Below are 164,045 nucleotides of genomic sequence, written 5' to 3'. Positions count from 1 at the left end.
CGCACTGCTGTGCGTCTCTAAAATTAAATGGGCTATTGCCTCTCTACAGGAAACTGGGGTTTTAAAAAATAATGCTTTACATATATATTAATGTATCAAAAAACAAACCCGACAGATTTTGAAACCTGTCGGGTTGGATATACATATATATGTATAGTATAATACTACTTATTAATTTCTTTTGCTTTTTTCTCCCAATGCGTCATTAGGTTGTTATAGTTTACAGGATTTGCCGGAGGCTGATTTACCAAACGTCCGGATTCGAAACCGCGAATTAAAATTGTTTCTATTAAATAATCTTCATTGACTTCGTAAGGTTTGTATTCTGTCTTCAAACTTATATCAAACAAATTTGCTGTTGTGTTTGAAACAAAAGCTTTAAAACCACTTTTTAAAGTTTTTATTAATTCATAGGTTGTTTTCCCGGTTTGTCGATGCACGAGTTTTACAAGAATCTGCCCTTGTTTTCTGGAAAGCTTTTTGAGTCTGTCTTCAAACTCATTATTTAGATAATCTTCTACAATTTTAAAATACTTCTTTTTTTCACGACTGGTCTTTAATCTGGCCATTCCGTTATTTAATGCTGTTAGTCTGTCGGCTGCTAATCGAGCATACGGATATACCTTGTATACTCTCATTTGCAGAATCTGAAATTGTTTCAATTCTTCAGCACTCATTTGCTGTCCTTTTGAAATAATTATTTCAGGAAGCTGAATCGTATCATTCAGTATTGAATCTTTTTCTGTTAATATGTATCCCATTTCCTGATTCTCTTTTGGGGTAACTTGGGCCTGACTTGTTAATGAAATAAATAGTATAAATAGAATGAAGCAGTTAAATCTCATAGAATCTTAATTTAAACGTAAAATTATATATTTATACACAACTCTAATACCAAATTTATAAATTAGCGCAAAAATATTTTTATGAGCACAAAATCTATACTAAACGATACCTCTATTGCTTTCCTGGAAAGCTATCTAAATAATGCTTCGCCTACCGGATATGAAAGCGAAGGACAAAAACTCTGGATGAATTATCTAAAACCGTATGTTGATACTTTTATTACAGATACATACGGTACATCTGTTGGGGTTATTAATCCGGATGCTCCTTTTAAGGTTGTTATTGAAGGCCATGCCGATGAAATTTCATGGTATGTAAACTATATAACAGAAGACGGATTATTATATGTAATTAGAAACGGCGGTTCAGATCATCAGATTGCTCCTTCTAAAAGGGTAAACATTCATACCAAAAAAGGAATCGTAAAAGGTGTCTTTGGATGGCCGGCTATTCATACCCGTTTAAGAGACAAAGAGGAAATTCCTAAATTAAGCAATATTTTTATTGATTTAGGCTGTGAAACTAAGGAACAGGTTGAAGCAATGGGTGTTCATGTAGGCTGTGTTATTACATATCCTGACGAGTTCATGATTTTGAACGAAAACAAATTTGTATGTCGTGCTATAGACAACAGAATGGGTGGTTTTATGATTGCCGAAGTTGCCCGTTTATTGCATGAGAACAAAAAAACACTTCCTTTTGGTTTATATATTGTCAACTCGGTTCAGGAAGAAATTGGTCTTAGAGGTGCAGAAATGATCGCTCATACCATAAAACCAAATGTTGCTATTGTTACCGATGTGTGCCATGATACCACTACTCCAATGATTGACAAAAAAGTAGAAGGCGATTTAAAAATGGGTAAAGGCCCTGTTATTGCTTATTCTCCTGCAATTCAAAACAAACTTCGCGATTTAATTGTAGACACTGCCGAAGAAAACAATATTCCTTTTCAACGTCATGCAACATCCAGAGCAACCGGAACAGATACTGATGCTTTTGCTTACAGCAACGGAGGTGTAGCTTCGGCATTAATTTCTCTTCCATTACGATATATGCATACTACAGTAGAAATGGTTCAAAGAGAAGATGTTGAAAATGTCATTCAGCTTATTTATGAATCATTATTGAAGATTGAGAATAACGAAACATTCTCTTACTTCAAATAAAAACTATCTTTATATTAAATTCGGCTGTTTTTTTAATGGCCGAATTTTAAAATTCCCTCAAATATGAAAATACTACTACTCGAAGACGATTTTACTTTGTCTAAAGAAATATCGGCATTTTTTACTACTAAGCAATTCGAGTGTGTTCCTTATTATGATGGATCTTTACTGCTAAAAAAATATTTTCCGTATGAATATGATTTAATTATTCTGGATATTAATGTACCAGGAATAAATGGAATTCAGGTTTGCAAAGGCATTCGCGAAGTTGACAAAAAAATACCTATTATAATGCTGACAGCTTTTAGTGAAATTGAAGACAAACTGGCTTCCTTTGACAGCGGTGCTGATGATTATTTGGTTAAACCTTTTCATTTTGAAGAATTATTTGCCCGAATTTCATCATTATTAAGAAGAAAAGAAATTCCGCAGCAAACGGAAAATAAAATCATTGTTGAAGATTTAGAAATACTGGAAGATGAAATGAAAGTTTTTCGTTCAGGTGAAGAAATAAAACTGACTCCAAAAGAATTTAAGCTGATTTTAATTTTGGCTCATGCCAAAGGAAAAGTGCTTTCGAAACAGTTTATTGCAGAGAAATTGTGGGATTATCATATTGAAACCAATCAAAATACAATTGAAGTTTATATAAACTTTCTTAGAAAGAAAATTGACAAAGAGCACGAAACTAAACTTATTCGAACCAAAATTGGTTACGGTTATTATTTAAGTAACAAAGAATGACATTAAAAAACAGAATATCACTACTGGTAAGTTTGTTGTTTACAATCCTTTTTGGGTTGGCATCGACCGTGATATTTGTTTTGTATTCTAATTTTAGAAAAGAAGAATTTCGTGAACGCCTTGAAATAAAAGCGCTTTCAAACATTAAACTTTTAGTTAATGTAAAAGAAGTCGATGATCAACTGCTTAAAATGATTGATCAAAATTCAATTAATAAGTTATATGATGAAAAAACTTTGGTTTTTGATTCTCATTTTAAACTTATTTACAGCAGTATCGACGATGCCAAAATTAATTGGTCTGTTGAAGATTTAAAATACCTTAAAAAACACAAAACATTTTTTAAACAGCAAGGTGATTATGAAGTATATGGTGTTTTTTATGATACAAATGAAAAAGATTTTTATGCTCTAATTTCGGCAACTGATGATTACGGAAAAAGAAAACTCCTTTTTTTAAGATATACTTTAGTTGTATCATATATATTCTTTACCTGTATCTGCTGGGTTTTAACTTCATTTATGGTTAGAAAAGCAATGAATCCGCTGGGATTATTTCATCAAAAAATAAAAAATATCAACGAAAATAATCTTGATACCCGTATTGAATCTAAAAGCAATAAAGATGAAATTGATTTAATTGCAAATGAATTCAATTTCATGATGGATCGCATTGAGGTTTCTTACCAAAGACAAAAAGAATTTACAGCTCATGCCTCGCACGAATTAAGAACTCCTTTGTCGAGAATTACATCTCAAATTGAAAATACAATTACCGACCCTTCAACATCTATTAAAGGAAAAAACTTTCTGACCACAATTTTATCAGATGTCAATCATTTAACGCAATTAATTAGTTCTCTATTAATATTATCTAAAATTGACAACAATAAAGAAAACGAAGACAATGAAATCCATAGAATGGATGAAATCTTATTTTCGGCTATTGAAAATCTAAAAAAGAGTTTTCCGGAATTTATCATTTTGTTTGAAATTGAAGAAAGTGAAAATTTAGATACGGCACTGGAAATTAAAGGAAATAAAAACCTTCTTGAAATTGCATTAATCAATGTTTTAAAAAATGCCTGCATTTATTCTGATAATAATCAAGCACTAGTAACCATAAGCACTCAGGAAGAGCAACTTGTAATTTCAGTTTTAAACACCGGAAAAACATTAAGCGAAAACGAACAAAAAAATCTTTTTGAACCTTTTATGAGGGGACAAAATTCTAAAGGAACATTAGGCTTTGGTCTTGGATTACGTATTGTAAACCGAATACTAAAACTCCATAAATCCCACATAACTTACAGTATTCCAGATGATAATATAAATTTATTCCAATTATTCTTTCATTAATATTTTATTTTAAGCTAATTTTAAGGTAGATTTTAAGCCCTCTTAAAGTCTGGTGATAGCATATTTGTATAAAATAAAATAGATACAATGAGAAAACTATATGCAATATTGCTGCTTGTACTCTTTAATCAGGTAGTTATGGCTCAAAAAACAATCACACTTCAAGATTGTGAGAGCCAGTTTTTAAAAAACAATCTTTTTTTGCTGGCCTCTCATTATAATATTGATGCTGCGAAAGCGATGACCATTCAATCCCGAATTTGGGATAACCCAACCATTACCGCAGAATTAAATGCTTATAACCCAGAAAGGGATAAGTTTTTTGACATTGGTAAACAAGGACAAAAAGCGTTTGGCATTGAACAGCTAATTTATTTAGGCGGAAAAAAACGTAATGAGGTTAAACTCGCCAAAACTAATGAACAATTAGCAGAATTACAGTTTAATGACTTACTAAGAACATTAAAATTACAGCTACGTCAAAGCTTTTATACCGTTTACTATAACACAAAAAGTCTTGAAATAACAGATAAGCAATTAGTTCATATCGAAGACTTAATCAACTCCTACTCTATTCAGGCACAAAAAGGAAATATTCCGCTGCGAGATGTTGTTCGTTTACAATCATTGTATTTAAATTTTAAAAACGAGCGTATGGAAGTAGTAAACAGCAGTATTGAAGAGCAGGCAAACTTAAAACTACTTTTAAACTCTACCGAAACTATAATTCCTGATGTTTCAAAAGACGATTTTAATAAATATCTAAAAATAATACCTTTTGATCTAAAATCTTTTGAAGATGAAGCTATTGCGAATCGTCCAGATTATTTAGCCAAGCAAAAAGAAATCGAAGCTAATGAACTGAATGTAAAATGGCAAAAATCACTTTCGGTTCCTGATATTACTTTAGGTGCCAATTATGATCAGCGAAGCGGTGCCTTTAACAAAGAAGCAAATGTGTCAGTCGGAATTCCATTACCTCTTTGGAACAAAAACAAAGGAAATATTAAAAATGCGCAGGCCGTTTTAGCTCAGTCAAAAGTTGAAAAACAAAATTTTGATCTTCAGTTAGAAACCGAAATTACATCGGCTTGGAATAAATGGGATGAATCACGTAAAAATTATGCGGTAATTAAACCAACCGTAAATGCTGATTTCGAAGCGGTTTATAATGGAATCTTAACCAATTTTCAAAAACGTAATATCAGTTTACTGGAATTTACAGATTTCATGGAAAGCTATAATCAGGCCAATATTCAGGTTAATGAATTAAAGAAAAAACTGGCTCTTTCAGGCGAAGAACTAAATACTACCATCAACAAGGATTTATTTTAAAATTAAATAATAATGAAACATACACTAATTATAGGGATTGCAATAGTAAGTTTATCGCTTACAGGCTGTAAAAAAGAAGTAGATAATCCGCAGACTAATACTTCATTTGTTTTGAGCGATAATATGCTTAAAACTACCACAACGGCTGTTGCACAAACGCAGACTGTAAAAAATGAATTAAGTTTTTATGGAAAAATTACTGCTGACAATAATAAAATGATTGATGTTTACCCGCTTGTGGGCGGAAATGTTATGAAGGTAAATGTTGAACTTGGAGATTATGTAAAAAAAGGGCAAGTTTTAGCAACCATAAAAAGTACTGATGTTGCCGATTTTGAAAAGCAGTCTATCGATGCAAAGAATGATTTACTGGTTTCAAAAAACAAACTAAAAGTGGCTCAGGAATTATTTGACGGAAAATTAAATTCTGAAAGCGATGTTCTTGAAGCTAAATCGGAAGTAAATAAAGCGCAGTCGCAATTAAGCAAAATTCAGGAAACCTATAAAATTTACAATATTAAAGCCGGTTCTATTTATGAAGTAACGGCTCCTATAAGTGGTTTCATTATTCAAAAAAGCATTAATCAGGATATGCTTTTACGTTCTGACCGTTCTGAAAATATTTTTGACATTGCCGAAATCAGTGAAGTGTGGGCAATGGCAAATATCAATGAAATTGATATTAATAAAATTAAACTGGGAATTGATGCCAGCGTTACTACTTTAAGTTATCCTGATAAAGTATTTAAAGGAAAAGTCGATAAAATTTTCAATGTAATTGATCCGGAAACCAAAGCCATGCAGGCGCGTATTAAACTTCAAAATCCAGGTTTTTTATTAAAACCGGATATGAACGCTAATATTAAATTGTCTTACAATGAAAATGAGTCAATGATAGCCATACCAAGTAACGCTATTGTTTTTGATAAAAGCAAAAACTTCGTTATGATTTTTAAAGACCGTCACAATATTGAAACAAGACAAGTGGAGGTTTACAGAGTTGTTGGCGACACAACCTATATCTCAAGCGGTTTAAAGGATAATGAAAAAGTCATTACCAATAATCAATTATTTATTTATCGCGCTTTAAACGATTAAGACATGAACAAATTCATACGAAATATAATTGCTTTTTCACTTAAGAATAAAGCATTTACCTTCTTTTGGGTAGGTATATTGGCTGTAGCTGGATTTATTTCCTTTAAACATATGCCAATTGATGCTTTTCCGGATGTTACTAATACCCAAATCATTATTATTACACAATGGAATGGTAAAAGTGCCGAAGAAGTAGAACGTTTTGTAACGACTCCTATTGAAATTTCAATGAACTCGGTGCAAAAGAAAACCAGCGTGCGCAGTATTACCATGTTTGGTTTATCAGTAATCAAAATTATTTTTGATGATGGTGTCGATGATACCTTTGCCCGTTTTCAGGTCAATAATTTATTAAAAAACGTAACACTTCCAGACGATGTAGAACCAGATGTTCAGCCTCCTTACGGACCAACGGGCGAAATTTTCAGATATATTGTAAAAAGTAACAGCAGAGACAGCCGTGAATTATTAACCTATCAAAACTGGGTTATAGACAAACAATTACGCGCCGTTCCGGGAGTTGCAGATTTAAATGTTTTTGGAGGTCAGACAAAAACTTATGAAGTTGGAGTTGATCCGGTAAAATTAGCTAAATATAACATCACACCGCTTCAGGTTTATAACGCCGTTGACGCAGGAAACGTAAATGTGGGCGGGGATATTATCGAGAAAAACGGACAAGCATTTGTTGTTCGCGGAGTCGGGCTTATAAAATCCAGAAAAGACATTGAAAATATTATCGTAGATCAAGCCGGAGGCAATCCAATTTTAGTTAAAAACGTTGCTGATGTTTACGAAAGTTCGATGCCTCGCGTGGGACAAACCGGAATTGGAAATAATGATGATGCCGTAGAAGGAATCGTTGTTATGCGTAAAGGCGAAAATGCTCAGGAAACTTTAGCATTAATAAAAGATAAGATTAAGGACTTAAATGATAATATTCTTCCAAAAGATATTAAAATTGAAACTTTCTACGATCGCGACAACCTAATGAATTTCACTACCGAAACGGTAATGCATAATTTATTTGAAGGTATCATTTTAGTTACCTGTGTAGTGTTTCTTTTCATGGCCGACTGGAGAACTACTTTTACAGTTTCTATTGTAATTCCGCTTTCGCTTTTATTTGCATTTTTATGCTTAAAAATGATGGGAATGAGCGCCAACCTGCTGAGTTTAGGTGCGGTCGATTTTGGAATTATCATTGATGGTGCCGTAGTAATGGTTGAAGGACTATTTGTTGTACTCGATCATAGGGCGCATCAGTTAGGAATGACGGCGTATAACAAAATTGCAAAAGGAAGCATAATTAAGAAAACCGGAACAGAAATGGGTAAAGCTATTTTCTTTTCTAAATTAATTATCATTACAGCACTGCTTCCAATATTTTCTTTCCAGAAAGTAGAAGGAAAAATGTTCTCTCCTCTCGCATACACATTAGGTTTTGCCTTAATGGGAGCTTTAATTTTTACGCTGACACTCGTTCCTGTTTTATCTCACATATTATTGAATAAAAACGTTAAAGAGAAAAATAATCCGTTTGTTAATTTTTGGGACAAAAATGTCGCAAAAGGTTTTGCATGGACATTTAAACATAAAGTAAAAACATTAGTTATTTCTTTTTCTCTTATTGCAGTAACATTTTTTTCTGCAACATTTTTAGGGACAGAATTTTTACCTCAGTTAAATGAAGGAGCATTGTGGGTAACAGCCGAATTACCAATGAGTACTTCCCTGCCCGAAAGTGTCAAGACTGCCGCCATGATCCGAAAAGATCTGGAAAGTTTTCCTGAAGTAAAAAATGTGCTTTCGCAGACTGGCCGAAGCAATGATGGAACTGACCCAAATGGATTTGGATTTATTCAGCTTCAGGTTGATTTAAAACCAAAAGCAGACTGGAAACGAAAAATTTCAATGGATGATTTAATTAATCAAATGGATGAAAAACTAAAAGTTCATCAGGGAATTACTTATAATTATTCACAGCCTGTAATTGATAACGTTGCCGAATCTGTAGCCGGCTTTAAAGCCTCAAATGCTGTAAAAATTTACGGAGATGATTTAGATAAACTCGATGAACTTTCAAACCAAGTACTGGCAAAAATTAAAGATATTCCGGGAATTAAAGACGTTGGAATTCTTCGAAATGTTGGTCAGCCGGAAATTAGTGTAATTCTTGATCGAGAAAAAATGGCTGCTTATGGTGTAACTTTAAGCGATGCTCAGGCAGTTTTAGAATTAGCTTTTGGAGGAAAAACTGCCACTCAAAAATATGAAGACGAAAAGAAATTTGATGTCAGAGTTCGTTTTTCTAAAGAATATCGAAAAGATGAAGAAGATTTATCAGAATTAAAAGTACCAACCATAAGCGGTGCCAAAATTCCTTTAAAAGAAATCTGCGACATTAAAACGATAACAGGACCGGCATTTATATACAGAGACAACACAAAACGTTTTATTGGTGTAAAATTCTCTGTTCGTGACCGAGATTTAGGAAGTACAATTGCCGAAGCACAATCAAAAGCAGCTGAAGTAAAAATGCCTCCGGGATATACAACCGGATGGACTGGTGAATTTGAAAATCAGGTTCGTGCCAGTGCGCGTCTGGCTCAGGTTGTACCAATCAGTTTAATTGGAATATTTGTGTTGCTATTCATCTTATTTGGAAATTTCAAGGATTCTCTTCTTGTATTGGCCAATGTTCCGTTTGCCGTAATTGGAGGAATCATTGCTCTGCATTTAACCGGAATGAATTTCGGAATTTCGGCGGGAGTTGGTTTTATTGCCCTTCTGGGGATTTGTATTCAAAATGGTGTAATCCTGATATCGGAATTTCATCATAATATCAAGGCTAAATTCTCATTAGAAGATTCTATTTTTATGGGAGTAAAAGCCAGAACAAGAGCGGTAGTCATGACAGCACTTATGGCTTCGATAGGTTTAATGCCTGCTGCGATTTCAACAGGAATTGGATCAGAATCGCAAAAACCGCTTGCAATTGTAATTATTGGCGGATTAGTAACAGCTACAATCTTAACATTATTGGTTTTCCCAATCTTGTTTTGGATTTTCAACCGAAAAAAACACGCACCGATAGAATAACGGTTTTACGATAAAATTAATTTTGGTTAGATTAATTTGGTTTAGAAAGGAAAAGCATCATTATTTATAATGGTGCTTTTTTGATTTATATATCTAAGGAAAAGGCATAAAAAAACGGCCTTCTGCTCAAAGAAGGCCGTTTTACTAACTCAAACTTTTTAAACTGTTTTAAAGCTTATTTTGCATCTTTTAAAATTGCAACTGCTTCTGCTGCATTAGATAATTGTGCATATTTTAAAGCTGTGTATCCTTTTTCATTTTTATCAGATGGACGAGCTCCAGCTGCTAATAAAACTTTAATAATTTCTACTTTATTATAACGAGCTGCTGTCATTAAAGGAGACATATCGTCTGCTTTTTCGTTAACATTAGCACCGTACTCGATAAATTTCTTTACTGTGTCGATATCTCCTTTAGCTACTGCAACTACAAGAGGTGTTCCTTCATATACAGCTGATACTGTAATTTCATTTTTAGCAGCTGATGTGCTGTTTGAAGCCATAGAAACATTTACAAATGCAACTGAAGCAAGACCTAAAGAAATAACTGATTTTTTCATAATGATTGGGTTGTTAAATTGATTGATAATTATTTGATTGATGATGAATTTTAAATTCTGTAACAAATGTAAATTAAAAAACGGTATATTGTATAACAAAGTACCTTGTTTTAACTAATTCTTAACTTTTAGTTAATGAATTCGAAATATTAGCTTTTTAAAATTCAAATTCTATATAAAAGACGCAGCAAATGTAGAAATGTTACACGAAATCGAATATTTTTTTAAAATTTATGATAAAGAAATTAAGAAAAACGATAAAGAATAGTTTACTCTTTTAACTATACAATAACAACATGTATAAAAAAGGCAGAAATTTTTCATTAAAAGAAAAAAAATAACCTAGTTTTTGTGGATTTGTCATGAAAATTGACCGTGTAAGTAAAAAATTAAAAATGAAAGAAAAAGCTTATTTTACAACGAAATAGTATTGTCGTTTCTATTCATTTTAACATGTACTTTTTAATCATTATAAATGTGTTTCAGCTTAAATTTTGCACTGTATATGTTTTTTAAATCGTTTTCAAACAAAGTATACGGATCATTATAAAATTTAATAAAATCAGGAACACTTATTTGTTCTGGAAAGGGGGCATAATAATGTGTTGGACTTACAGCATCGTTACGCCAGACTAAAACGTAGCAAAGCTCCAGCTTTTCTTTTTGAAGAGAATGTAATAAAACATTAGTCCACCAGTCTGCATTTGGAATTGATTCTAAACCAGTTTCTGTAAAAGCGGCCAGTTTTTTCTTTTTTATGGCTGTATCAGAAATTATTTTGAGTTTCTTTATTCCTGCTTCTAAATCGTATTTTCCGTCTCGTCCAAAATCTCCGTAATCATCCATTCCAAATAAATCGACATAATTATCACCTGGATAACGTTCCAAATATTCAGATTCATTGTTAAACCGATTATCCGGAGAATAAGCATAAATGAAATTGTGAACCTGTAAAGTATCACGCAAATAAGAAATTGTAAACTGCCAAACGGCGATAAAATCTTCTCTTGAAGTATATTTTCTGCCCCACCAAAACCAGTCACCATCAAATTCATGAAAAGGCCTAAAAATCATAGGAACCAAATTTCCGTCTTTTGCTTTTGCAGAATGAGCAAAATCAGCAATAGTTTTTAAAATTTCTTTGTACTCTTCGTGGTGAGAACCGCCTTCTTTTATTAAAGACATTGCAGGAACTGAAATGGAATCTTTCCAATAAAATCCACCGCCTGATGCAGGATTATTAAAATGCCACGAAACGGTAGTAATACCGCCTCTTTCATACGTATTCATTACATTTTTTCGTAAAGCTTCTTTTGATTTTTCGGTTTCTTCTTTAGTACGCCCTGAAAAATCGCTGAAATCTATTCCAACCACAGCCGGATGAGAACCTGTAACTAATTTCACATCGGATTTATTGGGCTCGTTCGACCATCCGTGTCCGTATTCAAGCGCATGCTGGTGTCCAAACAAAATATGCGATTTCGAAATGGTTTTAAGATTCTTGTAAAGGTTTTTGGTTTCTTTTGTTGCTTTTTTATCTATTTGGGCAAAAAGAAAATGCCCTGTTATTAATAGAAATAACAAGGCAATTTTTGATTTATTATTTTTCATGGTTTAAATAGTTAGTTTAAACCCGAAAATTACTATTTAGAAGCAAGGTATTGTAATACGTTTTTTTCAATACGTTGATCAATATTGTCAATATCTGCTTTTACGAATTTTTCTCCTAAAATATTCTCATACAATTCAATATATCTTTCAGAAACTGATTCTATGTAAGCATCATTCATATCCGGAATCTGCTGTCCTTCCTGACCTTGAAAACCGTTTTCGATTAACCAGCGGCGAACAAATTCTTTAGATAATTGTTTTTGCTCCTCTCCTTTTCCCTGTCTTTCGGCATAACCCTCAGCATAAAAATAACGAGAAGAATCCGGAGTATGAATTTCATCAATTAAAACAATTTTACCGTCTTTCGTTTTTCCAAACTCGTATTTTGTATCTACTAAAATTAAACCGCGTCCAGCTGCAATTTCAGTTCCTCTTTGAAATAATGCTCTTGTATATTTTTCCAGAACCAAATAATCTTCTTCTGAAACAATTCCTTTTGAAAGAATATCTTCGCGTGAAATATCTTCGTCATGAGAACCATTATCAGCTTTTGTAGTTGGCGTAATAATAGGTTCAGGGAATTTATCATTTTCTTTTAAACCTTCGGCCATTGTAACACCGCAGATTTGTTTTCTTCCTGCTGCATATTCGCGTGCTGCATGTCCTGAAAGATAACCGCGAATAACCATTTCTACTTTAAAAGGCTCGCATAAATGACCAACAGCAACGTTAGGATCTGGAGTTGCAATTAACCAGTTTGGAACAATATCCTGAGTTAATTCCATGAATTTTGTCGCAATTTGATTCAAAATCTGACCTTTGTACGGAATTCCTTTTGGTAAAACCACATCAAATGCCGAAAGTCTGTCAGTTGCCACCATTACCAAAAGTTCGTCATTAATATTGTAAACTTCTCTAACTTTTCCGCGGTAAACTGATTTCTGATTCGGGAAATTAAAATTTGTGGTTGTGATTGTATTGCTCATTATCTTTAGTTGTGTTGTTTTTTATGAATGCAAATTTAAAATTATTTCAGAGAGTTTCACCATCAAAAGAAAGAGATAAATTGAAATATTTTTTGTTTGAGCTTTTTTAAATAAAAAATCCCTGAACATTTGTTCAGGGATTTTGATATTTATCTTGATTTAATTAACCTGCAGCTAATTCTTTATCTAATATTTTCGATGCTATATATCTTGCCACGCCATCCTCTGCATTTGTTTTAATAACTTCTAAATCAGGAAGTGTTTCTTTTAATCCTGAAGGCGCATTACCCATAATAAGACCTTTTCCTGACGAAGATAACATTTGAACATCGTTAAAACCATCGCCAAAAGAAACTGCTTCTGCCAGAGTAAATCCTTCTCTTTCAAGAACTGTTTCAATTGCAACCGCTTTATCAATCGATTTGTCCATAAATTCAAGACAAGTCGGAAGACTAAAAGCATGATGCAGATGTTCTGATGAATTTTCTAAAATAGCATCTTTTAATTTCACTAATTTTTCATGATCCTGACATGAAAAGAAAATCTTGATAGCGCCAAAATCTTCTAGCTTTTTATAATCAACTAATTCGGGACGATATTTTAATTCTTCCTGAAAAGAATTCAGTTTTTCGTTCCATTTATTAGTTTGCCATGTGTTTTCTTTAAATAAAACTACTGTAATTTCCGGATCTATTTCAACATTTAAAGCAGCTTTAACTACATCACTGTCTAAGTTAAAAGCAAATAATTCTTCTTTTTCCGGCGAATGAACTCTGGCTCCGTTTGAACTTACCAGATAAACAGGAATTTCAAGTTTTTCTATAATTGCCATTGCATCAAGATGATGACGTCCTGTAGCTACAACGATAAGATAACCTTGATTGTGAAGTTCCTGAAAAATGGATTTTGTATAATCTGAAATTCTATGTTCGGGGTTGAGTAAAGTGCCGTCTAAATCACTTACTACAACTTTTATATTCTTAAGTTTTGTCATATTAATAATCAAATATTTATAAATGCAAATTTAAGATTTTAAGCTCGCAAGACCAAAACCTTTAATCGTCAAAAACCCAAAATGCTGTAAGTTTATTATTTATTTAACTATTTAGTCAAACAAATCATTTCATTTGCTTTTGGTTTTTATAATACCTGTTTTGTATAAATTTATGGCTTTGTTGATTACATTATTGATTTGTTCAACTGGCAGATCTTCATTTTCATCAAACAACATAATTTTCATTCTCGAACGAGTTTCCTGAAGCAAAAAAGATTCTTCGAAATGTTTTCCTTCAACAATACCAATATAAGGCTGTTTGTATTTTTTATGAATCCATAAATAGCAGAACATTTTTCCTTTGTAGCAAAAAAACGGCATCCCATACTTTAGTTCATGGGTAATTTCTTTATCCTGACGCAGAATAATTTCCTTTAAAGCAATGAAAACTTCTCTAAAAGGGAGTTCTGAATTTTCGTAAAAAAGATCTACTTCTCTCATCTAAAAATAATCTTTACTTTTTTATCAAAAAAAATATTCGTTTTGCATTTTCCAATAAGTAAAATACAAAACGAATATTATTAAATGCTAAAATACAATTTACGATTTACATCTAACATTTGGCTAAAAATTATTAATCGTGATTTTCAATCTGTTTATAAGCATCGATTACCTTTTTCACTAACCTGTGTCGAACAATATCTTTATCGTCCAGATAAATGATTCCAATTCCTTCAATATCTTTTAATACCAAAAGAGCTTCTTTAAGACCAGAAATAGTACGACGTGGTAAATCGACCTGTCCAGGATCTCCGGTAATCATGAATTTTGCATTTTTCCCCATACGGGTTAAAAACATTTTCATTTGCGAATGTGTGGTATTTTGGGCTTCATCCAGAATTACAAAGGCATTGTCCAGTGTACGTCCGCGCATAAAAGCCAAAGGTGCAATCTGAATAATTCCTTTTAAAATATAATCTTCCAGTTTTTCATTAGGAATCATATCTCGAAGTGCATCATAAAGCGGCTGCATGTAAGGGTCTAGTTTTTCTTTCATATCACCCGGAAGAAAACCAAGATTTTCGCCGGCTTCAACCGCAGGACGCGTTAATATGATTCTTTTTACTTCCTTATCCTTAAGCATTTTAACAGCCATTGCAACACCCGTGTAGGTTTTTCCCGTTCCGGCGGGACCTACTGCAAAAACCATATCATTTTTTTTGATGGTATCGACCAGCAGCTGCTGATTTGGCGTCATGGCTTTTACAATTTTACCGCCAACCCCGTGAACTAATATTTTGTCATGATCGTATGCTTTTCTTTCATCCTGACCATCACTCATAATTACACGTTCAATTACATTATCGTCAATGTTATTATATCGGGTAAAGTGAAGCATAAGCCTCTGAAATCTCTTTTCGAATTCATCTAAAACTTCTTTTTCGCCAAAGGCTTTTAAAGTTGTCCCTCGCGCTACGATTTTAAGCTTTGGGTAGTACTTTTTTATTATTTCAAGATGAGAATCCTGTGCGCCCCAAAATTCTTTTGGTGCGATGTCTACTAGCTCGATAATTCTTTCGTTCAAATGAGTAATTTTAAATTAAAAATAAATTTGTTTTTAAATCTATTGCTGTCGGGTTCTTTGAGTCGCGGTTATTCGGTCTCAGTATGCAGTTTTTATTATTATCAAAAAAGTACTTAAATTTTTCTATAAAATCAAGTTTTTTTTAAAAGACTGAAAACTGGAACTGCTAACTGTGACTACTATATACGTTTACTATAATTTTATCGCAATTTGTATTTTCTTTCTTTCAATTTGCATTTACTATTACTAGCTTTGCATTTCTCAAATTTAATAAAAATTCGAGTTAAATACTATCAATAGTTATAAACAAAATGATGTCAATAATTACCCTTACTACTGATTACGGCTTAAAAGACCACTTTGTGGGCTCGCTGAAGGGTAAAATCATTTCTGAACTTTCGGATGCACGAATTATTGATATTTCGCATGATATAGATCCATTTAATACTGCCGAAGCAAGTTACGTTATTGGCGCATCGTATTTAAGTTTTCCAAAAGGCACCGTACACTTGATTGGTGTTGATATTGAACGCAACAAAGAAAACCAGCATATTGCCATGCAGTGGAACGATCATTATTTTATTTGTGCCGATAATGGAATTCTAAGCATGCTTACGCAGAAGATTGTGCCGCAAAAAATTGTAGAAATCAATATTCATGATCGTTTTCCTATCGAATTTACTGATCTCGATATTTTTATACAAGTGGCGTGTCATCTTGCAAAAGGCGGACTATTGAATGTAATTGGTAAAGAAATCAACACAATTAAAGAAGTTACAGAACTTCAGGCTGTAGTTGCCGCCGACGGAAATTCGTTGAAAGGCTATGTTATTTACATTGACCATTTTGGGAACGTGGTAACGAATATTTCAAAACAGCAATTTTTGGAAGTAGCTAAAGGCCGTCCGTATGAAATTGTAATGAAACCAAAAAGCATCAAAACCATTCTGCCAAATTATTCGGCTATTGCTACTTCAGATAAATACCCGATTAAAACTTATGAAGGCGAGAAACTGGCTATTTTTAATGAAGCCGGTTTTCTTGAAATTGCCATTTTTAGAAGCAATCCTTCTAAAGTTGGCTCTGCAAATAGTTTACTTGGACTGAATTATCGTGATGTAATTACGATTAAATTTTCGTAATCAATTTTAGATTTTCCGTGGGGTTTGTCATTTCTAGGAACGAGAAATCTTCACAAATAACTCTATAAAGCTTAGCATTTTTTCATTCGCAGCTTCTTACAAAGATTCCTTCTACATCGTAATGGCAATATTGTAGAAAAACTATATTCAGAATATTTTATTTTTTATAAAAAAGAACAATCAATTTTGGTATTTTTGCGCACCTGAAAATACTTTTAGATATTAACAATTCTAAAATCAACAATCTAAAATATAAAATAAAAAATGTTTGTCCGAATTGTAAAAATGAGTTTTCACGAAGAAAAGATTCCTGATTTTCTGGAGAATTTTGAATCTGTAAAAGAGAAAATACGAAATGCAGAAGGAAATCGTTTTTTAGAATTGTATCAGGATAAAAATAACAAATGTATTTTCTTTACTTACAGTTACTGGGAAACTGAAGAAGATCTGGAAAATTACAAAAAATCTGATCTATTTAATACTGTCTGGGATTTTACAAAAAAGTTATTTAATGCTAAACCAGAAGCTTGGAGTGTAGATAAATTAGTTTCTTTAGTTTAAAGTTTCAAGTTAATTTAACAACCTAAAATTTTACCGCAAAGAACGCAAAGATTATATTAAAAAAGGGTTTGACAAAAACACAAAGTTCACAAAGAAAAAGCAACTTGAAACGTGAAACCTGACCCGAGGCTGAAAGCCGAACGGGCGAAGCAAACAATAAAAACAAAAATAACAAATGAAATCAATCATTTTTAGAGAAATAAAATCCTTTTTTGGTTCGCCAATCGGCTATTTTGTCATTGCGATATTCTTAATCATTAACGGACTTTTTTTATGGGTATTTAAAGGAGATTACAATATATTAGATACTGGTTATGCCGATTTGACTCCGTTTTTTACATTAGCACCGTGGATTCTAATTTTCTTGATTCCGGCTGTAACCATGAGAAGTTTTTCTGATGAAAGAAAACAAGGAACTCTTGAATTGCTTTTAACAAAACCATTATCGGTTTGGGAGATTGTAAACGGAAAATTCTTCGGGGCACTTTTATTAATCATTCTGGCAATAATTCCAACTTTTATTTATGTAGAAGTAATTTCTGGTTTGGGTTCTCCGGAAGGAAACATTGACATGGGAAGTACAATTGGTTCTTATTTCGGTTTATTGTTTTTAATTGCATCATATTCAGCAATTGGAATCTTCACTTCTACCCTTTCAGAAAATCAAATCGTTGCTTTTATTATTGCCGTTTTTCTATGCTTTATTTTTTATTTTGGTTTTGAAGGATTAGCTTCTTTAATTCCGGGACAGTCAAATATCATTTCGGCATTTGGAATGCAGGATCATTTTAAAAGTATGAGCCGAGGCGTTATTGACACTCGCGATGTGATTTACTTTTTAAGTATCAGCGTTTTATTTTTATCTTTTACCGTTTATCAATTAAAATCTTTTAAAGCGTAATGAAAGCATCTAATAAATTAAATTTAAAGACATTAGGCATTACAATTTTTATTTTAATTGTTTTAAATGTTCTGGGAAGTTTGTTTTTTCACCGTTTCGATTTAACGAAAGACAAACGTTACACCTTATCTCCAACTTCATTAAAAATCGTAAAACAGATTAAAAATCCGTTATCGATTAAAATCTATATGCAGGGAGAACTTCCCGCAGATTTCAGACGTTTGCAGCAGGAAACAAAACAACTTTTAGAAGAGTTTCAGGCTTATAATAACAATATTGTTTTTGAATTCGTAAATCCAATGGAAAACGAAGACGAAAGCATGGAAATGATAAAATCGCTTTACCAAAAAGGTCTTACGCCTGTAAATATTACGGTCGACGACAAAGGAAAACAATCTCAGGCAATGGTTTTTCCTTGGGCAATTGCAGTATATAACAATAAAGAAGTTAATATTCCATTATTGAAAAACATAATGGGAGCTTCAACATCTCAAAAAGTCATAGGATCGATTCAGCATTTAGAATACTCAATTGCTGACGCTATTAATAAAGTTACTAAAGACAGACAAAAGAAAGTTGCCATTATAAAAGGTAACGGCGAATTATCTGAAATCCATATTGGAAAGCTGTTACGACAAATAAAAGAGAGCTATTATATTGGTCCTTTTACATTGGATTCTGTTGCTAAAGATCCAAACGGAACTTTAGATGCTCTTAAAAAGTATGATTTAGCGATAATCTCTAAACCAACTGAAAATTTCTCTGATGAAGAAAAACAAGTTCTGGATCAGTTTATTATGAATGGTGGTAAAATGTTATGGCTGATCGATCAGGTAGCTGCAGATATGGATAGTTTATACAATGATGCAGGCGCAACTTTAGCATATCCGAGAGAATTAAATTTAAACGATATGTTCTTTAAATACGGATTTAGAATTAATCCTGATTTAGTAAAAGACGAACAAGGAAGTCCAATAAAACTGGCAACCGGAGAACAAGGAAGTGCAACTCAATATCAGGATTTTATCTGGAAATTTGCGCCTCAGGTTTACCCAACAAGCCAGCATCCTATTGTAAAAAATCTTGGAGGCATTAAATTTGATTTTGCAAGTCCGATTGATACTTTGAAAAACGGAATTAAAAAAACTGTTTTACTGCAGTCTTCACAATATTCAAAACAAATTGGAACGCCAACAGAAATTAATCTGAATATGGTAACCGAGGAAACATCTCCAAAAGATTATTTAAACAAAGGAAATTTAGTTCTTTCGGTTTTATTAGAAGGAAGTTTTCATTCTGTTTTTGAGAATCGTATTCTGCCATTTAAAGAAAGTTCTTTCCTGCCAAAAGGAAAACCAACCAAAATGATTGTGGTTGCTGATGGAGATATCGCCAGAAACCAATTAGACAAAAACATGATGCCGGTTGAACTGGGATATGATCAAAGAACCGGAAACCTGTACGATAATAAAGATTTCATGATGAACTGTGTTAATTATCTGCTTGACGATACAGGACTTATTAACATTAGAAGTAAAGATGTAGAACTGCCTTTATTAGATAAAGAAAAAGTTTACGAAAAATATACCCTGACACAATTCATAACTATCGGGCTTCCAATCCTTATTTTATTGGTTTTTGGCTTAGTATTTACCTTTATAAGAAAAAGAAAGTACAGTAAGTAATGTTAATAAAAAAATTGCGAAACTTAGAATGTTTACGATATATTTGTAATCCATATCTTTAGAGCCTAAATTCTAAAGAGTTCTCCAAAAAATAAAACAAAAGACGATGAAATTTATAGTATCGAGTTCGTACTTATTAAAACAATTACAAGTTTTAGGCAGTGTTATTAATAGTAATAATACACTTCCTATTTTAGATAACTTTTTATTTGAACTAGACAATAATGAGTTGACAGTTTCGGCTTCAGACCTTGAAACCACTATGTCGGCAACATTATCAATCGATTCTACAAGTAAAGGAAGTGTTGCAGTACCAGCAAAACTTTTACTTGAAATTTTAAAGACATTTCCAGAACAACCTTTAACTTTTACAGTTGAAGACAACAATACAGTTGAAATCAGCTCTAACTCAGGTAAATATGCATTAGCATACGCTGCAGGAGAAGAATTTCCTAAATCTGTAAATCTGGAAGATCCGTCTGTAACTTTAGTTCCTGCTGATGTTTTGGCAACTGCTGTAAGTAAAACGATTTTTGCTGCCGGAAACGATGATTTACGTCCGGTAATGTCTGGGGTTTTCTTCCAGTTTTCTCCAGAAGGCTTAACTTTTGTTGCTACAGATGCTCACAAATTAGTAAAGTATGCACGTGCCGATGTAAAAGCATCTCAGGTAGCTGATTTTATTATGCCAAAGAAACCTTTAAATATTTTAAAAAGTATTTTAGGAAGCTCTGACGCTGAAGTTAAAATTGAATACAACGATTCAAATGCGACTTTCTCATTTGACAATTATATCTTAATGTGTCGTTTAATCGACGGAAAATATCCTAACTACGAAGCGGTAATTCCAAAAGAAAATCCAAATAAGTTAATGATCGATCGTTCTTTATTTTTAAGTTCTGTTCGTCGTGTTGCGATTTTCTCAAACAAAACTACACACCAGATTCGTTTGAAAATCGCTGGTGCAGAATTAAACGTTTCTGCAGAAGATATCGATTACTCAAACAAAGCAGAAGAGAGATTAACTTGTGATTATCAAGGAGATGATCTTCAAATTGGTTTCAATTCACGTTTCTTAATTGAAATGCTTACAAACCTTCAGTCAGACATGATTATGTTAGAAATGTCATTGCCTAACCGTGCTGGTATTTTAACTCCTGTTGATGGTTTAGAAGAAGGAGAAACAGTAACAATGTTGGTAATGCCTGTAATGTTAAATAGTTAACATCAAATCTTCTTTTTGTTACAGGGATTTTTTTTAATTTAAAATTAAAGACATATCATTGTAAAAAAAATATATCGCTATTAACCAACCATTTTTTATACCTAGAAACCGCAATTCTTTTTTAAGAGTTGCGGTTTTTTAGTTTTTGTAAATTTTGTTTCAGGTTTTAAGTTTCAGGCTGAAACAAGATTAAACTCTTTTTGTGTGTTTAACCGCAAAGCACGCAAGTTTTTTTCGCAAAGTTCACAAGGATAAACTTTGCGTTCCTTGCGTAATTCTTAGCGGACTCTGCGGTTAAACCTGAAACCTGAAGCCTAAAACTTGAAACTAAAAGCCTATCTTTGTAAAATGAAAATAGAAATTTGGTCGGACATAATGTGTCCGTTTTGTTATATCGGAAAAAGACAATTGGAAACGGCTTTAAAACAGTTTCCTGAAAATGAATTTGAAATAGAATGGAAAAGTTTCCAGCTCGATCCATCTATTACGCCACAACCCGGAAAAGACGTTTATACGTATTTAGCCGAAAGAAAAGGCATGACGGTTGAACAATCTAAAGAAATGCATAAAGGTGTCACAGAACGCGCAAAAAGTGTTGGTTTAGATTATAACTTCGATAAAGCTGTTATTTCAAATTCACTCGAGGCTCACAGAATTATTCAGCTTGCTAAAACAAAAAAATTAGGCGATGAAATCGAAGAGATTTTTTTTAAAGCCTATTTTACTGAAGGAAGAGATTTAAACGACGGACCTACTTTAATTGAACTGGCTGAAAAAGCAGGATTAAATAAAGAAGATGTTCTGAAAGTATTACAAAGCGATAATCTTTTTATTAAAGAAGTTGAAAGTGATATTAATGAAGCTCAGGAAATTGGCGTGCAGGGCGTTCCGTTTTTTGTTTTTGACAGAAAGTATGCGGTTTCTGGTGCTCAGCCCGTTGAAGCTTTTGTACAGACTATAAAAGAAGGTTTAAAGTAATATTTAAATATATTTTAAAATAAAAACGGATGAGTAATGAACTCATCCGTTTTTATTTTAATCACAAAGAAAACTGACCGCCCCTAATAAGGCTGCAATTTCATTATCGTTTGAAATAGAAACCTCTATTTCTAAATTTGATTCTTTTATTTTTTTATTAAATGAAGATAAAAACAAATCACTTGCGTTGGCAATTTTTCCGCCAATAATAATATGATCTGCAGAAAAGTTTTTTATCCATGGAATAACCACTTCTGCTAAATCTTCTCCCATTTTTTCAAATACTTTAGCAGCTTGTTCATTTCCACTTTTTGCCAGATTGTAAAGCTCTAAACCATTTTTGAGATCTACATTTGATACAGATTTATAATGCGACAAAAGTCCTCTAACTGAAACATAATCTTCTGCCATACCCTCTTTATAAGGCAGATTGTATATTTCGCCGTCGGCAGGAACTGAATTTCCTGAATTAATAGAAATTCCATTATCTATAAAACAAGCTCCTAATCCGGTTCCTAAAGTAACTGCCATTACTTTTTTAGATAAATTTTCCTGATTTTTAAACACTTCGCCTTTTCCAAAGCAAACAGCATCATTTTCAAAAAGAACAGGAAAATCTTTTGAGAAATTAAGACTTTCTAAAAGCAGTTCTCTAACATTTAATCCATAAAAATATTCATATTTAGATTGGTCTTTTATCCAGCTTATTCCTTTTTCATAATCAAAAGGTCCGGGCATACAAACGGCAATTCCTGTTATATTTTCAGTTTTTGAATTAGTAATTGCAGTCGTAATAACGTTTTTCCAGATATCCATTACTTCATTTACCGGCAGATTAGAATTGAAAGATTCCTTATATAATGACGAATCAATTATTTTCATTTCTCGTGTATTGATAACCGCCGCCGTAATATGTGTGCCCCCTATATCCAGCCCAATAGCGTATGGTGTATTCATTTTTACTTGTTTAGCTTATTTAGTACTAGATATTTTTGTCTTTTAAAATCTGCGGATAATGAATGCTGGTGTGTACAATCATTTCTCCAAAAAGTGTGTTCGCCCATGCAAACCATTTACGGGTAAATTTATTTACATCGTCTTTATGAAATGATTCGTGCATAAATCCTGTATCGGCATTTGTTTTTATTAAATTACTTATACAGTTTTTTATTTCTTTTTCGTCGACACTTGTAATAGCTCTTAATACAATACTCATAGGCCAGATTGTATCGACTCCGGTATGCGGACCTCCAATTCCTTCTCCTGCTTTTCCTTTGTAGAAAAATGGATTATTATCAGACAATACTACTTTTCTTGTATTAAGATATAATGGATCATTTGGTTTAATTGCGCCTAAATAAGGTAATGATAATAAAGATGGTACGTTTGCATCATCCATCATGTGGAAACTTCCGTATCCGTTTACTTCAAAAGCAATAATTTTTCCGAATTTAGGATGGTTGATAATTCCGTGTTCGTTTAAACCTTTTTGAACCTGATCTCTTAATTCTGTGGCTTTTGCAACTAAATCAGTATCTTTTAAAGCCGGAAGAGAGAAAATTTCAATTAAATAACCTAATATTTCAATGGCGAACATATTACTCGGAATCAAATAACCAAACAAAGTAGAATCATCGCTTGGTCTGAAAGTCGAAACAATTAAGCCGCAAGGTTTTACAGGATAACCATAACCGCCTAACGGAACTCCGTCTGTCGCCCAAGCTGTTTGACGCTGAAAACTATATGGACCGCCTTTTCCGTCTAATCGTTGCTGTTCTTTAAAAGTCTGCAGGATTAAAAGCATTGCTTCTTTCCATTTGGCATCAAACAAACTGATATCTCCTGTTTCTTTCCAATATCCGTGCGCTAATCGAACCGGATAACACAAACTGTCTATTTCCCATTTTCTTTCATGAATTCCGGGCTGCATTTTCGTTAAATCATTTTTCCATTCGCTTTCTTTGGTAAAATCTTTATAAAAAGCATTGGCATACGGATCAAGCAGAATACATTTAGCCTGACGGTTAATTACTCCTTTTACCAATTCTGCCAGTTTTGGATCTTCTTTTACAAATGGAATATAAGGCCAGATCTGCGCTGTACTATCGCGAAGCCACATGGCATCGATATCTCCTGTAATGACATATGTATCTGGTTTTCCGTCGATAATTTCAAAATCTACCGTAGTATCTAATGTATTTGGAAAACAATTTTCGAATATCCATGCTAATTCAGGATTAGCAATTTGTTTTTTAACGCGTACAATAGCAGCTTCAATGGCTTTACTTGTAAATTTTCTTTCGGCAACAGGAGGTCTTTTAGAAATAAAATCTTTTAAAGGAAACTGAAAAGTATCTGAATTAAATCCGAAAGCTTCTGTTTGAAGTGCTAATAATCCTGCCGAAAAAATACCTGCGTTTTTTATAAATTTTCTACGTGACTGCATATTTTTTTATTTTGAATTTGAATAAGAATATGGAAATGCATCTTTTGCTGTGCCTCTTTTTAGATTTGGAGAACTTGTCATATCAAAATTTAGTTCGCCTCCTTCTAATACATCAAAATGATTAATGTAGTTTTTTGTATAAACAGAATTATTCCATTTTAATTTATCTACATATCTGTTTACATCAGAATTATCAGAAGCATTAATAATAAGCTGTTTTCCGTTTTCTAACTTCAAAGTTATTTTCTTAAATAATGGCGCTCCCAAAACATATTCGTCTGTTGCAGGACAAACCGGATAGAATCCCATTGCTGAGAAAATATACCATGCAGAAGTCTGTCCGTTATCTTCATCGCCGCAATAACCGTCAGGTGTTGGTTTGTATAAACGATTCATAACTTCTCTTGACCAATATTGCGTTTTCCAAGGTTCGCCTGCATAATTGTACAGATAAATCATGTGCTGAATAGGCTGGTTTCCATGTGCATACTGTCCCATGTTCATAATCTGCATTTCGCGTATTTCATGAATTACAGATCCGTAATAACTATCATCAAAAACCGGAGGCGTTGTAAATACTTCATCTAATTTTGCGGTAAATTTTTTCTCTCCGCCCATTAAATCAATTAAACCTTGTATATCGTGAAATACGCTCCAGCTGTAATGCCAGCTGTTTCCTTCGGTAAAAGCATCTCCCCATTTAAACGGATTAAAATTGACTGGAAAACTACCGTCTTTGTTACGTCCGCTCATTAACCCTATAGATGGATTATAAAGCTTTTTATAATTCAGCATTCGTTTTTCATACAAACTAATTTCTTTTTTCGGACGATTTAATGCTTTTGCCAGTTTCCAAATTGCAAAATCATCATATGCATATTCTAAAGTTCGTGCTGCATTTTCATTGATTTTTACATCATAAGGAACGTAACCTAACGTGTTATAATATTGAACTCCTTTTCTTCCTACGGCTTCCAGCGGACCTTCGTTGTTGGCGCCATGCAGTAAAGCTTCGTATAATGTATTAATATCATAACCGCGTAATCCTTTCATATAAGCATCTGAAACTACAGAGGCTGAATTATTCCCAACCATTACGTTTCTAAAACCAGGGCTTGACCATTCCGGCAAAAATCCGCCTTCTTTATAATCATTGATTAAACCTTCCTGCATTTCTTTATTTATGGAAGGATAAACTAAATTTAGCAATGGATACAGGGCTCGAAATGTGTCCCAAAACCCCGTTCCTGCGTACATATATCCGGGAAGAACTTTTCCGTTATACGGACTGTAATGTACAATACCGCCGTCTTTATTGATTTCATATTGTTTTTGAGGAAAACAAACTGTTCGGTAAAGACATGAATAAAAAGTTTTTAACTGATCAATATTAGTATCTTCTACAGCGATTCTGCCTAAAACTTTGTTCCATTCGTTTTTAGACTGTGTTACATTTTCTTCAAAAGAAACTGTGCCTAATTCTTTTAAATTTAATTCAGCCTGTTCCGCACTAATAAATGAAGAAGCAACTCTTACATTTATTTTTTCTCCTTTTTGGGTTTTAAATCCAACTACTGCTCCGGCATGATGAGCCGTTAATTCTAATTTATCTTTTTCTAAAGTTTTATCGTTCCATACAGAATTGGTTAAAAATGGCTTATCAAACACTAAGACAAAGTAGTTCTTAAAATTTTCAGGAACTCCACCACTGTTACGCGTCGTGTAACCAATAATTTTATTTTCTGATGGAATTATTTTGATATATGAACCTTTGTCAAATGCATCGATTACAATATATGATTCATCATTTTTTGGAAATGTGATTTGAAAATGCGCTGCTCTTTCAGTTGTTGTAATTTCGGTTGTTACATCATAATCGGCAAGATATACGCTATAATAATATGGTTTTGAAACTTCGGCTTTATGACTAAACCAACTTGAGCGTGCATCTTCGGCGAAAGCCAATTTACCAGTTACAGGCATAATCGAAAACTGACCGTAATCATTCATCCATGGCGACGGCTGATGTGTCTGTTTAAATCCTCTAATTTTTTCGGCTGTGTAGGTATAAGCCCATCCATCGCCCATTTTACCGGTTTGAGGCGTCCAGAAATTCATTCCCCAAGGTCTGCAGACAGCAGGATAGGTATTTCCGTTAGACAAATTATGCAAAGACTGTGTACCCATTAACGGATTTACATATTCAACAGGATCTAATGTTTTTACCTGTGCATTTAAGTAAAAACAAGACTGCAATATTCCTAAAAAAATTAAACTCTTTATTTTCATATCATGTGTTTTATCCTGCAAGGTTTTGAAAACCTTGTAGGTTTTTATTTTTACAAAATTTGATCTTTAAGCTATCGTAAAATTTCATCCTAAAATTATACCTACAAGATTTTCAAAACCTTGCAGGAGCATTGCTGAAAAATCTAAAATCAGAAATTTAAATTATTGAGGCCTATCCTCCTTTTTAACTCCCCAAGTCATTGATGGTTTACTTCCCATGTACAATTTCAACTCACCGCCTTTTACAATCATTTCGTGCGTTATGTACGATTTTGTATAAGGTTTTCCGTTGTATTCTGCTTTTTGAATATAAATATTCTCTGCGCTGTTGTTTAAAGCGTTTATCGTAAATGAAATATCTTTTTTGTGATGTATAACGGCCTGATTTACTAATGGACTTCCTAAAACGTAAATTCCGTTTGCAGGATTAACCGAATAGAATCCCATTGATGATAAAATATACCAAGCCGACATTTGCCCTAAATCTTCATTACCGCATAAACCGTCTGGTTTTGCTGAATAAAATTTGTCATCAATCTCGCGGATTAATTTTGCTGTTTTCCATGGCTGTCCTGCAAAAGCATACAAATACGGAATATGATGATTTGGTTCGTTTCCTTGTGCATATTGTCCAATTAAACCGCTTATGTCCGGAGAAACATCTTCTCCTTCTACTTTATCAGTTATTAAAAATAATGAATCAAGTTTTGCTAAAAATTTATCTTCGCTTCCAAATAAATCAATTAAACCGTAAGGATCCTGAGGTACCAGCCAGGTGTACTGCCACGCATTTCCTTCTACATAATCGTCTTTTCTGTGTGCAGATGAAAGCGGATTAAATGGTGTTCTCCAATTTCCGTTACTTAATTTACCACGCATAAAAGTGGTTTCCTTATCAAAATATTCTTTGTATAAATTGGCTCTTTTGGTAAAATAATTATAATCGTCTGTTTTGTTTAAAGATTTTGCCATGAGAGCAATACAATAATCATCGATGGCATATTCTAAAGCATTTCCAACAGATTCTAATAATTTATCGGCTGGAATGTATTCTAGTTTTTGAACATAATCCATTCCTTCTCGCGTTTGCATTGCTGTTTTTTTGATGGCTTCGTATGCCAAGTTAACATCATAATCACGATACCCTTTTAAATAAGCATCGACAATTACGGCTATAGAATGATTTCCGTTCATGGTGTTAGTTTCATTGCCCATTAAATGCCAAACCGGTAATCTTCCCTGCTGCTGATAAATGGCTAAAAATGATTTTACGATATCGTTAATTTTATCTGGTTGTGTAATCGTATATAAAGGATGTAACGCTCTATAGGTATCCCAAAGTGAAAAAGTGGTATAATTTGTAAAATTGGCTTTTTCATATACTTTTTTGTCTGTTCCTCTGTAATCGCCATTGACATCATTAAAAATAGAAGGCGCAAACATGGTATGATACAATGAAGTATAAAAAACCTTTGTTGTTTTTTCGTCTGCTTTTATTTGAATTTTACTAAGTTCTTTATTCCATCTTGAAGCAGCATCTTTTGTCGTTTTATCAAAATCCCAATGCGGAATTTCGGCATTTAAGTTCTTCTCGGCATTTTCAGAACTTACTGGAGAAATTCCCACTTTTACTAAAACCTGTTTATTTTTTAAGGTTTTAAAACCAAAAACAGCTTTCATTTTTAAGCCTTCCGCTTCTATGCCTTTTACCGGAGCAATGCTGTCATATAAAGCAATATTGGCTATTGGCTCAGAAAATTCCATTGTGAAATAAATACGTTGATCTGCTGCCCAGCCTGCTGAATATCGATAACCGCTAATTTTAGTATCGCTGACTTTTTTAATCGAAGTTTTTACTGGTCTGTCCCAGCCAATTCCGTCTGCAAGATCCAGCAAAACATAAGCATCGTTTGCATCATTAAAAGTATATTTATGAAAACCAACTCTTTCACTTGCTGTTAACTCTGCTTTGATGTTATATTTATCTAAAAAAACGCTGTAATACCCAGGTTTAACGGTTTCTTTTTCATGCGAAAAATAAGAACCGTAACCATTGGTCATATCTTCTTTCGTTCCTTTTGTAAGTGCTGGTTTTCCTGATGTTGGCAATAACAAAATATCGTTTAAATCTCCAATTCCTGTACCGCTTAAATGAGTGTGTGTAAACCCTAAAATAGTATTACTGGCATAGTTGTAACCGCTGCACCAATCCCAGCCTTCAAAAACATTTACCGGACCAAGTTGTACGGCTCCAAAAGGAACATTAGCTCCTACAAATACGTGACCGTGACCCGCCGAACCAATAATTGGATCAACATATTTCGTATAGTCTGCATTGGTTTGTTTTGCTTTTTTTTGCTGAGAAATAACAGGATTAGCAAAAAACAAGTTTAAAGCTAAAAGACCGCCAAGGGCAATTCTATTGTATTTTTTTACCATTTTATTTTATTTAAAATTGTATTTAAATCGTATATATTTTGTGTAGACGCACTGCTGTGCGTCTCTGACTTTCATTATAAATTAAAAACTTAGCGTTTAAGTACTTCAAACAAAGTAACAATCTTAAGCTCAGGTTTCTTTATTTTTCCTTCAAACGAAATTGTTTTTTCTTCGCCTGCTTGTAAATCAAAATAGTTATCGCTCCATTTTCCGGTATAACCTTTTATAGAAACATACACGTATTTTGCTGTATGCTTCGCTTTTAAAATTACTTTATTGTTTTTTATCACCCAGCTGATTTTTGGATCTTCGAGTTTTAAATCTATTGGTCGTGTAAAATCAGTTTGTGGCACAATATCGTCTCTATATGCTTCTTTTATGGCATACCACGCCGCTTTAGGCTCACGATTGTAGTAATCTGTAATACTCCAGCTTGCTGTGGGCCAGCAGTCGTTTAACTGCCAGATTAAAGTTCCCATGTTATAAGGCGCTTTAGACCTGTGAGTTCCAACGATATTTTTAACGGCATAATAGTGAAGACACTGTGTTAAATAGGTATAATCTTCAACGCTTATGTTTTTTAGATTAGCCGAATCAATAAAATATCTGTTCAAATATGAATTCAACTTTTCAAATCCTTTTCCTGATTTTTGATGCGCCAATAATACATCTGAATACAAAAAACGGTCTTCTGGTAAAGTAAAAGCTTCAAGAGAAGAATAATTTGGCATAGAAAGCATTCCGTATTCGCTCACAAATCGTCCGGTTTTTTTCTTTACCGCTTCTATGTCTTCTAAGCCCCACCAAACGCCCCAGTAGTGACTGTCGCCTTCGGTTACGCTTTTTGTTTTTGACCAATGATACAAGGGCGATGAACTTAAATACGGACGTTTACCATCGACCTCCTTTACCCATTTTGGAATACTGTCATGAAACAAACGTGTATAATCATGCCATAAGCGAGTTGAATCTTGTTTTGAGATTTTGAAATTTTTCATCCAGCCCCAATTTTTAAAAGCTTCATCGGATTCGTTGTTTCCGCACCATAAAACAATACTCGGATGATGACGCAGTCTTTTTACCTGATACTGAACTTCTTTTTTTACGTTATCAAAAAAGGCTTTGTCTCCGGGAACCATTGTGCCGGCAAACATAAAATCTTGCCATACATTTATTCCGTATTTATCGCATAAATCGTAGAAATAATCATCTTCATAAATACCGCCGCCCCAAACGCGCAGCATATTCATATTGGCTTCTTTAGCAGATAAAATTATTTTTTCATAATCTTTTTTACTTACTCTTGACAGAAAAGCATCAGACGGAATGTAATTTGCGCCTTTCATATAAACGGGCTTTCCATCAATTTTAAAATAAAATGACCGTCCCAAACTGTCTGGCTGTTGTATCAATTCTATTTTACGATTTAAAACATAGGGTTTCTCCGGTATTTTTTCATCATAAGCTTCAATTCTTGGCATTTTCCATATACCGCATGTTGTATATTTTGGTCCCCAATCCCAGCCAAAATGATATTGTGCTTTGCGTACATAAGCACGCGGATTATCCGGAATTACAAAAGGCAAATCTTTTTTAGCAAGCGAATCGACTACATTTTGTGCCGATTGAAATACAATAACTAAATCATTATTTCCTGATTTTATTTCATTTTTAATATCGACACGCCATTGACGAAACATATTATCTGCTTTTAATAGCAGCTTATTATTTAAATATACTGATGCATAAGTATCTAATCCGTCAAAAACTAATTCTGTATTTCTTTTTTTCAGCATTTCTGCCGAAATCTTAAAAGTGGTTTTATATTCCCAGTTTTTACGTTCAATCCACTGCAGTTTTTTTTCGTTGTCTCTGTAAAATGGATCCGGAATTAATTTGTTATTGAGTAAATCAGTATGAATTTCTCCCGGAACTGTTGCCGGATACCACTTTTCTGTTTTTTCTTCACGATAATTCCAATTATTCTTTAAATCAACATTTTGCGAAATGGCAATTGATGTAAAACTTAAAACAATAAAAAAGATTAAACTATGAAGCTTTTTTTGATAATTCATTTTAACACGTAATATTATTATACCTCTTGAGATTACTAAATTAAGGTAAATTGTCCGGTTATTAGGCAGTTTAGAGAAGGAAAGGACGTACTAAGTTTTTCCTTCTCATGAGAATTTATTTTTCGTTATTAACTCAAAATACAACTAGAAATAGCTTCTTTTACTACCGCCTTTTATTATTATTTGGATAGAAATCGTTTTTAATTCAGATCATTGAATAAGTTTATACGATGTCTTGATTTTTTTAATCTTCAGGAAAAAATTCCATCTTTTTCAGCAGAAATATACTGTGTTGACTACGAAAAAAAGGGGATTTATATTTCAGATTATTTTTTCAATTCAGCTTTTAATCTCTTCAATAAAATGTTTTAAAAATAAGCCGGGCATGCTCAGTACCCGACTTATCTTAACTAACCAACCAATTTAAAAATTATTTATCCCACCAGATTCTGGTTGTCATTAAATCTAAACCTTGACGTTGAATTGCTTCTTTATAATTAGCCTCGTTTGTTATTAATTCTGACTGATCATAAATTAATCTTCTAGGAATTGTTCCTTTTGTATCTCCGGTTGGATCATTAACAGGAACTAATACAGGATAACCTGTTCTTCTGTATTCTGAGAATGCCTCAAAACCATTGAATAATAATACAATCCATTTTTGAGTAATAATTTGTTCAATTTTTTCTGCTTCTGTTCCAGCAGATTTAAAAGGATAAGCAGTAATGTAAGCAGTGTATTCTGCCGGAGTTACAGCCGGTACTTTATCTCCAAAAATTGTTAGGATATTCATGGCTGCTCTTACTCCGTTTTCATAGTAAGTCTGAGCAGATCCGCCTACACTCCATCCTTTTACTGAAGCTTCTGCTAACAAAAACTGAACTTCGGCATAAGACATAATTAAAGTTGGCGCATCATAACGTAATACTGTAGAAGTATTTGGATCTGAGAAAAGCTTTTTATCGCCGCCCGGAAATTCTTTTGCATCATTTGCCAAACCTTGCTGGCTTGCCGGACTGTTGTCTCCTGTTGCTTCTAATTTTGCATAAATTCTTAAACGCGGATCATTTGTATTTTTTAATAAATCAATAAACGTTTTACTGAATTTGATATTCGATTCACCGCCATTTAAGTCATTTCTAACCCATGCAGAAGTAATTGGGTTTGTTTTTACTCCCGGAGGTCCTGCATCGTGTTCTAAAACAAGACTGTCATCATTTGAAGTAAAAACTCCTTTAGAATATGCTTTTTCTACAAACTCTTTTGCTTTTGCAGGATTAACTTTAGACAAACGCATTGCTACTCTTAACATTAAAGAGTTTGCCAGTTTTTTCCATCTTGCAACATCACTCTGGTAATACAAATCGGCATTGCCTACAAATGGTTTAGTTGCGTCTAATGCTGTTCCGGCTTCATCTAATTCTTTTAAAAGATCGTTATAAATTGCTTCCTGCGTATCGTATTTTGGAGCAAAAACATTTCCGTTATATCCTTTTCCGGCTTCAAAGTAAGGAACTTCACCATAAGTGTCTGTCAGTTTTTGAAACAAGAAAACCTTCATGATTCTGCAAGCCTGAATCATGTTTGTATTTTCAGGAGTATCTTCTACTACAGATAATAATTGGAAAATTTGATTTAATCCTTTTCCGTATGTTTCACCAAAAAGTGCCGCTGAATACTCAGAAGAATATGTGTATTTTGAACCTGGGCCTCCAAGCGAAGAAAATTGCTGTACAATTTGCGCAGCATACAGATTGTTTCCTCTGGTATTAGAAAAATCCTGTCCGTCTACATAAATCTCCGCCAGCGTAAACATTGATTTTACAGCAGGATCTGTTAAAGCATTTGGATTCTTATTCATTTCTTCGAATCCTTTATCGCATGAGGCTAATGTCAAAGCACTAACAATTGCGACACAAAATATTTTAATATATCTGTTTTTCATCTTTTTTAGTATTAGAATTTGACATTAAGTGCAAAACCATAGTTTCTTGTCAATGGCATTGAGGCTCTCTCCATACCCTGAGCATTACTGTTTGAGTAATTTGACTCTGGATCGATGTTTGGAACTTTATCATAAATAGTCCATAAATTATGAGCAGAGAATGATAAACTAACTGACTGAAATGGTGTTTTTTGCAAATATGTTTTTGGGAAATTGTAAGCAAATGAAATTGCTCTCAGCTTAACAAAATCAGCATCATACACAAAGTTTGATGTAACATCGCTGTAACTTCTCCAGTAATCATATGCCGAAACGGTTGTGTTTACAGGATTTCCGTTAACATCTTTTCCGCTTACCTGCACGCCGCCTTCACGACCCGGAAGTGTGATTTCAGATAATCCGTAACGAGTTCCTAACTGATTAGTTGCTGAATAGATTTCTCCTCCAAATTTAGCATCAACAAAAACAGATAATGTGAAATTTTTATATGAAAAATCATTTGAAAGTCCCATTGAAGTTGGCGCAACACCTTGTCCTGCAATAATTAAATCACCTCTTAAGAATTTACCATTTGTATCTAAAACAATGTTACCGCTTGCGTCTCTTAAATAATCATAAGCTTTAATAACCCCAAAAGGCTGTCCTTTTTCTAAAACCACAGAAGCTCTTCCGTCTCTGTTTCCTTCTAATGATTTAGTAGTGATTTTATCAGAAAGGTTTAAAACTTCACTATGGTTGTAAGCAAAATTATATCCTACACTCCATGAAAAACTTGGTGTTTTTACTGCTTTTACATTAATAGCAAACTCAACCCCTTTGTTTAAGATTTCTCCAACATTGATTTTTGTAGTTCTATATCCAGAAGCCTGAGAAACATCGGCATCTGTAATATCATTTGTTGTTTTTTTGCTGTAGAAAGTTAAATCTGTACTTACTCTGTTATTGAAAAATGTGTTTTCAAAACCAAATTCAATTGTACTTACGTTGTAAGGTTTTAAAGTTCTGTTTGGAATTGTTTCTCCGTTTACACCCAAAATTGGCTGTCCTAATGAATCTGTTTGTCCATCTGGAGTTATGTATGTTAATGCTAATGCATAAGCTTCTGGCAATGCTCCTCCAACGTTACCCCAGCCGGCTCTTAATTTACCGTATGAAATCCATTCAGGAAGTTTAATAACTTCTGAGTAAATAAAACTTGAACTTACAGAAGGATAAAATGTAGTGTTGTTTGATGGATCTAACGTTGAAAACCAATCCTGACGACCTGTTAAACTAACATATAAGAAATCTTTGTATCCAATATCTGCCGAATAGAAAAGTGAGTTTACTTCACTTTCTGAGAATAATTTTTCAGTTTTATCAGGCTGAGTGTTTCCGTAGAAATATTTGAACGGAACGATGAAGTTATTTCCTTTCATTTTGATACCGCTGTATCTGTTATGCTGACGGTTTGCTCCAACAAAAGCATCTAAAGAAACATTTTTAAGAATATCTCCTTTATAACCTAAGAAACCAGAAGCATTCCATTCAGAACGTGATTCAATTCTGTTTTCGATAGATCCGCCCGGGCTGTAGTTTATTCCGGTAGGTTCAATTTCAGTATATTCATAATTAATATCATCAATACCAAGAACAGCTTTAGCATAAATTTTATCTGTAATGTTGTAATTTACTTTTGCAGAACCAATAAAACGCTTTCTAAGATCATCATTTAATGGTGATTTTACAGCAAAATATGGGTTTGTATGGTATACGTTTGCGCCTAAATAATCTTCTTCTCCGCCATTTGCATCATATGGATTACTCAACCATCTAATGTCTGTACCCGGTGTCATAAAAGTAGTTGGGAAAGACGGATTTCTTGGTGAGTCATTTAAATACGGACGGTTATGACTTTTCTCTGTAATATACTGAGCATTAGTCTCTACGCTGATTTTTTTATTTGGAGCCGAGTTTAAGCTTAAAGCTACGTTGTTTCTTCCAAAAGTAGTTTCAGGCATAATAGATTCATCTTTAGTATTTCCAAAAGACAATCTGAAATTTGTCGTTTCATTACCACCAGAAATAGCCAGTGTATTACTAAAAGAATATCCGGTTCTGTAGAAATTTTCTACATTATCTTTTCCATAAGACTGGTAAGGTCTTGTTTTACCATCAATAGATAATGAAGGTGTTCCGTCGTATTTATCTCCCCATGCAAAATAGTACGAATCTCTTAATTCCTGTAAATTGTTGAATCTCGTTGGTACACCGCTGGCATTTGGAGCCCCGGCACCATATTGATCCTGCCATTTTAAAAGACTTGCCGGTGTATTAAAAGTTGAATTTGTATTAAAGTCAACCCCTATTCCTGTTCCGTTTTTACCTTTTTTTGTAGTAATCAGGATAACCCCATTCGATCCTCTGTATCCATAAAGAGCAGAAGCGGCACTACCTTTTAAAACCGACATCGAAGCAATATCGTCCGGGTTAAAAGACGACATACCATCTCCTTTATCAGCTCCTCCCCACATGTTGGCATTTCCCTGTTGTGTATTATCAATTGGAATTCCGTCTACAACGTACAACGGCTGGTTAAGCCCTGATGCTGAAGTAGCGCCTCGAATTACCACACGGCTTGAACCAGATGGTCCTGTAACCGGTGCCGAAACGTTTACACCGGCAATTTTACCCTGCAACGCATTTCCTAAATTGATTTCTTTGTTTTTAGTCAAGTCTTCGCCTTTAAGTTCTCCAACTGCGTAACCCAGACTTTTTCTTTGTTTTTTAACTCCAAATGAAGTTACAACAACATCTTTTAATTCTTGTGTAGTTTCAACAAGTGCAACAGTTACTCTTGTATCTTTTTCCTGAACCTGTACAGTCGTAGACTGAAATCCTATAGAAGATACATTCAGGGTAACTTTACCTTCAGGAACATTCATTCTAAATCGCCCTTCGGCATCTGTAACGGCACTAAATGGTTTTCCTTGAACCTCGACTGATGCGGCAACAATTCCCTTGTTCTCTGCATCTGTTACTATGCCGGTTATTAATCGATTTTGCGCAGCAGCACTTAAACTGCTCAGCAATATCACTCCTAACACTGCTAATATTCGTTTCATAAGCATTTTTTTTGGTTTTGGTTTTGATTTTCGTTTCGTTTTGTGTTCGTGTTTGTTTTTAAATAATTAATAAAAATTGTACTCTGGTTTAAATATTACAGCGTTCCGCCTTTAACTGGTTTCGGCTGTTTTTTGGTTTTTCTATACAAACAATCCTGAATACTTGTGCTATATGTATCTTATAATCAGGTAAAATATTTACTAAAACGATTTAGTGAAATGGGTAAAAAAAAGTCTCCACTTTTTTCTTTTACTAAATTTTTAAAATAAATATTGTTGTTTATATTGACTCTCTAATTATTAAAGTTCCCTTTTTAAGAACTTTTTCTATTTTGAAATCATCAAAGTTTGACATTTGACTCATCAATAATTGTATCGATTTTACTGCAATATCTTCAATGGGCTGCGCTATAACAGAAATCGTTGGCGTGTGCAGTTTAAAACTGTCATGATCATCAAAACTGATAACTGAAATATCTTCTGGAATTCTATATTCTAAAGTTCTAAAAGCCTGAAGACCTGCCAATCCAAGATAATTTGCCGAGAAAAGTACAGCATCAATTTTTGGATTTTGTCTAAAGAAATCTATAATCGCATCAATTCGGCTTTGTTCATTGATATGATAATCTAAGAGAAGGGTATAATTTTCATTATAAATTCCTTCTTCTTTTAAGGCATCAACATATCCTTTTTCTCTTAGTTTCATCTGAACCATTCCAGACTTATTATTTACCACCGCAATATTCTTTCTTCCCTTGCTGATTAAATATTTAACTGCTGAATAAGATCCTTCGTAATTATCCATTACAACATGACTTACTTTTTGATTTGCAAAATACCTGTCTATCAATACTACAGGTTTTTGAAGTTTTAAAAGCTGACTTATTGTTTTTTCTAAATTTCGGGTTGGTGTAATAATAAAACCTTCAACATTTGCCTGCAGCAAACTTTGCACTAATTCTTCAGAACGTTCATTATCATCGCCTGTACTGCAATAAAAAACTCTGTAATTAATATTTTTTGCTTCATCTTCAATTACTCTTGCCAGGTCTGCAAAAAACTGATTCGAAATATCTTCTACAATAAGTCCAATAGATCTTGTTTTTCCAGTTCTTAAACTGCTCGCAATCATGCTTGGTTTGTACTGTAATTTTTGAGCTACATCCTGCACTTTTTTAATTACAGCCGGACTGATTGCCATTTTTTCTCCCTTACCGTTAATAACAAAAGATACAGTAGAAATAGAAACCTCTGCTTGTTTAGCAATATCTCTAATTGTAATCTTTTTCATCGGGTAATAAATTTATTATTGGATATTTTAGTACATCACAAATATATGCAAACGAAACTTACAAAAACGTTTTAGTAAAATTTATTTTCAATAAATCGTTTTTTTTATGCCAAAATAAAACATAATAATCAGTAAATACAGGATTTTGATCAGTTATTGTCATTCTGACTTTTAATATCGATTTTATGTTTTTTATAAAGATTTGATAGGTTTTTGATGTGTTTCATTAACCTGTTTTGATCATTTTTTTCAAAAAAAAGCGCCGAAAAGCAGTTTTATTTTCTACATATTTTTTTAATAACGTAAAAACTTATAAAATGCAGAAATACAAAAAATGCCTGAAGAATATTTCTTATTCTTCAGGCATTTTATTTTGTTTTTTTATTTAGAAATTGAACAATATTCAAAAAATATCAACCTAAATCACTTCCATTTTTTTCATTAAAAAAGTTGCACTTCTGTTTTGGCAGATTCCTTTGCGAAGTTTATAGTCAAAATGGAGTTCGTTATTTTGAATTTCAACTTCAAAACATTGATTCGTTAATGTTTCAGGGTAATCATTTGTCGTTAAACACACTTCAATATCGTGTGTTGCAATAGCGCCAATAGCTTTTTTTGCGATAACTTTTTTAACAACTTCAATAGTCCCGTTTCGTTTATCATCAGAATTTGTACCTCTTAAAATTTCATCTAATAAAACAAAAGCCGGACGTTCTTTTAAAGCATCCATAATTTGTTTTAAACGTTTAATTTCGGCGAAAAAATAAGATTCACTGTCGGCCAAAGAATCTGATAATCGCATTGAAACTAAAACTGGAAGTGGATGAATCTCTGCCTTTGATGCACAAACAACTGAACCAATACCACCTAAAACCATATTAATGCCTAAGCTTCGCAAAAAAGTACTTTTTCCTGACATGTTTGATCCGGTCAAAATCATAAAAGATTCCGGATAAAAATAGGTATCATTCCCTACTCTTGTATTTGGATTTAATAACGGATGACTTAAGTTTTCAAAACCAATTTTGTACTCTGAATTTATTTCAGGAAACACAAAATCAGAATTATTATACGCAAGATTTGCAAGACTGTTTAAAGCTTCAAATTCTCCAATTATGTTAATCCAGTTTTCGAGTTCATGAGCATAATCTTCTTTCCATTTTAAAAGTGCTTTTAAAACATGCAGATTAAATAAAAACGAACCATTAAATACAGTTGCTGTAACAAAATTATTAATGGTGTCCATTCGTGAAAACAATTCAGAAAGCTGTTTTAAATGCGAACTTGCCAATGCATTTTTTGAAACCAACTGTTTTTGCAGTTCAATTAACTTTTTTGATTCAAATTTTTCAAGCTCGATTTTTTGAACCAGCAAGCTGTACTGCTTTATGGTTTTGTCAATATTGTCTGCTTTTGCAATTTCTGACTGTATACGTTTTAGTGATCTTCCTAACACAATTAAATTGAAAATAAAAATATAGGTTGCATAGGAAAGCAGTATTGTTTTTGACGTAATAAAATAGGCAGCAATAATACCAAAAAAAGTAACGGGCAGAATAATTGAAAGTGAAATTAAAACTTTAGATAAAGGATTATTTTTAAATGAAATCCAATGGATTAATGAATCATAAGAGTTTTTACTGTCAGTACTGACAATGGCCAGCGATTCAAAATCCTGACGCCAGTCTATTTTAGTTTTTAATTCGTCTATGGCCTGCTGATTTTCGAGAATAGTTTCATTAGAAAACAAGTGCAGTAATTTGTGTGCTAATGTTTTTTTTCCAATAAAAGTTGCTGTTCTGTTTAAGTTCTGGAATAAAGAATGTTCTCCAAAAATATCCAGATCGTAAGCATACGGATGATGAAAATCATTAAATTCAATTCCGTTTTCAAAAGGTATTTTTTCTCTTTTTAAATAAGCGGTTTCATCTTCATTTATTTTTAAAACAGCTTTTGTTAATTCCCGTTTAAAAGACAGTTTTGAATGGATTCTCATTAAAAAAAGAAAACCAACAAAAGATAAAACAGCAAATAATACATACAGAGTTTCATTGGTTTTGATGTAATAAAACAACATAAACAAACAAAAAAATATGCTTAAAAGCCTTAACAGACTTATACTATTGTATCTTTTGTTGATTTGAGTAAAAACTTTTGAATAATGCTGTGCCTTGCTTAAATATATTTCCATTTTTTTTATTTACTGAAATACAAATATAGGTTTTACACATTCAAAAAAATATTTCATTTAAAGCAGAATTTTAATCTTCGTGCATAACTAGTACAGGCACAGAAACTTCTTTTGTAATTTTTTTACTGAAACTAGAATCAAAAATTGATTCAAAGAATGATCTTTTGTGTGTAATAGTAGTCAAGATATCAATGTCTTTGTAAAGAATAAAATCAAGTATAGTTTCTTTTACTTCATCACTTGGTAAAACCAGGAATTCAACATTTTCATCTGCAAATTCTCTTTCCCATTCTTTAATTGTTGCATCAGAAACATCAGTACTTGTAGTTTTTACATATAAGCTTTTAACTTTAGCATCCGTCTTTTTAGCAATTTTTAATATTCGGCGAAGTACTTTTTTATCTTTTTCACGATATCGGGTTGTAAAACCAATTGTTTTTACCTTTTTATATTTGGCATCAACAGGAACACATAAAACAGGCACCTTAACTTCTGAAATAACAGAATTTGTATTTGATCCGGTAAAAAACTTAGTCCAGTCAGAAGCTCCCGTTGTTCCCATAATCACGAAATCAATTTGGTCTTCTTCAACTGCGTTTCTCAAGTTATAAATTAAATCACCATCCATAAGTCGGTGTTTAATAACAATATCGTCCAGTTTGCGTTCAGCTGCAATGGTTCTTAATTTAGGAATTTCATCTTTAAACATTTCAAATTTTGCTAATTCGATAGAACTGTATATTGAGGCATAATTTTCCGGAAAAAACTGGCTGTCATAAACCGGAATCTCAAAAGTATGCAGTAAAACAAGTTCGGCTTTTACAATTTTTGCAAATTCTAGAGCGTGAACAAAAGCATTTGTTGCAGCTTCAGAAAAGTCGGTTGGGAATAATATCTTCTTCATTTTGTTGAGATTTTAAGGTTTGTTACTCAAATTTAATCATTCTAAATTCAAAACAACCTGACAATTATCAGGAATTTAACAGTTAATAATTTCTTAATAAAGTTACAGATTATTCTGAAATTTGTCCTTAATATGCCCTTTAGAACTTTACTCCTTTTTCATACCTTTGCAACATGATAAATCAAGATTCTATAGTTGCATTAGCCACTCCGTCTGGAGCGGGAGCTATTGCTGTAATTCGTATTTCGGGTGCCGATGCTATTTCTATTGGTGATTCGGTTTTTAAATCTATTAAAAACAAAGATTTAACGAAGCAGAAAACCCACACATTACATTTAGGACATATTGTTGATAATGAAAAAACGCTGGACGAGGTTTTGATATCTGTTTTCAAAGGTCCAAATTCATATACAGGCGAAGATACAATTGAAATTTCCTGCCACGGATCAACATATATTCAACAGCAGATTATTCAGTTATTATTGAGAAAAGGCTGCAGAATGGCAGATGCGGGTGAATTTACTTTACGTGCTTTTCTTAACGGGAAACTAGATTTGTCGCAGGCAGAAGCTGTAGCTGATTTAATTTCATCTGATAATGAGGCTTCTCACCAAATTGCAATGCAGCAAATGCGCGGTGGTTTTAGTAATGAAATTGCCAAATTACGTGAAGAACTTTTGAATTTTGCTTCTTTAATTGAACTGGAATTGGATTTTGCAGAAGAAGATGTTGAGTTTGCTGACAGAACACAGTTTCATGAATTATTAAACCGAATTGAATTTGTTTTAAAACGTTTAATTGATTCGTTTGCAGTTGGAAACGTTATAAAAAACGGAATTCCGGTTGCTATTGTCGGCGAACCAAATGTGGGAAAATCGACTTTATTAAATGCCCTTTTAAATGAAGAACGCGCTATTGTGTCTGACATTGCCGGAACAACACGCGACACAATTGAAGATGAACTTGTTATAGGCGGCATTGGTTTTAGATTTATTGATACGGCAGGAATCCGGGAAACAAAAGATGTTGTAGAAAGCATTGGAATTAAAAAAACCTTTGAAAAAATAGATCAGGCACAAGTTGTTATTTATTTATTTGATGGTTTAAAATTCAAAGCTTCCAGTACAGAATTTGTTTCTGAAATAGAACAAATCAAAAATAAATATCCTTTAAAACCTCTAATTATTGTGGTAAACAAAAAGGATATTTTATCAGATGATGAAGTGCAGAACATTACAAATAAGCTTGAAAATCTAAACGCAAAACTTTTATTGATTTCGGCGAAACAAAAAATCGGCGTTGAAGATTTAAAGAATGAATTACTTTCTTTTGTAAATACCGGAGCTTTACGAAATAATGAAACAATTGTAACTAACACAAGACATTATGATTCTTTATTAAAAGCTTTAGATGAAATACAAAAAGTAAAATTTGGTCTTGAAACTAATCTTTCCAGTGACTTAATTGCGCTTGATATTCGAGAAGCTTTATATCAGTTTGGGCTTATCACCGGTCAGGTTTCTAATGACGAATTGTTAGGAAATATATTTGCTAATTTCTGCATCGGCAAATAGAGAAACAAAAAATCGCAAAACAAAAACAAATAGACGAGTTAATGTATTAGCAAAAATACTTTAACTCGTTTTTTTTTTGCGAATGCAAAACTGGACTTGATACTATCTACAAAACTAAGGCCGATTTCAAAAATCATTCACCATCGTAAAATCAGTTTTACAAAATTAATTAAGGATACATTCTGTCTCCTTATGTTCTTCTACAATTTCTGTTAGGCACTTCCAAAAAAAGGTTTGCTATTTCTTTGGTAGTTAATTCAGCATCTTTTGAAGCGACTGTCAGCAGCTTTTATTCAATTGTATTTAAGTATCTGAAGAAAAATTCTCTGTTTTCTTTGATTATTACACCTCGAAAAAGATTAATTATCCTTATTACCACTAAAAAACAGCGTAATTATCTTATTATTAATCATAATTTGACATATTAATCTTTTATTTTAAAATTTGCAGTACAAAATAACTGCAAAACAATTAATTAAAAGCGATCGCATTAAAAGATTCAATAATAAACGAAAAGAAATGGAAAACACCCACAATATAATCAAGTATGATTTTGCGTTCAAACTAAAGAGTATTTATTTCAATGAAGACTACATACCGTCTAATAGTACGCGTACCACAACCAACTTTGCTAATTTGGCAAGAGGAGAAAGTCGTCAAGAGAATTTGCGCAACACCATTAATATGATTAACAATCGTTTTAATACTTTGGCAAACTGGGATAATCCTGATAACGATCGCTATTCGGTTGAATTAGAAATTGTTTCTGTTGATATAGATATTGATGGCAGCGGTACAACATTCCCATCGATTGAGATTTTAAAAACGCATATTATCGATCATAAAACAGGAAAACGAATTGAAGGTATTGTTGGAAATAATTTCTCCTCTTATGTGCGCGATTATGATTTCAGCGTTTTGCTTTTAGAACATAACAAGGGTAAAGATCGCTTTAGTATTCCTGATAATTTTGGTCAACTGCATGGTAATATATTTAAGCATTTTGTAAATTCAGAAAGTTATAAAAAACACTTTAGCAAACCACCTGTTATATGTTTGAGTGTATCTGATAATAAAACGTATCAGCGTACAGGAAACCATCACCCGATATTAGGTTTTGAATATCAGCCAAATGAATCTTCTTTAACAGAACAATATTTCAAAAAAATGGGCTTGCAGGTTCGTTATTTTATGCCGCTTAATAGTGTTGCTCCTTTGGCGTTTTTTTTCTTTGGAGACTTATTGGATGATTATACAAACCTTGAATTAATCAGCACCATTAGTACTATGGAAACGTTCCAAAAGATTTACAGACCTGAAATTTATAATTGTAATTCTGTTGCAGGAGCGTGCTATAAGCCGAGTTTAAAAAATCAAGACCATTCTTTAACCAAAATTGTATACAACCGTGAAGAGCGCAGCCAATTAGCAATTGAGCAGGGCAAATTTGCAGAAAAGCATTTCATTAAGCCTCACCAAAGTGCCTTAGAACAATGGTCTGCCAATTTTAATCTTTAATTAATACAGCAAATTATAATTATTTTATTATGAAGAAATTAGTACCTACTTCAATTGTGGGAAGTTTACCAAAACCTGCCTGGCTTGCACCACCCGAAAAACTTTGGTCGCCTTGGAAATTAGAAGGAGATCAGTTAATTGAAGGGAAACAAGATGCTTTGCGCATTTCTTTGCACGAACAGCAATTAGCAGGCGTGGATATAATTAGTGATGGCGAGCAGACACGTCAGCATTTTGTAACTACTTTTATTGAGCATTTAAGTGGTGTTGATTTTGAAAATCGTAAAATCGTAAAAATTCGTGATCGTTATGATGCGAGTGTTCCTGTTGTTGTAGGTGAAGTTGCACGTCAAAAAGGAGTTTTTGTTGATGATGTTAAATTTTTGCGTAAACTGACAGATAAACCAATAAAATGGGCTTTACCTGGTCCGATGACAATGGTAGATACTTTATACGATGACCATTATAAAAGCAGAGAAAAATTGGCGTGGGAATTTGCGAAATTGCTTAATGAAGAAGCAAGAGAACTTCAAGATGCAGGCGTAGACATTATCCAGTTTGATGAACCGGCATTTAATGTATTTTTTGATGAAGTAAACGACTGGGGAATGGCAGCATTAGAACGAGCCATTGAAGGATTAAAGTGCGAAACTGCAGTCCATATTTGCTACGGTTATGGAATACAAGCTAATAATGACTGGAAAAAAACATTGGGTTCAGAGTGGCGTCAATACGAAGAAATTTTCCCTAAAATTCAAAAATCTAAAATTGATATTGTGTCATTAGAATGCCATAACTCGCGTGTGCCTTTTAATTTAATTGAACTTGTTCGCGGCAAAAAAGTAATGGTTGGCGCAATTGATGTCGCAACCAACACTATCGAAACTCCTGAAGAAGTTGCCGATACTCTGCGTAAAACTCTTGAGTTTGTAGATATCGAAAATCTTTATCCTTCAACAAACTGCGGTATGGCTCCTTTATCTCGAAATGTGGCAAGAGGCAAGCTGAGTGCTTTAAGCGCAGGAGCAGAAATTATACGCAAAGAATTTAGGATTTAGTTCCATGCGTTAATTAGAAAATAATATACTTAATTTACCCCTCTTCCGTAGAGTTAGCGAAGCGACTCTACGGAAGAATAATAATTTGAGATTACTCTTCCTTCAAATACATTCATAAAAAGAAACTAATCAAGTTTCGAGAACAGTTAAAACACATCTCTTTTCATTATAGTTTCAAGAAAACCTTCCGTATTTCCCAAATTGGCTTTCAAAAAATTAAAAATAACATATTCCTTACTACTAGTGAAGTCTTCTCTAATCTTTGATCACAAAAGGATTAGACAAATAATGACCAGATCTTCGCTCCTATTATGCAGCTGACAAGTATCTACAAATGTTTAGCTCCGATTGTTTTTTTTACTAAAAAGATAAAAGGCATCTAAATAAAAAATTATTCTTCTTTTCGTCGAGCCATACGCTGAGCGATAATGCTCGCAGCAATCAATTGAAAAGCATGGTAAAGCATGAGCGGCAACAATACGATACCGGTTATGGTACTGTGCTGAAAAAGTACTTTTGACATAACGGTGCCGTGTACTAATGACTTTTTAGATCCACAAAATAAAACCGTAATACGATCTTCATCTGAAAAGCCAAACAAACGACTGAGCAATCCAACACAAAAGAATACAGCAAAAAACAAACCTATCATCCCTGCAGCAAGTCCTGCAAGTTCAAGAGCGGTGAAGCCTTCAAAAAGATGTTCAGAGAATGACTTACAAAAAGATGTGTAAATGATCGTCAGGATAACTCCCTGATCGAAATATTTGAGCTGTTTCTTATATTTTTCGGCAATGACGCCAAAACGGGAGTTGAGGCTGATACCTATAATGACAGGCAATAAGACTTGAACAATCAACTTTATAAAGATATCAGTTACATCAAAATCGCCCGTTGCAGAAGCGATGAACAGTCCAACCCAAAGTGGTGTAACCACTACTCCAATCAAACTTGAAATACTCGCATTAAAAATGGCTGCAGGAATGTTTCCCTTGGCAATAGAAACCATGACCACAGAAGAGGAAACTGTAGAAGGCAAAGCTGCCAGAAAAAAAACACCAAGCCACAGCAACTCGAAGCCGGTGTTTACGAACAAAGGGCGAAATGCTAAAACGATAAGCGGGAAAAACAAAAAAGTAGTCAACTGAACAACAATGTGCATTTTCCAGTTTACAAGCCCGGCTTTTAGTTTCTCAACACTCAGCTTTAAACCATAAAACAAAAAAATAAACGACACACCTACATTGGCAATCTCTTCTAGTGAAACAGGTTCTTTTACCATGCCCGGCTTTGGCACAAAATAAGCCAACAGAATCATAGTGCCTATCATTAATAAAAAACCATCGAAACCTGCTTTACTTAATACTTTTAATACTTTTTTCAATTTTATTCAGTTTAATTCTCTAGACAAAGTTATCTTATACAACTAAAAAAGCTTCCTAACACTCATACTTAAGAGAATTAAGCTGTTTTACCACACAAAACAAGTGTTATTTACTTTTTTAAATGTATTTTTGAAACTTAAAAAGATTTTTATTCTATGGAAGAACTCGATACTACCGATTTGCATTTGCTGAAAATACTGGGAAACAACTCAAGTTTTACCATCAAGGAACTTGCTGCGCAGGTAAATTTGTCACCAACTCCTGTGCTGCAGCGTGTAAAAAGGCTGGAAAATAATGGGTACATCAAAAAATACATCGCCTTAATTGATCATGAGAAATTTGGACATGGATTTATCGTTTTTTGTAATATAAAGCTAAAACAGCATGATCGTAATATCGGCAACAGCTTTGTCGAGGATATTATGAAAATTGATGAAGTTGTAGAATGTTATAATATTTCAGGAGATTATGATTTTATCCTTAAGGTTTTCGCTAAGGATATGAAGCATTATCAAAATTTCGTTTTTAATAAGTTAGGTTCAGTTGAAAGTATTGGCAGCACGCAGAGTACTTTTGTTATGTCAGAAATAAAAAACCAGCACAACATAAATCTATAAATGCATTGTTTCTAAAAAAGTTTTGTCTGTGTCTGCTTACAATCTTCGATAACCATTACATTTTCCCATTAACTGATAAAAATAGAACTAAAGTCTTTACTTTTGAATAGAATTTAAAATCATTACAAAAATGAAATTACTTGATGCATTAAAATGGCGTTATGCTGCCAAAAAAATGAACGGACAAGTTGTACCGCAGCAAAAAATAGATTATATCCTTGAAGCCGCAAGATTAGCGCCGTCTTCATCTGGTTTACAGCCATATAAAATTTTTGTCATTACCAATAAAGAATTACAGGAAAAAATAAAAACAGTAGGTTTTGAACAAAGCCAAATTGTAGATGCTTCGCATGTACTGGTTTTTGCAGCTTGGGACGGTTATTCTTTAGAAAAAATCTCAGAAGTTTTTGCAAGAACAACCCAAGAACGAGGCATTCCATCAACAGCAATGGATGAATACAAAGAAAGGCTATGGGGAATGTACAAAGATCTGGGTCAGGAATGGCATGCCAATCATGCTGCCAAACAAGCCTATATTTCGTTTGGTTTAGCCATTGCCGCTGCAGCAGAACAAGAGGTTGATGCGACACCAATGGAAGGTTTTATCCCTTCTGAGGTAGATAAATTATTAAGCCTGAATGAACTTGGTTTAAAGAGTGTATTGGTGCTGCCTTTGGGTTACAGAGACGCCTCTAACGACTGGCTGGTGAACCTGAAAAAGGTAAGAACACCTCAAAATGAATTCATTACAGAAATAAAATAATTCATTTTCAAGTCTATCTAAACGTTTTAGATTTAATTCTTTAATTTTTTCAAAAACGGGTATTAAATCTAAAAAATTTTGAAACATCAAAAAGCCTGAGAATCTATTTTCTCAGGCTTTTTAATTTTATCGCAATCCTGATGGTGCAGATTTTAAACCTTTTAGTAGACAATTTAATTTACCTGTTAGTTTATACAAAAATTTCATTTCTTATTCGTAAATTTCATATTTACCAGAATCTTGCCCGAAAGTCACATTTATAAAATTGGAAACAATGAATATAAAAACGATAAATAAAACCAAAACTTCCATTTTTTATAACCCATTTAAAAGCTTTAGTCCAATGAAGAAATACACATATAAAAACATCTGTACACTATTCCTGTTATTGATACTAGGTTCAGTACAAGCCCAGCAGAAAAACTCCGAAAAATGCCGTTACACTAAAACACCGCAAGGCTATCTGATGGTGCTTCGTGAGGGTGACAATGTCCTGAAACTTCTGGAAGACCTTGCACAGGAAGAAAAGATTCCTTCTGCCTATTTAACCGGCATTGGCTTTGCGCAGCAGGCTGAATTTGGTTTTTATGACTTCGAGAAAAAGAAGTTTAATCCCAAAACATTTTATAAGGTTGAAATGGGAAGTCTTACAGGTTCTCTAGCCTGGAAAGAAGGGAAACCATCCCTGCACATACACGGCGTGGCTACTGATAAAGATTTCAATGCCTTTGGCGGACATCTATTATCACTTACAGTAGGCACCGGCTCCATGGAAATCTATATTACCCTTTATAATGAAAAACTGGAACGAAAAACAGAACAACCTCTCAATGCTAATGTACTGCAGCTTCCCTGTATAGAATAAACAGCTTTGAGTAAAATATTTTCACCATGCGCCCTTTGCGAAATTACAATTTTCACATTACTGCCGCTTATAGTTTTACTTTATATAAATTCTTACAAAAACAAGTATAAACACCTGATTACAAAACAATTGATTTTCTTACTTTTAAATACCTTTTAGAAGGCTCAAAAATACTTAAGGTTTCACAGCAGCATATTGCTGCTAAATTACAGTGATTATGAGAGTAGGAATTATAGGAATAGGCAGTCTTACAATGGAACTTGCTTTCCGCTCTGCCAAGGAGGGATATACAGTTATAGTAAGTAATCCGAAAGGCAACAGCCTTATCATGGATGCTATTGAAAAAATGGGACCTAATGTATGGCCCGGCACTTTGGAACAGGCAGTCTGCACTGATATTATCTTTTTGTTTATACCCAAAGAAGATCTGCAGAAGGTCTTAGGAAGTCTGCCTGACGTATCAGGAAAAATAATAGTACACACAAGCGGTTTAATATTTAATCCACAGACACTGTTGTCGGGACTAACTAATGCAATGACTTATAAAATTACCGCTTCGCTTCTTCCCAAAGCGCAGGTTGTCAAGCTCTTTAATCCGGTTAATCTTAAAAGCACAAAAGATAGCAGAGAACCTGCAGCAAAAGAAGAAATATTTTTTATAGCTGACCATAAAGCATCCAGAGAAAACATTAAAAAGTTTTTAAAAACACTGCATTTTTCTCCAATTGATCTTTCGGGAAAACTTCATCTTCAAAATAAACCTATTAATTTTAAAGCTGTACTTAATCCGCCATACCGACACCCAGAAAATTAACCTCAAATCTCTCGCTAAACACCATTATTTTTTCAAGTTTATTAATAATGTTAAAATGTAAAGTTGTAAACAGCATTTCTGTATTGAGAAATGGGATATTTTTCTATCTTTGAAACTCAGGATTTATGTCCAAATGGCTTTATCTTTGAGCCTTTAGAAAAATTGACACTCATTATGGAACAGAAAATACATCAGGGAAGAAACGTAAAACGTTTTAGAGAAATGCTTAACATTAAACAAGAAGCATTGGCTTATGATCTGGGCGAAGAATGGAACCAAAAGAAAATTTCTATGCTGGAGCAGAAAGATGTAATTGAAGACAATTTGCTAAAACAAATTTCTGCTGTATTGAAAATTCCTGTGGAAGCTTTTCAGAATTTTGATGAGGAACAAGCGATAAATATTATTTCTAATACTTTTGGAGATAATGCTTGCGTTGGAAATCCAAATTCTACATTTAACTTCAATCCTATTGAAGAATTAAAAAGACTTCATGAAGAAAAAATTGTTTTGTTTGAGCGTATGTTGAAGGAGAAAGATGAAATGATGGTTAGACTTGAAAAATTGATTGGTAAATAATTATTTTTAAAAATATATTGATTTTGGAAAGAGACTTTTTTGAGTCTCTTTTCTATTTTTGACAGTATCTCGGCTAGCTAGCGCGAGCGTCTCGCTCGTGCCCGCAACGATGAATTCAGAATTAAGTTTACGACAATTCTTTGCGGGCACGAGCGAGACGCTCGCGCTAGCATGTGGAAATCCAATAAATTATAAAAATATGAAAAAATCGGAAGAATATAATCTACACTTTAACACTTTTGAATTTAATAACACAACAATACCTATTGTCGGATGCAGTTTAGTAAATGGGGCTAGTAAAAATAATGAAATAGCAAGTTTTTTAGAACCAAATGGAATTCGTTTGACACAGCAAATAATAGACGATATTGCCTCTTTAAATTTAGACTTAAATATACCTTTTGAGGGTTACAATATTTGGGGAGGAAATCAAGATGAAAGTGTTGAGATAAAGTCTCCTCCATTTAGAGCTATTTTCAACACAACAGGAAAATCCGTGGAAGTGCCGATTTCAGATTTTTTACAAATTTTACAAGAATGGAAAACTTTTTTAGAAACTATACCTAATCCACATTTTTTATCTAACAGATAACCCGATCGTCAATGCTAGCGCGAGAGTCTCGCTCGTGTCCGCAACGATTATCAATTAATATCAATTTCTAAAACAGTTTGATCATTATCACCATAATTTCTTGCTGAACTGTATTTCCAATCTACAGGATTAGTAACAAAACCTGTTTCTAGAGGATTATTATGAATATATTTTAATTTCTGTTCAAAGACTTTTAAAGACCAAATTTCGATGGGTTGGTTATTCTGCTGCCAAAATTGCCTAAATTTTACATTACTGCTTTTTTTACCTGCTCTTTCAAACATCCAAAGCATCCATTCTTTTCTACTTTCTTGTGGATTTTCTTCAATTGTTTTAAGCATTTTTCGAGAAGTAAATCCTTTAAAATCTCTTATGAGACCTGAAGGATCTCCATTTGATGATCTGAAAATTAAATGAATATGACTAGGCATAATGCAATAACCATAAAGTTCCATAGATTTATTTTTACGACAATAATCTAATGATTCAATTATATTTCCAAAATATTCTTCTCTTGTAAATACATCTATCCAATAAACAGTAGCAAAGCTTATGAAGTAAGCTCCTGTTTTTTCTCCAAACTTATATTTTCTGCTCATTTATTTTTTTGCAATAATATAAGAAATACTTTACATTTACAAACATCTCTTTCGTTCCCTGATTTTACGTTCACGAGCGAGACGCTCGCACTAGCTTAGGAAAAGGTTAATTTAAGAATAAAGCTAATACAAACAAAAAGAGACATCAAATAAAATTTGACGTCTCTCTTTAATAAAGTCTTCATAAATTAATCCTGATCAAAAACTTTTCCCAAATGTTCTTCCATAACAAAATACGGATCATCGGTATGTGTCATTGACCTCATATGAATTAAACTTGTTTTACTCATCATTCTGAGCATTTGTCGTCTCTCGCATGGAACAATTTTTCCATTCTCTATTCTCTGTCCTGCTGTAAAAGCACTTCTTCCGTGCGCGCATAAATGATTATTCACAAAGATAACATCTCCAGAATCCGGGATATAATCACTATTAATCAGCTCTTTGGCTTCGTTCCAAAATTCAGTTAAATTATAAAGCGCTTCCGGAGTTTGTCCAGCGTTTTCATTAAATATCTGTTCTGCCGCATCAAATCGAATAAAAGGCAGTTCTTTATTTCCATACAAAACAGAAGCCAGCGGACCGTCATTTGTTTCATCTTCGTAATTGGCATCCTTTGGACACTGATAAATAGGATCAAAAAGTTTTTCCATTATTTTATTGACTTTACCGTGTGAACGTACCGAGTAAAGTGTCGAAGGAACTCGCTCTTCATTTCGCAGATAAAGGAAACTTAAAAAGTCAGCCTGATGCAGCAGAAATGCATCTTCAGTATGAACATACAAATTTGTTTTTGATCCTGATCCTGTCTGCGTTACAGCCATTTTTTCGTCTGGAATAACCGCGTGAAGAATCCCTCCTCCTTTTCGCTGTGCATAATACTGCACAGGTTTTGAAGGAACTGCACCGTGCAGAAGTGAACAAATAAAACCGTATTTATTAAGTTTTGAGTAATCGGTGCTCTGCCAGTTTGCAGGAGTTGGTCCGAGATGATCCTGATCGACTTCTAAAAGCCCTTTAAAGACGATCGCTCCGTATTGGTTTGCTGAAAAATCGGTTCCAAAACGGCTTAAAATTCTGGCTATTCTTTCGGGTAGAAGCTGGAAAGAATGCAAATGAAGCGTTGCTATATAATCTGGATTTTCATAGCTCTTAAATGCCTGCTCCAAAAGAGACCCAACATGAGATAAAATATTCCTTTCCTGAGGCGTAACCTCTACTATCAGTGGACTTGTAGGAATTTCATAGACATAGTTTTCTTTTTCTGGTATTTCATCTTCTATTACTGACTGTGATTTCATTTTATTAGTTTATTTAATAGTTACTAAAAATTGGGGCGAATAAAAAAGACAAACTACTAATAATAACCTATATACAAATAAAACATCATTTCTTAACATTATAATAATGTAGAGAATTTCGTATATTTTTTTTTCTGTTTTATTTTTTTTATAAAGATTAATCTCTACATTTGTCTCCGCTGTTTTTATTCATTCTAAATAAAATCTACTTACAAATATATTTGTTTTATAATTTAAAAAAAGAATTTTCTTAAAAAATTTATTAAAAAAATATGAATATTAGCACTAAACCCAGTAAAATCAAGATGTCGGATTTTACAAATAGTCAAAAAATTTCAAAAATCATACGGAACAGACGAAGTGTTTATGCTGATGAATTTGAAAAACAAAACATACCGGATGATTTATTAAATGAAATCTTGACGAACGCGATTTATGCACCTACGCATAAAATGACCGAACCGTGGCGGTTTATTGTTTTTAAGGATCGCTACTTAGAACAACTGGGATCGTTTCTGGCCGAATACTACAAGGACTTTTATTTTGAGAAATTTTCTGCCGAAGAAGCTTTAGAAAAGTACAATCAGCTTAAAGAATACCCTCTTAATTCGGCTTGTGTGATCGGAGTTGTGCTGGTTCGCAATCTCAAAATAAACCTTCCTGAATGGGAAGAAGTTGCTGCTGTTTCATCTGCCGTTCAAAACATGGCCCTCACCTGCACTGCCCATAATATTGGAAATTATTGGAGCACATCTGCTGGTGCTGTAGATTACTTAAAGCAATTTGGCTTGGCCGAAAATGAACAATCCCTCGGTTTAATTTATGTCGGATATTATCCTGAAGACATCGAACCTTCAAGAAAAAAGAGAACTCCGATTTCTAACAAAGTAACTTATTTCCAATAATCTCAATTCTAAAAATTAATCATTATGCAAAACCTATTAGACAATGCCCCGGATGTCTTAATTAAAAGCTCCACTGACGATTTTTATCAGGATATTTTCCATGAAAATTCCGGAACAGAATATGCCAATGCAATAGAATTAGTTCAAAAACGTGTAGCTGGTTTTCTTGAAAATACTAAAATTCCGTTCAGCGGTATTAAACCCGATGAAATAAGAAATAAAGTCGAAGCTGTAAACTTAGATCAGCCCGTTACCGATTACGAAAGCCTTTGGGATGAGATCGATGAAATTTATGTAAATCATGCAACTGCTTATCATTTACCAGAATATATAGCCCATTTAAACTGTCCTGTTGTAATTCCAGCTTTAGCTGCCGATGTACTGATAAGCGCAATAAACTCATCACAAGACACTTACGATCAAAGTGCCGGCGGGACATTCATAGAAAGAAAATTGATTGCCTGGACAGGTGAACAAATTGGATATAACACAGATTGCGACGGAATTTTTACAGGTGGCGGTTCGCAGAGCAACCTTATGGGACTTCTTTTGGCAAGAGATTATTTTGCTTTAAAATACCTCAACTGGAATATCAAATTAAATGGATGTCCTCCGGAATCTAGTAAATTCCGAATTTTTGTTTCAGAGAAATCTCATTTCAGCAACCAAAAAAATGCTTCTATTTTAGGACTTGGCGAGCAATCTATCGTTCAGGTTGTTACAGACAGCCGTTACAGAATGGATGCTGAAAAATTGAAACAAGCCATTATTGAAGAAAAACAAAAAGGCAACATTCCGATTGCTATTGTAGCAACAGCGGGAACAACAGATTTCGGGAATATTGATCCATTATCTGAAATCGCAGTTCTGGCAAAAGAACACGAATTATGGATGCATGTTGATGCCGCTTACGGCTGTGGTTTATTGCTGACAGATAAATACAAATACCTGCTAAACGGAATTGAACAAGCTGATTCTGTTACTATTGATTATCATAAATCGTTCTTTCAGCCTATTTGCAGCAGTGCTTTTATGGTAAGAAACAAACAGCATCTTCACATTATAAAACACCATGCCGATTATTTAAATCCGAAGGAACAGGATTATGATGAACTTCCGGCTCAAATTAATAAATCTTTGGTACAAAGTACACGCCGTTTTGATGCTTTAAAACTATGGTGTACACTGCGTTATATGGGCAGAACTAAATTGGGACAGTATACCGATACTATTATCGAAACGACCAAACAAACGGCTGCAATATTAGAAAACGACAACGATTTTGAACTCTTAACAGATTCTGATTTAAGTGTTTTGGTTTTTAGATATAAACTAGACGGATGGCCTGGAGATACTTGCAAAATGAACTTACACATTAAAAAGAAAATGTTTTTTAACGGAGAAGTTTTGGTAGCAAGCACAAAAGTAAATGGCATTTTTTACCTGAAGTTTACCATTTTGAATCCATTAACCACTATTGCACACATTAATAACATCCTTTCAATAATAAAAAAACACGGAAATGAATACATCTTCTCCTAAAGAGATTGCTCAGGAAGCAGTCGATATTACGTTTACAATTTTACTTAACTGCTGCGTGCGCGAATTGGGCAACAGCAGTTTTTATGAAGGGGTGCCAAAATACGATCCTGTACTAAAATCTTATATGTCAAAGTATAATCATAAACTTCATTTAAAACTGGATTTTCCTGTTGATAAAGTTGAAGTCTATGCGCCGATACGTTACAAATCTGAAACTTTCAGACATTTATATGATTTTCCGGTAATGGAACGTGATCTTACTAACGAAACCATTAGAGAAATAGATGCAGACCGCCTTTTAGAATTAATTACCAATCAGGTAAGACAGCAGTATCCGCTGGCAGATTCTAAAAATGTAAAAAAGAGAATGCAGCTGAGTACCGAGAAAATAGCACAGTTTTTAGAACATTTTCAAACTTCGGGACAAGACTTTAATAAGCCCGAAATGACTTTTATCGAAGCCGAACAATTATTTCCGGCAGGTCATCTACTTCATCCGCTTACCAAAGGACGTGAAGGCTTTACTGAATCAGAAGTTTTAAAATATGCTCCGGAAACTGGTGGTCATTTTCAGTTGTATTATTTTTTAGTACATCCTGATCTGGTTACCGAAAAGTCTGTAGACAATGTTTTGCCTTCAGATTTTGCTAAAAACGAGGTTTTGAAAGCAAGCAAAGGAGACCAAAAAACACAGGATTTACTGTCGAACTATCCAGATTGGAAAGTAATTCCGGTTCATCCGTGGGAAGCAGCGCATTTTAAATCTCAAACTGTATTTGATACATTGGCAAAAGAAAATCTTCTTGTTGATTTAGGTGAATTTGGAAAAGAATTTACAGCAACTTCATCAGTAAGAACGGTATATAACAATGAAAGCGATTATATGTATAAATTTTCGCTTCATGTAAAAATTACCGGAGCAGAACGCATTAATCATTTCCATGAACTTTACAGAGGTTATGAGGTTTCGCGCCTAATGCAGACCGCTTGGGGAGATAATGTAAAGAAAACTTATCCTGATATTGAACTAATCTGCGATCCTGGCTTTATATCTGTTTCTTATAACGGAAATGTACTGGACAGTTTTTCTACAAGTGTGCGATACAATCCGTTTAAAGTTACTGCGGGCGAAAAAGAAAATAACGTTTGTTTATTGGCTTCGTTATGTCAGGACGGCGTGTTAGGAAATCCTTCGAGAATGCAGAATGTGATTCAAAAAGCTTCGCAGCAAACGGGATTATCTCTTGAAAAAACCAGTGAGATTTGGTTCAAAAACTATATTGATATCATCCTTACAGGTGTCGTAAAAATGTTTAATGAACAAGGAATGTTCTGCGAATGGCATCAGCAAAATACATTGGTGCAATTGGGTGCAGCATTTATGCCTGAAAAACTATTTTTCCGTGATAATCAAAGTTTTTTATTCCGTAAATCCTTTGAAGATCAATTAGACAAAATTGTACCAGGCTTATCTGAAAACGGAAAAATGTTTATTCCAGACGATCGTTTGTACAATCTAATACTTCACTATTTCTGGGTAGGAAATATTTTGGCAGTTGTAAATACTTTTGGTACGAGCCAACTTACAGACGAAAAAAATCTTTTAAATATTCTGTATGATAAATTAGAAGATTTACAAAAAGAAGACGAAAGCGGTCTGGTAACATTTATTCTCGAAAGCAGATATTGGAAAGTAAAAGGCAATTTACTTACTGCCTTAAATGACATTGACTGCGGCGGTAATCCTGCCGGCGTAACGCGTATTAATTTCCCTAATGTTTTACACAAACGCTTTTTCTCTGAGCAATTGATAAATCCAAAAGGAAAAGATTTGGTTTACAACCGCTATTTCCCAAAAGAAGATGTAACGATCAGTTTACGTCCTGTTGATATTGATAATGATCTTGAAATGCTGCATGAATGGTTTCATCGTGACCACGCAAAAGCAAATTGGAAAATGGACTGGCCTCTGCAAGAACTTGAAACGTATTACAGAACATTGCTTCCAAGCGACGGTTTGTACAGCTACATAGGAATGGCAAACGGTGAACCGACTTTTAATATTGAAGTCTACTGGCCAACGCGTGATGTACTCGGAGATTATTATGATGTACTACCTACTGATTATGGAACGCATCAATTTATTGCGCCTACAGATCCTAAGCTGAAATTTGTTTCACCATCGACACAATGCATGATCGATTATGTATTTGCGCAGCCTGAAACGGGCAGAATGGTTGGCGAAGGTTCTGTAGATTCCAGAGCTTCGATGATGAACAAAGCTTTTCATGGTTTTAAAATCGATAAAGTCATCGAAATGCCGCATAAAACATCCAATCTTAATTTTTGCTATCGCGAATGGTATTGGGAAAAATTCCCGCAGAACAAAGACATTAAAATCATCTCTGAAACAGAGCATAATCTTATAAACCAATAATATGGAAGATCGTAAAGTATATTCATTAATAGGCATTGGCATTGGACCTTTTAATTTAGGTTTAGCCGCTTTGTTAGAACCGGTTGATGACGTTTCATCGCTTTTCTTTGATCAAAGAGAACAATTTAACTGGCATCCAGGTCTGCTTTTTGACCATGTTACGCTGCAGACTCCGTTTTTATGCGACTGTGTTTCAATGGCTGATCCTACAAGCAAGTTTAGTTTTTTAAACTTTCTTAAAAAGACAGATCGTTTGTATAAATTTTTTATCCGTGAAAATTTCTTTGTACTGCGCAAAGAGTATAATTTATACTGTCAATGGGTGATTAAACAATTGCAAAACTGCCGTTTTTCGTCGAGCGTAAAAGAAGTTTATTATAAAGATGGTCTTTATGAATTACATGTTTTTCATAAAGATCAAAATCAGACCAAAATTTATTATTGCGAAAAATTAGTATTAGGAACTGGTACTGTGCCTATTCTTCCTGATTTTGTTGATTTACAAGAAATGGAAAAAGTTTGTCATACGTCAAGCTATCTTTTTAGAAAAGAAGAAATATTAAAACAGGATACTGTTACTGTTATTGGTTCTGGACAAAGTGCTGCCGAAGTATTTTTTGATCTGCTTCAAAACAGACCAAAAAACTTAAAACTGAATTGGTATTCCCGTCCCGACCGCTTTTTTGCGATGGAATATTCTAAGCTTATTTTAGAACATACATCTCCAGATTACATCGATTATTTCCATCAAATGCCTTCTTCGACACGCAAAGTCATGCTGGATCGTCAGAAATCACAATTTAAAGGAGTCAACTTTGACTTACTTAACGAGATTTATGATCATATGTATGCGCTCAGCGTAGACAATGAGGATATTGGAGTAAAAATCAGACCAAATATTCAATTGGATGATATAACTCCGGGAATTCACAATAATTATGAATTGCATCTGGAACAGATCGAACAACAAAAAAAGTTTACAGACCACGCCGACTATGTGATCTTAGGAACTGGATATCATTATCAGGAACCTCAATTTCTAAAAGATATACAGCATCGCATCAGCAGAACTTCAACAGGAAGTTATGATGTAAAAAGAAACTATACTATCGATACTAACGGCAGCGAAATTTTTGTACAAAACGCAGAAATTCATACGCACAGCTACATTTCATCTGATTTGGGTATGGGTGCTTACCGCAATTCTTATATCATAAATGAAGTGGCGAAACGTGAAGTATATAAATTAGAAAAAAGGATTGCTTTTCAGGACTTTGACCTTTCGCATATTGCGACAGAAAAAGCAGAGGAAGTTAGTCTTTAACACACATCTAAAATGAATATAGAAACAATACCACACATAGAAGTTTTTACCCCTCAAGTTTGGGAAAAGGTAAATCTTAATCTGCTGGCCAAGAGTTTAGCCGAATTAATGCATGAAGATGTTGCCAAACCTGTAATTACAGACAGTAAAGACAGTATAACGCATTTTAAACTTATAACAGATATTCCAGAAGTTTACTATACTTTTTCTGCTTATCCAAGACTTTTAGAGTATTATCATGTTGAAAAAGAAAGTATTCAACGATGGGAAAACGGCATCGCCTCGCCCGCTAAAGATGTTCTTTGTTTTTTCATGGAATTACAAAAAACCTTTGGTATAGATTCTTTTACACTGGCAAAATATACAGAAGAACTTCTAAATACTTTATATGCCGATGCGCATTTGTTCACGAGAGAAAAGCTGAGCGCTGCTGAATTGACAAAAGCCGATTATCAGACTATCGAACATCAAATGGAAGGTCATCCGTGGGTTATTGCAAATAAAGGACGCGTTGGTTTTAATAATACCGATTACCACAATTACGCTCCCGAATCCAATAAAAATACGACTTTGTACTGGCTTGCTGCACATAAAAAAAGAGCTTTATTTAATTCTTTGGAAACGATCAATTTTGATGATTTTTATGCAGAAGAATTAGGCGCGGAAGTTTATAAAGGGTTTCAGGAAAAGCTTCGTAGTATGAAACTTGCCGTTGAAGATTACGTTTTTATTCCCGTGCATCCGTGGCAGTTAAACAATAAAATTTTACTGCAATTTCATCAAGATCTAGCTAATCAATATTTAGTGATTTTGGGCAAAAGCGACGATGTTTATTCGCCTCAGCAAAGCATTAGAACTTTCTTTAATTTAAGTCATCCGTCAAAACATTATGTAAAAACGGCTATCTCCATTTTGAGCACAGGAAACATCCGCGGACTTTCTCCAAAACAAATGGATATTGCGCCGAGAGTCACAAAATGGGTAAAAGAAATGCTTGACAAAGATCCTTATTTTGAAGAAAAAGAAGTCGTGCTTTTAGGCGAAGTGGCTACGGTTTCTTATCGTCATCCGCAGTACAATACAATAGCTGACAGTCCGTACCATTACCGCGAAATGTTGGGTGCATTGTGGAGAGAAAGTGCAGAGAAATACCGCAAACCTGATGAAAATTTAATGACAATGGCATCTTTATTATATATTGATGACAACGATCGTCCTTTTCTACAGGAACTTATAAACATTTCCGGACTAAGTACTCAAAACTGGCTTGAGCAGTATTTAGAAGCGTATTTAAAACCTTTGCTTCATATTTATTATCAGCATTCTTTATGTGTAACACCTCATGGCGAGAATATTATTTTAGTCATGAAAAATGGAATTCCGCAACGTATTATTATAAAAGATTTTGTTGATGATATTGTTTTAACAGAAGAAGCCAAATTAAAATTACCCGATGAACTTAAAGAAGGTCTTATTCAGTCCTCTAATAAAGAAAATACGCCTTTGTTTATTTTGATAGGTGTTTTTGATGCCTTTTTCAGATACTTGTCTGACATTCTGCATACTCATATGGATTATGACGAATATCTTTTTTGGAAAACTGTTATAGGATCTATTGAAGAATATCAGCAGGATAATCCGCATTTAACTGACCGATTTGAAAAGTACAATCTTTTTGAACCGGAATTCAAGCGATTCTATATCAATAGTTTGAAACTTCTTAATAACGGATATGCTGAACAAACCGGTTTTGCTGTTCCAAAAAAAGGAAGCAAACTGCCTAATCCTCTTTATGTAATCAGACAGTACGAAATGAATGAGTTTACTGAGATTAGTGAAACAATACAGCACCAATCATGAAAGTAGTTGTTTTACGACTTCAGTCTTATACTGATTTGTTTCTTACCGCAGTATTAGGCCGAGAGAAAAAATTCACTTCTGGCAGTATTAATCGCGCAATTGTATTGCTTGCCGTTCCTATGGTTTTAGAGCTGGTAATGGAATCTATTTTTGTTTGTGCCAGTTTATTTTTTGTGAGTAAACTTGGCGCTGCAGCAGTTTCTATTGTAGGTTCTACAGAATCTGTTATCAGCTTTTCGTACTCTGTTTCAATTGGTTTAAGCATTGCAGCTTCGACTTTAATTGCACGACGCGTTGGCGAACAGAATTTTAAGGATGCAAGTATTACAGCCGGACAGGTAATAAACATAAGCGTAATCTGCGGTATTCTAATAAGCATCATCTGTTTTATATGGAGCAGTGAAATACTTGGATTAGTAGGACTTTCATCTGCCGTTATAGAACAAGGCAGTTTATATGCCAAAGTAATGTTTGCCAGCTGCGGTTTTATTATTATCCGAATTGCCTTAAACGGAATCCTTCGCGGTGCCGGTTATGCTTCTATGGCGATGCGAACACTTTGGCTTTCGAATGCATTAAATATAATCTTATGCCCTATTCTTATTTTTGGATGGGGACCAATACCAGCATATGGATTATTAGGAGTTGGTATCGCTACCGCTGTGGCACGTTTTGTAGGAGTCTGCTATCAGGCATTTCATTTGATTAAAGGAACTACCATTATTCACATTGGAAAACAGCAATTAGCAATTCACCGCGAAACTTTTCAAAAAGTATTGAGACTTACTTTTGGAGGAATGCTGCAGTATTTGATTCCTGCATCGAGCTGGCTGTTTATGATTAAAATTGTTTCTCATTTTGGAGGAAATGCACTTGCAGGTTATATCATAGCACAACGCGTTGCATCGATAGTTACTACACCCGCTTGGGGAATCGGAAATGCGGCAGGAATTTTAACCGGACAAAATCTGGGCGCACAACAACCCGAAAGAGCCGAAAAATCTGTTTGGAGAGCCGGAATGATTAATATGTGCTTTTTGATTACAGTAGCAATTGGATGGATTTTTATGGCAGATCCGGTTGTCAGAATCTTTTCTGATGTTCCCGAAGTAATCGATCACAGCACAACTTACATTCACATTATTTCTATTGCTTATGTATTGTTAGGATATACAATGGTTATTTCCAGAGCGCTCAATGCTGCTGGAAAAGTCATGATTGTTACTCTGCTTTATATACTTATGTTTTATGTAATACAAATACCGCTTTCTTATGTTTTTGGAGTCGCAATGGGTTTTGGTCCAAAAGGCATTTTTGCCGCGATTTTACTTTCAGAGCTAGTATTGGCTTTTGGCTGTATCACCATATTCAGAACAGGAAAATGGAAATTAACTAAAGTTTAAAAACAGATAGTATAAATTTTTAACACATAGAAACATAGTTTTTTTGACTTGAGAAAAGGCGTTTCACTTTTACTTAATTCACATAGCTATGTGAGAGAAACCAGTTTCTTTCAATTCTCTTTTTTATAAAACAAAAATCTATGTTTCTATGTGTTTAAAACAATTAAAACCAATAGGTTAAAAAAAATAACATTAACAAATTAAAATACCATCATTATGAGTACAACACAAGAATTACATCAAGTTTTTGCAACCGCATTTGAAATACCTGTAGAATCAATCACATCAGATTTAGAATATCAGGGAATTGTCGAATGGGATTCTATGAGCCATTTGCTTTTGGTTGAAGAACTGGAAAGATTTTATAATGTTTCGATTTCTATGGAAGATATTCTGGAAATGGGAAACATCGATAAAATAAAAGCAATACTGAAAAAAAACGGTGTAGAAATCCAATAATCCAAAAGAAAAAGTATGGGACTTTATGATTTAATTCAAAAAAATAAAAAATTAAATTTTATAGATGCAAAAACCAAAGTTGTAAAAACGTTCAGCGATATACACGAATCTTTAGATATTGAAGATCTGCGTGCCGTGGTTTTCATTTATAATGATAATCAGCTTCCGGCAATTGAATCGTTTTTGAATTTTTATAACAAAAAGTACACAGTAGCTTTGCTTAATTCAGGTTTACACCCTGAATTTAAGCAAAATCTGGAAAACGAATACAAACCAGCATACATCTTCGATCCCGCCAGAACAGATGTTGAAGATTATGATTTAAAACAGGTTTCTAAAGATATTTCGCTTTTTAAAAGAAAAGAAATCCGCCTATACCCTATTCATGGCGATATTAAGCTTTTAATGAGTACGTCAGGAACTACTGGGTCGCCAAAATTTGTTAAGATTTCAGATCACAATCTGGTACAGAATGCTTTATCTATCATGGAGTACATGCCAATAACGGAACACGATGTTGTTCCGTTAAATGTACCTATTAATTTCGTGTATGGATTTTCGATTTTTACAACAAACTGCATAAAAGCAAAGACGATTGTATGTACTGACAGAGATGTGCTTCAAAAAGAATTCTGGTCAGATCTTACTGAATATGGTTTTTCAACACTAAGCGGCGTTCCTTATTTTTATGAATTACTGCATCGCTTTGGTTTCTTCAAAAAAGATACACCTTCGGTACGTTATTTCACTCATACGGGAGGAATGCTGAATCAGGAACTGGCAAATGTCATTTCAAACTATACTCATCTTTACGATAAACAGTTTTTTGCACAATACGGACAAACCGAAGCCAGCGGCAGAATGGCTTTTTTACCTCCAAAAGATTTTCAGACAAAAGGTACATCAATAGGATTTCCTGTAAAAAACGGAAGATTTGAAATTGATGAAAATACAGGAGAACTTATTTATTTCGGCCCAAATGTTTCCGGAGGTTATGCCAACAACATTTTCGATCTGCAGGATTACAATCATACCGATAAGCTTTATACAGGTGATCTTGCCGAAAAAGACGAATTGGGTTATTATCATATTAAAGGACGCATTAAACGTATTATGAAATTATTCGGAATGCGCTTAAACCTTGATGAGGTAGAGGTTTTGCTTAAAAATCAATTAGGCGGACAAACCTTTATTTGCATCAGTGTTCAGGATAAATATCTTGGCGTTATACATCAGGATGAATCTTTATTACGCGAAACAATCACGCAGGTAACAAAAGAAAAACTCGGACTGCATGCCAGCTCCATAAAAAACTATTATTTCGATCAAGTACCGCTGACTGTTAACGGTAAAGTCGATTATCCGGCAATAAACAAATATATCAACGAAAACGAAAATTCATTTGCAGCCGCAAAAACGGTTGTCGGATAATTTAAAAATATACTGGTTGTGCACAATTATCTTGTCTATACAGCATGTGAAAATTATAACGCGGATAAAAACGGATGTTAAGCATTGAAAAAAAATAAAAAATCCGTAAAAATCCGCGTCTTCGCGATAGCGAATCCGTGAAATCCGCGTCAAAAAAATACACGCAACAGGTTAAATATTTAATAACTAATATGTTTTTTAAACTTTAATGATTAAAAATAAAACTATGGAACAGCAAAGCAAAAGAATTCCGGCACTTGATTTAATAAAAGGAATGAGTGTTATTGGAATGATAATTATACATACACTGCTGACTTTTGCAGATATAAAATCGCAGTCAGAAAGCGCTATTGGTCTTTTTATTGTCTTTCTGGGCAGAGGAACTTCTATTTTCCTGATCTGCATGGGAATCACATTTATGACATCACGTCACCAAAGCCTTAAAAGTTCTATAACGCGCGGCGGAATGCTTTTAGCTGCCGCTCTTTTTATGAATTTTTTAAAGTTCATTTTTCCGGTAATATTTGGTTTTGCGCCAGATAATTTTATACAAAGATATGGCTGGCACGGACCAATCGAACAACAGTATCTGTATTTAATGTTATTGGGCGATATACTTCAATTAGCAGGAATGTCTTTGCTGTTCATTGGTTTTATTAGAAAATATGTTACCAATAAATACGGAATCTTAGGCATAGGTTTATTAGCTGCATTAGTTTCCAGAGAAGTCAGCGGTATCAATATTGACATTCCTGTAGTTAATTATGTTTTAGATCTTCTTTTCAATAATGATTTTCCGGCTTACGTTTATTTTCCTGTTTTTCCTTGGGTGTCTTTTATCATCATCGGAATGTTTTTTGGAAAATGGTATCAGGAACTTAATTATAACAGACCGCAATTGTTCAAAAATATGCTGTATATCGGTATTCCGTTTGCTGTTTTAGGCGCACCACTTGTTTTTATTTACGGAGATTACAATTACAATGGTTTCTACCATATGGGACCTGGAGGTGTTCTCTATTTTGCAGGATGGACTTTAATTTTCCTTTTTATCATTTATAAAATATCTGTAAACGTCAAAGAAAATAAATTCATTAAACTTTTAAAATATTGCAGCAAGAACCTAACGACCATGTATATGACGCAATGGATATTGATTTCTTGGGGAAAAGGCATCTTTGGCTTTAGAGCGAATCCAATAACAACGGTATTAGCTCTTATAGTGATGTATATTATCTTGACATTTTCAGTTCAGATTCTTATAGATCTTATTCGCAAAAAGCGCGAAAAATCTAAGGTTGTAGAAGTTTTAAGTTAAAATGTGAATATTTTTTAATTAACATTTGGATATTATTAGTAGATAATTTCATACTTTTGAATTTTTATTCATTCTAAATAAGAATAGTATTTAATTCTAAGTATATTTCATGAAGCTCAAAATAGTATTGCTCTTTTTATTCTCGTCGACAATTTTAATTGCTCAAAACACGATCACTGGTAAAGTAAATGATGAATCAGGAAAACCCTTAGCTGGTGTTAACATTCAGGTTTTAGGAACACAAATAAATACAGCGACAAATGCCGACGGATTTTATCAGTTAGAGAATATTGCAAAAGGTAATTATACAATTGAGGTAAGTTTAGAAGGTTATATTTCAAAAAAGCACACGATTGTTTTAGATAATACACAAAATAATACTGTTACTATAACTTTAGAAAAGGTTCATAATACATCAAAAGAAGCAGAAAAACTAAATGACGTCGTGGTAAAAGGTGTGTCTGAAAAAAGAAAAAAAGAAGAAACTGCAGAAGCCGTTTCTGTAATAGAAATGAAAGAAGCGAAGTTTAAAACCGCAGATTTAGGCGAAGTACTTGCGCAAACGCAGGGTATTAATGTTAGACGCACCGGAGGTTTAGGTTCAAGAACCAATTTCTCGATGAATGGACTTACCGGAAATCAAATTCGATTTTTCTTAGAAGGAATTCCTCTGGAATATCATGGATATACTTTCGGAATTTCAACAGTTCCGGTTAATTTAATTGATCGTGTTGAGGTTTATAAAGGAGTTGTTCCTATTGAGTTTGGAGCAGATGCTCTTGGCGGTGCTGTCAATTTAATTACTCCAAAAATGAAATCTGGTTTCAGCGGTTCTTTTTCGGCTCAGGCAGGATCTTTTGGTACTTACAGAACATCATTAATACTTAGTGAATATGATAAAAAGACAGGTTTTTTTATAAAAGGAAACGGGTTTTACGACACTTCACAAAACAATTATAAAGTAGATGTTGATATTCCGGATGCTTCTGGAAAGATTAAAAAGGAAACTGTGCGAAGATTTCATGATGCTTACGAAGGCTACGGAATTCAGTTAATAACAGGAATAAAAGACAGAATTTGGGCAAAGGAATTGAGTATTGAAGGTTTTTATACCGATTATTCAAAAGAAATTCAGCATAATCAGTTAATGGTTGGAGTTCCTTACGGTGAAGTTATGACGTATCGAAAAGCAGCAGGAACTGTCCTTACCTACCGCAATGATTTTGGAGATAATTTTAATTTAGATTTTGTCTCTGGATATAATTACAGAGAACGCCAATTTAAAGACGTATCTGATTATGTTTACAATTGGTATGGCGAGCGTATCGAAGGTTCAGCAGGAAATGTCAGTGGCGAGATTTCAGAATCTACAGGCCCAAGCGATACTTATACATGGAATAATGATGTTTTTGCTCGTTTAAAAGCTTCTTGGAAAATCAATGATAAATATGCTTTGAGCTTTACTTCGGCACCAACTTATTCCAAACAAACCGGAGATGACAGACTTATTAACGGGTATGATCCTGCAGCTGCTGTAAGAGATTTGTTTACTTGGGTTAATGGTGCAGATTTTAAAATAAATGCATTTAATGAAAAACTAGAGAATCTTTTCTTTGCTAAACATTATATGCAGAAAATCAATTCCGAAGAAAAAATTCCTTCGAACAATACTGTAATAAAAGAAAGCAGAAACGTAAACTATTTTGGTTTTGGAGATGGATTGCGTTATAAATTTAATGAGCAGTTTTCAACAAAACTAACGTATGAATATGCTACACGTCTGCCTCAGACAGATGAATTGTTTGGAGACGGCCAGTTTGTTCAAGGGAATCTAGACCTAAAACCAGAACGCAGCCACAACGTAAATTTTGAACTTTTCTTCAGGTCTAAAGAAAATTTAGAAAAAAGCAATTGGGAGGTTCAAACGAATGTTTTTTTTAGAAAAATAGACGATCAAATCTTATTTGTTCCAGCACTGGATCGTAATAATATCTATCAAAACGTATTTGCTGCTACTTCAAAAGGAATTGAATTGGCAGGAAGCTGGACTTCAAAAAACGACAGACTTTCATTTCACGCTAACAGTACATATCAGCATTTTTACAATGACTCAGATAAAGGAATATTTGCTCCTTATAAAGGAGACAGAGTACCAAATCAGCCATACTTTTTTGCAAACGGAGGCGCTAATTATTCTTTCTACAACCTAATTGGCAAGGCAGATAAATTAGCTCTTTTTCTAGATGCAAGATATGTATATGAATTTTATAGAAGTTGGGAAAGTGCTTCTACAAATCCATTTGTGATTCCAAGTCAGTACACTTTTGATTTTGGAACAACGTATCATAGCAGCTTTAACGGAATTAAATATGCTTTAACAGCAGAAATCCAAAACTTAAGTAATGAAAAAAATTATGACTTTTTCGGTGTACAAAAACCGGGAAGATCATTTAATATCAAATTAGTAACGCAATTTTAATTAATTATATAACCAACAAATATGAAAAATCGATTTTTTATAAAAAATGCAGCATTAGCAATAATGTGCTCGATGTTAGCATTAACATCATGTAGTTCAGATGATAACAAAACAGATGAAGGAGGTCAGGGTGAAAATCCGGCAGTTATTGCATCAGTTCGTGTAAAAAGCCCTAGCGGAGAAACTATTTTTTATTTGGGAGCTTATGATAAATTCCCTTCAACTCTTGATTATAAAACAATGACAGAGATAGGGCCTGGCGCAACCATATATTCATATGGCGAACATCCTTACGTTTGGAACGGTACTGCTTCAACCTTAACCAAATACAATGTAAGCAATGAAATGAAAATTTCAAGCGCTGATGCTTTAAGTTTAGCAGGAACAGGTGTCAGCGGTACTTTTGGACCTCCAGCTTTCGTATCTGAAACAGAAGCTTATTTTTTCGCGTTAAACGATGGGAAAATTATTAAGTTCAATCCAACTACTATGACTATTACAGAAACCATTTCTGTTACTCCGCTTCCGTTAAGTAATGACGCAGCTGTAAAAACATCAACTTATATGAGTTATGTTACTTCTGCAAAAAAAATCATTTTACCAGTGGCAGCAACTCCTACTGATTTTAATAAGTTTCCGCAATATGCTCAAATTGCAGTTTTTGACATAGCATCAAAAGTAATTACTTATGTTAATGATACCCGTATGTCAATGGGGTATGATACTTTTGCCAAAGGAAATGATGGTAGTTTATACTACAGACCATCTCGTGCTACAGCCCTTTCATTAGATTATAGTACCGTAACTGGTAACCCAACACCAGGTGGATTGCTAAAAGTAAATCCTAATGGAACGTTTGATTCTACCTTTTTTGTAGATTTAAAAGCAGTTCTAAATGCACATTCAGTAAATGTGGTTTCATATGTTCATGACAACAAAGCACTTACTCAATACTTTGATAATACTTTTACTCCACCTGCAAAACCAGCTGATTGGTATAAAGTTCCAACTAAATATGCACTTGTGGACTTAAAAACAGGAGAAATAGTACCATTTACATCATTTGAACAATACGGTACAGTATATACAGTAGGAACAATTGATGGTGTTGAATATTATGGAAATATTCCTACTGATAATAATAATTTTAAATATAGACTTTTAAAACAAAAAGGAGCTGCCGAATTTGAAGCAATTTCAGAAGCTGGCGGTAGTTTGATATTTGTTGGTAGATTAAGATAATCTATACCAAGATTATATTTAGAATAGTAATAATGTCTTAATTATAAATTTGGACTTAATATTAAAAAAAAGGATCTGCCCATTTTGGACAGATCCTTTTTTTATATAATTTCTGCTTAATCAATTCGGATATTAAAATCCATTATCATTACGGTATTATGGCCATTTTTTCTGTTAGCAGTTTTTTTATTCGATTTTCTTTGTCCAGATCATTCAGTTTTACTTCCACTCCATTTCCAGAATACTTTTTATACACTGTGCTATCTTTTGATTCTATAATTTCAAAAGAAAGCAGTTTTCCCGGAATATAAGCTCCCAGCCAATTCGGATCTGGCTTTTGATTCCAGGTAATCCAAATTAATTTTTCGCCATTTTGCATAACTGAACCGTTTGATTTTATTCTCTCAACTGCTTGCTGATTTCCATATAGTAAAGAAGTCGTGTGTTTTTTAGTATTTATTGATGAGTTAATGACTTTTAAGTCTGAAACCTTATTCATTAATGGCTCTGGAAGCGAAGCCTCATTATTTAAACCTTTTTCGCCTTTAAAATCAGAACACGAAGAAAGAAAAAGCAAAAAAAGAACTGTTGTAAAATATAGTGTCGTTTTCATAACTATTGTAAAATTGGAAGTGTAAATACATGATCGTTTTTTTCCATTGGCTGATGACAGCGCATGCATTCAATTGTAAAATCGGCATTTTTACCATAAGGTTCCAGCTGCGGTGTTTTAAATCGTGAAAATCCCCAGCCATTTGTTGTTTTGTATTTGTTATGATCTTTAATCATAAATTCCACTTGCTTAAAAGCTCCCTGCGAAATATTTCCTTCTGCATCTTCAATTTCATCGTATGCGGCTTTAGCAAGAATTGCTCCATCAGGCCACGGACTAATCTGTTTATTTTTAATAGCCTTTATCGCAATATCATTACCATAAATAATACGCATTGTTCCATTATCAACACGTTGTGTCGTACTTATAACTGCCCAATTTTTATAATCTGCAATATAAGCAATGCCATTGGGCGCTTTTGGAACTTCCGCCTGAACTTCTGCTTTTTTGAAATAATCGGACTGCGCTTTTAGTGCTTTTATTTTTGAAGTATCCTGCGGCATATTATTCACTCGAAGATTCCATATATAATCTTTCAATACTTTAATATCCTGCGGCGACAATTTAGCTTTTGGATGTGCGAGCGTATAACTGCTCAGTGGCATGGCACCCAGCGTAACCTGATTTACAGATTCCCATAATTTTGCTTTTTGATCTGCAGGAGACAATTGATCCCAATTAGAAAAATTGAGTCCGCTTCTGCCGTCTTTAATATGCTGCGCAACGAGCCACGATGCAGGAACTATTTTATCATACCAAGTGAGATTTGTTTCATTAGAATGACAATCATAACAAGAATTTTTAAAAATGGTTTGTACTTCGTGAGGTACTTGTAAATCTCCCGTAATTGGCGGATTTGTTATTTCTGGACGCATAAACTGTAATCCGCAAAAAATAACAAGCAGTGTTACCAAAAGAATTATGATTCTTTTTCTTTTATACATTTTTGGCTTTTCCATATGAATAGTTTTAATTGTTTTCTGAAAGTATTTCTTTAAGCTGCACCAGATTTTCATCTTTAAGATTGATTTTTGAAATCTGATTGATATTGCAAATTAAGCGCGCAGAACACTCTGAAATCAAAGAAAAATGGTCGAAAGGGAAAAAATGAACTTAAAGAGGAATAAATTAAAGCCTAATAAAACGGACGCTTTTCTTTATGAATCTGTTTTCAGATTTTTTTGAAATGCACACTATAAATTTATCATTTTTAAAAATTATTATTAACTAAATTTGATTCTTTAATTGAATCATTTCCCATGAAAAAAGACAAACTGTATCTTTTTACATTTTTATCCTTGCTTGTTGTTGTGTATATCTGCGGTTATTTCAGCATGAATTATTTAGTTGATTTAAGTACCAAGCAGTTTTTAAAAATACAAATCGAATCCAGCAAAAGGGAAGCAAAGGAAATGGCCAATCTCATTTCTTTTCAGGCACAACAGCATAATGATAAACAACTCATTATTAACAATGTCCAAAAGAGTATTGAAAAAACCGATACACAAACGGGATTCATCTGCATGTTTGATCATACGGGAAAAGAAATCTGTCATCCTAATCCTGAAAAAATAGGTCGAATGACAGGACCAGATGAATCTTTTATTTCTAATATTCATAACAACAGCGAAGTTGATCCTGAAGATTTTTATTCGTATCTAAAAAATAAAACCGAAGGCGGCGGTCTGCGAAATTACAGCGATCCTAAACGTGACTCTGAAATTATCTATTTATACCCTGTTAAAAATACAGACTGGATTGTAGCCTCACACGCGAATCTTAAAAACATTAACAAACAGGTTGAGGATTTGAAGTTTTATTTCATTTTGGTTTACCTTTCAACGGGTATTTTAATTGTCGTGCTTTCGTTTTTTATGGTCCGTCTTTTTGGAAGCCGTTACGAAAGAAGACTGGAGCAGAAAAATGAAACGCTTTTTAATGAAGTTTTAAATTTATCAAAACTCAATTCTGATCTTACGAACTACAAAACAAAAATAAATACATCTGAAAATATAGAGAATGCAGATGTTTCAATATCAAATAAAAAAAGGATTTTGACTTATTTGAAAAATGAAATTGTTTCTCTCGAAATTGAAAACATTGCTTATATCTATATGGAAAATACCATTACTTATGTTAAAGATATAAACTCAAAAGTATCCACCAGTAACAGCAGTTTAGAAGAAATTTACAATGAATTGGACAGTACTGCTTTCTTTAGAGCCAACAGACAGTTTATTGTTTCTATAAAATCTATTGATAAAATCCTTAAATACGGAAACAATCAGTTGAAAATTGAAGTAATTCCTAAATCTGAAGTTGATATTATAATCAGTAAAAATAAAGCTGCTGAGTTTAAAGCGTGGTTAAACAGATAGTGGTTGATATTCAATAAAAAAAGACCAAACATTTTAAACGTTTGGTCTTTTAATTCATTTTATAAAAGGAATTAACGGTTTTCAAATTCTCTTCGATTGTAAAAAGTATCATCATTATCATTAAAATGAGAATCGTCATTAGGATAATAAGAGCTTAAAACTCGTTTTTCGTATTCCCTGTCAAAATTATATTGTGTGTTGTATCTGTTTGTTTTTCTAAAGGTATTATAACCAATATTATTTGCCATAACAATTTTTGTGTCTTTGTTTATGCTTACAGATCCTATTGGAATAATAATGTGGCTGTCTCCGTCTTTATACACAAACTCCTGTCCGTTGTCATTTGCTATAACGTCGTGAACTTCATTTTTGCTGTCGTCAATTAATTTTTTATCCACTTTGACATCCAAATAAACAACCCGCTGCATATCTTTATTTACCCAAAGATTATCGATTGTTCCTATCGTGTGATTTTCAGAATCTACTATTTTCCATCCTGTTACATCAGAATAGTTTGACGCAACTTTATAATCAGAAAGTTCATCCAGTCTGTATAAGTTTTTGTTTCTATTTTCCATACTTTCTATTTTAATATTTTTAATTATCAAGTTTCCACGTTAATTAGTGGTGTCAACAGCTGTAGCGGTTGTATCAACACCTGCAGCATTTTCGACTTCTACTCTTCTCACATTTTGTGATTCATCTTCTCTGAAGTAGATATAATATACAACTGCACCAATTAATAAAATTGCTACAATCCAAGGCCATACAGGCTTCTTTTTCTCGATTTTAATTTCTGCCATAACTATATATTTTAGTGTAAATTCAATTTTTAACTAAAATTACAAATGATGACAGGATAAAAAAGTACTTAATTTCGGGCAGAATTTATAGAATTACCATTAACTTAAAATTATATAAGTAGCTGTTAATCAAAATGTAATAATTATGAAATAGTTTTAATTAACTTCATATTTAATTTTTTGGTTATGGAATCTATCGATATGCCCGTTTCTCAAAATGAATCTGAACGTCTTGCAGCTTTAAAACGCTATAATATTCTCGACACACTCCCCGATAATGCTTTTGACGATGCTACTGCCCTTGTCTCATATATCTGTGGAGTTCCTATTGCGTATATTTCTTTTATAGACGAAAGCAGACAGTGGTTCAAATCGGAAATTGGAATCGGAGTATCTGAGGTTCCCCGCGAAATAACTTTCTGCCGTTACACCATCATGGATTCTCAATTGGTAGAAATTCCCGATACACTTCTTAATGAACGTTTTAAAGACGATCCTAATGTTACGGGAGGTTTTAAAATTAGATTCTACGCAGGCGTGCCGCTCACAACTCCAGACGGATATCATATAGGCGTTTTGTGCGCCGCCGATCATGTGCCTCGAAAACTTAACGATAGTCAGCGTACTGCACTCTTGATTGTTGCGAGACACGTTATCAATACTTTAGAACTCGGAACAAAAAATAACGAACTGGCGAATCAGAAAAAAATAGCGGAACGCGCTGTAGCCGCCAAAGACAGTTTTTTAGCCAATATGAGCCACGAAATCAGAACGCCGCTGAATGCCGTAATAGGTTTTACCGAACTTTTAGCCGGAACTAAACTGGACGAGCAGCAACGAGGTTTTGTAAAAGATGTACAAACTGCCGGAGATAACTTGCTGTTAATTGTCAACGATATACTCGATCTTTCTAAAATTGAGACTGGCGGACTTACTCTCGAAATGCAGCCATTTCATTTAAAAAAAGCACTTCGACATGTTTACGACTTATTGAAAGTAAAGGTTACCAAAGAAGTTGAATTCAATCTTTATCTAGATGCAGATCTTCCTGAAATGGTATTGGGCGACCAAGTAAGACTCAATCAGATTTTGATGAATCTGGCTGGAAATGCCCTAAAATTTACTAGCGAAGGTGAAGTAACGATATCCATAAAAAAAACAGAAGAAACAAACGATGTTTATATGATTCGGTTTTCTGTAAAAGATACCGGAATTGGAATACCGCAGGAACATCTCAATATTATTTTCGAACGTTTTACACAGGCAGAAGAAAGTACTACTCGTAAATTTGGCGGTACAGGACTTGGACTCAGTATTGTAAAACAGCTTGTAGAAATGCACGGTTCTAAGATTCATGTTAAAAGCAGGGAAGATTTTGGATCTGAATTTTTCTTTACACTCAGTTATAAAAAAACATCTCAAGAAAAAAATGAACCCGAAGCAAAACCTGTCAACGATCTCGGCAGACTTAAAATATTGCTTTGCGAGGATAATCGACTCAATCAGAAACTGGCGCAAAATGTAATTGAAGGTTTTGGTTTTGAACTTGATACTGCCGAAAATGGCGATCAGGGAATTGATTTATTATCAAAAAATCAATATGATTTGATTTTAATGGATCTTCAAATGCCTATTAGAGATGGTTATCAAACTACCAATTATATCCGAAGTCAATTAAAAAGCACTATTCCAATTATTGCGATGACTGCGCACTCGCTGGCTGGAGAACAAGACCGCTGTTACGATGCCGGAATGGATGGATATGTTCCAAAACCTTTTAAACAATACGAACTTTTGGAAGCCATCAAAGCAGCTTTAAAAAAAGAACCTCGATCAAGAGAACGTACCAAAGCAGATTTATCGCGAATTGAAGAAACTGACCGCATAAAACCAGGCTGGAAAAAAGAAGTTATCTCTCAGTTTATAGAAAAAGCACCTTTAGAATTAAAAGAATTTGAAAGCGCCGTAAAACGAGCTGATTATCAAACGGTACTTAATACTGCTGAGGAGATTCAAATCTGGCTTCATCTTTTTCTTCTTGAAAATCTCAGCAGGCATTTGACCAACATTGAGCACGAAGCCCTCAAAAAAAATTTTACTATAGAAACCTCAGACAGCCTTGAAATAATAATGTGCAGTCTCAAAGAAATAATGAATGATTTACAAAAACAGGAAAACAACAATTGAAGTTAAAAACACTTCTACTCTTTTTAAAAATTAGAATATGGAAAATATAGAAACACAAAAAAATAGTCTCAAAGGAAAAAATGTCGTAATAACAGGATCAAGCAGCGGTGTAGGACGTGCAGCCGCAGAAGCTTTTGCACGCGAAGGATGCAATATTGTTATTGCTGCAAGAGGACAAAAAGGAATTAATGAAGTCGTAGATTTCTGCCGCGGATTGAATGTTCTTGCAATTGGAGTATCAGCAGATGTATCAGTTGCAGAAGATGTCGAGAGAGTTGCCAGAGAAGCTCTTTCACTGGGGAAAATTGATATCTGGATCAATAATGCCGGCGTTATGGCGAGTGGAAAATTTGAAGAAATTCCGTTAGAAGTTCATCAGCAAGTTATAAAAACCAATTTATTTGGCTACATGCATGGCGCTTACAATGCAATTAAAATTTTTAAAGATCAAAATGAAGGCATTTTAATCAACAATGTTTCTATTGGCGGATTTATGCCGGCTCCATATAGTGCCGTGTATTCTGCAACTAAATATGGCATAAGAGGCATGATGGAATGTCTTCAGGGTGAAATATCAAACCGAAAACATATTCATATCTGTAATCTCTATCCGCAGTTGCAAAACTCCACAGGAAACCTGCATTCTGCCAAGTATTCCGGCTTTGATGTAACAATTCCTTTTATTGCCTCAGATCCGCGTGATACTGCTGCCAAAATGGTTCAATTAGCAAAACATCCAAAAAAAGATTTATTTCCCGATTTACGAGCTGCAGCAATTGCAAATAGTTATCGATTATTTCCAAAAATGATAATTAACACAGCATCGGCTGCTGTACGAATGAAAATGAAACTTAACAATGATAAAGAAGGCAATTCTGGAAATGTGCTGACCAACTCTAAAGAACCGCTGCGTGTTTATGGAAAAACACCTTCAAAAACATCAAATAATATAAGTTTTACTTTATTAGCAGGAATAGGCATTGGCGCGGCTTTACTTTTAATGAAAACAATTGCCGGTAAAAGTCTGAGCAGCAACGAAACTGTGTAATAAAATTGGCTATTAAAACAGAATGCAGACAAAAATTAAGAATCATAAAATGAAAAAAATTTCACTTTAACTTATATTTTGTCTGCATATCTAAGATTTAACATCTAAGTAAAAAAACAATCTAATTTGACATACCTAAATTAGTTTCATTTCAAAGCCTCTACACCTTCAAGAGTCGGCTGTACTTCAATTATTTTTTCTGACGCATCAAACTCTAACTTATCAATACAAACCTCTCTGTGAAAACCACCTGCTCGTCCCATTTTGATTCCTGTTGGATAGGAAAATCTGTGATACACAATATACCACTCATCTTTTCCCGGAATCTGTAAAACTGAATTATGCCCCGTTGCATAAATCCCCTGCTTCGGAATTCCTTGAATAACAATATTATTTTGTGGAATTTCCAGAGGTCCAAGCGGTGAATCTGAAGTGCCATATCTTACTTTGTAATTCGGACTTCTTGTATCATCTTCACTCCAAAAGAAATAATATTTCCCGTTTCTGTAAATGACATAAGTTCCTTCTCTAAAACTTTTATTTACTTCAATTATTTTAGTACTTCCATCTTTTAGTGAAACCATATCTGGATTTAATTCCGCTACAGCCATGTACATATTTCCCCAATACAAATAACTTTTTCCCGTTTTAGGATCTGTAAAAACATCCGGATCAATTTCCTGACCGTCATTTATGCCTTCGGGTCTTTTAGCTACAATTGCTTTTCCGCTGTCTTTAAAAGGTCCCGCTGGATTATCTGAAACGGCAACGCCAATTTTTTGTGCAGCCGTGAAATAATAGAAATATTTGTATTTCCCTTTAATTTTTTTCTCTACAATACAAGGCGCCCAGGCATTTCTGTTTCCCCACGGCACGTCTTTTTTAAGATTCAGAATAATGCCTTCATCTTTCCAATCTGTTAAATTATCAGACGAAAATGTTTTGAAATAATAACCTGACCAATCATTAAATCCGTCGCTTGTGGGATAGATATAATATTTTTTTGTTTTGTTTGAATACAGAATTTCAGGATCGGCGTAATACCCTTCTAAAACAGGATTATTATTGAGTTTTGGAAGCTGTGACGGCGTTCCCCATTTTGCTGTAATTCTTTTTAATTCAGAACGCGTTATTGGTAGAATAGTTCCGTGACGCGGTTTAAAATCCATTGAAATATCGTTGTCTATAACCGTGAAATTTTCTAAATCTTTGGTTTTGGTAAATTGATATTTTCCTTTTGAATACAAATCGTACATTAAAATATATTCATCCGAATTATTGAGTTTAAAAATACTCGAACCTTCTACTTTTTCTTTGGTTTGCTGCAGATAATTATCATTTTCTGTCCAGTTTCCAGAAGTTAAATCGGTGGTTACAGCCGTTTTTATTCCTGCCGTTTCCGATTCTGTTTTATAGAAAAGATGATAAATTCCGTCTTTTAAAATAATATCGCCGTCAATACAAGCTCCTTTTGATTTTGGAACGAAAAGCAATTTTGGAGCACTTTCTAAAGCCGTGAAATCTGCATTCGCGTAAGCGTAATAAATTTTATCAGGTTCATTGCCATGCTGCATGCTAAAATAAATCATGTATTTACCCACTTTTGCGTCATAAATGGTCTGTGGTGCCCAAACTCGTTTTAAATCTTCATTTCCCGAAAATGCTTTTTGAATATTAACCACACTACTTTTCCAATTTACCAAATCGGTACTTTTTAGTAAAACCATCGCACGATTACTGTCCCAGCCTTTTGAAGAAGTCATATCCGTCAAAACCATATAAAAAGTTTTACCGTCTTCGGCTCTTAATATATGCGGATCGCGAACACCGCCCGTTGAGCTGATCGTTTTACTGTCTAAAATGGGTTTGTTATTATTTAGACTGTAATAATGATAACCGTCTGTACTTACAGCATAATTAACCGCTTCTTCTTCGACTTTATTTCCAATAAAATAAACGAATAAATAAGCCGTCAGATCTTTTTCAGCCAAAAGAGGCGGAATTCCACTTGCCGTATTTTGAGCTTTTGCCGGACTAAAAATAGTCATGAATATCAGAAAAAAGTAAAACAGCTTTTTCATTATTTTTTACTTTTTAATTGATACAAAACAGAACTGTGCGGTTTTAAATCGGCACCAATTTCTTTTGAAGTTACTTTTGATTTTTCGCCTGTCCACATATTTAAAACATCGGCAGAACCTGAAATTCCAAGATCTGAAAGATTTACAGAAACCTTTTGCGAAGCGTTATCACCAATATTAAATAAGGCAAGATAAACACTTCCATCTTTTGCTTTTGAAGTCACAGCGATTTGACGGTCTTTCTGAAAAAGCTGTTTTACATTCGTGCTTTCGTTATGCATTTTTACAACTTCTTTATTCGTTAATAAGGAAAGCGTAAAAGCATCGTTACTAGGCAAATCACCGCCAAAAAACAATGGCGACTTAAAAATATTGAAAAACGTAATCAAAGTATATTGTTCATCTTTTGTCAAACGCGTCATTCGATCTTTTCCGCGTTCGCCTCTTATCGAAATTCTTCCTAATGGAATCATATCACAATCCGGCCAAGTTCCCGGTGCGATATACGGATACCATTTTTGAGCCACCTCCATTAAATGTGTGATATGAGGCCATGTATCCCAAACGTCGTCTACCATACGCCACATATTAGCATGCGTGCTTACGTGCGGAGCTGCCGAAATCGGCGTTTCTCCAGGCGAAGTACTCAAGACAATTTTACGTCCGCATTTGTCAATGGCATTTCGAATTAAGTTGATTTCACCTTCATGATACGGTCTTGACAAATCATCAATTTTAATAAAATCTACGCCCCATTGCGCATACAATTCGAAAATAGAATCGTAATATTCCTGCGCGCCTGATTTGTCTGCTAAAACGGTATAATTATCTCGTAACCATTCGCATTGCAAAGCGGTTGAATAGACTTGATCGGCAGTGATTCCTTTTGTTCCCTTTATCGGTAGTTTGTTTTCAACTGCTTTTTTCGGAATCCCGCGCATAATATGAATCCCGAATTTCAATCCTTTTTTATGAATATAATCGGCTAAAGGCTTAAAACCCTGTCCGTCTTTCGCAGATGGAAAACGGTTTACAGCCGGAAGATATCTCCCGTACTGATCCATTACATATCGCGGATCGGTTTGGTTGTAACCTCCTGCCTTATCATTTTCGACAAACCATCGAATATCGACCACGACATATTCCCAGCCAAATTTCTTGAGTTCTTTTGCCATATAATCGGCATTGGCTTTTACCTCGTGTTCTTCGACTGTTGGTCCGTAACAATCCCAGCTGTTCCAGCCCATTGGCGGAGTCTGAGCCCATTGTTTAAATTCTTCTTTTTGAAAAGTTTTATTCTGAGAATAGGATGCAATCGAAACCAAAACGATTCCCAATGCCAGTGTGATTTTATTTTTCATAAGATACCGATAAATTGCCCCAATGAGACATTTAGCTCTGGAAGAGCGTTATATGTATAGCTGATTTTATCTGTTTGTGTCAAAAGCTCCAGCGGAGCGATATGTCACCCCGCTGGGGTTATGCGCTTGTAACGTTATTATTTTCTATAAATATTTCATCCCTCCGGGATTTTGATAAACGAAATTTTGCCAACAGAAAATTTTAAATTATTTCACATTAATAGTAACCTCTACAGGTTTTAACCATTGACTTGTGAACTTAACTTTAATTGGTTCTGTCGAATCTCCATTTGCCTGAATATAGGCCGCAATATGTCCGTGAAAAACACGCTGAACATTATCGTTATAATCCGTCATGTCGCTGTTATTTCCTGCTTCTAAACCTAATAAAGTTGCCGAACCTGAAATTGTACAAGTAACTTCATTGTCTGAAAGCATAACAGGAAGTCCGTTTTGGTCTTTTACCTGAACCATGATTTTGGCTACACCTTTGTCTTTGCTGATCGTAATATTTTTATCAGCGATCGTTAATTCAAAAGGCTGTTGTGTTGAATTAATCGCATAACGACTTACTTCTTTATCAGCTGCATCCAATCCAACGGCTTCTAATTTTCCTGATGCAAACGGAATATCCCAATAGATAATTCCAGTTTTTTCATCGTATAATTTGGTTTCTCCGACTACTTTTCCATTCAATTCCAAACGGGCTTTTGAAGCATTGGTATAACAAACTACACGTATTTTTTGTCCGTCTTCGTAATTCCAAATTGACCATGCATCTTTAGAAATGTCTTTTTCATTTACAAGCGGATAAGTTCCCAAATAAATCATCGGTTTATCTGACCATAGCGACTGACGGAAATATCCTCGCGGTTTGATAACTCCTGCAAAATCAACCAAACCAGAATAAAATCCTCTAGAAGGCCATCTTCCCGATTCTCCCAGATAATCAATTCCTGTCCAGAGAAACTGTCCGAAAATATGTTTGTTGTTTTTAACGGAAAGCCAAGGCTGCATATCGTGCGTGTTTTCACTTCCGTAAATAACTCTGTTTGGATATTTTTCGTGATCAGATTGGTATTTACTTTCGGTATAATTATATCCTGTAATATCTAAAGCACCTGGATATTCTGTTTCGTTAGACATTGCCACTCCTGCCAAACCTGCCGTTGTTGGGCGCGATTTATCGTATTTTTTAACCGCAGCAACCAAACGTTTTGCAATCGCGCCAAGACGCATAGCATCGGGAGCATCTTTTTTGTAACCGCCGTAAGTTGCTTGTCCAAAACCGTCTTTTCCTTTATCTAAAACGGGATGCGAATACGGATCATTTGGATAATCGACTTCGTTACCAATACTCCATGCAAAAACCGAAAGATGGTTTCTGTCGCGTCGCACAAAATCTTCTAAATCTTTTTCTGCCCAATCAGCAAAAATATCAAATGAACCTTCGTAACCTGGTTTCCCATAATTCCAACCTTCTAGCCATTTGCGTTTTGGGAATTCCCATTCGTCATAAGCTTCATTCAAAACCAATAAACCTAATTCATCACAAAGTTCGTAGAAATCTGGTGCCTGCGGATTATGACTGGTACGGACAGCATTTACGCCAATTTCTTTCAACGTTTCTAATCTCGTTTTCCAAACTTCTCTTGGAACCGCCGATCCTAAAACGCCAGCATCGTGATGCAGACAAACGCCTTTCATCTTCATTCCTTTTCCGTTAAGGGCAAAACCATTATTGGCATCGAATGTAAAACTTCTAAAACCTGTCTGTGTTTCGGTTTTGTCGATTTCTTTTCCGTTTTGTACAATCGTAGTTTTCAACTGATACAAATTCGGATTATCTAAATCCCATAATTTCGGATTTTTAACGTTGATTTTGGCTGTAATTTTTCCTTTTGAATTCGTCGAAACTGCCACTTTTGATGAAGCTTTTGCAATGGATTTTCCTTTAAAAAACAATTCATTTACAATAGTTAAATTAGTTTTGGCTGACGAACTGTTTTCTGCCTCAACTTCAACATTCAAAATTCCGTTTTCTTTTTGTACTTCTGGATAAGCGTAAACACCCCATTGTGCAATATGAACCGGATTTGCATACACCAGCCAGACATTTCTGTAAATTCCAGAACCGCTGTACCATCTAGAATCGGCACTTTGACTGTGATCTACACGAACAGAAATGGTATTTTCTCCTCCAAATTTCACAAATTCCGTTGCATCATAAGCAAACGAAATATAGCCGTTTGGACGCTTTCCTAATGAATGTCCGTTGATAAAAACTTCGCTTCTATTATAAACGCCTTCAAAATATAAATACACTTTTTCGCCTGATTTGCTCTGCGGAATATTGATTGATTTTCTGTACCACGCAATGCCGCCCGGTAAATATCCGGTTGCGCTTGCCAAAGTCGGACTCAATTGTCCTTTTACGCTCCAGTCGTGCGGTACGTTTACTTGTTTCCATTTGCTGTCGTCAAAAGTGACGTTTTTAGCATCCGAAACATCCTGAAGGTTAAATTTCCAGTTGTCATTTATTTTCTTTGAGTCTCCAAACGAGATTTGAGCTAACGCTGAAAAACACGAAAGAAAAAGTACAGGCAGTAAGATCTTATTTTTAAGCACTATGGTATTTTTTTAGTTTATTAAATGAAAAATTATTGAAGAGGATTTATGATGTAAGATGTACCTTTTTTAGTCTCAAATACAGCCGTATATCCAATAGATGATTTCTCGCTTTTGATATTCAGTTTTTCAATTATAAATGGTTCCGAAGATCTTATTTTACAAGTGCCTCCGTTATTCGATACAACTTTGGTCTGACTCATTTTGCCGTCATTCCATTTTATATTTACAGTGAAATTCCCTTTTGCGGTAATTCCTTTAATTTCTCCATCTGTCCAATCGTCTGGTAAAGCAGGAAGCAAATGAATTTCATTATTTTGACTCTGCATCAGCATTTCGATTATGCCTGCTGTTCCTGCAAAATTTCCATCAATCTGGAATGGCGGATGCGCATCAAACAAATTCGGATAACAGCCTCCCCTTCTATTGTATTTGATATCGTTATCTTTCGTTAATCTCAATTGATTTTTGAATAATTTGTAAGCGTGATTTCCGTCTAATAATCTCGCCCACATATTGACTTTCCAAGCCAAACTCCAGCCCGTTCCGTCGTCGCCACGAAGCTCTAAAGTCATTTTGGCGGCATTCGCTAAATCTGGAGTTTTCAAAGGTGAAATTAAATTAGCCGGATGCAAAGCGTACAAATGCGAAGTATGTCTGTGATGCGGATCTTCGTCTTCAAAATCTTTATACCATTCCTGCAAGTTACCTTTAGCACCAATCTGAAATGGCAATAATTGATTGGCGGCTTTATCTACTTTCTGTCTAAAATCAGCATCGATATTTAGAATTTTAGAGGCTTCGCTAATATTTTCAAACAAATCTTTTATAATTCCAATATCCATTGTAGAAGCGGTTGTTACAACGCCTCCTTTTTTTCCGTCATAATAATATTTATTTTCCGGCGAAGTCGATGGCATGGTTACCAAATAACCGTTTTTGTCTTGCTGCAACCAATCTAAACTAAATTCTGCAGCGCCTTTTATAATCGGATATACTTTTTTAAGATATGCCGCATCGCATGTATATTGGTAATGTTCCCACAAATGTCTGCTTATCCAATTCGAACCCATATACCAGTTCGCCCACATCGGATCTCCTTTTCCGAAATCTCCAACCGGATTTGTGGTTGCCCAAATATCTGAGTTGTGATGTAAAACCCAGCCATTGGCGTGATAATAACTTTTGGCAGTTTCGGCTCCTGTTACAGAAACATTTTTTACAAAATCATCAAGTGGAAAAAACAATTCGGATAAACTTGACGATTCAACCGGCCAATAATTCATCTGCAAATTGATATTCGTAGTGTAATTACTGCTCCACGGCGCACGAAGTTTGTTGTTCCAGATTCCTTGCAGATTGGCAGGCGCATTGTGCGTACGTGATGAAGAAATCAATAAATAACGTCCGTATTGAAAAAACAAAGCTTCTAGTCCTGAATCTTTTTCTCCTTTGTCATATTGTTCCAAACGAATATCAGTTGGGAGATTCGATTTGCTAGTTTCCTTTTCATTTAATTGTAAAGAAACTCTATTGAAGAATTTTTGGAAATCCTGAAGATGTTCTTTAACCAAATTATCATATTTTTTTGTCGAAGCTTTTTTAATTGGATTTTCAGCAAAGGCATGTTCGTCCTTTCCCTGACTGTCCGGACATTTATCGAATCCGTTGAAACTGGTTGCTGCCGAAATGAAAAGCAGTATTTCTGAAGCATTTTTAATCACGATTTTGTTTTCTTCGTAACCTACTGTTCCATCTTTTACAATTGGTTTTACGATTAATTCAAAACGCATCCCACGGCATCCCATCGGATCGTCATAAATAACGGGTTCTTTATTGTAATCAATATAATTTGGATCTGAGTGCGAAGGTGCTTTTCCTTTTAAAACCAATGAATTATTCTGAACTAATTTTTGATTTCTTAAAAGACTGGATGCATCAATTGAAACCGAAAGTTTTTGCAGCTGATCTGCCGAAAGTTTCATTACAATACATTGTGCAGGTGCCGAAGCAAAGATTTCTCTTTTATAATTTACGCCGTCGACTTTAAAATTGGTTACTGCTAATCCCGTTTGAATGTCCAGACTTCTGTTATAAAAATCTGTCTTTTTTCCGCCTAAATCCTGCGTTAACAAAAGATCTCCCAAAGGCATGAAACTTTCGCTGTAAGCCCCCTGCATGTTTTTGGTCAAAGTATAAGCTTTGTCAAAATCTTCTGCTTTAAGCGCTTCTCTAATTAAAGCCAGATTCTGAAAAGCATTCGGATTTACATTTTTCTGTACAGGTCCGCCACTCCATAAAGTCGCTTCGTTAAGTTGGATTAATTCAGAATCTACCCGGCCAAAAACCATTGCACCAAGTGTTCCGTTTCCAATTGGAAGGGCTTCTGTCCATTCAACCGCAGGCTGATTATATTGCAGTTTTAAATCCTGTGCATAACCTGAAAATCCGATAATTGCAGAAATAAAAACAAAAACCTTTTTTAAAAAATGATGCAGCATGTATTTTTAATTTATAATTAAACGATTAATCATGTTGGGTGTAATTCAAAAATCATATATTATGACGCGGATGACGCGGATTTGCTATCGCAAAGACGCTGACAAAAACGGATTTATATTTAAAATCTAAAAAATCCGCGTAAATCTGCGTCTTTGCAATAGCAAATCCGTGTCATCCGCGTTCTTTTTTATGATCAATCATATTCAACGATTTAACTAGTTCGTTTTCAGCTTCAAAACCGTTACCGAATATGCAGGAAGATTCAATTGCTGATTTCCTTTTGTGATTTTATATTCGCTTGTTTTTGGGCTTATTTTTTTAGGTTCTACAAACGTATTTTCATCATTAACATTCGAACTTACAAGCGTAATTATACTTCCTTTTGAACCTAATTTTGCTCCTTTCAAATCAATAGAAACTTCTTGATTTGATGTTGATGTATTAACCAATTTCACAATAATTTCTTTTGTATTGACATCTTTTACTGCCGATGCATACAAATTATTTTGTCCGATTAAAGCTTTTCCATCTTGCGTAATAGTCAACAAATCTGTTCCTTTATTCGTTGAAAACAATTGTTGTACGTAATAATTCGCAGAACCATACGATTGAAGATTATTAAACCAAATCATATCTGGAGTCCATTGCCAAGCGTCTTCATGAGCCATTAAAGGCGCGTATGAAGTCATATTAACCACTTCTGCATTTCTTTCTAATCCAGTCATAAAAGCGGCTTCAGAAAATGCACATTCCCAATTGTTTCTGTTATTCGGATTGGCTCCAGAAACACTTTGAGCGGCATATTCTCCTGCAAATATTTTTGGACCTTTTCTGTCGTAATTATCATAACGGCCAGCATTTTCTCTAAACCATTTAGGACTTTCGTAATAATGCTCGTCTACCAATTCCGCATTCAGTTTTTTTAATTCTGTCATCGCATAATCAAAATGTTCACCTTTTGGTGAAGGTCCAGTTCCCGATACAATGATGATTTTTGGATATTTTGCTTTTATCGCTTTTTCAAAAACTTTGTAACGGTCAATATAATCTTTCCCCCATTGCTCATTACCAACGCCAATATATTTTAGATTGAATGGTTTTGGATGTCCCATATCCGAACGGAGTTTTCCCCATTTTGTGTTCACATCGCTATTGGCAAATTCAATCAAATCTAAAGCGTCCTGAATATACGGATCGAGTTCATCCATTGGAGCTAATTCTCCTGTGTTATATTGACACGCCATTCCGCAGCTTAAAATCGGAAGCGGTTCTGCTCCAATATCTTCTGAAAGCTGAAAATATTCAAAAAATCCTAATCCGAAACTTTGAAAATAATCTGGAGTTTGTTTGTGGTTGAATTCGACATTCCAACGGTTCATCATCGTTTTTCTTTCCTCTACATTTCCAACCGATTTTTTCCATTGGTAGCGATCAGACAATGTTCTTCCTTCTACAATACATCCGCCCGGAAAACGTAAAAATCCTGGTTTTACATCGTATAATAACTGAACAAGATCTTTTCTAAGTCCGTTTTTTCTACCTTTCCAAGTATCTTCTGGAAAGAGCGAAATCATATCCAAATCGATAGTTCCGTTTCCTTCAAAAGTGATTTTTAACTTTGCTTTGGCTTCCGTTTGAGTTGCTGTAAACTGTGAAGTGTAAGTATTCCATTGTTGTGAATTTGGGACAACACTCGTTTCGCCAATCACTTTTTGATCTTTATCAATTAACTGGAAAATGATTTTTTTAATTTCTCCTTTAGGATTGGCTGCTTTTAATGAAAGATTGTATTTCGCATCTTTCTTCACTCCCATTCCTCTAAATCCTTCATTGATTAAAGCATATCCTTTATCATTATTGATTTCAACTCTGCAAAAATTAGAATTGTTTTTTTCTTTCGAAAGATTGATTGGCAAAGCATTACCCGATTCTTTGTTCATCGAAGATCTTTTGGTATTTGGCTGTTCCCAACCCATCATTGGTTTATCAAATTCAAAAGAACGATTTTTAATCATTTCGGCATATAATCCGCCATCTGCAGCAAAATTGATGTCTTCAAAAAACAACCCAAACATCGTTGGCTGAATTTTGGCAATCGTTTTAGAAGCATCAACTTCTAAAGTCGCTTTTTGTGCATTGGTATAAAGACTGCTCAATAATAAACAGCCAAAAATGGATTTAGAAAGGAGGTTATTTTTCATAGTTTTTTGGAAATAGTCAGATGCTTATTTTTTTACGGCTTCTAATTTTTCAGGAAAAGCAGCCTGTCCGTCTAAATTAGTAATAATTAAAGAATCTACATTCTTACTTTCGACTGCATATTTAAAATAATCCGGTTTGTTTTTTCCCCATTGCACCGTACAATTCTGCACTTTGATGCGTTCTGCATTTTCAAAATAAAAACCCGAAGTACTTCCTTTTACAAAACCTTCCACATTTGCTGGACGTCTGTCGTATAATCCTCCCGGAAAAGAAGTTGTTTTATCCATAAAAACACTCACATTATCAAAAACAATATTCTGAATTTTGTCTTTAGATTCCCCGCTTACAAACACGCCGTTTTCTCCTGTGCATTGAATATTATAGAAATAGATATTTTTAATTTCACCTACTTTTCCTTCTGTTGCGCCTTTCGGAAAACGCCAGTTCGCATCTTTATGATTTCCTTTTGCTCTGCTGAAAGCCGTTACATAAATCGGTTCCGCTTTTCCCCACCAAGTATCTGTGTTTAATTTACTTTCTACAATAATGTTTGAAAAAATAACATCGCTTACGGTTCCTTCATCACGATTCTGGATTCCTAAAGCGCGGTTACTATTTTTAATAATACAATTATTGAAAACAACTTGTCTGATCGCATCCATATTTTCGGAACCAATTTTAATCGCGCAGCTGCTGCTCGTCATCGTACAATTGGTAACCGTGATATTTTCGCAGGCACCGAATTCTTCAAATTCCCTGCGGTTTTTTAAACAGATACAATCGTCACCGCTTTCGATATAACAATCGCTGATTCTAACATTTTTAGAATGATCCAAATCGATTCCGTCACTATTGCGGACTTTCAAGCTGTTCAATAAAGTAATCCCGCTGATGACAACATCGTTACAGCCCACCAAATGAATCGTCCAATACGCCGAATTCCCGATATGAACATCATGTATTCTAATGTTTTTTCCGCCGATAATCGTCAAAACGTGAGGTCTTGGATCTAAGACATTAAAAGGTTTCAAAACATAAGCATCTTCCTGTTCTTCACCCATAAAAGAAATTCCGTTTCCGTCTATTTTTCCGCTTCCGCTAATGGTAAAATCCTCAACATTTTCTCCTCCAATCCAAATCGTTCCTTCTCCCGGATTGGTTCTAAAAGCGCTTTTGGTATACAATTTCTCATCGGGACTCGCTAATAATTTTGCACCCGCTTCGATATGTAAATCTACTTTTGATTTCACGTCAAATGGTCCAGCCAAAAACGTAAACGGCGCTGGAATTAAAACTCTTCCGCCAGTTTTACTGCAAGCGTCAATGGCTTTTTGAATAGCAGCGGCATCGTTGGTTTTTCCGTCTCCTTTGGCTCCATATTTTTTAACGTCGTAAATCTTTTGTGCCGAAACAGTCAACGAAAGGCAGAAAATGATGAGTGCGATGATAGATTTCTTTTTCATTATATTTTGTTTTTTTTAATGCAGCAAAGACGCTAAGGCACTAAGTTTTTTTTAAAAGTATTTGTTATTTAATCTCGCAAAGGCGCAGAGTCGCAAAGTTTTTTTCTTTAAGTCTTTTTTATTCAATAAACTTTGCGTCTTCGCGTCTTTGCGAGCAATTTTTTTGTTTTTTTAATGCCACAAAGACACAAAGGCACTAAGTTTTTTCTTTAAATCTTCTTTATTAAATAAACTTTGTGCCTTAGCGTCTTCGTGGCAAAAAACTTTAACGCCCAGGCAAGTCAAACTTATTCTGTTCTGGTTCGATTTTTCTTTTCAAAGCTTCGCTGTCGAGATTACTTCCCGAAACATCTTTAAAAACAATCTGGTTCATTTTATCCGAAGGGACATCAATTTCCTTCATGGTCAAATCTTTCACATCATCAAAAACAAAAGCGGGGCGGAAATCTTCTTTATCCAAAACCAATTTGATATTTTTCATCTGGATTCCGTTGACGTGGCGCACATAAAATCCCCACGAAGGCAGTTCTCCAAACATCGTAAATTCAGGATAGCCGTTTATGTTTTCTTTGACATCTTTCAATCGGCTTAGCGGATGATATGCCATTCCTTTTGATGCTCTTCCCGGATAAATGATTTCTATATTTTCTAAAGTCACATTTTCGATCGAATGCCCCGGAATTCCGGCAATCGAAGACGGAAACGGATTATGGAAATAATCAACTTCCGGCCCGCGCATATCGTAATCAATATCCGGACGACCAAACGGAACTTGCACTTTTACATTTTTAACTGATACATTTTTGATATATCCCGCTTTTTCTCCATTTCGATGTCCTAAACGAATTAGAATTGCATTTCCAGTATTTACAGCCGTAATGTTAGAGACTTTGATATTTTCAATTTCTGCTCCATCCACAGATTCAATCGCAACCGCCGATCTAAAAGTGTCAAAAACTTTGACATTTTCAATCGTAACATTTTTGAAACTTCCGTAAGAACCTGTACCAAATTTCACGGCGTTGGCACTTGATCGAATCGTACAATTGCTAATATAAATGTTGTTATTGTGCAAACCAGGAACTTCAGATTTTAGGCAGATTCCGTCATCGGCTGTATTTACGTTACAATTCGTAATTCTAACATTTTCGCAGCCATCAACATCGATTCCGTCATTGTTCCAGTAGGCTCTGCTTTCTACTTTCATAAAATCAATGACAATATTTTTGCATTCTCTGAAACATTGTGTCCATCCCGGACTGTTTTTTAACGTAATCTGAGTCATGGTAATCGAATCACATTTTACAAACGAAATCAGTTTTCCTCTGCCATCTTCGGGACGCATTCTTCTGTAATTGTATTTTGGGTCAATTCGCACGCCTGTATGATGTAGACTGTCAATTGCCAAAGCCAATTCCCTGCCCTGTCCATCTATAATTCCTTTTCCGTTTACCGCAATATTCTTAGAATTATAAGCAATAACAAAAGCTCGAATTCCTTCATATTTTGGATAATCATCTGGATTGGTGCTTCCTAATAAAACAGCTCCATCTTCAAAAAATAATTCCACATTATCTTTTAAAACAACACTTCCAGACAGAAATGTTCCTTTAGAAAAAACCACTTTTCCACCTTTACTTTTATTCGCCGCGTCAATTGCTTTTTGGATTGCTTTTGTATTCAAGGTTTTTCCATCGGCTACAGCGCCATATTTTTTAATATCAAATACCTTCTGCGCCGAAACAGTCAGCGAAAGGCAAAAGATTAGGAGTGTAATTATAAAATTTCTTTTCATTTGTGTATATTTTTTAATCTCGCAAAGTCGCTAAGGCACAAAGTTTTTTAGCATTTTCTTTTCAATAAACTTTGCGTCATCGCGTCTTTGCGAGCTATTTTTAAGCTATTTTTTTATTCAATCTCGCAAAGTCGCAGAGTCGCTAAGTTTTTTTTCTTTTTTAAGCTTTTTTTAAATAAATCTTAGCGCCTTAGCGCCCTCGTGGCTAATAAAAATTACCAAAAAACGGTATATAATGCTACCAAAATGCCGCAGATGATAAAAGATCCGACAATAAACTCAGACGAAACTTTAAACATATTATTATCAACTTCTATCGCATGATTTTTTTCTTCTTCTTCTTCTGAAACTGGTTTCGCCAGACTAATTCCGACCATTAAAAAGACAATGATGAAGAAAACTATCGTCATTCTGTCTAAGAAAGGATAATCAGGGAAAGCCCCTTCTGTCCACATTGGAAGGAATTTTAAAACTGCTGCAATCGGCACCGTCAATAATGCTCCAGCTAATCCAGCAGTTGGCGTTGTTTTTTTCCAGAACATTCCCAATAAAAAAATCGCCAAAACTCCCGGAGAGAAAAAGCCAACATATTCCTGAATAAACTGATACGCCTGATCCAAAGTTTTTAAAGCCGGAGCAACAAAAGCTGCTATAATCATGCAAACTACAACACACCATCTTCCGGTACGAACCAGTTTTTTTTCTGATGCCTGCGAATTGAAATATTTTTTATAAATATCTAAAGAAAAAATCGTCGAAATACTATTGGCTTTTCCGGCCAAAGAAGCTACAATTGCTGCTGTCAAGGCTGCCAGAGCCACACCTTTTAAGCCCGCTGGAAGTAAATTCATTAAAGTTGGATACGCATGATCCGGTTTTAAAACACCTGCGGCATCAACCATTTCTTGTTGAAATGTTCCATTTTGATGCATTACAAACATGGCAATTCCAGGTAAAACGGCAATAATTGGCACTAATAATTTTAAGAAAGCGGCAAATAAAATTCCTTTACGGGCTGTTTTTAAATCGGCTCCTAAAGCTCTCTGAACAATATATTGATTACATCCCCAATATGCCAGATTGTTGATTAACATTCCGCCAACCAAAACCGACATCCCCGGAAGTTCATTGTAATGCGGATTGGATTCGTCTAAAATCATATGCAAATGATCTGGCGCCTGATCTGCTATTACGGCAAGGCCTTTTAGAATATCTTTTCCAAAACCAAACTGATCTGAAAGTAACGTTAATGCTAAATATGTGGTTACTAAACCTCCCAAAATCAAAACGATAACCTGAAACATATCGGTATAACCAATTACTTTCATACCGCCTAAAGTTACGATTACGGAGAATAAACTCAACCCAATAACACAAAACTGAAAGCTTACAGGAGCAATCGAAGAAATCGCCAAAGCGCCCAAATAAATGATTGAAGTAAGATTCACAAAAACATAAATCAACAGCCAAATAATCGCCATAATGGTACTCACGGTGCCGCTGTATCTTTTTGCCAAGAATTGAGGCATAGTGAATATTCTGTTTTTAAGATAAATTGGCAGGATAAACATCGCTACAATAATCAAAGTAGCGGCAGACATCCATTCGTAAGAAGCAATCGCCAGTCCGATCGCAAAACCCGAACCGCTCATTCCGATAAAATGCTCTGCTGAAATATTAGAAGCAATTAAAGAAGCTCCAATTGCCCACCAAGTAAGGGATCCTTCGGCTAAAAAATATTCGTTTGAACTCGTTGCAGCTGTTTTTTTGCTTCGGTAAATATACATCCCATAGGCGGTAACTATGACAAAGTATATGAAGAAAACAATGTAATCTGCGGTTTGTAATACATTCATAATGTGTGGTTATTGTGTGGTTAGATAGTAAAATGTATTTTAAAATTTAATATGTCAAATTTTTAGAAACCATTTTCTTTTGTATAAAAAGTAAAGCAGTAAAAGCTGTATGACGGTTACGGATAAAGCAGCAAAAAAAGGCTGCCAGATAAATGGCGTAAATTGTATCAATCCACCAAAAACATAATCTGCGGTATGTTTAAAATCGACTAATCCTTCTGCAGCAATGTAAATTAAAATCGAATTTGAACCGATTAATATTAATGGAAATGCCCATTTATGGAAACCCAATAAATCAATAATCACATAAAAAAAGACAAAAAACAAAATACTGAATCCGCCGACAAAACACACAAAAGAGCTTGTCCATAAATGTTTATTGATTGGAAAATTAATATCCCAAATCAAACCTGCAAAAATCAAGATCACAGCCGTTAAAGCCATTAACAGCAATCTAATTTTTATTGAAAAAGAACATTTTACTTTTAAAAAAGTTCCGATAAAAACACCTAATAAAGCGGTTGAAATTGCAGGAAGAGTCGAAAATATTCCTTCAGGATCATAAACGGTGCTGTGCAATCTCCCAGGTAAAAGTAAACGATCGATATAACCTTCTAAAGATCCTTCTTTAGTTAAAACTCCTGCTCCAAAATCAGGAACGGGAATAAATTTCATTGCTGCGTAATATCCAATCAAGATTCCGAAAAACCAGATTAACTGTTTTTTAAAGTCAAAATTCAAATAGATAATTCCGGCAAAAAACCAAGCCAGTCCAATTCTTCCCAAAACGCTTGCCAAACGCGTATGATCTAAACCTTCAAATCGCAATAAACCATTTACTACAAATCCTAAAACCAATAAGATAGCGGTTCTTCGGAGCATGGATAAATATATTTTTCGCTTTTCTTCTTTAGGCAAATCTTTTGCCGATTTTACGCCAGCCAAATGTATTTTCTTCTCAAAAGAAAAAGGCATTGAAACTCCTGCAACAAATAGAAATACCGGAAAAATCATGTCATAAAATGTGATTCCGTTCCATTCGGCATGATGCAATTGTGACGACATCCAGATAAAAACCGGAATCGGAGCCGCTTTGGCCAGAGCGTGAATAACATGCTCTCCGCTCATAATCCAAAACATCACAAAACCGCGCAGGGCATCTAAAGAAATTAATCTTCCAGTTGTATTGTTACTCATTTTTTTACTATTCAGTGGTCAGTGGTTAGTGTTCAGTTGATATATAGTGATCAGTGTTCAGCTTTTTTTTAGAGTTCAGTGTTAAACGCAACGACACTGAATACTTTTAGCCTGATCACTGATCACTTTCAAAAAAGTGGTTTAATAACAAATCCGTAGCTGTATTCACTTTGTTTTAATTGATATTGTTCATGCGGTGGTGCTCCCCAGCTGTTGTCACCTCCAATTCCGCGTTGCGTTAAGTCGACACAGACCACAACTTCATTTCTTGGTGTGATGTCGCTGGAATGGATATTCTTTTTTGAAATTCCGCCGTCAAAATCACTCGGATAATTATTCAAAGTGCTCATTCCTAAAGGTTGCAGACCTTTTATCTCCAGGCCGTTTCCTTTGTTGCCTGACAATCTAAACCAGCGTATATCGGTCTTGTATCCATTTTCTTGTGGGCGTGTATAAGGCACATATTGGTCTGCAACTTTACTAGTATAAATTCCTTTGAATGAAGATGTTTTTCTGTCCGGATAATTTTCTAAAGGTCCTCTTCCGTAATAATCCAGATTTTCTAAGCTGTTTTTTAAAGTGAAAATCATTCCGAAACGCGGTAACTCCGGAACCGGATTATTTCCTTTTTTATATGAAGCCTGAATTTCTAACGCTCCGTCATTTCCTAAAGCATATTTGATCGTATAATCTGAAGCAACATCGTTTAGTTTTAATTTTGCAACGATATATTTTTTACCATTTTCTTCACTTTGCTGAATGCTTTCTAAAGAAGTATTTTTTCCGGCCGTTCTCCAGACATTCGTTCTAATCTGCATTTTGTTTCCGATGTCATTATCGGTCGGCGCTCTCCAGAAATTAGGTTCCGGATATTGTTTGAAATACTCTTCGCCTTTCATGCTGTAATACGAAATCAATCCAGTCGTTTTACTGATTTTAACCGTAACAGTAGAAGAAGTCAAAACAAACTGATCTTTCTCGTCCTGAACTTTTGAAGTTCCTGCATTTTCAGATTTTGCGAAATATTTTCCGTCTTCAATTACAAATTGTTCTTTGGCAATTTCAAAATTTTGAGGCATTAATTCTGAACCTGTTTTCGTGTAAGCAAAAACATTCAATAAATATTCTTTTCCTTCTTTTGATTCTATTTTTGGAAGATCAAGTTTAAATTGTTTCTTCGTTTTTGGATCCAAAGCAACCGCAAATGTTCCTTCTTTAATTACTTTTCCGTTTTCTAAAACTTCGTATCTAAATCCGTATTTACTCAGATTTGTAAAGCCAAAATCATTATTAATTTCAATTAATCCGTTTTTGATGTCAATTGCTTTGAATAAAATATTCTGATAGACTTTTTTTACTTCAAAAGCTCCTGGATGCGGTGTTCTGTCCGCATAAACCAATCCGTTGTGGCAGAAATTTTCATCATTTAAATAATTCTGACTTCCCATATCTCCGCCGTAAGCCCAGTATTCTCTGCCGGCTTCGTCTTTTCTTTTATAGCCTTGGTCAACCCAATCCCAGATAAATCCGCCCTGCATATTTTTGCTTCCGCGAATGATATCCCAGTATTCCTGAAAGTTTCCACTGCTGTTTCCCATTGCATGCGAATACTCACACATAATGTACGGACGGCTCACTTCTTTTCTTGAAGCGTATTCTTTCATGTATTCGATCGTTGGGTACATCGGACAAACGATATCGGTATTTTCGTTTTCTTTTGCCTGTTCAAACTGAACCAAACGAGAATTATCTCTCTTTTTAATCCATTTGTAAGCTTCGTGAAAAACAGGTCCGTTGGCACTTTCATTTCCTAAAGACCAGATAATTACCGACGGCATATTTTTGTCTCGTTCCACCAAACTGTAAATTCTGTCCAAATGTGCTTCTCTCCATTCTGGAAGAAACCCTGGATTCGTTTTTGGATTCATCCAAATTAACGGCTGTCCTTCAACTCCCATTCCATGACTTTCAATATTGGCTTCATCCACCAAAAATAAACCGTATTTATTACATAATTTTACCCATAAAATATTGTTCGGATAATGACTGCAACGAACCGAATTAATATTCAGCTGCTTCATCATTTTGATGTCTTTCATCATCGTAGCTTCATCCTGATAATGTCCCGTTTCAGGATTGTGTTCGTGGATGTTTACACCATGAACCATTAATCGAACGCCGTTTACCAATAATTGACCGCCTTTTAATTCTACTTTTCTAAATCCGATTTGTGTTCCAACTGTTTCTACAAGTTCGCCTTTTGCATTTTTTAAAGTCAAAACCAACGTATACAAATTCGGATTTTCACTGCTCCATAATTTTGGACTGGAAACATTCTGAGCAAAATTTAAAGTCTGAATTTTCGAAGCTTCAAAATTGACATTCAGTTCTTTTGTAAAAACATTTTTTCCAGAAGCATCAATCAATTTGGCAATCAATTTTTGATTATTAACTGGAGTTAAAGTCAGGTTTTTCAAACTTACTTCTACATTTAAACTTCCGTTTTTGTATTTGGCATCTAAATCTGGTTTAGCAAAAAAGTCTGCAATACGAACATTATCTGTGCTGTATAGATATACATTTCGGTCAATTCCCGAAAGTCTCCACATATCCTGATCTTCCAGATACGAACCATCGCTCCATCTATAAACTTCTATCGCTATATCATTTTTTCCAGGTTTTAAATATTTCGAAATATCAAATTCGGCTGGACTTTTAGTATTTTCAGTATAACCTGCTTTTTGTCCATTCACCCAAATATACATAGCAGCTGTTCCTGCTTCGAAATGAAGAAAAACGTGACGGTTTTTCCAGTTTTCTGGCAGTACAAAATCTCTTTTATAAGACCCGACAGGATTATCCGAATGATTGATAAAAGGCGGATTTTTTTCGAATGGATAGGTGATGTTCGTATAAATCGGCACGCCATAACCATGCAGTTCCCAATTGGAAGGCACCTGAAGTTCGTTCCAATGCAAAGTGCTGAAATCGGTTTTATAAAAATCTTTTGGACGCTGATCCGGCGTTGGTGACCAAGCAAATTTCCATTTTCCGTTTAAAGAAAAATACCAAGGTGAATTTTCATATTTATCAATAATAGCCGAAGTTTCGTCTGCATACGGAAGAAAAGCAGCACGAGCCGGTTCTCTGTTAATTTGAAAAACTTCTGGATTTTCCCAATCGTTACGGTCTTTTTCCTGAGCCGAAATTCCTGCCGTGAAAAGCAGTAAAAGGCTTATAAAAAATATTTTGGTTTTGGTTATCTGCATTTGTTTTTGGTTTAGATAGCGGGTATTTTTTTTAAACACATAGAATCATAGTTTCTCGTTGTCTAAAAAGGCGTTTCACTCACTTCAATACACATAGCTATGTGTTAGAAACTAGTTTCTTTCAATTATCTTTTCTGCGCTCAAAAAAAAATCTATGTTTCTATGTGTTTAAATTAACTTTTTAAAACTTCAATTTTTCCGGCAAATATTTAGCAACTAATTCTTTATAATAAGGAAGCAATGCCTGAACATCTGGTTTTACCGGCGCTTTTGTATACAAATCGTAAGGATTGAATTTTCGAACCCAGTCAAACATTTCGATGTCTTTTTCATTCATTAAATGAGCATACGCATTTTCTTTGTGCTGAGAATAGAATGAATGATAACGAATCATATATAAAGCCGGATCCGGAAGATAATCTTTCATAATCTGGTACAAATATTCGTCGTGTCCCCAGCTCATTTTTACATTATCCAATCCGCAGTTTTCGGTGTAAATACCCAATTTGGTATTGAATCTCTCGTCTGTAAAATCTGGATTTTCTTTAAAAAATTCTGAGTACACAATTTTATCCGAATACGCACATCCAACCGGAAACGTATCGCCAACAACAGCCCATTGCGGTTCTCCAAACAAACATAAAACTTTACCCAAATCATGAATAAATCCTGTCAATACAAACCAATCCGGATGACCGTCTGCGCGAATGGCTTCTGACGTTTGTAAAAGGTGTTGTGTTTGGTCTAAGTCAATATCCGGGTCACTGTCGTCTACAAGCGTGTTTAAAAACTCAACAGCTTCCCAGATTGACATTTCTTTTCTATTAAACTGCAGAAAATCCTGTTCTTTACTGCATACAAAATCGTAAGTCTGATACGTGTGGTTTATTCTGTAAAACTCTTTAACTGTTTCTACTCTTTCCGAATCGACATAATTTCTAAATTCTTCTTTCTGCTTTTCTTTTACCTCTTCATTCTCTTCAGATGGATCCGGATATCGCATTAACAAATCATCTTCCCACTCATCTAAATTATTCAACGGATTGTCTGTATCTATATGCTTTTTCATAATGCTAAATAGTTAAAAGTTAGAAGACAAAAATAGAATTACATCTACGTTTCAAAATGGATTAATACATCAAAAACATGGATAAAATTGATTATCGTAGGAATTTTATGCTGTAAAATAAGTTTTTCTGTTTTTTTTGTCATTCCGAGTAACGAGGAATCACACGCGGGATTCGATAAAGATTGGCGATTACTAGTACGGAATTTCTAGTGTGATTCCTCGTTCCTCGGAATGACAAAACGATGCGGAGTTGGATTATGGAATTAGATTGCGTCTATATTATTCCTCCGTGGTTGAAACCACGTGAAAGCAATGAGATGAAAAAATTAGTGCAAATTCATGTATCCCGATAGCTATCGGGAATGGCAAAAGAAAAATCCTTTTTAATCAATCAAATCTGTGGCAGAAACAAAAAAACTAATTAATCAATTTACTCGGAGGAAAACCAAACTGTTTTTTAAAACAACGGCTGAAATACAACGGATCATTAAATCCAACCAAATCGGTTACTTCAGAAACATTGTATTTTTTGGTTTTGAGCAATTCTGCTGATTTCTTTAAACGAATCGTTCTAATGAATTCATTTGGAGCTAAATCCGTCAACTCTTTGATTTTTCGATATAATTTAGAAGAACTTACACCCAATTTATCACAAAGGAAATCAGTAGAAAGTTCTACATCGCTTAAATTATCGTTGATTAAATTGGTTACTTTTTCCATAAATTCCTCATCGATTGGCGAATGTGTTAATGTGCTCACATTGCTTTCGACTTCGCCAGAGAATTTTTGTTTGAGTTCTAATCTCGATTTAATCATATTTTCTATGACCGTTTTCAATAATAAAGGTTCAAAAGGTTTCACCAGATAACCATCGGCACCAATGTCGTAACCTTTTACTTTATCCATATTTTCTCCGAGTGCCGTCAGCATTACAACCGGAATATGACTTATGAATTCGTCATTTTTTAATTGCTGGCAGAATTCTAATCCGTCCATAACCGGCATCATAACGTCTGTAACGCATAAAATAGGTTTTATTTGTCGGCAGATTTTCAAGCCTTCTTCCCCATTTTCGGCTTCATACACTTTGTAATAATCTGATAAATAATCAACCAGATATTTTCTAAGTTCTGAGTTGTCTTCAATAACCAGAATCTTTTCTTTTAAATCGGTATTCTGAATGACTTTTTTAGCCTTTTTTTCAGGAATCAGCATACTCTGATTATCATTTTTCAAAGCATATTCAAAGACTTCTTTCATTTCGTAAGCCGAGCGGTCAATCGGAAGTTCTACTCTAAATGTACTTCCCTTTCCTGGCGTGCTTTCTACCGAAATAGTTCCTTTATGAATCGCCACCAAAGATTTCACCAACGACAATCCGATTCCAGAACCTGTATTATTCGCTTTACTGTTGGTTGCCTGATAAAAACGTTTGAAGATTTTCTCCTGACTTTTCTGCGGAATCCCAATTCCGTCATCCGTCACTTCAATAACTAAAATATCTTCAACGGTATCTTTTAGTCTGACAAACAAATCGACATTTCCATTTTTGTTGGTAAACTTCAAGGCATTCGAAAGCAAATTGTATAAAATCTTATCGTACTTATCATTATCCAGCCAGCCTTCGATTGTTTCATCTTCAGAAATAAAATTGAGCTTAATCTTTTTGTCATAAGCCATTTCTTTAAACGAATCAAAGATGTTTTTCGAATACGATAAAATATCCGTTTTCGTTACTTTCAATTTTAATTCTCCAGATTGTGCTTTTCTAAAATCCAAAACCTGATTTACCAGATTTAGCAATCTACTCGCATTTTGATAAATCAAATTGTAACGGCTTTTTTCATAATCCGTTGCATGACTGCTTTCGTCCAAAAGCTGTTTTGCCGGACCTAAAATCAGCGTTAAAGGCGTTCTTAATTCATGCGAAATATTCGTAAAGAAACGTAACTTTTCATTGTTTAATTTGATGTCGTGTTCTCTGTTTACTTTCTCCGTAAGCAATTCTTGTTTCAAACGAATTCGGTTTTTGATTTCTTTTCTGATGAAATAGAAAATTCCGAATAAAAGTGCGAAAAACAGTAAAAACGAAGTCGGCGTCAACCAGAACGGAGGCAGGATTTTTATTTTATACGAAACCGTTTTACTCCAATATCCATCGCTGTTGCTGGAACGAATTTTAAACGTATAATTTCCTGGATAAAGGTTGGTGTACTGTACAATTCTTGACAAACTGGTTGTTGTAATCCAATGTTTATCAAAACCTTCGAGCATATATTGAAACTTATTCAATTTCTCATTGGCAAAAGACGGAGCCGAAAACTGTATCGAAAAGTTGCGGTTTTTATGACTTAATTCTATTTCTTTTCCATAATTCAAATCGGTTAAAAGCGGTACTTCTCCATTGATTTCCATTTCTGGTAAAACTTCTTCGTTCTGAATTTTAAACTCAGAAATAACAGGTTCTGGCGACCATTTATTTCTTTTCATTTCCGGTGGCGAAAAAGAAATAATTCCGTTTTTTCCACCCAGAAAAATATTCGAATTATTAAAATAAAAGAATCCGCTTGCGCTAAAAACGTCCAGCCTGTTTCCACTATTTACGTGATAAATACTGATTTCTTTCAGATTCGACTTAACAAAAGCAATATTATTATTGTTGATGTTCAGCCATAGATTTCCATTGGCATCCGACAAAATATCGGTAATCCATTTTCCTGAAAGTTCTTTTAGATTTTTAACAGGTTCAAATTCATTCTTTTTCGGATTAAACAAACACAATCCAAAACGCGTTGAAGCCCAAATTTTTCCCTTTACATCAACCAAAACATCGCTCACATTTTCGTCATGCGGAACCCCTTTTTCTTTGATAAATAAAGAAGAATACGTTTCTATTTTTCCTGACGCAATGCCGTATTTTACAACTCCGGTTTCAGTCGCAAACCAAATATTATTTTTCGCATCTCTTTCAATTGCATTGATCTGAAAACCAGGCAAAAGTTTTCCTATTGAATGGTCTATTTGTAACGTTTTGGTATTCAGAATAACAGCGCCTTCACCAAAAGATCCGACAATCATCAAATCATCCGAAATTTTATTAAAAGCAAAAACCGGCGATTTTTCAAAACCTGCACTTATTTCTCTCGAAGAATTCGTTAAATAATTATAAACCAGAATATTTCCGTCCCACAAACCGCAGTAAAAAATCTTTCCGTCTTCCGAATAAATACTCGCAATATCTTTTCCTGTATTGTGTAAAGGCGTTGAACTTTTGGTATTCGAAATATAAAGTCCGTTGTGATAAGTCGCTACAATAATTTTTTGATCGTAAGTTTTGGCAAAACCACGAATTCGCGGTGCCTGATTGCCAATTGAACGCGAAATATCTTTGTTTAAAGTAAACTGATTTTCGTACGGATCGTATTTGTCCAAACCGTCTTCCGTTCCAATCCACAATACGCCTGAAGCGTCAAAATAAAGTGCCGAAATTAAGTTATCAATCAGCGAAGTATCATCAGAAAGAATCGAATAATACCATTTGTAATTGCCTTTTTGAATGTCTTCTAACTGATCGCAAACCAATAATCCGCCCAAAGTTCCCACCCAATATTTTCCGTCCGGAGCACGCGCAACCGATAAAAAATACGGACCTAAAGCGCCTCGAATCTGTTTGTTTTCAATATATAAATTAACAAACTTATTTTTAGCTTTATCGAGTTTGTATAAACCTTCGCGTGTTCCGACAAAAATATCCGATTTGGCATCTTCATAAATAAAATTCAGATACGGATTTTTAATGTTTGAATTGGGTACAGAAAGCGTATAAGTGTTGATTCTGACGATTGCTCCTTTGGCATCGAGTGTGATTTTTACAACACCGCTTTTCTCGTAACTTCCAACCCAGATATTGCCTTTTTTGTCTTCAAAAATGGATTTTACGTAATCAAAACCTTTAATGTCGATTTTTTCGAATCGGTTTTCATTCAAAAAGAACAAATACATTCCTTTTGTTTTCGTTCCGACCCAGACTCTTTTAAATTTATCTACGTAGACAGATCTCACTTCATCATCCGGCAAACTGTTTGGATCATTTTTTTTATTGAAAAAAGTGGTAAAAACATGCGTATCCATTCTGAAAAGTGTCAGCCCTTTTCGCGTACCAATCCATAAATGGTTCGATTTTTCGTCGAGTTCTAAAGCCGTAATATCGTCATTGTACAACTTATTTTTTCCGGGCGTAGAACTCATGTAGTTTTTAAACTGATACCCGTCAAAACGATTTAATCCGGAGAATGTTCCGAACCACATAAACCCCTTTTTATCCTGTACAATATGGCGTACCGAATTATGAGACAATCCGTTATTGTCGTTGTAATGCGCAAATTTTATATTCTGTGAATACGAATGATAAAAAAAGGCAGATAACAAGAATAATAAAATGGATTTTTGGCTCATAAAAATAAATTATAAATGCAATTTAATCTTTTTGTTTTAAATAATATAAAAATTATTTAACAGATAAATTATCAATTATGTTATTTTTCAAATCAATTTTAAAATGATTGGAAGGTTTGCCATTCTTGGTTTTCAAAAATATTTCTCCCCATAAAACCAGCTTTGGATTATTTGATTTTTTTAACTGTCTGCAGATCAAATCGTATTGTTTTAATCTGTTTTTTCCAATTTCAGAAAAGGCTAATTCATCAGCATTTTTTAAGCGGTAAAAATCGAAAATCATGTCAAATCCTGTCCACGATTCAAAATCAGATATTTTTAACGAATTGGATTTCAATTCTTCATTAATTTCTGACGTATTCTTATTGATTTCTAATAACTCTTTACCAGAAAGTTTTTCAATTGATTGTAAAAAATCAACCGAAAAATCTTCGGGAAGAAAACGTAAACGCACTAATTCTTTCAAATGCCAATTGATAAAATCTTTATAATCTTTTGCTTTTAGAATTTCTTTGTCCCAAATTTCTTTGCTTTTAATTTCCTTTAAATGAGCATATTCCTGTTCGTAAAAAGGGAACAAACTATTGAAATTTTTCACTTTACCAACCACAATTGTCTCAACCTCAACTGCATCTTTAGAATGAATTGTCAAAATTTTATACGCCGGCATATAAGCTGCAAGTGAAGGCGTTTGAATATTAAACAACGTATTTCCTTTTGCTGATGTTCGAACGCCTGTATCATTGATATGCATATGTCCGCCAAAATGAATCTGAATTCCAGCATCGGCAAATTGTTGCGCGACTTCTTCGTCTGGAACTCTTTGCAATTGCATTTTATTGGCGCCAAAAAGCTGTTTTAATTCTGGCGAAGCATTATCGTTAAATTCCACCATCGGATAATGACTGAAAGCAATCAACGTTTTGCCTCTTTTTTTGGCTTCCGCCGAAACTTTTTTAACCCAGTTTAATAGATGACTTTTATAAATCAGAACGTTATTGTAACCTGTATTCGCTCCCGAAAAATCTTTTGGATTATTTGGTTCTCCCGATAATTTTTCATTCGGAACGTAAGCGTTTGCATCGATTGCCAAAAGCCAGACTCCTTTAACGGGTTCTACCAAATAACTCGCATCGGGCAAATACAAATTGGTATTTTTAACTAAATACGTTCTTTTTTCTAAAGCGGATTCTTTTTGGGCTTTTTCGTAATTATAATCTTCGTAATTGTAGTCTGAAAACGGCGTTTCCCAATACAGATAATCTTTATTAGGAAAGAAACCAAAATCACCCATTTCCTGAATCGTCTCTTTGTAACCCCAGTTTTTTATATCGGTTGTAATAATAGGTTCGAGTTCGGCTTTGTTTTTATTGAAATTTGTTGCTGAACTGCTGATAATCTGCTCTTTTCCGTATTTTCCAAGAAAATCAGTTTTCACTGCGTCTTGTGCAAAAGGCTTTACAACATCGTGATTTCCTGTTGTAACAAAAAAGGAAATTCCGTATTTTGAAGAATATTCGTTTAGAATTTTTCGAAGTCCGCGTACATGAACGGGCTGTCCATCATCGCTGAAATCGCCCGGAAGCGCCACTTGTTTAATGCCTCTTTTTACAATATCATTTAAAGCTTCTAAAAAGGCAAAATAGTTTTCGTTGAAAATTCTGGTCGAATGCAACTGCGAATTCATCGTCCTGATATTGGCATATTCTCCCGTTTTCGGATTTGGAATGCCTTTGTAATCGTTGTCTTCGAATTTGGCAAAAATATCTTGTAAATGGGCATCGGCTATAAAAGCAATTTGTGCCGTCTTCTCTTGCGAAGTCTGCACAGATTTACATGCTGATATCAAAAAAAGCATAATATATAAGCTCAATATTTTAAAGAAACGATTCATTATTTTTATTTTGAAAATCTATTTTTAACGCGGATGAAACGGATTTACTTCGTAAAGACACGGATAAAAACGGATCTTTCACCTTTCACTTTTCACATTTTACATTTTACTTCGTTATCACATCAATTTCTGCATAACCTGCGATATTATCTTCTTTGGTATTTTTCAAAGCCTGAAGTTTAATATAACGTGCTTTTTCCAATTTGAACGTTTTACTTTGCCAAAGTGGATTGTTGTTGATGTTTGAAAATTCGCCTTCACTCACCAACTTCCAGTTTTTATTATCTGTCGATGTATAGAATTTGTAATTGGTAATAATGCCATGCGATCTTAAATCCTGATCTGGCAGATATCTAAATCCAGTAAGGTTTTCAACTTGACCCAAATCAATAATTAAATCGATTGGAAGTTTTTGACTTTGATCTTTATTCTGATGCCAGACTGTTTCTGGATTTCCATCTAAAACTTTTGCTGCGTCTTTATCATTGGTGTTTAAAATCGTCCATTTTTGTCTGCCAATATCAAAAATTTCTTCGATTACGGGACTACTTTTTCCTGTTGCATTGCTGTACGCAATTGCTTTTACAGTAACTTTTTTATTGTTTGTGCTGATTTTTGTTTTGTATTGAATCGATTTTGAAGTCGGCGTTTTTCCATCAATTGTATAAAAAATCTCCGATTCTGCATCGGCTGGAATAATTGCAATATCACCCGATTTTTCACGGATAATTTTTGGCGCCGTCAAGATCTGCGGTGCATTGTACACTTCAATATTTGAAATCACCGGACTGCCTTTTGCATCGGTAACACTAAATCGAATTTTATCTGATTTTACAGTTGGAAAACACAAAATACGCTTGTAACCAATTGTAGTTTGATTCGCCAATTGTTTCCATTCGCCATTTACAAATGCTTCAACCGTAAACGATTTTACTCTTTGTCCGAGTTTGATATATTCCTGAACCAGAAAACGATTAAAAGAAACTGGTTCATTAAAATGAAGCGTTATCGAACCTTGTTTTACATTATCCTCAGTTGTCCAAAATGTTTCTTTGTCAGCATCAACGATATTTTTTCCGTCAAATTTTCCTTTGAAACTCGAAACCTCCACTTTTACATTTTTCGCCAGATTTTTTGCAAAAGCTTCTTTTTGAGCCTGAGCAAAATCTAAAACTGCTTTTTCATCATATTTATGAATCAAACCGTTTGGCATAATGGGGAAATTCAACAATAAAGTTCCGTTTCTTCCAATCGAATTATAATAGGTTTCCATCAGTTCGTTTACGGTTTTTACCTTACTGTCTTCTCTTAAATGGTAAAACCATTCCGGACGAATCGAAGTATTGACTTCACCCGGAACCCAAGCATCTCCATTTTCCAATCCGTGACGTAACATGTCTTCGGTTACAGCGCCTTTTGCGTTTAATAAACTCCAGTTGGTTTCTCCCACATAACCTGCTTCTGTACCAACCCAGCGAAGATCTGCACGGTCGCCGTTATCATTCCAGATAACAATTTTCGGTTGTAATTTTCGAACCAAAGCGTACGTGTTTTCCCAGTCGTAATAGGTTTTTCGGTCTATTTTTCGAATTTCATTCGCACCGCCGTAATAACCGTCACCACCATTTGCACCGTCAAACCAAACTTCGAAAACTTCGCCGTAATTCGTCAAAAGTTCTGTTAACTGATTTCTGAAATAAGTAATATATTCAGGCTTTCCATAATCGGCGTGATTACGATCCCACGGCGAAAGATAAACGCCTAATTTCAATCCGTATTCTTTGCAGGCATCTGACATTTCGCGCATAATATCTCCTTTTCCGTTTTTCCAAGGCGAATTTTTAACGGAATATTCCGTGTATTTAGAAGGCCATAAACAAAATCCGCTGTGGTGTTTTGCGGTGATGATAATTCCTTTCATTCCGGCTTCTTTGGCGATTCTTGCCCATTGTCTGCAATCTAAATCAACAGGATTGAAAATTTTCGGATCTTCATCTCCTTTTCCCCAAGACATATCGGTATAGGTATTTACGGATAAGTGCACAAAAGCATAATATTCCATTTCCTGCCAGCGCATTTGGTTCTCACTCGGAATTGGGCCAAGCGGAGATTGTGCGTTTGTATTATTACAAATGAATAATAAAATCGAAAAAAGGATTAAATAGGCATTTTGTTTTTTCATGGTATTACTTTATTGTTAGTAAGATTTTGACGCGGATAACACGGATTTACTTCGTAAAGACGCGGATTTATACGGATTTTAAACAGAAAAAATCCGTATAAATCCGCGTCTTCGTGATAACGAATCCGTGTTATCCGCGTTCAATTTTACGCAAAGTGTTACGCTAAAGAAAGCTAATTTAATTTTTATCTACAACTTTAACCAGCGTCCAGTTGATTCCCAGCGGATTCTTCATCAATTTGCAGGTTAACGGAAACTCTGGATTTTTTACAATCCACATTTCCGTTTCGTCGATTTGGGCTTTTATGTGAAAGGCTTCTACTAATTTTCCGTCCAGAAAAACATCTGTCTGTGAATCATTTGCAACTAAATCGTAAGTTGTATTGTTGTACACAAACTTTTTATTTTTAACTAAATCCTGATAAGCCGACTGCGAAATCATAAAAAAGGTTTCATTTGGCTTCAGGTTTAAAACCGGCGAAAATTCTCCCTGATTGTAACTTAAAGCATTTCCGTTTTTTAATCCTTCTTTTGTGGTTACGATACTGCTTTTTACACCTCTGGTTTCTAATTTGAAAGTCACTCCATCATTCGCTAAATCAGCGATTAAAGACAATGTTCTGGTCTGTCCGTGAAGTTTGCAGACGTAATGCAATTCGGTATTATTTTTAAGAGTTGGAATTACATTTTGTGCTTTTCCAATTTGAGAAACCGCACATAATAAAATGGATAAAAGTATTTTTTTCATCTTTTGAATTTATTTTGACGGTGGTAAAATTGTTGTTCCCCAAGCTGAAGGTTTAGAATCCATTTCTAAAATTAATTCTCCTCCGTTGTTAATATCATCGTGAGAAATCCAGGCTTTGTTGTATGCTTTTCCGTTTAAAAATGCAGATTTAATATACTTGTTTTTATTGCTCATTTTCTTCGCTGTGATTTTAAAACTTTTCCCGTTTTCTAATTTCATTGTTGATGCTGCAACCAAAGGCGAATTGATTAGATAATACGGTTGTCCGGCATTTGGATACAAGCCCATCATATGAAAAGCCAGCCACGAAGACATTGCACCAGAATCGTCATTGCCCGGAAGTCCTTCTCTCGAAGTATTGAAATTTTTCTGGATTATTGTTCTGATTCTGTCACTGCTTAAATACGGTTTTCCAATCCAGTGATACAACGTCGGCGTTAAAAATGAAGGCTCATTTGCCACATTGTACAATTCTGAATCGAATAAAATATTTAATCTGTTTTCGAATGCTTTTTCTCCGCCTGATTTTTTTACCAATTCCGGAATATCATGCGGAATACTTAATGAATATTCCCATGAATTTCCTTCGTAGAAAAACACGCACCAATGGCAGACATACCAAGGCGATTCGATAATTACTGGTGTATATTTAAAAGTCGGTTTCTGGATTTTTGATTCTCCAAAAACAACATCATCGAGCCAGTTTCCGTCTTTGTCTTTTGGCATAATAAAGCCTTTTGCACCGTTATTTTCATAATCAGCGCGCCAGAGATTCTGCCAGCTGTCGGCTTGTTTCATGTATTGATTGTACAGATCCATTCTGCCTAAACCTTTGGCAACTGTGGCAATATTATAATCGTTGTATGAATAATCGATTGTTCGGTTTCCGGCGCGGTCTGTGCCGTAAGGAACATAGCCTAGTTTAAGGTAATCCATAAGTCCGCCTCTTCCCTCTCTCTCTTCATTTCCTCCCGGCGGAACGGTCGCGTCTTTGAGCATCGCCTGCAGAGCCAGTTCGTAATCAATTCCTTTTAGATTTTTTACAAAAGCATCGGCAATTACGACTTCTCCGTTAGATCCGCCTTGGGTTCTTCCGTTGTCATTTCCGCTTCTTCCTTCAGGTAAAAAACCTTCTCTTTTGTAAATGTTCAGCATCGCATTGATGATTTCCACTTTTCGTTTAGAATCAATCAGCGTGATTAACGGACTTGACGTTCTGAAGGTATCCCAAATCGTGTAGAAATCATCGTAATACGGTTCGTCATTTGTCCAAAGCGGATTTTCTCCTGTTCTATCAACCGGCATAATCATCGTGTGATATAAACCTGTGTAGAACATCTTTTTATATTCGATTGAAGTATCTTCAGAAAGCTGGATTCGGCTTAATAAATTTTCCCATTTATTTTCTAAAGTGCTTAAAACTAAATTAAAATCCCAGTTTGGAATTTCGACTTCGATATTATTTTTGGCTTTTAATTCACTTAAATAGGAGATTCCGATTTTCACGTTTACTTCTTCTTTTCCTGAATTTCCGAAAGATAAAAGTGCGGCTGTTTTTTTGCCTGAATCAAACTGCGCTTTTTCATTTGGATAAAATTTACCGTCTTTAAAAGTGACAAATTTGGCAATCGGCTGATCGAAAACGGCGTAGAAATAAACGGTATAAGCGCGTCCGTTGTTCCAGCCTCCGCGGATTCTGCTGTAGCCTTTTACTTCTGTATCCGAAACAATTTCGATCTGCGAACCTACAAACTGCTGTGCTTCTCTGGCATCCGGAATCTTTTCTTCACCAAGGAAAAATCCGGGATCTATTTTTAGTTCTTTTGATTTATTTTTTGGATACGTAAATCGGTAAAAAGAAACTTTTTCGCCAGTTGTAATTTCGGTTTTGATTTGATTTTCTTTGAAAACCGTTTCATAATAACCCAGTTTTACATTTTCTTCAGCTCTATAAGAAGTCTGATCGATTTTATCCAAAGCGCCTGAAAACGGCATAATAGAGATATTTCCATATTTTGGTCCGCCTCCCGTTCCGCTTACGTGCACCTGACTGAATCCTGTAACTTCTTTCGGAATTGGAAGCCAGCCACTGTTTGGGCTTGAGGTGCAGTCCGGACTTGGTTTTACCATTCCGTACGGGCAGGAAGGCCCAATAAAAACTCTTCCAACGCCTTCTGAACCAATCATCGGATCTACAAATTGATTGACGGTTTTTTGAGCGTAATTCGTTATGGTAAACAAAAATGATAATCCTAAAAGTATATTTCTGTATCTTTTCATTGCTTGTATTTCTTTAAAACTTTGAATTTATTTTTTTTGCCACAGATTAAAGGATTAAAAATGATTTTTTATAGCGTTTCAAAAAAAAAATAATCCTCTTAATCTGTGTAATCTGTGGCAAAAACTTTAACCTTTACTTATCTGACATCTTTAAAATTAATTCGCCACCATCTGTAATTTCTTTGTGTGAAAGCGTAAAATCTTTTACAGATTTGTTGTTATATTTTATGTCTTTGATATATACATTTTGGTCATTATTATTTTCGGCCTTTATAACAAATGTTTTACCTGAATAATATTTCGGATTTAACTGAATCGTGATTTTGGTAAAGATTGGACTTCCGATTTGGTAAACGGCATCTTTGTCTGTTCCGCCGTTCATTTGAAATAATCCTAATTTCAGCAAAACGTTCAAACTTCCCATTAATCCCTGATCTTCGTCTCCGTTGTAACCTGTTGAAGGCGATAAGCCACTAAAGGTTTCTTTTACTACGTTTCTTGTCCAATATTGGGTCAAATCGGGTCTACCTAAAACCGTAAAAATATTTGACGTCTGCATCGAAGGCTGATTTCCGAAATTGACTGGAATTCGGCTAAACTCTGGATGTAATTCTGCATCGTGCGATGTACCAGAAGTATAATTTTGTTTTTTAGCGGTTTCAAATTGTTCGTTTAATTTGGTTACCGCTTTTTCTTTTCCTCCCATTAACTTGGCCAAACCTTCAATATCATGCGGAACAAACCATGTTGACTGCGCTCCGTTTGATTCTATAAAACCATTTTCGTATTGATACGGATCGTAGTTTTCGCGCCATTTTCCGTCTACATCTTTCGGACGCATCCAACCGATTGACTGATCAAAAACATGTTTGTAGTTTTGAGCTCTTTTCATGAAATAATTATAATCTTCTTCATGATTTAATTTCTTTGCTAATTGCGCCAAAGTCCAATCTTGATAAGCGTATTCTAAAGTCTGACTTGCGCCGTCTTCATGGCTTCCAAAATTACCTTCAGGAAGCGGATACGGCACATATCCTTTTTCTAAATAATATTTTAAACCACCACCAATATTGGTTTTGTGCTCATATCCGGCCTTTTCCATAATACCGCCCGGCATGTGATTTTTCTTTAAGGCGATATAAATTTCTTCTAAATCTTCTTTTACAATTCCTTTTTGAATAGCACTTACAATAAATGGCGTTGCCGAAGCTCCCGTCATTACGTACGTATCATTTCCACCTGAAGGACCGCGCGGGATCATACCGCCGTCTTTGTAATACTGCATTAAAGAGTGCACAAATTCTTCCATTATTTCTGGGTAAACCAAACCCCATAAATTATTGATTGTCCATTGCGCACCCCAAAAAGCATCTGAATTGTAGTGGTTGAATTTTGGTTTTCCCTCTGCATTTAAGGGCAAATGTCCTATCCTGAATCTGTCCCCCGAGTTATCAGGATAGGCTCCGTTTGCGTCACTGATCATTTTTCTCCCTTGCAGGGCATGCCATAAATCAGTGTAAAATCTTCTTTGGTCGGTTTGTGTGCCGCCTTCAATTTGTATTCTTCCTAATAAATCGCTCCATTCTTTTTTAGAATCGGAAACGGTTTTATTGAAATCCCAATGCGGTAATTCGGTTTCTATATTGTTATTCGCATTTTCAATTGATGTATAGGAAATTCCGACTTTCATCAATACTGTTGGCGTTTTTTCATTAAAATAAACTAGAAAATTTCCTGTAGTATTATCTTTTTCTACCGACGTAATTGGCTCTTTTGTTTTAACTTTAAAAAATACGGTTAACGGTTTTGGACGTCTGAAATTGGTACTTAAAACTAAAGATCCTGAAAGTTCATAATCGTTGTTTTTTTCTAATTTACCTTCGGTATTTTCGCAAGGTCCTAAAATGGTATTTAAATTAAAAAGAACTGCTTTTTGTCCTTTAACCGGAAATGTATATTGATGAAAACCAACTCTTTTGGTGCTGGTTAATGCTGCTGTAATCTGATATCGATCTAGTTTTAGTGAATGATATCCTGGAGTTATGATTTCTGTTTTATGACTGAATTTTGAATAAAAATCTTTAAAAATTGATGCTTTATTTTCTTTCGAAATTGTTACGGGCATTACGGATACGCCCGACAATTGCCATTCGTGAACGTGGCTGAAACCTTTTACGGTATCTGTAGTATATTTATAACCGCCTCCCCAATCGCCTTTTATTTCGGTATCGGGATTTAAATTAACCATTCCAAACGGACGGCTTGCAGATGAAAAGTAAAACCATCTTGAATTTTCGGTGTCCAACAACGGATAAACCAGATCTGAAACTTGTTTCTTTGAAGAGACCATTTTCTGGGCGCTGCATGACACTGAAAAAATAAGTGTTATACTTATTGCAATTTGTCCTATTATCGAGATTTTATTTAGCTTCATTTATTTTTTTTGTATTGATGGGGCAATAATATTTGAGCAGGATTTTTATATCATTTTATTTAAATCGAAAAAATATAGATATAGGAATTGCAGGTTATGAAGTATTTTCAAAACCTAAATAGATTGAATGTTACAAAACTTGATCTTCCCTTAATTTTCCGAAACGCATTCAATCAAGCTTTGTGTTCATTCAAAACAAAAATAAAACCGAACTGATTTTCATGAGCAACTAAGAAAAACAGTTTTCTTTTGTAAAAAAGGAGAAGAATTTTACTCTTCCTCTCCTTTTCAAATTAAAATGCTTACAAGGCGCGTACTTAACTAAATTTTATTTTAATATCCATCAGTCTGAGTAAGAGCGGGATTTAAAATCATTGCATTGGTTGGAATTGGGAAAACACGACGATAAGTATCTGTATTTGTTTTATATCCCCAAGATCCTTCATATTTTCCAAAACGAATCATATCATTTCTGTGCCATGCTTCCTGAGCAAACTCTCGGCTTCTTTCTCTGTATAATTGTTCTAAAGTTACACCGCTTAAAGCTGCAGATGTGGTACGATTAGAACGAACCATATTTACCAATGCGTCTGAGCTTTGCCCTAAAGTAACAGCTCCACCACGTAAAATGGCTTCGGCTTTCATTAAAAGAATGTCCGAATAACGTAAAAACGGTACGTCGTTATTTTGATTACGGCTTGTTGAAGTATTGTCTGGATAGAATTTAATATTTCTATATCCCATATTCCATGCAATTTCATCGTTACCTAAGTCAAACAACGTAACACTTTGGCGTAATACAATGTTTGGTGTTAAATTTACCTGATATGTATATGGTGCACTTCCATCTGAACCTGTATAAAACTGATCGTAACCTTTTTTGGTTGTTGTAACCATTACTGGTGTAACTCCATCATTCATAAATTGTAATCCGGTAAGCCATTGTTTGTTACGAATATCATTTGCGTCGTCAAAATAAGCGTAAAATTCAGGAATTGTACTTCTTGCTGCACTAGGTGTAAATGACAACCCAAACTTAGCTCTTTCAGAACGAGGCACATCGTAACGTGCATGATACATTTGTCCGTTGAAACCTACTGTAACCGCTGCAGGATCGTAAGGAACGGCAAAGATGAATTCTTTCATCTGCGGTCCGTTGTTTGGATAAAACATTTGCAAATAAGTTGCTCTTGGCTCTATTGAATATAATCCTGAGTTTATTACTTGATCGCAAGCTGCAATACAATCGTTGTTACGCTCTGTTCCTGTGTATACTGCTGCATTCAAATATAATTTTGCCAGCATTGCATTGGCCGTTTGTTTATTTGGTCTTCCATAAGTTGTAACTCCTGAAGCGGCATTCAAATTTGGAATTGCTTTTTTTAATTCTTTTTCAATAAAATTAAAAACCTCTTTTCTAGGCGTTTTAGCATGCGCCGTAAAATCTCCGTACACGGTATCCAACGGTACATCTCCATAACTGTCCATCATCATAAAGTACGAAATGGCACGCATTGTTTTTAGTTCTGAAATCAGCGTTGCTTTTTCTGTACCTTCCGGCATTGACTGGTTCAAAATTGAAATAGACTGATTGCTTAATCCAATTACTTTTGAAGTCCAATCCCAAAGGCTTCCAATAATTCCGTTATCAGCATTCCAGTCATGGTAATGCATTGCAATATAATTTCGGTTGTCAAACCAGTTTCCACCTCTTGCCGGAAGTATAGCTTCATCTGTAGATAAAGACTGCGACCACCACCAGGCAAATGAAAACTCACCTCTAAAAGCGGCATAAACCGGCCCTGTTGTCTGAATATATTGTGTAGAATTTTGAGGAAAAACTTCTGGTGTTAACTGCGTGGTAATAGGCACATCAAGATCTTCGCATGACCATAACAAACCAGCAGCAAGTACTGGAAGTCCTAGATATTTTAATATATTTTTCATGATAATTTCAGTTTACTTTTTAGAAAATTACGTTTAAACCAAACATAAAAGTTCTGGTTTTAGGATAGAAATTGTTCGAATCTACACCAGGAGCAGTTCCTCCTTGTTCAACTTCGGGATCAATTCCTGAATATTTGGTAATCACAAAGAGGTTATTTATGGTTTCATAAATACGTACGCTTTGTATGTATCTGCCGACTTTACCAAAATTATATCCTAAAGTCATATTATCTAATCTTAAATAACTTCCGTCTTCTATAAATCGGGATGAATATTTATAAGCATTTAAATCATTGGGTGATTCATCTTGGGCATCAACCAAAATATTGGTGGTCATCGCGGTACTCGGCCTGAATAAATCGGCACGTGTTGCATTGAAAATTTTGTTTCCAAATACTCCTCTGAAGAAAACATTCAAATCAAATTTTTTGTAAGTAAATGTATTTCCCCATCCTAATAATAGTTTTGGCTGTGCATCTCCAACATAATGATAATCTACTCCATTTAAAGGTGTTGTAGTTAAATTGTTGTCTTTGTCATAATATTGTGAAACTCCGTTTGCATCTTTTCCAGCATATTTAAGTGTAAAGAATTGTCCAAGAGGTCTTCCTTCTTTAAAGATTTGTAATGTGCTTCCTGTTTGTCCGCCTCCGTCAGGCTGTACTCTTCTGATAGAATCTCCACCAATAAATAATGGATTTGTCAATTTTACAATTTTGTTTTTGTTGCTTGCCAAATTCAAATTAGTTGCCCAGCTGAAATTTGCTGTTTTAACCGGAGTTGCTCCTAAACTAACTTCGATACCTTTATTAGACATTGTACCTCCGTTTGCTACAATTGTTCCTACTGGTACAAGCACCGGATTTACTGCATAATTAAAAATCATATCAGTTGTTTTCTTGTCGTACACATCAACAGAACCAGTAATTTTTCCTTTCAAGATAGAAAAGTCAACACCGATGTTTGCTGTAGCTGTTTTTTCCCATTTCAAATCTGGATTTGCTGCCTGATTAGGTCCGTAAGCTCCGATTTGTTGTCCGTTGTAATAGAAAGTTCCAACACTTCCTGAGATAAACTGCGCTGTATAAGCATTAAATCCTGATGAGTTTCCTGTTACACCATAACTTCCTCTCAATTTTAAATCACTGAAAAGGTTTTGGTTTTTCATGAAGTTTTCTTTGTCAACTCTCCAGGCTCCACCCACAGAAGGGAAAAATCCCCAACGGTTATTAGCTCCAAACATAGAACCACCGTCTCTTCTTAATGTTCCTTGTAAAAGGTATTTATCTTTGTAACCGTAGTTTAAACGAACGAATTCTCCAATTAAACGTGTTTTTTGATATGCTTTACTATCTCCAAAATTTACTACATATCCGTTTACAGAAGTATAGTTACTTAAAGCAAGGTTATTATACCCAACATTATCTACAGGAAAATTAGTTGCTGTTGCCTGGAACCCATCTCCATAAGTGTTTTCCTGCCATGAATATCCTAAAACGGCTTTTATTTTATGACCTCCTAAAGTTTTATCCCAGTTTAAGAAACTCTCAACAATGTTGTTTGTATTATCATATGAATTTCTTAATGCAGAACCATTTACACCAAAATTGATTAATGCTTTTGTTTGAGGCGGATCTGGGTTATTATAAAAGTTAGCACTATTATATTGTGAATAATAACTATCATAAAACTCTCCGTGAGATGTTGATAATCTTTGGTGCGCCACATTTAAGTTATAAGTAAAACCCCAAGGAAGTTTTAATTCTGCAGTAATATTTCCAACAAGATTATTTGTTTTTGTTTCATCAGTTCCGTGCTCGATTAAAGCAACTGGATTAAAATATCCTGTACTGATAAAGTTTTCGAAAAAAGATCCGTCAGGATTTCTTACCGGAGAAACCGGAAGGTGATTAATCGCCTGCAAAAGAACCGTATTACGTTGTGGAACATTGATGTAATTACTGGTTGAGTTGGTAACATTAAGACCTATTTTAAGTTTATCATCAAAAGCATATTGATCTACAGATAAACGTGCAATAACACGAGAGAAATCACTTTTTAATAAAACTCCTTCTCTTTGGATCGAAGTAATACTTGCTGTATAATTTCCGTGCTCACCGCCACCGCTCATCGATACGTTATGACTGCTGGAAACTGCACGTCTTGGTCTTAAAATTTCTTTCTGCCAGTCTGTGTTAGCGCCTTTATCATTTTCAGGAGTAAAGTTCAGATTGTTTTTTGTTGTAAAAGCTCTAAGCTGATCTGCATTCATCATTTTCAACTCATTAGAAACTTCTTCAAAACCATAATATCCATTATATGCAATCTGTGTTCTGTCTTTGCTTCCTCTTTTAGTCGTTACCATGATAACTCCATTTGCAGCACGGTTACCGTAAATGGCTGTTGCTGCAGCATCTTTTAAAACGTCGATTGTAGCAATATCATCTGGAGAAATAATCGAAATATCTACTCCCGGAACTCCATCAATTACATAAAATGGTCCTTGTGAACTATTTAATGTCGAAGCTCCACGCAAAACTACAGAAGCTGTTTTTGTTGGGTCACCGCTGGAAGAAATATTTAAACCAGAAACTTTACCTTGCAAAAGCTGTCCTACATCGCTGATCGCACCACGGTTAAGCTCTTCTGCTTTTATCGAAGTTACAGAGGTAGTTAAGTTTTTACGAGAACCTTTACCATAACCCACAACTACAACTTGCTCTAAGTTAGTTGTACCCGATAGTAATTTGATTGAAAGATTGGTTTTTGTTCCGTCTAATTTTACAGGCTGATCGTCAAATCCTATAAAAGAAAATACCAGAGTTGCATTTTTGTTTGAAACCGAAATTCTAAATTTCCCATCAAAATCTGTCGTTACAGTATTGGTCGTACCTTTTTCTAGTACGTTAGCGGCTGGAAGTGGAATTCCTTTGTCATCTAAAACTACACCGGTCACATCTGTTTTTTGTGCCCAGGTATTAATGGAGAAGCCAAAGAAGAAGGCTAATAATAAAAGTTTAAGTTTTTCCATTGTGATATTTGGTTAATTGGTTAAATAGTACTGACGAAATTACTGGTAAAGAAATGTTAACAAATGGACAAGTTATTCATAAACATGGATAATTTCTATAAAGTCAGTAATATCAAGGGTTCGCAAAATTATTTTTCTAAATTTCTATAGTTAAAAACTTATTAATTAATCGATTTCGTAAAATTTCATTTCATATATTTTAAGATTATGGTTTATAGTTCTTTGTTTCTCGTTTATAGTTAATTCGTATTTTATTCATTTACGTTTTTTTTCAATTGTGGTATTCAAATTATTTGTTTTCTGTCCATTTAATTTCCCAATTTTTGATTAACTCTCTTTCTTTTGTTTCATCAAATGGTGTGTTATTAACTACTGATTTTTTTAAAGCTTCTAAAAACATTTTCCATCTTGGCCAGTAAAAACCTTTGTACATTCCCTGCCATGATCTCGAAGCATAATCATTTAAATGACCTTCTCCGCCCCAAAGTGTAATTAATGTTTTGGCATTTTTTATATATAATTTAGAAACTTCAGGCGTGCTTCCGTATTCTGCAGCTGATTTAACCCAATAATTAAGGCTGTTTAATGGTTGTCCAGACATTAATTTATCAATATCCAAAGCTTGTTTTTCTATCTTTTTAAATAATTGATCGCCTTTTGCAATGTCTTTCTGCTGATATGCTTTTATACATTCGATTAAATCTTCATCAATACACAATGAATAATAATGTCTCGAAGCATCGATTAAATCGTATTGAATAAAATTCTTTTTATCGTATTTCTTGGCTTCTGTTTTTAAAATATCCAAAGCTTCTTTTAATTTATTCTTATCGCCAGGATTTCCTTTAAACTCTGTAATTGTAGCGGTTGGTCTTTTAAATAACAAATACGCTCCAGCCCTATCATTCCACCAGCGGGTTTCCCAATATTTGGTGCTGTAAACTGATTCTAATAATAATTCCCAAGCCTTAAAAACAGAAGCAGATGTTTTTTGCTCATATCTCGCATTCAGATAATTTGTCAGCCAGTCTTTTATAGATTGTTCGCCCTGATTCCACGGAAGATCATAAATAAATTCATAAACAATCGAATTGTTATTTAAACCTTCTGGCATGACACCGTACCCAACAACATTTCCTGTATGCGGATTTTTAAGCAGGTTTGTCAATTCGTTTTTGTAAAAATTCAAATCACCATATACAGGATTCGATCCTCCGTAATTATGTACATATCCGTAAGTCCATTGTTTGCCATAAAATGCTTCCTGATTATCCCAAACTTTATATCGGTCGTTGGCATAATCCTGCACCATTAATCGGTCATTTGGCACTTTGCTTAAAAAGGCGCTTGTCGCTTCTTTTGTCCAGAAATTTTTGTTGTCTCCAAAAAGCCAGCCCTGCATGACCCAAACCGCGCCCGGAGCGGCTTCTTCAATTGTTTCATAAATAGCACTTCCGTAATTGGCAAGTTCTTCGTATTTATTATGTTCAGAAACCGGCGGTTCAATTTCGTTGAAAGAATCGGCTAAATAGAAATTAGACTTTCCATACATTTTGGTGTAGATTTCGATAAAGCGTTTTCCAATTTTTTTAAACAAAGGATCTTTTGAGTCTAATAAAAAGGTACTTTCAAAACCGCCGCCAGACCAGGAATTTAATTCGGTAATTTTAGCTTCCGGATGTTTTTCGGCGAAAGCCTTTGGAACATAACCGCTAAAAGCCGGCACAACAGGATGCATGTCTAAAGCTCGCATTCTTTCTAATATTTTCTTTTGAAGTTCTTCTTTTTTGCTGAACCATTCCTGTGGCAACGGACCTTCGAGGCTGTTGATATTTCCCATACGCTGCCAAGGCAAAAATGCCGGACCCGCAAAATGTGCTTCTAACTGATTATTGGTTAATCCGTATTCTTTCCATAATTCCTGCCACACGGCTTCCTGACCTTCCATTGCGGTTGGCAGATTGATTCCGTGCAATGCCATCCAATCGATTTCCTGTTCCCAGCGTTTCCAATCCCACCACGGAGTTGTGTAGCCAAACGTGCAGGCGTTTAGATATTCTCTATATTTAAATGGTGTATCACCTTTTTTAGAATATTTCGGCCATGACTTAGGCAAATTAACTCTGTTTCCTTCCCAGCTGGCTAAAACAGCTCCAATATCTCTCAGAAAATTGTAAGCAGCGTAACAGATTGTTGTATTATTTGATGCTTTAATTTTGACAAGGTTGTTTGTAGTTTCAATTTCAAACCATTCTCTATTTTCATTTTTATTTTCAACAATACTCAATTCAAATTCATTGACACGACTGCCAATTAATCTTTCTATTACAGCTTTTGCATTTTTTGTTTTTTCATTATTATTATTTTGTCCGTTTGCAGAACAAAAAAACAGAAGTGCAAAAAATGGAAGAACCATTTTTAAGCTGCTTCTGTTTTTAAATTTAAGAGTTATTCTTTTCATATAATACAAATTAATAAATTATCACATTTTACCTCGAAACAAAAGCAAGGGAGATTAAATTTGTACTTAACCTCCCTCTCTAATAAAAACAAACAAAAAATTTCTAACTAATTAATAACCTTTGATTTTATCTTCTGCATCAATTTCAACCAATACTCCAGTTCAACTTTATATAATGACCATTTTTTACAAAACCATTGAATTTTTATTGATTGAATATTTGAGTTTTGAATCGAAAATAAAATTAGAAACAACTTTATTATCATAGATGGACGAATTAATCAGAAGGATAGACAGATTATGCATTTCTAATAATTTCTATTCTTAAAACGTATTTTTTTCTATGCAGCACCAGTTTTGCCATAAAAATTAACAACGAACTCCCGAAATAAATACAGGAGTAATAATTGTTTTTTTAATAAATCAACATAGGAACTAAAAAAAATTACGGCAGAATTTCCACTTGAAATTCTGCCGTAAAAAAGTGAAGACAATATTACAAACTGTTTTTAAGAGACAGCTTAAATAATTAATTCAAAAATGTTATTTATTAATTGCATTATTCAGCAAAAATTAAAACAGTACTTTTTGAGCTGTCTTGTTTCCATTTTCCAAAAGTGTTTTAACAATTAATACTTGAGAACCTGATTGTATATTGCTAATCTGTAAATCAAATGTTTTAACATTGGCGTTATTGTAAATAAGTCTTCCAGATATATCATAAACAGAAACCTGTTGTAATGCAGACTTATATGATTTTAATGTAATAACTTTATTTTTTGAAGTAATGGTTACGCTTTGAGAATTACTGGCAAATTCATCTCTGCCTAAAGTTCCGCCTGACATGTAACGAATAACAAAACGATCTAAGAAAGTACCTTTTTCGGTAGAAAATGTATAAGGGCTTTTACTCAAATTATGCATTATACCCCTTTTTTTATCCTCCAGATAAATATCCAGATTAGATAAAATACCGTCTGCGTGATCAATTGAAATGTCTAAATCTCCCTCGATTTCTGTACTATATCCTAACGGAACGGTATCTGTTGCAAGAAATGGAAGAGCGCGTCCCTGAATAGCTAATTTATTGTCTTCATTAATACTGTAAAAATCCGCATATTTATTAGCTCCCATAGAAATAGCATCATAATTATGATCGTAATTATTAGTTGCTCCTTCTACATACGCGATTAAAAGCTGTTTAAAAAGACCTTCATTATTCGTCAAATTAAGCCACACACGGTGTCTTTCGATTTCAGATAAATAGTCTTTTTTTAAATTAAGGTAAGGATGATTTTGAACTAGAGGTAACGGATTCTTCACAGCAATACGAGAACTGGCATCAACAGAATTTGAAAATGAAACCGGAATGAAGAGCAAAAATACAAATGGCGTGTAATGTTTTTTCATAACTTATATTTTAAAATTTAGTAGAAGGTTTTAAAAACATCGATAATTATATTTCTATAATATCATTAATTAAAAAGCTTAAATTGTTACTATATGAGTATGCTGAATTTTCATTCTACTATTTTATACCATAATCATTTGGTGTAAAATAGAATTATACATAACGAACTTTAATAACTGCAGAATAAGATTTAACCAGGTTCGTTATAATAATTTATTGAATAAGAAAAAATCAACATACGTGATATGTAAAGTTTTTTCATAACATGGCAAAATTTGAAAAAGAGTTAAAAACCCGTCTTAAAAACATAAGACGGGCGGTCCAGACAGGCATAATCCCCAATTTATGGAACTGCTGGAATCTCAATAATACCTAACTAAAAATTGATTAATTAAATAGACCCAATAAAAGGCAATATTAGGTAGTTTTCTTATATATTAATTACACTTTTACTTATAAAAAATAACTAATAGTAATAATTAAATATTACTTTGAAGATTAGATATAATAAGGGTTCGCAGATTTTTTGTGCATTATTTCTAATACTTTTAAGAGTAAAAAAATCATCATTTGTTATAATACGTTTTATAACCATTACAACTAAGAAATTTACTCTTATTTAATTCGTAATTATACCTCTCATAATAAAGTGTTTGTACTATTATAAATAAACTTAAATTTGTAAAACACTTTTTTGATTTATAAAAAGCTGTATCTAGAATTCTATAAAATCTTATAATAATTAACTGCTGATTTTTGTATTAGCAAATAAAAACGAATGGAACTTAAATTCAGCCACATTGATATTTTAGTAAAAGATCTTGACGAAGCTTGTGCTTATTATTCAAAAATATTTAATGCCAAAATTTCAAAAAAATTTGATTGGAAAAGAGACGGACTTCATGTTACATATGCCGTTGTAAAAATGGGTCTTGAGCGTTTTATGCTTGTACAGCCTTTTTCAGGAAATCTTAAAAATTTAATGGATTCTAAAGGCGAAGGAACTATTTACAGACATTGTTATTCGGTTTTAGATATTGAAGCCGCTTTTGATGAATTAACTGCAAATGGTTTACAGCCTGAAGATGAAAATGGAAATCCTTTATCAAAAGAAAGTTTAAACTCGCCAAGCGGCGTTAAAATTATATGGCTGCCAAAACGATTTGGTGAATTTTCAATTGAAATATTGGAAGAAAAAAGCCTTAAACAATTTATGGCTGAAGCTTTTTTAAAATCTTAATTCTGGTTGAAAATGGAATATCCACACTTTGCTGCCCAAATAATTAACCTTAAAAACAAAGATTTAGAATTTAGGGAAAAACTTATTGCTGATAAAAAACTTGGTGAAGGATATAATACTGAAATGGAAAAAATGCACAACCAAAATGCAGCATTTTTAAATGAAATAATCGAAAAAATAGGATATCCCACAATTGATAAAGTAGGCAGTGAAGCCGCAGAAGCTGCATGGTTAATAATTCAGCATTCTATAAGCCAGCCGGAGTTTATGAAAAAATGCCTGAAATTATTAGAAACTGCTGTCAGCGAAAATAAAGCTGCAGAAATAAATTTAGCATACCTTTCTGATCGAATTGCGGTTTTTGAAAACAAACCACAGCTTTACGGCACCCAATTTGACTGGGATGAAAACGGATTCTTAAGTCCGAATGTTTATGATAATTTAGATAAAGTAAACCAAAGAAGAAAACGAATTGGCTTAAACACAATTGAAGAGCAGACAGAAATCATGAGAAAACGTGCCCAAAATGAAAATCAATTACCTCCTAAAGATTTTGAAAAACGAAAATTAGAAGTTGAGGAATGGAAAAAAAGAGCAGGCTGGTTAATTTAAATTCACAAAATATATAAATAGAGAAAACCGCCCACAAAAAATGAGACGGTTTTCAAAAAAAATAAACTAACTAATCAAGGCTTTAGTTCTGTAAACTTTGAATCTAATTCAAAAGCTTTCTTCACTTTTTCAGCAATAATTTCACTTGCAACCGTAAACGACGCTTTTTGTTTAATATCTAATGAAGAGGCTCCAACAAGAACATTATATTTTCCGGCTTCTGCAATCCAGGCGCTTTTACTTTCAATAAAAGAAGCCAAATCTTTTGGAGATAATGTAAAAGTTAAGGTTTGGCTTTCTCCCGGTTTTAATTCTTTTGTTTTACCAAAAGCTTTTAATTCTTCTTTTGGTTTGTCGATAGATTTAGACGGAGCGTTTAAATACAACTGAACAACTTCTTTTCCGGCCGTTTTTCCTGTATTTTTCACCGTAACTGAAACTGTTACTTTATCTTTAAAAGTTGGTGAACTTACTTTGATTCCAGAATATTCAAAAGTGGTGTATGAACTTCCAAAACCAAATTCGTAAGATGGTTTTACATTGAAAGTATTAAAATAACGGTATCCAACATAAATGCCTTCTTCATAAGTTACCTCTTTTGGATTATCTGCAGGAATTCCAGGGAAGTTTTTAGCCGAAGAATTATCAGCATATTTTACAGGAAATGTCATGGTCAATTTTCCAGACGGATTTACTTTTCCAGAAATAACATCGGCTACAGAATGTCCGCCTTCTTGTCCCGGCTGCCAAGCTAGTAAAATAGCATCGACTTTATCTTTCCAAGAAGCCGTTTCGATTACACCGCCGATATTTAAAATCACGACTACTTTTTTATTTTTTGCATGAAAAGTTTTTGAGATTCTGTCCAGCATTTCGATTTCTTCTGTAGCCAAATTAAAATCGTTGTCTACTACTCTATCCCCGCCTTCTCCGGAGTTTCTTCCAAGAGTTACAAAAGCAATTTCAGAACTTGCTGCTTTTTTAGCTAAGAAAGCGTCGTCCATTTTCATTTCAGGAAGTCTTTCAGGCAAAGCCAAAACACCTCTTTTCTTTCTGTTTTCTTTTTCTGCTGCCTGCTCTTTTTCTGCATACGGTGTATATAAATCTGTTAATTCCTTATCTAATTTATAACCCGCAGCGTTTAATCCTTCTAAAAGAGAAACTGTATGCTTATTGTTTACGCTCCCGCTTCCTGTACCGCCTGTAATCCAAGCGTATGACGTAACTCCGAATAACGAAACTTCTTTCTGCTTGTCAGCAAAAGGCAACGCATTTTTTTCGTTTTTAAGTAAAACCATTCCCTCAGTTGCCGCACTTCTCGTTACAGCCGCATTTTGCGTTAAGTTAGGTTTATCGCTGTATTTGTATTTAGCAAAAGTCGGCGTGCGGAAAACGTATTCTAAAATTCTTCTCACATTCGTATTCGCTGCTTCCTGAGATAATTTTCCTGAATTTAAAGCTTCTAATAACGCTTTTTTCTGAGCAGGAATTCCCGGCATCAAAAGATCGTTTCCGGCATTCATTTGTTTTACAACATCCGAAATACCGCCTTTTTGAATCGATTCAAAACCCGGAAAACCTCCAAACCAGTCGGTCATGACAATTCCTTTAAAACCCCATTCGTCTCTTAAAACCTGAGTTAATAAATCTCTTCGATCAGATGTATATTCTCCGTTTAATTTGTTGTAGGAAGACATTACCGTCCAAGGCTGTGATTCTTTAACTGTAATCTCAAAACCTTTAAGATACAATTCTCTAATTGCTCTTTCAGAAACATGTGCGTTGATGGTCAAACGATTCGTTTCTTCATTATTTACTGCGAAATGTTTAATCGAAGTTCCAACACCCTGCGACTGAATTCCGTTTACAATCGCTGCAGCTGTTTTTCCAGAAATCAACGGATCTTCAGAGTAATATTCGAAGTTTCTTCCGTTTAATGGATTTCTCTGAATATTTAATGCTGGTGCTAATAAAACGTCAACTCCATATTCTTTGACTTCATTTCCAATTGCTTTTCCAACTTCTTCCAAAAGTGCTTTATTCCAAGTTGAAGCCAAAGCCGTTCCAACAGGGAAAGCCGTTGCATAATACGTTTTAGAGTCGTTTTCTCTTGTTGGCGCTATTCTTAAACCTGCCGGGCCATCGGCTACAACCGTTGCAGGAATTCCGAAACGTTCAAAAGAAGCCGTTCCTCCTGCTGCTCCCGGAACAAGACCTTGTTTAGAATCTCCAACTGGCCCAGTTAAAACTTCGATTCCGGGCATTCCCGTTCCGATTAGTAATTCTACTTTTTCGGCATTGGTCATTTCCTTAATGATTGCTTCAATCCTCTGATTAACAGGCAGACGTGTATCTTCCCACAAATCTAATTTTCCATTTTTATTGAAATCGGTAAACGTAAATCCGTTAATCGTAATTACAGGATCTTTTTCATTTTTTGGTAACGTATTAAAAGACAGACTTGAAAGTACAAGCGCTGTTAAAAGCGTTACCTTTACTGTTTTTGTAATTCTATGTTTCATAATATAGATGGTTTTAAAGTCTTTTAGTTTAGAAATCGTTCCCGTTTTACTATTTACTTCACACATCATGAATAATGTAAGCTAGTTTTATGCTTTATAAATTTTCATTGCTTCATAATGAAGCAATATTAAATACTATTTTTCATATCAACAAATAATTGATGTTATAATTTGTAATTTAGCATTATAAGCGAGCTAAAAATTCCATAAAAGCAACAAATAAGAATATTGAACTGAATTGTCAATTCAAACTAAAAACAAACTACCTCGTTTGCGTAAAGTCTTGTAATTATTGAAAAAAAAGAAGACTTTAAAAAATTGATGTATTGAAACTGAATAAAGTGCAGAAAAAAAATTATCAACTTTTAGATTTTTTCATGACGATCAAAAAGTATCAGAAAAAACTCATGTAATTTGACTCATACCTTTTAAAAAGTTTAAATTTGAAGCTAATTGTACCCTTATGGAATTTAAAAAACTACTAGAAATACGTTCAGCAGAGTCTTGGGAAAGATTTATTCCAACACTTTCTATTGACTGTGTTATTTTCAGTTTTCACGAAAATGAACTTCAGGTTTTGATTTTAAAAATGAAAGACCGAGAAGAATGGGGACTTCCTGGAGGTTATGTAGAAAAGTTAGAAAATGTTGACGATGCGGCAGTTAGGATTTTAAAAGACAGAACGGGAACAGAGAATATTTACCTGCAGCAATTTTATACTTTCGGAAATTTAAACCGTTCTGAATTTGCTTTTAAGGATTATGATGACAGTATGTGGCACAAGCAGCGTTTTGTATCTATTGGTTATTACGCTCTTGCAGAACATTCGCAGGTGAAATTAAATATTGACGAGTTTTCAAGCGTTGTAAAATGGCATTCGATAGAAAATCTTCCAGCTTTTATGATGGATCACCGAACTATTTTTGATAAAGCTCTTATGACCCTTCGTGAACAATTAAACAATCATCCGATTGGTTATAATCTTCTTCCTGAAAAATTTACAATGCCTGAGCTTCAAAAATTATATGAAGGTATTTTGGGTAAAAAATTAAATAGAGGAAATTTCTATAGAAAGATCCTTCGTTTTGATATCCTGACCAAACTGGACGAATCAAGAAAAGGAGGTGCGCATAAAGCACCAGATTTGTACAGCTTTGATTTGGAAAAATACAATGCTGCACTTAAGGGAGGCTTACAGGGAAATTGGTAATTCTCTGCTATAAAAGATAAATACGGCTTCTTATTCAGAATACCGTATCTATCAAACTAAATCAAAATTAATCTTTATATACTGCTTTTTACTTCACCACAGGTAAGCATATTTTTTGGATAATAAGGGTTTTTGATTTCCTTGCTGTCACTTGTCCAGACAGCACCTGTCATTGGACAAACCTGCAAATATAAAGGTGTATCAGCAGGCTTGAATTTCACTGCCTGATCCCAGTATTTTTCAGAAAGGGTTTCAAAAATTTTACGTTGTTTATTAATGTTTTTAGTGGCTGTAAGCTGAGAAGCCAACTCCATAATTTCTCTTCTTGATGTTGTTGCTTCATTCATTTTTTCAAGAGTCAGTTTTTTAAACTTGAAATTTTTTAAGGCGTTTTTCAATGCTTCAGCATTTTTAACTACAGCAAGACTATCAGAAATTAAAAAACTATTTTTTAGAGCCAGATAGTTTTTTGTGATTTCCTTTTTTTCTGTTTCACGTTTTGCAACCTGTTCCGGAAGCACTTCTTCTTTTGAAGTCAACTGGGCATTTGCGAATGCGCTTAAGAAAATCAACGTTATGATGAATATTTTTTTCATGATGTAGGTTTGTCTAATTTGTTGATGATTTTATCTATTTCTAATAAAATACTTTCGTAATGATCTTTGTTAAATCCGGTTGCAGCATTCATCGATTTGGTTACTTCTGTTTTTAATTTTAAAAGATGCTGTCTGCCGTATAATCTCACGTCGCTTCGTTGTGCTGCATTTAAAGCTTTTCCTGGTTCTACTTCTTTAGGTAATAATAACATTCCTAATTTTTCAATATAACCGCGTTGTAAACTGCGTCTGTAAAAATCTTGTTTTTCGTTTCCGCTGAATTTTACCCAGACTGTCTGCTGTAAATCGTTTAGAAATTCAGGAACTGTATAAGCACCTTCTGACTGCATTGTTTTTAGACTGATGTTGTAAAGCATTCCAGAACTTAAAAGCATATTTAAAACCTGATTCTGCTGATCTGAAATCTGCTCTGCCGTTTTTAGCGGAATAAGCTGCTCAATTTCCTGCGGATACATCCAAAGCGGTGCTTCAAACAATTGTCTTCCTACATATCCTATTGCTGCTTTTACTTTAGCTTTTGGAATTGGCTGGTAAACAACACCTTTTTCATCAACTGTTCTTTTAGTAATGTAATTGTTGCCAATATTTTTTAATACATGATACAAGTATCTTGAATATTGCCCAACTACCGCTTTATGCATATCTGATAAATTATCGTAAGCGTCGTTTGGCTGATACGTCCACTGAATTAGATTTGGCACTACTCTTTTCAAATTTTTAATACCATAATCACTCGCTAGAACAGAATCGTCTCCAAGATCTTCTGACTGACTGCGCGGATCTTCGTCTTTACCTTCGCCTCCAAACCATAATTTAGGGTTTGCAGTCAGGCTGTCTGTTGTTAATTTTGCAAGGATTGTTTCTTCTTCGAACTCATCTTTAGCGTTTGGATAATAATTGTAACCCCATTTTACAGCCCATTTATCGTACATTCCAATTCGTGGATAAATGCCCTGCGGACTGATATTGTCTTCTGGCTGTGCTACGTAATTAAAACGGGCATAATCCATAATAGAAACCGTATGACCGTTTTCTTCTACCCATTTTTTATCTCGAAGTTTTTCTACCGGAGTTGCGTAGCTCGCTCCCATATTGTGACGAAGACCAATTGTGTGTCCGATTTCATGCGAAGAAACAAAACGGATTAACTGCCCCATTAAGTCATCATCTAAATGCATTTTTCTGGCTCTTGGATCTAAAGGTCCTGCCTGAATCATGTACCATCTTTGTACTAATTTCATCACATTATGATACCAGCCTACATGACTTTCTATAATTTCACCACTTCTTGGATCGCTGATTCTTGGTCCGTAAGCGTTTGGTGTTTCAGAAGCAAGATATCTAACTACAGAATATCGTGCATCTTCTAAACTCATTGTTTTATCGTCTTCCGGCCATTCTTTACCAATTATTGCATTTTTAAAACCTGCTGCTTCAAAAGCTTTCTGCCAATCGTTGATTCCCGCAATTAAATACGGTCTCCATTTTTTTGGCGTTGCCGGATCAATGTAATAGACGATTTGTTTTTTTGGTTCAACCAATTCGCCTTTTAAATATTTTTTGATGTCTTTGTCTTTCGGCTCTAAACGATAACGCTGTACTATAAATTTTTTCTGTGCTCTTTGCTCGTCATCATCAAACAGTACATATTTATTAGCAAAATACCCTACTCTCTCATCAAATAGACGTTTACGCATCGGCGTTTTTGGAAGCAGTACAATTGATGTATTTAAACGCAATGTAGTACTCCCGCTGCTCAAAGTAGAACTTGTATAAGTCTTTGTCGTTTTTACTTCAATATTAATTGGATAGGAATCAATGTTTTCAATAAACGATTTATCATCGGCAAGAGACGTTAGTTTTTTCTCTGTTTTCTCTTTACTTTCAATAGCAAACATTGCATTGTCTTTCTTAAAAACATCCGTTACATCAATAACTACATTTTTTGTATCAGGATTGGTTGTTTTGATTGGAAATGCCGCTACAATTGGGTTTTCATTACTATTTGCCAACGCTTTTGCCAGCATAGAATCAGATGAACGAACATCTTGTCTATATTGTAATGATCTTAAATAAATGGTGTTGTTTGCCCCTTTTTCAAAATAAATAGTCTGCTCATTTGCTTTTTCACCGCCAAAAATCCCTATTCCTTCAGGAGTAGAAAGATATCGGGTTACAACCAGCATGTATCGATTAAACAAGCTGTCCGGAATTTGAAAATAATACTTAGTATCAACCTGACTTACAGTAAAAAGACCTGTTTTGTTTTTGGCTTTGTCTGTAATAACCTTATTGTAAGGCTGCATGCCTTTTGGCTGTGTACTGGTACTATCTGCCTTTTTTTCGGGAGTTTGAGCAAAACCATGCTGCTGCACGGCAGTCAGCATGATTAGTAAAATAAATAATTTCTTCATTGGAATTAAAACGGAACTTTTTCGTCTGTATTTAATGTTAATTTTGGATTTTTTTGCAGAACAGACAACGGAAATGGAATAATATATAATCTTGAACCCGGCTGCAGCGTATACGTTTTCTGCGGAACGGTTTTGTTTACAATTGGAAATACTCTTGTTATAGTTTTAGCATATTCTGTTTCTGTATTTAATCTTTTAAGATCAAAAAAACGGTTAAAACCAAATAAAAGTTCTTTTCTGCGTTCGCTTACAACAAGTTCCATTGTTTCTTTTCTGGTTGCCGGAACAGTTAGATTTACAGTGCCAGATAAAATTCGTTTTGCTCTTAAAGTATTTAAAACGTCTACAGCTTCATTCAATTTATTTTCTCTCGCATAACATTCGGCCAGCATTAAATAAACTTCTGTAGTTTTCATTCCAACGGTTGGGTAGAAAAATCTTGTATATTGTGTTCCCCAATATGCTGTATTCGAACCTTGATCTAAATTGCTTGTACTTGTGGTATTAAAGAACAAATTAAAACGTGCATCATTAGTTCCGAATAAAGTTCTTAATTCCGGGCTGATAACATAAAGCTGTCCTAAATTCATTTCTGTATATCCCAACATATACATATAACTTAGTACTTCTACATTATTTGCCGCAGGAACTGCTACTGCTGTTGGTCCGCCCTGAGCATTGTAAGCCACCATATCAAATATTTGATTATTGTAACTTAGAGATTTTTCTGCCGCTGCCTGAGCATTGGCAATTTCACGTTTAAACAAGTGTACTTTGGCTTTAAATGCATAAGCAAATGCCAGCGAAGGATGATAAACATCTAAGGGTTTTTCCTGAAGATACGGCAGTGCTTCTTCTATATCTTTTTGGATAAAATCATAAACCTGCGCTACTGTTGATTTTGAAGGCTGTGATTCTAAATCAAATTTGTCCATAATACAGATTCCGCCATCTGTTGCAGACGTCTGCGGATCGTATCCTTTTGCATACGTATTTATTAATAAAAAATGATCGTAAGCTCTGTAAATTTTTGCTTCGGCTTTTGCCAATTGCTTGATATTATCGTCTCCTTTACTATCATCAACTAATGTAATAATGGTATTCCATCTGTTAATGTAAGTGTAAGCCTGATTGTAGAAACTCGAACCTCCCAATAAAGAAACACGGTCTACAGTTTCATCAAAAGTAAAATTGAGGATATCAATGTTTGGCGTTCTTCCAATAACATTGGATTCTCTCATCCATTGATCGTCTGATAAATACTGGAAATTGTTAATTGGATAACCTCTGTTAGGAAGCGAAACCATTTCATAAAATTGTGACGCTGTTTCAACAACCAAAGATCCTTTTGGAGTAACGTCGGTATAATCTTCGCAAGATGATGCGGTAAACATCAAAGCCGACAGCAGTGTTATATATATCTGTTTCATTTTTTTTAAAGTGTAAGATTAAAGCCTAATAAATAAGTTGTAGGCGATGGTAAATTACGCGTACCAATGTTTGCTGAATATACTTCAGGGTCAATACGATTTCCTGCAGCGCTCCAATACCAAATATTATTTACCTGAAAAGTTAATTTTGCCGATGATAATTTAATTTTATTAGCCAAGCTTTTTGATAAATTATAAGCTAACGAGGCATTTCTTAATTTAATGAAATCGCCGTCTACAACATTTGCCGTTGAATTTCTCCATTGACTGCTGATTGTTCCTGCATAATTTCTAACACTTTCGTCAAAATCTACAAATAAACGGGTATTGTCATTTCTGTTTGAATCTGTGTAACGATCTGCAATTCCATTAAGTGTTACAGCATCTATGCTCATGTCCATCGTTTCTTTACGCATTACATTTCCTCCAGAAAAAACAAACAAGAAATTCAGGTCGAATTGTTTGTATGAAAAGCGTTGTGAAACTGAACCAGTGTAAGTTGGCGTTAGACTTCCCATGTTTACAAGGGCATCCGGATTTGTAATGGTTTTAATTGAAGTTCCTATCGGGTTTCCATTATTGTCAAAAGTAATTGACGGATTTCCGTTTTCATCTAAAACATAAGGATATCCGTTTACAGTTCCTCCATATTGGTAAGCATATAAACTATTATAATTCTCATCAATCTTAAAATAATCTATTGGAGAACTTACGTAAACCGATGCCGAAGACTGAGCTCTTGTAACTTTTTCTACAGTTGTCTTATTGAATGCTAAAATTAAATTAGAAGCAATTTTAAAATTACCATTATTATACCATTCAGAACCAAAGTTGAATTCTATACCTTTATTTTGCAAAGCTCCGGCATTAATTCTTCTGGTTGTTGCACCAACTGTTGGATCTAAATCTGTTGTAGCCAATAAGTCACTGCTGTATTTTCTGTAAACATCGATGGTTCCGTTTAATTTATTTCCGAATAAACTAAAATCTACACCAAGATTGGTTCCTTGTGTTTTCTCCCATCTCAGCATTGGATTTGGCTGTCCGGTAATATTAATGTATTGCAGCGACTGGTATAAATTGTCATTTTTTCTGGTAGCTGTTACATACGGAGTTGTACTTTGATCTACGTTTCCGTTAACCCCAATAGTGGCTCTCAGTTTAAGTGTATTAACCCATTTTATATCTTTCATGAATTCTTCACTGCTGATATTCCATCCTAAACCTGCAGACCATAATGGACGGTTTTTATATTTAGGATCGACCCCAAACAAATCGGCTCTGTCTATTCTGTAGCTTCCTGTAACATTATATTTAGATAAAAAAGTATAACCTAAAGTGCTGAATACAGAGAAATAACGATGTAAAACTTCTGTTTGTGTTCTTGACGGCGCACCCAATGTTCTATTGTTTCCATAAATATAACTTGGAGCTCCTGTCTGGCTTAAAGCAAGGGTATTAAGCGTTGCCGAAGTAAGTGTAACCGGATCATAACCATAACGAATTTGTTCTATAGTTCTAGGAACAAAAGTTTCGCGCATTTCCATACCTGCAAGTGCATTTATAGAATGTTTTCCGTCTGCAAAATCCTGATTGTAATCTAACTGGTTTCTAAAAGAATAATTACTTGCCTGGCTGTTCCATTGTTTGTAACGTCCTCCAGCAGAAAAACCGTCTACATACGTATAAGCATTTGTTGTTGGGTTATATCCCGTTAAGGCATTAATTGCCATACGCATTCTATAAGAGTCAACACTGTAATATTGCTCATTATCGTTTTTCCTTACTTCATACTGAAATTGTGTATTAAAACTTAAGCCTCTCCATATTTTAGCACGAATATTGGCAAATGTTCTCAAACTTAATGAGCTTTGCTTTATAATACCATTGTTAAGCTCGTCTAAAATATTAAAACCAGTTGATTTAAAACCACTTAAACCAGCTATTTTCTCTGCAACAGCGGGATTAATAATAGCACCGGAAGTAAAGCCGTCGCCAATACCAACGAATGAAGACAATACACGATTTCCGTTATCATCTGTAATACGTTCGTATCTTTTTTGAATATCGTATTTACTGAAATCATTATCTGTAACATCATCATTGCTGTATGTTCCGTTTATTCCAAATGTAGCGTTTAACCAGTTGTTTACCTGAAAACTGCTTTTTGCATAAAGATTAAAATTACGACTCTGATTATTTACAATACGATTTTGAGATTGGTCATAATTAAGCGAAACATATGTATTTTGTTTGCTGGTACTTCCCGAAAAGGCAACGTTATAACGTTGTCTAAATTCTTTCTGCCATACATTATCACGGTAATCTTTTATATAGTCATTCTTTCTCCATTGACCAATAGTATTATTGTAATCTGCACTGCTGATTTTACCTTCTTCCAAGTTTCTGTTAAGCTGATAAAGCGGACTGTAATATTTCATACTGCTGTTTCCAATATCGCCATAACTGTTAAACATTGTCGCTGTATCGGCATATCTGCCTCTTTCTCTATTATAAACCGCTTGTTCAAGATCGATTATGTCGCCTGTAGATGCATAATTCATATCTCTCAAATCTGGTTTGTCAGCAATAAAAAAATCAGAGTTTAGTGTTACCTTCAATCTTCCATTTCCTTTTTTAGTCGTTAAGACAATGATACCATTAGCCGCGCGCGAACCATAAATAGAAGCCGCAGCAGCATCTTTTAAAACATTGACGCTTTCAATATCATACGGATTAATTTCGTCTAAAGTCAATTCTGTTGGAAGCCCGTCAATTACTATAAGCGGACTATACCCAACTGTAGACGTAGAAAAAGTTCCCATACCACGCAAAATTGGAGTATCTGCAGAAGCTCCGGTTGGATTTTTCTGATACATCAAACCTGAAACACGTCCTTCAAGTGCGGTCATTAAATTACTGTTGATATTTTCGTTCAGGGTTTTTTCATCAACTTTTGCAATAGAACCTGTAAAATGCTCTCTGGCAATAGTTTGGTAACCTGTAATTACAACTTCTTTCATTGTAGAAATTTTATCTTCTACAACAAGGGTTAAATCTGTACGGCCGCTGATTCCAAAAGATTTTTTCTCAATAGTTAATCCAGAACATTCAAGAATGGCATTTGGAGAAACTTTATCAAGAGCAAAACCTCCGTCAAAATCAGTAATACTTGTTCTGTTTGTTCCGGCAACAGTAACCGTTACTCCCGGAAAAGGTTCATTTTTGTTATTTAATACTTTTCCGCGAATATCGATTAGGTCGTTTCCCCGATCTTCGGTTTTTGGAGCCGTTACCACTATCGTTTGGTTGGTAAGGGTAAACTTTACATTTTGATTTCTAAAAACCTGATTTAAAGCTTCATTCAAAGATGAATTCTTTACATTAATACTTACAGGTTTAGCATCTTTAAGCAGTTTTTGAGTGTAAAAAACTTCGTAATTTGCCTGTCTTCCAATTTCTTTTAAAACTTTTTCAAGAGGTGCGTCTTTAAAATTAATTGTGATATTTTGTGCCTGGCTTGAAAAACTACAAAGCATTAGCAGCATACTAAAAAGCCATAATTGGTTCTGAAAATTACATTTCGGAATTTTTTTCGTGAGTTTTTTGTAAGGTTTTTTTGGTTGTAAATTTAATTTCATACATTTACATTGGTTATAGTTAAACAATAGGTGGACAAACTTATATTGGCTATAAACTCTATTAACAACCAGAAGCATCGCAACTGCCTCTGGTTTTTTAATTTATAGTCTCAACATAAATGGGATAAATCTAAAATCAGGGATATACAATAATCGTTTTTCCTTCTACTTTAAATTTGATATTACTAAGCTCAAGTACTTTTAATACTTCAGATAAATTTTTATTTCTAAACGTACCTCCGTTAAATCTTACATCAGAAACATCGCCGCGATATTCTACTTTAATTCCGTACCAGCGTTCTAATTGTTTCATAACCGATTTTAAATCGGCATTGTCAAATTTAAATCGGCCGTTTTTCCATGCAATTGCTGCTTCTGTATCAACATCTTTAACCGTTATTTTAGTCGTATTGTCAGAAACATTAGATTGCTGCCCAGGTTTTAAAATCGTTTTTTGATTTTTAGAACTAACCGCAACACTTCCTTCTAACAAAGTTGTTTTTACAATCGATTCATTATCATAAGCATGAACATTAAAATGAGTTCCTAAAACTTCAATAGACTGTTTATCAGATTTTACGATAAAAGGTTTCGATTTGTCTTTGGCAACTTCAAAATAAGCTTCTCCTTCTAACTCAACAATTCTTTGATTTCCATTAAACTGAGTTGGATATTTAATAGATGAAACTGCATTTAGATATACCTTTGTTCCGTCTGCCAAAACAATATTATATTGTCCGCCGGTAGGTGTAGAAAGTGTATTAAACGAATTATCATCAGCTTTTGAGTCGGCCGCATTTGGATTTATTACATACGTAATTACTCCTTTGGCATCCATTTTAATGGTAACTTCATCCTGATCTCCTTCCTGAGCGATTGTATCTTTTGCCGATAAATCAGATAAAATAATCTGCTTACCGTTAGAAAGCGTCAAAATACCACGATTTCCTCCGGGAGCGATTTCAAGCGGTTTTGCTGCAACCTGAATGTTTTGCTCTTTTTCTGATTTAGAAAAATAAAATATTCCCGTTCCTAACAATAAAACTATCGATGCTGCGACTGCAACACGAGGCCAGATACTGATAACTTTTGGTTCCTGATATAACGGCAGTTTTGATTTCAGTTTTTGATAACTTTCTTCAAGCTCATATTCATTAAGCTGTAAATTGCTGTTTGAAACTTTATGTAAATACCACGCATCTAATTTATCCTGATCGGCTGGAGATAAAGTGCCTTCCTGATGTTTTCGAAGCAATGCTGAGATTTCTGATTCATTCATAATTATAAAGGAAAATTTTATCCTGTTTTAAGTAAGACAGTTATAAAGTGTTTTTGTCATAGACAAAAACAAAAAAAGTTTAAAAAATATTATTAAATCGTTAGTAAAACAAAAGAAATGATGTTTTCTATTTACTAATGAAGAAGTTACGAGAAGAAAATATTTTAAAAATTAACAAAAAGAATTATAATAATTTACCAGACAAAAACGTGCATCAACGATTTCAGCTTTTCTCTAAGAATTTTGACTGAATTATATACTTGTTGTTTTGCCGTTTTATCGGTAATATTTAACTGATTTGCAATTTCATCATACGAAAGTTCTTCGACTTTTCTTAAAAGGAAAACTTCGCGCATTTTTTCAGGAAGTAAAGCAATTTCTTTAGCAATAATTGCTTCTAATTCTTTTTCTCTAAGATTAGAATCGGCAAAAACATAATCATTTTCAATATAATCTGAAATAGAATCAGCATATCGAGACACCACTTTTTCGTGAGCAATATGATTAAGAATTCTGTTTTTTACTGCTTTGTATAAGTAAGAAGAAAGAGATCCGGTAATAATTAATTCCAGTCGTTTATTCCATATTGCTAAAAATACTTCCTGAACGACATCGTTAGCTTCATCCTGACTGCCAAGCATTTTAAAAGCATGATTGACAAGAATTTTGGAATATCTTTCGAAAATTTCTGTATAGGCCAGCTGATCATCTTCCTTAAGGAGATTTAGTAGAATATGGTCAGCATATTTGCTATAAACAGACATTATTTAAAAAAGGTGAAGATCAAAAACGCAATATTAAACATTTTTCACCTTATAATCCAAAACATAAATCGTCAAACATTGCATTCTTTTCAATAAAATCAAGTTTTAACAAGAATAAATTTAAAACACCTTTCATTTTCTTTTATAAATCGTATTCAAAAGAGAAAAAACAGGATTGTTTCTGCAAACTTATTTGTTAATCTCAAAATTATCTATTTTCCAGCCGTTTTTTTGTTTTAGTAAATAAAAAACAGCGTTGCATTTTTCTGTTTTGTTATCAAAGCTAATAACCCAATTTTCTTTAATTGTGACTTTTTCTCCAAAGGTTCCGCTTCCGCCCAGACTTTTTATATCTGTAATATTAGGATAAGAGAGCAGTATCTTTTCGACCTCTTGTACCATTTTTTCTGTGCAGTGTTCTTTGGCATTTACTATTTTCTGCTGGATTAAAGCATATCGAAAATAATCTACGGTTGCATTTGGACTTAGTTTAGAAACAGATACAGAAGGATTTTCATTACGAATAAATTCGCATAGTATATTTCCATTTTCACTGGTAATATCTACAGAATCGCCGTTATACTTAATTGTGATTACAGATTTGGTATTATTTTCTTTTTTATCGTATTCCGTTTTTTGGGTTATTTGAGTAACCCTGTTTTGAGTATCATAAACATTGGTAATGCTTTCTGTGCGGTTATAATTGTTTCCAACAAAATATTTTTTCTCAAAAAGCAGTACAAAGCATTTAGAATTATAAACTGTTTTTATTTCTTTTCGAACATCATAACTTCCATATTCTGTTCTGATTTCTGTCATTGTATTGTTTAGAAAAGAATATTCGGCATTTTTAGCTTTTTCAAAAGTTGAAATATCTTCTTTTTCTATTTCATTCCAGTCTTTTTTTTCGGAAAAAAAATGGTTTAAATCCGTTTTCTTATAAACAGAACCTTCGATTTTCTCAATAAGTGTTTCTTTATTTTTAAAATCTAAAAATTTATTGGTTTTAAAAACTTCGTATGCATCGGTGGCAAGTTTTTCTTTTTTAGATGGTGAATAAATTGCATCGACAATCATTGTTGCTGGAGTTTCCTGAGCATGGCACAAAATACCCGAAAGCGCCAGCAAAAAAAATAAAGTTTTCTTCATAGTAAATTTTCTAATTTCTATAATTGAGAATATAAAGATGAAATATTTTATTTAAAATTCGTACAAAACCGATATTAAAAATCCGAAGCCGAAATAATAAACAAAATAAAAAAGCCTGAAAAATTAAATTTTTCAGGCTTTTCGCGTAACAAGTAAACGTAGAAATACTTTTTATTTACGAATTTTATCTTTGGTTTCTTTTGTTTTAGAAGCCGTACTATCTTTTTGTAATCCAGAAGATCCGGAGTATGTCGAACCGTCATTCTTACTTTCTCCCGGTCCGCTTCCAGTTCCTGTTTTAGAACCTGTTGTACTGTTGTTTCCTTCAGGCGCATTATTTTGCACACTTCCGGCACCGGCTGTAGAATTATCCATTGTTTGCGTAGTATCGGCCGTCACGTTTGCACTGTCTATTGGCGTTTTACTGGTTTCGATTTCATCGCTGTATCCATCCTGATTATTTTTGCACGAACCTAATAATCCTGCAATAATCAGGACAAACATCATTTTTGATTTAAATACCGTTCTCATAATTATAACTTTTGCTTGTACTTTTCAAAAGTAGAACCTTATAAACTTTATTTGTTTCACAATTACAGACTATTATTACAAAATTCGTAATACATTAAAAAACAGAACCATACAAATAAAAATGAATTCAGATTTTTTATATGGGAATTATATAAAACTTCTCCATTTTAAATATAAGAATCTGGTAATCAATATATTTAAATTTACTTCCTGAAAAATTGAATATGATAATGTCAATTATCAGAATTACTTACTTACTCATATCAAGCTATACTTAACAAAACTTATAATCATATAGTCATGGAAAATTTAAAAACAAAACACGGCAAAAGTTACAGCAGTATTTGCGGTACAAGAATTTATTCAGGCGATAATGACGAACTTATCTGTATTAAAACATACAAGGGAGACTGGGGAGACTGGGACGAAAAACCTGAACACAGCAATTTTGACTGTACTGAAAATCAAAATGATGTTTCAGAAAACAATACAAATGAAGAGCATCTTTTTTGATTTTAAAATCAAAACGACAAGCTTACATAAAAGAATCCCTCAAAACAAAATAAATGTTTTGAGGGATTTTTTTTTATCAAAAATATTGGTCTTTTACCAGCTGTATTTCAAAATTAATCTTGCATTAAAAGGTGTTCCTGCTGTAAAGTGAATTTCTTCTACAGGATCAGTTTCATTTGCCAGTCTTGATTCTGTAAGGAATTGTGTTTCTTTCCATTTTGTATTAAAAATATTGTCGATATTCACTCCTATTGAAACTTTTTTAATTTGATAGCTTACAGAGAAATCAGTTATACAATATCCTTTTGCTACTACCGAATTATCTTCGTTCGCTGGACGATCACCTAAAAATCTTGTTCTTAAACTTCCTGAAAATCCTTTTAAATCTTTTACTGAAAATCCGTTCATTACAGTATGAATCGGCGCCAATGGCAGATAATCATTTCCTTTGGGTTCATCAATTGATCTTGCGTGTGTATAGGTATAATCTGTATTCCAGAATAACCAATTGGTTAATTGATATCTAAAACCAAAATCAAAACCTTTTCTTTCTGTTTTTCCGCTTGGCTCTACAACAGCTTCGTCTCCTACATATACAAATTCCTGCGCCAGATATAAATACCAAACGGCAGAGTTTATAATCATTCTTGGAAAAGGTTTCCAGTTAATTCCTAAATCTGCACCATACGTTTCTGGAAGTATTTTTTCTCCTTTTTGTGCCACAACAACGCGTGTATCATTGCTGTGAAATCCTTTTCCTAGTTTTAAAAAATATTGTAGTTGAGAATTCTGAGTGTATAAAAAGTTAAGTTTTGGACTTACAATGGCTTTGGTCTGTGTTTGGTTTGTATAACTTGAAGCCAGCTGATCTTCATATCCAAACTTAAAATAATCCAGACGTATTCCTGAGTTTATAAGCCATTTTCCTGATGTAAAATCAAAACTGGTATACGTAAACAGATTGGTTTGATTTACAGTTCCTAAACTTAAATAATCTAGTACTGTTTTTCGGTTTACGGTATGCGAAAGTTCAACATCTTTATTATTATCATTTCGTAAACCAGCGCCTAACTTAAACAGCCATTTGTCACTGATTTTGTTGTCGTATTCAGACTGAAAACCTACAATGGTTCTGTTTTCTTTTTGTTTAATCTGATCGCCGTTTACTGGATCGTTTAAGAAAAAAGTAAAATTTGAATAAAGTTCAAAATCGTATTTGCTTAAATAAGCCGTGTTTTTGATTTTGGCATTTTCATCTATAACAGCATCATACTGCAAATTGAAATTAGTTCTTCCTGTATTTCCTCCCTCATTTGGATCAATGGCTCCATAATGAGAAATAGTACCATCATTTACAGCACGATCCGGAATTTGTCCGCTGGCATCCCATTGGCTTTTAAAATGCGAAACAGATAATGCCAGTCTGTCTCCGTTATTCATTTTAGCCGAATATTTTCCAAATAAATTAATTCGGTTAAAATTTTGAGGTGCATCAAAATAACCATCGGTCATCATATATTCGCCCGCAAAATAAGCTGACTGATTTTCTTTGTTGAGTAAATTAAATAAAGCTACGGTGCGAAAAGTATCAAACTGTCCGCCTTCAAAAGAAAGAGAACTGTTTTGCAATGCATTTTTGGTATTAAAGCCCACATATCCGGCTGTTGTAAAATCGCCTTTATCTGCAAAGTATGAGCCTTTGTCAAAATCTATATTATCAACCGTTTCCGGAATTACAAAATGCAGATCGGCATAACCCTGCCCGTGTGCATGCGAAACCATATTTACCGGCATCCCGTCTACCGTAACATTAATATCTGTTCCGTGATCACAGTCAAAACCTCTCAGGAAAATTTGTTCTGCTTTTCCTCCGCCTGCGTGCTGACCAATAAAAAGTCCTGGAACTTTTCGCAGTAAATCCTGTGAATTCGATATTGGCTGAATTTCAAGATCTATTTTAGAAATTGTATTTAAGTATTTAAGATTATTAGAAATCGTAACTTCTTCCAGCAAAAATGGTTTTTCTTCTAATTGAACAGAAAGAAAGTTTTCTGATGAAATTTTAAGTTTTTGTGTAGTAAATCCTCGTTTAGAAATTTCAACACTATCATTTTCTTTTGTTTGTTCTAAAGTAAATTTTCCCTGAATATCAGTATGCGCATGTGTTTTTGAAACTAAATTCCGAATTAAAACATCTGACAACGGTTTTCTGTCTGCATTATTAATAATCCCGCTGACTGATTGTGCTTTTGCTGTAAAAGAAAAGATAAAAATGAACAGTAAAAATGATAATCTCATAAAAAAATATAATAAAAGTGCGAAATAAGAAAATATAAAATCAACTTACAACTTAATTCATGTTTTAACGTAAATAGATGCAGTTGCTTTTATCTCAATATCATATTTTTTATTTTTGCATTGTTTAGATGGGACTTTATATTTATAACTGAGCAAGTATAAAATCATCTAAGTATTAAATTAATTTCTACGTAGAATAAATGAATGTACAGGATTTAGCTGGTAATTTTTCCATTTCCGGAAGTAATCAGGACGAAAGTAATCAAATAACTTATAAGGGAGTTTTGAGTTTATCTTTAGACCAAAATAACCGAATTAAGGCCAAATGGGTTATCAACAACTCGCAAATACAAAAGGGATACGGCTTTTTTAAAGATAATATTCTGGTTATCAATTTTAATTATAAAGGCGACGATAATAAAATCTATAAAGGTGTTGCGGTTTACAGATGTATTACCAAAGATGTTTTAGACGGTTTTTGGTCTGAGAAGCATGGCAATCCGCTTTATTTAGGAACTGAACATTGTTTACGAATGGAAACAACGGAAAAACTAAATTAACAGCACGATTTCACAAAGGCTTTACAATTGATTAGAAATGGCGCTGAATAAAAAATTATCATAGAAAACAACATAAAATCATTCCATAAATAAGTTAAACTAAAACTTTAAATTCAGGATCTTTTAAGTAACAAAATAAGGAATTTAAATAATGAAATGATTTTATTTTCTATTCTTCATCCACTTCTCTACGGGTTCAAGAACAATATTTACGATAGTAACTAAAAATGTACAAATTAAAGCTTCGACAAAATATCCCGAAGCCGCAATACAGCCAATTGCCGCACTGCACCAAATTGTGGCGGCAGAATTTAGTCCGTGCACATTTGGACCTTCTCTAAAAATAACGCCTGCTCCCAGAAAACCCACTCCCATAACAACCTGAGCTGTAATACGAGTTACATCAATATTAGGAGAATCTTCGGCTACTTTTATGGATAACAAAACAAATGCTGCTGCTCCAGTTGCCACAAGCATATTGGTTTTCAAACCTGTTTCTTTATGATGCCATTGTCTTTCAAAACCAATAATTAATCCTGCTAACAAAGCTTCTATAAGTCGTATAAAAAATTCTGCTGTAGTCATTGTTCTTTTAATTATTAAAAAACTTTTTCTTCTTAAATGGTTCTATAACGACATTAAATATAAGAAATCTCAAGCCTCGTTTTTTATATATCTTACAAATATACTTTTCAATACAACCATTTGTTTGTAAATGAAATCGTAAATAAAATTCTTCAGAAATAGTACTAAAGAGAAATACAAAACTCTATAAAACTTTACCTTAATTTATTTTATATAAAGTATAACTTCATATATAATTTTCAATTAAAATACTGTTTTGATTCAGTTATTTACTTTCAGGAAGAAGATTATCTAAATCCGATAATTTATAGAATTTAAGATCGTTCAGTTTCATGTATTTGCATATAAATTCTAAAGTCTCAATGTTAACCTGATAATTTTCTGTAACATTTTTTACAGGTTTATGGCCGCATAAGAGCAGTATTTTATTGTGTTTTTTAGCATAATCGAGCAGTTCTAAAACATATGGAATACTAAAATGAATGTGACTGTTGTCGATATCAAAAGCAAACACAATTTTCGAATTATTAAAATAACTGTCTTGCTTTTCCGGAACTTCACCGCCAAAAGCTCTTCCTCTAATAATTTTAAAATCTTTTGACAAAGCTTTGTCTAATTCATCAGATCTTTCACCATAAGGATAAGCAAATGAAGTAACGTTGAATGATTTCTTTTTCATTGAAACAATCATAGGATCTATTTTCTGTTTCATATAAGCATCGATTCCGTTTTGTTTTACAAATTTTACGGCATTGTAATGATGATAACCATGACCAGCAATTTCATGTCCGTATTTTTGCATTTCAAGCAGTGTTTTTATTTCAGGTGCTCCTATAGAATCTATTCGGCAGACATTAAAAGTCGCTTTCCAGTCATATTTTCTCAAAGCGGCATCGGCTTCAGCCCATTCATCGACATAAGCATCATCAAATGATAAAATTACGCCTGCCTTATAAGGTTTAGATTCTGCTTTTTGATTTTTAGTTTCGCAGGAAAAAAGGGTAAAGAACATTAAAAATAATAATGCCTTTGAAAAAAGTATCTTCATAAAGTATTTGAAATTAAGATAAAAATATCGGATAAATTTCCAGAATATAATTTTTCAAATATAGAAAAAATTTGAAATATTTTACTTACAATATATGATTCAAAAAAAATTGTTTATGAAGATAAACAGCAGTATATAATTCTTTATTCTTTTTTGGTAAAACCTTTTCTGGTCATTTCTCCCCAGCCTTTTGTACCCATAATTTTTTCTTTGTAACCAATTAAAGCTGCATATACTGTTAATGGATGAAAATAAAATGGTTCAATAAAAGCTGCCAGTAAAAGTTTAAAAAAGTCGGCTTGTTTTGGGTATTTATGATACGTACGCTCTTCGCTGAACAGGGCAATAACCGAAAAGAAAACGGCAAAAGTATATACAAACAATAAAAGCAAAATGAAAAAATGCCAATGAAGCAGTCCCAAAATAAAAAATACGAATGTAATTACAAGACCAATAAATTCAATGCCGGGAGCCAAAAACTCAAACAAAGTCCAATACGGAATACTCAGCATTCCTAATAATTTGTATTTCGGATTCAGGAACATTTTTTTATGAAAATCCAGAGTTTCAATAGTTCCTCTCATCCATCGGCTGCGCTGTTTTTTAAATATTTTGAAATCTTCCGGTGCTTCTGTCCAGCAAAGCGGATCAGGAATATAACGTACTGAATAAGGCAATTTATTTTCGAGCATATAACGTCGCATTCTTACTACAAGTTCCATATCTTCTCCTACCGTTTTTGTGTTGTAACCGCCAGAGAGCAAAGCTATTTCTTTATCAAAAGCGCCAAAAGCACCGCTTATAAGCAACAAGCCATCGAGTCTTCCCCAAGCCATTCTTCCTAAAAGAAAAGCTCTTAAATATTCTAAAACCTGTATTCTTGGCAGCAAAAGATCCGGAACATTTACTTCAACCAAACGTCCGTTTTTAATAATACACTGATTCGCAATTCTAACCACACCTCCCGTTGCGATAATACGTTTACCGCTGGATTCTAAAAATGGTTTTGCCAGTTTAAGAAGCGAGTCTTTATCTAATATACAGTCTACATCAATACAAACTACATAGGGATTTTGTGCGATATTAAGTCCTGCATTAAGTGCATCTGCTTTCCCTCCGTTTTCTTTATCAACAACAATCAGCTTTTTGAATGCAGCATTTCTGGAAGTGTAAATTCCTCTTATCTTTTTAGTTTCAATCTGCTGATGAAAATTAAGTTCAGTAAGAACAAGATCGTATGTTTTTACTAAAACTTCCATCGAGTTGTCTTTACTTCCGTCGTTTACCACAATTACTTCATATTGATTGTAATTTAAAGAAAGTAACGATTTTACGTTTTCTTCAATTGTAAAACCTTCATTGTAGGCAGGTGCGATTAAGGATAATTTTGGTGCAAATTCGCTTGTAAGCAATACATCATAATCTATAAAGCTGTTCTTTTTTAAATAACCTCTTAGTTCTTTAGCTGACAGATAGGCCAATATAAGATATGACGACATAATTAATATCGCATAAGCCAATATCAAGACTAGATATATATGGGTAAAGATTGTTATTTCAGTATTAAAAAAACTCATTGGCTGCGAAAATTAAACGTTTAGTGCCTGCAGCACATTTTGGGCTTCATATTTTATTAAGTTATTGGCGGTTCTTTCTGCCAGTTGTTCTACATAAGAAAGCTTTTGGGTTAGTTTTAATTCTTTAATAAGTTTTAAGCCTAGTGCAACTACTGTAGAATTTTGTGATTCCAGCAAAAGTTCAATTCCTTTTGTATCTCCCACATCATGTTTCTTAAAAGCATGAATAATATTAACCTGAGTCCAGTCGTCAATTGGATTAGTATGCTCTGAAAGATGAACAATGCCTTTTGTTCCTGCCAGTTTTATACAGGCATTTATAGCCGTAATTTTCAAAATTTTATTGCGGGCATGAGAAAACGTAATAATGGTATCAAAAGCTTCATAAACATTCATTTCTGAAAGTTCCGTAATTCCTTTACATTTGATATCCCATTTTAAGTTTTTGAGTTTTTTTAAAGAGTCATTCATCAATCCTGAATCCTGATAAAAATGCTCTAATTTTTGAGCATAAAGACCTTCATAATTTTTATGAAGATTTATAATCGATTCTGTAATAACTTGTCTAAAAAACTTGTTTTCAGACATTTTTAAATAGTCTGTATTTTGAACAACATTTGAAAAAGAAACATCTTCAAAAACTACCGTAAAAAGCAGTTTATCAATAAACACATCGTATTCAATTTTACGACGCTCATTTTTTATATTACTATTTCGGCTTTTAACAATTAAAAGGTATATCGACAAAGATGCCAATATAAACAAGTAAATTGACCATGTTAAAAAAGGTTCTACCCAAAAACCGCTTTTATAGAATTCCCACAAATCTGTCATATTAAAATCGTTTTGTGATAATTATCTGAGCATTAAATCTGTTTCTGTATTCGCCTGGCAGGTATTCTTCATATTCATATAGAAAAATAGGTCGTACAAAAAATGAATCACCAATACGGTGCTGATACTGTAATCCTACTCTATACGCTTTTAAAGGCTGTGTAAAATTGTTGTATAAATACAAATACGGAACATTTCCGTATTGAAGTTCTAATCTTATGACACGTTCTTTTTCTTCATTTGTATGCTGAAAACTTAATACATGAGAAAACAATTCATTTCCGGTATCATAATAAGGTCTGTAAGCAATGGCGTTACTTCCTGTTTTATACGAAATCTGGCCCGTAAGCAAGGTTACATCATCAGTTTCAAAATGCATAAATCTTGCTCCTAAAGCATAATCAAATCGTTTTTGAGGTCTGAAATAATATTCGGCACCAATTTTTGTTACCGGAAAAATCGTTTCACCTGTTGAAACACCTGCGTTTACATACAGATAATCTTTTTTGGCAAAAGTTTGATAATAATCCGCCTCAAACAACATTTGCGTATCGTTATTTACATGTCCAATATTTGCGCGTCCAACAAGAGCAGATTTGCTAAACTTGTGTGCATATTCAACGTAACCGTAATGCAGCGGCGCCTGCCCCGGATTTGATGTAGAAACATTTAGATAAGAAGCCGAAACTGCATTTTTAGTTTTACGCCCAATAAGTGTGCGAATTCCTTTAAAAGCCTGTGTACTATTTTCATTTACAGATGCATGATCGATAATTTCTAATGCTTCTTTATCTCTGCCCAGTTTTTCAAGACAAGTTACTTTGATTTTCAAAACATCAATAGAATTAGGATCTACAGCAAGATATTTATCGCAATATAAAATACATGTATCAAATTGTTCTGACCAGTAATAGACATTAATAATCGCCAGCAGTGCATCTGGTTCAGGATTTACCCTGTCTGCCAGAGGCGATAATATGGCAATGGCTGATTTATAATCCTTTTTCCAGCTGTAAATTCGTCCCGTAAAAATTTTTACATCTTCATTTTGAGGAAATTTTATACGTAAAGGTTCAATTAATGATAATGCTTTATCATAATTGCCCTTTTCGGCTTCACTTTTTGCGTTAGCAAAAGTTTCATCAAAATTAATTTCCTGACCAACTGCCGTAATCGAAATAAACAAAAGAATAATTGAAAAATATATAAATCTCATTAAACACGTGTTTTAAGTAATTTATTAATTCTTACCAAAAGTACGGCCGGACTTATAGGTTTTGCTATAAACTCATTGGCTCCAATGTCAAACGAATCAAGTTCTGTTTGTTCGACACCAGAAGAAGTAAGTATAATTACAGGAATATCTGAGTTAAGAGTCTGTCTGACATACTGCGTGATTTCCATACCGCTTATACCGGGCATATTTATATCTGTAAGGATTAAATCGTAACTATTGGTTTTAATAGCTTCGAGTGCATCTTTACCATCAGAAAACTGGTCAATGGTATATCCTTTAGACTCTAAGAAAAAAGATAATGATTTGCGTAGGATATCATTATCTTCGGCTAAAACTATTCTCATTTGTATAAAATTTGTCTTTGGGGAATTCTATTTTGTAATTAGAAACTAACGTAAAGCTAAAGTATATTTCGCTTTTATCATAGTTCTTTTAAATATTTAACTACTTCAATTATGCCACAATGGAAGATATCTATTCTATCTGCTGCTTCGCTGGTAAAATTTTCAAGTCGGGCTTCTTCTTCAATAATCGCTAAACAACTGCTAAGATCATCCAGAAGAAACATATCCATACTCGATCGCATATTGTGTGCCAGATTTTTTACTTTAAGATAATCCGTGTTTTTAAATGCTTCTTCCAGCTGAGCTTCTTCTGCCGGAATTTTTTCGAGAAAAAGATTTATCATATCTTGTCTAAAACTCAAATCACCGCAGGCCATTTCATCAATAAAAGAGAGATTCACTCTTCTTTTTCTTGAGTTTTTATATTCCGGACTCAAAACTGTTTTTATGGCTTCCAAAAGTACGGGCTGTTTAAAAGGTTTAGGCACATAACCGTCCATACCAACATTATAACATTTTTCCTGCTCGCCCATAAGCGAATGTGCGGTCATGGCGATAATAGGAATAGTCGACTTCATTTCATTTCTAATGTATTCTGTAGTCTGATATCCATCTTTAACCGGCATTTGAAGATCCATTAAAACTAAATCATATTCATTTTTTGACAATAACCCGATTCCTTCTTCTCCATTTTCTGCAATGTCTAAATCGAAACCGAAGTTCTGCATAACACTTTTAACAAGTTTTTGATTTAAAACATTATCCTCGCAAAGTAAAATTTTAAGTCTGCCCAGACTTTCACCGGTTAATTCTTCGTCTTCAGCTTCTGTAAAATCGGCTTTTTTGTAATTAATAACAAAGAAAAACTCAGATCCTCTTCCCTCTTGACTTTTTACGTTAATTTCAGCATTTTGCAGCTCAATTAACTGCTTTACAATATTAAGACCTAAACCTGTACCTCCAAATTTTCTGGTTGTACTGTCTTCTGCCTGAGTAAAGCGGTCAAAAATAGTTTTTAGCTTTTTAGGCGGAATTCCTATTCCGGTATCTTTAACTGAAAATTTAAGTGAATAATGACTTTCTGTTTCGTCCATCATTTTTACAGAAACAGTAACATCTCCTTCTTGTGTAAACTTAAGTGCATTGCCAATAAGATTTACCAAAATTTGGTTTAATCTTCCCTGGTCTCCAATTACAATTTCCGGCATATCGGCATCAAGAAAAAGATTGAATTCTACATCTTTAGGAACCTTTATTTTAAGTAAATCATAAACATGTTTAAGCGTACTTTTTAAATTGAAAGGAACTGTTTCAATAGTTAAATTTCCTGATTCAATTTTAGAAAGATCCAAAATATCATTCACAATCAAAAGCAGATTTTCGCCTGCAATCTGAACGCTGTTTATATAATCGCGCTGTGTTTCGTCGAGATTGGTTTGTGCTAAAAGATCTGTAAAACCAATAATAGCATTTAAAGGCGTTCTGATTTCGTGGCTCATATTAGCCAGAAAACTGTCTTTTGCTAATACAGCTCTTTCTGCAATTTTTTTCTGCGCGGCCAGTTCAATATTTTTTGTACCTAATTCAAGCTGGCTTATTACGTGTTTTGCAATAATAGAAAGGGCATTTTTCTGGTTTTCATTAAGCTCTTTTGTAACATGATCTACGGCACATAAAGTACCAATATTATAACCATCTGGAGTTGTAAGCGGTACTCCTGCATAAAATCTTACATTGAAACCGCCGGTAACATTAGGATCATCTTTAAATCTTTCATTTTTAAAAGTGTCGGTTATTTCGACCATTTTTGTATCGAGAATTGTATAACGACAGAAAGTAATTTCACGAGGTACTTCAGAAACACCAATTCCAATTTCAGATTTAAACCACTGCCTGCTCTCGTCAATAAATGAAATATGAGCTATTGGCACACCGCAGATATACGATACTAGTTTTGTGGCATCGTCAAAAGCATTATCTGGAAGTGTGTCGAGTATATTGTAACGTTTTAAAGCTGCTAAACGTTCTAATTCGTTGGCTGGTATAGGAAAATCTGGATTGTTCATTGTAATTAGTGGTAAATTGCATAAATATAAAAATAATTTGAGATAAAACGTGATTTAAAAAATTTATAACGGTTGGTATTAATTTCACACAGAAAATAAACACATCAAATTTATTAAACAGTCGTATTCTTAAATTCAAACTAAAATCATAATTATTTTGTAAATATTTCGAAAGCCAATTACATATAATCCCCAAATTAACACCTATTTTTTTCTACTTTTGTTTCTATCTCTGCATACTAATGCGTTTACAAATGAAAATATGCTGATTTGATGCCAAGAATAATGATGCATTTTCATTAATTCCTAACAGAATACGATCTCTAATTTTGTATTGAAAAATGATTATCAAGAAAAAAAACACGTGGTTTAAAATGCTCTTTGAATGGAGAGGTTCTGTTTTACCACAGTTATTGCCCAGACTTTCACTCCTCTTATTATTCTCGCTTTTAATTGTATATTTCAAGCCATTTCTTATCGAAAATAATCTGCATATTAATCCGGCCGTTTTTACTTTGTTTGGAATTGCATTGGCTATTTTTCTTGGTTTTAGAAACAGTGTAAGTTATGACCGTTTTTGGGAAGGCCGAAAACTTTGGGGAGCACTTCTCAATGATACGCGTTCGTTGGCAAGGCAGAGTATTACGCTGATAGAAGATGAGCAATACGAAGCAAAAACGCGAAGAATTCATGAATTTACTTATTGCACTTGTTTACACTCTGAAACATCAGTTACGACACACAAATCCAGATTATGATTTAAACAGACTTCTGCCAAAAGAAACGACAGAAATGCTCAAAGAAATAAAATACAAACCCATTGTAATTTTGAGAGAATTAGGAATCTGGGTAAAAAATGCAAAAGCTCATGATAAAATAGACACTGTAGCGCAGCTCGCCTTTGAAGAAAACTTAAACAAACTTTCTGACATTATAGGCGGATGCGAAAGAATTGCAAGCACGCCAATTCCTTATACTTACAGCGTGTTACTTCATCGAACAGTTTACATATACTGTTTTATACTTCCGTTTGGATTCGTAGAAACCATGGGCTGGATTACGCCATTTGTTATTGTATTTATTGCCTACACTTTTGTCGCTCTGGAAGCAATCGCCGATGAACTTGAAGATCCTTTTGGATTACAGCCAAACGATCTTGCTCTCGACACCATGTCGCAAATGATCGAGAATACAATTCTGGAATTAAACAATAAAAAAATGATTCCTGTAGAATCTCCAAAAAATTATTTTATTACGTAATATAAAAAAGGCAGCCTTATAAGCTGCCTTTTGTTTTGTTATTCATCACCGCCATTCATAAAAGTCATTAAAAGCGTATAAGCGTTTTTAATCACAATTTTCGAAGATATAGTAATATCTGGTGATTTAATCTGTCGAAATCCGCTGCTTGAACTTCCCGTTTCAACTGGAATCATTTTATATTTTTGATTTTCAATATTCGAAAAAACAAAAAACTTGTTCTGCCATTTTACAACCGCGTCTTCTGGAACCGTAAGTGTTTTTTCGTTTTCAAATTCAGCTTCGGCATTCACAAATAAACCCGGAATTAAGGCTTTGTTGTACGAATTAAGTTTGCAAACTACTTCCGCCGCGCGGTCTCCGTTAAGACTTTGATTGATGTAAGCGATTTTTGCCGCATATTTTTTTGAAGGATCTGCATTTGTAAAAACACTAACCATCTGCCCTACAGAAAGTAAATGAACATCTTTTTCAAAAGCATTCATAACCAGAACTACATCACTGGTTTCCATTAATTCAAAAAGCATATCAGTTGGCGAAATGTATTTACCAACGTTTACATTTACTTTTGAAACCAAACCATTTATAGGCGAAAGAACCGAAACCGTTTTGCTGATATTAGAAGCCGATAAGGTTTTTACATTGATTCCTGACAAAGAAAGTTTTTGTGCCAGCGAAGCCATATAAATACGCTGTGTCTGCATTTCTGCTGCCGTTTGTTCAAACAATTTATCACTGCTCGCTTTTTTAGCATTTAATTCTTTTTGTCTGTTATATTCACTTTGCGATAATTGATATTTTTCTTTTGCCGTTAAATAATCTTGTTGTAATTGTATATACTGCATATCTTCTACAACGGCTAATAACTGACCTTTTCTAACGTGCATTCCCGCCATTAAATCTGTTTTTTTAACATAACCGCCTAAAGGAATACTTACGCTTACAACACTTTTAGGCGGAACGGTTACGGTTCCCTGAAGTTCTAAAATTCCTTTTACATTTTTTTCTTCTGGATTTCCGGTAACCAATCCAGAATTTTTAACCTGTGCATCAGTGAGTTCAATAGTATTTTCTTTTTTTACCGTTTCTGCTTTTTGTTCCTCTTTTTTATCGCTTTTGCAAGCTGTCATTAAGAAAAAGCTCAAAATAATTATAATATATGTTTTCATTCTTTTATAAATTTTGAAGGGTTTGAAGATTAATAACTGCTTTGTTGTAGCTATTAATCATATCTAAATATTCGTTTTTGATCGTAACTGCCTGATTAATTACCATAACCCACTGCAGATAATCTATATCTCCGTTCTCAAGCTGGCTGTTGGCGGCATTAATAATTACAGAAGCATTTTTCAGCCCGTCAATTTCATAATATTTCAAACTCTCTTTATATTTTTCAACTTCATTTATGGCATTTGTGATTTCGGCTTTGGCTTCAATTTTACTATTTTCGGCCTGTAGAATATAATTTTCGTATTCTGTTTTTGAGGCTTTATTTCGTGCCGACTGACTTGTGAAAAACAGCGGAATCGAAAGTCCAACATTAATATAATTAAATCTGTGACTGCTGTCGTAATACACATCCTGACCCGCAGAATTGGTCTGTGTTCCAATAATGCTAAGATTATTATAACCTAAAGTAATATCAGGCATTAATTTAGCTTGTTCTGACTTCCATCTCCATTTTGCTACTTCTGCTTCATAATTCGAGAGTTGCACTTGCGGAAGAGAACTTACATCTGATTTTTCGTTTATCGAAAAATTAAAATCATGCTTTATTTTTGATTCAGAAGGCTCATAAACAACACTATCCTGAAGAACTGCATTAAAAGAATTCAGCGTAACGGCCATGTCTTTATTAATCATTGTAAGCTGATTTGAATAAAATTGTCTTGCCGATTGTGAAGCGGTTTTCTCCAAAACGTTTGTTTCTCCCACTTTATAACGAAGCGCTGCTTTCTGCTCCATTAATCTGTAAATAGAATCAGCATAAGTAAGTAATTCTCTTTTACTTTTCAGCCAGATATAATCGTAAAATAAGTTTCTGACATTCGATTTAATCTGCTGCGAAGTTAATTGCGACTGCGCTTTTGCCGCATTATAATTTTCCCTTAAAGCTTTCTTTTGGCTGGAATAAAGCGTTGGAAAAGCAAAAGTCTGGCTTACGCCGAATCTTGTATCGTTAACACCGCTGTTAAACTGACCATAATCGGCATCGATAACTGTTTTAGGAATATCAAAAGCCGATTTTTGAAGCTGTTCTTTTGATTTTACATTTAGCTGCGCGGCTTTAATTCGTTTATTGTACTGCTGTGCTTTCATTATTGATTCTTCCAGCGAAATTGGCGATTGCTGTGCCTGAACTGAAACGGTCATCAATAAACCAATCAGCAATAAAGCCAGTTTATCAATTTTATGCTTTTTCATTTTTTTAGAAAATACTTTTGTGTGATACGTCATTAAATAAATAGACGGAAGAACAAACAACGTAAGAAGTGTCGCCGTTATCAAACCTCCAATTACAACCGTTGCCAGCGGACGCTGTACTTCTGCTCCGGCTCCGTTACTTAAAGCCATTGGCAGAAAACCTAAAGAAGCGACTGCAGCCGTCATTAATACAGGACGAAGTCTGTTTTTTGTTCCGGTTATAATAATTTGAAAAGGATCTGTAATTTCTCCTTGTTTTTGAATTCGGTTAAACTCAGATATTAAAACAATTCCGTTTAAAACTGCCACTCCAAAAAGAGCAATAAATCCAACACCGGCAGAAATACTAAACGGCATATCGCGCAAAACAAGTCCAAAAACACCGCCAATTGCTGATAAAGGAATGGCTGTAAAAATGATTAAACCTTCTTTAAAAGATCTAAAAGCAAAGTACAACAAAGCCAAAATCATAAATAAAGCAGCAGGAACGGCAACACCTAGTCTTGATTTTGCCTGTTGTAAATTTTCGAAAGTACCGCCGTATGTAATGTAATAACCCGGATCGAACTTAATCTGGCTTTCTACTTTTTGCTGCAGTTCTTTTACGATAGATTCTACGTCGCGTCCGCGAACATTAAAACCTACAATAATTCTGCGTTTGGCATCTTCACGCTGAATTTGGTTTGGTCCTTCGACTTCTTTTACAGAAGCAACCTGATAAAGCGGAATCTGCATGCCTGACGGTGTGGCGATTAATAAATTACGAACGTCTGAAATGTCTTTTCTGCCACTGTCTTCGACTCTTACAACCATATCAAAACGTTTTTCGCCTTCGTAAATACTTCCTGCTGCGGCGCCTGCAAAAGCCGCATTTACGGTTTTATTAATATCAGAAACATAAATACCGTATTTTGCCATTTCTGCCCATTCATAATCAATTACGATTTGAGGCATTCCGGTCACTTTTTCAACATATAAATCTGTTGCACCCGAAACTGTTTTACTAATCGAGCCTAATTTTTCTGCATATTCGGCAAGTTTGTTTAAATCTTCACCATAAATTTTACAAACCAAATCCTGCTTTGCGCCAGTCATTAATTCATTAAATCGCATTTGAACCGGAAACTGAAATCCTGTTGTCACGCCGGGAGCAATTTCTTTTACCGTCTGTGTCATTTTATCTGCCATTTCAGGAAAAGAAGAAGCGCTTGTCCATTCTGATTTGTCTTTCAAAACAATAATCATATCACCGCCTTCAATTGGCATTGGATCAGTTGGAATTTCGGCACTTCCAATTCTTGAAACTACTTTTTCAACTTCGGGATATTTGTTTTTGAGTTCCGTTGATATTTTCTGAATGGTTTCTGTAGTGGTCGAAAGATTGGTTCCTAACAATAATCGTGTTTCTACCGCAAAATCACCTTCTTCTAACTGCGGAATAAATTCACCGCCCATTCTGGCAAATAAAAACAAAGCGATTCCGAACAAAACAAAGGAAGAAATCACAATCGATTTCCTAATTTTAAGCGCTTTAGAAAGCCATTTTTCATAATGAATTTCCAACTTTGCCATAATTCTGTCTGATAAATTGGGCTTGTGGCTTATTTTTTTGCTGATGAATAAAGAACTTACCATTGGCACATAAGTAAGTGACAGAATAAAAGCGCCCAAAATGGCAAAAGCAACTGTCTGTGCCATTGGCTTAAACATTTTACCTTCAATACCTTCCAGTGATAATATGGGAAGATAAACGATTAAAATAATAATCTGCCCAAATACTGCAGCATTCATCATTCGTCCGGCAGAAGTTGTTACTTCTTTGTCCATCTCTTCCTGCGAAACAGAATGAACATTTTTGTACTTTTTGGCACTGTGCATGTGGTGTAGAATTGCTTCTACAATAATAACGGCTCCGTCTACAATCAACCCAAAATCAAGAGCGCCTAAACTCATTAAGTTCCCGCTTACGCCAAAAGTATTCATCATAATAATAGCAAAAAGCATCGCCAGCGGAATTACTGAGGCTACTATAAATCCTGCTCTTAAATTTCCCAGAAACAGCACTAAAACCAATACCACAATTAAGGCTCCTTCAATTAGATTTTTTTCTACAGTTCCAATAGCATTATCTACCATTTTGGTTCTGTCTAAAAAAGGTTCAATTTTAAGACCTTCCGGCAGAATCTTCTCTATTTCTGTAACTCGTTTTTTAACCGTTGCAATAACATTATTAGCATTTTCGCCTTTTAACATCATGACAATACCACCTACAGATTCGCCAAAATCATCGGTTGTTAAAGCCCCGTAACGTATCGCCGAAGACATTTTAACTTCGGCAACATCTTTTATTAAAATGGGTGTTCCGGCTTGTGTGTTTTTTACAATGATATTCTGGATATCTTTTATATTTCTGGTAAGTCCCACACTTCGAATATATAATACTGTAGGGCCTTTTTCTATATACGCGCCTCCGGTATTTTCGTTGTTACTGCTCAAGGCCGTAAAAACTTCTTTTATAGTGAGATTTTGTGCTTTTAAACGCGCAGGATTTACGGCAATTTCGTATTGTTTCAGTTTTCCTCCAAAAGTCGCTACATCAGCAATTCCTGGTGTTCCTAAAAGTTGTCTCCGTATTGTCCAGTCCTGAATGGTTCGTAAATCTTCCAAAGAGAATTTTTTCTCGTAACCCGGCTGCGGTTTTAAAACGTATTGATAAATTTCGCCTAATCCTGTTGTAGCGGGAGCCATTTCCGGAAGACTTGCATTTTCTGGAATATCTACTTTTTGTAATCGTTCTGTTACCTGCTGGCGAGCCCAATACACATCTGTATCATCAGAAAAAACAATCGTAACCAGCGAAAGTCCAAATCGTGAAATACTACGGCTTTCTTTTAGCTGTGGTATATTGCTGATGGCTTGCTCTATTGGAAAAGTAATAAGACGCTCAACGTCTTCTGCTCCTAAAGACGGTGCAGTTGTAATAATCTGAACCTGATTATTGGTGATGTCAGGAACGGCATCAATTGGCAAACGGCTTACTTCAAACACGCCGTAGATAATCCACAGCAATGTAAAAATACCAATTGCCAGTTTATTTTTAACTGAGAATTGTATAATCTTATTTAGCATAATTTATTTTAAAATTTTAGAAATAAATACAATGCAGATAAAACATAGTTGTTCTAACTGCAGAGAAAATCTATTAAAAAAATTATGCTAAAGGAGGTCTAAACACGCTGAATAATGCGGGATTAGAATGTAAATTTGAGGTGTAAGGTATTATGCGGTATTCTAAAAAACCTGTATTAAAAGGTACACAAATAACTGGTTTTTCAACAGGTACAAATACCAATTGTAACGAATGTCCGGATATATTTTTAAAAGGAAGCTGCATATCGCGGTCTGCATCATTATCTTTTTCATCTTCTCCCCAATAATGCATTTCAAGAAAATCAATAAAACTTAAGTTTCTTATTTGCTGGTGCTCTTTAAAATGCTCAATTAATACCGGCAGTTTATAAAACTGCTGAAAAATGCCAATATTTGACATTATCAGAAAAATTAATATGTAGACAATATGTTTTCGCACTTCGCAAATTTACTTTATGAAACAAAATAAACCTAACTTAAATTATTATATTTTGATTAAGACTGCTTTATAAAAGTATTTCTTTTGAAGAAAACAGAAGGCAAAAAACACAAAATCACGTACAATTACCTGATTTCATGTCATTTCGTTTTTTTAATTTCACTTGAAAAAAATATTCATTTTTATGCCTTGGACTATTCTTGAAAAACTTTGGAAACGTTCTTCGCAGCCGTTAAAAATTACTGCTGCAGATTCTACTCAAACCTGGGATCTTGAAATTAAAACCTTGTACCAGCTAGGCATAAGCATGGAAGACACTTTACAATATTTATATTATGAAAAACCTGATTTTGAAACTTTTAAAAACTGGATTATTAAGAGACAAAAAAAGGTTGTTTTAGAAAATGCAGATCTTACTGAAAATGTGCTTTCTGAAAAAGATCTGGAATTCTGGAATGAAAACGGCTATATTGTTGTAAAAAATGCAATTTCAAAAGCCGACTGCGAAGCTTCTCAGCAGGCAATTTGGGAATATCTGGAAATGATTCCTAACGAGAAGGAAACGTGGTATAAAAGACATGAAAATCAAAAAGGTTTAATGCTGAATTTTTCAGATCATGAAACTTTAAATAAAAACCGATTTTCTGCAAGAATAAAAAAAGCTTACGAACAGCTTTACAATTCAACTGAAATTTACAAAACTATCGATAAAGTAAGTTTTAATCCGCCTGAAAATAAAGATTTTACTTTTTTAGGAAGCGGACTTCACTGGGATACGAGTTTAAAACAGCCTATTGTTTTTGGACTTCAGGGTCTGCTGTATCTTACTGACTGCGGCCCAAATGATGGTGCTTTTCACTGTGTTCCCGGATTTCATAACGAAATAAATGACTGGCTTAGCAATCTTGATCCAGATGAAGATCCTAGAAAAACTGCTCTCGAAACATTAAAACCAGAACCTGTAATGGGTAACGCAGGCGACTTTATAATCTGGGACAGCAGACTGCCGCATTGTGCCACGCCAAATAATGGTAAAACACCAAGAATGGTTCAATATCTTACTTATCTGCCCAATGATTATGATGCTTCTGGTGAATGGATATAATTGTTTTACATAAGAGTTTCTTCCGGATCGCAAGGAAAATAGATTTTTATGTCTGTTCCTTCTCCTAATTTCCCTACAGCTTCGATAGCGCCTCCAACTGTCTGCATGATTTTTTTGCACAAAGCCAAGCCTACTCCTGATCCTGTATATTCATTTTGGTTATGAAGTCTTGTGAAAACCTTAAAAATAGTTTCGGCAAACTGTTGTTCGAAACCAATTCCGTTATCTGAAAAATTAACCCAATGACAGTAAATTTTATTTAAATGTCCTGTGAGTTCCGGTTCCTGAGAAGCGGTAATTTTAATAATTGGCGATCTTTCTTCTGAGGCGTATTTTAATGAATTTTGAATGATATTTGAAAAAAGCTGTTTCATTAAAAAATTTACAGCATGTACTTCAGGAAGATTTTCACTTACAATAATAACATTACTTTCCTTAATATTTTCTTTCATCTCAGATTTTACTGATTTCAAAATATCATTTAAATTGACTTTTTGAAGTGTATCTCTCGTATTTTTTATTCGGGTATATTTTAAAATATCTTCGAGTAAAATTCTCATTCTGCCCGCAGATTTTGAAACTTTAACCAAGGAAGCAGAAATAGATTCTAACGGAATTGCATCAAGTTCTGTCAGCATTTTTGAGGTAATCATTTGAATTTTTCGCAATGGTTCCTGCAAATCGTGTGTACTGATCCAGTTGATATTTTCAAGTTCAGAATTTGTTTCTTTTAATATTTCACTCTGCGTGCGATATTTTTCTTCTTCTTCACTAAGCATTATCATCATTAAATGATTATGAAGTGTGTGACTATATTTCGTCGCTGCATTTATTTCATATTGTTTCCAGATATTACTTTGGTTTTTAATAATCTGTTTCCAAATGTTAAAGGAGTTACGAGGATGAAGGCCGTTACTGTCTTTTACAATGGCTTTTTCGGGATCTCCTCCCCAGTTGATTTCTGAAATCGTTTCGTGTCTGTACCAAATAATATGATTTATGCTGTCTAATGAATGATAAATTATACCTGCAAAATCAGAGCTTTGTTTCATTTCGGGATAATAATCACTCAGTTTATTGGTAGAAAATGTTTTATCATCTGTACGGCTTTTAATATGACCAATTAAGTCCATAATCTGCTCATCAGAAGGTACTACTCCGCTTTTATAAATTTTATCTCTTACAATAATTGCTGCACCCGATGCATTACAAATTTGCAGTAATTGAGGTGTATCGGCAATAATTTCCAATGATTTTTCTGAAAGCGGCAATTCTATACCGGTTAATTCTTCCAGAGCAGTAGATGAATTTTTTGCATTTAAATTTTCGTCATTAGCTTCGCGTATGTCAATCTGCGAAGTAATAAACTGTCCCTGAAGTTTTGCGGCCAGTCTAATTTCTGGCGAAATATTCTTTTTTGAATAATGATGACAGGCAATTAACCCCCAAAGTTTGTCATGATGAATAAGCGATATGGTAAGAGTTGCCCCTACGCCCATATTTTTAAGATATTGAACATGAATTGGAGATGTGCTTCTTAATATTGAAAGACTTAAATCTAGATTCTTATTTTCTCTTTCATCATCGACAGTAAAAATTGGCACTGGCTCGTATTCAATATCAACAATTAAACGCAGTTGATTTTTTATATACAGTTCTCTTGCCTGAGCCGGAATATCGGTGTGTGGATAATGCAGACCTAAAAAAGGTTCAAGATCTTCACGACAGCTTTCGGCAAAAACTTCTCCGTTGTACTGTTCATCAAACCTGTAAATCATAACGCGGTCGTAACCTGTTATTTCACGGGTTCCCTGAGCAACAAGAGCACACAAATCTTTTAAAGATGTTGTGTTGTTCATTTGTGTTACAAACTGAATTGTTTGTGTGTACACATCTGCTAGTTTTTCTCTGTCTGGAAATTTTGGTTCAGCTTCTAAAACATAAATACCATAACTTTTATGAATGCTGACCTGAAATAATTTTCCAAAAAATATAATTTCTAATGGAAATACATCCTGAATTTTGTCATTGTTAATATAATCCAGAATCTGTTCTTGCGTGCGTCGACCAAAAACAGAAGAAAAATCTTTACCAAGAAGATCTGTATAGCCCACATCCATAAAAGATGAAATGTTGGCTGTACAAAATTCTATCTTTAAACCGGCGTTAAGGCCAATTAAAAAACCGTGGGGCTGAATACTTCCCGGAATATGTATGGGCTCGTGCTCACAGTTGGTTAATGTAACTATATCACGATTTACGATATCTCTAAACTTCATTCTTTTCTACGCTCCTGAAATGATTGTAAATACTATCAAAAGCATATACAGCTCCTTCTATAATGCTATCTGCACAATTATTATTCTGTTCATATTCTGAAAGTACATTTAGAAAATTTTTCCAAAAACTTCCGGTTTTGTCCCCATAACCCGTAAAATACGATACGCCTTGATTGTTTGAAAGCTGTGGATTTGTTACAATATTTTTCAATATAAATCTTCCTCCCAGACTCGAACCTTCAATAACATAAAGTACTCCCAAAGCAAAAGGTACTGACATTTCTGTTTTATTAAAAACTTGAGATGCAGTGATTTTATTGTGATTCAGATAAAAAAGATCTTCTTCTATAAGGTGTTTCTTTTTTCTTTTATCTAAATCTGTCACAATATTTGACAACAATGGATATACAAGTTCTTCTGTTTCTTTATGAACATTATACATCAGATTTAAATAAAAAGCATAATCTTCTAATTTCATATCTGGTGATAAAATAGAAGCTGAAACGGAAAGACTCTCTAATTTTTTGTGGGAATCTGAGGTTTTCGTTTTTATATCTGCTAAAAAATCTGAAGATAAAAGTGAACTTGTATTTGTAGTCATAATGGGTAAAAGTATATTTTTTTTGAAGAGTTACAATAACTCATCAGAACAAATTTATAAAAAAGATTACCATTTATATTTAAATAGTATAGCTATTTCTTATAAAATAAATTATTTCTGACTATATATTAAAACTCAAATATTTGATTAAGTTCGATTATGGTTGTTCCAGATGGAAGTTTTTTAGGCGCTTTTGCGAGTTTTTCTGCCAAAAGCGGTGTTGGCAATGGTTTAAATTTCTTAAAAAGAGAAATGGCATTGAGTACTTTAAAAACTTTTACTGCTATTTTCTCTCCTATTCGATCAGAATCTTCTCTTTCTAAAGGTCCGGGTCTAAAAATGGCATATTGTTCATAATTGAGATTTGAAATATAATCTTCGAGTTCTCCTTTCATTTTAGAATAAAAAACACTGCTCTTAGCCGAAGCACCATAAGAAGAAACTAAAACAAATGATTTTACATTGTTTTCTTTTGCCGCCGCAGCAAAAGCTGCCGGAATATCAAAATCTATTTTCCACTGGTTTTCTTTAGATCCTGCTGCTTTTAGAGTCGTTCCTAAACAGGAAAACAAAACATCGCCTGCTATTAAATCTTTAAAAAGAGCCGGATTATCAAAATTGACAATATGTTCTGTCAATTTGGGATGCGTTTTTCCAGTTGGTTTTCTAACAAAAATAACAACCGAAGTATAATCATTATCTTTAAGAAGTTCATCTGTTAAAAATTTTCCTGTTGAGCCGGTTGCTCCAATTACCAATGCTTTCATAATCTGATTTTAATATCATTAAACAATTGAAAGAAAATGCATTATCTGCTTTTAGTTCCGTACATCAAAAGTCTTTTAAAAGAATAAATAGCCGGAAGTTTTGGAAAACTTTCTGCGATTCTTTCTTTGTATGATTTTACAAACAAGTCTTTTTGCTCACCTTCAAGTTTTTCCATATAAGGAATTAAAGCAGAACCTGAAATAAAATTAAACAGAGTATCGTGATCATATGCGATTATAGGATATACTTTCTGCATAATCTGAATATCTTCAAGACCTCCGTCGAACATTATTTGTGCATATTCGTCAATGCTTAAAACGGGAGAATCTCTTTTAAAACCATTTAAATATGTTTTAAAAGGTTCTTCATTTACTAATTCAATAAGAATTTTGTTGAGTTTATTTTCTGGCTGAACCGGCATTTGTACGGCAAACTGTCCATTTGAATTAAGAAGATCTATAAGTTTAGGAAACAAGACTTCGTGTTCGTTTGACCATTGTAATGCTGCATTGCTAAATATTAAATCCCATTTTTTGGCTTCGTTTATGGTTTCTTCTGTTGTGGCTCTGCGAAAATGAAGATTATCTGTTTCTAATAATTTGGACTTTTCGAGCATTTCTGCCGAAGAATCAACGCCTGTAAAATCTGCTTCTTTAAATTTATTGGCTAAAATAGCGGTTTGCTCTCCCGTACCACAGCCTAGATCTATAGCTTGCATTTCTTTGGCAGGTTTTATTAATTCGGCCAAATCATAAAAAGGTTTATATCGAATATCTTTAAATGTATTGTATACTTCTGGATTCCAAGGCATTTGTATTTCTTTTAAAAATTATAAAAAAATGCTTCCTGTTAAAAGAGTTCAAGCATTTTACTAAGGTACAAATTTCTCAGCTGTTTTATAATATTCACAATTATTAAATCTGCAACGACATTTCGGTTTTTACATTAATTTTTAATCAATTCTAAGCGTTTTTCTTTTTTTAGGTATAAACACCTATGTTTTATTACGAAAATATGTATAATTTTATATCGCTTTAATTAACCCCAATTTTAACCCCCGAAAATGGAAGTTTTAAAAATGAGTAATCCTACTAAAAATAATGTAGCACTGCGGAATGCAGGAGTAGTAATAATAAACAATTACATTCAAATGCTGTTTCAAAGGCTTGAACTAACAGACGGCCACAGTTTTAAAAGTGTTGAAAATCAAAAAAAAGCGGTAAAATATCTTCAGTATGTTATTACCGGACTGCCTAATACAGATGATGCTTATTTGTCTTTAAACAAAGTTTTATGTGGTCTTTCTGTCAATGATAAAATTTCTGTTGAAATCGAAATTACAGATAATGACAAAAATTTAATTAATGGTCTTTTAAATGCCGTTATTCATCATTGGCCTTCGATTGGACAGTGCTCGATAGAAGGCTTTAGAGGAAACTGGTTTATACGAGATGGTATACTTTCTGAAACAGAAGATCATTGGCAGCTTACGGTAGAAAAAAGGGCTTATGATATTTTGATTAACCGTTCGCCTTTTTCTTTTTCAATTATAAAATATCCCTGGATGGATAAACCTTTGCATGTTATTTGGCCTTACTAAATAAAAAAAACCGACTGTCTATACAGTCGGTTTTTTTTATGAAAACAGATTTTTAAATTTAATCCTGATTAAAGTTTTTTAAGGTTCCGTCGTCATTGAACTGTATTGAATATCTTTCTCGACTGCCGTTTATACTCGATGGATACCATCTCATTTTATTATCCCAAATGGAAATGTATACACTTGTTGCGGGGCTGGCTCCTTCGACTTCCTGTGCTTTTTTATTATAAACATCAAATACTCTTGCAGCATTTACAAAACTGATATTTTTAAGCGGTACTAAACGTTTTTGAACATCGTCGCGTATGGATAACTGAACTGGTTTTGGGTCTGACCATTTGTTTTTAGTAAATTCATAGGTATCGACATATTTTTTATTTTCCGGATGTTGGAGCATAACATTGATTCTTCCGTCGTTGTAAAAGTATAAAGTCGAATACACAAAGATTTCTTTTCCTTTATATTGAGGTAGATTCTTTAAAGCTTCTTCGGCGTTTTTGAGTGTATTTGTATCTTTTAATAAATCGATCGTTTTATTTCCCAATTGATTTACGGCAGCATTATGTTTCTCAACCGCTTCATTTATGAGTTTTTGAACATCTACTTCCTGAACGTTATTTTTGGGATCAGAATTAGTTTCTGTACTTACGACAGAATCGTTAACGGTAAATGTTTCATTTATGGTTTTTGAAATCTGTTCGCAGCCTGAAAAAAGAGGAAAACAGACTGCAATTATGATTATTTTTTTCATTCTACTTAATATTATTTAAATCGTCTGCAAATGCAATTTGATTTGGGTTATCTGCTAAATAAAAAATCTCTATGTGTTCATTTTTGGTTATATCAAGATCCAAAAGTCTCACTATTCTTTTAAAGCTGTTACGATGAACCTGATGTTTGTTGTCTGTATATTCAACTTCAAAAGTTATCATTGGCTGTTCGTTAATATACGTTCCGGTCTGACTTACACTAATTAGTTTTGCCAGGGTTCTGATTCCTTTAAATTTAATTAAAACAGAATTATCGTTTAAACCTGTGAATTTGCTTAGAATGAATCTTAAAAGATATCTGTAGAAAATAAGAACTAATGGACATACAATTAATGGATGCCCAAAACTCATAAATCGCCAGCCCATTCCATGACTTTCTGTTTGATATGAATAGATATAATAACCCGTTACAAGAGTTACGACCAGAAGCCATCCTAAAACTCTTAAAACTAAATTAACGGGATTTATTTCGGCAGTAGAATTTGCGATAACAAATACCGGAAGTTTTTTGGGTTCTCTGCTTAATATTAAATTTATTTTTTTTCCAGTTTCAAAACGACGTTCGTGCGGTTTAGTGTCTGCAATTTCTGTTTTGTGAGTAATCTCGGTATCAGCGAGATTTTTAAACTGAAGTTCTAAATCGTATATAGCATGCTTTGCTCCTGCTCGTGATATTTTTACCGCGCTGATGATTTTAGCTTCTCGCATCAGTCCGTTTCTTTTAATGTTTTCCAGACTTCTTTTTGTAGAAGAAAGCTGTAATATCCATTTTTGAAAAAATCCAATGATTACAATGAGCCAAAGAATTATTGATGCTCCAACAAGACTTAAAGCCAGCCACGGGTTTTTATCTTTTAATGTTGAAATGTCAAATTCGCTGTTAATAGCGTAATACAAAATCATAGGAAACGGAATTGCAAAAAAGAGCATATAAAGCAGCCAAAATCCGGGTAAAAGATATTTTCTCATTCCTTTTAATATTTGGGGTTAAAAACCTAAAATTCGTTTATATAAAAAATTATACTGCAAAAATCCTTACGATTTTGTGAGCAGCGTTCTAACCAAATTTACATAAAAATTGAATGATTTTTCTACTAAATAAAAAAAACCGACAGAATAACTCTGCCGGTTTCTCAAAATAGAACTATAAAATAAAAATGAACTACATTATATAGAAATAATCATGAACTCACTTCTTCTGTTTTTTAAATGCTCTTCTTCAGAACATTTAACACCGTCTTTACAACGATTAAGT

The 164,045-nt window shown here is 34.2% G+C and carries 115 protein-coding genes; 44 read left to right on the top strand and 71 right to left on the bottom strand.

Going from position 1 to position 164,045, the window contains the following annotated elements; genetic code table 11:
• Positions 1 to 164: 164 nt before the first annotated feature.
• Positions 165 to 845 (bottom strand): DUF4294 domain-containing protein, encoded by a 681-nt coding sequence (locus ABD859_RS22105; protein WP_345146914.1) that lies wholly within the window; start codon positions 843 to 845, stop codon positions 165 to 167.
• Between the two features lie 81 nt (positions 846 to 926).
• On the opposite strand from ABD859_RS22105, the gene ABD859_RS22100 reads away from it, so the two are divergent.
• From ABD859_RS22100 to ABD859_RS22075, 6 genes are all read left to right on the top strand, one after another.
• Complete coding sequence (locus ABD859_RS22100; RefSeq protein WP_345146913.1) at positions 927 to 2,015, top strand: M42 family metallopeptidase; 1,089 nt, start codon at positions 927 to 929, stop codon at positions 2,013 to 2,015.
• 63 nt (positions 2,016 to 2,078) lie between these two features.
• Positions 2,079 to 2,759, top strand: coding sequence for a response regulator transcription factor (locus ABD859_RS22095; RefSeq protein WP_345146912.1), 681 nt, complete (start codon positions 2,079 to 2,081; stop codon positions 2,757 to 2,759).
• Complete coding sequence (locus tag ABD859_RS22090) at positions 2,756 to 4,117, top strand: HAMP domain-containing sensor histidine kinase (RefSeq protein ID WP_345146911.1); 1,362 nt, start codon at positions 2,756 to 2,758, stop codon at positions 4,115 to 4,117. Before ABD859_RS22095 ends, ABD859_RS22090 begins: the two co-directional genes overlap by 4 nt.
• Before the next feature lie 87 nt (positions 4,118 to 4,204).
• A complete protein-coding gene (locus tag ABD859_RS22085; protein WP_345146909.1) occupies positions 4,205 to 5,452 on the top strand; it encodes a TolC family protein in 1,248 nt (415 codons plus the stop codon).
• Between the two features lie 12 nt (positions 5,453 to 5,464).
• Entirely contained in the window at positions 5,465 to 6,550 is a 1,086-nt protein-coding gene (locus tag ABD859_RS22080; RefSeq protein ID WP_345146907.1) for an efflux RND transporter periplasmic adaptor subunit, read from the top strand.
• Positions 6,551 to 6,553: 3 nt separating this feature from the next.
• A complete protein-coding gene (locus tag ABD859_RS22075; protein ID WP_345146905.1) occupies positions 6,554 to 9,652 on the top strand; it encodes an efflux RND transporter permease subunit in 3,099 nt (1,032 codons plus the stop codon).
• Positions 9,653 to 9,827: 175 nt separating this feature from the next.
• Here ABD859_RS22075 and ABD859_RS22070 read toward each other — a convergent pair whose 3' ends face one another.
• From ABD859_RS22070 to ABD859_RS22045, 6 genes are all read right to left on the bottom strand, one after another.
• The gene (locus tag ABD859_RS22070) at positions 9,828 to 10,211 is read right to left on the bottom strand and encodes an ankyrin repeat domain-containing protein (protein WP_345146904.1); all 384 of its coding nucleotides are present in this window, start codon (positions 10,209 to 10,211) and stop codon (positions 9,828 to 9,830) included.
• Between the two features lie 462 nt (positions 10,212 to 10,673).
• Positions 10,674 to 11,822: a glycoside hydrolase family 26 protein gene (locus tag ABD859_RS22065; RefSeq protein ID WP_345146902.1), complete on the bottom strand. Its 1,149-nt coding sequence runs from the start codon at positions 11,820 to 11,822 to the stop codon at positions 10,674 to 10,676.
• Positions 11,823 to 11,854: 32 nt separating this feature from the next.
• Complete coding sequence (locus ABD859_RS22060) at positions 11,855 to 12,808, bottom strand: phosphoribosylaminoimidazolesuccinocarboxamide synthase (protein ID WP_345146900.1); 954 nt, start codon at positions 12,806 to 12,808, stop codon at positions 11,855 to 11,857.
• A gap of 163 nt (positions 12,809 to 12,971) precedes the next feature.
• A complete protein-coding gene (locus ABD859_RS22055; protein WP_345146899.1) occupies positions 12,972 to 13,802 on the bottom strand; it encodes a Cof-type HAD-IIB family hydrolase in 831 nt (276 codons plus the stop codon).
• 129 nt (positions 13,803 to 13,931) lie between these two features.
• Positions 13,932 to 14,303, bottom strand: a complete 372-nt coding sequence (locus tag ABD859_RS22050) for a DUF1801 domain-containing protein (RefSeq protein WP_345146898.1) — start codon at positions 14,301 to 14,303, stop codon at positions 13,932 to 13,934.
• A 133-nt stretch (positions 14,304 to 14,436) separates the two neighbouring features.
• Positions 14,437 to 15,387 (bottom strand): PhoH family protein, encoded by a 951-nt coding sequence (locus ABD859_RS22045; RefSeq protein WP_345146897.1) that lies wholly within the window; start codon positions 15,385 to 15,387, stop codon positions 14,437 to 14,439.
• Between the two features lie 314 nt (positions 15,388 to 15,701).
• Here ABD859_RS22045 and ABD859_RS22040 point away from each other — a divergent pair, with 314 nt between their 5' ends.
• From ABD859_RS22040 to ABD859_RS22015, 6 genes are all read left to right on the top strand, one after another.
• Positions 15,702 to 16,529, top strand: a complete 828-nt coding sequence (locus tag ABD859_RS22040; protein WP_345146915.1) for an SAM hydrolase/SAM-dependent halogenase family protein — start codon at positions 15,702 to 15,704, stop codon at positions 16,527 to 16,529.
• Positions 16,530 to 16,793: 264 nt separating this feature from the next.
• A complete protein-coding gene (locus ABD859_RS22035; RefSeq protein ID WP_345146896.1) occupies positions 16,794 to 17,090 on the top strand; it encodes a putative quinol monooxygenase in 297 nt (98 codons plus the stop codon).
• A gap of 175 nt (positions 17,091 to 17,265) precedes the next feature.
• A complete protein-coding gene (gldF, locus tag ABD859_RS22030) occupies positions 17,266 to 17,991 on the top strand; it encodes a gliding motility-associated ABC transporter permease subunit GldF (protein ID WP_345146895.1) in 726 nt (241 codons plus the stop codon).
• Positions 17,991 to 19,676, top strand: a complete 1,686-nt coding sequence (gene gldG / locus ABD859_RS22025; protein WP_345146894.1) for a gliding motility-associated ABC transporter substrate-binding protein GldG — start codon at positions 17,991 to 17,993, stop codon at positions 19,674 to 19,676. The genes gldF and gldG overlap by 1 nt, the downstream gene beginning before the upstream one ends.
• A 106-nt stretch (positions 19,677 to 19,782) precedes the next feature.
• A complete protein-coding gene (gene dnaN / locus ABD859_RS22020) occupies positions 19,783 to 20,901 on the top strand; it encodes a DNA polymerase III subunit beta (RefSeq protein ID WP_345146893.1) in 1,119 nt (372 codons plus the stop codon).
• 348 nt (positions 20,902 to 21,249) lie between these two features.
• On the top strand, positions 21,250 to 21,879 hold the full coding sequence (locus tag ABD859_RS22015; protein ID WP_345146892.1) for a DsbA family oxidoreductase: 630 nt from the start codon (positions 21,250 to 21,252) through the stop codon (positions 21,877 to 21,879).
• 57 nt (positions 21,880 to 21,936) lie between these two features.
• Here the strand turns inward: ABD859_RS22015 and ABD859_RS22010 are convergent, their stop codons facing one another.
• From ABD859_RS22010 to ABD859_RS21965, 10 genes are all read right to left on the bottom strand, one after another.
• Positions 21,937 to 22,836: an ROK family protein gene (locus ABD859_RS22010; RefSeq protein ID WP_345146891.1), complete on the bottom strand. Its 900-nt coding sequence runs from the start codon at positions 22,834 to 22,836 to the stop codon at positions 21,937 to 21,939.
• A gap of 25 nt (positions 22,837 to 22,861) precedes the next feature.
• Entirely contained in the window at positions 22,862 to 24,325 is a 1,464-nt protein-coding gene (locus tag ABD859_RS22005; RefSeq protein WP_345146890.1) for a glycoside hydrolase family 125 protein, read from the bottom strand.
• Between the two features lie 6 nt (positions 24,326 to 24,331).
• Positions 24,332 to 26,635 (bottom strand): GH92 family glycosyl hydrolase, encoded by a 2,304-nt coding sequence (locus ABD859_RS22000; protein ID WP_345146889.1) that lies wholly within the window; start codon positions 26,633 to 26,635, stop codon positions 24,332 to 24,334.
• Positions 26,636 to 26,776: 141 nt separating this feature from the next.
• On the bottom strand, positions 26,777 to 29,053 hold the full coding sequence (locus ABD859_RS21995; RefSeq protein ID WP_345146888.1) for a GH92 family glycosyl hydrolase: 2,277 nt from the start codon (positions 29,051 to 29,053) through the stop codon (positions 26,777 to 26,779).
• Between the two features lie 89 nt (positions 29,054 to 29,142).
• Complete coding sequence (locus tag ABD859_RS21990) at positions 29,143 to 31,128, bottom strand: beta-mannosidase (RefSeq protein ID WP_345146887.1); 1,986 nt, start codon at positions 31,126 to 31,128, stop codon at positions 29,143 to 29,145.
• Positions 31,129 to 31,558: 430 nt separating this feature from the next.
• The gene (locus ABD859_RS21985) at positions 31,559 to 33,073 is read right to left on the bottom strand and encodes a SusD/RagB family nutrient-binding outer membrane lipoprotein (RefSeq protein WP_345146885.1); all 1,515 of its coding nucleotides are present in this window, start codon (positions 33,071 to 33,073) and stop codon (positions 31,559 to 31,561) included.
• A gap of 11 nt (positions 33,074 to 33,084) precedes the next feature.
• Entirely contained in the window at positions 33,085 to 36,177 is a 3,093-nt protein-coding gene (locus ABD859_RS21980; protein ID WP_345146884.1) for a SusC/RagA family TonB-linked outer membrane protein, read from the bottom strand.
• Positions 36,178 to 36,457: 280 nt separating this feature from the next.
• Positions 36,458 to 37,468 (bottom strand): LacI family DNA-binding transcriptional regulator, encoded by a 1,011-nt coding sequence (locus ABD859_RS21975; RefSeq protein ID WP_345146882.1) that lies wholly within the window; start codon positions 37,466 to 37,468, stop codon positions 36,458 to 36,460.
• A gap of 418 nt (positions 37,469 to 37,886) precedes the next feature.
• Positions 37,887 to 39,659, bottom strand: coding sequence for a MutS-related protein (locus ABD859_RS21970; protein ID WP_345146881.1), 1,773 nt, complete (start codon positions 39,657 to 39,659; stop codon positions 37,887 to 37,889).
• Between the two features lie 70 nt (positions 39,660 to 39,729).
• Complete coding sequence (locus ABD859_RS21965; RefSeq protein ID WP_345146880.1) at positions 39,730 to 40,563, bottom strand: universal stress protein; 834 nt, start codon at positions 40,561 to 40,563, stop codon at positions 39,730 to 39,732.
• A gap of 173 nt (positions 40,564 to 40,736) precedes the next feature.
• Here ABD859_RS21965 and mnmE point away from each other — a divergent pair, with 173 nt between their 5' ends.
• The 3 genes from mnmE (at position 40,737) to ABD859_RS21950 (ending at position 44,713) form a co-directional block, all read left to right on the top strand.
• Positions 40,737 to 42,137, top strand: a complete 1,401-nt coding sequence (gene mnmE, locus ABD859_RS21960) for a tRNA uridine-5-carboxymethylaminomethyl(34) synthesis GTPase MnmE (RefSeq protein WP_345146879.1) — start codon at positions 40,737 to 40,739, stop codon at positions 42,135 to 42,137.
• Between the two features lie 519 nt (positions 42,138 to 42,656).
• Positions 42,657 to 43,655: a DUF1852 domain-containing protein gene (locus tag ABD859_RS21955; RefSeq protein ID WP_345146878.1), complete on the top strand. Its 999-nt coding sequence runs from the start codon at positions 42,657 to 42,659 to the stop codon at positions 43,653 to 43,655.
• Between the two features lie 29 nt (positions 43,656 to 43,684).
• On the top strand, positions 43,685 to 44,713 hold the full coding sequence (locus tag ABD859_RS21950) for a methionine synthase (RefSeq protein WP_345146876.1): 1,029 nt from the start codon (positions 43,685 to 43,687) through the stop codon (positions 44,711 to 44,713).
• A 391-nt stretch (positions 44,714 to 45,104) separates the two neighbouring features.
• Here ABD859_RS21950 and ABD859_RS21945 read toward each other — a convergent pair whose 3' ends face one another.
• A complete protein-coding gene (locus tag ABD859_RS21945) occupies positions 45,105 to 46,097 on the bottom strand; it encodes a bile acid:sodium symporter family protein (protein ID WP_345146875.1) in 993 nt (330 codons plus the stop codon).
• A gap of 156 nt (positions 46,098 to 46,253) precedes the next feature.
• Here ABD859_RS21945 and ABD859_RS21940 point away from each other — a divergent pair, with 156 nt between their 5' ends.
• The 6 genes from ABD859_RS21940 (at position 46,254) to ABD859_RS21915 (ending at position 50,328) form a co-directional block, all read left to right on the top strand.
• Positions 46,254 to 46,715, top strand: coding sequence for an Lrp/AsnC family transcriptional regulator (locus ABD859_RS21940; RefSeq protein WP_345146874.1), 462 nt, complete (start codon positions 46,254 to 46,256; stop codon positions 46,713 to 46,715).
• Between the two features lie 130 nt (positions 46,716 to 46,845).
• Positions 46,846 to 47,478 (top strand): nitroreductase family protein, encoded by a 633-nt coding sequence (locus ABD859_RS21935; RefSeq protein WP_345146873.1) that lies wholly within the window; start codon positions 46,846 to 46,848, stop codon positions 47,476 to 47,478.
• 343 nt (positions 47,479 to 47,821) lie between these two features.
• Positions 47,822 to 48,343, top strand: a complete 522-nt coding sequence (locus tag ABD859_RS21930) for a PPC domain-containing DNA-binding protein (protein WP_345146872.1) — start codon at positions 47,822 to 47,824, stop codon at positions 48,341 to 48,343.
• Positions 48,344 to 48,560: 217 nt separating this feature from the next.
• Complete coding sequence (locus ABD859_RS21925) at positions 48,561 to 49,157, top strand: NAD(P)-binding domain-containing protein (RefSeq protein ID WP_345146871.1); 597 nt, start codon at positions 48,561 to 48,563, stop codon at positions 49,155 to 49,157.
• A 174-nt stretch (positions 49,158 to 49,331) separates the two neighbouring features.
• Positions 49,332 to 49,736 (top strand): helix-turn-helix domain-containing protein, encoded by a 405-nt coding sequence (locus ABD859_RS21920; protein WP_345146870.1) that lies wholly within the window; start codon positions 49,332 to 49,334, stop codon positions 49,734 to 49,736.
• 199 nt (positions 49,737 to 49,935) lie between these two features.
• Entirely contained in the window at positions 49,936 to 50,328 is a 393-nt protein-coding gene (locus ABD859_RS21915; RefSeq protein ID WP_345146869.1) for a hypothetical protein, read from the top strand.
• Positions 50,329 to 50,378: 50 nt separating this feature from the next.
• Here the strand turns inward: ABD859_RS21915 and ABD859_RS21910 are convergent, their stop codons facing one another.
• Both ABD859_RS21910 and ABD859_RS21905 read right to left on the bottom strand, forming a co-directional pair.
• Positions 50,379 to 50,927 (bottom strand): REP-associated tyrosine transposase, encoded by a 549-nt coding sequence (locus ABD859_RS21910; RefSeq protein WP_134147373.1) that lies wholly within the window; start codon positions 50,925 to 50,927, stop codon positions 50,379 to 50,381.
• A 188-nt stretch (positions 50,928 to 51,115) separates the two neighbouring features.
• Positions 51,116 to 52,228, bottom strand: coding sequence for a Fe(II)-2OG oxygenase family protein (locus tag ABD859_RS21905; protein ID WP_345146867.1), 1,113 nt, complete (start codon positions 52,226 to 52,228; stop codon positions 51,116 to 51,118).
• A gap of 272 nt (positions 52,229 to 52,500) precedes the next feature.
• On the opposite strand from ABD859_RS21905, the gene ABD859_RS21900 reads away from it, so the two are divergent.
• The 11 genes from ABD859_RS21900 to ABD859_RS21850 all read left to right on the top strand — a co-directional run bounded on the left by ABD859_RS21900 (position 52,501) and on the right by ABD859_RS21850 (position 68,628).
• Complete coding sequence (locus tag ABD859_RS21900) at positions 52,501 to 53,133, top strand: nitroreductase family protein (RefSeq protein ID WP_345146865.1); 633 nt, start codon at positions 52,501 to 52,503, stop codon at positions 53,131 to 53,133.
• 24 nt (positions 53,134 to 53,157) lie between these two features.
• Positions 53,158 to 54,675, top strand: a complete 1,518-nt coding sequence (locus tag ABD859_RS21895; protein WP_345146864.1) for a pyridoxal phosphate-dependent decarboxylase family protein — start codon at positions 53,158 to 53,160, stop codon at positions 54,673 to 54,675.
• Complete coding sequence (locus ABD859_RS21890; protein ID WP_345146863.1) at positions 54,656 to 57,112, top strand: GNAT family N-acetyltransferase; 2,457 nt, start codon at positions 54,656 to 54,658, stop codon at positions 57,110 to 57,112. Before ABD859_RS21895 ends, ABD859_RS21890 begins: the two co-directional genes overlap by 20 nt.
• A 1-nt stretch (position 57,113) precedes the next feature.
• A complete protein-coding gene (locus ABD859_RS21885) occupies positions 57,114 to 58,436 on the top strand; it encodes a lysine N(6)-hydroxylase/L-ornithine N(5)-oxygenase family protein (protein ID WP_345146862.1) in 1,323 nt (440 codons plus the stop codon).
• Positions 58,437 to 58,448: 12 nt separating this feature from the next.
• The gene (locus tag ABD859_RS21880) at positions 58,449 to 60,296 is read left to right on the top strand and encodes an IucA/IucC family protein (protein WP_345146861.1); all 1,848 of its coding nucleotides are present in this window, start codon (positions 58,449 to 58,451) and stop codon (positions 60,294 to 60,296) included.
• On the top strand, positions 60,293 to 61,699 hold the full coding sequence (locus ABD859_RS21875; RefSeq protein ID WP_345146860.1) for an MATE family efflux transporter: 1,407 nt from the start codon (positions 60,293 to 60,295) through the stop codon (positions 61,697 to 61,699). Before ABD859_RS21880 ends, ABD859_RS21875 begins: the two co-directional genes overlap by 4 nt.
• Before the next feature lie 216 nt (positions 61,700 to 61,915).
• Positions 61,916 to 62,158 carry an acyl carrier protein gene (locus tag ABD859_RS21870; RefSeq protein WP_345146858.1) on the top strand — a complete coding sequence of 81 codons (243 nt, stop codon included), beginning with the start codon at positions 61,916 to 61,918 and terminating at the stop codon, positions 62,156 to 62,158.
• 15 nt (positions 62,159 to 62,173) lie between these two features.
• Positions 62,174 to 63,589 (top strand): AMP-binding protein, encoded by a 1,416-nt coding sequence (locus ABD859_RS21865; RefSeq protein ID WP_345146857.1) that lies wholly within the window; start codon positions 62,174 to 62,176, stop codon positions 63,587 to 63,589.
• Between the two features lie 226 nt (positions 63,590 to 63,815).
• Positions 63,816 to 64,907 carry a heparan-alpha-glucosaminide N-acetyltransferase domain-containing protein gene (locus ABD859_RS21860; RefSeq protein WP_345146856.1) on the top strand — a complete coding sequence of 364 codons (1,092 nt, stop codon included), beginning with the start codon at positions 63,816 to 63,818 and terminating at the stop codon, positions 64,905 to 64,907.
• A 109-nt stretch (positions 64,908 to 65,016) separates the two neighbouring features.
• Entirely contained in the window at positions 65,017 to 67,386 is a 2,370-nt protein-coding gene (locus tag ABD859_RS21855) for a TonB-dependent receptor (RefSeq protein WP_345146855.1), read from the top strand.
• A 21-nt stretch (positions 67,387 to 67,407) separates the two neighbouring features.
• Positions 67,408 to 68,628 carry a hypothetical protein gene (locus ABD859_RS21850; protein WP_345146854.1) on the top strand — a complete coding sequence of 407 codons (1,221 nt, stop codon included), beginning with the start codon at positions 67,408 to 67,410 and terminating at the stop codon, positions 68,626 to 68,628.
• Positions 68,629 to 68,776: 148 nt separating this feature from the next.
• On the opposite strand, the gene ABD859_RS21845 is transcribed toward ABD859_RS21850, so the two are convergent.
• Both ABD859_RS21845 and ABD859_RS21840 read right to left on the bottom strand, forming a co-directional pair.
• Positions 68,777 to 69,241 carry a cytochrome P460 family protein gene (locus tag ABD859_RS21845; RefSeq protein ID WP_345146853.1) on the bottom strand — a complete coding sequence of 155 codons (465 nt, stop codon included), beginning with the start codon at positions 69,239 to 69,241 and terminating at the stop codon, positions 68,777 to 68,779.
• A 2-nt stretch (positions 69,242 to 69,243) separates the two neighbouring features.
• The gene (locus ABD859_RS21840) at positions 69,244 to 70,200 is read right to left on the bottom strand and encodes a heme-binding domain-containing protein (protein WP_345146852.1); all 957 of its coding nucleotides are present in this window, start codon (positions 70,198 to 70,200) and stop codon (positions 69,244 to 69,246) included.
• Positions 70,201 to 70,500: 300 nt separating this feature from the next.
• Here ABD859_RS21840 and ABD859_RS21835 point away from each other — a divergent pair, with 300 nt between their 5' ends.
• On the top strand, positions 70,501 to 71,619 hold the full coding sequence (locus tag ABD859_RS21835; RefSeq protein ID WP_345146851.1) for a LytTR family transcriptional regulator DNA-binding domain-containing protein: 1,119 nt from the start codon (positions 70,501 to 70,503) through the stop codon (positions 71,617 to 71,619).
• A gap of 71 nt (positions 71,620 to 71,690) precedes the next feature.
• On the opposite strand, the gene ABD859_RS21830 is transcribed toward ABD859_RS21835, so the two are convergent.
• Positions 71,691 to 72,197 (bottom strand): PRC-barrel domain-containing protein, encoded by a 507-nt coding sequence (locus tag ABD859_RS21830; protein ID WP_345146850.1) that lies wholly within the window; start codon positions 72,195 to 72,197, stop codon positions 71,691 to 71,693.
• Between the two features lie 39 nt (positions 72,198 to 72,236).
• Complete coding sequence (locus ABD859_RS21825) at positions 72,237 to 72,422, bottom strand: hypothetical protein (protein ID WP_345146849.1); 186 nt, start codon at positions 72,420 to 72,422, stop codon at positions 72,237 to 72,239.
• Between the two features lie 186 nt (positions 72,423 to 72,608).
• Between ABD859_RS21825 and ABD859_RS21820 the strand changes: the two genes are divergently transcribed.
• Both ABD859_RS21820 and ABD859_RS21815 read left to right on the top strand, forming a co-directional pair.
• Positions 72,609 to 74,609 carry a GAF domain-containing hybrid sensor histidine kinase/response regulator gene (locus ABD859_RS21820; RefSeq protein ID WP_345146848.1) on the top strand — a complete coding sequence of 667 codons (2,001 nt, stop codon included), beginning with the start codon at positions 72,609 to 72,611 and terminating at the stop codon, positions 74,607 to 74,609.
• Between the two features lie 37 nt (positions 74,610 to 74,646).
• Entirely contained in the window at positions 74,647 to 75,657 is a 1,011-nt protein-coding gene (locus tag ABD859_RS21815; RefSeq protein WP_345146847.1) for an SDR family NAD(P)-dependent oxidoreductase, read from the top strand.
• Positions 75,658 to 75,803: 146 nt separating this feature from the next.
• Here ABD859_RS21815 and ABD859_RS21810 read toward each other — a convergent pair whose 3' ends face one another.
• From ABD859_RS21810 to ABD859_RS21710, 21 genes are all read right to left on the bottom strand, one after another.
• The gene (locus tag ABD859_RS21810; protein WP_345146845.1) at positions 75,804 to 77,738 is read right to left on the bottom strand and encodes a glycoside hydrolase family 43 protein; all 1,935 of its coding nucleotides are present in this window, start codon (positions 77,736 to 77,738) and stop codon (positions 75,804 to 75,806) included.
• On the bottom strand, positions 77,738 to 79,099 hold the full coding sequence (locus ABD859_RS21805; protein ID WP_345146844.1) for a glycoside hydrolase family 27 protein: 1,362 nt from the start codon (positions 79,097 to 79,099) through the stop codon (positions 77,738 to 77,740). The genes ABD859_RS21810 and ABD859_RS21805 overlap by 1 nt, the downstream gene beginning before the upstream one ends.
• 207 nt (positions 79,100 to 79,306) lie before the next feature.
• Positions 79,307 to 81,727, bottom strand: coding sequence for a glycoside hydrolase family 2 TIM barrel-domain containing protein (locus tag ABD859_RS21800; RefSeq protein WP_345146843.1), 2,421 nt, complete (start codon positions 81,725 to 81,727; stop codon positions 79,307 to 79,309).
• A gap of 32 nt (positions 81,728 to 81,759) precedes the next feature.
• On the bottom strand, positions 81,760 to 84,228 hold the full coding sequence (locus ABD859_RS21795; RefSeq protein ID WP_345146842.1) for a glycoside hydrolase family 95 protein: 2,469 nt from the start codon (positions 84,226 to 84,228) through the stop codon (positions 81,760 to 81,762).
• Positions 84,229 to 84,444: 216 nt separating this feature from the next.
• Positions 84,445 to 86,430 carry an alpha-L-arabinofuranosidase C-terminal domain-containing protein gene (locus ABD859_RS21790; protein WP_345146841.1) on the bottom strand — a complete coding sequence of 662 codons (1,986 nt, stop codon included), beginning with the start codon at positions 86,428 to 86,430 and terminating at the stop codon, positions 84,445 to 84,447.
• A gap of 24 nt (positions 86,431 to 86,454) precedes the next feature.
• Positions 86,455 to 87,894, bottom strand: coding sequence for a glycoside hydrolase family 28 protein (locus ABD859_RS21785; protein WP_345146840.1), 1,440 nt, complete (start codon positions 87,892 to 87,894; stop codon positions 86,455 to 86,457).
• A 265-nt stretch (positions 87,895 to 88,159) separates the two neighbouring features.
• Positions 88,160 to 89,689: a glycoside hydrolase family 28 protein gene (locus tag ABD859_RS21780; RefSeq protein WP_345146839.1), complete on the bottom strand. Its 1,530-nt coding sequence runs from the start codon at positions 89,687 to 89,689 to the stop codon at positions 88,160 to 88,162.
• A 215-nt stretch (positions 89,690 to 89,904) separates the two neighbouring features.
• The gene (locus ABD859_RS21775) at positions 89,905 to 91,545 is read right to left on the bottom strand and encodes a sodium/sugar symporter (protein ID WP_345146838.1); all 1,641 of its coding nucleotides are present in this window, start codon (positions 91,543 to 91,545) and stop codon (positions 89,905 to 89,907) included.
• 54 nt (positions 91,546 to 91,599) lie between these two features.
• Positions 91,600 to 92,742, bottom strand: coding sequence for an acyltransferase family protein (locus tag ABD859_RS21770; protein WP_345146837.1), 1,143 nt, complete (start codon positions 92,740 to 92,742; stop codon positions 91,600 to 91,602).
• Positions 92,743 to 92,870: 128 nt separating this feature from the next.
• Positions 92,871 to 96,011 (bottom strand): beta-galactosidase, LacZ type, encoded by a 3,141-nt coding sequence (gene lacZ, locus ABD859_RS21765; RefSeq protein WP_345146836.1) that lies wholly within the window; start codon positions 96,009 to 96,011, stop codon positions 92,871 to 92,873.
• 181 nt (positions 96,012 to 96,192) lie between these two features.
• The gene (locus tag ABD859_RS21760; protein ID WP_345146834.1) at positions 96,193 to 97,080 is read right to left on the bottom strand and encodes an inositol oxygenase family protein; all 888 of its coding nucleotides are present in this window, start codon (positions 97,078 to 97,080) and stop codon (positions 96,193 to 96,195) included.
• A gap of 417 nt (positions 97,081 to 97,497) precedes the next feature.
• Positions 97,498 to 101,535 (bottom strand): hybrid sensor histidine kinase/response regulator transcription factor, encoded by a 4,038-nt coding sequence (locus tag ABD859_RS21755; RefSeq protein WP_345146833.1) that lies wholly within the window; start codon positions 101,533 to 101,535, stop codon positions 97,498 to 97,500.
• Between the two features lie 52 nt (positions 101,536 to 101,587).
• Positions 101,588 to 103,393 (bottom strand): metallophosphoesterase, encoded by a 1,806-nt coding sequence (locus tag ABD859_RS21750; RefSeq protein WP_425554264.1) that lies wholly within the window; start codon positions 103,391 to 103,393, stop codon positions 101,588 to 101,590.
• Between the two features lie 142 nt (positions 103,394 to 103,535).
• On the bottom strand, positions 103,536 to 105,611 hold the full coding sequence (locus ABD859_RS21745) for an alpha-L-fucosidase (RefSeq protein WP_345146831.1): 2,076 nt from the start codon (positions 105,609 to 105,611) through the stop codon (positions 103,536 to 103,538).
• A gap of 178 nt (positions 105,612 to 105,789) precedes the next feature.
• Complete coding sequence (locus ABD859_RS21740) at positions 105,790 to 106,359, bottom strand: hypothetical protein (protein WP_345146830.1); 570 nt, start codon at positions 106,357 to 106,359, stop codon at positions 105,790 to 105,792.
• A gap of 9 nt (positions 106,360 to 106,368) precedes the next feature.
• Positions 106,369 to 108,639: a GH92 family glycosyl hydrolase gene (locus tag ABD859_RS21735; RefSeq protein WP_345146828.1), complete on the bottom strand. Its 2,271-nt coding sequence runs from the start codon at positions 108,637 to 108,639 to the stop codon at positions 106,369 to 106,371.
• A 133-nt stretch (positions 108,640 to 108,772) separates the two neighbouring features.
• Complete coding sequence (locus ABD859_RS21730; RefSeq protein WP_345146826.1) at positions 108,773 to 111,073, bottom strand: GH92 family glycosyl hydrolase; 2,301 nt, start codon at positions 111,071 to 111,073, stop codon at positions 108,773 to 108,775.
• 333 nt (positions 111,074 to 111,406) lie between these two features.
• Positions 111,407 to 113,020 carry a RagB/SusD family nutrient uptake outer membrane protein gene (locus tag ABD859_RS21725; protein ID WP_345146825.1) on the bottom strand — a complete coding sequence of 538 codons (1,614 nt, stop codon included), beginning with the start codon at positions 113,018 to 113,020 and terminating at the stop codon, positions 111,407 to 111,409.
• A 19-nt stretch (positions 113,021 to 113,039) separates the two neighbouring features.
• Complete coding sequence (locus ABD859_RS21720; protein ID WP_345146824.1) at positions 113,040 to 116,051, bottom strand: SusC/RagA family TonB-linked outer membrane protein; 3,012 nt, start codon at positions 116,049 to 116,051, stop codon at positions 113,040 to 113,042.
• A 289-nt stretch (positions 116,052 to 116,340) separates the two neighbouring features.
• Positions 116,341 to 118,512 (bottom strand): alpha-N-acetylglucosaminidase, encoded by a 2,172-nt coding sequence (locus tag ABD859_RS21715; protein ID WP_345146823.1) that lies wholly within the window; start codon positions 118,510 to 118,512, stop codon positions 116,341 to 116,343.
• Positions 118,513 to 119,085: 573 nt separating this feature from the next.
• Positions 119,086 to 119,922 carry a T9SS sorting signal type C domain-containing protein gene (locus tag ABD859_RS21710; protein WP_345146821.1) on the bottom strand — a complete coding sequence of 279 codons (837 nt, stop codon included), beginning with the start codon at positions 119,920 to 119,922 and terminating at the stop codon, positions 119,086 to 119,088.
• 779 nt (positions 119,923 to 120,701) lie between these two features.
• On the opposite strand from ABD859_RS21710, the gene ABD859_RS21705 reads away from it, so the two are divergent.
• Positions 120,702 to 121,163 carry a VOC family protein gene (locus ABD859_RS21705; RefSeq protein WP_345146819.1) on the top strand — a complete coding sequence of 154 codons (462 nt, stop codon included), beginning with the start codon at positions 120,702 to 120,704 and terminating at the stop codon, positions 121,161 to 121,163.
• Positions 121,164 to 121,175: 12 nt separating this feature from the next.
• Positions 121,176 to 121,775, top strand: a complete 600-nt coding sequence (locus ABD859_RS21700) for a DUF6624 domain-containing protein (RefSeq protein WP_345146818.1) — start codon at positions 121,176 to 121,178, stop codon at positions 121,773 to 121,775.
• Between the two features lie 74 nt (positions 121,776 to 121,849).
• On the opposite strand, the gene ABD859_RS21695 is transcribed toward ABD859_RS21700, so the two are convergent.
• Positions 121,850 to 124,297: a glycoside hydrolase family 3 C-terminal domain-containing protein gene (locus ABD859_RS21695; RefSeq protein WP_345146817.1), complete on the bottom strand. Its 2,448-nt coding sequence runs from the start codon at positions 124,295 to 124,297 to the stop codon at positions 121,850 to 121,852.
• Positions 124,298 to 124,760: 463 nt separating this feature from the next.
• On the opposite strand from ABD859_RS21695, the gene ABD859_RS21690 reads away from it, so the two are divergent.
• Positions 124,761 to 125,507 carry an NUDIX hydrolase gene (locus ABD859_RS21690; protein ID WP_345146816.1) on the top strand — a complete coding sequence of 249 codons (747 nt, stop codon included), beginning with the start codon at positions 124,761 to 124,763 and terminating at the stop codon, positions 125,505 to 125,507.
• Between the two features lie 74 nt (positions 125,508 to 125,581).
• On the opposite strand, the gene ABD859_RS21685 is transcribed toward ABD859_RS21690, so the two are convergent.
• The 8 genes from ABD859_RS21685 to ABD859_RS21650 form a co-directional block, all read right to left on the bottom strand.
• Positions 125,582 to 126,103, bottom strand: coding sequence for a DUF3347 domain-containing protein (locus tag ABD859_RS21685; RefSeq protein WP_345146815.1), 522 nt, complete (start codon positions 126,101 to 126,103; stop codon positions 125,582 to 125,584).
• The gene (locus tag ABD859_RS21680) at positions 126,100 to 128,538 is read right to left on the bottom strand and encodes a zinc-dependent metalloprotease (RefSeq protein WP_345146814.1); all 2,439 of its coding nucleotides are present in this window, start codon (positions 128,536 to 128,538) and stop codon (positions 126,100 to 126,102) included. The genes ABD859_RS21685 and ABD859_RS21680 overlap by 4 nt, the downstream gene beginning before the upstream one ends.
• Positions 128,539 to 128,543: 5 nt before the next feature.
• Positions 128,544 to 129,968 (bottom strand): RagB/SusD family nutrient uptake outer membrane protein, encoded by a 1,425-nt coding sequence (locus tag ABD859_RS21675; protein WP_345146813.1) that lies wholly within the window; start codon positions 129,966 to 129,968, stop codon positions 128,544 to 128,546.
• A gap of 5 nt (positions 129,969 to 129,973) precedes the next feature.
• A complete protein-coding gene (locus ABD859_RS21670; RefSeq protein WP_345146812.1) occupies positions 129,974 to 133,609 on the bottom strand; it encodes a SusC/RagA family TonB-linked outer membrane protein in 3,636 nt (1,211 codons plus the stop codon).
• Between the two features lie 136 nt (positions 133,610 to 133,745).
• Positions 133,746 to 134,888 carry a FecR family protein gene (locus ABD859_RS21665; RefSeq protein ID WP_345146811.1) on the bottom strand — a complete coding sequence of 381 codons (1,143 nt, stop codon included), beginning with the start codon at positions 134,886 to 134,888 and terminating at the stop codon, positions 133,746 to 133,748.
• A 194-nt stretch (positions 134,889 to 135,082) separates the two neighbouring features.
• The gene (locus ABD859_RS21660) at positions 135,083 to 135,652 is read right to left on the bottom strand and encodes an RNA polymerase sigma factor (protein ID WP_345146810.1); all 570 of its coding nucleotides are present in this window, start codon (positions 135,650 to 135,652) and stop codon (positions 135,083 to 135,085) included.
• A 189-nt stretch (positions 135,653 to 135,841) separates the two neighbouring features.
• Positions 135,842 to 136,801 (bottom strand): hypothetical protein, encoded by a 960-nt coding sequence (locus tag ABD859_RS21655; protein WP_345146809.1) that lies wholly within the window; start codon positions 136,799 to 136,801, stop codon positions 135,842 to 135,844.
• Positions 136,802 to 136,972: 171 nt separating this feature from the next.
• Positions 136,973 to 137,332, bottom strand: coding sequence for a hypothetical protein (locus tag ABD859_RS21650; RefSeq protein ID WP_345146808.1), 360 nt, complete (start codon positions 137,330 to 137,332; stop codon positions 136,973 to 136,975).
• Positions 137,333 to 137,632: 300 nt separating this feature from the next.
• On the opposite strand from ABD859_RS21650, the gene ABD859_RS21645 reads away from it, so the two are divergent.
• Positions 137,633 to 137,845, top strand: coding sequence for a hypothetical protein (locus ABD859_RS21645; RefSeq protein WP_345146806.1), 213 nt, complete (start codon positions 137,633 to 137,635; stop codon positions 137,843 to 137,845).
• Between the two features lie 93 nt (positions 137,846 to 137,938).
• On the opposite strand, the gene ABD859_RS21640 is transcribed toward ABD859_RS21645, so the two are convergent.
• Positions 137,939 to 140,143: a TonB-dependent receptor gene (locus ABD859_RS21640; RefSeq protein WP_345146805.1), complete on the bottom strand. Its 2,205-nt coding sequence runs from the start codon at positions 140,141 to 140,143 to the stop codon at positions 137,939 to 137,941.
• 200 nt (positions 140,144 to 140,343) lie between these two features.
• Between ABD859_RS21640 and ABD859_RS21635 the strand changes: the two genes are divergently transcribed.
• Complete coding sequence (locus ABD859_RS21635; protein ID WP_345146804.1) at positions 140,344 to 140,703, top strand: hypothetical protein; 360 nt, start codon at positions 140,344 to 140,346, stop codon at positions 140,701 to 140,703.
• 162 nt (positions 140,704 to 140,865) lie between these two features.
• Here the strand turns inward: ABD859_RS21635 and ABD859_RS21630 are convergent, their stop codons facing one another.
• From ABD859_RS21630 to ABD859_RS21600, 7 genes are all read right to left on the bottom strand, one after another.
• Positions 140,866 to 141,288, bottom strand: coding sequence for an MgtC/SapB family protein (locus tag ABD859_RS21630; protein WP_345146803.1), 423 nt, complete (start codon positions 141,286 to 141,288; stop codon positions 140,866 to 140,868).
• 265 nt (positions 141,289 to 141,553) lie between these two features.
• The gene (locus ABD859_RS21625; RefSeq protein ID WP_345146802.1) at positions 141,554 to 142,336 is read right to left on the bottom strand and encodes a polysaccharide deacetylase family protein; all 783 of its coding nucleotides are present in this window, start codon (positions 142,334 to 142,336) and stop codon (positions 141,554 to 141,556) included.
• Between the two features lie 143 nt (positions 142,337 to 142,479).
• Positions 142,480 to 143,913, bottom strand: a complete 1,434-nt coding sequence (locus ABD859_RS21620) for a glycosyltransferase family 2 protein (protein WP_345146801.1) — start codon at positions 143,911 to 143,913, stop codon at positions 142,480 to 142,482.
• Positions 143,914 to 143,925: 12 nt separating this feature from the next.
• Entirely contained in the window at positions 143,926 to 144,747 is an 822-nt protein-coding gene (locus ABD859_RS21615; protein ID WP_345146800.1) for a hypothetical protein, read from the bottom strand.
• Between the two features lies 1 nt (position 144,748).
• Positions 144,749 to 145,963, bottom strand: coding sequence for a YaiO family outer membrane beta-barrel protein (locus ABD859_RS21610; RefSeq protein WP_345146799.1), 1,215 nt, complete (start codon positions 145,961 to 145,963; stop codon positions 144,749 to 144,751).
• A complete protein-coding gene (locus ABD859_RS21605) occupies positions 145,963 to 146,328 on the bottom strand; it encodes a response regulator transcription factor (protein WP_345146798.1) in 366 nt (121 codons plus the stop codon). The genes ABD859_RS21610 and ABD859_RS21605 overlap by 1 nt, the downstream gene beginning before the upstream one ends.
• 77 nt (positions 146,329 to 146,405) lie before the next feature.
• A complete protein-coding gene (locus ABD859_RS21600; RefSeq protein ID WP_345146797.1) occupies positions 146,406 to 148,394 on the bottom strand; it encodes a GAF domain-containing hybrid sensor histidine kinase/response regulator in 1,989 nt (662 codons plus the stop codon).
• A gap of 341 nt (positions 148,395 to 148,735) precedes the next feature.
• Between ABD859_RS21600 and ABD859_RS21595 the strand changes: the two genes are divergently transcribed.
• Together ABD859_RS21595 and ABD859_RS21590 are read left to right on the top strand one after the other, a co-directional pair.
• Positions 148,736 to 149,152 carry a bestrophin family protein gene (locus ABD859_RS21595; protein ID WP_345146796.1) on the top strand — a complete coding sequence of 139 codons (417 nt, stop codon included), beginning with the start codon at positions 148,736 to 148,738 and terminating at the stop codon, positions 149,150 to 149,152.
• Positions 149,085 to 149,654 (top strand): bestrophin family protein, encoded by a 570-nt coding sequence (locus ABD859_RS21590; protein WP_345146794.1) that lies wholly within the window; start codon positions 149,085 to 149,087, stop codon positions 149,652 to 149,654. The genes ABD859_RS21595 and ABD859_RS21590 overlap by 68 nt, the downstream gene beginning before the upstream one ends.
• A gap of 38 nt (positions 149,655 to 149,692) precedes the next feature.
• Here the strand turns inward: ABD859_RS21590 and ABD859_RS21585 are convergent, their stop codons facing one another.
• The 3 genes from ABD859_RS21585 to ABD859_RS21575 all read right to left on the bottom strand — a co-directional run bounded on the left by ABD859_RS21585 (position 149,693) and on the right by ABD859_RS21575 (position 155,628).
• The gene (locus tag ABD859_RS21585) at positions 149,693 to 150,823 is read right to left on the bottom strand and encodes an efflux RND transporter periplasmic adaptor subunit (RefSeq protein ID WP_345146793.1); all 1,131 of its coding nucleotides are present in this window, start codon (positions 150,821 to 150,823) and stop codon (positions 149,693 to 149,695) included.
• A gap of 4 nt (positions 150,824 to 150,827) precedes the next feature.
• Positions 150,828 to 155,207 (bottom strand): CusA/CzcA family heavy metal efflux RND transporter, encoded by a 4,380-nt coding sequence (locus ABD859_RS21580; RefSeq protein ID WP_345146792.1) that lies wholly within the window; start codon positions 155,205 to 155,207, stop codon positions 150,828 to 150,830.
• 82 nt (positions 155,208 to 155,289) lie between these two features.
• Entirely contained in the window at positions 155,290 to 155,628 is a 339-nt protein-coding gene (locus ABD859_RS21575) for a hypothetical protein (protein WP_345146791.1), read from the bottom strand.
• Positions 155,629 to 155,851: 223 nt separating this feature from the next.
• Between ABD859_RS21575 and ABD859_RS21570 the strand changes: the two genes are divergently transcribed.
• Entirely contained in the window at positions 155,852 to 156,772 is a 921-nt protein-coding gene (locus ABD859_RS21570; RefSeq protein WP_345146790.1) for a phytanoyl-CoA dioxygenase family protein, read from the top strand.
• Positions 156,773 to 156,777: 5 nt separating this feature from the next.
• Here ABD859_RS21570 and ABD859_RS21565 read toward each other — a convergent pair whose 3' ends face one another.
• The 4 genes from ABD859_RS21565 to ABD859_RS21550 form a co-directional block, all read right to left on the bottom strand.
• Positions 156,778 to 159,051, bottom strand: a complete 2,274-nt coding sequence (locus ABD859_RS21565) for an ATP-binding protein (protein WP_345146789.1) — start codon at positions 159,049 to 159,051, stop codon at positions 156,778 to 156,780.
• Positions 159,041 to 159,652 (bottom strand): biliverdin-producing heme oxygenase, encoded by a 612-nt coding sequence (locus ABD859_RS21560; protein ID WP_345146788.1) that lies wholly within the window; start codon positions 159,650 to 159,652, stop codon positions 159,041 to 159,043. The genes ABD859_RS21565 and ABD859_RS21560 overlap by 11 nt, the downstream gene beginning before the upstream one ends.
• 128 nt (positions 159,653 to 159,780) lie before the next feature.
• The gene (locus ABD859_RS21555) at positions 159,781 to 160,419 is read right to left on the bottom strand and encodes an NAD(P)H-binding protein (RefSeq protein ID WP_345146787.1); all 639 of its coding nucleotides are present in this window, start codon (positions 160,417 to 160,419) and stop codon (positions 159,781 to 159,783) included.
• Between the two features lie 41 nt (positions 160,420 to 160,460).
• Positions 160,461 to 161,231, bottom strand: a complete 771-nt coding sequence (locus tag ABD859_RS21550; protein WP_345146786.1) for a methyltransferase domain-containing protein — start codon at positions 161,229 to 161,231, stop codon at positions 160,461 to 160,463.
• Positions 161,232 to 161,498: 267 nt separating this feature from the next.
• Between ABD859_RS21550 and ABD859_RS21545 the strand changes: the two genes are divergently transcribed.
• Complete coding sequence (locus tag ABD859_RS21545; RefSeq protein ID WP_345146785.1) at positions 161,499 to 162,020, top strand: contractile injection system tape measure protein; 522 nt, start codon at positions 161,499 to 161,501, stop codon at positions 162,018 to 162,020.
• Positions 162,021 to 162,078: 58 nt separating this feature from the next.
• On the opposite strand, the gene ABD859_RS21540 is transcribed toward ABD859_RS21545, so the two are convergent.
• Together ABD859_RS21540 and ABD859_RS21535 are read right to left on the bottom strand one after the other, a co-directional pair.
• On the bottom strand, positions 162,079 to 162,771 hold the full coding sequence (locus ABD859_RS21540) for a hypothetical protein (RefSeq protein WP_345146784.1): 693 nt from the start codon (positions 162,769 to 162,771) through the stop codon (positions 162,079 to 162,081).
• A gap of 1 nt (position 162,772) precedes the next feature.
• A complete protein-coding gene (locus ABD859_RS21535; RefSeq protein ID WP_345146783.1) occupies positions 162,773 to 163,759 on the bottom strand; it encodes a hypothetical protein in 987 nt (328 codons plus the stop codon).
• Between the last annotated feature and the right edge of the window lie 286 nt (positions 163,760 to 164,045).

It is taken from the genome of Flavobacterium ginsengiterrae (genome assembly GCF_039539785.1).
In the GTDB taxonomy this organism is placed as follows: Bacteria; Bacteroidota; Bacteroidia; order Flavobacteriales; family Flavobacteriaceae; genus Flavobacterium; species Flavobacterium ginsengiterrae.
This window is presented reverse-complemented; position numbering and strand designations above follow the sequence as displayed.

Coding starts and splice junctions, on each gene's coding strand:
- ABD859_RS21645 (WP_345146806.1), top strand. CDS start 137,633: ATGGAAAATTTAAAAACAAAACACGGCAAAAGTTACAGCAGTATTTGC.
- ABD859_RS21535 (WP_345146783.1), bottom strand. CDS start 163,759: ATGAGAAAATATCTTTTACCCGGATTTTGGCTGCTTTATATGCTCTTT.
- ABD859_RS21805 (WP_345146844.1), bottom strand. CDS start 79,099: ATGAAAAATAAAATCACACTGGCATTGGGAATCGTTTTGGTTTCGATT.
- ABD859_RS21940 (WP_345146874.1), top strand. CDS start 46,254: ATGGAAGAACTCGATACTACCGATTTGCATTTGCTGAAAATACTGGGA.
- ABD859_RS21750 (WP_425554264.1), bottom strand. CDS start 103,393: ATGCTTTTTTTGATATCAGCATGTAAATCTGTGCAGACTTCGCAAGAG.
- ABD859_RS22010 (WP_345146891.1), bottom strand. CDS start 22,836: ATGAATACACCATACGCTATTGGGCTGGATATAGGGGGCACACATATT.
- ABD859_RS21785 (WP_345146840.1), bottom strand. CDS start 87,894: ATGAAAAAGAAATCTATCATCGCACTCATCATTTTCTGCCTTTCGTTG.
- ABD859_RS21665 (WP_345146811.1), bottom strand. CDS start 134,888: ATGAATGAATCAGAAATCTCAGCATTGCTTCGAAAACATCAGGAAGGC.
- ABD859_RS21565 (WP_345146789.1), bottom strand. CDS start 159,051: ATGAAGTTTAGAGATATCGTAAATCGTGATATAGTTACATTAACCAAC.
- dnaN (WP_345146893.1), top strand. CDS start 19,783: ATGAAATTTATAGTATCGAGTTCGTACTTATTAAAACAATTACAAGTT.
- ABD859_RS22080 (WP_345146907.1), top strand. CDS start 5,465: ATGAAACATACACTAATTATAGGGATTGCAATAGTAAGTTTATCGCTT.
- ABD859_RS21755 (WP_345146833.1), bottom strand. CDS start 101,535: ATGAGCCAAAAATCCATTTTATTATTCTTGTTATCTGCCTTTTTTTAT.
- ABD859_RS21815 (WP_345146847.1), top strand. CDS start 74,647: ATGGAAAATATAGAAACACAAAAAAATAGTCTCAAAGGAAAAAATGTC.
- ABD859_RS21975 (WP_345146882.1), bottom strand. CDS start 37,468: ATGAAAAAGATTACAATTAGAGATATTGCTAAACAAGCAGAGGTTTCT.
- ABD859_RS22105 (WP_345146914.1), bottom strand. CDS start 845: ATGAGATTTAACTGCTTCATTCTATTTATACTATTTATTTCATTAACA.
- ABD859_RS21590 (WP_345146794.1), top strand. CDS start 149,085: ATGAATTTACTTATTGCACTTGTTTACACTCTGAAACATCAGTTACGA.
- ABD859_RS21910 (WP_134147373.1), bottom strand. CDS start 50,927: ATGAGCAGAAAATATAAGTTTGGAGAAAAAACAGGAGCTTACTTCATA.
- ABD859_RS21650 (WP_345146808.1), bottom strand. CDS start 137,332: ATGAGAACGGTATTTAAATCAAAAATGATGTTTGTCCTGATTATTGCA.
- ABD859_RS21585 (WP_345146793.1), bottom strand. CDS start 150,823: ATGAAAACATATATTATAATTATTTTGAGCTTTTTCTTAATGACAGCT.
- ABD859_RS21620 (WP_345146801.1), bottom strand. CDS start 143,913: ATGAGTTTTTTTAATACTGAAATAACAATCTTTACCCATATATATCTA.
- ABD859_RS21780 (WP_345146839.1), bottom strand. CDS start 89,689: ATGAAAAGAAATTTTATAATTACACTCCTAATCTTTTGCCTTTCGCTG.
- ABD859_RS21985 (WP_345146885.1), bottom strand. CDS start 33,073: ATGAAAAACAGATATATTAAAATATTTTGTGTCGCAATTGTTAGTGCT.
- ABD859_RS21845 (WP_345146853.1), bottom strand. CDS start 69,241: ATGAAAACGACACTATATTTTACAACAGTTCTTTTTTTGCTTTTTCTT.
- ABD859_RS21950 (WP_345146876.1), top strand. CDS start 43,685: ATGAAGAAATTAGTACCTACTTCAATTGTGGGAAGTTTACCAAAACCT.
- ABD859_RS21840 (WP_345146852.1), bottom strand. CDS start 70,200: ATGGAAAAGCCAAAAATGTATAAAAGAAAAAGAATCATAATTCTTTTG.
- ABD859_RS22075 (WP_345146905.1), top strand. CDS start 6,554: ATGAACAAATTCATACGAAATATAATTGCTTTTTCACTTAAGAATAAA.
- ABD859_RS21930 (WP_345146872.1), top strand. CDS start 47,822: ATGAAGAAATACACATATAAAAACATCTGTACACTATTCCTGTTATTG.
- ABD859_RS21760 (WP_345146834.1), bottom strand. CDS start 97,080: ATGAAAAAGCATATAGATACAGACAATCCGTTGAATAATTTAGATGAG.
- ABD859_RS21775 (WP_345146838.1), bottom strand. CDS start 91,545: ATGAATGTATTACAAACCGCAGATTACATTGTTTTCTTCATATACTTT.
- ABD859_RS22015 (WP_345146892.1), top strand. CDS start 21,250: ATGAAAATAGAAATTTGGTCGGACATAATGTGTCCGTTTTGTTATATC.
- ABD859_RS21920 (WP_345146870.1), top strand. CDS start 49,332: ATGGAACAGAAAATACATCAGGGAAGAAACGTAAAACGTTTTAGAGAA.
- ABD859_RS21825 (WP_345146849.1), bottom strand. CDS start 72,422: ATGGCAGAAATTAAAATCGAGAAAAAGAAGCCTGTATGGCCTTGGATT.
- ABD859_RS21640 (WP_345146805.1), bottom strand. CDS start 140,143: ATGAGATTATCATTTTTACTGTTCATTTTTATCTTTTCTTTTACAGCA.
- ABD859_RS21625 (WP_345146802.1), bottom strand. CDS start 142,336: ATGAAGATACTTTTTTCAAAGGCATTATTATTTTTAATGTTCTTTACC.
- ABD859_RS21990 (WP_345146887.1), bottom strand. CDS start 31,128: ATGAATTATCAAAAAAAGCTTCATAGTTTAATCTTTTTTATTGTTTTA.
- ABD859_RS21610 (WP_345146799.1), bottom strand. CDS start 145,963: ATGAGATTTATATATTTTTCAATTATTCTTTTGTTTATTTCGATTACG.
- ABD859_RS21885 (WP_345146862.1), top strand. CDS start 57,114: ATGGAAGATCGTAAAGTATATTCATTAATAGGCATTGGCATTGGACCT.
- ABD859_RS21830 (WP_345146850.1), bottom strand. CDS start 72,197: ATGGAAAATAGAAACAAAAACTTATACAGACTGGATGAACTTTCTGAT.
- ABD859_RS21695 (WP_345146817.1), bottom strand. CDS start 124,297: ATGAAACATAGAATTACAAAAACAGTAAAGGTAACGCTTTTAACAGCG.
- ABD859_RS21980 (WP_345146884.1), bottom strand. CDS start 36,177: ATGAAACGAATATTAGCAGTGTTAGGAGTGATATTGCTGAGCAGTTTA.
- ABD859_RS21740 (WP_345146830.1), bottom strand. CDS start 106,359: ATGAAAAAAATACTTTTATCCATTTTATTATGTGCGGTTTCTCAAATT.
- ABD859_RS21915 (WP_345146869.1), top strand. CDS start 49,936: ATGAAAAAATCGGAAGAATATAATCTACACTTTAACACTTTTGAATTT.
- ABD859_RS21705 (WP_345146819.1), top strand. CDS start 120,702: ATGGAACTTAAATTCAGCCACATTGATATTTTAGTAAAAGATCTTGAC.
- ABD859_RS22070 (WP_345146904.1), bottom strand. CDS start 10,211: ATGAAAAAATCAGTTATTTCTTTAGGTCTTGCTTCAGTTGCATTTGTA.
- ABD859_RS21545 (WP_345146785.1), top strand. CDS start 161,499: ATGAGTAATCCTACTAAAAATAATGTAGCACTGCGGAATGCAGGAGTA.
- ABD859_RS22060 (WP_345146900.1), bottom strand. CDS start 12,808: ATGAGCAATACAATCACAACCACAAATTTTAATTTCCCGAATCAGAAA.
- ABD859_RS21720 (WP_345146824.1), bottom strand. CDS start 116,051: ATGGAAAAACTTAAACTTTTATTATTAGCCTTCTTCTTTGGCTTCTCC.
- ABD859_RS21655 (WP_345146809.1), bottom strand. CDS start 136,801: ATGAAGAAAACTTTATTTTTTTTGCTGGCGCTTTCGGGTATTTTGTGC.
- ABD859_RS21890 (WP_345146863.1), top strand. CDS start 54,656: ATGAATACATCTTCTCCTAAAGAGATTGCTCAGGAAGCAGTCGATATT.
- ABD859_RS22090 (WP_345146911.1), top strand. CDS start 2,756: ATGACATTAAAAAACAGAATATCACTACTGGTAAGTTTGTTGTTTACA.
- ABD859_RS21770 (WP_345146837.1), bottom strand. CDS start 92,742: ATGAGTAACAATACAACTGGAAGATTAATTTCTTTAGATGCCCTGCGC.
- mnmE (WP_345146879.1), top strand. CDS start 40,737: ATGATAAATCAAGATTCTATAGTTGCATTAGCCACTCCGTCTGGAGCG.
- ABD859_RS21570 (WP_345146790.1), top strand. CDS start 155,852: ATGCCTTGGACTATTCTTGAAAAACTTTGGAAACGTTCTTCGCAGCCG.
- ABD859_RS21680 (WP_345146814.1), bottom strand. CDS start 128,538: ATGAAGAAATTATTTATTTTACTAATCATGCTGACTGCCGTGCAGCAG.
- ABD859_RS21995 (WP_345146888.1), bottom strand. CDS start 29,053: ATGGTAAAAAAATACAATAGAATTGCCCTTGGCGGTCTTTTAGCTTTA.
- lacZ (WP_345146836.1), bottom strand. CDS start 96,011: ATGCAGATAACCAAAACCAAAATATTTTTTATAAGCCTTTTACTGCTT.
- ABD859_RS21870 (WP_345146858.1), top strand. CDS start 61,916: ATGAGTACAACACAAGAATTACATCAAGTTTTTGCAACCGCATTTGAA.
- ABD859_RS21790 (WP_345146841.1), bottom strand. CDS start 86,430: ATGAAAAATAACCTCCTTTCTAAATCCATTTTTGGCTGTTTATTATTG.
- ABD859_RS21615 (WP_345146800.1), bottom strand. CDS start 144,747: ATGACAGATTTGTGGGAATTCTATAAAAGCGGTTTTTGGGTAGAACCT.
- ABD859_RS21735 (WP_345146828.1), bottom strand. CDS start 108,639: ATGAAAAGATACAGAAATATACTTTTAGGATTATCATTTTTGTTTACC.
- ABD859_RS21715 (WP_345146823.1), bottom strand. CDS start 118,512: ATGAAAAGAATAACTCTTAAATTTAAAAACAGAAGCAGCTTAAAAATG.
- ABD859_RS21855 (WP_345146855.1), top strand. CDS start 65,017: ATGAAGCTCAAAATAGTATTGCTCTTTTTATTCTCGTCGACAATTTTA.
- ABD859_RS21635 (WP_345146804.1), top strand. CDS start 140,344: ATGAATGTACAGGATTTAGCTGGTAATTTTTCCATTTCCGGAAGTAAT.
- ABD859_RS21690 (WP_345146816.1), top strand. CDS start 124,761: ATGGAATTTAAAAAACTACTAGAAATACGTTCAGCAGAGTCTTGGGAA.
- ABD859_RS22040 (WP_345146915.1), top strand. CDS start 15,702: ATGTCAATAATTACCCTTACTACTGATTACGGCTTAAAAGACCACTTT.
- ABD859_RS21550 (WP_345146786.1), bottom strand. CDS start 161,231: ATGCCTTGGAATCCAGAAGTATACAATACATTTAAAGATATTCGATAT.
- ABD859_RS21600 (WP_345146797.1), bottom strand. CDS start 148,394: ATGAACAATCCAGATTTTCCTATACCAGCCAACGAATTAGAACGTTTA.
- ABD859_RS21935 (WP_345146873.1), top strand. CDS start 46,846: ATGAAATTACTTGATGCATTAAAATGGCGTTATGCTGCCAAAAAAATG.
- ABD859_RS21675 (WP_345146813.1), bottom strand. CDS start 129,968: ATGAAACAGATATATATAACACTGCTGTCGGCTTTGATGTTTACCGCA.
- ABD859_RS21970 (WP_345146881.1), bottom strand. CDS start 39,659: ATGGAAATATATTTAAGCAAGGCACAGCATTATTCAAAAGTTTTTACT.
- ABD859_RS21575 (WP_345146791.1), bottom strand. CDS start 155,628: ATGTCAAATATTGGCATTTTTCAGCAGTTTTATAAACTGCCGGTATTA.
- ABD859_RS21730 (WP_345146826.1), bottom strand. CDS start 111,073: ATGAAGCTAAATAAAATCTCGATAATAGGACAAATTGCAATAAGTATA.
- ABD859_RS21820 (WP_345146848.1), top strand. CDS start 72,609: ATGGAATCTATCGATATGCCCGTTTCTCAAAATGAATCTGAACGTCTT.
- ABD859_RS21745 (WP_345146831.1), bottom strand. CDS start 105,611: ATGAAAAAACAAAATGCCTATTTAATCCTTTTTTCGATTTTATTATTC.
- ABD859_RS21710 (WP_345146821.1), bottom strand. CDS start 119,922: ATGAAAAAACATTACACGCCATTTGTATTTTTGCTCTTCATTCCGGTT.
- ABD859_RS21925 (WP_345146871.1), top strand. CDS start 48,561: ATGAGAGTAGGAATTATAGGAATAGGCAGTCTTACAATGGAACTTGCT.
- ABD859_RS22050 (WP_345146898.1), bottom strand. CDS start 14,303: ATGAGAGAAGTAGATCTTTTTTACGAAAATTCAGAACTCCCTTTTAGA.
- ABD859_RS21580 (WP_345146792.1), bottom strand. CDS start 155,207: ATGCTAAATAAGATTATACAATTCTCAGTTAAAAATAAACTGGCAATT.
- ABD859_RS21700 (WP_345146818.1), top strand. CDS start 121,176: ATGGAATATCCACACTTTGCTGCCCAAATAATTAACCTTAAAAACAAA.
- ABD859_RS21795 (WP_345146842.1), bottom strand. CDS start 84,228: ATGCTGCATCATTTTTTAAAAAAGGTTTTTGTTTTTATTTCTGCAATT.
- ABD859_RS21860 (WP_345146856.1), top strand. CDS start 63,816: ATGGAACAGCAAAGCAAAAGAATTCCGGCACTTGATTTAATAAAAGGA.
- ABD859_RS21595 (WP_345146796.1), top strand. CDS start 148,736: ATGATTATCAAGAAAAAAAACACGTGGTTTAAAATGCTCTTTGAATGG.
- ABD859_RS21630 (WP_345146803.1), bottom strand. CDS start 141,288: ATGACTACAGCAGAATTTTTTATACGACTTATAGAAGCTTTGTTAGCA.
- ABD859_RS21965 (WP_345146880.1), bottom strand. CDS start 40,563: ATGAAGAAGATATTATTCCCAACCGACTTTTCTGAAGCTGCAACAAAT.
- ABD859_RS21605 (WP_345146798.1), bottom strand. CDS start 146,328: ATGAGAATAGTTTTAGCCGAAGATAATGATATCCTACGCAAATCATTA.
- ABD859_RS21685 (WP_345146815.1), bottom strand. CDS start 126,103: ATGAAAAAAATATTCATCATAACGTTGATTTTCTTAAGCGCATTCGCA.
- ABD859_RS22100 (WP_345146913.1), top strand. CDS start 927: ATGAGCACAAAATCTATACTAAACGATACCTCTATTGCTTTCCTGGAA.
- ABD859_RS21810 (WP_345146845.1), bottom strand. CDS start 77,738: ATGAAAAAGCTGTTTTACTTTTTTCTGATATTCATGACTATTTTTAGT.
- ABD859_RS21540 (WP_345146784.1), bottom strand. CDS start 162,771: ATGAAAAAAATAATCATAATTGCAGTCTGTTTTCCTCTTTTTTCAGGC.
- ABD859_RS21725 (WP_345146825.1), bottom strand. CDS start 113,020: ATGAAAAATATATTAAAATATCTAGGACTTCCAGTACTTGCTGCTGGT.
- gldG (WP_345146894.1), top strand. CDS start 17,991: ATGAAAGCATCTAATAAATTAAATTTAAAGACATTAGGCATTACAATT.
- ABD859_RS22055 (WP_345146899.1), bottom strand. CDS start 13,802: ATGACAAAACTTAAGAATATAAAAGTTGTAGTAAGTGATTTAGACGGC.
- ABD859_RS22035 (WP_345146896.1), top strand. CDS start 16,794: ATGTTTGTCCGAATTGTAAAAATGAGTTTTCACGAAGAAAAGATTCCT.
- gldF (WP_345146895.1), top strand. CDS start 17,266: ATGAAATCAATCATTTTTAGAGAAATAAAATCCTTTTTTGGTTCGCCA.
- ABD859_RS21875 (WP_345146860.1), top strand. CDS start 60,293: ATGAAAGTAGTTGTTTTACGACTTCAGTCTTATACTGATTTGTTTCTT.
- ABD859_RS21555 (WP_345146787.1), bottom strand. CDS start 160,419: ATGAAAGCATTGGTAATTGGAGCAACCGGCTCAACAGGAAAATTTTTA.
- ABD859_RS21900 (WP_345146865.1), top strand. CDS start 52,501: ATGAATATTAGCACTAAACCCAGTAAAATCAAGATGTCGGATTTTACA.
- ABD859_RS21660 (WP_345146810.1), bottom strand. CDS start 135,652: ATGTCTGTTTATAGCAAATATGCTGACCATATTCTACTAAATCTCCTT.
- ABD859_RS21905 (WP_345146867.1), bottom strand. CDS start 52,228: ATGAAATCACAGTCAGTAATAGAAGATGAAATACCAGAAAAAGAAAAC.
- ABD859_RS22085 (WP_345146909.1), top strand. CDS start 4,205: ATGAGAAAACTATATGCAATATTGCTGCTTGTACTCTTTAATCAGGTA.
- ABD859_RS22005 (WP_345146890.1), bottom strand. CDS start 24,325: ATGCAGTCACGTAGAAAATTTATAAAAAACGCAGGTATTTTTTCGGCA.
- ABD859_RS22065 (WP_345146902.1), bottom strand. CDS start 11,822: ATGAAAAATAATAAATCAAAAATTGCCTTGTTATTTCTATTAATAACA.
- ABD859_RS21835 (WP_345146851.1), top strand. CDS start 70,501: ATGAAAAAAGACAAACTGTATCTTTTTACATTTTTATCCTTGCTTGTT.
- ABD859_RS21850 (WP_345146854.1), top strand. CDS start 67,408: ATGAAAAATCGATTTTTTATAAAAAATGCAGCATTAGCAATAATGTGC.
- ABD859_RS21560 (WP_345146788.1), bottom strand. CDS start 159,652: ATGACTACAAATACAAGTTCACTTTTATCTTCAGATTTTTTAGCAGAT.
- ABD859_RS21670 (WP_345146812.1), bottom strand. CDS start 133,609: ATGAAATTAAATTTACAACCAAAAAAACCTTACAAAAAACTCACGAAA.
- ABD859_RS21895 (WP_345146864.1), top strand. CDS start 53,158: ATGCAAAACCTATTAGACAATGCCCCGGATGTCTTAATTAAAAGCTCC.
- ABD859_RS21865 (WP_345146857.1), top strand. CDS start 62,174: ATGGGACTTTATGATTTAATTCAAAAAAATAAAAAATTAAATTTTATA.
- ABD859_RS21955 (WP_345146878.1), top strand. CDS start 42,657: ATGGAAAACACCCACAATATAATCAAGTATGATTTTGCGTTCAAACTA.
- ABD859_RS21880 (WP_345146861.1), top strand. CDS start 58,449: ATGAATATAGAAACAATACCACACATAGAAGTTTTTACCCCTCAAGTT.
- ABD859_RS22095 (WP_345146912.1), top strand. CDS start 2,079: ATGAAAATACTACTACTCGAAGACGATTTTACTTTGTCTAAAGAAATA.